The sequence below is a fragment of the Micromonospora sp. HM5-17 genome (genome assembly GCF_003762835.1).
Taxonomy (GTDB): domain Bacteria; phylum Actinomycetota; class Actinomycetes; order Mycobacteriales; family Micromonosporaceae; genus Plantactinospora.
Genome location: NZ_RJWA01000008.1, coordinates 1 through 230,686 on the forward strand (window position 1 = coordinate 1; position 230,686 = coordinate 230,686).

General features: G+C 73.3%; 168 protein-coding genes, 5 pseudogenes and 1 riboswitch. Of the genes and pseudogenes, 96 read left to right on the forward strand and 77 right to left on the reverse strand.

Annotated features, from left to right (window positions below; translation table 11 throughout):
• The first annotated feature begins 768 nt into the window (after positions 1–768).
• The 8 genes from EF879_RS21140 (at position 769) to EF879_RS21175 (ending at position 9,135) form a co-directional block, all read left to right on the forward strand.
• Complete coding sequence (locus EF879_RS21140) at positions 769–1,998, forward strand: inositol-3-phosphate synthase (protein ID WP_123561336.1); 1,230 nt, start codon at positions 769–771, stop codon at positions 1,996–1,998.
• Positions 1,991–2,908, forward strand: a complete 918-nt coding sequence (locus EF879_RS21145; protein WP_123561337.1) for an SCO3242 family prenyltransferase — start codon at positions 1,991–1,993, stop codon at positions 2,906–2,908. The genes EF879_RS21140 and EF879_RS21145 overlap by 8 nt, the downstream gene beginning before the upstream one ends.
• Complete coding sequence (locus EF879_RS21150) at positions 2,905–4,014, forward strand: sugar phosphate isomerase/epimerase (protein ID WP_123561339.1); 1,110 nt, start codon at positions 2,905–2,907, stop codon at positions 4,012–4,014. Before EF879_RS21145 ends, EF879_RS21150 begins: the two co-directional genes overlap by 4 nt.
• Entirely contained in the window at positions 4,011–4,601 is a 591-nt protein-coding gene (locus EF879_RS21155; RefSeq protein WP_123561341.1) for an EboA domain-containing protein, read from the forward strand. The genes EF879_RS21150 and EF879_RS21155 overlap by 4 nt, the downstream gene beginning before the upstream one ends.
• Complete coding sequence (locus EF879_RS21160; RefSeq protein ID WP_123561343.1) at positions 4,601–5,452, forward strand: TatD family hydrolase; 852 nt, start codon at positions 4,601–4,603, stop codon at positions 5,450–5,452. The genes EF879_RS21155 and EF879_RS21160 overlap by 1 nt, the downstream gene beginning before the upstream one ends.
• Positions 5,452–6,591 carry a metabolite traffic protein EboE gene (gene eboE / locus EF879_RS21165; protein ID WP_123561345.1) on the forward strand — a complete coding sequence of 380 codons (1,140 nt, stop codon included), beginning with the start codon at positions 5,452–5,454 and terminating at the stop codon, positions 6,589–6,591. The genes EF879_RS21160 and eboE overlap by 1 nt, the downstream gene beginning before the upstream one ends.
• A gap of 53 nt (positions 6,592–6,644) precedes the next feature.
• The gene (locus EF879_RS21170; RefSeq protein WP_233604659.1) at positions 6,645–7,970 is read left to right on the forward strand and encodes a nucleotide pyrophosphatase/phosphodiesterase family protein; all 1,326 of its coding nucleotides are present in this window, start codon (positions 6,645–6,647) and stop codon (positions 7,968–7,970) included.
• A 94-nt stretch (positions 7,971–8,064) separates the two neighbouring features.
• On the forward strand, positions 8,065–9,135 hold the full coding sequence (locus tag EF879_RS21175) for a polyprenyl synthetase family protein (protein WP_123561349.1): 1,071 nt from the start codon (positions 8,065–8,067) through the stop codon (positions 9,133–9,135).
• Positions 9,136–9,220: 85 nt separating this feature from the next.
• Here the strand turns inward: EF879_RS21175 and EF879_RS27755 are convergent, their stop codons facing one another.
• The 4 genes from EF879_RS27755 to EF879_RS21195 form a co-directional block, all read right to left on the reverse strand.
• Positions 9,221–10,498 carry a hypothetical protein gene (locus EF879_RS27755; protein ID WP_233604640.1) on the reverse strand — a complete coding sequence of 426 codons (1,278 nt, stop codon included), beginning with the start codon at positions 10,496–10,498 and terminating at the stop codon, positions 9,221–9,223.
• A gap of 363 nt (positions 10,499–10,861) precedes the next feature.
• Positions 10,862–11,773, reverse strand: coding sequence for a sulfotransferase (locus EF879_RS21185; protein ID WP_123561351.1), 912 nt, complete (start codon positions 11,771–11,773; stop codon positions 10,862–10,864).
• Between the two features lie 2 nt (positions 11,774–11,775).
• Positions 11,776–12,930, reverse strand: coding sequence for a sulfotransferase (locus EF879_RS21190; protein ID WP_158624226.1), 1,155 nt, complete (start codon positions 12,928–12,930; stop codon positions 11,776–11,778).
• A complete protein-coding gene (locus EF879_RS21195; RefSeq protein ID WP_123561353.1) occupies positions 12,924–14,207 on the reverse strand; it encodes a glycosyltransferase in 1,284 nt (427 codons plus the stop codon). Before EF879_RS21195 ends, EF879_RS21190 begins: the two co-directional genes overlap by 7 nt.
• A gap of 264 nt (positions 14,208–14,471) precedes the next feature.
• Here EF879_RS21195 and EF879_RS21200 point away from each other — a divergent pair, with 264 nt between their 5' ends.
• From EF879_RS21200 to EF879_RS21210, 3 genes are read left to right on the forward strand one after another with little or no spacing between them, the layout of a single operon-like run.
• Positions 14,472–15,566, forward strand: a complete 1,095-nt coding sequence (locus tag EF879_RS21200) for a hypothetical protein (protein WP_123561355.1) — start codon at positions 14,472–14,474, stop codon at positions 15,564–15,566.
• Positions 15,563–16,336, forward strand: coding sequence for a sulfotransferase (locus EF879_RS21205; protein WP_123561356.1), 774 nt, complete (start codon positions 15,563–15,565; stop codon positions 16,334–16,336). Before EF879_RS21200 ends, EF879_RS21205 begins: the two co-directional genes overlap by 4 nt.
• On the forward strand, positions 16,333–17,832 hold the full coding sequence (locus tag EF879_RS21210; RefSeq protein WP_123561358.1) for a hypothetical protein: 1,500 nt from the start codon (positions 16,333–16,335) through the stop codon (positions 17,830–17,832). The genes EF879_RS21205 and EF879_RS21210 overlap by 4 nt, the downstream gene beginning before the upstream one ends.
• A 9-nt stretch (positions 17,833–17,841) precedes the next feature.
• Here EF879_RS21210 and EF879_RS21215 read toward each other — a convergent pair whose 3' ends face one another.
• The 8 genes from EF879_RS21215 to EF879_RS21250 form a co-directional block, all read right to left on the reverse strand.
• On the reverse strand, positions 17,842–18,705 hold the full coding sequence (locus EF879_RS21215) for a sulfotransferase (RefSeq protein ID WP_123561360.1): 864 nt from the start codon (positions 18,703–18,705) through the stop codon (positions 17,842–17,844).
• Positions 18,702–20,333 carry an oligosaccharide flippase family protein gene (locus tag EF879_RS21220; RefSeq protein WP_158624227.1) on the reverse strand — a complete coding sequence of 544 codons (1,632 nt, stop codon included), beginning with the start codon at positions 20,331–20,333 and terminating at the stop codon, positions 18,702–18,704. Before EF879_RS21220 ends, EF879_RS21215 begins: the two co-directional genes overlap by 4 nt.
• 16 nt (positions 20,334–20,349) lie before the next feature.
• Positions 20,350–21,474: a Wzz/FepE/Etk N-terminal domain-containing protein gene (locus EF879_RS21225; RefSeq protein WP_158624229.1), complete on the reverse strand. Its 1,125-nt coding sequence runs from the start codon at positions 21,472–21,474 to the stop codon at positions 20,350–20,352.
• 1 nt (position 21,475) lies between these two features.
• On the reverse strand, positions 21,476–22,912 hold the full coding sequence (locus tag EF879_RS21230) for an O-antigen ligase (RefSeq protein WP_148086512.1): 1,437 nt from the start codon (positions 22,910–22,912) through the stop codon (positions 21,476–21,478).
• Positions 22,913–22,971: 59 nt separating this feature from the next.
• Positions 22,972–24,282 (reverse strand): glycosyltransferase family 4 protein, encoded by a 1,311-nt coding sequence (locus EF879_RS21235; RefSeq protein ID WP_123561368.1) that lies wholly within the window; start codon positions 24,280–24,282, stop codon positions 22,972–22,974.
• Positions 24,283–24,628: 346 nt separating this feature from the next.
• Complete coding sequence (locus EF879_RS21240; protein ID WP_123561370.1) at positions 24,629–25,483, reverse strand: SAM-dependent methyltransferase; 855 nt, start codon at positions 25,481–25,483, stop codon at positions 24,629–24,631.
• Between the two features lie 24 nt (positions 25,484–25,507).
• On the reverse strand, positions 25,508–26,404 hold the full coding sequence (locus EF879_RS21245) for a helix-turn-helix transcriptional regulator (protein ID WP_123561372.1): 897 nt from the start codon (positions 26,402–26,404) through the stop codon (positions 25,508–25,510).
• Positions 26,405–26,515: 111 nt separating this feature from the next.
• Positions 26,516–27,049: a hypothetical protein gene (locus EF879_RS21250; protein WP_148086513.1), complete on the reverse strand. Its 534-nt coding sequence runs from the start codon at positions 27,047–27,049 to the stop codon at positions 26,516–26,518.
• A gap of 484 nt (positions 27,050–27,533) precedes the next feature.
• Between EF879_RS21250 and EF879_RS27040 the strand changes: the two genes are divergently transcribed.
• Together EF879_RS27040 and EF879_RS21260 are read left to right on the forward strand one after the other, a co-directional pair.
• Positions 27,534–27,860 carry a hypothetical protein gene (locus EF879_RS27040; RefSeq protein ID WP_148086514.1) on the forward strand — a complete coding sequence of 109 codons (327 nt, stop codon included), beginning with the start codon at positions 27,534–27,536 and terminating at the stop codon, positions 27,858–27,860.
• A gap of 42 nt (positions 27,861–27,902) precedes the next feature.
• Complete coding sequence (locus EF879_RS21260) at positions 27,903–28,316, forward strand: hypothetical protein (protein ID WP_123561377.1); 414 nt, start codon at positions 27,903–27,905, stop codon at positions 28,314–28,316.
• 606 nt (positions 28,317–28,922) lie between these two features.
• On the opposite strand, the gene EF879_RS21265 is transcribed toward EF879_RS21260, so the two are convergent.
• Positions 28,923–29,765, reverse strand: a complete 843-nt coding sequence (locus EF879_RS21265) for an NAD-dependent deacylase (RefSeq protein WP_123561379.1) — start codon at positions 29,763–29,765, stop codon at positions 28,923–28,925.
• 107 nt (positions 29,766–29,872) lie between these two features.
• Complete coding sequence (locus EF879_RS21270) at positions 29,873–31,993, reverse strand: MMPL family transporter (RefSeq protein ID WP_123561381.1); 2,121 nt, start codon at positions 31,991–31,993, stop codon at positions 29,873–29,875.
• Positions 31,994–32,182: 189 nt separating this feature from the next.
• Here EF879_RS21270 and EF879_RS21275 point away from each other — a divergent pair, with 189 nt between their 5' ends.
• A complete protein-coding gene (locus EF879_RS21275; protein ID WP_123561383.1) occupies positions 32,183–33,481 on the forward strand; it encodes a sensor histidine kinase in 1,299 nt (432 codons plus the stop codon).
• Positions 33,433–34,074, forward strand: coding sequence for a response regulator transcription factor (locus EF879_RS21280; protein ID WP_123561385.1), 642 nt, complete (start codon positions 33,433–33,435; stop codon positions 34,072–34,074). The genes EF879_RS21275 and EF879_RS21280 overlap by 49 nt, the downstream gene beginning before the upstream one ends.
• A 108-nt stretch (positions 34,075–34,182) precedes the next feature.
• Here the strand turns inward: EF879_RS21280 and EF879_RS21285 are convergent, their stop codons facing one another.
• The gene (locus EF879_RS21285; RefSeq protein WP_123561387.1) at positions 34,183–36,747 is read right to left on the reverse strand and encodes an FtsX-like permease family protein; all 2,565 of its coding nucleotides are present in this window, start codon (positions 36,745–36,747) and stop codon (positions 34,183–34,185) included.
• Positions 36,744–37,511 (reverse strand): ABC transporter ATP-binding protein, encoded by a 768-nt coding sequence (locus EF879_RS21290; RefSeq protein WP_123561389.1) that lies wholly within the window; start codon positions 37,509–37,511, stop codon positions 36,744–36,746. The genes EF879_RS21285 and EF879_RS21290 overlap by 4 nt, the downstream gene beginning before the upstream one ends.
• Before the next feature lie 148 nt (positions 37,512–37,659).
• On the opposite strand from EF879_RS21290, the gene EF879_RS21295 reads away from it, so the two are divergent.
• Positions 37,660–38,859, forward strand: coding sequence for a sensor histidine kinase (locus EF879_RS21295; protein WP_123561391.1), 1,200 nt, complete (start codon positions 37,660–37,662; stop codon positions 38,857–38,859).
• Positions 38,856–39,494 (forward strand): response regulator transcription factor, encoded by a 639-nt coding sequence (locus EF879_RS21300; RefSeq protein WP_123561393.1) that lies wholly within the window; start codon positions 38,856–38,858, stop codon positions 39,492–39,494. Before EF879_RS21295 ends, EF879_RS21300 begins: the two co-directional genes overlap by 4 nt.
• Before the next feature lie 172 nt (positions 39,495–39,666).
• Here EF879_RS21300 and EF879_RS21305 read toward each other — a convergent pair whose 3' ends face one another.
• The gene (locus EF879_RS21305) at positions 39,667–40,587 is read right to left on the reverse strand and encodes a glutathione S-transferase C-terminal domain-containing protein (RefSeq protein ID WP_123561395.1); all 921 of its coding nucleotides are present in this window, start codon (positions 40,585–40,587) and stop codon (positions 39,667–39,669) included.
• A 365-nt stretch (positions 40,588–40,952) separates the two neighbouring features.
• Here EF879_RS21305 and EF879_RS21310 point away from each other — a divergent pair, with 365 nt between their 5' ends.
• On the forward strand, positions 40,953–41,708 hold the full coding sequence (locus EF879_RS21310) for a hypothetical protein (RefSeq protein ID WP_123561397.1): 756 nt from the start codon (positions 40,953–40,955) through the stop codon (positions 41,706–41,708).
• A 3-nt stretch (positions 41,709–41,711) separates the two neighbouring features.
• Here the strand turns inward: EF879_RS21310 and EF879_RS21315 are convergent, their stop codons facing one another.
• The 9 genes and pseudogenes from EF879_RS21315 to EF879_RS21365 all read right to left on the reverse strand — a co-directional run bounded on the left by EF879_RS21315 (position 41,712) and on the right by EF879_RS21365 (position 65,721).
• Positions 41,712–42,650, reverse strand: coding sequence for a WXG100 family type VII secretion target (locus EF879_RS21315; RefSeq protein ID WP_123561399.1), 939 nt, complete (start codon positions 42,648–42,650; stop codon positions 41,712–41,714).
• Between the two features lie 564 nt (positions 42,651–43,214).
• Positions 43,215–44,543 carry a hypothetical protein gene (locus EF879_RS21320; protein ID WP_158624231.1) on the reverse strand — a complete coding sequence of 443 codons (1,329 nt, stop codon included), beginning with the start codon at positions 44,541–44,543 and terminating at the stop codon, positions 43,215–43,217.
• A 213-nt stretch (positions 44,544–44,756) separates the two neighbouring features.
• Positions 44,757–44,882: pseudogene (locus EF879_RS21325) on the reverse strand (magnesium transporter CorA); the annotation flags it as partial.
• A 175-nt stretch (positions 44,883–45,057) separates the two neighbouring features.
• The gene (locus EF879_RS21330) at positions 45,058–50,505 is read right to left on the reverse strand and encodes a carboxyl transferase domain-containing protein (RefSeq protein ID WP_123561402.1); all 5,448 of its coding nucleotides are present in this window, start codon (positions 50,503–50,505) and stop codon (positions 45,058–45,060) included.
• 854 nt (positions 50,506–51,359) lie between these two features.
• On the reverse strand, positions 51,360–52,328 hold the full coding sequence (locus EF879_RS21340) for a sulfotransferase domain-containing protein (protein ID WP_123561406.1): 969 nt from the start codon (positions 52,326–52,328) through the stop codon (positions 51,360–51,362).
• A 21-nt stretch (positions 52,329–52,349) separates the two neighbouring features.
• On the reverse strand, positions 52,350–53,243 hold the full coding sequence (locus tag EF879_RS21345) for an alpha/beta fold hydrolase (RefSeq protein WP_123561409.1): 894 nt from the start codon (positions 53,241–53,243) through the stop codon (positions 52,350–52,352).
• The gene (locus EF879_RS21350) at positions 53,240–53,557 is read right to left on the reverse strand and encodes an acyl carrier protein (protein WP_123561411.1); all 318 of its coding nucleotides are present in this window, start codon (positions 53,555–53,557) and stop codon (positions 53,240–53,242) included. Before EF879_RS21350 ends, EF879_RS21345 begins: the two co-directional genes overlap by 4 nt.
• A 30-nt stretch (positions 53,558–53,587) precedes the next feature.
• Positions 53,588–58,501: a type I polyketide synthase gene (locus tag EF879_RS21355; RefSeq protein ID WP_233604660.1), complete on the reverse strand. Its 4,914-nt coding sequence runs from the start codon at positions 58,499–58,501 to the stop codon at positions 53,588–53,590.
• A gap of 5 nt (positions 58,502–58,506) precedes the next feature.
• Positions 58,507–65,721, reverse strand: a complete 7,215-nt coding sequence (locus EF879_RS21365) for a type I polyketide synthase (RefSeq protein ID WP_233604642.1) — start codon at positions 65,719–65,721, stop codon at positions 58,507–58,509.
• Between the two features lie 639 nt (positions 65,722–66,360).
• Between EF879_RS21365 and EF879_RS21370 the strand changes: the two genes are divergently transcribed.
• A complete protein-coding gene (locus tag EF879_RS21370) occupies positions 66,361–68,130 on the forward strand; it encodes a hypothetical protein (protein WP_123561415.1) in 1,770 nt (589 codons plus the stop codon).
• Positions 68,131–68,292: 162 nt separating this feature from the next.
• On the forward strand, positions 68,293–69,339 hold the full coding sequence (locus EF879_RS21375) for a PHB depolymerase family esterase (protein WP_199736553.1): 1,047 nt from the start codon (positions 68,293–68,295) through the stop codon (positions 69,337–69,339).
• Between the two features lie 117 nt (positions 69,340–69,456).
• Here EF879_RS21375 and EF879_RS21380 read toward each other — a convergent pair whose 3' ends face one another.
• Positions 69,457–70,302 carry an ABC transporter ATP-binding protein gene (locus EF879_RS21380; protein WP_123561419.1) on the reverse strand — a complete coding sequence of 282 codons (846 nt, stop codon included), beginning with the start codon at positions 70,300–70,302 and terminating at the stop codon, positions 69,457–69,459.
• Positions 70,303–70,593: 291 nt separating this feature from the next.
• Between EF879_RS21380 and EF879_RS27335 the strand changes: the two genes are divergently transcribed.
• From EF879_RS27335 to EF879_RS21395, 4 genes and pseudogenes are all read left to right on the forward strand, one after another.
• Entirely contained in the window at positions 70,594–70,770 is a 177-nt protein-coding gene (locus tag EF879_RS27335) for a hypothetical protein (protein ID WP_158624233.1), read from the forward strand.
• A 70-nt stretch (positions 70,771–70,840) separates the two neighbouring features.
• Positions 70,841–72,607 (forward strand): thiamine pyrophosphate-dependent enzyme, encoded by a 1,767-nt coding sequence (locus EF879_RS21385; RefSeq protein ID WP_123561421.1) that lies wholly within the window; start codon positions 70,841–70,843, stop codon positions 72,605–72,607.
• Positions 72,604–75,710 (forward strand): annotated as a pseudogene (locus EF879_RS21390) (FAD-binding and (Fe-S)-binding domain-containing protein). The gene EF879_RS21385 and the pseudogene EF879_RS21390 overlap by 4 nt, the downstream one beginning before the upstream one ends.
• Before the next feature lie 4 nt (positions 75,711–75,714).
• A complete protein-coding gene (locus tag EF879_RS21395; protein WP_123561423.1) occupies positions 75,715–76,815 on the forward strand; it encodes an enolase C-terminal domain-like protein in 1,101 nt (366 codons plus the stop codon).
• 45 nt (positions 76,816–76,860) lie between these two features.
• Here the strand turns inward: EF879_RS21395 and EF879_RS21400 are convergent, their stop codons facing one another.
• Together EF879_RS21400 and EF879_RS28655 are read right to left on the reverse strand one after the other, a co-directional pair.
• A complete protein-coding gene (locus EF879_RS21400) occupies positions 76,861–78,495 on the reverse strand; it encodes an MFS transporter (protein ID WP_158624235.1) in 1,635 nt (544 codons plus the stop codon).
• Positions 78,470–80,281, reverse strand: coding sequence for a glycoside hydrolase family 15 protein (locus tag EF879_RS28655; RefSeq protein WP_305036054.1), 1,812 nt, complete (start codon positions 80,279–80,281; stop codon positions 78,470–78,472). The genes EF879_RS21400 and EF879_RS28655 overlap by 26 nt, the downstream gene beginning before the upstream one ends.
• Before the next feature lie 303 nt (positions 80,282–80,584).
• On the opposite strand from EF879_RS28655, the gene EF879_RS21410 reads away from it, so the two are divergent.
• On the forward strand, positions 80,585–81,028 hold the full coding sequence (locus tag EF879_RS21410; RefSeq protein WP_148086515.1) for a phage holin family protein: 444 nt from the start codon (positions 80,585–80,587) through the stop codon (positions 81,026–81,028).
• Between the two features lie 48 nt (positions 81,029–81,076).
• Here the strand turns inward: EF879_RS21410 and EF879_RS21415 are convergent, their stop codons facing one another.
• The 5 genes from EF879_RS21415 to ccsA all read right to left on the reverse strand — a co-directional run bounded on the left by EF879_RS21415 (position 81,077) and on the right by ccsA (position 85,934).
• Positions 81,077–82,000: a cytochrome c-type biogenesis protein gene (locus EF879_RS21415; RefSeq protein ID WP_158624237.1), complete on the reverse strand. Its 924-nt coding sequence runs from the start codon at positions 81,998–82,000 to the stop codon at positions 81,077–81,079.
• Positions 81,997–82,566, reverse strand: a complete 570-nt coding sequence (locus tag EF879_RS21420; RefSeq protein ID WP_123561431.1) for a TlpA disulfide reductase family protein — start codon at positions 82,564–82,566, stop codon at positions 81,997–81,999. The genes EF879_RS21415 and EF879_RS21420 overlap by 4 nt, the downstream gene beginning before the upstream one ends.
• Positions 82,563–84,545, reverse strand: coding sequence for a heme lyase CcmF/NrfE family subunit (locus tag EF879_RS21425; protein WP_123561433.1), 1,983 nt, complete (start codon positions 84,543–84,545; stop codon positions 82,563–82,565). Before EF879_RS21425 ends, EF879_RS21420 begins: the two co-directional genes overlap by 4 nt.
• Complete coding sequence (locus tag EF879_RS21430) at positions 84,542–84,949, reverse strand: cytochrome c maturation protein CcmE (protein ID WP_123561435.1); 408 nt, start codon at positions 84,947–84,949, stop codon at positions 84,542–84,544. The genes EF879_RS21425 and EF879_RS21430 overlap by 4 nt, the downstream gene beginning before the upstream one ends.
• A 181-nt stretch (positions 84,950–85,130) precedes the next feature.
• A complete protein-coding gene (ccsA, locus tag EF879_RS21440) occupies positions 85,131–85,934 on the reverse strand; it encodes a cytochrome c biogenesis protein CcsA (protein ID WP_199736554.1) in 804 nt (267 codons plus the stop codon).
• 115 nt (positions 85,935–86,049) lie between these two features.
• On the opposite strand from ccsA, the gene coxB reads away from it, so the two are divergent.
• The 10 genes from coxB to EF879_RS21490 all read left to right on the forward strand — a co-directional run bounded on the left by coxB (position 86,050) and on the right by EF879_RS21490 (position 96,967).
• Positions 86,050–87,072 (forward strand): cytochrome c oxidase subunit II, encoded by a 1,023-nt coding sequence (coxB, locus tag EF879_RS21445; protein WP_123561439.1) that lies wholly within the window; start codon positions 86,050–86,052, stop codon positions 87,070–87,072.
• A 10-nt stretch (positions 87,073–87,082) separates the two neighbouring features.
• Positions 87,083–89,017 carry a cytochrome c oxidase subunit I gene (gene ctaD / locus EF879_RS21450; RefSeq protein WP_123561441.1) on the forward strand — a complete coding sequence of 645 codons (1,935 nt, stop codon included), beginning with the start codon at positions 87,083–87,085 and terminating at the stop codon, positions 89,015–89,017.
• A gap of 73 nt (positions 89,018–89,090) precedes the next feature.
• Entirely contained in the window at positions 89,091–89,711 is a 621-nt protein-coding gene (locus tag EF879_RS21455) for a cytochrome c oxidase subunit 3 (protein ID WP_123561443.1), read from the forward strand.
• Complete coding sequence (locus EF879_RS21460) at positions 89,711–90,109, forward strand: hypothetical protein (RefSeq protein ID WP_123561445.1); 399 nt, start codon at positions 89,711–89,713, stop codon at positions 90,107–90,109. The genes EF879_RS21455 and EF879_RS21460 overlap by 1 nt, the downstream gene beginning before the upstream one ends.
• Entirely contained in the window at positions 90,097–91,068 is a 972-nt protein-coding gene (locus EF879_RS21465; protein ID WP_123561447.1) for a cytochrome c oxidase assembly protein, read from the forward strand. Before EF879_RS21460 ends, EF879_RS21465 begins: the two co-directional genes overlap by 13 nt.
• The gene (locus EF879_RS21470; RefSeq protein WP_123561449.1) at positions 91,065–91,451 is read left to right on the forward strand and encodes a cytochrome c family protein; all 387 of its coding nucleotides are present in this window, start codon (positions 91,065–91,067) and stop codon (positions 91,449–91,451) included. Before EF879_RS21465 ends, EF879_RS21470 begins: the two co-directional genes overlap by 4 nt.
• A gap of 44 nt (positions 91,452–91,495) precedes the next feature.
• A complete protein-coding gene (locus tag EF879_RS21475; RefSeq protein ID WP_148086516.1) occupies positions 91,496–92,347 on the forward strand; it encodes a c-type cytochrome in 852 nt (283 codons plus the stop codon).
• Entirely contained in the window at positions 92,344–93,210 is an 867-nt protein-coding gene (locus EF879_RS21480) for a ubiquinol-cytochrome c reductase iron-sulfur subunit (protein ID WP_123561453.1), read from the forward strand. Before EF879_RS21475 ends, EF879_RS21480 begins: the two co-directional genes overlap by 4 nt.
• Complete coding sequence (locus tag EF879_RS21485; RefSeq protein ID WP_123561455.1) at positions 93,207–94,934, forward strand: cytochrome b; 1,728 nt, start codon at positions 93,207–93,209, stop codon at positions 94,932–94,934. The genes EF879_RS21480 and EF879_RS21485 overlap by 4 nt, the downstream gene beginning before the upstream one ends.
• A 113-nt stretch (positions 94,935–95,047) precedes the next feature.
• Positions 95,048–96,967, forward strand: coding sequence for a glycerophosphodiester phosphodiesterase family protein (locus tag EF879_RS21490; RefSeq protein ID WP_123561457.1), 1,920 nt, complete (start codon positions 95,048–95,050; stop codon positions 96,965–96,967).
• Between the two features lie 98 nt (positions 96,968–97,065).
• Here the strand turns inward: EF879_RS21490 and EF879_RS28660 are convergent, their stop codons facing one another.
• Complete coding sequence (locus tag EF879_RS28660) at positions 97,066–99,489, reverse strand: beta-galactosidase (RefSeq protein WP_123561459.1); 2,424 nt, start codon at positions 99,487–99,489, stop codon at positions 97,066–97,068.
• A 117-nt stretch (positions 99,490–99,606) separates the two neighbouring features.
• Between EF879_RS28660 and EF879_RS21500 the strand changes: the two genes are divergently transcribed.
• The 5 genes and pseudogenes from EF879_RS21500 (at position 99,607) to EF879_RS21520 (ending at position 105,700) form a co-directional block, all read left to right on the forward strand.
• Complete coding sequence (locus EF879_RS21500) at positions 99,607–100,623, forward strand: LacI family DNA-binding transcriptional regulator (protein WP_199736555.1); 1,017 nt, start codon at positions 99,607–99,609, stop codon at positions 100,621–100,623.
• Between the two features lie 166 nt (positions 100,624–100,789).
• Positions 100,790–102,454, forward strand: a complete 1,665-nt coding sequence (locus EF879_RS21505; RefSeq protein ID WP_123561461.1) for an ABC transporter substrate-binding protein — start codon at positions 100,790–100,792, stop codon at positions 102,452–102,454.
• A gap of 67 nt (positions 102,455–102,521) precedes the next feature.
• Positions 102,522–103,517, forward strand: coding sequence for an ABC transporter permease (locus tag EF879_RS21510; protein WP_123561463.1), 996 nt, complete (start codon positions 102,522–102,524; stop codon positions 103,515–103,517).
• Positions 103,518–103,800: 283 nt separating this feature from the next.
• Positions 103,801–104,526, forward strand: a pseudogene (locus EF879_RS21515) (ABC transporter permease); the annotation flags it as partial.
• 205 nt (positions 104,527–104,731) lie between these two features.
• Positions 104,732–105,700 (forward strand): ABC transporter ATP-binding protein, encoded by a 969-nt coding sequence (locus tag EF879_RS21520; protein WP_233604644.1) that lies wholly within the window; start codon positions 104,732–104,734, stop codon positions 105,698–105,700.
• 25 nt (positions 105,701–105,725) lie between these two features.
• Here EF879_RS21520 and EF879_RS28305 read toward each other — a convergent pair whose 3' ends face one another.
• From EF879_RS28305 to EF879_RS21535, 4 genes are read right to left on the reverse strand one after another with little or no spacing between them, the layout of a single operon-like run.
• Entirely contained in the window at positions 105,726–106,184 is a 459-nt protein-coding gene (locus EF879_RS28305) for a DUF3459 domain-containing protein (protein ID WP_233604645.1), read from the reverse strand.
• Positions 106,185–106,203: 19 nt separating this feature from the next.
• Complete coding sequence (locus EF879_RS21525) at positions 106,204–107,187, reverse strand: alpha-amylase family glycosyl hydrolase (RefSeq protein ID WP_233604646.1); 984 nt, start codon at positions 107,185–107,187, stop codon at positions 106,204–106,206.
• The gene (locus EF879_RS21530; protein ID WP_123561475.1) at positions 107,184–108,974 is read right to left on the reverse strand and encodes a xylan 1,4-beta-xylosidase; all 1,791 of its coding nucleotides are present in this window, start codon (positions 108,972–108,974) and stop codon (positions 107,184–107,186) included. The genes EF879_RS21525 and EF879_RS21530 overlap by 4 nt, the downstream gene beginning before the upstream one ends.
• Before the next feature lie 4 nt (positions 108,975–108,978).
• Complete coding sequence (locus EF879_RS21535; RefSeq protein ID WP_123561477.1) at positions 108,979–110,832, reverse strand: xylan 1,4-beta-xylosidase; 1,854 nt, start codon at positions 110,830–110,832, stop codon at positions 108,979–108,981.
• 210 nt (positions 110,833–111,042) lie between these two features.
• Here EF879_RS21535 and EF879_RS21540 point away from each other — a divergent pair, with 210 nt between their 5' ends.
• From EF879_RS21540 to EF879_RS21555, 4 genes are all read left to right on the forward strand, one after another.
• Positions 111,043–112,089 (forward strand): iron ABC transporter permease, encoded by a 1,047-nt coding sequence (locus EF879_RS21540; RefSeq protein WP_123561479.1) that lies wholly within the window; start codon positions 111,043–111,045, stop codon positions 112,087–112,089.
• 70 nt (positions 112,090–112,159) lie between these two features.
• Positions 112,160–113,197, forward strand: a complete 1,038-nt coding sequence (locus EF879_RS21545; RefSeq protein ID WP_233604647.1) for an iron chelate uptake ABC transporter family permease subunit — start codon at positions 112,160–112,162, stop codon at positions 113,195–113,197.
• Positions 113,198–114,049, forward strand: a complete 852-nt coding sequence (locus EF879_RS21550) for an ABC transporter ATP-binding protein (RefSeq protein ID WP_233604648.1) — start codon at positions 113,198–113,200, stop codon at positions 114,047–114,049.
• Complete coding sequence (locus EF879_RS21555; protein WP_123561482.1) at positions 113,995–114,942, forward strand: ABC transporter substrate-binding protein; 948 nt, start codon at positions 113,995–113,997, stop codon at positions 114,940–114,942. Before EF879_RS21550 ends, EF879_RS21555 begins: the two co-directional genes overlap by 55 nt.
• A gap of 65 nt (positions 114,943–115,007) precedes the next feature.
• On the opposite strand, the gene EF879_RS21560 is transcribed toward EF879_RS21555, so the two are convergent.
• Together EF879_RS21560 and EF879_RS21565 are read right to left on the reverse strand one after the other, a co-directional pair.
• The gene (locus EF879_RS21560) at positions 115,008–117,125 is read right to left on the reverse strand and encodes a cellulose binding domain-containing protein (RefSeq protein ID WP_123561484.1); all 2,118 of its coding nucleotides are present in this window, start codon (positions 117,123–117,125) and stop codon (positions 115,008–115,010) included.
• A gap of 330 nt (positions 117,126–117,455) precedes the next feature.
• The gene (locus tag EF879_RS21565) at positions 117,456–118,511 is read right to left on the reverse strand and encodes a hypothetical protein (RefSeq protein WP_123561486.1); all 1,056 of its coding nucleotides are present in this window, start codon (positions 118,509–118,511) and stop codon (positions 117,456–117,458) included.
• Between the two features lie 60 nt (positions 118,512–118,571).
• Here EF879_RS21565 and EF879_RS28880 point away from each other — a divergent pair, with 60 nt between their 5' ends.
• From EF879_RS28880 to EF879_RS21580, 3 genes are read left to right on the forward strand one after another with little or no spacing between them, the layout of a single operon-like run.
• On the forward strand, positions 118,572–118,895 hold the full coding sequence (locus tag EF879_RS28880; protein WP_123561488.1) for an SMP-30/gluconolactonase/LRE family protein: 324 nt from the start codon (positions 118,572–118,574) through the stop codon (positions 118,893–118,895).
• 9 nt (positions 118,896–118,904) lie between these two features.
• Positions 118,905–119,372 carry a protein phosphatase gene (locus tag EF879_RS21575; RefSeq protein WP_123561490.1) on the forward strand — a complete coding sequence of 156 codons (468 nt, stop codon included), beginning with the start codon at positions 118,905–118,907 and terminating at the stop codon, positions 119,370–119,372.
• Positions 119,363–121,138, forward strand: coding sequence for a condensation domain-containing protein (locus EF879_RS21580; protein ID WP_123561492.1), 1,776 nt, complete (start codon positions 119,363–119,365; stop codon positions 121,136–121,138). The genes EF879_RS21575 and EF879_RS21580 overlap by 10 nt, the downstream gene beginning before the upstream one ends.
• Here the strand turns inward: EF879_RS21580 and EF879_RS21585 are convergent.
• From EF879_RS21585 to EF879_RS21605, 5 genes are read right to left on the reverse strand one after another with little or no spacing between them, the layout of a single operon-like run.
• Complete coding sequence (locus tag EF879_RS21585; protein ID WP_233604661.1) at positions 121,129–126,705, reverse strand: non-ribosomal peptide synthetase/MFS transporter; 5,577 nt, start codon at positions 126,703–126,705, stop codon at positions 121,129–121,131. The two genes, EF879_RS21580 and EF879_RS21585, sit on opposite strands and share 10 nt — an antisense overlap.
• A gap of 2 nt (positions 126,706–126,707) precedes the next feature.
• Complete coding sequence (locus EF879_RS21590; protein WP_123561494.1) at positions 126,708–129,974, reverse strand: non-ribosomal peptide synthetase; 3,267 nt, start codon at positions 129,972–129,974, stop codon at positions 126,708–126,710.
• Entirely contained in the window at positions 129,971–130,252 is a 282-nt protein-coding gene (locus EF879_RS21595; RefSeq protein WP_123561496.1) for an acyl carrier protein, read from the reverse strand. Before EF879_RS21595 ends, EF879_RS21590 begins: the two co-directional genes overlap by 4 nt.
• The gene (locus tag EF879_RS21600; protein WP_199736556.1) at positions 130,249–133,470 is read right to left on the reverse strand and encodes an amino acid adenylation domain-containing protein; all 3,222 of its coding nucleotides are present in this window, start codon (positions 133,468–133,470) and stop codon (positions 130,249–130,251) included. Before EF879_RS21600 ends, EF879_RS21595 begins: the two co-directional genes overlap by 4 nt.
• Positions 133,471–133,473: 3 nt before the next feature.
• The gene (locus tag EF879_RS21605; protein ID WP_233604649.1) at positions 133,474–135,060 is read right to left on the reverse strand and encodes a class I adenylate-forming enzyme family protein; all 1,587 of its coding nucleotides are present in this window, start codon (positions 135,058–135,060) and stop codon (positions 133,474–133,476) included.
• A 431-nt stretch (positions 135,061–135,491) separates the two neighbouring features.
• Here EF879_RS21605 and EF879_RS21610 point away from each other — a divergent pair, with 431 nt between their 5' ends.
• On the forward strand, positions 135,492–136,847 hold the full coding sequence (locus tag EF879_RS21610; RefSeq protein ID WP_123561500.1) for an MFS transporter: 1,356 nt from the start codon (positions 135,492–135,494) through the stop codon (positions 136,845–136,847).
• Between the two features lie 126 nt (positions 136,848–136,973).
• Here EF879_RS21610 and EF879_RS21615 read toward each other — a convergent pair whose 3' ends face one another.
• Complete coding sequence (locus EF879_RS21615; RefSeq protein ID WP_148086517.1) at positions 136,974–137,402, reverse strand: hypothetical protein; 429 nt, start codon at positions 137,400–137,402, stop codon at positions 136,974–136,976.
• Between the two features lie 497 nt (positions 137,403–137,899).
• On the opposite strand from EF879_RS21615, the gene EF879_RS21620 reads away from it, so the two are divergent.
• The 5 genes from EF879_RS21620 to EF879_RS21640 all read left to right on the forward strand — a co-directional run bounded on the left by EF879_RS21620 (position 137,900) and on the right by EF879_RS21640 (position 145,489).
• A complete protein-coding gene (locus EF879_RS21620; RefSeq protein ID WP_123561685.1) occupies positions 137,900–138,391 on the forward strand; it encodes a hypothetical protein in 492 nt (163 codons plus the stop codon).
• Positions 138,391–139,794, forward strand: a complete 1,404-nt coding sequence (locus EF879_RS21625) for a hypothetical protein (RefSeq protein ID WP_123561503.1) — start codon at positions 138,391–138,393, stop codon at positions 139,792–139,794. Before EF879_RS21620 ends, EF879_RS21625 begins: the two co-directional genes overlap by 1 nt.
• Positions 139,791–141,377 carry a VWA domain-containing protein gene (locus EF879_RS21630; RefSeq protein ID WP_123561505.1) on the forward strand — a complete coding sequence of 529 codons (1,587 nt, stop codon included), beginning with the start codon at positions 139,791–139,793 and terminating at the stop codon, positions 141,375–141,377. Before EF879_RS21625 ends, EF879_RS21630 begins: the two co-directional genes overlap by 4 nt.
• Positions 141,378–141,389: 12 nt before the next feature.
• Positions 141,390–142,505, forward strand: a complete 1,116-nt coding sequence (locus EF879_RS21635; RefSeq protein WP_123561507.1) for an AAA family ATPase — start codon at positions 141,390–141,392, stop codon at positions 142,503–142,505.
• 104 nt (positions 142,506–142,609) lie between these two features.
• A complete protein-coding gene (locus EF879_RS21640) occupies positions 142,610–145,489 on the forward strand; it encodes a DUF5682 family protein (RefSeq protein ID WP_123561687.1) in 2,880 nt (959 codons plus the stop codon).
• A 154-nt stretch (positions 145,490–145,643) separates the two neighbouring features.
• On the opposite strand, the gene EF879_RS21645 is transcribed toward EF879_RS21640, so the two are convergent.
• On the reverse strand, positions 145,644–147,884 hold the full coding sequence (locus EF879_RS21645) for an excinuclease ABC subunit UvrA (protein WP_123561510.1): 2,241 nt from the start codon (positions 147,882–147,884) through the stop codon (positions 145,644–145,646).
• A 64-nt stretch (positions 147,885–147,948) separates the two neighbouring features.
• On the opposite strand from EF879_RS21645, the gene EF879_RS21650 reads away from it, so the two are divergent.
• From EF879_RS21650 to EF879_RS21660, 3 genes are all read left to right on the forward strand, one after another.
• The gene (locus EF879_RS21650) at positions 147,949–149,025 is read left to right on the forward strand and encodes a YafY family protein (RefSeq protein WP_123561512.1); all 1,077 of its coding nucleotides are present in this window, start codon (positions 147,949–147,951) and stop codon (positions 149,023–149,025) included.
• A gap of 304 nt (positions 149,026–149,329) precedes the next feature.
• Positions 149,330–150,886, forward strand: a complete 1,557-nt coding sequence (locus EF879_RS21655) for a glycosyltransferase family 39 protein (RefSeq protein WP_123561513.1) — start codon at positions 149,330–149,332, stop codon at positions 150,884–150,886.
• Positions 150,887–151,136: 250 nt separating this feature from the next.
• Positions 151,137–151,583, forward strand: coding sequence for a hypothetical protein (locus EF879_RS21660; protein WP_123561689.1), 447 nt, complete (start codon positions 151,137–151,139; stop codon positions 151,581–151,583).
• 44 nt (positions 151,584–151,627) lie between these two features.
• On the opposite strand, the gene EF879_RS21665 is transcribed toward EF879_RS21660, so the two are convergent.
• Positions 151,628–152,173 (reverse strand): ABATE domain-containing protein, encoded by a 546-nt coding sequence (locus EF879_RS21665; protein ID WP_199736557.1) that lies wholly within the window; start codon positions 152,171–152,173, stop codon positions 151,628–151,630.
• Positions 152,174–152,258: 85 nt separating this feature from the next.
• Here EF879_RS21665 and EF879_RS21670 point away from each other — a divergent pair, with 85 nt between their 5' ends.
• The gene (locus EF879_RS21670; RefSeq protein WP_123561517.1) at positions 152,259–153,098 is read left to right on the forward strand and encodes an alpha/beta fold hydrolase; all 840 of its coding nucleotides are present in this window, start codon (positions 152,259–152,261) and stop codon (positions 153,096–153,098) included.
• Positions 153,099–153,320: 222 nt separating this feature from the next.
• On the opposite strand, the gene EF879_RS21675 is transcribed toward EF879_RS21670, so the two are convergent.
• A complete protein-coding gene (locus EF879_RS21675; protein ID WP_123561519.1) occupies positions 153,321–154,406 on the reverse strand; it encodes a GDSL-type esterase/lipase family protein in 1,086 nt (361 codons plus the stop codon).
• 192 nt (positions 154,407–154,598) lie between these two features.
• Here EF879_RS21675 and EF879_RS21680 point away from each other — a divergent pair, with 192 nt between their 5' ends.
• Positions 154,599–155,168 carry a nucleosidase gene (locus EF879_RS21680; RefSeq protein WP_123561521.1) on the forward strand — a complete coding sequence of 190 codons (570 nt, stop codon included), beginning with the start codon at positions 154,599–154,601 and terminating at the stop codon, positions 155,166–155,168.
• Positions 155,169–155,246: 78 nt separating this feature from the next.
• Here EF879_RS21680 and EF879_RS21685 read toward each other — a convergent pair whose 3' ends face one another.
• On the reverse strand, positions 155,247–156,029 hold the full coding sequence (locus EF879_RS21685) for an SDR family oxidoreductase (RefSeq protein ID WP_123561523.1): 783 nt from the start codon (positions 156,027–156,029) through the stop codon (positions 155,247–155,249).
• 316 nt (positions 156,030–156,345) lie between these two features.
• A riboswitch (cobalamin riboswitch) is annotated at positions 156,346–156,578 on the forward strand.
• A 155-nt stretch (positions 156,579–156,733) separates the two neighbouring features.
• Between EF879_RS21685 and EF879_RS21690 the strand changes: the two genes are divergently transcribed.
• The 4 genes from EF879_RS21690 (at position 156,734) to EF879_RS21705 (ending at position 163,357) form a co-directional block, all read left to right on the forward strand.
• Positions 156,734–159,142 carry a ribonucleoside-diphosphate reductase subunit alpha gene (locus EF879_RS21690; protein ID WP_370375538.1) on the forward strand — a complete coding sequence of 803 codons (2,409 nt, stop codon included), beginning with the start codon at positions 156,734–156,736 and terminating at the stop codon, positions 159,140–159,142.
• A 51-nt stretch (positions 159,143–159,193) separates the two neighbouring features.
• Positions 159,194–160,189 carry a ribonucleotide-diphosphate reductase subunit beta gene (locus EF879_RS21695; RefSeq protein WP_123561527.1) on the forward strand — a complete coding sequence of 332 codons (996 nt, stop codon included), beginning with the start codon at positions 159,194–159,196 and terminating at the stop codon, positions 160,187–160,189.
• A gap of 146 nt (positions 160,190–160,335) precedes the next feature.
• Entirely contained in the window at positions 160,336–161,739 is a 1,404-nt protein-coding gene (locus tag EF879_RS21700) for an acyl-CoA synthetase (protein WP_123561529.1), read from the forward strand.
• A 295-nt stretch (positions 161,740–162,034) separates the two neighbouring features.
• A complete protein-coding gene (locus EF879_RS21705; protein ID WP_123561531.1) occupies positions 162,035–163,357 on the forward strand; it encodes a radical SAM protein in 1,323 nt (440 codons plus the stop codon).
• Positions 163,358–163,470: 113 nt separating this feature from the next.
• Here the strand turns inward: EF879_RS21705 and EF879_RS21710 are convergent, their stop codons facing one another.
• Positions 163,471–165,786, reverse strand: coding sequence for an APC family permease (locus EF879_RS21710; RefSeq protein ID WP_123561533.1), 2,316 nt, complete (start codon positions 165,784–165,786; stop codon positions 163,471–163,473).
• Positions 165,787–166,390: 604 nt separating this feature from the next.
• On the opposite strand from EF879_RS21710, the gene EF879_RS21715 reads away from it, so the two are divergent.
• Together EF879_RS21715 and EF879_RS21720 are read left to right on the forward strand one after the other, a co-directional pair.
• Positions 166,391–167,464 (forward strand): LCP family protein, encoded by a 1,074-nt coding sequence (locus tag EF879_RS21715; protein WP_123561534.1) that lies wholly within the window; start codon positions 166,391–166,393, stop codon positions 167,462–167,464.
• A 253-nt stretch (positions 167,465–167,717) separates the two neighbouring features.
• The gene (locus EF879_RS21720) at positions 167,718–169,277 is read left to right on the forward strand and encodes a sugar transferase (RefSeq protein ID WP_233604651.1); all 1,560 of its coding nucleotides are present in this window, start codon (positions 167,718–167,720) and stop codon (positions 169,275–169,277) included.
• A 25-nt stretch (positions 169,278–169,302) separates the two neighbouring features.
• Here EF879_RS21720 and EF879_RS21725 read toward each other — a convergent pair whose 3' ends face one another.
• From EF879_RS21725 to EF879_RS21765, 9 genes are all read right to left on the reverse strand, one after another.
• Positions 169,303–170,553, reverse strand: coding sequence for a DUF1501 domain-containing protein (locus tag EF879_RS21725; protein WP_123561536.1), 1,251 nt, complete (start codon positions 170,551–170,553; stop codon positions 169,303–169,305).
• A 1-nt stretch (position 170,554) separates the two neighbouring features.
• A complete protein-coding gene (locus EF879_RS21730) occupies positions 170,555–171,826 on the reverse strand; it encodes a DUF1800 family protein (protein ID WP_123561538.1) in 1,272 nt (423 codons plus the stop codon).
• Between the two features lie 42 nt (positions 171,827–171,868).
• Entirely contained in the window at positions 171,869–173,116 is a 1,248-nt protein-coding gene (locus tag EF879_RS21735; protein WP_123561540.1) for a hypothetical protein, read from the reverse strand.
• Entirely contained in the window at positions 173,113–174,366 is a 1,254-nt protein-coding gene (locus EF879_RS21740; protein WP_123561542.1) for a glycosyltransferase, read from the reverse strand. Before EF879_RS21740 ends, EF879_RS21735 begins: the two co-directional genes overlap by 4 nt.
• A complete protein-coding gene (locus EF879_RS21745; RefSeq protein ID WP_148086518.1) occupies positions 174,363–175,865 on the reverse strand; it encodes a hypothetical protein in 1,503 nt (500 codons plus the stop codon). Before EF879_RS21745 ends, EF879_RS21740 begins: the two co-directional genes overlap by 4 nt.
• A complete protein-coding gene (locus EF879_RS21750; RefSeq protein ID WP_233604652.1) occupies positions 175,852–176,772 on the reverse strand; it encodes a glycosyltransferase in 921 nt (306 codons plus the stop codon). The genes EF879_RS21745 and EF879_RS21750 overlap by 14 nt, the downstream gene beginning before the upstream one ends.
• 409 nt (positions 176,773–177,181) lie before the next feature.
• Positions 177,182–178,396 (reverse strand): trypsin-like peptidase domain-containing protein, encoded by a 1,215-nt coding sequence (locus EF879_RS21755; protein ID WP_123561548.1) that lies wholly within the window; start codon positions 178,394–178,396, stop codon positions 177,182–177,184.
• Between the two features lie 222 nt (positions 178,397–178,618).
• The gene (locus tag EF879_RS21760) at positions 178,619–180,097 is read right to left on the reverse strand and encodes a hypothetical protein (RefSeq protein WP_148086519.1); all 1,479 of its coding nucleotides are present in this window, start codon (positions 180,095–180,097) and stop codon (positions 178,619–178,621) included.
• A gap of 295 nt (positions 180,098–180,392) precedes the next feature.
• On the reverse strand, positions 180,393–180,803 hold the full coding sequence (locus EF879_RS21765; RefSeq protein ID WP_123561552.1) for a four-helix bundle copper-binding protein: 411 nt from the start codon (positions 180,801–180,803) through the stop codon (positions 180,393–180,395).
• A 320-nt stretch (positions 180,804–181,123) separates the two neighbouring features.
• Between EF879_RS21765 and EF879_RS21770 the strand changes: the two genes are divergently transcribed.
• Positions 181,124–181,975 (forward strand): alpha/beta fold hydrolase, encoded by an 852-nt coding sequence (locus EF879_RS21770; RefSeq protein ID WP_123561554.1) that lies wholly within the window; start codon positions 181,124–181,126, stop codon positions 181,973–181,975.
• A gap of 22 nt (positions 181,976–181,997) precedes the next feature.
• Here the strand turns inward: EF879_RS21770 and EF879_RS21775 are convergent, their stop codons facing one another.
• The 5 genes from EF879_RS21775 to EF879_RS21795 form a co-directional block, all read right to left on the reverse strand.
• Positions 181,998–182,225, reverse strand: coding sequence for a ferredoxin (locus EF879_RS21775; RefSeq protein WP_123561556.1), 228 nt, complete (start codon positions 182,223–182,225; stop codon positions 181,998–182,000).
• Entirely contained in the window at positions 182,222–183,427 is a 1,206-nt protein-coding gene (locus EF879_RS21780; RefSeq protein ID WP_123561558.1) for a cytochrome P450, read from the reverse strand. The genes EF879_RS21775 and EF879_RS21780 overlap by 4 nt, the downstream gene beginning before the upstream one ends.
• A 261-nt stretch (positions 183,428–183,688) precedes the next feature.
• Positions 183,689–184,585 carry a carbohydrate ABC transporter permease gene (locus EF879_RS21785; protein WP_123561560.1) on the reverse strand — a complete coding sequence of 299 codons (897 nt, stop codon included), beginning with the start codon at positions 184,583–184,585 and terminating at the stop codon, positions 183,689–183,691.
• A complete protein-coding gene (locus EF879_RS21790) occupies positions 184,582–185,457 on the reverse strand; it encodes a carbohydrate ABC transporter permease (RefSeq protein WP_199736558.1) in 876 nt (291 codons plus the stop codon). The genes EF879_RS21785 and EF879_RS21790 overlap by 4 nt, the downstream gene beginning before the upstream one ends.
• A gap of 135 nt (positions 185,458–185,592) precedes the next feature.
• Entirely contained in the window at positions 185,593–186,873 is a 1,281-nt protein-coding gene (locus EF879_RS21795; RefSeq protein WP_123561564.1) for an ABC transporter substrate-binding protein, read from the reverse strand.
• An 841-nt stretch (positions 186,874–187,714) separates the two neighbouring features.
• Here EF879_RS21795 and EF879_RS21800 point away from each other — a divergent pair.
• The gene (locus tag EF879_RS21800; RefSeq protein ID WP_233604653.1) at positions 187,715–188,896 is read left to right on the forward strand and encodes a metallophosphoesterase; all 1,182 of its coding nucleotides are present in this window, start codon (positions 187,715–187,717) and stop codon (positions 188,894–188,896) included.
• A gap of 189 nt (positions 188,897–189,085) precedes the next feature.
• On the opposite strand, the gene EF879_RS21805 is transcribed toward EF879_RS21800, so the two are convergent.
• Positions 189,086–189,808 carry a GntR family transcriptional regulator gene (locus EF879_RS21805; RefSeq protein ID WP_123561568.1) on the reverse strand — a complete coding sequence of 241 codons (723 nt, stop codon included), beginning with the start codon at positions 189,806–189,808 and terminating at the stop codon, positions 189,086–189,088.
• Between the two features lie 129 nt (positions 189,809–189,937).
• Here EF879_RS21805 and EF879_RS21810 point away from each other — a divergent pair, with 129 nt between their 5' ends.
• The 4 genes from EF879_RS21810 (at position 189,938) to EF879_RS21825 (ending at position 192,989) form a co-directional block, all read left to right on the forward strand.
• Positions 189,938–190,699: a LamB/YcsF family protein gene (locus tag EF879_RS21810; RefSeq protein WP_123561570.1), complete on the forward strand. Its 762-nt coding sequence runs from the start codon at positions 189,938–189,940 to the stop codon at positions 190,697–190,699.
• Positions 190,700–190,768: 69 nt separating this feature from the next.
• Positions 190,769–191,383, forward strand: a complete 615-nt coding sequence (locus EF879_RS21815) for an allophanate hydrolase subunit 1 (RefSeq protein WP_123561572.1) — start codon at positions 190,769–190,771, stop codon at positions 191,381–191,383.
• On the forward strand, positions 191,380–192,267 hold the full coding sequence (locus tag EF879_RS21820) for a biotin-dependent carboxyltransferase family protein (protein WP_123561574.1): 888 nt from the start codon (positions 191,380–191,382) through the stop codon (positions 192,265–192,267). The genes EF879_RS21815 and EF879_RS21820 overlap by 4 nt, the downstream gene beginning before the upstream one ends.
• 296 nt (positions 192,268–192,563) lie before the next feature.
• The gene (locus tag EF879_RS21825) at positions 192,564–192,989 is read left to right on the forward strand and encodes a VOC family protein (protein ID WP_123561693.1); all 426 of its coding nucleotides are present in this window, start codon (positions 192,564–192,566) and stop codon (positions 192,987–192,989) included.
• A gap of 111 nt (positions 192,990–193,100) precedes the next feature.
• Here the strand turns inward: EF879_RS21825 and EF879_RS21830 are convergent, their stop codons facing one another.
• The 5 genes from EF879_RS21830 to EF879_RS21850 all read right to left on the reverse strand — a co-directional run bounded on the left by EF879_RS21830 (position 193,101) and on the right by EF879_RS21850 (position 197,817).
• Positions 193,101–194,180 (reverse strand): Gfo/Idh/MocA family protein, encoded by a 1,080-nt coding sequence (locus tag EF879_RS21830; RefSeq protein ID WP_123561576.1) that lies wholly within the window; start codon positions 194,178–194,180, stop codon positions 193,101–193,103.
• 43 nt (positions 194,181–194,223) lie between these two features.
• A complete protein-coding gene (locus tag EF879_RS21835; protein WP_123561578.1) occupies positions 194,224–194,961 on the reverse strand; it encodes a cupin domain-containing protein in 738 nt (245 codons plus the stop codon).
• Complete coding sequence (locus EF879_RS21840; RefSeq protein WP_123561580.1) at positions 194,958–195,896, reverse strand: PmoA family protein; 939 nt, start codon at positions 195,894–195,896, stop codon at positions 194,958–194,960. The genes EF879_RS21835 and EF879_RS21840 overlap by 4 nt, the downstream gene beginning before the upstream one ends.
• A 290-nt stretch (positions 195,897–196,186) precedes the next feature.
• A complete protein-coding gene (locus EF879_RS21845) occupies positions 196,187–196,549 on the reverse strand; it encodes a hypothetical protein (RefSeq protein WP_123561582.1) in 363 nt (120 codons plus the stop codon).
• Between the two features lie 32 nt (positions 196,550–196,581).
• Positions 196,582–197,817, reverse strand: a complete 1,236-nt coding sequence (locus tag EF879_RS21850; RefSeq protein WP_123561584.1) for an extracellular solute-binding protein — start codon at positions 197,815–197,817, stop codon at positions 196,582–196,584.
• Between the two features lie 223 nt (positions 197,818–198,040).
• Here EF879_RS21850 and EF879_RS21855 point away from each other — a divergent pair, with 223 nt between their 5' ends.
• Together EF879_RS21855 and EF879_RS21860 are read left to right on the forward strand one after the other, a co-directional pair.
• Positions 198,041–198,550, forward strand: a complete 510-nt coding sequence (locus EF879_RS21855) for a GNAT family N-acetyltransferase (protein WP_123561585.1) — start codon at positions 198,041–198,043, stop codon at positions 198,548–198,550.
• Positions 198,551–198,865: 315 nt separating this feature from the next.
• Positions 198,866–199,702, forward strand: coding sequence for an FkbM family methyltransferase (locus tag EF879_RS21860; RefSeq protein WP_123561587.1), 837 nt, complete (start codon positions 198,866–198,868; stop codon positions 199,700–199,702).
• A gap of 61 nt (positions 199,703–199,763) precedes the next feature.
• Here the strand turns inward: EF879_RS21860 and EF879_RS21865 are convergent, their stop codons facing one another.
• From EF879_RS21865 to EF879_RS21875, 3 genes are all read right to left on the reverse strand, one after another.
• Positions 199,764–201,107: an NAD(P)/FAD-dependent oxidoreductase gene (locus EF879_RS21865; RefSeq protein ID WP_123561588.1), complete on the reverse strand. Its 1,344-nt coding sequence runs from the start codon at positions 201,105–201,107 to the stop codon at positions 199,764–199,766.
• Positions 201,108–201,126: 19 nt separating this feature from the next.
• Entirely contained in the window at positions 201,127–201,471 is a 345-nt protein-coding gene (locus tag EF879_RS21870) for a TcmI family type II polyketide cyclase (RefSeq protein ID WP_123561590.1), read from the reverse strand.
• Between the two features lie 285 nt (positions 201,472–201,756).
• Entirely contained in the window at positions 201,757–202,587 is an 831-nt protein-coding gene (locus EF879_RS21875; RefSeq protein WP_123561695.1) for a bacterial transcriptional activator domain-containing protein, read from the reverse strand.
• A 612-nt stretch (positions 202,588–203,199) separates the two neighbouring features.
• On the opposite strand from EF879_RS21875, the gene EF879_RS21880 reads away from it, so the two are divergent.
• From EF879_RS21880 to EF879_RS21925, 10 genes and pseudogenes are all read left to right on the forward strand, one after another.
• Entirely contained in the window at positions 203,200–203,544 is a 345-nt protein-coding gene (locus EF879_RS21880) for a TcmI family type II polyketide cyclase (protein WP_123561592.1), read from the forward strand.
• Positions 203,541–205,406, forward strand: a pseudogene (locus EF879_RS21885) (acetyl-CoA carboxylase carboxyltransferase subunit alpha); the annotation flags it as partial. The gene EF879_RS21880 and the pseudogene EF879_RS21885, both read left to right, overlap by 4 nt.
• A 113-nt stretch (positions 205,407–205,519) precedes the next feature.
• Positions 205,520–206,164: an acetyl-CoA carboxylase biotin carboxyl carrier protein gene (accB, locus tag EF879_RS21890; RefSeq protein ID WP_123561594.1), complete on the forward strand. Its 645-nt coding sequence runs from the start codon at positions 205,520–205,522 to the stop codon at positions 206,162–206,164.
• A gap of 18 nt (positions 206,165–206,182) precedes the next feature.
• Positions 206,183–207,586, forward strand: coding sequence for an acetyl/propionyl/methylcrotonyl-CoA carboxylase subunit alpha (locus tag EF879_RS21895; RefSeq protein ID WP_123561596.1), 1,404 nt, complete (start codon positions 206,183–206,185; stop codon positions 207,584–207,586).
• Positions 207,583–208,527 (forward strand): SRPBCC family protein, encoded by a 945-nt coding sequence (locus EF879_RS21900; protein ID WP_233604654.1) that lies wholly within the window; start codon positions 207,583–207,585, stop codon positions 208,525–208,527. Before EF879_RS21895 ends, EF879_RS21900 begins: the two co-directional genes overlap by 4 nt.
• Positions 208,520–208,897, forward strand: a pseudogene (locus EF879_RS21905) (cupin domain-containing protein); the annotation flags it as partial. The gene EF879_RS21900 and the pseudogene EF879_RS21905, both read left to right, overlap by 8 nt.
• A gap of 116 nt (positions 208,898–209,013) precedes the next feature.
• Positions 209,014–210,285: a beta-ketoacyl synthase gene (locus EF879_RS21910; protein WP_123561601.1), complete on the forward strand. Its 1,272-nt coding sequence runs from the start codon at positions 209,014–209,016 to the stop codon at positions 210,283–210,285.
• Positions 210,282–211,538: a beta-ketoacyl synthase N-terminal-like domain-containing protein gene (locus tag EF879_RS21915; RefSeq protein WP_123561603.1), complete on the forward strand. Its 1,257-nt coding sequence runs from the start codon at positions 210,282–210,284 to the stop codon at positions 211,536–211,538. The genes EF879_RS21910 and EF879_RS21915 overlap by 4 nt, the downstream gene beginning before the upstream one ends.
• Before the next feature lie 18 nt (positions 211,539–211,556).
• On the forward strand, positions 211,557–211,868 hold the full coding sequence (locus EF879_RS21920; RefSeq protein WP_123561605.1) for an antibiotic biosynthesis monooxygenase: 312 nt from the start codon (positions 211,557–211,559) through the stop codon (positions 211,866–211,868).
• A 147-nt stretch (positions 211,869–212,015) separates the two neighbouring features.
• Positions 212,016–212,438 carry a DUF1622 domain-containing protein gene (locus EF879_RS21925; protein WP_123561607.1) on the forward strand — a complete coding sequence of 141 codons (423 nt, stop codon included), beginning with the start codon at positions 212,016–212,018 and terminating at the stop codon, positions 212,436–212,438.
• Between the two features lie 93 nt (positions 212,439–212,531).
• Here EF879_RS21925 and EF879_RS21930 read toward each other — a convergent pair whose 3' ends face one another.
• Both EF879_RS21930 and EF879_RS21935 read right to left on the reverse strand, forming a co-directional pair.
• Positions 212,532–213,941 carry a glycosyl hydrolase family 18 protein gene (locus EF879_RS21930; protein ID WP_123561608.1) on the reverse strand — a complete coding sequence of 470 codons (1,410 nt, stop codon included), beginning with the start codon at positions 213,939–213,941 and terminating at the stop codon, positions 212,532–212,534.
• Between the two features lie 497 nt (positions 213,942–214,438).
• Positions 214,439–215,242, reverse strand: a complete 804-nt coding sequence (locus EF879_RS21935) for a zf-HC2 domain-containing protein (protein WP_199736559.1) — start codon at positions 215,240–215,242, stop codon at positions 214,439–214,441.
• A gap of 134 nt (positions 215,243–215,376) precedes the next feature.
• Here EF879_RS21935 and EF879_RS21940 point away from each other — a divergent pair, with 134 nt between their 5' ends.
• From EF879_RS21940 to EF879_RS22005, 14 genes are all read left to right on the forward strand, one after another.
• Positions 215,377–215,958: a sigma-70 family RNA polymerase sigma factor gene (locus EF879_RS21940; protein WP_123561612.1), complete on the forward strand. Its 582-nt coding sequence runs from the start codon at positions 215,377–215,379 to the stop codon at positions 215,956–215,958.
• 602 nt (positions 215,959–216,560) lie between these two features.
• Positions 216,561–217,808, forward strand: coding sequence for a cytochrome P450 (locus EF879_RS21945; RefSeq protein WP_158624238.1), 1,248 nt, complete (start codon positions 216,561–216,563; stop codon positions 217,806–217,808).
• Positions 217,809–218,113: 305 nt separating this feature from the next.
• Positions 218,114–218,815: a helix-turn-helix transcriptional regulator gene (locus EF879_RS21950; RefSeq protein ID WP_123561616.1), complete on the forward strand. Its 702-nt coding sequence runs from the start codon at positions 218,114–218,116 to the stop codon at positions 218,813–218,815.
• Between the two features lie 319 nt (positions 218,816–219,134).
• Complete coding sequence (locus EF879_RS21955) at positions 219,135–221,627, forward strand: nitrate- and nitrite sensing domain-containing protein (RefSeq protein ID WP_123561618.1); 2,493 nt, start codon at positions 219,135–219,137, stop codon at positions 221,625–221,627.
• Entirely contained in the window at positions 221,624–222,028 is a 405-nt protein-coding gene (locus EF879_RS21960; RefSeq protein ID WP_123561620.1) for a roadblock/LC7 domain-containing protein, read from the forward strand. The genes EF879_RS21955 and EF879_RS21960 overlap by 4 nt, the downstream gene beginning before the upstream one ends.
• A gap of 89 nt (positions 222,029–222,117) precedes the next feature.
• The gene (locus tag EF879_RS21965) at positions 222,118–223,314 is read left to right on the forward strand and encodes an ABC transporter substrate-binding protein (protein WP_123561622.1); all 1,197 of its coding nucleotides are present in this window, start codon (positions 222,118–222,120) and stop codon (positions 223,312–223,314) included.
• Positions 223,311–224,234 (forward strand): branched-chain amino acid ABC transporter permease, encoded by a 924-nt coding sequence (locus EF879_RS21970; protein ID WP_123561624.1) that lies wholly within the window; start codon positions 223,311–223,313, stop codon positions 224,232–224,234. Before EF879_RS21965 ends, EF879_RS21970 begins: the two co-directional genes overlap by 4 nt.
• Positions 224,231–225,307: a branched-chain amino acid ABC transporter permease gene (locus tag EF879_RS21975; RefSeq protein ID WP_158624240.1), complete on the forward strand. Its 1,077-nt coding sequence runs from the start codon at positions 224,231–224,233 to the stop codon at positions 225,305–225,307. The genes EF879_RS21970 and EF879_RS21975 overlap by 4 nt, the downstream gene beginning before the upstream one ends.
• A 5-nt stretch (positions 225,308–225,312) precedes the next feature.
• Positions 225,313–226,095, forward strand: coding sequence for an ABC transporter ATP-binding protein (locus EF879_RS28310; RefSeq protein WP_123561701.1), 783 nt, complete (start codon positions 225,313–225,315; stop codon positions 226,093–226,095).
• On the forward strand, positions 226,095–226,991 hold the full coding sequence (locus tag EF879_RS28315) for an ABC transporter ATP-binding protein (RefSeq protein ID WP_123561628.1): 897 nt from the start codon (positions 226,095–226,097) through the stop codon (positions 226,989–226,991). Before EF879_RS28310 ends, EF879_RS28315 begins: the two co-directional genes overlap by 1 nt.
• A 98-nt stretch (positions 226,992–227,089) precedes the next feature.
• A complete protein-coding gene (locus tag EF879_RS21990; protein WP_158624242.1) occupies positions 227,090–227,899 on the forward strand; it encodes a bifunctional 2-polyprenyl-6-hydroxyphenol methylase/3-demethylubiquinol 3-O-methyltransferase UbiG in 810 nt (269 codons plus the stop codon).
• Positions 227,900–228,220: 321 nt separating this feature from the next.
• Positions 228,221–229,084 (forward strand): hypothetical protein, encoded by an 864-nt coding sequence (locus EF879_RS21995; protein ID WP_199736560.1) that lies wholly within the window; start codon positions 228,221–228,223, stop codon positions 229,082–229,084.
• 266 nt (positions 229,085–229,350) lie between these two features.
• A complete protein-coding gene (locus tag EF879_RS22000; protein WP_158624244.1) occupies positions 229,351–230,172 on the forward strand; it encodes a C1 family peptidase in 822 nt (273 codons plus the stop codon).
• 55 nt (positions 230,173–230,227) lie between these two features.
• Positions 230,228–230,533: a protease inhibitor I42 family protein gene (locus tag EF879_RS22005; protein WP_233604655.1), complete on the forward strand. Its 306-nt coding sequence runs from the start codon at positions 230,228–230,230 to the stop codon at positions 230,531–230,533.
• Positions 230,534–230,686 lie beyond the last annotated feature (153 nt).

A 230,686-nucleotide genomic window follows, 5' to 3' on the forward strand; every position in this document is an offset into this window, starting at 1 on the left:
CCGGCACTCGTCGTGGCCACCAGCTGACCCGTCGCACCGTGGGCGCCGTCGTGCGTCCAGACCGGACACCCGGGTCCGTCGGCACTGGTCCGGACGCGGACGCGCCCGCGTCCGGGCGGCCGGGCACCAGGGCGGTCGTACGGCGCGGTTGCCCCGGACCAGCCTCGCCGTACGACCGGCACCGGCGCTCGCGCCACGGGACCGGAGCACAGCGCCAGAGGTAGGGAACCCAGACCCCGGAGGGTTACATGGCTCCAGCTACCACCGCACCCCACGAGCAGAGGGAGCGACGTCTCACGCCTCCACCGGGGACTCGGGCGCCGGCGCTGTCCGGTGCCGCCGCGGCCGCGCTGACCGTACCGCTGATGAGCGCCGTCCCGGCGACCGCCGCATCCGACCGCGCCGCTGGCGCCGCGCCGGGCGGTCCAACCACCGGGCTCGACCACCGGACTGGTCAACCTGCCCTGGAGCGGGTTCTCCGGCGGTGCCGGATGAACCGTCGACCAACCCGGGTGGCGCGGCGGCACCGCCGGACCGCGCGGGGGGAGGTTGAACAGGATCCGCCCCAGACGTGGGGGCGGGAACGGACGCCGACCGCTCCCGCCCACCACGAGCCCCGTCCGCCTCGCCGGCCGGGCCGGGACGGCGTCGGTGCCGCCGACTCCGACGACGTCCCGGTGGTGCCATCCGGCAAGCGGGTGGGCGGGGCCCAAAGCATACATATCCGGCGATAGGGCCGACGGTATCCGATCAAGGTGGGAGGTCACCATGGCGACAGGGGTGTGGCTGGCGGGCGGGCGTGGTTCGGTCGCCGCGACCAGCATCGCCGGCGCGATCGCGATCCGGGCTGGGTTGGCCGATTCCACCGGCTGCGTGACCGAGCTGCCTCAGCTGCGCAGCCCGGCGCTGCCGGCCCTCACCGAACTCGTCTTCGGCGGTCACGACCCGGCCACGACGCCGCTGGGCAAGAAGATCGAGGCGCTCGCCGCCGCGGGCGTGCTGCCCGTCCGGCTGGTCACCGCGCTCGCCGACGACCTGGCCGCCGTCGAGCCGGAGATTCGTCCGGTGCCAGCGGCCCCCACCCAGGGCGAGACCGCCGCGCTCATCGCCGAGGACATCGTCGCGTTCCGGCGGCGGCACGGCCTGGATCGCGTGGTCGTCATCAACGTCTCCGCGACCGAGCCGGCCGCCGCCCCGCACCCCGGGCACGCCAACCCCGACGCGCTGCGGCGGGCACTCGACGAACCCGGGACGGTGCTCCCGCCCAGCTCGCTGTACGCGTACGCGGCGTTCACCGCGGGCTGCCCGTACGTGGACTTCACCCCGTCGACCGGGGCCCGCCTCCCGGCCCTCGACGCGCTCGCCCGCCACCACGGCGTCCCGTACGCCGGCCACGACGGCAAGACCGGGGAGACCCTCGTCAAGTCGGTGCTCGCCCCGATGTTCGCGATGCGCAACCTGCGGGTCCGTACCTGGTCCGGCACCAACCTGCTGGGCGGCGGCGACGGCGCCAACCTCGCCGAGCCGGGCCCCAACGCCGCCAAGGCCACCAGCAAGCAGCGCGTCCTCCGGGAGACGCTCGGGTACGAGCCGCAGGGCACCACCCGGATCGAGTACGTCGACGACATCGGCGACTTCAAGACCGCCTGGGATCTCGTCACGTTCAGCGGTTTCCTCGGTACGGCGATGCGGATGGAGTTCACCTGGCACGGCTGCGACTCGGCGCTCGCCGCCCCCCTCGTGCTCGACCTGGCCCGGCTGACCTCCGGCGCGCACCGGGCCGGCCGGGTCGGCCCCCTGACCGAGCTGGCCTTCTTCTTCAAGGATCCACTCGGTCCGGTGCCGGAGCCGACCGGCCCGGACCCGGGGGGCACGGAGAAGCCGCCCGGCGCCGCCGACCGGCGGGACCGGCAGCGGGCGACCGGTCCGGTCCCGCACGGGCTCGCCGAGCAGTGGGCGCTGCTCGCGTCCTTCGTCCGCGGGCTCGCCGATGCCTAGCCTGCGCTCTCTGGTGGAGCTGGTCCGCGCTCCCGCCGCGCTCTCGGTACCCGGCGACGTCGTCGCCGGCGCGGCCGCGGGAGGCGTGCTCGGCCCGCGCACGGCCGGGCTCGCCGCCGCCTCCGTCTGCCTCTACTGGTCGGGAATGGCCGCCAATGACTGGGCCGACCGCGAACTCGACGCGGTCGAGCGCCCCGAGCGCCCGATCCCGTCCGGCCGGATCACGCCGCCGCAGGCTCTCGGCGTCGCGGCCGGCCTCACCGCCGCCGGGGTAGGGCTCGCCGCCCTCGCCGGTGGCCGCCGCGCCCTCGCCGTGGCGCTCCCGTTGGCCGGGGCGGTCTGGGCCTACGACCTGCGGGCCAAGCACACCGCCGCCGGCCCCGCCGTGATGGCCGCCTGCCGTGGGCTCGACGTCCTGCTCGGCGCCGCGCGCGGGCGGCTCGCCCGGGCACTGCCGGCGGCGCTGACCGTCGCCGCGCACACGTACACGGTGACCGCGCTCTCCCGCCGCGAGGTCTCCGGCGCCGACCGCGCCCTGCCCGCCGCGACCCTGGCCGGGACCGCGGCCGTGGCGTTCTCCGCGGCCGTCTCCCGGAGAGCCCCAGGCCCCGCAGCGGGCCGGACGCCCCGCGGCGTCGGGACCGGCGCCCGGCTCGCCTCGAGGGTCGCGGCCGCCGTGCCCGGTGCGCTCGCCGCCTGGTACGCCGCCGGCTACGGCGCCGCCCAGGTCCGGGCCGCGGCCGACCCCTCCGCCGCCCGCGTGCGAGCCGCCGTCGGCGCCGGCATCACCGGCCTCCCACCGTTGCAGGGCGCCCTCGCCGCCCGCGCCGGGGCACCGGCGACCGGCGTCGTGGTCGCGGCCATCGCGCCGCTCGCCCGCCGCCTCGCCCGGAAGGTCTCGGCGACATGAGACCACCGCACGAGGAGACGCCGGGGGCCGTACCTGCCCGGGAACTCCGCCCCCTGCGGTTCGGGTACGGCACCAACGGCTTCGCCAACCACCGCCTCGCCGACGCGCTCGCGGTCGTCGCCGACCTCGGCTACGAGGGTGTCGCGCTCACCCTCGACCACGACCACCTCGACCCCTTCGCCCCGAACCTGGCCCGCCGCACCGCCGAGCTGGCCGCGACCCTGGACCGGCTCGGCCTCGCGGTGGTCGTCGAGACCGGAGCGCGGTACCTGCTCGACCCCTGGCAGAAGCACGCCCCGACGCTGCTGCACGACGACCCGGTCGCCCGGCTCGACTTCCTGCGCCGGGCGGTACGGGTCGGCGCCGACCTCGGGGCCGAGGCGGTCTCCTTCTGGTCCGGCGTCACGCCGCCCGGGGTGACCGACCCCTGGGATCGCCTGATCCGGGGCTGCGCCGAGATCGTCGAGGTGGCGGCGGAGGCCGGCGTGCCGCTCGGCTTCGAGCCCGAGCCCGGCATGCTCGTCGAGGACATCGCCGGCTGGCGGCGCCTGTACGCCGCGCTCGGTGCCCCGCCCGGCTTCGGCATCACCCTCGACATCGGACACTGTCGCTGCCTGGAACCGCTCTCCGTCCCGGACTGCGTGCGTGAGGTCGGCGACCACCTGGTCAACGTGCAGATCGACGACATGCGTCGGGGCGTGCACGAGCATCTGGAGTTCGGCGCCGGCGAGATCGACTTTCCGCCGGTGCTGCGGGCGCTGGCCGAGGTGGGGTACGCCGGCCTGGTCGCCGTCGAACTGCCCCGCCACTCCCACGCCGCGCCGGCCGTCGCGACCCGCTCCATCGACTTCCTCCGCCGGGCGGCAGCGTCGGCCGGCCTGCCGGTGACGCCGCGCCCACCCGCACCGCCGGACGGCCCACCGGCCGGACCGGCGGCGCCGTCCGGGAATGCGGGCCTGGCCGGAGACGCGGGTCCGACCACCCCGGACGGACAGGACCGGCCCGGCGGTCGGTCGGCGTCGGGCTCCGGGCCACGGCGCGGAGGAGAGCAGGCCGGCGCCGGGGCGGCCGGTGCCGGTGACGGCACACGTGGGGAGGCGAGATGACGACCCTGGACGAACTGCGGGCGGTCGTACCCGCGCAGGGATGGCTGGGGGAGGCGCTGGAGCGTGTCGCGGCCGACCCGGCCGCGATCGGGCGGCTCTTCCCGGCCGTCGGACGGCGGTGCGGGCGGGCCCCGCTGCCGGACGCGCCGGGCTGGAGCACCGACGAGGCGGCGCGGGCCCTCCTGCTCGCCGCGCTCCCGGCCGAGCGGGTCGCCGCGGAGGCGGAGACGCTGTACCGCTACGGCGACGCGGCCGAGAAGCGGGCGGTGCTCAAGGCGCTGCCCCTGCTGCCGGTCGGCGACGCGGGCGTGCCGCTGCTCCGCGACGCGATCCGCACCAACGACCCCCGCCTGGTGGCCGCGGCGCTCGGGCCGTACGCCCGGCGCCTCGACGACGCGGCCTGGCGACAGGCGGTGCTCAAGTGCGTCTTCATGGGCGTACCGCTCGCCGTGGTGGACCACCTGGACGAGCGGGCCGACGCCGAGCTCGCCACGATGCTCGCCGGGCTGCTGGAGGAGCGCCGCGCGGCCGGCCGCGACCTGGCTCCCGACGTGCTCGCCCTGCTCGACCGGTTGAAGGGAGTCTGATGCGCATCCTCGACCCACACATCCACATGACCTCGCGGACGACCGACGACTACGAGCGGATGGCCGCCGCGGGTGTCCGCGCCGTGGTGGAGCCGGCGTTCTGGCTCGGGCAGCCGCGCACCAACCCCGGCTCGTTCACCGACTACTTCGACTCGCTGGTGGGGTGGGAGCCGTTCCGGGCGAGCCAGTTCGGAATCCGGCACCACGCCACCATCGCGCTGAACCCCAAGGAGGCGAACGACCCCCGCTGCCGGGAGGTGCTCGGCCTGCTCCCGCGCTACCTGGAGAAGGACGGCGTGGTGGCGGTCGGCGAGGTCGGGTACGACTCGATGACCCCCGAGGAGGACGAGGTCTTCGCCGCCCAGCTCGCCCTGGCGATCGAACACGAGTTGCCCGCCCTGGTGCACACGCCCCACCGGGACAAGGCGCGGGGCACGAGGCGCAGCCTCGCGGTCGTGGCCGAGTCCGGCATCGACCCGGGGCGGGTCGTTCTCGACCACCTCAACGAGGTCACCGTCGGGCTGGTACGCGACACCGGCTGCTGGCTCGGTTTCTCCATCTATCCGGACACCAAGATGTCGCCGCCGCGGATGGTGCGGATCCTCCAGCAGTACGGCCTGGAGCGGATGCTGGTCAACTCGGCCGCCGACTGGGGACGGTCCGACCCGCTGCTCACCCGGGCCACCGCGGACGCGATGCTCGAGGCCGGCTTCACCGAGGACGACGTCGACCGGGTGATGTGGCGCAACCCGGTGGAGTTCTACGGCCAGTCGGGGCGGCTGGACGTCTCCGCGGTGGCGGAGACGGGAGCGACCTTCGCCGGCAACTCCATCCAGCGCGGGGGAAGCTGATGCACCTGAGCTACTGCACCAACGTGCACCCGGCCGAGGACTTCGCCGGGATCGTCCGGCAGTTCGACACGTACGCCACCGCGATCCGGCGTCACCTCGACGCCGACGTGCTCGGGCTGGGGCTGTGGCTGGCCGCCCCCCTCGCCGCCGAGCTGGTCGCCGAGCCGGCGCTCCGCCGGCGCCTGCGCCGTGAGCTGGATGCCCGTGGGCTGGAGGTGGTGACCCTCAACGGCTTCCCGTACCAGGCGTTCCAGGCTCCCGTCGTCAAGCTCGCCGTCTACCATCCGGACTGGACCGACCGGCGGCGGCTCGACTACACCCTGAACCTGGCCCGGGTCCTGGTCGACCTGCTGCCCGACCGGGCGACGCGCGGCTCCATCTCCTCGCTCCCGCTGGCCTGGCGGCGGCCGTGGGACGCCGCGCGGGCCGACGCCGCGGCGCGCCTCCTCGACGAGTTGGCCGCCGGGCTCGCCCGGATCGCCGAGGAGGCCGGGCGACCGGTGCGGGTCGGCTTCGAGCCGGAGCCGGGCTGCGTCGTGGAGACCACCGCGCAGGCCGTCGCCGCCCTATCCGGGGTCGACACCGAACGGCTCGGTGTCTGCCTCGACCTGGCCCACCTCGCCTGCGCCTGGGAGGAGCCGGCCGAGGCGTTGGCCCGCCTCCGGGCGGCCGGTCTGCCGGTGGTGAAGGTGCAGGTCTCGGCCGCCCTGGAGGCCGCTGACCCGGCCGCCGCGGCCGACGTCCTGCGCGGGTACGTCGAGCCGCGCTTCCTCCACCAGACCCGTTCGGCACACGGGGAGAGCGCCGACGACCTGGACGATGCGCTGGAGCGGGAGCTGGCCGGGCCGTGGCGGGTGCACTACCACGTGCCGCTGCACGCCGTGCCGGCCCGGCCCCTCACCTCCACCGTGCCGGTCCTGCGCGCCGCCCTCCGCGAACTGCTCGCCCCGCCCGAGCCGGCCTGCGACCACTTCGACGTGGAGACGTACACCTGGGGGGTGCTCCCGGAGGAGCAGCGTCCCCGCACGGACGCCGAGGTGGCCGCGGGCATCGCGGCCGAGCTGGCGTTCGCCCGTGCCCTGATCGACGAGTTCCCGCCCGGTCGGGCGCCGGTACCCGAGCGTGAGGAGGTCCCGTGACACCACTGGTCGTCATCGACGTGGTGGGGCTGACGCCCCGGCTGCTGGTGCACATGCCGAGGCTGCGTGCCGTGGCCGACGCCGGCTTTCAGGCCCCGCTCGGCACGGTGCTGCCGGCCGTCACCTGTACCGTGCAGTCCACGTTCCTCACCGGGGAGAAGCCCACAAGACACGGCATCGTGGCCAACGGGTGGTACTTCCGGGACCTCGGCGACGTACTGCTGTGGCGGCAGCACAACGCGCTCGTCGGCGGCGAGAAGCTCTGGCACGCGGCCCGGAGGGTGCGGCCCGGCTACACGGTGGCCAACGTCTGCTGGTGGTACGCGATGGGCGCCGACGTCAACTGGACGGTCACCCCCCGACCGATCTACTACGCCGACGGGCGCAAGGAGCCGGACTGCTACACCGACCCGCCGGAACTCCACGACGACCTGGTCGGCACGCTCGGCCCGTTCCCGCTCTTCACGTACTGGGGTCCGGGCGCCGGCCTTCCCTCCTCGCGATGGATCTGCCGGGCGGCCGAAAAGATCATGTCGGACCACGATCCCGACCTCACCCTCGTCTACGTGCCGCACCTCGACTACGACCTCCAGCGCTACGGTCCGTCGGCGCCGCAGGCGGCCGCCGCCGCGGCCGCGGTCGACGGGGTGCTCGCCCCGCTGCTCGATGCCGCGGCGGCCCGGGGTGCCACGGTCGTGGCCCTCTCCGAGTACGGCATCACCGAGGCCCGCCGGCCGGTCGACGTCAACCGGATGCTCCGCGCCGAGGGGCTGCTGCGGGTGTACACGCAGGACGGCATGGAGTACCTCGACCCGTGGACGTCGCGGGCGTTCGCGGTCGCCGACCACCAGGTCGCCCACGTCTACGTCAGGGATCCCGCCGACGTCCCCGCCGTCGCCAGGCTCTGCGCCGGCCTGGCCGGGGTGGGGGAGGTGCTCGACGAGGCGGGGAAGGCGGCGCACGGCCTCGACCACGAGCGCTCCGGCGAGCTGGTGCTGGTGGCCGAGCCCGACGCCTGGTTCACGTACTACTACTGGCTCGATGACGCGCGCGCCCCGGACTTCGCCCGGCTGGTCGAGATCCACCGCAAGCCCGGGTACGACCCCGCCGAACTCTTCTTCGACCCCGCCGCCCCGGCGGCGGCGAAGCGGCGGGCGGCCGTCGCGCTGGTCCGCAAGAAGCTCGGGCTGCGCTACCTGATGAGCGTGGTCGGGCTCGACGCGGGCGCGAAGGCGGTACGCGGCACCCACGGCCGGCTCCCCGCGCATCCCGACGACGCACCGGTGGTGATCTGCTCCGACCGCGCGGCCGCCCGCCCACGGCTCGCGGCGACGGAGGTCAAGGACTTCCTGCTCGGCCTGGCGGGGCTCCGGCCGTGACCGGGCGGAACACTCGAACCGGGTGGGGAAGCCGGATCGGGTGGGGCGCCCGGACCGACGGGCGCGATGCGCCGGCGGCGAGGCGAGGGCGGCCGTGAGCCTCGACGTCGCGCCGCAGACCGGACTGGACGACCTGCGCGGGCGAATCGACGCGGAGCTGGCGACGTTCATCGACCGGCAGGACCCGGAGTGGCCGGACGGCGCGCCCCGGGGCGTGCTGGCGACGCTGCGGCGGTTCGTCCTCGCCGGCGGCAAGCGGCTGCGCCCGATGTTCTGCTACTGGGGCTGGCGCGGCGCGGGCGGCCCCGACCGGCCCGAGGTCATCGTCGCGGCCGCGGCGCTGGAACTCTTTCACGCCTTCGCGCTGATCCACGACGACATCATGGACGGCAGCGACCGGCGCCGCGGCGAACCGTCGGTGCACCGGATCTTCGCCGAGCTGCACACGCGGTCGGCGTGGCGCGGTGACGCGGCCTCGTTCGGGCGCAACACCGCGCTGCTCTGCGGCGACCTCTGTGCCGCCTGGGCCGACGAGATGTTCCACGAGTGCGGCCTGCCACCGGAGCGAATCCACCGGGGATACGCCGTCTTCGCCCGCATGCGCACCGAGGTGATCGCCGGGCAGTACCTCGACCTGGTCTCCGGGGTCGGCGACGGCTCGGTGGCGAGCGCGCTCACGGTGATCCGGATGAAGGCGGCCCGCTACACCGTGACCCGCCCGCTCCAGATCGGCGCCGGCCTGGCCGGCGGTGGGCCGGAGCTGCACGAGGCGTACGCCGCGTTCGGCGACCCGCTCGGCGACGCGTTCCAGCTCCGCGACGACGTGCTGGGCGTCTTCGGCGACCCGGCGCTCACCGGCAAGTCCACCCTGGACGACCTGCGCGAGGGCAAGCCGACCGTGATGATGGCGCTTGCCCGCAGCCGCGCCAACCGGGCCCAGGCCGCGCGGCTGCGGGACCTCTTCGGCAACCCCGACCTCGATGCCTCCGGCGCGGCGGAGCTGCGGCGGATCATCGTCGACACCGGTGCCCTGGAGCGCATCGAGCAGATGATCCGGGTACGCGCCGACGCGGCCATCGCCGCCCTCGCCGAGGCCCCGATTCCCGCCGAGGTGTACGACGCCCTCGCCGCGCTCGCCGAGTCGGCGATCAACCGACAGTGGTGACCGGGTCTCCCGGCGCCCCACCGGCCGACGGCGCGGCCGCGTCCGCCGGACGCCACCGCGCCGCCGAGGCCTGCCGACCGCCGCGTCAGCGCCGCACCGTCCGCCGACGGGACAGGTAGAGGAGCGCCACGCCGCCGATCAGCAGTGCCCCGCCGAGGCCGAAGAAGGCGATCGTGTTCGTACCGGTGAGGGCCAGGCCGCCGCCCGAGCCGGACGCCTCGGTGGTGCCGCCCGCGGTGGTCGGTCCGGCGGGGGACGGCTCGCGGCGGGTCGGCGTCGGGGTGGCGGTTGCGCCGCCGGACCGCTCCGGGTCCGGTTCCTGCCCGTCGGATCCCTGCCCCGATCCGGGGCGCTCCTCTCCGCCGGGCTCCTGCCCGGGAGAGCCGTCGCCGGGCTGCCCGGTGGGCGGCTGGTCGCCGTCGCCCGGTTGGTCGGTGGGTGGTTCGTCGTCGCCAGGCTGTCCGGTGGGTGGCTGGTCGCCGCCGGGGTCGTCGGCCGGTGGCTCCTCGGCGCCCGGCTCGACCTGGATCCGGACGGAGTCGAGCGCGGGGATCTGGTTGGCGCGCGCCATCATCGGGATGCGGTGCGACCCGTCGCCGGCCCACGCCGAGCACTGCGCGAGCCCGGCGGGCAATCCCGGAACCTCGATGATCACGCGGTCCGGCTCGCTGCCGCCCTTCCCGTCCTCGGTGGCGACGAAGAACGCGGGCACCGGAGCCGGGTCCGCCGCCTCCGACGTGCTGGTGAGCATCCGGCAGGCGGTGTGGAAGTGCCCCCGGACCAGGCCCTCGTCGGTGAGGAAGGAGCGTTCCAGGTAGTAACCACCCTGCCCGGCCGGGAGGAACCGGTCCCGGACGAGGTTGCGGGTGCTCACGACGAGCCGGAACGGCTGCCCCGCCCGTACCCGCTCCGGGGCCTCGGTGATCAACAGCGTCGGGTTCCGCTCCGCCGCGCCCACCTCACCGAAGGCGGTGGAGACGCACCGTCCACCCTCCTGGAAGCCGGTGTGCGCCGGAAGCTTGCTGTTCGTGCAGTCGTCACCGAGCGGATCCAGACCCCCGCCGGGTGCGGCACCGCCCGGATCGCCCGGTGTCTCCTCGCCGCCGTCCGGTTCCGCGCACGTCGGCGGTGACGCGGACGGTGTGGCCGCGTTCGCGGCGGTGCCGCCGTCGCCGGTGCCGTCGGATCCGGTCGCCGTGGGGGAGGGCGACGACGGGGGATCGCAGGCGGGGGCGCGCCGCGCACTCTCCGCGCGGGAGTCGGGAGTGACACCGACCAGGGCACCGAACACCAGGAGTACGGCGGCCACGGCGAACACCCGCCGACCCACACCGAGGCTGACGGGGGCGTGACGGTGTCCCATGTGCACTCGACCTTTCGGATACTCGTACGGTCCGACCTCGGACGGCGACATCCGGCTGCCGTGCCGGGCGACCCTTTCGGCGCCGGTCGTGGGAAGGGGCAGGCAGGTGACGTCGGTGCCGCGCGAAATCGGCCCGGGGCCGGACCCACCGCGCCCCGCGGGTCGCACCCACAACGTAGGAATCGGTCGGCTGCGAATCAAACCGCCGTCGCGAAACTGTGCTTCTTTTCAGCCGGAGTTAATGGAAACCTATGACATCGAGCATCATCAGGGTCGATGGCGGTGTTGGTGGCGCCGGTCGATTCCGCAACCTGATCGACGCCCCGCCGGGGTCGGCGGCGCGCGGTGCGAGACCCCGTTGGCTCAGCCCAGGTAGCCCCACTCGGCCAGCGGCTTCTCCAGCACCCGCTCGACGGCCGCGAGCTGGGCGGGGCTGAGTTCGTCGCGGTAGGCGGCCATCCGGTCGGGAGCGAAACGGTAGCGGGCGAACCCCTTCTCGAATGCGGGCGACCAGTCCAGGCCGAGGAAGTCGAGGATCCGGCCGACCTCCTGGCGCGGCGCCGCGAGCAGGTCCTCGTACCGGATGTCGAGCCACTGACCGGCCGGATGCCGCAGCCGGGCCTGCCCGAACGCGTCCATCAGCATCCGCCAGCCGAGTGCGGCGAGCACCGGGAAGGAGCCGCCGGACTCCTCCCACTCCTGCCGCAGCGGCTCCGGCAGCGGGCCGTAAAGCCAGTTGTCCGGCCCGCGCCAGCCGTCCCACCAGCCCATCTGGAGCCAGGAGTTGGCCACCGCCCGCCCGTCCCGGACCACGTGGACGACCCTCACCTCCGGGTACGCGGCGGAGAACAGCCCGGTACGCGGCCAGCCGGTCACGTGGTGCGCGAACAGCTCGCAGCCCTGCCGGGCGCGGCGTTCGTCGAAGAAGGCGCGGAGCCGGCGGGCCACAAACGGGGTCAGGTCCTCGGCGAGCAGGTCCCGGTAGGGCCGGGAGAAGCCGGCCAGGACGTGCCGGTCGAGCAGGCCGTACGCCTCCGAGGGCGCGATCCGCAGCCGCCCACGCTCCCACAGCCGGCGGCTGTGCCGCAGCGAGGTCATCCCGGCCGGCCGCGGCGCCGAGCGGCGGTAGAGCGGCCCGTTGAACCGCCCCTTGAGGTTGAGCCGGGGGAGCTTGTCGTCCAGCCCGGAGACGAACCCGACCGCCGGATGCCGGCAGATCAGCTCCTGGACCAGGGTCGAGCCGCACCGGCCGGTCCCCACCACCAGTACGAGCATGGTCAGCCCCCCTGCCCGTGGGCATCCGGTGACGTCCGGTGGCCACCGAGCGGCGTTGCGGGGTGGTCGCGTGGACCGGTTTCGGATCCGCCGCCGGCCGGCGACGTGCCAGCGGTGGTGGCCCGCGTCGGGCGGGCGGTGAACGGTGGCGCGGGACGGCGTATCGGGTAGCCGAACCGGCGCAGCAGTGGCCAGGTCAGCGCCGTCACCACCGCGTACGCCCACCGCGGCAGCGCGGTGACCCACTCGTTGTCGGCGACGACGCTCACCACGCCGGTACGGTGCCGGGCCGGGTTGCCGGCGACCGAGTGGGTGGGCGCGAGTCGGACCGTGTCCGGGGTCGGGAACGGCAGCTCGCCGGGGTCGACGCCGACGAACCCGGCGATCCGGGCCACCGTTCCGGCCGGGTCGGCCACGAAGTCCTCGTACCGCACCCGAAGGTAACGCCCGGTGCCGGCCCAGAGCCGCAGCGTCGTGGCGTTCCAGACCAGCCAGAGCAGCGCCGCCTTCCAGACCGGGGGCCGGCTCATCAGCCGGTCGTCCAGGTCGCCGTCGAGCCGGCGGCGCCGCCGCCAGGAGAAGGCGGTCGCCCGCGGGTCGCGAACCAGGTGCAGGACGTACAGGTCGACGCCGGGCAGGTCGCCGAGCAGCGCCCCGTACGGTGGGAGCTTGGAGGAGTCGACGACGACGCGGCCGGCCGGCGGTGGGTTCGGGACCCGGGCCGGTTCCGACTCCCCGGCGGCGCTCGGCCCGGAGGGCTCGGCGGGGGCCGGTACGGCGCCGACGTGCCGGGCGATCGCCGGGTAGAGCCGGGCCAGCCGGGCGTCGTCGGGATGGCCGGGCACCGAGGGCTGGCCGCGGCGGTGCCGGCGCAGCAGGACGGGGAGCCGGCGGATACGTAGCCGGCCGCCGAGCCGCGCCGCGACGCCGGCCGGATCGGACCCGGGCACGTCGCGCAGCACCGCCGTCCAGACCGGGCAGGAGCGGAGGGGCCGCCCGCAGCCGCAGGGTCGGTTCTCCACCAACCCCCGCCGCCACAGGTAGCGCACCTCGCCGGCGGCGACGAACCCGGGAAGCTGGCCGAGGATCGTGGTGACCAGGGTGCTGCCGCTGCGGCCACTCCCGGCGAGGTAGAGCACCCGGACCCGGCTCACCACACCGCCTCCGCGTCCGCCCGGGCCGCCGCCGTACCGCCGGTCGATGCCGCGGCCTCGGCGTAGAGCGCGCGGATCCGCGCCAGGTGCGTCGCCGGAGCGAAGTCCCGCGCCACCTTCGCCCGGGCGGCCCGGCCCATCCGCCGGGCGCGGGCCGGGTCGGCGAGGATGCCGCGCAGCGCGGCGGCGAGCGGTGCCGGCGCGTCGGCGGGGACGATCTCGCCGTCCACGCCGGGCTCCACCAGTTCGGGGAGTCCACCGAGGTCGGTGGTGACCACGGGGATGCCGCAGGCGAACGCCTCCAGTACCGCCATCGGCTGGTTCTCGTGCCAGCGGGACGGCACCGCCGCCACCGCCGCCGAGCGGAGCAGCGTGTGCAGGGTCGGCTTGTCCAGCCGGCCGTGGAACCGGACCCGGCCCGGCGCCCGACGGGCCGCGAGCGCCTCCAGCGCGGGCCGGGCCGGCCCGTCGCCGGCGATGTCGACCGGCACCCCGGCGGGCAGGGCGGCGGCGGCCTCGATCAGCACGTCGACCCCCTTCTCCGGCGCGAGTCGTCCGGCAAAGACCACCCCGCCGGGCCGTCCGGGGGTGGCGGCGGGGGCCGCGACGGCGTCCGAATCGACGAAGTGGTTCACCACCCGGAGCCGGTCCGGATAGACCCCGGCACGACGCAGGATGTCGGCGAGGAACCGGCTCGGGCTGACGAAGACCCGCACCGGGTCGTACGCCTGGAACGTGCGGTGCAGCCAGGACTCGACCGCGAGCACCGCGCTGCGGGAGAACGAGCCGTCCTTGCAGCGGCGCCGCATCGCCCACAGTGGACCGCCCTCCACGCAGGCCAGGCAGGGCCGGCCGCGGTCGAGGAGCTGGTAGCTGGGACAGGCCAGCTTGTAGTCGTGCAGGGTCAGCACGCAGGGGACCCCGGCGGCGCGGGCCGCGGCGAGAATCGACGGGGAGAGCTGGTGGTAGATGTTGTGCAGGTGCACCACGTCCGGCCGGAACTCGTCGATCACCCGGGCCAGGCCTCGCCGGCTCGCCGGTGACCAGATCATCCGGGCGGTCGCGGCCACCCGTGCCCCCAGACCCGGCGGGGGCGGCTCCAGGTCCACCCGGGGCGGGAAGTGCCGGGCGTACGCCAGCGACGGTTCGTTCTCCGGGTGCGCCATCCCGAAGTACGCGACGGTGTCCCCGGCGGCGCGTTGCAGCGCGGCGAGATCGAACAGGTAGCCCTCGGCACCACCGCGACGGTAGAGGAACTTGTTCACGTGGAGCACGCGCATCGACTCGGCCCGCTCATGTCGATGGGGTACCCCCGGATCGGTTCTGGACGGCCGGGAGCCTGTCCCGGGCACCGGTCACGGTATGCGGGGCCGGTCGGGGCGTCCAGTTCGGAGATCTTATGTACCTGAAAGGATGATCGTCGCGTGCCCTTCCGGCCCGCCGTCCTGGCCTCCGCCGGAACCCACCGACTAGCCTTGCCGTTCGGTGGGGAGGGCCGCTGACCCGGTCCGGCGGATCAGGGGGCGACCGGAGCGAGGAGGACCGTGGTACGCGAGGACGAACCCTCCGCACTGGCGTACACCGCCCGGCGGGTGGCGCGGCACCTGCGCTGGGCCCGTACCGAGGGGATTCGGCGGCTGGTCGAGGAGGACCGGCTCAACCCGGTGGAGCGGGTCGGCACGGCGCTGCGCAAGCGGCGCTGGCGGGCCCGGCACGGCGTACCGCCCGGCACGGCGGTGCCGGTCTACCTGGTCGGGCTCCAGCGCTCCGGCACCAACATGCTGGTCCGCGGCCTCGACGCCGCGCCCGAGTTCGAGGTGCGGAACGAGAACGACCGCACCATCTTCCACCGCTTCACACTCCGCTCCGACGAGGTGCTGCGCGCCGCGATCCTGCGCAGTCGGCACGCGTACGTGCTGGTCAAGCCGCTCTGCGACAGCCACCGGGTGGACGAGCTGCTGGCCCTGCCCGGGCTCGCGCCGGGACGGGCGCTCTGGGTCTACCGGGACGTGGCCGACCGGGCCCGCTCCGAGGTCGCGAAGTTCGGCGACGCCAACCTGCGGGCGTTGCGCGCCATCGCCGACGGCACCATCGGGCGGCGCTGGCCGGGGCAGCGGCTCGACGCCGAGACCGTGGCGCTGATCCGCGGCCTGGAGCCGGAGCGGATGGACCCCTACACCGGCGCCGCCCTCTTCTGGTACGTCCGGAACAGCCTCTTCTTCTCCCTCGGCCTCGACCGCCGAGACGACGTGTTGCTCTGCCGGTACGAGTCGCTGGTCGCCGACCCGGCCGGCCAGCTGCGCCGGCTCTGCGCGTTCCTCGACTTCCGGTACGACCCGCGGCTGCACGCGCACATCGCCCCGCGCTCCGCGCCCGCCCTCGGCGTTCGCCGCGCTCCGTCCGGGGGTGTCGACCCGCTGCCGATCGACCCCCGGGTCCGGGCCCGCTGTGCCGAACTGGCCGCCCGGCTCGACCCGGTCGCCGCCCGTCCCGTCCCGGGCGACCCCGGCACCGGGGCCGTCGCGCCGGCCGTCGCCACCCAACCCCGGCCGGAAACGGCGGCAACCACACCCGTCCCGCCGGCCGTCGGCACCGCACGCTTCCGGGGTAGCTCGTCGAGCCGGGAGGCGGTCCGGTGACCGCGCCTCCCACCGGGCCGATCTTCCTGGTCGGCTGCCAGCGCTCCGGCACCACCATGCTGCGCCTGGTGCTCGACTCGCACTCCCGACTCAGCTGCGGCCCGGAGACCCGGTTCCTGCCCGACCTGCGGCGCCTCGTCGATCGGGACTGGGAGCGGCTGTCCCGGTTCGGCTTCCCGCGCGAGGACTGGCTGCGCCGGATCGCGGAGTTCTTCGGCGGGATCCACGCCGACTATGCCGCGTCCCGCGGCAAGGTCCGGTGGGCGGACAAGACCCCCCTCTACGCGCTCTCGCTCGACTTCGTCACCGAGGTCTTCCCCGACGCGCAGATCGTGCACCTGATCCGGGACGGCCGGGACGTGGTGGTCTCGCACCGCAAACGGTTCGGCTACTGGTCGGCGGTCAAGTGCGTGGTGAAGTGGCCCCGCTACATCCACACCGCCCGGCGGTTCGGGGCCACCCTGCCGGCCGACCGCTACTACGAGCTGCGCTACGAGGAGGTGGTCGCGGACCCGGAGAAGGCGCTGCGCGGCCTCTTCGAGTTCCTCGGCGAACCGTGGGAGGACGGCGTACTCGACTACGCGACCAAGCCGCACGACGTGGCGCGGAAGTACACCACCGAGGCGGACCAGCGCCGAGCCGCAGCCCGGGTGGAGAGCGCCATCTACCCGTCCCGGGTCGGGACGTACCGGCGGGAGCTCGATCCGTTCCTGCGACTGCTGGTCTGGATCTTCTCCGGTCCGACCCTGCGGAAGCTGGGCTACCGGTGAACCGGCGACGACCGGGTCGGGCCGTCCGGCGGGTGTGCGTCGCCGCGATGGCGGCCCTGCTCGGTGCCGGGCTGCTCACCGGCTGCACCGCCGACGAACCCGAGCCGCCGCCTCCGTCGCCGGTCGGCTCCGCACCGACCGTCCCGCCGGGCGGCGCCGCTCCGGCCGGGACCGGGGTACGGAATCCGTTCGGCGCCCACTGGGACTGGTCCCGCCACGACCGGTTCGCGCCGTACCTCGGCAAGCTCGCCGGCTCCGCGACCTACGCGGAGCTGACCTGGTGCGACGTCGAGCGCACCCCGGGCAGTCTCGACTGGTCGCAGGTGGACCGGATCGCCGACCGTAGCCGGGAACTCGGCATCACCCTGCACCTGAAGATCCGCACCGGGACCTGCTGGGCGACCGGCGGGACCGCCCGGTACACCCGGGGCGCGGCCGGGAAGACCGAGTCCAGGATGCCCGCCGACCTGGCCGCCTACCGCCGCTTCGTCCGCGGTGTCGTGGCGCGGTACGCCCCGCGCGGCGTGCACGAGTACGCCGTCGAGAACGAGGTGAACTCGCCGAGCTACTGGGCGGGCAGCCCGGAGGAGTACCAGACCCTGGTCCGCGCCGCCGCCGAGACGATTCGCGCCGCCGACCCGCAGGGGCGGGTGGGCGACTCCGGGATCAGCAGCGTCGCGTACGGCATGGGGGTGGCCGACCGGCTGCTGCGGGCGGGGCGGGAGGCCGACGCGGTCGCCGCCTACCGGGCGTACTTCCAGCGCCGCATCGGCACCCGGGGCCAGCAGATCCCCGAGGTGACCGACGCGGCCCGGCTGCGCGACGTGCTCGCCACCCCGACCGCCGCGCGGAGCCTGCGTTTCCTGGCCGCGACCGAGGAGCTGCTGGCCGACGGGACCGTCGACATCCGCCAGCTCCACTTCTACGAGCACTTCACCGGGGTGCCTCCGCTCCTGGACTACCTCCGCGCCCGCACGCCGGCGGGCACCCCGATCCAGGCCTGGGAGGTCGGCCAGTTCTGGGAGGACGGCGACGGCGACGCGGCCAGCCGGGCCGCCGAGCTGGTGAAGACCGTGACCCAGTTGGTGGCCGGCGGGATCGACCAGCTCTGCTGGCTGCCGCTGGCGTACAACCCGAACAACCGGGCCGGTGCCGAGGTCCGGTACGGGCTGCTGGACCCGGACGGCACCGAGCGCGAGGCGGGCCGGGCGCTGGCCAGCCTCGCCGAGGCGGCCCGGGACGCCACCGTCGCCCCGCTACCGCCGGACGCGGCGGCGGTGCTGGCCGGGGTCGCCTTCACCCGGGGCGGCAGCACGACGCTGGTCCTCTGGTCGGCGGCGGGCGCGCCGGTGACCGTGCCGGCCGCCGCGACCGCCGAGTCGGCCACGGTCGGCGCCCCGCCGCGGGTCGGCGGCCCCACCACGATCACCGCCATCCCCGTCCTGCTCCGCGCCGACCGTCCGGTCGCGGACCTCCTGGCCGGCGTCGGCCGCTGAGCGCGTCGGTCAGCAGGGGGCGGTGTCGGGCCAGGGGTCGGGCCAGCCGAGCAGATCCGCGAGGCGGGCGTTGTGCGGGGCGAAGTACGCCCGCAGCCGCGCCCGCAGCTCCGGGGTCAACTGCGACGGACCGACGTCGACCCGGCGGGTGTGTCGGGCGAACGCCGCCGGCGTGAACGGCGGCAGCTCCAGGAAGCGCAGGATCCCCGCGTACGTCCCGGCCGGGTCCGCGGCCAGCTCCTCGCTGCGGACCACGTACAGCCGTTCCCGGGGCAGCACGGCGAACCACCGGTCGAGCTGTTCGGCGTACCGGCCCCGGGCGAGGTACGAGTGGTTGCGCAGGGCGTGGTGGGCGGCGGCGGTCTCCGGGCCGGACCGGAGCGCCCGGGCCAGCCGCTCCTCCTCCGCGTCCAGCGCGTCGGCGAAGCTCAACGGCTCCGCCCCGTAGGACCGGGTGTGCAGGTAGTGCGAGTAGGCCCGCTCGACCGGATCACGGAGCAGCGCGACGAAGCGCGCCTCGGGCAGGGTCGCCGCCACCCGGGCCGGCACGCTCGGGTGGAAGAGGTAGTAGGGGCTCGCCTCGAAGCTGCGGACCCCGGGCGGGGTGGTCGGGAAGTGGGCCCGGTACCAGCGCTCGCCGCGCCCGTAGTGGAGGCTGAAGAACTGCAGCTCCTTGCCGGTGGCGGGCCGGACCTGCGGGTGGGCGGCCAGGTAGCGGTAGAGCGACGTGGTGCCGCAGCGCTGACCGCCGATGATCAGGAAGTCGGGGAGGCGGCCGGGCTGCCCCGGCAGCGCGGCGTGACCCCAGGCCCGGGTCGACCGCACGGTGCGCCGCAGCCAGTCGGTCACGGTACGGCGGCCGGGCCCACTCACGGTCCCACCGCCCCGGTGCGCCGCGTCGGCACCTCGGCCCCGGTTCCGGTCTCGGCGCCGCCGGTCCGGGCCTGCCGCGCCCCGGAATCGGCGTCGACCTCGGCCTCGAGGGCACGCCGGCCGCCGCGCCGGATCACCGCGCGCAGCACCATGAGGTCCTCCCGATCCAGCCCGAGCGCCAGCACGGTACCGAGGTAGCCGACCACGATCACCGCCAGCCCCACCCCGAGCTGCGGGCCCCAGCCGGGTACCAGGCCACGGACGACGTACCCGAAAAGGAGGGCGACCACGGCGGCACCGAGCCCCTTGACCAGACCGGCGGTCACCGGCAACGACCGGACCAGCGCGCGGACCTGCACCACCCGGGCGACGTTCACCGCGGCGAGCGAGACCGCCCAGGCGACCGCGGCGCCCACGACGCCGTACGTCGGGATCAGCCAGAGGTTGAGCGCCACGTTCAGCAGCAGCGCCGCCACGTTGTCGGCCATGTTGACCGCCACCCGGCCGGACATGGTGAGCACCGTGCCGCACGGGCCGGTCACCGCGTTGACCACCTGCCCGAGGGCGAGGATGACGGTCACCGCCGCCCCGGCGACGAAGTCCGTCCCGCCGACCAGGCGGAGCAACTGCTCCGGAAAGACGAGCAGCGCCACGAAGGCCGGCAGGGAGAGCCGCGCGACCCAGCCGGTGGCGGCGGCGTAGATTCGGCGTACCTCGGGCATCCGGCCCTGGTGGTAGAGGTGCGCCAGGTAGGGGCCGAACGCGGCGTTGATCGGGGCCAGCACGAAGACCGCGACCGTGACCAGGCGGGTGGCGACATGGTAGACGCCGATCTCGTCGTTGGCGTACAGCCCGAGCAGGAGGGTGTCGATCCAGATCAGACCGGTCGAGGCCAGCGACGACGCCCAGCTCACCGTCGAGAAGCCGAACAACTCGCCGGGCCGGTACGCCGGGGGCGCCGGCGCGATCCGGCGCAGCAGCCGGGCCAGCGCGCCGAGGGCGAGCGCCGCCGCCGACCAGTTGGCGATCACCAGAGCCCAGAAGGCACCGGTGAGCCCCGCCCCGAAGGCGAGCGCCACCGCGCTGGCCAGCAGCCGGGTCACCGGCTCGTAGACCTGCCCGACCAGGGTGAACGGACGCTGGGTCCGCCAGCCACGGGTCGCCGCGAGGGCCGCGTCCAGCACGGTGCTCGCGGGCAGGGTCAGCGCCACCAGCCGCAGGCCCAGATCGAGCCCGGGGTCGTGCAGGACGCCGGCGAGCCAGGGGGCGGCGACGGCGAGCGCGACGGCGATCAGCGCCGACGAGCCGGCCGAGACGGCGAGGCCGAGCCGGATCGTGCCGCGTACCGCGGCCGGATCGCCGTCGGCGAGGTGCACCGCGACGAAGCGGGTCAGCCCGGCCCGGAACCCGGAGAGGGACAGCAGCCCGAGCAGCGACAGCACGGCGTAGCACTGGGCGTACCGGCCGACCTCCGCGATGCCGAGGGCGCGGGCCAGCAGCAGCATCACCAGGAACGCGGAGGCCTGGCCCAGCACCGCGCCGGCCAGGTTGAGGCTGCCGCCGCGGGCCATGCCGCGCAGGTACCGGCCGCCGACGCCCTCCGTCGACCGGCCCACCTCCGCGGTCATCCGGTGGATCCGTCCGTCACGACCGGTCCCCGGCCGCCCCGGGGTCGGGCCCGTCGCCGGCCGTCCGGGCATCCGGTCCGACGCCTCCGGCACCCACCGTGGCCGGCACACCCACGCCGTCCGCCGGGCCGGTCGGCTCCGGCTGGGCCGACGCCGGCCCCGCGGCAGACGGCGGGGCCGACCCGGGCGCGGAGGCCGGCCCGGCGCCCGCCGCGCCTCGCCCCCGGGACAGCAGCTCCAGGAGCGCCACCAGCAGCACCGCGACCACCAGGCCGGCCCCGGCGACCGGCAGTGCGGTACGTGCCAGCAGCCGCATCCGGTCGACCTCGCGTACCGGGCCGACGCTGGTGACCTTCGCCGGGTCGGCGGCCTGGGCCTGTGCCCGCGCCGCCTGCAACCGTCCCCGTGCCTGGGCCAGCGCGCTGGTCGCCGCGTCCCGCTGGGCCAGCAGCGCCTGGTAGTCGGGGAGCTTCGGGCCGATCTCGTCCAGGGTGCGCTGGGCGTCGGCGATCGCGTCGGCCGCCGCGTCGGCGCCTCGCGTGTTGCCGACCGCCTGCATCTGGAGCCGCTGCTGCCGAAGGCTGGCCAGCTCGCTGAGCGCCGCCTGGTAGACCCGGTCCGGCTGGGACACCTTGTTGGCCTTCTCCCAGTCGCTGATCGCCCGGGTCGCCGCCGTCACGTCCGCGCTGGCGGACTCGACCTCACCGGTGGCGATCTCCACCTGGGACGAGAAGAGAAACGAGAGGGCGTGCTCGGTGGTCGCGCCGAGGACCGGCGCCACCACCGCCCGGTCGGTGCTCTGGTAGCTCACCTCGAGCTGGCTGCTCGCGCCGACCTGGGTGACGGTGAGCCCGTCGCGCAGCGCCTCGACGTCGACGCCGGTCGCGGCGGAGACCTCGGCGAGCACCGTCGGCGCGGTCACCGCCGCCCCGAAGGCCGCCACGAACTGGTTCGCCGCCTGGTTGCCGCTGTACTGGGAATCGCCGCCGACCAGCGCGGGTGCGGCGACGTACGCGGTGGCGGCGTACCGCGTGGGCGCGAGCAGCACCAGCGCCGCGGCGGCGCCGGCGGCGAGGACCGGCACGGCCACCAGGAGCCAGAGCCGCCGCCGGGCAACCCGCAGGTAGTCGATGATCTCCACGTCAGCTCCTGAGTGCGGTGGGCGGGGAAGGAGAGAGCGCCCCGGCCGACGGCCGGGTGACGGGGGCCGCCGGGCGGCGGGCGACGGCGCTCGCCGCTGCCGCGAAGGCGACGAAGTACCAGAGCGTGACCACGTTCGAGATGGCATTGGAGGCGGCGCTGACCGCGACGAAGGCGACGGCACAGCCGGCGAACCCGACCGCGATCCCGCGGTCGAGGCTGCCCGGGGGCGCCCGGCGCAGCGCCGTCCGGGCGGTGTGGAGGCAGAGCAGGAGCATCGCGAGGTACGCGGCGAGCCCCAGCAGCCCGGTCTCGACGTACGCCCGGAGGAAGTCGTTGTGTGGTCGCTTCGCCTCGTCGGTCTCGCGCTGGGTCATGTTGGGCCCGATCCCGGTCACCGGGTTCCGGTCGGCCAGCTCCACGATCTCCGTCCAGTACGTCACCCGCCAGGCGAGGGTGTTCCCGGTCGGCCCACCGCCGATCGCCCGCTCGTCGGCGAGCTGGGCGAACCGGTCGCCGACCGCGGGGAACAGGGCGGGGCCGGCGACGGCGACGACCGCGAGCAGCGCGAGCAGGCGACGGCTGCGGTGCAGCACCGCCACCACGACGAGGCCGAGCGCCGTCCCGAGGATCGCGCTGCGGGTGTTGGTCAGCAGGAGGAAGAGCAGCGAGAGTCCGAGCAGGACGCCGAGCGCGATCCGCAGCCGACGGGAGAGGAACCGGTAGATCCCGAACCCGAAGACCACCATGAACATCAGGTAGCGCCCGAAGGTGGTGGACTGGCTGAACGGGCCGCTGATCCGGGTGAAGTTCCCCTTGACCTCGGCGGGCGGGTGGCCGAGTGCGGAGAGCAGCACCGTGTAGCCGAGCGCCAGTACCAGCGAGGCGTAGCAGGCCAGCAGGACCCGGCGCAGGACGGCGGAGTCCGGCATGAGCTGTTCCAGCACCACGAACATCACCACGACGGTGAGCACCCGCAGCGCCTCCAGCAGGCTCGGCTGCGGCTGGGCCGCGCCGAGGGCGCTGACCAGGCCGGTCGCCCCGACCAGGAGCATCGCCCAGCCCAGCGGGGAGCCGCGGAGGCGGCCGTGGGCGCGTACGCGGGCGGCCAGCCAGAGCCCGGCGGCGAGCAGGAACAGGACGGCGAGCATGGTGGACGGGTCCAGCAGCCGGGCGGCGTCGGCGTCCGGAACCCGACCGGCGACCGGTCCGGAGATCTTGAACAGGTCGACACAGGAGCGGATCGCGAGCATCACCAGCAGGTAGCCGGCGAACCGCGTCAGCGCGAGGACGGCGACCGCGACGCCCGCGGCCACGGCGAGGGGCAGCACCACCGCCACCCGGTTCCCCTCGGCGAGTGCCCTGCCGGAGACGACGGCGACCGCCGCGGCCAGCGTCGTGGCCACCCCGACGCCGACCGCCCCGACCCTCACTCGCACGGACGCGCCCCCTGTCGTCGCTGACGTGGTTGACGGATGGCGCCACGCCCACCGTGTCGTCACCGGCCGCCGGACCGGCCCGACCTGGCCCGGCCCGAAAGCCGCCTCAATCTAGCCGGGCGGGCCCGGCGGACAGAAGTGGACGACGCGGCGAGTCCGGCATCCGTTCCGCGGCCGGTGTCCGACGCGGAGCCGGGGGACGGCGGGGGCGCGGGGGGCGGTCGGGAGGCCGGCCGGGCGAGGTCGAGGTAGAGGCGTTCCAGCTCACGGGCCGCGGTGTCCCAGCTGTACTCGGCGACAACCTGCTCGGCCAGCTGGACGGCGCCATCCCGCTCGCCGGGCAGGTCGGCGACGAGCCGGGACAGGGCCCGTACCAGGTCGTCCTCGTCGCCGTCGCGGAACAGCCGCCGTCCCGGTCCGTCGGCCCGGAGCACCTCCAGGTGCGGGGCGATGTCGCTGGCGACCACCGGCAGGCCGTACGCCGCCGCCTCGAGCAGGGTCAGCGGCAGCCCCTCGAGCCGGGAGGGCTGGACGAAGCCGGCGGCGTTGCTGTACAGCTCGGCGAGGAGGTCGCCGTAGACGAAGCCGGTGAAGACGATCCGCTCGTCCCCCTCGGCGGTGCGCCGCAGCCGGGCCACGAAGTCGTCGCTGAACGAGGAGCCGCCGACCAGCGCCAGACGCAACCCGGTCGGCACCCGGCGGAACGCCCGGACCAGCAGGTCCGCGGCCTTCTCGGGGACCAGCCGGCCGACCAACATCAGGTACGTGCCGGCGGTCAGCCCGAACCGGGAGGTGATCTGTCGGGGCGGGAGCCGGCGGGGCGGCACCACCCCGTTCGGGATGTACCGGGCGGCCCGTCCGAACCGGTCCCGGTAGTGGGCGGAGAGGCCGCGGGAGACGGCGATCCGCTCGTGGGGGACGTACCCGCTGAGCCAGTACGCCGCGCCGAGCACCGCCCGCGCCCCGGCGCCCCACTTGTCACGCTGGTTGTCGAGGCCGTGCACGGTGAGCACGACCCGGGCCCGGGAGGCCACCCGCGGCAACGGGGCGACCAGGGCCGGGCCGAGGCCGTGGTAGTGCAGGATGTCCGGGCGCTCGGCCATCGCGGCGATGGTCGAGGCGGTGGAGTGCACGATGGCGTCCAGGTGCTTGCTGGCAATGGTGCGGACCTGCCGCAGCCGTACGCCGCGGTACCGGTCCAGCGGCACGCTGCCGTAACTCTGCCGACAGTAGACGGTCACCTCGTGGCCGTACGACGCGAGCCGGCTCGCCAGCTCCTCGACGTGCCGCTCGATTCCGCCGTACGTCGCCGGCATCCCCTTCTGCCCGATCATCGCGATGCGCAGCGGTCGCCAGTCCGGATGCCGCACCCTGCCTCCCTGTGACTCGGCGCCCCGTTTTCCCAGCTCGGAGGCCCGGCGCGTGGTGTCCCAGCTCCCGTGGCGCGGTGCTTTCGGCGAGCCGCCTCGTGCCACCCCGGCCACGCACGGCCAGATCGGCCGCCGGGCAGCCGTCGGGAAAAGATCATGCTCCGATCCGTCGATCTCCGGAAGGGGCTGACCGGGTCGACGATCACACGGCGCCGGAGGACGTTCCTTCTGCCGGGGACGGGGTCACGGCCGGCCGGGTGGACGGGCCCGGCGGTCCTGCCGCGACAGCGGCGGTCGCCGGGCGTTCGTCACGCCGGTGCAGGCACGGGCGGTGGACGCCGGACCGTCAGGGTTTGCGGGCGACGCCGACGAGGTTGTGCAGCGGGCGCGGTGGGTCGCCCGGGGTGGGGTCGGGGCGCCACCGGGTGACGTCCACCAGCCCGGGCTCGACCAGTTCCAGGCCCTCGAAGTAGCTGGCGATCTCCTCGGGGCTGCGCATCGCGTACGGCGGATTGGCCGACTCGTTCCAGATCCGCATCACGTCGTTGAGTTCCTGGTTGGTGTTCGTGCCGTCGACGACCACCAGGTAACTACCGCTGGGAAGGGCGGCCATGATCCGCCGTACCACCGACCGGGCCTCCTCGACGGTGGGCAGGTGGGCCAGGATCCCGGACAGGATCACCGCGACCGGCTTGGCGAGGTCGAGTGTCCGCGCCGCCTCCCGCAGGATCTTCTCGGTGTCGCGAATGTCGGCGTCGATGTAGTCCGTGGCGCCCTCGGGGCCACTGGTCAGCAGGGCTCGGGCGTGTACGAGGACGAGCGGGTCGTAGTCGACGTAGACGATCCGGGACTCCGGGGCGACCGCCTGGGCCACCTCGTGGGTGTTGTTGGCGGTCGGCAGCCCGGTGCCGACGTCCAGGAACTGCCGGACGTGGGCCTCGCCGGCCAGGTACCGCACGGCCCGGTTGAGCACCGCGCGGTCGGCCCGGGCGATGTCGACGATGATGGGGTACGCCTTCGCGATCTCGTCGCCGAGGGCCCGGTCGACGGCGTAGTTGTCCTTGCCGCCGAGCCAGTAGTTCCAGACCCGGGCCGTCTGTGGGACGGTGGTGTCGATTTTGGACCGGGAGATCTGCTCCCCGCCGGACAGATGCGTCTCGTTGGTCACCGGTAACGCCTTTCGATCGGCCGCCGCCCACATGGCACGCGCCGAGAATACACGCGATCACCGATACGACTCGTCGAGCTCCCGAATGAGCTGCTCCAGGATCCGGACGGTGTCCGTCAACGGCGCGGCCTCGACGAACAGCCGGTTCACCGCGTCGAAGTAGCAGTCGACGTCCTCCCGCTTGTCCAGGTAGAGCGCGCTGGTCAGCTGTTCGATGTAGACCAGGTCGGGCAGGTCCTCCTCGGCGAAGCGCAGGATCGTGAACGAGCCGCCGGCCGCGGCGTGCCCGCCGGCGGCGAGCGGGATCACCTGGAGCCGCACGTTCGGCAGCTTCGTGACGATGCCGATCAACGCCTCGAGCTGGTCGCGCATCACCCGCGGGCCACCGACCGGGCGCCGCAGCGCGGCCTCGTCGATCACCGCCCACAGCGTCGGCGGATCCGGGCGGGTGAGCAGCTGTTGCCGCTCCATCCGGAGCCGTACCCGCCGGGCGACCTCCTCCTCGCCCGCGGTGCCGAGCCCGAGGCGAACCACCGCGCGGGCGTACTCCTCGGTCTGGAGCAGTCCCGGGACGAACTGGACCTCGTAGGTCCGGATCAGTGTCGCCGTCGCCTCCAGTCCCAGGTACCGCTGGAACCAGTTCGGCGTGATGTCGCGGTACGCGTGCCACCACGCGGGCGTGTTGGCCTCCCGTACCCGGGCCAGCAGCGTCGCCCGTTCCTCGCCGTCGGGGACGCCGTAGAGCGTCAGCAGGTCCCGGACGTCGCGCTCCTTGAAGCCGACCCGGCCCAGCTCCATCCGGCTGATCTTCGACTCGGATGCGCGGATCGCGTTGCCGGCCTCCGCCCGGGTCAGACCCCGCTCCTCACGCAGTCGCCGGAGCTGCGCGCCCACCAGTACCCGGACCGCCGTAGGGCCGTCGCCGGGGACGTCCCGCCGCGGCAACCGACTCATCCCGTACCTCCGGTTCTACCCGACGCCAAGCATGCCACCGGCCATCCGCCTGAGCTACCGGCCGCGCCCCTCGGCCGGGGCTGTCATCGGGCCGCCGATCGGGCGGGTCGGCTAGCGGCTCCGGGTGAAGGTCCGGCCCGGCCCGTCGGCCGTGGTCGCGACGGTGAGGGACCGCCCGTCGTCCGCGAGGTGGATCAGCAGCGTGACGGAGCGCTGCTCGTCGCCGGCGACACCCACCTCGTCCGTACCGGTGAGGACCAGGCGGTAGCGGTGCGCCGGGGCTCCGGTCCCACCGTCGACCAGCGGCTCCAGCCGCCCGCGGTAGGTCAACGGGTCGCCCTCGGCGACGTACACCGTCGAGCCGTCCGGCTGCACGGTCAGCGAGGCCACGTCCGAGGGGAAGTCGCCCTGGTACGTCCACCGTCCGGCCAGGGGCCGGAGGGGGTTGGCGTCCGGACCGGGTGACGCCGTGGCCGGGCTGGGCGGCGGTGTCGTCGTGCCCGACGCGCCCTGGCGCGTGGCGGGACCGGTCCCACCGTCGTCGGCGCCGCAGGCCCCCAGGACCAGGGCGGACGCCAGGACCAGCGCCACGCCCGCGCGTCCCGCGACGCCGATTGCTCGGCCGGCGGCTCCGCCGCTGTCCATGGTCTGCCTCGTCCTCCTGCTCCGCCGCGTCACCGTAGCGCACCGGTGCGGCGCCGGCCGCCACCGACCTGTGCGACATCTGTGCGCGCGACCGACATCGATGTGCGTCGACGTATCGGTGCCGGTCGGTAAAGCCAGGAGGCATCCGTGTACCTCGTGCGGCGCCGCCCGCTCGGGCTGGCATCGGCAGTCGTCATGGCGGTCTCGATCCTCGGCGGGGTGCCGGAGTCGGCGGTCGCCGCCCCCGGGGACGACCTCTCATTAGCCCGGGAACCGTCGGTGCCGGCCCGCCCGGTGCGGGTACCGGACGCGGAGCCGGGCATCGTCGAGCAGCGCGCACTGCGTACCATCCCGACGGTCTCGTGGCCGAAGCCGGGAGCGGCCGAGGTCACACTGGAGCCCGATGGCGCAGGGCGGAAGGAGGCCGCCCGGAGCGCCGTGCGCACCGCGCGGACGAAGGCCGGTGGCCTGCCGGTCGCGGTCGGTGCGCCCCGCGACGACGCGGGTACGGCGGCCCCCGGCCGGGTCCGGATCGAGCTGTTGCCGCGGCAGCAGGACCGGCTGCTGCTGCGGGTCCGGCGTACGGACGGGGTGGCCGCCACCGGTCGGGTCGGAGTACTCGCCGAAGGAGTGCGTCGTCGGCAACCTTCCGGCACCCGACTCGAACACCAAGCGCTGCCACCCGGCGCGGTGGACGCCGGACGGGCAGGCCGCCGAACGCGAGGACTGGTTCAACAAGTACGTGGTCACCCAGGTGACCGAGGCGGACCGCACCACCGGCCTGCCGCCGACGGTGACCCGGATCGAGTAACCGGGCACGCCGGCGTGGCGGTTCGGCGACGCCGACGGCCTGGTGGCGGAGAACCGCAAGACCTGGTCGCAGTGGCGCGGATACGACCGGGTCCGTATCCACAAGGGCGATCCCGACGGCGTCACCAGTGTGATCGAGTCGCTGTTCTTCCGCGGCATGGACGGCGACCGCACCGCGTCCGGCGGCCGGAAGGAAGTTGTCTACCCCGACTCGACCGGCAAGCCGGTTCCGGACGCCGATCCGCTGGCCGGCACCGCGCGGGTGAACACCACGTTCGCCGCCGACGGCACGGTACGGGAGAAGGAGGTCACCTGCTCCGGGTCGGCTTCCAGCTCGTCTACACCGATCAGTACGGCGAGGGGCACCCTCCCGATCCGGAGCAGATGGATGAGTGGATGGACAGCCGGGACGGCGACGACGAACACCCGTACACGTCCGTGCTCCGCGGCGCCGTGACACCGCGAAAGATAAAGGTGGACAGGTATGGCAACATCACGCTCGGCGGGCAGCCCGCTGACTGACGGAGCCGGTGACCAGGTGTGGGAGGCGGTCGCGCGGCTGGTCGAGGAGTGGGCCGACCGGTTCGCCGGGCGGCTCCGGGCCACCGTTCCCGACCTGACGGTCCGGGTGCGCCACGACCACGTCCGGTCGGCGGTCGAGTACGGGAGCTGGGTGGAGCTGAACCGGGGCACCGCGGCACGGGACGCCGATGGCGTCCTCGTCGAGCTGCTCTTCATGGGCGACACCCGGATCGCCGACCTGACCGTCTACGAGCAGGGCGAGGTGGTGCTCGTCGACGAGGAGCTTCCGTACGACGAGGCGGGCGGCACCGAGCAGACCCTGGCCGTCACCCGGCGCGCTGGACCTGGTCGACGGGCACGTCGCCGAGATCGAGGCGGCGTTGCGGTGACCGCGGGGAGCGGCCGTCCCGGCCGGCCGCTCCCCGCCGGTTCGCGCACGTGCCCCGGACCGCGACGGGTCGGGGGCGTACCGGCCGACGGGCGTGGTCAGCGCCGTGGCGCGGGCTCGCCCGCCGGCCGACAGCAGCGTCCTCATTCGCCGTCAGGTGGGGTCGGTGGTGCCCGTCTGGCAGACCGCTTCCGCTCGGGCGGTGGGACCGGGGTCGGGCCGTCGGGCGCCCCAGGCAGCCTCGACCAGGGCGGGGAGGACCTGGGCGGCGGATCCGCGTAGGTTGAGGGTGCAGTCCTGGTCGAGCGGCGTGGGTTCCGGATTGACCTGGATCACGGCCGCGCCGGAGCGCGCCGCGACCCGGGGGATCGTGGCGGCCGGGTACACGACGCCGGAGGTGCCGACGACCAGCAGCAGGTCACAGGCGGTGGCGGCGTCGACCGCCGCGGCCAGGGCAGCCTCGGGCAGCGCCTCCCCGAACCACACCACGCCGGGCCGGACGAGCGCGCCGCAGTCCCGGCAGCGCGGCGGCGGCAGCCGGCGTCCCTCCTCCGGTTCGGTGTCATCGTCGAGATCGGTGAGGGTTGCCGGGTGGGCGGCCTCCGCGGCGCAGCGGGGTGCGAAGAGACTGCCGTGCAGGTGGACCGGGGCCGGGGATCCGGCCCGCTCGTGCAGGTCGTCGACGTTCTGGGTGATCACCACCGTCCCGGGGACCATGGCCTCGATGGCGGCCGTGGCCAGGTGTCCCGGGTTGGGCTGCGCCCGGCGCACCCGGGCACGCCGCCACTCGTACCAGCCCCAGACGAGCTCCGGATCGGCCTCGAACGCCTCCGGGGTGGCGAGCTGCTGGGCGTCGAAGCGGGCCCACAGCCCGGTGAGATCGTCCCGGAATGTCGGTACGCCGCTCTCGGCCGAGATACCCGCACCGGTGAAGACGACGATCCGACGAGCCTGCCGGAGCAGCACGGCGGCTTCGGGCGGCAGAACACTCTCCATCCGAGAGATCCTGCCACCGCCGTCAACATCCGGTCCCGGCCCGGGCCGCGCGGGACCCCGGACCCGTTCGAGGTTCGGGGTCCCGCCGACCGTGTCGGGGGATGCCGTCACCGCATCCGATCACTCATGCTCGGCACCGCGTTCGCTACCGCGGGCGCCGGGGCACGTCGGAAGAGCCGGCCTGGCCACCAGGTGGCCCGGCCGAGGTGCAGGGCCAGGGCCGGAACCAACAGGCTGCGGACGAGGAACGTGTCGATCAGCACCCCCACCGCGACGATGACGCCGGTCTGCACCGACGGGACCAGCGGCAGGACGCAGAGCGCGCCGAAGGTGGCCGCCAGGACGACACCGGCGCTGGTGATCACGCCGCCGGTGACCGTGAGGGCGCGGAGTACGCCCGGGGCGTGGCCGAGCGCCGCCGCCTCCTCCCGGGCCCGGGTCATCAGGAAGATGGTGTAGTCGACGCCGAGCGCGACGAGGAACAGGAAGGTCTGTAGCGGCAGCCCGACCCAGAGCCGGGGATGCCCCATCAGGTCGAGGATCAGCCCCGCACCACCCAGCGCGGCCAGGTACGACAGCACCACGCTCGCCATCAGCAGCAGCGGCGCGACCAGCGCGCGCAGCAGCACCACCAGGATCAGCAGCACGACCGCCAGGATCAACGGCATCACCACCCGGAGGTCCCGGTTGGTGATCTCGGCGGTGTCCAGCTCGTAGGCGGTGTCGCCACCGACCAGCGCGTCCGCGCCGGGCACCGCGTGCACCGCGGCACGGATCCGGCTCACCGTCGCCAGCGCCGCGTCACCGGTCGGGTCGGTCGTCAGCGTGGCCCGCAGCCGGACCCACCGGCCGTCCGCCGAACGCTCCGGCTCGGCGACCGCCGCCACGCCCTCCACGGCCCGGGTCGCGTCCGCCACCGGCCCGGCGGCCTCGGCGGCGGCCAGGATCTCGACCGGAGCCGTGGTGCCGGCGGGGTAGTGCGCGGCGATCAGACGCTGCCCGGTGACCGAGCCGACCTCCCGGGTGAAGTACTCGTTGCCCGGCAGACCGACGCTGAGGGTGGTCATCCCGAGGGCCAGGACGCCGAGCGCCAGCGCGGTGCCGACCCAGGTGACGCGGGGCCGTCGCCCGACGGCGTGGGCGATCCGTGCCCAGACACCGTGGTCCGCCGTGACGTCCCGGTCGGCGAGGTCGGGGGAGTAGCGCGGAACGAACGGCCAGAACAGCCACCGGCCGCAGATCACCAGCACGGCGGGGAGAAGTGTCGACATCGCGACCAGCGCGGCGGCGACCCCGACCGCGCAGACCGGACCGAGACCACGGGTCGACGGCAGCTCCGCGGCGAGCAGGCAGAGTAGACCGGCGGCCACCGTCGCCGCCGACGCGCACATCGCGGGCAGGCACCGGCGCAGCGCCACCGCCATCGCCGCGTGCCGGTCGGCGTGCCGCCGCAGCTCCTCGCGGTAGCGCGCCACGAGCAGCAGTGCGTAGTCCACCCCGATGCCGAAGACGAGCACGGTCAGGATGTTCTGGCTCTGGAAGTCGACGACGAGCCCGCCGTACCTGGCGAGCAGGTAGACCACCGCGCTGGCGAGCTGACCGGCCACCCCGGCGGTGAGCAACGGGATCAGCCAGAGGACCGGACTCCGGTAGGTGATCAGCAGCAGCAGGGTCACCGTGGCGACCGTGGCCAGCAGCAGGGTGAGGTCCATCCCGGCGAAGGCGTCGAAGAGGTCGGAGTCGGCCCCGGCCGAGCCGGTCAGCGCGGTCTGCAAGCCCTCCGGCGCCCCCGACGACAACCGCTCCTTCACCGGTCCGATCGCGTCAGACTGCTCCTCGTCGGTGCCGGCGAGCGGGAAGCTGAGCAGCAGGGCCCGTCCGTCCGCGCTCGGCATCGGCGGCGGCACCCGGCCGCCCTCGGCGTACCGGGCGAACGCCGTCCGGTCCCGGTCGACCTTCGCCCGGTCCGCCGGGGTCAGGCCGGTCTCCCGGACGTACACCGCGACGGCGATCAGGGCGTCCGACTCCGGGAACGCGGCCGCGGCCCGCTCCGCGGCCCGGCTCGTCTCGGCCCCGGCGGGCAACGCCCCGAGACTGTCGTTGTTCTGCACCTCGGTGAGCCGGAGCGCGAGCGGTCCCATCAGCGCCGCGACGGCGACCCAGAGGGCCAGCACCGCGTACACGGCGCGCCGACCGGACAGTACGCCGGCCAAACCGTGCCTGGACATACGAATTCCTCCTGAAGGATGCGAAGCGACCGCAGGCGGATCAACCCGGGTTCGGCCCGGTGGCTGTCGCGGTCATGCGCGTCCTCGATCCAACGCGGCGGCAGCACCGGTGGCAGGAGTGGCACGTCCCGGACCGGGGGTGGGCCTAGCACCACTGCCCATGCCTCGGTGGGCCCGCAGAATGAGCGCATGGACCCCGGCCTCGATGTGCTCCGCTCGTGGGTTCGCCCCCGGCTGCGGTACGCCGGGCAGGGGCTGCTGCTGGCCCTGCTCGCGGCGACCGCACACGTCACGCTGTTCGTGCTGTCGGTGGTGGCCCTGGTGTGCACCGTGCTCGGCGTCGGGCTGTACGCCGTCCCGGCGGTGACCGCCGCCGTACGAAGGCTGGCAGACCTGAACCGGCGACTGGCCGGCGCGTGGACCGGAGTCGAGGTGCCGGCACCCTATCGGCCGCTGCCGGCCGGGGCCGGGGTGTGGAGACGCTACGGCTGGGTGGTCACCGACCCCGCCACCTGGCGGGACCTGCTCTGGCTGCTGCTCGCGATGCCGGTCAACCTGGTGCTCGGCGTGCTGCCGTCGGCCCTGCTCCTCTACGGGGTGGAGGGGGTCGTCGGCGTGCCGCTGCTGCTCTGGCGGCTCGGCGCCTGGTACGGCTACGGCGTCATCTGGCCGATCGACGGCGCGTTCGACGCGCTGCTGACAGTGCCGCAGGGAGCACTGATCGCGCTGCTCGGGCTGCTGGTCGGCGACCACGTCCGGTGGTTGCAGGCGTGCGTTGTCCGCGCGCTGCTCGGCCCCACCCGGGGTGCGGCGCTGCGGCAACGGGTCCAGCAGCTCACCGAGAGCCGAGCGGAGACGGTGGACGCCCAGGCCGCCGAGCTGCGCCGGATCGAACGGGACCTGCACGACGGCGCCCAGGCCCGGCTGGTGGCCCTGCGCATGAGCATCGGGCTGGCCGAGCAGCTGATGACCCGGGACCCGGAAGCCGCGCAGAAGCTGCTCGCGGAGGCCCGGGAAACCAGCGCACGGGCCCTGGGCGAACTGCGCGATCTGGTGCGCGGGATCCATCCGCCGGTGCTCGCCGAGCGGGGCCTCGACGGCGCGGTCCGGGCCCTCGCGGTGGCGCTGCCCATTCCCGTCGAGGTCGATGTGGACCTGCCGGGCCGGCCGCCGGCGCCGGTCGAGTCGGCGGCCTACTTCGCGGTGGCCGAGTCGGTGGCCAACCTCACCAAGCACAGTCGCGCCCGGCACGCCTGGGTCCGCCTCCGGCACGACCGGGGGCGGCTTACGATGGTCGTCGCCGACGACGGGGTGGGCGGCGCCGACCCGAGTGCCGGGACGGGGCTGCGCGGAATCGAGCGACGGCTCGCCGCCTTCGACGGCACGGTGTCCGTGACCAGCCCGCCGGGCGGAGGTACGACCGTGACAATGGAGCTGCCGTGCGAGTTGTCATCGCCGAGGACCTCGCCCTCCTCAGGGACGGGCTGACCCGGCTGCTCCAGGCGTTCGACTTCGAGGTGGTCGCCACCGTCGACAATGGACCGGCGCTGCTGCCGGCGCTGACCACGCACCGGCCGGACGTCGCCGTGGTCGACGTACGACTGCCACCGACCTTCACCGACGAGGGCCTGCAGGCGGCGATCCAGGCCCGGGCCCAGATTCCCGGCCTGCCGATCCTGGTGCTCTCCCAGCACGTCGAGCAGCTCTACGCCCGCGAGCTGCTGGCCGACCGGGCCGGCGCGGTCGGTTACCTGCTGAAGGACCGGGTCGGCGATGTCGGACAGTTCGTGGACGCGGTGCGCCGGGTGGCGGCGGGCGGGACGGTGATGGACCCCGAGGTCGTCGCCCAACTCCTCGTCCGGCGCGAGACGAAGCCGCTGCACCGGCTCACCCCACGCGAGCGTGAGGTGCTCGGGTTGATGGCCGAGGGACGGTCCAACGCCGCGATCGCGAACCGGCTCTTCGTCACCGAGAAGGCCGTGAGCAAGCACATCAACAACATCTTCGGCAAGCTCGGCCTGCCTCCGTCCGAGGACGACAATCGCCGGGTGCTGGCCGTCCTCGCCTACCTGAACGCCTGAGCGGCCGAGCGGGCACCGGCGCCGCCCCGTCCGCCCGGCCGGGCACCGCCGCCCGCACGGCGGTGCCGGCGCCGCCCTGGGGACGCGGCGCCGGCACCCGCTGCGGCGTCAGCCGTCGGTGCCCAGTGCCGCCACCGGCGTGACCCGGGCCGCCCGTCGCGCCGGCAGCACCCCGGCGAGGGCGGTCAACGCGATGAGCGCCGCGAAGACCCCGAGCAGGGGGAGGACCGGCAGGGTCAGCGGCGCGGCGAGGCGGAGCGCCTTGACCGCCAGCCAGGCGTACGGGATGCCGAGCACGAGGCCGAGGGTGGCGCCGATCAGGCCGTACAGTGCGGCTTCGGTGGTGAGCATGAGGCCGAGGCCGGACCGGGAGAGGCCGATCGCGCGGAGCAGCCCGGATTCGCGGACCCGCTCGACCACCGACAGCGCGGTGGTGGTGCCGACGCCGACCACCGCGATGATCACGGTGAGCCCGACCAGGCCGATCGCGATCCCGATCAGGGCGTCTAGGAGCCGGTTCGCCTCGTCCCGCTCGTCGGCGTGGACGGCCAGGCCGACCCCCGCGGTGCCGTCGAGCGCCTGCCGCAGTGCCCGTACCGCCGCGGTGCGGCCCTGCTCCCCGGGCCGGGCCGCGTCGGCCAGCAGGCCGGAGTACCCGGAGGGGACACCGAGCCGATCCAGGTCACCACGGTCGGCGACCAGTCGGGTGGCCAGCGGAGCGGCGTCGGGCAGGATCGCCGCGACCCGTACCTCCGTCTCCCGCTCGCCGTAGCGGAGGGCGACCGTGTCGCCGACCCGGAGTCCGGTGTCCCGGGCGGTCTGTTCCGCCAGCACCACGCGGCCGGGCCCGAGGTCCGCGAGGGAACCGTCTGCCACGTCCAGGTGTCGCGTCGTCGGCAGCGCCCGCAGGTCTAGATCGGTCGTCAGCAGCGCGGATGCCTCGTCGTCGAGTCGGACGGCGTCCGGACCTCCGCGCGCCAGGGTCAGTCCCGCGAGCCGCCGATAGGGGGTGACCCGGGTGAGCGCGGAGTGGGACCGGACCCGCTCCACGAGGCCGGGCGGCAGCGTTTTCCCGTCCTCGGCCGACAGCTCGAGGTCCGCCGGGGCCCGCAGCGCCAGTTCCCGGTCGCTGACCACCCGCACCGAGTCGCCGCCGACCAGTACCCCGGTGATCAGGGTCACGCCGAGCGCGACGACCACGGAGACCGCCGCCGCCCGCCGCGGCGCGCCGCCGATGCCCCCGACCGCGAGCCGTCCGATCGGGCCGAACCGGCGCACCGGCCAGCCGACCACCGCCAGTACCGGTCGGACCAGTACCGGCCCGAGGGCCACCAGGGCGAAGAACGCCAGCGCGCCGGACCCGACGAGGAGCAGCAGCACCTGTCCCATCCGGTACTGCTGCTGCTCCGGCTCGGGCAGGCGGGTGATGACCACGTACGCGAGCAGCGCCGCACCGGCGAGCAGCCCCAGGCCGGACACCAGCCGCGGGGTGGCGATGCCGCGCCGGCCGGGGGTGGTGCCGGCCACCCGCAGCGCCTCCAGCGGTACGACCCGGGCGGCGGAGAACGCGGGCGCCAGGACCGCGAGCACGGTGACCAGGACCGCCCCGAGCACCACCGCGACGGCGATGCCCAGCGGCGTCCCGGGCGACGACACCTCCAGCCCGGCGCTCCGCAGCACCGGCGGGACGCCGTGTCCGACGGCGAGCGCCGCGGTGACCCCGACCACCCCGGCGACCAGGCCGGTGAGGGCACCCTCCGCGGCCAGCGCCCGAAGCAGCGCGCCCCGGCCGGCGCCGATCAGGCGCAGCAGGGCGAGCTGCCGCATCCGCTGGGCGAAGACGATCCGGAAGGTGGAGGTGGCGACCAGCGCCGCCGCGACGACCGCGATGGCGACGAACATCGCGACCAGGGCGAAAAGACTGTCGAGCTGGTCGATCGCCTCCCGGGCCTCCCGGTCGCGTGCCTCGACGCCGAGGGAGAGGGACGGCCGTTCCGGAGCGGTGGCGGCCAGAATCGGTTCGATCCGCCGGCGGACCTGGTCGGTGTCCGCCCCGGGTGCGAGGCGCAGGTCGATGCGCTCCACACGGTCGGGACCGCCGAGGGCCGCCACGACCGCCTCCGGCGCGTATGCGTCCTGGCCGGCGTCGGTGCCCGCCTCCACCAGGCCGCTGACGGTGAGGAGGACCGAGGCCGGGGCGGGCGCGTCGGTGGCGACGACCGCGGTGGTGCTGGCGCCGACGATGAGCCCCATCCGCTCGGCGGTGCGGCGGGTGATCGCCACCTCGCCCGGCGCGTCCGGGTAGCTGCCCTGGAGCAGCCGGGTGGTGGCGAGCGGGCCGCTGCCCGGATCCCGCCGTACCTCCAGGTAGAGGTCGCCGATCCGCAGGCTGGTGCTGCCCCGCCCCGCCGCCTCGGCGACTCCGGGGACGGCGCGGATCCGGGCCAGCGTGGCGGCGTTGGTCGGCGGTTGGTCACCGCCGCCGACCACGAGGTCGGCCGAGGCGGGGATGGTGGTGACGTTGTCGTACGCGGTCCGTTCGGTGATCTGCCGGGTCAGCACCGTGGCGTAGACGACGAACGCGGCGACCATGATCGCCAGGCCGGTGAGGAGTAGCCGGCTGGGGCGGCGGACCGCCGCGACGACCTGGGTACGGAGCACCGGCGCCCTCATCGACCGACCGCCAGCCCGTGCAGCGCCTCGGTGACCGAGGTGTGATCGGGTTTGTCGAGATCCCCGGCGATCCGGCCGTCGGCGAGCAGCACCGCCCGGTCGGCGTACCCGGCGGCGACCGGGTCGTGGGTGACCATCACGACGGTCTGGCCCAGGTCGCGGACGGAGTCGCGCAGGAACGAGAGGACCTCCGCCCCGGAGCGGGAGTCGAGGTTGCCGGTTGGCTCGTCGGCGAAGACAACCTCGGGGCGGGAGATCAGCGCCCGGGCGAGCGCCACCCGCTGCTGTTGGCCGCCGGAGAGTTCGCTGGGGCGGTGGTGCAACCGGTCGCCGAGCCCCAGGACCTCGACCAGGTGGTCGAGGAGTCGCCGCTCCGGCCGCCGTCCGGCCAGGTCGAGCGGAAGCGTGATGTTCTGCGCGGCGGTGAGCTGCGGCAGCAGGTTGAACGCCTGGAACACGAAGCCGATCCGCTCGCGGCGGACCCTGGTGAGCACCCGGTCGGACTGGCGGGTGAGGTCGGTGCCGCCGAGCAGCACCTGGCCGGCGGTGGCGGTCTCCAGCCCGGCGAGGCAGTGCATCAGCGTGGACTTGCCCGACCCGGAGGGACCCATGATCGCGGTGAACTGTGCGCGGTCGAAACAGACGGTCACCCCGTCCAGGGCACGTACCGCGGTGTCGCCGGTGCCGTAGACCTTGACCAGGTCGACCGCGGCGACGGCGGCGGTGTGCGGCTCCCGTTCGGCGAGCCGTTCGTACGTTCTCATGAATCCTCCTGCGATGGCTTCGCTGACCGTCGGAAGCCTCGTCGGGCCGGGCCCGCCGGCACATCCGTCGGCAGGGAGGATCACGCGCCACGGGATCTGTCTTTCGGCTGATCTGGCGCTGCCGGCCGTCTGGCTACGCTGGGTCACGATGATGACGGAGGGACTTCGGCGCTGGTGGCTGCGGCTCGCTCAGCTGGCCGCGCTGGCGATGATGGCGCTGGTCGGCCTCTTCGACCTCCGGGTCGGCCTGGTCCAGGGAATGGGCCTGCCCGCGCTGGCACTGTTCGTCGTACGGGTGGGACTGGCGGTGGCGACCGCGCTGGTCTGCCTTCCCATCCACCGGCAGGGCTCCCGGCGGCTGCCGCAGGCGGCGATCCTGCTTGCCGCGGCGTCCCTGACCGTCACGGCCGGGATGCGGCTGATCGACTTCGACGGCATGGGCGGCGGCAGCTGGGGGCTTGCCGAGGCACTCGGGCTGCTCGGGGTGATCTTCGTGGTGGCGCGTCGTGCCGCGCCCCGATGGGCACCGGCGGCGGTCGGGATCACCGGGCTCGCCGTCGCCGTTCTCCCGTTGCGGGTCGGCACCACCGACGGGCTGGTCATCATCGGGCTGATCCAGGCGCTCGGCGGGGCGGGCGCCGCCGCCGCCGGGACGTACCTGCGGCTGCTGGCCGCCGGACGCGAGCGGGCCGTCGCGGCGGTCCGGGCCGAGCAGCGCGCCGAGTTCGCCCGGGACCTGCACGACTTCATCGCCCACCACGTGACCGGGATCGTGGTGCAGGCCCAGGGGGCGCGCATCGTCGCCGAACAGGATCCACAGCGGGTACTGGTCGCCCTGGAGCAGATCGAGCGGGCGGGGGCGGAGACGATGGCCTCGATGCGGCGGATGGTCGGGGTCCTGCGTAACCCGGACGCCGATCCCGACGCGCCCCTGGCGCCGGTCGCCGGGGCGGCCGACCTCTGGTCCCTCGTGGCGGGCTTCAACAGCGGCGCGACGGCCACCCAGGCCCGGCTGCACGTCGACGGAGAACTGGAGGGGTTGCCGGTCGAGGTCTCCACCTCGGCATACCGGGTGGTGATGGAGGCGCTGACCAACGCCCGCCAGCACGCGCCCGACGCCCGCGTCGTCGACGTGCTGGTCCGGCGTACCCCGGACTGGCTGCTGGTCCGGGTGACCGACGACGGCGCCACCCCGCGCACCCCACCCGCCCGTGGGCACGGGTACGGCCTGATCGGGCTGGCCGAGCGGGTCCGGGCCGTGGGTGGGACGATCTCGGCCGGGCCCGCCATCGGCGGAGGCTGGCGGGTCGACGCCGCCCTACCACTGAACCGGGAGGTTGCCTGGTGATCCGGGTGTTGATCGCCGACGACCAGGCGATGGTGCGGACCGGCTTCGGCATGATCATCGGCGCGCAGCCGGACATGGAGGTCGTTGGCGAGGCGGCGGACGGCGTCACCGCCGTGGAGCTGAGCCGGCGACTGCGCCCCGACGTGGCGCTGCTCGACATCCGGATGCCCCGCCTGGACGGGCTCGAGGCGCTTCGGCTGCTCGCGGGGCCGGGCGTCGCCGACCCGCTGAAGGTGGTCGTGGTGACCACCTTCGACCTGGACGAGTACGTGCACACCGCCCTGCGCAACGGTGCCTGCGGATTTCTGCTCAAGGACTCCGGCCCGGCGCTGCTGGTGGAGGCGGTCCGCGCGGCCGTCTCCGGCGACGCCCTGATCAGCCCCTCGATCACGGTACGGCTGCTCGCGCACCTCAGCACGCCCGTCCCGGCCCACGACGACGCGGGTCTGTCGCCCCGGGAACTCGAGGTGGTCCGGCTGGTCGCCCGGGGCCTGACCAACGCCGAGATCGCCGAGCGGCTCTTCATCGCCGTCGGCACGGTGAAGACGCATCTCGCGAGTGTGCAGACGAAGCTCGGCGCCCGAAACCGCGTGGAGATCGCCGCCTGGGCCTGGGAACGCCGGCTCGTCGACTGAGCGCCGCCCGTTTGGTGCCCCGGATCACCCGGTCCGTATCCACGACGCGGCCCGGTGCCGCGGCATCGGCGGACCCGGGCGCCGGTGCCGGGCGGCGGGTCGTCGGGACAACCGGTGCCCGCGTGGTCCGGGCGACCTCCCACCGGGCCCCGACGGCCGATCCGACGGGTGTTCAGGCCGGCGGTCTCGTGGCCGGTGCCAGCCAGTCCGGACGCGTAGCCCCGGGGACGGTGAACGTCGCGAAGTCGGTGGTCTCCCGGAACGCGGGCACGGTGTAGAGGTCGCGGGCGTACGACCACAGGTTCGGAAACGTGTGTAGGCCCGGGTTGAGGGTCCGGTGGGCGTTCGGTCCGACGTCGTAGCGAACCAGGGTCACCCAGAGCCGGATGTCGGCCTCGGTCAGGGTGGATCCGACGAGGTAACGCCGGGCGGCGAGGCGCCGGTCCAACTCGGCGAAGGCGGCGAGCAACCGGTCCCGGGCGTGCGCTCCCGCCGACCCGGGGCGGGTGGCGGCGTACACCCCGTCGTTGACGGCGGGGCCGAGCCAGGCGTCGATCTCGTCGATCTCGGCGCGATGCCGTTCGGGGTAGACGTCCACCACCGGATCGGCGAGGTGCCGGAACCGGGTGGCGAAGTCGATCTCGATGGTCCGGACGTCGTTGCTGACCACGGACGCGGTCGCCCGATCCCACAGGACCGGCACCGAGACGTGTCCGTCGAACCCCTCCTCGGTGGCCTCGTACACCTCCCGAAGCAGGGTGAAGCCGTTGACCGGGTCCGGACCGTACCGCTGCCGGAAGGCCCAGCCCCGCCCGTCGCGCTCGTTGTCGACATAGGACAAGGTCACGACGTCGGTCAGGCCGGCCAGGATCCGGGTGATGGCCACCCTCTGCGACCACGGGCAGGGCCATCCCGCGTACAGGTGGTACCGGCCGACCCGGGGGGTGAAGCCGCTGCGACCGTCGTCGGTGATGCGTCCGGTGAACCGGAAGAGCGGATGGGGATCGTCGGCGTCACAGGGTACGCGGTACTCACCGTAGCGGCTGGTGTTGGCCGGGCTGGCGAACCGACTGAACCGGGAATACCGTGGCATCGCCCCACCCCCGTGAAACCGGACGTTGCTACCCGCCGTAAATCATAGTTTGTTGATGGGTTATGTCTACAGTTGACCGGCGGTCGCTGTTCCACGGGAAGGTCTGACCCGGGACGGCGCGGTAGACCGACCCGCGATCCGCGACCTCCTCGCCGGCGGGGCGTGGTCGCCCTCGGAGGCGAGTTCCGGCGACACGGTGCGGCGCGGCGGCGTCGGCGCGATCCGAAGAACCCGGAACGACATCGATCGACGATCGTCGGCGTGTGCGAGATGTGTGCGGCCGCGTGATAGACCGCCCTGGCACCGGTACCGACGACGGCGTACGCGGAATCGTCGTGTGCCATCGATGACGAGGATTCGGAGACATGAGTAAGATCACGTTCGAGTTCGGTGAGGTCGAGACCCTCACCAGGGAGGTGCACCGAGCCGCGGCCGAGGTCACCAAGGGCGGCTCGGCGTGGGCGGGCGCCCCGTCGACGGGGTGGGCCGGCGGAAGCAAGGTGGGCTTCTACAACGGAGTTCCGTACTCCTCGCCCGTTCCGACGGTGAACGCCTTCGGCAACACGGGCGCCGCGTTGGCGTGCATGAGCGCCTACCAGCAGGCGGAGAGCGCCATGCGTAATGTCATGACCGCGTTCGGCAACACCCTCGACTCCGACGCCGAGCGGCTCGAACTCGTCGTGGCGTTGTTTCGGCAGGTCGACGCGGAGGCGGCCGACCGGATGTTGCAGGCCAACCGGAACCGCCTCGACGTGTTCAGCGCACACCTCGACACCGGCCACGGCGACGGCGGCGATGCCCGGCGGGCCGGGCAGATCGACCGGCTGCTGGGACTGACGCGCAACTCACCCCTGGGCGCGGGCACCGTCGTCGCCGGTGACTTCAACAGCGTCTCCACCGACGGCAGCCAGTCGGCGCAGGCCATCCAGCGGTACGGAACGCAGGGCTTCGACGTCAACCAGGGCGACATCCACGACGGACGTGGCGGCACCTCCGCCAGCCACCGCAGGATCGACCACCTGATGCCGCGCGGCCTGGGCGCGTCCGCTGCCACCCGCTGGGATCGCGGCCAGTCCGACCACGACGGGCAGGTGGTCGACGTCACCCTGCCGGGCTGGTGACCCTCAGTCGACGAAGATCGGGACCTGGGTGGTGGAGCGGCTTTCATCACCCTTCCCGAGGTCGTGGACGCTGGGTGCACCGGTGCGGACACCCTTGCCGGTCCGGACGACGACGGCGTTGCCGAAGTCCTCGTTCAGACCGGGAAGGATCGGAATGCCGCCGTTGCTGGCGTAGTGCTTCTCGCTGGCCTTGCCGAAGTAGACCTCCCACCGCTCGCCGGGCGCGGCCCGCTTGTTCAGCTCTCGCTCCAACTCCTCGGCACCGCCCCTGAAGACCTCCTGAAGCGTCGCGATGTCGACGCCACCATCGATGATCCGCTGGGCGAGCTCGTCGAAGTCGCCGTGGTCGTGGCCGGGTTTGCGATCGCGCCAGTTGTTACCCCCACCGCCCTGCTGGATGTTGTAGTTGAGCATCCGCAGGGTCCGCGCCGACCACCTGCCCTGCCAGCCCTGTAGCTGCCCGATCGCCGAGTTGAAGACGTCTGCCTGGGCGTTCAGCTGCTGGTCCACCCGGGACCGGATGGCCTGGGCCGTCGCGATCGCCTCCTTGACCAGTGCGGTCTGCTCGGCGTCGGCCGGATAGAAGGTCAGCACGCCCCCGGCGTCGCTACAGCGCACGTGGGCGAGCTTCCGCCGTTCGGTGTCCAGCAGGTTCTGGTTGTAACGCAGTGTGTCCGCGCAGGCTCCCAGCGCCCGTGCGACGGTGTTGGCCAGTTCCGCGCAGGCGTCCAGGTCGGCGACGAGCTTCCGGCGGTGGCTGTCGTAACGCTCGGCGGTGTCACCGGTCCACGCCTCTCCGCCGAGCACCCGGCTGGCGGCACGGCCGACGATGTCCGCTGCGGAGCTGAGCTGCCTGGCCTGGGACTTCCACAGTCCTTCGAGACTGTCGAGGGCGGCCGGGTTGGCCTGCAGATGCCAAAGGTCGGTCGTGGTCTCACCCATCGCGGTCTCCTCCCTCCTGCGCCGACCGCTCGGTGTCCCACCCTGGCGGGACACCGGGGGTGGGACGCCAAGCGGCGGCAGGCGCCACGGGATGTGGCGGCCATGCCAGGCCCGCCACTGGCGGTCGAGCGTGTCACTTCTCCCGGACCGCGCGGCATCGACGGTTGCCGAGCCAATCCGGGACCATACGCCGGATCGACAGTCGACCCGTATCCAGGGTGGTGAGATGGCCGCGGCGGCCGGTCATCGTAAGGCAGGCCCGAATGATAGACGGCATGGCCATTTCCGTCCATGTGGTCGGACCGCCGTTGTGCGTGGGCGGAATCTGTGCGCGCGGATGGAATGATGCCTCATTCGCATTTCTGCCAGCTCGACCACACCCGCGACAGGCCGATTTCGGCGAGCCGGGGCCGTGGGCCTTTCTCGTGGCGACGCATATCGAGCGACTCGACAATGCCCGTGGATCGCCACGCCGCGTCAGGCGGATCTCGGGGCGCAGAGCCATGCGCCCCGGACCCGTGGATCCCGCCGGGTGCGGCGGGATCCACGGGGCGCCGAGCACACTCAGCCGGCGGGGCGGAGCACCCGACCCGGCCCGGCGGCGTTGTCGGCGGCGGCCTGGGCACGTTGGGCGGGGGTGACGCAGACGTCGTCGCCGAGGAACGCCTCGCGCCAGACGTAGCCGGAGATGCAGGTGTGTGGGCCGTATGGGCCGTTGGTCCAGCGGGACGCGGCGGCGGCGTTGTCGGCGGCGACCTGGCTGCGGGTCGCGGGTGTCACACAGACGTAGTCGGACTGGTCGGCGTCGCGCCAGACGTAGCCGAGGAGGCAACGGTTGACGATGTCGGTGGTGATCGTGACGCTCGCGTTGTTGCCGGCGAGACCGTTCACGCTGATCTGGACGCCGTTGGCGTTCAGCGACTGTGCGGGCCCGCCGCCCGGCCCGGTGCGGATCAGGTAGGGAGTGCCGTCGCGGACCTCGTGCAGCAGCACGGTGTCCGCCGGGATGCCGGCGCTCCACCCGGTCTTGCGGCGGTACTCGACGGTGTAGTAGTTGAACAGATCGCCGGGATTGAACGGGATCCGGACGAGCTGCGGTCCCGTCGCCGCCGGGGTCTCCAGCGCGGCCAGTGAGATGGTCCGCGACCCGATTCCGTCTGCCCCCATCGTGAAGACCCGGTTCTTCGGCAGCCAGCCGAGTTCGTCCCGGTGGTAGCCGTTGAGCCCGACGGCGCTGGTGCCGTAGTTCGCCGTGGTGAAGGCGTAGATGTGCATCGCGCTCATCTCGTCCCACGGGTCGTCGTACTCGCCGGGCTGGGACCAGGGCGCGTTCTGGTACGTGGTGTCGTTGGAGAACGAGTGGCCCAGGCCGATTCCATGCAGCATCTCGTGGGCGGCGAAGCCGACGTTCCACGCGCCGGGGTCGAGCAGAACACGCCCGCCGGCGGCGCCCGAGTCGACCCAGTCGTTGAGCATCACCGCGATGCGGTGGCCGGCCGGTACGGTGTAGCCGTTGGCGGCGGCGGTGTCGACGCACCGCTGGATCCGGGTCCACCGGTCGATGCTCTGGAACTCGGCCAGCGTCCAGGACATCGTGTACCAGCCCCGGATCGTGGAACCGGCGAGGGAAACCCGTCCACCCGACTGGTCGGTGAAGTAGTCCGCCACCCCGCCGGTGCCGGCACCCGCCGGGGTGAGGAAGTTGGCGAAGAACGACGGCGGTTGCGGGGTGGCCGGCCGGTCGGCGAACCGGCACAGCAAAATGGACCAGGGCGTGGTGTTCCGGATCGGGCTGGCCGACGCCGGCGTTGCCCCGGTGACGACGGCGCCGGCCAGGGTGCCGACCAGGGCAACCGCGGTCGCCATGACACGTTGGACGACTCTCGAACGCACGCGAACCTCCGTTGTGCGGCGCCCCGCCGAATCGGGACGGTGCGAGCATCAGAGCACCGCAGCTGCGGATTGCGGGCCGAGAGTCAGGTTGACGACGGACGGGGATTCGACGTGACAACTGACGGGGATCCGACGGCGCTGCCGGGCTCAGTCGGGTTTCCCGGGGTCATCAGCTCCCACACCCCCGGGCGACCGGCGCGTGACGCCCGTCGTCGCCCGCGCCGCCCATGCCGCGATCTTGCGCATGTCGTTGTTCTGGTCCACGGTCACCTGGGTCAGCCGGGCCTGCAGGATCGAGGCGAGGAGGTCGTCGTACGCCGTCACCCGCTCCACCGCGCGTGCCGGTTTCCCGTTGAGGTCGCACCGCAACGTTGCTCGGCCACGGTGGTCACGGATCCGCGCGGCCCCGCCCCGGCCGCCCGAGCCGGCTGGCCGGCTTTCCCGGCCACGGCACCGTCGGCCCACCCGGGACACGACCGGGCGGGCCGACGGCGGTCCGGCGCCTGTCTCGGCGTTACGCGTTCGCCAGCCCGCGTTCGACGGCGGCGATGATCTGCGGACGCAACTCCTCGGGCCGGATGATGGCGTCCACGGAGCCGACCTTCACGGCGCGCTGGATGGTGTGCACCGCGTCGAACTCGGCGGCCACCTCGGCCAGCTTCTCGGCCCGGACCGCGGCCCGGACGTCCCGGAGCTGGGTGACCAGCGCCGCCCGTTCCCCACCGGTCGCCGCGGCGATGCGCGCCTCCAGGTCGGTCACCCGCGGGTCCCGGGCCGTGCGCGCGTTGACCTCACCGGAGAAGACCACGGCCGCCGCAGGCGCGCCACCGATGACGGACGCGAACGAGCCCTCCACCGCGAGCACGGTCATGTTCGGGTTGAGCGTCTTGGAGAAGACCACGAACGCGCCGCCGTGGTACCGCGAGACCACGCAGAAGACGATCGGTCCCTGGAAGTTCACGATCGCCCGGCCGATCTCCGCGCCGTACTCCAACTGCAACTGCCGCATCGACTCGGGCGAGCCGTCGAACCCGGACAGGTTCGCCAGCACGACCAACGGCCGGTTCCCACTGGCCGCGTTGATCGCCCGCGCGACCTTCTTGGACGAGCGCGGGAACAGGGTGCCCGCCGTGTAGGTGTCGGGACCGTCGGTGGGCGGGAACCCCCGCCGCGGCACCGACCGGGACTCGATGCCGATCAGGCAGACCGGGATGCCGCCGAGCCGCACATCCTGCACGATCGCGGTCTCGGCGTCGGCCATGCCCGCCCAGCGTTCCAGGACCGCGTGATCCTGGTCGGACAGTGCCCGCATCAGGGTGCGCATGTCGAACGGCTTCTTGCGATCGGGGTTGCGCTCCCGGGAGAAGATCTCGCCAACGGTGGTGAACTCGCTGTCGGGGACGGCGTGCGGGTAGTGCGAGATGTCGCGGTCGACCGGGTCGGACGTGACCGCCCGGCGTGGCCGCGCCTCGCCGGGCACGACGTAGGTGTGGTCGTGGTGCGCCATCAGCAGGTCGTGCGCGGCCCGCAGGTCCGGCGCCCAGTACTGGGCCTGGCCGTTGGGGCCCATCACCCGGTCGTAGCCGCCGATACCGAAGTTGTCCTCGGCCGACACCCCGCCGGAGAAGTCCAGCGACTGCTTACCGGTCAGCACCATCGCCGAGTCCGGGGTCATCACCAGGATGCCCCTGGTGTGCATCAGCATCGTGGCCTCGGCGTTCCAGTACGGCTGGGCGCCCACGTTGATCCCGGCGACCACGACGTTGATCTCGCCGCCGCGCTGGGTGAACTCCACGATCCGCCTGAGCGCGGCGGCCACCCAGTCCATGTTCTCGGTGCCCGAGGTCATCGAGATCCGCGCGCCGGCCGACAGCGCGAACCAGTCGACCGGTACGCGCATCCGCTCGGCCAGGTCGAGCGCGGCGATCACCCGCGCGCACTCCGGCTCGGCCAGCGCACCCAGCGACCTGGTCGGGTCGCCGAGCAGCACCACCCGCGTCACGCCCTCGGGATACCGTTCGGTCGGGGTACTCACCACTCCGGCGACGATGCCCGCGCGGTTCTGTCCCTTCGGGCGCTCGACCGGGACCAGCGCCCCGGTGTCGTCCAGGTCGTACTCGGTGAAGGTGCCGCGCTGGCCGGCCAGCATCTCGGTCAGCTCGTACGGGTACGTCGTACCGCGCCGCCGCGCGGAGAGCACCTTCTGCCGGTAGTCGTCGAGCGGCTGGATCGGCTCGGCGGTCGGCGCGGTGACCGACACCCGCATGCCCGCGTCGTAGCTGATCTGGACCGCGATGTCGGTCAGTTTGCCGGTCGTGTCGTCGCGCTGGCGGCCGAGGAAGAGGACCTCCTCCAGGCCCGCGTCGGCCGTGATCGGCAGGACACGCTGAGCGACGGCGTTCAGCTCGTCGATGGTCAGCTCGTTCGGCGGCCAGACGTAGATGGTGATCCGGTTGGTGTCGAGCCGCTTCTTCGCGGGCCGCTGCGCCTGCACCTTGCGAATCGCGTCGAGACACGCGTCCAGCGCCCCCTCGACCGCCGGCAGCGCGAGGATCCGGCCGTCGGCGTCGCGTAGCGGGGTCAGGTCGCGGACCTGGGCCATCGCGACCAGCCGCTCGTCGGCGGGGTTGTCCGGGGCGACGCAGTGGAAGAGGTAGACCTCCTCGTCGGCGGAGGGCAGCCGGGTCAGGTCGAAGTTCCGCAGCCGGGGCAGCTGCAGGCGCTCGGCGATCAGCGGGTGAAGCCCGCGGATGACCCGGTCCTCGCCCAGACCGGGCCGGAACGTGAAGTGGTGGTGCATCGGTGTGCCGTTGGGGCCGGCCACCGACACCGTCACCCGCCGGAGCACGTCCAGCAGCCCGGCGCGGTCGAGGATCTCCCGCAGGGTCGCGGCCATCGCGTCCGCGTCGGGCTGGTCGCTCCAGGCCAGGTAGACGTCGGCGATGGACTCGGGGTTGGACAGTTCGGCGACCCGCTCCAGGGTCGCGGGGAGCTCGGCGAAGTCCGTGGCGGCGGCGATCAGCCGGAAGCGTTCGCCGTTGCGGTCGTACTCCGCCGTGAAGAACGGCTGCCCCGCCACGGTGACGCATCGCGCGTCACTCGCGCCGCGGTTGCCGTAGTAGCGGCGGCTGAGGACCTCGAGCATCGGGCCGTGGTCGGCACCCGGCCGGCCGATGCGCTGCCCGAGCAGCCGGACCAGTGGCTCGGGGGAGGCGACCATGGTGGCGATCCGCTCGGCGCGGTCGGCCGCGTTCGGGTTCTCGTCGAGGTAACGGAGGTGGCTGCGGACGGCCGCGTAGACCTCGGCCCGCTTGCGGCGCAGCATCGGCTGGGCGGCCCAACGGAACACGATGCTGCGCGCCAGGTCGCCGACCACCGGGAACCGGCGCTGGGTGGCGGAGATCAGATGCTCCAGCGCCTGGCCGACCAGCTCACGCAGCTCCGCGCCGGGCAGCGGCTCGGTCAGCCACCGCTGGAGGAACGCGACGATCACCGAGACGTCGGCCGACGCCCGCTGCTGCGCGAGGAAGATCCGGAACACGGCCTCCTCCAGTGCGGGCGTCCGCGCGAAGTCGTCGACGCCATAGTGGGCGAGTACCCGGGCGAGCCGGGTGCGGAAGGTCTCCGGCAGCGCGGCCCGCTCGACGTCGAGACTGCGCAGGTAGGTGTGGAAGTACTCGCGCGGGCTGTGCACCGGGTTGTCGGGCTTGGTCTCCTCGCCGACGGGCCGGTTACGGCTGAGTTCGGACAGATCGGCGAAGATCTGGAGCAGCTCGACCTCTTCCTCGAGCGGGGGATAGCGCAGCTCGGCCCGCGCGGCCAGGTAGTCCGACAACGCCCGGCGCTCGTCGCGGGGGTCGAGGTCGTAGCCGAGCAGCAGACTGCGCAGTTCGGCGATGCCGCGGGCGACCCGGGCCTCGGCGGAGAGGCCGGTCGGCGCGGGCGGCAGTTCCAGGTCGACGCCCTCGGCCTGGGCGGACTCGCCCGCTTCACCGTCGCCGGTCGGCTCCAGTCGCAGCAGGGGCGCACCGGTTTCCACCTGGCTACCGACCGAGACCAGACACTCCCGCAGCGTCGCCCGGAACGGCGCGCGCAGGACGGTCTCCATCTTCATACTCTCCAGAACGAGCACCGGCGCGCCCGCCTCGACCTCCTCGCCCACCCCGACCGGGGTCGCGACGACCAGCGCGGGCGCGGGGGAGCGCAGCACCCCTCCCTCGTCCCGGCTGACGCGGTGGGTGACGCCGTCCACCTCGACCAGGTGGATGGGGCCGTGCGTGTCGGTGACGAGTCGGAAGGGCCGGCCGTTGACCGTGATCCGTCCGGTGTGCTCGTCGAACCGCTCCAGCTCCGCGTCGACGGCGGAGTCCCCGACGCAGACCCGGAACCGGCGGGGCCCGGTCTGCGCGACGGTCACCCGGTAGCTCGCACCGCGGAGCTTGAGGTCGATCGGCCGGCCGCTGACGTGCTGCACCTGCGGACGGCCGCCGTGCGCGGTGGAGAGCAGCCGTTGCCGCTCGACGAGCGTCTGGTCCTCGTACGCCTCGATCGCCGCAGCGGCCAGCGCGACGCCGGAGTGCCGGGTGGAGACCAGGCGGCCCTCGGCGCGGACCCGGTCGATCCAGCCGGTGTCCGCGCTGGCGTCGATCACCTCGGGCTGGTCGAGCAGGTCGAGCAGGAAGCTCTTGTTGGTGGCGCCGCCCTCGATGATCACCGTGGTCTCGGCGACCGCGCGCCGGAGCCGGCCGAGCGCCTCGTCGCGGGTCCGGCCGTACGCGATGATCTTCGCGATCATCGAGTCGAAGTCGGCCGGGATCACGTCGCCCTCGCTGACCCCGGTGTCCACGCGGATGCCGGGACCGCTCGGCAGCACCAGCCGGACGATCCGGCCGGGCGAGGGCGCGAAGTCGCGGTCGGGGTCCTCCGCGTTGAGCCGGGCCTCGACGGCGTGGCCGGCCTCGACCGGGACCAGCTCGCCGAGCCGGCCGCCGGCGGCCACGTGAATCTGGGCCTTGACCAGGTCGAAGTCGGTGGTGACCTCGGTGATCGGGTGCTCGACCTGCAACCGGGTGTTGACCTCGAGGAAGGCGAACATCTTCTCGCCGGGGTGGTAGAGGAACTCCACCGTGCCCACGCCGCGGTAGTCCACGGCCAGCGCGAGTCGTTCGGCCGCCGCCTTCAGCTCCCGGCTCTGCTCGGGGGTCAGGACGGGGGAGGCGGACTCCTCGATGACCTTCTGGTTGCGCCGCTGCACGGAGCAGTCCCGCACCCCCAGCGCCCAGGCGGTGCCCTGGCCGTCGGCGATCACCTGCACCTCGACGTGCCGTGCCCCGGTGACCAGGCGCTCCAGGAACACCACGCCGCTGCCGAACGCCCGTTCGGCCTCCAGCCGCGTCCGCTCGTAGGCCTCGGCGAGCTCCTCGTCGCTGCGGACGACCCGGATTCCCCGGCCCCCACCGCCCGCGGTCGCCTTCAGCATCAGCGGGTAGCCGATCTCGGCCGCCGCGCGCCTGGCCGCGCTCAGGCTCTCCACCGCGCCACGGCTCCACGGCGCCATGGGGACGCCGACCTCCTCGGCGAGGAGTTTCGCGCCGATCTTGTCACCGAGCTTGCGCATCGCCTCGGCGCTGGGGCCGATGAAGGTGACGCCGTTCTTCTCGCAGAGTTCGGCGAAGGCGGGGTCCTCGGCGACGAATCCCCAGCCCATCCACGCCGCGTCGGCACGGGTCTCGACGAGTGCGCGTTCGAGGAGGGCGTGGTTCAGGTACGGCCGGGCCGACGCCGGCCCGAGGCAGTAGCTGTGGTCGGCCTCGCGGACGAAGGTCGCGGTGCGCTCGGCGTCGGTGTAGAGCGCGACGGTCTCGATCGGCGGGGCCCCGGCCTCGGCGTTGAGCTCGCGGACGGCGTGGATCAGCCGCATGGCGGCCTCTCCGCGGTTGACGATGGCGATGCGGCTGAACACCGAGTAAGCCTCCCAAAGGTTCCTTCACAGCAGAACGGGGACACCCTCGGGGCAGGGGTCCCCGTCACCAACCCTCGCCGCTACCGCCCGGTATGGAAACCGTGGGATCCGCCACCGGGAGGAGGGGCACAGTTGTGGACACCCGCCAACTCTAGACGTCCCGACTTCACCTCCTGAACAGCCATCGGACCCGGCGCCAGCCGTCCGCCACCCGCGCGCTAACGCTCATCCCGACCGGCTCCACCAGACCGGGGTGCACGCCGTACCCGCTGGCCCGCCGCCGCGTACGCCATCGCCGGATATCGGTGACCTCACCTCCGGTGGGTGGTGCGGGGGTCAATTCCGTCGATTCGTCCGACCGCACCGCGTGCGTGGCGCGGCCGGTCGGTTTACGCCGATCTGGGGCGGTGACCGGGGGCAGATCGGATGTTCCGGTATTGCGTATGTCCGGATGACGCCGGCCGGCGGGTACCAATTCGTCGCGACCCGTTCGCGGGTACGACCCGCTATCGAGGAGTGGCGCACCCCGCCCCGGTCGCCCGGGGCCACGATCGGTGCCCGGGCCGATGTCCGGGTTGGCCGTCGGGTCTTCCGGGCCGGATTTTCCGGCCGGCACCGGTCCGGCGAACTGCCACCGGCCGCGGTCGGGGCCGGCGGCCGCCGCGACCACCGACTCCGGGCTGCCCGCGCCGGCGGACGGCAGGGCGCCGCTCGACGGACCGGCGACGGTGGCCCGGGACGCCGACCCCGGACGGAGGCGCGGTGCGCGCTGGGTGGGGCGCCGGCGACCGTCGACGGCCGGCGCCGCGTGACCGGCGGGGTCGCGGCGCCCGGTGCTCGCCGCCGCATGAGTGCTACCCGCCGAGGGCCGCGGGCTCCTGCCGGCGCGGCGGGGCCACCACCGCCCCGGCGACCCGGCGCGCCCACGGCTCCCAGTCGTCGAAGTCCAGAAACCGGCCCAGCCGGCCGAGCTGCGTCAGCGGGTCGTCGACGAGGTCCTCGTACGTCATCGTCAACAGCTCCCGGGGCCGGGCGTCGGCGATGGCCTGTTCGGCCTCGCTGGTGAGGAACGCGCAGAGGTTCCGGTACCGCCGGAGATCCCGGCCGTGTTCGCGGAGTGTCTCGGCCGTCAACCGGCCGGGCAGGAAGCGCCGGAACTCCTCCGGCACCCGCTGGTCGGCACCGTCCTCGAACAGGTCCACCCCGTACCGGCCGAGCGACTCCACGCTGAGCTGCAGGAGCTGGAACGAGGGGTGGCGGCTCATCGAACGGGCGGTGTCCTCCCGGTCGCGGGTCAGATAAATGATCTTCGCGTCGGGAAAGTCCGTCAGCAGGCACCGGGCGACGTGGCTGGAACCGCCGGAACGCTCGACCCAGCGTCGCCGGCCGGTGAGCGAGGTGAGCAGGTCCAGGAACATCCGGTGGTGTTGGGGCAACGGTTGTGCCGGGAACTCGGGTACCCGCTCGGCGAGGGTGTCGAAGAGGCGGTCCGGGTCGGGGGAGATCTTCGGCAGCGTGGCCACGAGGATTCGGGGCAGGTCGGTGAGGCGGCCGGCCCATCGGCCGTCCGCCGGGTAGGCGACCTCGGCCGGGACGATGCCGATCCGGACCAGCGTGGCGAGTTCCGGTTTGGGGCTGCTCAGATGTGACCAGTACGCGGCTCCGCTGAGCAACCCCCGATCGCCGATCCAGGGCTCGACCGACATGAAGAACTCCTGGATCGAGAGAGTGTCGGGCTGCTCGGCGATCAGGTCGGACAGTAGTGTCGACCCGCACCGACCGGTGCTGACGATGATCGCTTGGCCAGGGGTCTGCGGCTCCATCGAGGACTCCTCCGCTGCGGGTCAGTGGGTCGTGGCGGGCGTCGGGTCCTGGTCCTGACCGCCGCGGGCGGCGGGTCCTGGCGGGTCGGCGTGGGCGGAGTGGCCCCCGTGGATCTGGCGCAGCCAGGGCAGGACGATGTCGCGGACGGTGTTCGGTGCATCGACCAGGAGGTAGTGCCGGTAGCCGGGCACGGTGACGATCCGTGCCTGCGGGAGCAGCCGCCGGACGTCGGGGGCCAGCGCGGCCATGGGAGAGTCGCCGCCGTAGATCCCCAGCACCGGGCACCTGATCGCGGAGATCCGTTCCTCGGCGGGTAGCCGGCTGGCGGGCAGGTCACGGACGAGACTCGTGGTGGCGAGGACCTCACGGGCCGTCTTGGCGCGACGGCTGGCGAGCTCTCCACGTTCGGCCCTGATCTCCTCCAGCGCGTGCTCGCGCGGCAGGTACGCGGCGGCCTGGTCGAGTTGCCGGGCCACCTGGTCGAGCCAGGTGGTCGTGGGCGGCGAGGACTCGACGGCGGCGATGGCGGCGACCCGCTCGGGGTGACGCACCGCGTAGCCGAAGGCGATCGTGCCGCCGAAGGAGTTGCCGAGCAGGTGAACCGGCCCGGTCACGTCGAGCGCCGACAGCAACGCCGCGAGGTCGTCGACGAAGTCGTCCAGCGTGTAACCCTCCGGCGGACGCTCGGTGTGACCGTGACCGCGCAGGTCGTACATGATGACGCGGAGGCCGGCGTTGGCGAGCGGGTGAGCCAGGGTGAGATACCAGCTGGCCAGGCTGTCCGTGGCCATGCCGTGGACCAGGACGGCGATCGGGGCGGCGCCGGGCGCCCCGGAGGAGCCCCCCGACATCGCCGCGGCCGGGGGAAGCTGTTCCACGTGGACGTTAAGGCCGTTGGCCCGAACCATGGTCATGCCGGCGTCCCTGCCTTACCGGGGCTGGCCTCGGCTCTGTCGAGCGCGGCGGCGATGTGTTCGACGAGGTCGCCGACCCGCAGCTGCCGGACCGATTCCAGGTCGTTGCCGACGACGAGCTGGGCGAAGTTGACCTTGTCGCCGTACCGGGCCTGCAGGCGGCCGGCGAGGGCGATCACGTCGATGCTCTCCATCTCCAGGTCGTCACGGAACCTGGTCGCCATGGTGATCTCGCCGTCCACGCCCGCATCGTTGAGGATCGCGTGCAACATCTCGACGACGTCGGCCAGGACCCTGGCCCGGTCCACAGACATGTGCTGTCCCTTCTCGTGATCGCATGCCCGCTACGGGCGTCCGGCTCGGCGTACAGGCTCGGGTCCCCAGGTCCAGCCGACGACGTACCGCCGTGGGGGCAGGTCCTCGGGGTTGGACACCTCTCGATGGGCGACCTGGTAGACCCGGTCACCAGCGCTGACGGTCAGCGCGGTCGCCGTGGCGCCCACGACCGTGAACCGTCGCGGGTCGCCGGACGGGCCCATGCCCTCCGCCTTGGCGGCGGCCTCCTTGGCGGCCCGGAAGCGGGCGAGCCACCGCGACCGGTCTGAGCCGAGGGACACCGACTGGAGGAGTCGCTGCTCCGACTCGGACAGCGGGATCGCGAAACTGCTCTCGAGGTGGTCGGTGATCTCGACGACGTCGATGCCGACACCGGGTGAGTCGGGTGTGGTGTGGGGCGCCCGGGGCTTGGCGATCGCGACCCCGACCTCCGCGGTGTGCGCGAGGGAGACGTCGCAGTCGCGGAAGCCGCGACCGGGTCGTGGGTGGACCCGGGGCCGGCCGTTCGGCTCGTTGGTGACGGTGAGTTCGATGGGATAGACGTCGGCGTGCCCGTCCTCCCACAGTTGGAAGCGGACGGCGTCCTTGACCGCGATCCGGCCGAGCAGCCACTGCTTGCGTACCCTCGGCGGCTGCTCCTCGTAGTCGGCGTAGCCGCTGGTGCCGAGGATGCCGCGCGCGGCCAGGCCGCGGGTGACCAGGTCCGTCCAGCGGTCGAAGGCGATCGTCCAGCCCTCCGGCTGACGCAGTGACATCGGGTGACGTTCCGGAAAGCGTTCCGCCAGCCGGGCGACGCGGTGGCTGTCGAACCGCCGGTCGACACAGCCGTCGAGCTGCGCCCACACCCGGCCGCCGAGGGACAGCTGGGTGTCGGCGACGAGCTGCCGGTCGTCGATCGAGCGCACCCGTGCGACGCACTCGAACGCCGTGCCGGGCGCCGGCGGCGGCCCGAAGAACCGGACGTGTCCCAACTCCACCGGCAGCGCCACGGTCCGTACCGGCTGTGTCGTGATGAGCCAGTTGCCGATCAGCTGTAGTGCGTTGTCGAGCAGCGCGCCGGGCGGGGTCGGGGCGGTCACCACGCCGCGTACGTGCATGTCACCGAGCGCGTGTACCTCCGTCACGCCCTGGAACAGGGGACCGTGGAACATCAGGCGTTCGGCGTACATCTCCGCGGCGCTGATCTGCGGTGGCCGTTCCGTGGCGGGGTCGTGCCGCCAGACGGCCGGACGCTCGGCCGGGTAGTCCGGCGCCAACTCGACGGTCGCGCGGGCGTAGTTGCCGAGGACCACCGCGTGCCGGCCGGGTCCGACCGGCGTGACGGTGATCTCGACGTCCTGTGGCGGCGCGGCGATCAACCACCGGGTGAACCGCGCGTCGCGGACCCCGACCACCCGCATCCCCGGTACCGTTCGCGCGACCGCGTCGATCATGTGGTGTACGAGCGTGGTGGCCGGCACCACCGGCCAGCGGTCCTCCGGGTGGGGCCAGTCGTCGGGCTGGACGAAGAAGCAGTGGTCGCGCAGGTACGGCATCGTGTCGAGGGAGACCCGCAACACCGTGCGGTGCGTCCGTGGCCGCGGTAGCCGCGACGGATCTCCGCTCACCGTGTCGGCGACCGCACCGTCCGGTGTGTCCTGGAGCAGCGAGGTGAGTTCCGCGGCGGCGCTGGACTCCCGGGCGAGCCTGTGCAGCGTGGCGAGCGCCGGTGGCCTCGGCGGGGTCGCCACGGCGGGCGGCGCGTCGGCGGGCGGGGACGCCCCGGCCGGGGTGCCGTCGCCGGCATCCCGGCGGGCCGCACCGCCCACCTCCGTCGCGTCGGCCGTGGGCCCGGCCCGTTCGGCGCTGTCCGGGCCGGCCGGCGGCGGGGCGTTCTGCGGGGTGACCGCCGGCTCGGCGTCGTGCGGCACGGCCGTCGGCTCGGCGGCGCGCTGGGTGGCCACCGGAACGCTCTGCTCGGTAGCCACCGGTACGCGGGACCGACCCTCGTTCGTGTTCGCGCTCTGCCGGGTACCCGCCGGAGCGCTCCGCTGGGTGGCTGCCGGAGCGCTCCGCTGGGTGGCTGCCGGAGCGCTGTGCTGGGTCGCTGCCGGGTCGGCCCGCACGACGACGCCGAGGAGGTCCGCGGCCCCCTCGCCGAGCCGGACCAGCGGGCCGCCGAGGTCGAGCCGCAGAACCGGACCCCGGCGGACGGGTCGCTTCGGGGCGGGCCCGGTCCGGTCCCGGCCCGTGGTCGCCCGGTCCCGATCCGTGTTCGTCGGGTCGAGGGCGCGCAGTCTCGGCTCGGTGCCCTCGACCCACAGTGCGGTGGCGACCCGACGCAGTTGGTTCAGCCCGCTGCGGTGCGCGACGTTGACCGGCATCGCGAGGTGATCGCGGCCGCGCAGGTTGTCGGTGATGACCGAGGCGAGTTGCCCGGCGCCGACCTGCAGGAACACGCGGATATCCGCGTCGTACATGGCCTGGACGGTCTGCCGGAACCAGACCGGTTCGAGCATGTGCCGGATGAAGATCTCCCGCACCCGGTCCGGATCGGTCGGGAACGGTGCCCTGAGGGTGGTCGACCAGACGGGTACCCGGGTGGGGTGGACCTCCCACCGGTGCAGGGCCGCGCCGATCGATGCCAACCCGGTGGCGGACATCGGGGTGTGGAAGGCCGAGCGGAACGGCAGCCTCTGGCAGAGGATGCCGTCGCCGCGGAGCGCCTCGACCAGGGTGTCGAGCTGGCTCTCGGGCCCGTTGACGATGCACTGCGCGGGTGCGTTGTCGTGGGAGAGGACGACGCCCGGGTAGCGGGCGAGCCGGGGGATGATCTGTTCGGCGGACGTGCCGACGGCGACGAACGCCCGATCGGGTATCTCGACCGACGCCGAGTTGAACACGGCGAGGAACTCGTCCATCGAGGCCGAGCTGATCTGCCCGGTGGTGGCCGCGGCGGTCCATTCCCCGATGCTGTAGCCAGCGACCGCGTGCGGGGTGATGCCGAGGCGGTGCAGGGCATCGGTGAGCAGCTTGCCGACCTCGATCACCCCGGCGCCGTGTCGGCCGAGGTCGTCGACGGTCCACCGCCGGTCGGGGAGGCCGAAGTGTGCCGCGATGTCCGCCGTGCGGGGGCTGAACTCCGCCTCGAGGCCCGGGTAGACGAAGGCGAGTCGGCCGGCGGACCCGTCGGCGAGCAGCGGGGCAGGACTGAACCAGACGTCGCGGGCGCCCCGCCAGGGCTGCCCCCTGGCCACGGCGCGCCGGGCGATGGCGAGGTGCTTGGCGTCGGGGTGAACGACGCCGAGCCGGCAGCGTTCGTCCGCCAGCGGACGGGCGGGAGCGGTCTGCCGGGCCCGGGCGGCGCCGACGGCGCGGACGCGGTCGTCGTCGGTGTCGAGCAGACGGGCGAGCGCGGTCGGGTCGGGGGCGGCCAGCCACAGCACCTCGTCGGGCTGCTCGACCACCGTCGCCGCCGAGTCCTGGGCGGCCGCCCTCGCCCCGGGCAGCGGACCGGTCGGGGTCGTGCCGCTCCGCCGGGCCGCCAGCGCGTCCGGCGCCTCCTCCAGGATCAGGTGGGCGTTGATCCCGCCGAACCCGAACGCGTTGACCCCGGCGCGGCGCGGCCCGTCGCTCTCCCACGGCTGGGCGACGGTGATCGGCGCGAACCGGGTGTGCGCCAGCTCCGGCCGCGGTGCGTCGCAGTGCAGCGTCGGCAGCAGTACGCCGCGGTGCACGGCCAGGGCCGCCTTGACCAGGCTGGCGATGCCGGCCGCCGGCATGGTGTGGCCGATCATCGACTTCACCGAACCGATCACCGGTCGTGGTCCGCCCCGGTACGGACCGAACGCCTCGGCGATGGTGGCGAGTTCGGCCGCGTCGCCGGCCGGTGTCGCGGTGCCGTGCGCCTCCAGCAGGCCCAGCGCGTCCGGGGCGGTCGGGTCCAGTCCCGCCGCGGCCCAGGCCCGCCGGATGGCCAACACCTGGCCGGCGCTGGCCGGGTTGACCATGCTCGCGGCGCGCCCGTCGCTGGACGTCCCGCTGCCCCGGATCACCGCGTAGATCCGGTCGCCGTCGCGCACCGCGTCCGCCAACCGCTTGAGGACGACGATTCCGGTCCCCTCACCGATGAGCAACCCGTCCGCCGCGCTGTCGAAGGGCCGGATCTCGCCACGTCGGGAGAGGGCGCCGAGTTGGCTGAAGACGGACCAGAAGCTGATGTCGTGCACGTGGTGTACGCCGCCGGCGAGGACCGCGTCGAGCCGGCCGCTCGTCAGCTCCGTGATCGCCTGGTCCACGGCGATCAGCGAGGACGCACAGGCGGCGTCCACCGTGTACGCCGGGCCCCGCAGGTCGAGCCGGTTCGCCACCCGCGACGCCGCGAGGTTCGGCACCAGGCCGATCGTGCCCTCCGGCTGGTACGGGCCGAGCCGCTCGTCGAACTTGGCCCGTACCGCGTCCAGCCGCTCCTCCGGCAGGTCGGGGATCATCTCGCGGAGTACCTGGATCACCTGGCTGGACATCCGTACCCGCTGCGCGTACCGCGCCTGGGCGGGGCTGAGGATGCCGCCCCGGCCGAGGATGACCCCCACGCGGTCGCCGGCGGGCAGCCGGTCCGGTCCGCCGGCGTCCTCGATCGCCTCGGCCGCCACATTCAGCGCGATGAGCTGGTCTGGCTCGATGTCGGCGATGGAGGCGGGCATGATGCCGAACCGGAGCGGATCGAAGGTGGCCAGGTCGTCGACGAAGCCTCCTCGGCGGCAGTAGAGCCGGTCCGGCCGGTGCGCCAGCGCCGGGTCGTAGAACTCCGGATCCCACCGGTGCGGCGGCACCTCGGTGATCGCGTCGACGCCCTCGACCAGGTTGCGCCAGTAGGTGTCCAGATCGCCCGCCCTGGGCATCAACACCGCCATCCCCACGATCGCTACCGGCTCGCCGGGCATGGCGCTCACCAGCCGGAGGCGGTGTAGACGACCGAGGTGAGTGATGGGTCGCCCCAGGCCAGCTCACCCAGCAGGCTCAGCGCGCCCTCCTCGGGGTCGATCAGACCGATGCCACGCCGGGCGAACTCCCGGCTCAGTTCCGGGGTGACCATGCCGCCGTGCCCCTCGACCGGCGCCCACGGTCCCCAGTGGACGGTCAGGCAGCGGGTGCCGGTGCGGGCCGCCCACCGGGTCCCGATCGCCTCCAGGGCGTCGTTGGCCGCCGCGTAGTCGGCCTGGCCGCGGCTGCCGTACGGCGCCGCGATGCTGCCGAACAGCACCACGAATCGTGGCCGGTCACCCAGGCCGTCCAGCGCGGCCAGCGTCGACCGGGCGCCCGTCACCTTGGTCTCGAAGACCCGGGCGAAGGACTCCGGATCCTTCTCGGCGATCAGCTTGTCCTCGAGCACCCCGGCGGCGTACACCACCCCGTCGAGGCGGCCGTACTCGCCGTGGATCGCGGTGACCAGCCGCTCGGTCGCGGGTGCGTCGCGGACGTCGAGGGTGTGGTAGCGCGCCCTGGCGCCCAACTCGCCAAGTTCCCGCAGCGTGCTCTCGACCTCCCGACCGGCGAGAATCGCCTGGGCCGTGCGGGCGATCGTGGCCGGCGGACCGACGCGCTGGCGCGCGAGCACCGCGCGCACGGCCGCCACGTCCGTGGCGTTCGCCAACACCGGGTCCGGGGGACCGTCCGGCAGCGGCGTACGGCCGACCAGCTCGATCCGACACCGGGCGGCCGTGGCGAGGGCACGGGCGAACCAGGTGGTGATGCCACGCGCCCCACCGACCAGCAGCACCACCGAGTCTTGGTCCAGCCCCAGGGCCCGGGCCTCGGCCACGCCGTCACCGGCCGGGCCGGCGCCACCCGCCGCGAGCGGCCCGAGGCTCGCCGGCGTCAGGTCGTACCCGTACCGTCCGCCGCCGCTGCGGTCCACCACCGGCGCCTCGCCCTCGACGAGCAACTCGTCGAGGGTCTGCTGGGCGAGCCGCTCCGCGGGTTCCGTGCCGTCCACGAGGACCAGGCGTGCGGTGGTCGACGGGTACTCCCGGACGATGGTGCGGAACAGCCCGCGTAGCCCGTCCCCGGCCACACCGGCCTTCCGGTCGACGACCGCCACCACCCAGCGCATCCCACTCGTCAGGGCCTGCTTGATCAGCCCGAACGCGCCGGGCAGCAGCGGTTCCGCCCCGCCGGTCAGCCCGTCGAGCAGGACCAGCCCGGCTGCGCCGTCCAGGCTGCCGGGCTCGGTCGCCGTACCGGTGCGGACGGTCGCCTGGTGCCGGCGGAGCAGGTCGGCCAGCCGGACGGCCGCCGGACCGGCTCCGGTGACCACGAGGGTGGCACCGGCCAGCAGCGCCGCCGGTCGCCGCGGGGTGTCCGGGAGTGGGACCATCGTGGACACCATCCGCGTCGGCGCGATCCCGCGCGGAGAGCCACCCGCCACCACCCCCGGGCTGCCGGCTGTCGGGGCCGGACTCGACCGCGGCTGCCCGTCGGCGGCCGCGACGGCCGATGCGGGTGCCGCCCGGGCCGAGGACGCGGCGGTGGCGGGTACCGCGTCGGGCGCTGCGGGAACCGTCGCGGTCACGGCGGCGTTGACCCGGGTGGTGAGCCAGGTGACCATGGCGCGTACGGTCCGGGCCTTGACGAGGTCTTCCAGGTCTGATTCGTCGCCGTCGGTGGCCAGGCCGAGTCGGGCGGCCACCTCGCCGGCCACCTCGGCTCGTTTGATGGAGTCGATGCTGAGGTCGGCTTCGAGGTCCAGGTCGAGTTCGATGAGGTCGGCGGGGTATCCGGTCCGCTCGCTGAGCACCGCCAGCACCGCGGCCTCGAGGTCGAAGCCGGGTGCGGCCGCCGCGAGGGCGGTGACCGCGGTGGTGGCCGAGGTGCTCCTGGCCTCGGCCTCCCCGGTGCTGGTCGCTCCGGACGCCGGCGGCGGGGCGGGCGTGGGCCCGGCCGGGAGCGGGATGGGCGGGCCGACGGTGGCCGGCACCGGCGGAGCCGGTGCGGGTGGGGGACTCGCCGGCGCCGGCGAGATCGGTACGGACGCGTTCGCCGTCCCGGGAAGCGCCGGCACCCCCTGGTGCGCCCCACCCGACGCGACGCCGGCCTGGCTCGCCCGATTGGCCGCCGGCGGCACCTGCACCCGCGGTCCCGCCACGACGGGTACGGCGTCGACCGCCGACGCCGCCGGGGCTGTCCGCGGCCCCCGTCCGTGGGGATGTCCACCGTCGCCGCTGCCGAGGTAGGCGAGCATGACCTCGTGCTGGGCGGCGATCAGCTCACGGTTGGTTCGCAGGAACTCGGCGAGCAGTTCATCCCGGCCAACTCGCCCGTCGTGCCCGGCTCGCCCGTCGTGGTCGTCGGCGGTGGGCTCGACTGTCGCGGTCATGGACAACTCCTTGCTGGGTCGGGGGGGCGTCATGCCGCCGGGCAGGGTGCGGCCGTCACGATCGAGGACGAGCTGACCGTCGACCGTCCAAAATGGGCGGCTGCCGGCGTCGGTCGTGACCGCCACGGCGGTGTCGCGGCCGTGGAACAGCCAGCCGATCCGGACCGGTACACCGGCGCAGGCCAGCTGCGCCACGGCGAGGAGAAAGTCGCGCAGCCCCTCGCCCGTACGCCGGTCACAGGCGACGGCGAGGTGGGGCCGGTCGGCGAGGATGGCCCGGACCAGGCCGGTCAGGACCTGCCCGGGACCGGCCTCGACGAAGGTACGGGTACCGGCGGCGTACATGGCCTCGATCTGTTCGGCGAAGCGGACCGGGGCTCCGAGCTGGGCGGCGAGTTCGTGCCGCAGGCCGTCGGGGTCCGTCGGGTAGACGGTGGCGGTGCGGTTGGACCAGACCGGGATGGTCGGGGTGGTGACGGGTTCGACGGCGAGATTCCGCGCGAAGCGGTCCACGGCGGTCGCCACGAGCGGGCTGTGGAAGGCACAGGCGACGTTGAGACCGCGCGCCGGCAGCCCGGCGGCCTTGAGCACGCCGATCGCCTCCCGCACCGCCGGGGTGGGGCCGGAGATCACCTGCTGCGTGGGCCCGTTGCGGTTGGCCAGGATGACCTGGTCGGCGAGGCCGGCGCTGGCCAGGACCTCGCTCACCCGTTCCGCGGTGCCGGTGATCGCGGCCATCGTGCCCGGATCGTCCCCGGCGGCGGCGAGGATCGCGTCGGCGCGTCGCGTACTGAGCCGCAGCAGGGTCGCCGGATCGTAGGCGCCGGCGACGCAGAGCGCGACGAGTTCGCCGTAGCTGTGCCCCGCGGTCAGGTCGGGATGGATGTTGAGCCGGCGGAGCAGGTGGTCGACGGCGAGTCCGCCGATGCCGAGAATCGGCTGGGCCAGCCGGGTGTCGCGGAGCCGGCGCTGCTGCACGTCGTCGGTGTCGGGATCGAACGCGGTCGGCGGGAACAGCGGGTCCGCCCACTCCCGGCCGAGCTCGAGGTACTGGCGCAACTCGGGGAAGCTGACGAACAGCTCGGCCAGTGCCCCCGGATACTGGCTGCCCTGTCCGGGGAACAGAAACGCCACCCGCCCGCCGGAGCCGGAGTCCGGGGACGTCGAGGGCTGGACGAGTCCCTGTCCGGGGTCGTGGTCACCGGCGGTCGCGCGGTTCAGCAGCCGCTCGAGTTCGGTGCGGTCGCGGGCGACGATCGCGACCTGGACGGGACCGGACCGCGGGTCGGTCTGGGCCGCCGCGGTGGCGGCCAGGTCGCGCAGCCGCCACGGTCGGCCGTACCGGTCGGTGGTCCGGAGCGTGGCGAGCAGCTTCCGGATCTCCCGGTGCGCCGCCGCCCGGTCGGGGCCGCGGAAGCAGAACAGCTCCGCCGGCCACTCCTGGCGCGCGTGCCGTGGCTCCGGGGTGCGCGGGTGCGCGGCCAGCACCACGTGGTAGTTGGTGCCGCCGAAGCCGAAGGCGCTGACCCCGGCGAATCGTTCGCTGGCCGGGGCGCTCCACGGCCGGGCCTCGGTGAAGAAGGCGAACGGGCTGCGTTCCGGGTCCCAGGCGGGGTTGGGGCGGGTCAGGTTGACGGTCGGCGGCCGAACCCCCGTGTACAGCGCGAGCGCCGTCTTGATCACGCCCGCGAGCCCGGCCGCGCACTTGGTGTGGCCGATCTGGGACTTGACCGAGCCGAGGGCGCAGCCGCCGGGCCGGGCACCCGCCTCGACGAACAGCCGGGTCAGGGTCTCCAGCTCCGTGCGGTCGCCGACGACGGTGCCGGTGCCGTGCGCCTCGACGAGTCCGACCTGCCGCGGGGAGATGCCGCTGCGCGCGTACGCCCGGACCAGCGCCCGACGCTGTCCCTCCGCACGCGGCGCGGTCAGGCCCAGTGCCCGCCCGTCGCTGGAGGTACCGATCCCCTTGATGACCGCGTAGATGCGGTCACCGTCGCGCTCGGCGTCGGCGAGCCGCTTGAGGACGACGCAGGCGACACCCTCGCCGAGCGCGATGCCGTCGCCCGTGCTGTCGAAGGGGCGGCACCGACCCGTCGGCGACAGCGCGTGCGCCGAGGTGAACATCAGGTAGTCGTTGATGCCGTTGTGCAGATCGGCGCCGCCGCAGATCATCAGGTCACTGGTGCCCGCCGCCAGCTCCTTGCAGGCCGCGTCCATGGCCGCCAGCGACGAGGCGCACGCCGCGTCCACGGTGAAGTTCGGTCCGCCCAGGTCCAGCCGGTTCGCGACCCGCCCGGCGATCACGTTCGCCAGTACGCCGGGGAACGAGTCCTCGGTGACCGTGGGAAGCTGGTCCTCCAGCACGGCGGGAACCTCGCCGAGGTACGCCGGCAGCATGGTGCGCAGCGTCTGCGCGTGCCCCATGTCGCTGCCCGCCTCGGCACCGAACACCACCCCCGTGCGGGAGTGGTCGACGCCGGGCACGTCGGGGCCGTACCCGGCGTCGACGAGGGCCCGGTGCGCGACCTCGAGCGCCAACAGCTGGGTCGGGTCGATGCTGGCCAACGCCGCTGGCGGGATGCCGTACCCGATGGCGTCGAACGGCACCGGCGCGATGAACCCGCCCCACTTCGACACGCTGACCCGGCCCGCCCGCCCCGGCTCCACCTCGGACGCGTAGTAGGTCTCCACCGACCACCGCTGGGCGGGGACCTCGGTGATGGCGTCCCGGCCGCCCAGAATCGTCTGCCAGTAGCTGGCCAGGTCCGGTGAGTCCGGGAAGACGCAGGACATTCCGACGATGGCGATGTCCAGCGGCGCCGCCGGCACCGGCTCGGCCGGACCGGCGTCGGGCCCGGCCGTCGCCGCCAGCGCCGCGAGCCGCTCCGTGTGGAAGCGCTGCGCCCCGACGGTCACTCCGTGGTGCAGGTCGGCCACGGTCGTCTGCCTGTCACGGAGCACGACCACCTGGCCGGCCATGAAGAGCCCTTCGGCGTGCTGGCCCGCCTCGTCCACCGCGACCAGCGCGGCGCCGTCGCGCCGTTGGCCCTTGCTGGCGATCCGTAGCCGGCCGACGTTGAGCATCTCCAGGCGCTCCCACACGTGCCGGCCGGTCGCCCCCGCCGCGACCAACTCCCGCCGCACCCGGTGGAAGTCGTCGACGTACGGGCTGGGGAGGCAGCGGGTCACGTGTCCCGGCGCCGTCTCCAGGACCGCCGTACCCGTCGCCGCGATCACCTGTCGCTGGAACAGCGGCCGGATCGCCCCGCACTCGACCGCCTCCCGGGTGAACAGGTAGGCGGTGCCGAGCAACACCCCGACCTGGACGCCGCGTCGGGCCAGCGGTCCCGCCAAGGTCGCCACCATCGCCGCCGACCGCGCGTCGTGCACCCCACCGGCGAAGAACACCTGTACGTCCGCGGCGGTACCGGCCGGTGCCTCGTCCAGAAACTCCGCCAGGGTCAGCGCCTGGGCCTCCCACAGCGGAAAGCTCGTCCGCGGTCCCACGTGGCCACCGCACTCGGCGCCCTCGAAGACGAACCGGCGCGCGCCGGCGCGCAGGTACTGCCGCAGCAGCCCGGGCGACGGCACGTGCAGAAACGTCGCGATGCCCTCGGCCTCCAGCGCCTTGGCCTGCGCCGGCCGGCCGCCGGCGATGATCGCCACCCGTGGCCGGACCTCCCGCACCGCCGCGAGTTGCGCGGCGCGGACCTCCTCCGGGGCGAAGCCGAGCACCCCCACTCCCCACGGGCGTTCTCCCAGCGCCTGCGCGGTCTCGCGCAGCATCTGTCGGGATCGCTCGCCGCTGGCCAGGGCGAGCGCGATGAACGGCAGCGCGCCGTCCCCGGCCACGGCTGCCGCGAACGCCGCCACGTCGCTGACCCGCGTCATCGGCCCCTGCGCCACCGGGATCCGCACCCCGAGGGCCCGGGCCAACGGCGCGCCCGGCGCCAACAGCCCGCCCGCGGCGGCGTCGGAGACCGCGTCGCCGATCGCCGCGCGGATACCGCGTACCGCCGCCGCGGTGCTCCGCCAGCGCTGCTGGAAAACCGCCGCCAACCAGCCGTCCTGCCCGACCGGGAGCACCTCGCCGGTGCCGTCCGGCCGTCCGTCGCGGCGTATCCCGCGTACGCCGTCGGACAGCACCGTCTCCGAGCCGTCCATCCGCCGGATCACGGCCCGTACGTCCTCCGGCAGATCCGACTCCGGCATCAACGCCAACTGACTGTCCAGGACGACGCCGGCCGCCCCGCCGACCACGCATGCGGCGGCCGTGCGCGGCCCGATCCCGCCGGCGACCCACACCGGTACGTCCAGCGCCTCATCCGTGAGCAACTGCTGTAACAGGACGAATGAACTCAGCTCACCGACCCGCCCGCCGGCCTCGGAACCGCGGGCGATCAACCCGGACGCACCGGCGGCGACCGCCGCCCGCGCCTCCGTACGGCTCGTCACCTCCGCCAGCACCCGGTACCGGTGCGCGGTCTCGCTCAGTGGCCACGCGCCGTCCGGCGGCAGCACCACGAGTCCCACGCGGCCCTTCGCGGCCCGCTCCACGTCGGTCACCGAGGCGGTGCAACCCGCCGGTACGCGTACGCCGATCGGTGTCACCGACCATGCCGCCGCCCGTTCGAGCGCCCACAACGCCCGACGGTCACCCCGGACGAGGTCGAGCACACCCACGCCGCCAGCACCACCGGCAGCCGCCACGATCCGTGGGCCAGGCTCGACCCCGCCGCACGGGTTGATGACGATGACCGGATCATTCCCGGCGGTTGCAGTACTCATGGAACTCCCGTCACTGAGCAGGCGGGACGGTGCCCCCACCGCCTCGTCCGCCGTGCCGACGCGGTGTCCCGGGCATCGTGGTGACTCCTGCAAGCTTACGTCGGTTCGCGACGTTTTTGCAGGTCATAGCCCCTAAAGAGTGAAAAGGCGAATTTCCTTCTGTCTTTTCTCGACCGTTCTCGCCATCCCGGAAGGGCCTGTTCGTCCCCGGGCATCCGAACCGTCGGCGCGCGACCTGACGCGTGTGCGTCGGCCGAGGCGCCGGTGTGCGTTCCGGCCGGATCCGGAGGACTTTTTCGGCTTTGTCGCTTGAAGCGGCTAATTCCGAGCAGTATGCACGTATCGTCCAAATCATGAGCTACCGTCATGATGTAGCCAGTTATCACCCGCCTCATCCGGAGAGACCGATGACAGCAGTCATTCGACCTATTGCTGGTTTGTGGTGATGTGATCCTCGGCTGCCGGGACCCGGCGGCACCGGCCACCACGCTCCCCGCCGGGGCGCGCCATCCGCGATCCCTCGCCCCGGGTCGTCACCTCCGCGTACCAGCGCGCACCGCCCATCAGGCGGTTCCGATTTCCCTGCCGACGTTCGTGGCGACAGCCACGCGCGAACCGCTATCCACGAAAGGAACACGCATGGACAGGACCCGGACAGTCGCCCGGTCTCTGCTCTCCACCGCCGCTGTCATGGCTACCTCGCTGGCGTTCGCCGCCATGCCGGCCGCGCGCGGCGTCGCCGACGCGGCGGTGGAGAAGGGCCTCCGCGGCGGCAAGCCGGCCGACGTGCGCCAGAGACTGGCAGCGCTGGCCGCCACACCGGAGCTACTGGCGAAGGCCGTACCCGACGAATGCTTCGTCGGGCTCGGCCCCCCGCAACAGGGGGGTGCCGGATGCGAGATCGGGCAGCCGAAGGTGAACCAGGCATACGTGTGGGGCCTGGCCCGGGCCGGAAACCACCTCTGGTTCGGGACAGCCGCGAACGTCCACTGCCTGACGATGGGGATGAGTCTCACGACGACCACGCCGGTGCAGAACGACGACTACGTGTGCGAGTACGGCGAGAGCTCGTTGCGGGCGCAGTACCCGATGATCCCGGCGGCCTGGGGTGACTGGCGGCCGCCGAAGGTCTACCTCTACGACACGTCGTCCCGGAAGCTGACCGACAAGACCGGAGCCATCACCGCCAGGTCCGTCCTCGACCGGCAACGGCTGAACACGACGGTGGGGATCCGGGCGGCCGGTGCGCACCAGGGGGTCGTGCTGCTCGGCGGGCCGAGCCCGCTCGGCCTCAACCTGTTCGCCTTCGACAGCGCGTCGGGCCGGTACCTCGGGTCCACGACCCTCCCCGAGTACGGCACCGTCCGAAGCTTCCTGTCGGCGGACGGTGCGCTCTACGCCGGTGTCGGCATCGGGCTGGACGGTGACTCCGGTGGCGCGGTGCTGCGCTGGACCGGCAGCAAGTCCAGCCCGTTCGAGTTCACCGTGGTGGGCAGCCTGCCGGGCCAGGTCGCGGACCTCATCGTGCACAAGGGCCGGATGTTCGTCACGACCTGGCCCAGCGTCGCCCGCAGCGTCGAGGGCGGGAACATCGCCGGCGTGTGGATGAGCCCGTGGCTGACCACCGGCAGGCGGGGCCTGACCAGGTCGGACGCCCTGTCCTGGACGCAGGTGTGGAACGTGACCCAGTACGAGCCGGACCCGGTGATCGCCGCGACGTACGGGCTCGGCGGCCTGGCCTCCTACGGCGGCAACCTCTACTGGGGCACCATGCACGTGCCGATGAAGGCCACCCAGGCGCACATCGCCCGCTACCAGCCCACCGCCGAGCAGCAGAGCGCCGCGGTGCAGTACACCCAGCGGGCGACGAGCATCTTCCGGGCCAGTAGGTTCGACGAGGGCAGGGCGGCGGCCGACCTGCTCTACGGCGCGGCCGCGCTGCCCGCGTACGACCCGACGGCGAACGGCGGGACGGGCGCATGGCAACTCGTCCCGACCGGCTACAAGCCCCGGTACGGCGCGGCGGGATTCGGCAACAGCTACAACAACTACACCTGGAAGATGGTGGTGGCCGACGGCTCGCTCTACATCGGCACCATGGACTGGAGCTATCTCGCCAAGGACCTGCCGGCGGACTACAACGGCGGGGTGCAGAGCGGAAACGGCGCCATCAACCCGACCTCGTACGGCGCCGACCTGTGGGTGTTCGAGAAGCCACACGGCGCGGCCAAGCCGGTGGACACCACGGGGCTCGGCAACTACCTCAACTACGGGATCCGGACCATGGCGACCGACCAGTCGGCGATCTATCTCGGTATGGCGAATCCGATGAACCTCCGGACCGATCCGGGTGACGATGTCCCCGAGGGCGGTTGGGAGCTGATCCGGCTGCCGGTGACCGGCTCCTAGGCATCCGGCGCCAGGTGACCTCGGCGCCGCCCGGCATGGACCTTCCGCGACGAAGAACCGTGATCCGCGGCAGTGCCGACGTCATGACGTTGGTGGCCGGTCGGCGCAGGACGCCGACCGGCCACCAACGAATACCGGACCACCCCCGAGGGAGGAGGCGCCATGGACCGGCGATCCCACAGGATGGAGATCATCCGCCGCGCCGCGGTGCTGGCGCTGGCGACCGCGAGCGTCCTCGCGGTGGCGCTCGGCTGCGACCTGGTGCGGTCACCGCGGCGGGAGGCGGGCGCGCCGACCGCCCCGACCGGGGGCGTCCCCACGGCGGCGACCACGCCCGAAGCCCCCGCCCCGGACGTCGCCGCCGGTTCGTCCACGCACCGTCTCACGGTGGACGGCCGGCCACGGACGTTCCGGCTTTACCGCCCGGCCACCCTCTCCCTGGCGAAGCCGGTGCCGCTGGTGGTGGTGCTGCACGGTGCCCTCGGCAGCGGCCGGCAGGCCGAGACGGCGTACGGGTGGAACGCCGTGGCTGACCGGCACGGCTTCGTGGTCGCGTACCCCGACGGACTGCACCAGTCGTGGGCGGTCAGCGAGAGCTGCTGCGGACCACCGGTCCGGGAGGGCATCGACGATGTCAGTTTCATCACCGCCACGGTCTCCGCCATCTCCGCCAGGTTGCCGATCGATGCCGAGCGGGTCTATGCCGCCGGGATCTCCAACGGCGGGATGCTCGCGTACCGGTTGGCCTGCGACACCACGACGTTCGCCGCGATCGGTGTGGTGGCCGGAAAACTCCTCGGCCCGTGCCCGGACCCGGCACCGATCTCCGTGCTGCACATCCACGGCACCGCGGACTCCCTGGTGCGCTACGACGGCCGGCCGGGGAAGCTGGACAACGGCGGGGTCGGGCTGCTGCCCGTCAAGATCGGCGGTGCGCCCGTGCCCGACCAGATCGACAGATGGCGGGAGATCGCGAGGTGTCATGACCCGGAGGTGCGTACCGAGGGAACCGTGACCACGTCGCGGGCCCGCTGCCCGGACGGGCGTGACGTCGAGCTGATCACCATCGCCGGCGCCGGCCACCAGTGGCCGGGTGCGGCGCCGCTGACCGCGGCGGAGCGCCTGCTCGGGCTGGACCCGCCGGTCACGACGCTGGCAGCCACGGACGTGATCTGGGCCTTCTTCGCCGACCACGCGCGGCAGGGTTGAGCCCGCCGGTACCCGGACGTGCCGGCGCGGGCCCTCCGGAACCGGATCACCATCGACCTGCCTTCCCCCGGTGGTCGGCACGGGCCCGGTCCACCTCCGGTACGCCCGCGCCGGCCATCACCGCGAATGCGGGGCCGTCGCCGGGAGGTCGGCGAGCGCGGGCCGGCGGCGCGCGGACCGGGCGGACCAGCGGCCGTCCTGGTACGAGACGTCGATCGGGTGACCGAAGGCGGCCGAGACGGTGGCGGTCGTCACGGCGGTATGAATCGGACCGGCGGCGACGACACGTCCCGCCGCCAGCAGCAGCGCGTGGGTCGTGCTGACCGGCAGCTCCTCCAGGTGATGGGTGACCAGCACCGAGGTCAGGGCGGGGCGGGCCGCCGCGAGGTGGTCGATGGTGTCCAGGAGCTGCTCGCGGGCGGCGACGTCCAGCCCGGTGGACGGCTCGTCGAGGAGCAGCAGCTCCGGATCGCAGACGAGCGCCCGCGCGATCAGGGCGCGCCCACGCTCGCCCTGGGACAGCGTCGGCCACGCCTGTTCCCGCACCCCGCTCAGCCCGACCCGGTCGATCAGGTCGTCCGCCCGGTCCGCCTCCTCGGGTGAGGGCTTCCACCGGGGCGGCGTCTCCACGGTGCCCGTGACGCCGGTGAGGACGACCTCGCGAACGGTCAGCGCCGACCGCGGGGCGTGCCGGGGGTTCACGTGCCCGATGCGCTGGCGGAGCCGTTGCAGCTCCACCCGTCCCAGCCGCTCCCCGAGAACGTGCACGACCCCGGTGGTCGGGTGGATGAGCGCGCCGCAGAGGCCGAGGAGGGTGCTCTTGCCCGCGCCGTTCGGCCCGAGCAGCGCCCAGTGCTCGCCCCGGCGTACCACGACGCTGACGTCGTGCAGGATCCGCGTGCCGTCGCGGCGCAGCGACGCGTGCTGCACGGACAGCACCTCCGGGCGCGGTGCTTCGGTCAACCGGGGCCTCCTTCAGCCTGTGCGGCGCCGGCGGAGGACGTCACGGAACGGATCACCGGGGGCTCCTCCGCGTGGCTGAGGAGCGATGGTACGTCGGGTCGCCGCCGACGCCCCGGCAACGGACCCCGCCTTCCCGATCTCCGGACCCCGCCTTCCCGATCTTCCCGGCGGGGAACCGGGACGGGGGTAGGGCGCCCCCCGCCCGCGGGCCGTGGGTGTTTGCTGCGGCTTCGCGCGGGTAGCTGCCCTGCGACGGCGGGATCAGGCGGTGGGGCCGGGGAGGCGGGCACAGTGACGGGAAGCCGCATCGACGACGTGGCGACCGGCGCCCTCGGTGGGCTCGCCGGCACCGTGGCCGACCCCCGGCAGGGAACCCGGCAACTGGCGACGACCCTGGTCCGACCGGCGGTGTACGCGGTCGGGCTGGCGTTCGTCGCCGGCTACCTGCTCGGCAGACGCCGGCGTTGAGGGGCCACCGGGAGACCCCGTCGCCACCGGGACGGAGCACCGGACGCGGCACGGGAACAGGGGCGGTCAGATGCAGGAGATCGTAGGACAGAGCCTGGCCAGGAGACTGGTCGAGTGGGGGGTCGACACCGTGTTCGGCCTCCCCGGCGACGGCATCAACGGGTTGATGGAGGGCTTCCGGCGCGAGCGGGAGCGGCTACGGTTCGTCCTGGTGCACCACGAGGAGGCGGCCGCGTTCATGGCCACCGGGTACGCCAAGGCGACCGGCCGGCTCGGCGTCTGCGTCGCCACCTCCGGCCCGGGCGCCGTCCACCTGCTCAACGGGCTCTACGACGCCAAGCTCGACCACGTCCCGGTGCTGGCGATCACCGGGATGCAGGAGACCTCGGTGCTGGGTTCGCACTACCAGCAGGAACTGCACACCGACCTGCTGTACCAGGACGTGGCCGCCTACAACCTCGTGGTGACCAACCCGCAGCAGATGCCGGGGGTGGTCGACATCGCGATCCGCAACGCCCTGGCCAAGCGGACCGTGGCGCACCTGTCGTTCCCGAACGACGTCCAGGTCGCGGCGGCGAGCGAGGATCCGTACCGGCACGTCAGTCCCGGGGCGCCGCCGACGAGCAGCGCCTCGGTCTCGCGTCCGCCGGTCGCCCCGGCGTCCGAGGACCTGGCCCGGGCGGCCGAGGTGCTGGCCGCCGGTCGGAAGATCGCGATGCTGGTCGGGATCGGCGCCCGCGACGCGCGTGAGGAGGTGCTCGCCACCGCCGAGGCGCTCGGCGCCCCGATCGTGAAGACGCTGCCGGGCAAGCACGTCGTACCGGACGACCATCCGCTCACCACCGGAGGGCTCGGTCTGCTCGGGACCCGGCCCAGCGAGGAGCTGATGGAGGAGTGCGACACGCTGCTGATGGTCGGCACCTCCTTCCCGTACGGGAAGTACCTACCCTCGCCCGGCCAGGCCCGGGTGGTGCAGATCGATCTGGACGCGAGCCTCGTCGGGCTGCGGCTGCCGGTGGCGGCGGCGGTGACCGCCGACGCGGGGACGGCGTTGCGCCAGCTGCTGCCGATGCTGCCCCGGCGTGAGGACCGCTCGTTCCTGACCAGGTACCAGCGCCGGCGGGACCAGTGGCGGGCCGAGATGGAGGCGTTGGAGGATCCGCGCCGGCGCCCGATCGCCCCGCAGTACCTGGCGGGTTGCCTCGACGAACAGGCCGCCGACGACGCGATCCTGACCTGTGACTCGGGCACCGTCGCCACCTGGGCGGCCCGGCACTGGACCATCCGGGGCGGTCGGGAGTTCTATCTCTCCGGCAACCTCGCCACGATGGCCTGCGGCCTGCCGTACGCCATCGCGATGCAGCACGCCTATCCCGGCCGGCAGGTGATCGCGTACGTCGGGGACGGAGGGTTCGCGATGCTGATGGCGGAGTTCCTCACCGCGGCCCGGCACGACCTGCCGATCACGGTGGTCGTGAACAACAACAACTCGTACGGGCAGATCCTGTGGGAGCAGATCGTGCTGGGCTATCCCGAGTACGCGGTCCGGCACCGCGAGCCGGAGCCGGACTTCGCCGCATGGGCTCGTGCCTGCGGCGGGTACGGCGCGAAGGTCACCGACCCGGGGGACCTGCCGGACGCGCTCCGGGCGGCGCTGGCCCACCCGGGGCCGTCACTGGTCGACTGCGACGTGAACCCGAACGAGCCCCCGATGCCGGGCAAGGTCCGCTACGAGCAGGCCAAGCACTTCACCGAGGCGTTCCTCCGGGGCCAGCCGCACCGGATGGCCACCCTCGCCACGGTGGCCCGCGACAAGATCAACGAACTCCGGTCATGACCCGCCAACTGCGCCGGGTGGCGCTGCCGGATCCGGTCACCCGGGCCCCCGGACCGGCCGAGGGGATCGACCTGTCGGGACTCGCGGCCGACCTGCACGCCGCCGTCGACGGGGAGGTGCGGTTCGACGCCGGCTCCCGTGCCGCGTACTCGACCGACGCCTCCAACTACCGCCAGGTGCCGCTCGGCGTGGTCCTGCCCCGGACGGTGGAGGCGGCGGTCGCCGCCGTCGAGGTCTGCCGGCGGTACGGCGCCCCGGTCCTGTCCCGTGGGGGCGGGACCAGCCTGATCGGCGAGTGCACCAACGTGGCGGTGGTCCTGGACTGGTCGAAGTACTGCCACCGTCTGCTGGAGGTCGACCCACAGCGGCGGACCTGCCTGGTCGAGCCGGGCATCGTCCGGGACACCCTCAGCGAGCGGCTGGCGCCGTACGGGCTGGAGTTCGGCCCGATGCCCGCCACCCACGACCACTGCACGATCGGCGGGATGCTCGGCAACAACTCCTGCGGGGCCACCGCCCAGCGCACCGGCAAGGTGGTCGACAACGTCGTCGAGCTGGAGGTGCTGCTCTACGACGGCACCCGGATGTGGGTCGGCGAGACCAGCGACGAGACGTACGCCGAGATCCAGGCCCGGGGCGGCCGGCCGGCGGAGATCTACCGACAGCTCCGGGCGCTCCGCGACGAGTACGCCGACGACATCCGTGACCGGTACCCCGACATTCCGCGCCGGGTCTCCGGATACAACCTCGACAGTTTGCTCCCGGAGAAGAACCTCCACGTCGCGCAGGCGCTGGTCGGCTCGGAGGGGACCCTGGTCACCATCCTGCGCGCCCGGTTGCGGCTGGTCCCCACCGTCAAGGCCCGGACCCTGGTCATGCTCGGGTACCCGGATCTCGCCACCGCCGCGGACGACGTGCCGCGCGTGCTGTCGTACGAGCCGATCGCGCTGGAGGGGATCGACGACAAGCTCATCGCCTTCGAGAAGCGTAAGCACCTGCACCCCACGGCCCTGCACATGCTGCCGCCCGGCGGCGCCTGGCTGATGGTGCAGTTCGGTGCGGAGACCGCGCGGGAGGCCGACGACGCCGCGGAGCGGTTCAGCGCCGCGATGCGGGGTCGGGACTGGCCGCGCGTCTTCCGGTTCGAGAACGAGTCCGACGAGGCGCGGCTCTGGACGGTCCGGGAGGCCGGCCTCGGCGCCACCGCCTGGGTGCCCGGCATGGCGGACACCTTCCCCGGTTGGGAGGACTCGGCGGTCCCGCCCGAGCGGCTCGGCGACTACCTCCGCGACCTCGACCGGCTCTACCAGGAGTACGGCTTCGAGCAGGCGTCCCGCTACGGGCACTTCGGCCAGGGCTGCGTGCACAGCCGGATCCCGTTCGAACCGCGTACCGCGGACGGCCTGCGGCAGTTCCGGTCCTTCGTGGAGCGCGCCGCCGATCTGGTCGTCGCGTACGGCGGCTCGTTCTCCGGTGAGCACGGCGACGGGCAGGCCACCGGCGAACTGCTGCCCCGGATGTTCGGTGACCGCGTGGTCCGCGCCTTCGGGCAGTTCAAGGCCATCTTCGACCCGGACGACCGGATGAATCCGGGCAAGGTGACGCCGGCGTACCCGATGGACACCCAGCTGCGGCTCGGCGTGGACTACAACCACGGCCCCGTCGACACGGTGTTCCGCTACCCGGAGGACGCCGGCAGCTTCCCCCGGGCGGTGCTGCGCTGCGTCGGGGTCGGCAAGTGCCGTCGCGAGCACGGCGGGGTGATGTGCCCGTCGTACATGGTCACCCGCGAGGAGGAGCACTCCACCCGTGGCCGGGCCCGGCTGCTGTTCGAGATGCTCGACGGCACCGCCCGGGGCGGGACCATCGCCGACGGCTGGCGCTCCACGGCCGTCCGCGACGCGCTCGACCTCTGCCTGGCCTGCAAGGGCTGCAAGGCCGACTGCCCGGTCAACGTCGACATGGCCACCTACAAGGCGGAGTTCCTCGCCCACCACTACGCCGGCCGGCTGCGGCCCCGCAGCCACTACTCGATGGGCTGGCTGCCCGTCGCCGCCGTGCTCGCCGCGGCCGCGCCGCGGCTGGCCAACACGGTGACGCACGCGCCGGGTCTGGACCGGGTCGCCAAACTGGTCGCCGGCGTCGACCAGCGGCGCGACCTGCCACTCTTCGCCGAGCAGACGTTTCAGCGCTGGTACGCCGCGCGGGGGCCGCGCGGGGACGGTTGGCGTGGCGAGGTGATGCTCTGGCCGGACACCTTCACCAACCACTTCCATCCCGGCGTCGCCCGGGCCGCCGTGGAGGTGCTGGAGGCGGCCGGCTGGCGGGTGCGGGTGCCGGACCGGCCGGTCTGCTGCGGGCTGACCTGGATCTCCACCGGCCAGCTGCACACCGCCCGGCGGGTGCTGCGCCGCACCGCCGCGACGCTGGCCCCGCACCTGCGCTCGGGCGGCCTGGTGCTCGGCCTGGAACCGAGCTGCACCGCCGTGTTCCGCTCGGACGCCGTCGAGCTCTTCCCCGACGACCAGGACGTCCGGAAGCTGCGACAGCAGACCGTCACCCTCGCCGAGCTGCTGCGGGACCACACCCCCGGTGGCGGCCGCCGGCGATCTCCCGCACCGCGTTGATCCAGACGCACTGCCACCACCACGCGATCCTCGGCACCGACGCCGACCGCGCGGTGCTCGACGGTGCCGGGGTGCGGGCCGAGTTCCTGGACTCCGGCTGCTGCGGCCTGGCCGGGAACTTCGGCTTCGAGCGGGGGCACTACGAGGTCTCCATGGCCTGCGCCGAACGGGTGCTGCTGCCGGCGCTGCGCGACGCCGATCCTCGGGCCGTCATCCTCGCCGACGGGTTCAGCTGCCGGACCCAGATCGACCAGGGTGCGGCCGGCGGCCGGCAGGCGATCCACCTGGCCGAAATGCTCCGCGCGGGCCTGCACGGCGACCGGGACGGGCCGCTGCCGGAACAGCGGTGGGCACGGCGACCCGCCGGCCCGACCCGGCTGGCCCGGTTCGCCACCACCGCCGCGGTCGCTTCCGCTGTTCTCGGCACGGTGGCCGCCGTCGCCCGGGCCGCCGTCGGCCGTCGCCCCGGCGGGTGAATCCATGATCCGGCTCGAGGTCGCCGCCTACCGGATCCCGACGGACGCGGCCGAGGCCGACGGGACCCTAGCCTGGTCGAGCACGACCCTGGTCCTGGTCCGGGCCCGGGGCGAGCCGGTCGACGGGGGGACGTCGCCGGTCGGGCTCGGGTGGACGTACGGGCCGGCGGCCACCGCCGGAGTGGTGACCGACCTGCTCGCCCCCGTGGTCGCCGACCTCGACCCCGACGACGTACCGGCCGCCTGGCAGGCCATGTGCGCCCGGGTGCGCAACGCCGGCCGGCCGGGCGTCGCCGGGCTGGCGCTCTCCGCCGCGGACTGCGCGCTGTGGGACCTGAAGGCGCGCCGACTCGGCGTCCCGCTGGCCCGCCTGCTCGGCACCGTCCGCCGGCAGGTCCCGGTGTACGCCAGCGGCGGCTTCACCAGCTACGACGCCGAGCGACAGCACCGACAGCTGGCCGGCTGGGTCCGGGAGCAGGGCATCCCCCGGGTGAAGATCAAGATTGGCGAGTCTCGTGGCGCCGCCGAGGCCCGGGACCTGGCGCGGATGGCCGCCGCGCGCGCGACCATCGGGGACGCGGCCGAGCTCTTCGTCGACGCCAACGGCGGCTACCGGCGCAAGCAGGCCATCCGGGTGATGCAGGCCGCCGCGGGGCTGGACGTGCGCTGGTTCGAGGAACCGGTCAGCTCCGACGACCTGGAAGGACTCGGCCTCGTCCGCGACCGGGTGAGCGCCGACGTCGCCGCCGGCGAGTACGGCTACGACCTCGCGTACGTCCACCGGATGGTGCGGTACGTCGACTGCCAGCAGATCGACGTGACGCGGTGCGGCGGGATCAGCGAGTTCCTGCGTGCCGCCGCGGTGGCCGAGGCGGCTGGGCTGGACGTCTCGGCGCACTGCGCCCCGCACCAGCACCTCGCCGTCGCCGCCGCGGTGCCCAACCTGCGTCACCTGGAGTGGTTCCACGACCACGTCCGGATCGAGGGGCTGCTCTTCGCGGGAACCGTCTCCGCCACCGGCGGGAGCGCGCCGGTGAACCTGACCGAGCCCGGTATCGGGCTTGCCTTCCGGGACACGGACGCGGAGCGGTTCCGGATCCGCTGACCGGGTGCCGGGGGTAGGCGCCACACCGGCGCCGGACGACCCTGTTCACCGGTGCGCCTGGCGGTCCGAGGCGGTGGCCGTGGCGACGTCCACCGGATAGCTGCCCCGGGCCAGCAGCATCAGCAGCCCGTTGGCCAGCAGGGGGACGAGCATGACGAGGAAGGTGTCCCGCAGCCCGATCGCGCCCTCACCCGGGCCTCCGTCCCCGGCGAGGGCGTCCGCGAGCAGACCGAAGGTCGCCGGGGCGATCCCCTCGGCCGCGAGGCGCAGCAGTGTCCGCAGGCTCTCCGCACGTCCCCACATCCGGGCCGGAACGATGTCGAGGCGGGCGGCGTCCAGCGGTGGGTTGGCGGCGGCGAGCGCCGCGGTGCCGAGAGCGATCAGCGGCAGTGCCAGAGCGACCGACGAGAGGAGGAAGCCGGGCAGCAGCAGGAGCGCCGCGGCGGTGTAGCCGGCGGCGGGAACCAGGATGCGCGCGTCGGCGCGGCCGTGGCGCAGGATCCGGTCGGTGTACCGGCCCCCGGCCACCGCTCCGGCGAGCGCGGTGACACCGACGACCAGGGCGATCGCTCCCAGCGCGGTCTGCGAGACCCGGTAGTGCTGGGTCGCGAAGACGACCGCGAACGTGCGCAGCCCGGCGAAGAAGAAGTAGCCGATCACGGACGCGATGATCAGCAACCGGTTGCTCGGGATGCGGAGCAGGTAGACCGCGGCGCGGGCCAGCGACATGTCCGCGGCGCCCGCGGGCAGGACCCGCCCGGGCGCCGGCGCGATGCCCCGGGCGGCGATCACCTCGTGCGCCTCGTCGCCGGTGTGGTCGTCGCCGGCCTCCCCGCTCCGCGCCCCCAGACCACCGTTCTCCCGGGCGACGCCCCTGCCGCCGTCCCGTGCCCCGGCAGCCTCCCCGGCCGGGTCTCGGCCGTCCGCCCCGGCGACCCGTCCGCCGGCTGTCCGGTCGTCCGCTCCGGTCGTGCGTCCGCCGCATGCGTCGTCGGGCGCCGTCCGCCGGTCGCCGCGCAGCCAGCCCGCACCGCCCCGGGCCGGTTCGGGCAGTTGCCACAGCAGCGCCACGGCCAGGACCAGGCTGGCGGCGGCCAACAGGAAGAAGGCGGAGCGCCAGGAGAGCGCGGCGGCGACCTCACCACCGGCGACCAGCCCCACCCCGGCACCGACGATCTCGCCGGTGAGGATCCACCCCAGCACCGCCGCGCGGTCGGCAGGCGGGATGAAGTCGCCGGTCAGCGAGACCACCACGGGACCCGAGGCGGCGACGGCCGCGCCGAGCAGCAGCCGGGAGACGAGCAGCCAGCGGTAGTCGGCGGCGAGGCCACCGGCGACCATGGCGACGGCCCAGGCCGCGACCGTGACCGCGAGGAGGCGTACCCGGTGGACCCGGTCGGCGAGCATCCCCATCGGTATCGCCGCGAGGGCGCCGACCCCGGAGGAGGCCGAGGCCAGCAGCCCGAGCTGGGCGTGACTGATCCCCAGGTCAGCCTCGAGCTGTGCCGCCGCCGCGCCGATGGCGCCGGTGTCGGCGCTGTTGAGCGCGAGCACCGCGCCGAGCAGCAGGACGACGCGCGTCCGCCCCGAGCCGCCCAGGAGTCGCCGAGCCCGGACGCCGAGCCGTGCGCCGACCCCCGGGGTGTCGGCCCGGTCAGCGGCGGACCGGCGCGTACCCACCGTCACCCCGGACCGGCGCGGCCAGCGTCACCGCCGTCTCCAGCAGCATGGCGTGGACGAACGCCTGCGGCAGGTTGCCGCGGAGCTGCCGCTGCTGGACGTCGAACTCCTCGGTGTAGAGCCCGGGCGGGCCGCAACCGGCCCGGTTGCGTTCGAACCACCGGTGCGCGCCGACCGGATCGCCGGCCTGGTGGGTGGCGAGCGCCGCGATGAAGCCGCAGAGCAGGAAGGCGCCCTCCGCCTCACCGAGCGGCCGTTCGTCCGGCCGGTAGCGGTACAGGTACCCGTCCTCGGCGAGTTCGTCGAGGACCGCCCGGTGGGTCGCCGTACTGCGGGGGTCGTCCGCGGGTATGGCACCCCGGATCACGGGCAGGAGCAGCGCGGCGTCGACCCGCTCGTCGTCGTAGGCGCGCCGCCAGCGGCCGGACCGGTGCACCCCGTGTCGGCCGGCGTCGGCGAGTACGGTGTCGGCGAGCGACGCCCAGCGGGCGGCCTGCGCCGCGGGCGCGACCACGGCGGCGGCCCGCAGCCCGGCCACGCAGGCCAGCTTCGAGTGCGTCCACTGGCGGGGCGACAACTCCCAGATTCCGCTGTCCGGTTCCCGCCAGCGTCGCTCGATCGCCCCGGCCGCGATCTCGACGGCGTGCCAGGCCGACGCGTCCAGCCGGTCCCGGCGGGCGGCGGCGGCCAGCAACAGCAGGCACTCGCCGAGCGTGTCGAGCTGGAACTGGCCCCGTACCCGGTTGCCGACGCGGACCGCGCCGCCCGGGTAGCCCGGTAGGTGGGGCAGTGCCCGTTCGTCCGGCACCGGGTGTCCGGCCGCCGTGTAGGCCGGCGTCAGTGCCGGACCGTCCGTGACCAGCCGTGCCCGGACGAACTCCACCGCCGAGTCGAGCAGGTCGTCGGCACCGGCGGCGGCCGCGGCCAGGCCGGTGTAGCACTGGTCGCGGATCCAGGCGTACCGGTAGTCGTAGTTGCGACCGCTGCGGGCCCGTTCCGGCAGCGAGGTGGTGACGGCGGCGACCGTGCCGCCACCGGGCCGGGTGAGCCCGCGCAGCACGGCGTGGGCGAACCGGGCGTCGCGCCGGGCGACGCAGTCGGGGAGCGGGAGGACGCCGCTGCGCCAGGTGCGCTCGGTGCTCCGCCAGGTGGTCTCCGGATCCGGGGGAGGCTCCGGGATCGGGTCGACCGAGACCTCCAGGACCAGGTCGTGTCGCCGCCCGGCGGGGACGACCAGCCGTCCGGTCAGCGCCGTCGAGTCGTCCGGGCCGAGCAGCTGTCCGCCGGTGCAGCGCAGGTACAGCCCGCCGCTGCGGGCCAGCCAGCTCTCCCCGTCCCGCCGCAGCTCGTGCAGGCGCGCCTGGCCGAAGCCGGCGGCCGGTTCCAGCCGTACCGCCAACTCGGCGTCGTGGTCGACGGCGTGGACCTGGCGGAGCAGGACCAGCCGGCGTTCCTGGCCGGGGAGGGCGAGCGCCTCGCGGGACTCGACGATCCCGTCGGTGGTGACCCACCGGCTGGTCCAGATCAGGGTGCCGGGCTCGTAGTAGCCGCCCCAGACGGTGCGCGGGTCCGTCGGCGTGACGCCGTAGCGGCCGCCCGCCCCGAGCAGGGCGCCGAAGACGGCGTCGCTGTCCCAGGTCGGCGCGCAGAGCCAGTCGACGTTTCCGGCGGGGTCGACCAGCGCACCGCGGTAGCCGTCGGCGAGCAGGGCGTACTCCCGCAGCACGTACGGACCGGCCGGCCGGTCGCCCGCCGGTCCGGCCCCGTCGCCTCCTCCGGTGTTCACGGCCGTCGCCCACCGCCCCCGGCCCGGACCGTGCCGTCCACGCCCACCCCGCTCGCTCGTGTCTGGCCGGCACGGACTACCCGGACGGCCCCACCTGACACCTCACCGGTTTCCCACGGTTTTCGTGCGTCGGCGCGGGTCGTCGGTGAGCCCGGCGGGGCGGACCGCCAGCCCGTCCCGTCGGCGCCGGGCGCCCGGGGCGGTCCCGACGCGCGTCCGGCGCCCCGCCCCTCCGGCGGCGGTGGGCCGGCCGGGCATGAAGGCTGACGGGCGGGGTAGCCAGCCGTCCGGGAGGTGGTGCGGGTGTCCGCGGTCGACCCGGGCGGCGACGTGGCGCGGAGTCCGGTCGGGCCGGTGCCGGGCGATCGGCTCGCCCGGGACCTCGCGGACCTGGCCCGCCAGGAGGCGATGCGGCTGCGGGGCGAGCTGTTCGGCTCGGCCCGGCGGGCCGGGCTGGGCGCGGGACTGCTGGCCGGGGCCGGGATCGCGACCGTGCTGGGGATCGGTGCGGTGTCGGTGCTGGCCCGGCGGACGCTGGAGGCGAGGATGCCGGCCGGCCGGGCGGCGGCCGTCCTGGCCGCCGGGTACCTGGGCGCCGCGGTGCTGTTGGCCGGCGCCGGTGTGGTTCGGCTGCACGCGGCGGCCGGCTGGTCACACCGGCTGGCCGGTGACCTCCGTCGGGCGGTGGCGGCGGTACGTGCCGGGGGCACCCCGCCCGACCGTCCGGGTCCCGTCGGGCACCCCTGACTGTCCGGCGGGCCGCTCCACACTCCGTCGCCGCGTCACCGGTCGCGCTCAGCCGTCCCCGAGCAGGCGCCGGACCTCGGCGGCGGCCGGGTGTCCGGGTGCCCGGTCGAGGAACCGGCGCAGGGTGTGGACCGAGGCCGCGGGGTCGCTGTCGCGCTGCGCGAGGCCGAGCATGAGCAGGGCGTCGGGGGTGTCGGGCCGGGCGGCCAGGACTGTCTCGGCGAGCCGGGCCGCCTCGGCCGTCTGCCCGAGCCGGATCAGGATGAAGGCGAACCGTAGGCGAATCTCGTCGGCCGGACGTCGCTCCAGCGCGGTCCGGTAAATCTCGGCGGCGGCCTCGTACCGGCCCTGCTCCTCCGCCGCCCGGGCCAGCGCGAGCAGGTCGAGCACCGGGTCCGCGGCGATGGCCGGACCCGGCCGCCGGGCTGGTTCCGGAGCGGTGGCCAGACGCGGGGCGGCCACGGCGACACCGCCGACCAGGGCCAGCACGGCGACGGCACCCGCGGTCCAGACCCCGGCGGCGGTGACCGGCGGCGGGGGCCGGCGGGTGGGTCGGGGCGGTGCCGGCCGTGCCCCGGGGGCCGCGCCGCGACGCCGGCGATGGGTACGCAACGCCGATCCGGCCCCGACCCCGAGCGCGAGCACCGGGACCAGCCAGAGCAGCAGCCCCCAGCCCTGGGCGGGGGGCGTGGCCAGCACCTCCGCACCGTACCGGCGGACCAGGTACGTCCGGACCTCCTCCGGGCTGTCGCCGGCGCGGAGCCGGGCGGCGATGACCTCGCGGATGGCGGCGGCGATCGGCGACCGGGAGTCCGCCACCGACTCGCCCTGGCAGGCGGGGCAGCGCAGCTCGGAGCTGAGCCGACGCGCCGGGTCGTCGTCCGCCACCCGCACCGACCGGTACGTCCCGAGCACGGCGCCGAGCAGCAGGACCAGCAGGACGGCCGCGCCGACTGCCCGCCGTGGCCTCACGGGGCGCCCAGCAGCCGGGTCAGCCGCCGGTCGAGCCAACCGGCGGTCACCGGGCCGGACGTCCGGTCCGCGATCCGGCCCTGGGCGTCCACCAGGAACGTCTCTGGCACCCCGAATGCCCCCCAGCTCACGGCGGTGGCTCCGGTCGGGTCCGGCACCACGGTCAGCTCCACCGCCCCCGTCTCGGCGAGTAGTGCCCGTATCGCCGCCTCGCCGTCCCGGACGGCGAGCCCGAGCACCTGGAGATCCCGCGACGCCCAGCGGCGCTGCGCCGCGACGAGCAGTGGTAGTTCGTCCCGACACGGCCCACACCAGGACGCGAACAGGTTGACCAGCACGACCCGGCCGCGGAACGCGGCGAGGTCGACCGGCGCGCCGGTGAGGCTCCGGCCGGCCAGCGGTGGTGCGGGCGCGCCCGGTGCGGTCACCGGTGACCCGGTGGAGCGGGATCCGGTGCCGGCCACGCCGACGGCCACCGTCGCGCCGAGGGCGCCGATCGCGAGCAGCGCCAGCGACGGTACCCACCGGAGCCGGCGGCCCGGCCACCCGGCCGGCGGCCGGGTCATCGCGCCCCTCCCGGAGCGACCGGCGCGGCCGGTCGGGGCCGGTCACGGTCCCGCCGGATCCGCCCCCGTCGGGCACGACGCGGTACAGTCCCGGCCAGGACGAGTGCTCCACCGAGGACGGTGAGGGCCCCGCCAGCCCAGACCAGCGAGACCATCCGGTTCACGGCCAGCCGGACGGTCGCGGTACGGCCGTCGGCCGAGACGGCGAGCAGGGTGGTGTACGTGTCCCGGAGCAGGCCTGGGCGGATCGCCGGAACGCTCACCGTCAGGTCGTGCCCGGGGTGGTACGTCAGCTCAGGCGCGGCGGTACCCGTCGGCCGGCCCGACGGGCCGACGGCGAGGCGGGCCCGGACCCGCATCCCGGCGTCGTCGCCCGTTCGCTCGATGGCCGCCAGCCGGACCGTCGCCCCGGACGCCGTCAGCGACTCCCCGACCGCCAGTTCCCGCTCGACGGAGACGGTGTAGGCGGCGGAGGCGGCGGCACCGACGGCGACGAGTGCGATTCCGGCGTGTGCCAGCGCCGTGCCGATCCGGGACCATCCGGCCCGCCGTCCACTGGCGCGCAACCGTCGCCACAGGTCGGCGGCCGTGCTGGCCAGGGCGAAGCCGGCGCAGCCGAAGGCGGCCAGGACCGTCGGCCCGGGTCGGCTCAGCAGACCGGGCACGGCGACAGCGGCCAGCGCGACCCCCGCCGGCGCGGCGGCCCGCCCGGCCAGCTCGCCGGGCGAAGTCCCGGCGCGGGAGAGCAGGGGCGCCAGGCCGACCAGCCCGAGCAGGACGATCGCCAGCGGTACCACGGTGCGGTGGAAGTACCCCGGGCCGACCGCCGCGGTGGTGCCGGAGACGGCCTCGGCGAGCAGCGGGAAGAGCGTGCCGGCGAGGACCACCGCGGCGATGGTGGTGAGCAGGATCAGGGTGCCGAGCAGGGCCGTCGGCCGGGACAGCAGCGGTTCGGCCCGCGGCGTGTCGGAATCGGCCGGGAGCCGCAGGCGCCAGCCGATCAGGAGCACGGTGCCGACGGCGGTCACCAGCAGGAAGCCGAGCAGCACCGGCCCGAGCGGCGACGCGGTGAAGGCGTGCACGCTGGCTACCATCCCGGAACGGGTGAGGAACGTGCCGAGCAACACCAGCAGGAAACTGGCGCAGGCCAGGCCGACCGGCCAGCCGGTCCGATCGACGGCGCCGGGGCGCCGGAGCGCGTGCAGGAACGCGGTGGCGGTCAGCCACGGCACCAGCGAGGCGTTCTCGACCGGGTCCCAGGCCCAGTAGCCGCCCCAGCCGAGGACCGCGTACGACCACCAGGCCCCGAGCAGGATCCCGGCGGTGAGTAGCGTCCAGGCCAGCAGGGTCCACCGCCGGGCCGGGACCGCCCAGCGTCGCCCGGCGGGGCCGGCCAGCAGCCCGGCGAGCGCGTACCCGAACGGGACGACCAGGCCGACGTAGCCGGCGTAGAGCAGCGGCGGGTGCAGGCCCATCGCGGGGTGCGTCCGGAGCAGGGGGTTGGGGCCCGGCCCGTCCGCCGGTACCGGGGCGACCGGGTGAAACGGGTTGGCGGCGAAGTGCGAGAGCGCGAAGAAGAAGACGGCGACGACGCTGACCACCGCCATCGCCCACGGGTGCAGCCGCCGGCCGTCGGCGGGGACGGTACGGGCGAGCAGGCCGGCGTAGCCGGTGAGGATCAGCAGCCAGAGCAGCAGCGATCCGTCCAGCGCCGACCACAGGCTGGTGACGGTGTAGTAGACCGGCACGTGTCGCCCGCCGTGCTCCGCCACGAACCTGAGGCTGAAGTCGTGGCGCAGCAGCGCCCATTCCGCCGCCCCGCACGCCAGTACCGCGGCCACCAGCGCGGCGGCGGTGGCCAGCCGGGCCGGCCGGACCGGCGCGTCCGGAGCCAGCGCGCGGCGCAGCCACAGCAGGGTCGCGGCCACCGAGGCGGCGAGGCCGGCACCGAGCGCCACGCTGCCGACCTGACCGGTCACCGGGCCGTCCCCGGCGAGGTCGCGCCCGCCGGCCGGTACTCGTTGTCGTGCCGGACGAGCACCTGGTCGGAGCGGAACACGCCGTCGGGCCCCAGGACACCCTCCACGACCGCGTCCTGGCCGGCCCGGAAGGTTTCCGGGGGCACTCCCTGCTGCCGTACGGTGATCTCGTGTCCGTCCGCGGCAAGTCGGAAGACGGTCTGTCCGCGGTCGTGGCGGATCGAGCCGGGCACGACCACGCCGCTCAGCCGGGTCCGGCCGGCTCCGGCATCGGGATCGGCCGCCAGCTCGGCCGGTGTGCGGTAGTAGCTGAGGGTGTCGCGCAGGCCCGCCTGGACGAGTAGCCCGGTACCGGCGAGAAGCACGGTGGCCAGGGCGAGACCGGCACGGTTCGGCCGGGTCACCGGGGCCTCCGGGGCGGGGGTGCGGGGCGGCGCGCCGCCCTACCGGCGGGTCGGTGGCGGCGGACCGGGGCGTCCCCGGTCCCGTCGGTGCGAGGGCTGGGATGGACGGCGCTCCACCGGATGGCCCAGGCGGCGGTGGCGGTGGTGAGGCCGAGGCCGGCCAGCACGGCGACCCACCCGTTCACCGGGTCTCCACCGGGTTCGGCGCCGCCGTCGGAACCGAGCCGCCCGGCGTGGGTTCGAGTGCGGCCAGCCGGCGCAGGAAGAGCCACGTTGCGGTGGTGGTGAACGCGGCCAGGCTCAGCAGCAGGGCGGCCGCCATCAGCGGGTCGATCGGCGGTCGGTCCGGCGCGAGAATCGTCGCCGGCTGGTGCAGGGAGCGCCACCAGACCACCGAGAAGTGCACCAGCGGCACCAGGGCGAACCCGGCGACGCCGACGACCGCGGCCGGCCCGCCGACCCGGTGCGTGGCCGGGACGCCGCGTCCCTCGCCGAGGACGCGCCGGGCGGCCAGGTAGCCGGCGTAGGCCAGCAGGAGCAGGACGGTGCTGACCAGCCTCGGGTCCCAGGCCCACCAGGCACCCCAGACCGCCCGGCCCCAGAGCGCGCCGAGCGCGATGGTCAGCGTGGTCAGCCCGACCCCGAGCTCCGCGGCGACCCGGGCCCGCCGGTCCCAGCACGGGTCGCGGGTGGCGAGGTAGCCGAGGCTGCTCGCGAGCACGGCGGCGAAGGCCAGGTAGGCGGTCCAGGCAGCCGGGACGTGCAGGTACATCAGCCGCTGGGCGTCCCCCTGGACGGCGTCGGGCGGTGCGATCAGCAGGCCGGCGGCCGCGGCGGCGGTGGCCAGGCCGCCGGCCAGCCAGCCCAGGCTGCGCCGGTCGGCCGCCGCGCGCCGGTCGCCGGCCCGGGGCGTACGCGCCACGCCGGGCCGGTCGTCGGTGTCTGCGGTCCGGACGGCGCCGGACCCGGATTGAGCAGGGCCCACGCCGACGATGATGCCGGAGTGACGTACGGTTAGGGAGTTAAACCGCAAAAGCACTAAAAGCATTATTTGTCCGGTTAGCCTGGGGTGACGGCCGGACAAGGGAAGGTGGTGACCGGTGGCGGGCGGGGAGTGGGCGGGGCACCGCCGGCCGCTCGCGCCGGTCGCCCGGATCGTCGGTTGCGGGCTGCTCGTCCTGCTTGGCGGCTGTTCCGGCGGGGCGCCCTCCACCCTGGACCCGGCGGGGACCGGGGCCCGGCGGGTGGAGGGCCTGTGGTGGCTGCTGTTCTGGATCTCGGTTGTCGTCTTCGCGGAGGTCATGGCGCTGCTGGCCTGGGCGCTGGTGTTCCGGCGCCGCCCGGACCGCCGGATCAGTCGCGTCGAGCCGACCCGCTTCGTGGTCGTCGCCGGCGCCGGTGTGCCCTTCGTCATCCTGCTGGCGGCGTACGGCGTCGGCCTGCGCGACCTCGCCGCCCTGCGCCAGCCCGAGTCCCCACCCGCGGTCACGGTCGACGTGACCGGGCACAAGTGGTGGTGGGAGGTGCGGTACGCCGGGGTGGACGGGGCGACGGCCAACGAGATCCGGATCCCCGTCGGCGAGCCCGTGCGGGTGCGGCTGCGTACCGTCGACGTCCTGCACAGCTTCTGGGTACCGCAGCTGATGCCGAAGACCGACCTGATCGCCGGCAAGGTCCGCGAGACCTGGCTACGGGCGGAGCGGCCGGGGGAGTACCGGGGGCAGTGCGCCGAGTACTGCGGCCTCCAACACGCCCACATGGCGCTCCAGGTGGTGGCCCAGCCCCGCGCCGAGTTCGACGCCTGGCTGGCCCGGCTCGCCGCGCCGGCGGCGACGCCGGACAGCGACGCCGAACGCCGTGGCCAGCAGGCGTTCCTCCAGGGAACCTGCGTCGCCTGCCACACCGTCCGGGGCACCGCCGCCACCGGCACCGTCGGGCCGGACCTCTCCACCCTGGGCGCCCGGTGGAGCCTGGGTGCGGGGGCGGTCCCGAACGACGGCGGGCACCTGGGCGGCTGGATCGTCAACTCGCAGACCGTCAAACCGGGCAACGCCATGCCGCCGCAGCCGGTCGACGCGGCGGCCCTTCCCGACCTGATCGCCTACCTGGAATCGCTGCGGTAGGAGCGGACCGATGCCGTCGAGCACCGCCGCCGCGCGCGGCACCCGTCCCGGTCCGGAGGCGATGGCGAGCCTGACCCGTCACTGGGCGGAGGCGCCGAGCCTGCGGACCTGGTTCGGCACCGTGGACCACAAGCGCATCGGCCGACGGTACCTGGTCACGGCAGCGGTGTTCTTCGGCTTCGCCGGGGCCAGCGCCGTGGCGATGCGCACCCAGCTCGCCGGGCCGGAGGCCGGCATCCTGTCGCCCCGGGAATACAACCAGCTCTTCACGATGCACGGCACGGCGATGATCTTTCTGTTCTCGACGCCGATGCTGTTCGGGTTCGGCAACTTCCTGGTCCCGCTGATGATCGGCGCTCGGGACATGGCCTTCCCCCGGCTGAACGCCTTCGGCTACTGGGTGTTCCTCTTCGCCGGGCTCTTCATGTGGGCCAGCGTGCCGGCCGGTGCGGCCCCCAACGGAGGCTGGTTCGCGTACGTGCCGCTGACCGACGAGCGGAACACGCCCGGCCTGCACCTCGACGTCTACACCCTGGGGTTGCTCTTCCTGGGCATCTCGACCACCTCCGGCGCGGTCAACTTCATCGTCACCGCGCTCAAGCTGCGCGCTCCGGGCATGTCGCTCAACCGCGTGCCGGTCTTCGTCTGGGCCATCGTCGCCACCTCGTTCATGGTGCTCGTCGCGCTACCGGTGCTGAATCTCGACAACGCCCTGCTCTTCCTCGACCGCCGCTTCGACACCCGGTTCTTCGAGCCGGAACGGGGCGGGAACGTCCTGCTCTGGCAACACCTCTTCTGGATCTTCGGCCACCCGGACGTCTACATCATCGTGATGCCCGCCCTCGGCATCGTCTCCGCCGTGCTCCCGGTCTTCTGCCGACGCGGGATCGTCGGATACCCGCTGATCGTGTTCTCGATCGTCGCGATCGCGATCATCTCGTTCGGAGTCTGGGTGCACCACATGTTCGCCACCGGCCTGCCCCAGCTGTCCTACGGATTCTTCAGCGCGGCGAGCACGGTCATCACCATCCCGTCCGGCCTCCAGATCTTCGCCTGGCTCGCCACGATGCTGGTCGGCCGGATCGTCGTGAGCGTGCCGTTCCTCTTCGTCGTCGGCTTCCTCGTCACCTTCGTCGTCGGCGGCGTCACCGGCGTGATGTTCGCGTTGACCGCCTTCGACCAGCAGACCACCGACACCTACTTCGTGGTGGCGCACTTCCACTATGTCCTCTTCGGCGGCGCCGTCTTCCCGATCCTCGCCGGCGTCTACTACTGGCTGCCCAAGATGACGGGTCGGATGTTCAGCGTCCGGCTCGGCCGGTGGGCGTTCTGGCTGGTCTTCGTGGGCATGAACCTCACCTTCTTCCCGATGCACGTCTCGGGGCTGCTCGGCATGCCCCGCCGCGTCTACACCTACCCCGGCGGGCTGGGCTGGGACCCGTGGAACCTGCTCGCCACGATCGGGGCGTACGTCGTGGCCGCCGGCCTGCTGCTCGTGGCCGTCGGGGTGGTGCACGCGCTGCGCCGCGGCGCACCGGCGCCGGACGACCCGTGGGGCGGCGACAGCCTGGAGTGGACCACCAGCTCGCCCCCGAAGCCGTACAACTTCCCGGTCATTCCCCGGGTACACAGCCTGCATCCGAACTGGGACCCCCGCACCGTCGAGTCGACCGGGCCCGGGGCCACCGAGGACCGGATCCTGGCCGAGGGGCGCACAACGCTGTGCACCAGCGAGCTCGACGGCCGATACGAACGGCCGGTGGAGATGCCGGAGGAGACGCGGAAGCCGCTGCTGGCCGCCGTCGGGCTGCTGATGGTCTTCCTCGGCCTGCTCCTCGCCTGGTACTGGGTCGCCGCCGCGGGCGCCGCCCTCGTCATCGGCACCCTCGCCGCCTGGCTCTGGCCGCCGCGGCGGACGCCGCAGGAGGCGGGGGTGGCGGGATGAGCCGGCGCCGCGATCGATTCGGCTGGCGTGCGTCGGTGCGTCACGACGTCGCCGAGCGCACCGAGGAGACGGCATGACCCCCGCCGATCTCCGGACGGCGCTCCGCCCGGCCGGGCTGGTCACCGAGCAGCCGGTCGGCCGGTCGACGGCGTGGTGGGGGGTGATGCTGTTCATCGCCACCGAGGGCACCGTCTTCGCCGCGCTGCTCGGCAGCTACTTCTACCTGCGGTTCCAGCACGGCGTGCCGTGGCCGCCGGACGGGATCGCGCAACCGGACCTGCGGTTGCCGCTGGTCATGACGGCGGTACTGGTGCCCAGCAGCCTGCCGGTGGCCTGGGCCGAGGCCGGCATCCGACGCGGCCGACGCTGGCAGGTGAGGGCCGGGCTGCTCGCCACCCTCGTCATGGGTGGGACCTTTCTCGGCCTGCAGGGGATGGAGTACCACGAGAACCTGCGGGAGTACACCGTCACCACCAACGTCTACGGGTCGCTGTTCTACGTCATCACCACCTTCCACGGCGCGCACGTCACGGTCGGACTGTTCATGGTCTGCTGGCTTCTCGCGGCCGCGGGGCGCGGGGGCGTCAGCGCCCGCCGGCCCGAGCCGGTCCGCGTCGTCGCGTACTACTGGCACTTCGTCGACGCCGTCTGGGTGGCGATTCTGTTCACCGTCTACCTCTCGCCGAGGCTGTGATGAGCGAGCGTGTGTCGTCCCGCGCCGCGCTCGTCGGTGGACTGCTGCTGTGGTTCGCCGTACTCGGCGGGGCGCTCTCCTGGGCCGTACACTCGCTGGCCGCCTGGAGCATCGACGAACTCGCCTGCGAGGCCGGGCACGACGACCTCGCCGGCGTCCCGCTGGTCGGCGCCATCGCGCTCGCGGTCCTCCTCCCGGCGGCCGGGGCCACCGCCGCGCTCGTCGTCTCGGTGCTCGCCTGGCGGCGTCTCCGCCCGGAACCGCGCGAGGACGGTGACCGGGCGACGGGTCGGGCCCACCTGCTCGCCGTCGTCGGCCTCTGGTTGAACCTGCTGGCGCTGGCCATGATCGTGTTCGGCGGCGTCGCCGCCCTGGTGCTGCCGCCATGCCAGCGCTGACCGACGGATCGGCCGGCGGGGGACCGCTGGCGTACGGCGACCCGGTGACGCAGGCCTGGAGCAACCTGCTGGTGGTCACCGTCCTGGCGTTGCTCTGCGCCGGGTACGGGCGCGGGGTGCACGAGCTGTGGAGCCGGCGCGGCACCGGGGCCGTCGTCGCCCGCTGGCGGGTTGCCGGGTTCGCCCTCGGTATCGCCGCGGTGCTGGTCGCCTCGACCGGCCCGGGGCACGTGTGGGCGGAGCGGTCGTTCGCGGGTCACATGGGCCAGCACATGATCCTGCTGGTGGTCGCCGGTCCGGCGCTGGCCGCCGCGGCGCCTGGCCTGCCGCTGGCGCTGGCCGCCCCACGACGGCTGCGCCGTCGCTGGGCCCGGTGGCGTACCTCGACGGCTGGCTCCTGGGTCCGCCGCCGCCCGGGCGCCCTCGCGGTGCTGGCCGGCGTCCTGCACGCGGCCGTGCTCTGGGGCTGGCACCTGCCCGCCCCCTACCGCCTGGCGGCCGAGCACGGCCTCGTCCACGCGGCCGAGCACGCCTCGTTCGTCGTCGCGGCGGCGCTGCTCTGGTCGGTGCTGCTCGGTGCCGACCGGCACCGGATCTCCGGTCCGGCCGCCGTGTTGGTGCTGGTCGCCACGATGCTGGCCGCCTCCGCTCTGGGCGCGGCCCTGACCCTGGCGCCCGGTCCGGTCTACCCGGCCGGGATCCTCGCGCCCCACGGCGGCGACCCCGAGGCCGACCAGCAACTCGCCGGGCTGCTGATGTGGATTCCGATGGATGTGGCAGTGCTGGTGGCGGCGTCGGTGGTGTTCCTGCGCTGGCTCGCCGGACTCGACCGGGCGCTGCCGCGCGCGTCCGGGCTGCCGCCCGAGGGTCCCGCCGGACCCGTCCCCCGCGGGCCGGCCCGGGCCGATCCGATCGACCGCGCGCCGGCTCGTCCGGCGGCGGGGAAGGACACCCGATGAACAGGCAACTCCGTATCTGGCCGCCGCTGCTGGTGTCGCTGGCCGTGACCGCCGTCCTGGCCGCCTGCACCCGGGTGCCGCTCCCGCCGCCGGAGAGCCGGGAGGGCTATCCGGAGCGCGGGGCGCGGCTGATCCAGCAGTACGGCTGCGGCGGCTGCCACACCGTGCCGGGGGTGCCGCGGGCGGAGGGCCTGGTCGGCCCGCCGCTCACCCGGTTCGGCGCCCGGTCGTACATCGCGGGGGAGCTGCCGAACAACCCCGAGAACCTGCGTCGCTGGATCCAGGACCCGCAGGCGGTGGAACCGGGCACCGCCATGCCCGACCTCGGGGTCAGCGAGACCGACGCCCAGGACATCGCCGCGTACCTGTTCACCCTGGAGTGAGCCGGACCGCCGGTTGTCCTGGTACGAGAGTGGAGGGAGTGGTGATGACCGGGACGGAGGCCGGGCCCGCCCGGCGAATCGGGGTGATCCTTGCCGTGCTCGGACTCGCCGCCGGCCCGGTGCCGCTGTCCGCGTCCGCCGCGCCGACACCGGTGCCACCGGACACGTCGGCGGCCGTCCCGGGCGGTCTGGTGTCACCGGCCACGCCGGGGGCCGGCCCCGGGTCGTCGGCCCCGCCGTCGGCGACCGACCCGGCCCGGTCCCGGGGCGCCGACCTCTTCCTGCGCAGCTGTGCGAGCTGCCACGGCCCGAGGGGTGAGGGGACCCAGCGGGGACCGTCCCTGGTCGGGGTCGGCCCGGCGTCGGTGGACTTCCAGCTCAGCACCGGTCGGATGCCGCTGGACCAGGAGGCCGCGCAGCCGCCGCACCGCCGTCCCGCCTTCTCCGCGGCGGACATCCAGGCGATCGTCGGGCACGTGGGCAGCTTCGGGGGTGGCGGACCGCAGATCCCGACCGTTGGCCCCGGCGACCTGCGCGAAGGCCGGGAACTCTTTCTCGCCCACTGCGCCGCCTGCCACTCCGCCGCCGGGGTCGGCGCCACGCTGACCAACGGGCTGGTCGCCCCGTCCCTGGACCGGTCGACGCCGGTGCAGGTCGCCGAGGCGATCCGGGTCGGCCCGGGGCTGATGCCCGCCTTCCCGGAGAGCATCCTGAGCCCGGCGCAGGTCGACGCCGTGGCCAGCTACGTCCAACACCTGCGCGGCGATCGGCTGGACCGGGGCGGGGCATCTCTCGGCCGGTTGGGGCCGATGACGGAGGGACTGGTGGCCTGGGTGGTTGGTCTGGCGCTGCTGGTCGGCGTCGCCCGCTGGCTCGGCAGCAGGGCCGGGCGATGACCGGCCGGGACGCGCCGGACCGGCGGGAACGGCCGGCGTCGGCGATAGCCGCCGCCGCGTTCGGCGTCAGCGTGCTCGGTGCCGCCGGGTTCGCGGCCGTGTACGCCGCCGGCGGCCAGACCCAACTGGAGGGGCTCACCCTGGCGGTCGCCTTTGCCGGGATCGCGTTCGGACTCTCGGTCTGGGCCCGTCGCCTGCTGCCCACCGGCGGGTACGTCGAGGAGCACGAGCCGTTCGACTCACGCCCCACCGACCTGCGGCTCGCCGCCGAGGCGCTGACCGGACCGGAGAGTCCGGTACGCCGGCGGGGACTGCTGACGATGCTCGCCCTGGCCCTCGGCGCGCTGGGCGGGGCGGCGCTGTTCCCGCTGCGCTCGCTGCTGCCGTTCGACCGCGTCCGGCCGGTGCACGCGCTCCGTACCACGCCCTGGGCCGCCGGCGTACGCCTGGTCCGGGCCGACGGTACGCCGGTCCGGCCCGCCGACGTCCCCGACGGCTCGGTGCTGACCGTCTTCCCCGAGGGGCACCGGGACCGGGGCGACGTTCCGGCCTTCGCCGTCCGGTTGGATCCGGCCCGGTTCACCGTGCCACCATCCGGCGGAGAGGTCGCCGGCGTCGTGGTTCACTCGCTGCTCTGTACCCACGCCGGCTGCCCGGTCGCCCTGTACCTGCAGGGGACCGCCCGGGTGCTCTGCCCCTGTCACCAGTCCACCTTCGACCTGCTCGCCGGTGCCCGGCCGATCGCCGGCCCGGCGTCCCGGGCCTTGCCGGGACTGCCGATCACCGTCGACGCCGACGGCTACCTTGTCGCCACCGGCGACTTCACCGCCCCGCCCGGGGCGGGCTTCTGGAGCCTGAAGTGATCACCCGGTGGCTGCTCCGCCGACTGGCCCGGAGCGTCGACGACCGGTTGCGGACCGCGCCGGTGGTGCGCCGGGTGCTCGCCGCGGTCTTCCCCGACCACTGGTCGTTCATGCTGGGGGAGATCGCGCTCTACTCGTTCGTCGTGCTGGTGCTGACCGGGGTCTTCCTCACCCTCTTCTTCGCGCCGAGCACCGCCGACACCGTCTACACCGGCGCGTACGCGCCGCTGGACGGCGCCCGCACCTCCGCCGCGTACGCCTCGACCGTCCGGCTCAGCTTCGACATCCGGGCCGGGCTGCTGATGCGGCAGAGCCACCACTGGGCGGCGCTGCTCTTCGTTGGCGCGATCGTGCTCCACCTGCTCCGGATCTTCTTCACCGGCGCGTTTCGCAGGCCCCGGGAGATGAACTGGCTCATCGGGGTCACCATGCTCGCCCTCGCCCTGTTCAACGGCTTCACCGGATACTCCATCCCCGACGACCTGCTCTCCGGGACCGGCCTGCGGATCCTCTACTCGGTGACCCAGTCGATCCCGCTGGTGGGCGAGTGGTTGGTCTTCCTCGCCGCCGGGGGCGAGTTTCCGACCGACGAGATGGTGCCCCGGATGTTCGTCAGCCACGTCCTGCTCGTCCCAGCCGTGCTGGCCGCGCTGATCGCGATCCACCTGGGGATCCTGATCCGGCAGAAGCACAGCCAGTTCCCCGGCCCGGGGCGTACCGAGAACAACGTCGTCGGCTCCTTGTTCTGGCCCAGCTACACGGTACGGACGCTGGCGCTGTTCGCCTGGGTCCTGGCGGTGACGTTCGCCCTCGGCGGACTGGCGCAGATCAACCCGGTGTGGATCTACGGGCCGTTCGACCCGGCCCAGGCGACCTCGCCCGCCCAACCCGACTGGTACGTGGCCTGGGGCGACGGGGCGCTGCGGCTCTTTCCCGCCGTCGAGTTCCGGATCTTCGGTCAGCTCGTGCCGTCGCCGTTCCTTCCCGGGGTCGTCTTCGGTGGCCTGACCTTCGCCGGCCTCTACCTCTGGCCGTTCCTGGACCGGCGGCACGGGCGTGACCGCCTCGCCCACCAGCTGCTCGACCCACCCCGCGCCCATCCGGCCCGGCTCGGGTTCGGCGTCGCCGTCCTCGCCCTCTTCGCCGTCCTGCTCGCCGCGGCGGCCGACGACGTCATCGCGACGATCCTGCGGGTCCCGGTCCTGGACGTGCTTGCGATCCTCCGGGTCCTCGCGCTCGCCCTGCCGGTCCCGGCCGGCGTCACCGCCTACCTCGTCGCCCGCGCGCTGCGGGCCAACGGTGGTCGGGGAGTCGGCGACCTGACCCGGGCGGACGTCCGGTCGGCGGGCCGATTGGTGTGCGTCGGGTCGCCCGTCGGCGGGGCGCCGACCGGTATCGGAACGCCGGAGGGGACGGCGGAGCCCGTCGACGCGGACCGGGTCGAGCTGTGGCGGGACCGGACCGGGCTCTGGCGATGGCGGTACCGCGGTGCTTCGGTCTCGCTCACCGCGAACCGGGCCTACCCGTCCCGAGCCGAGGCGGAGCGGGCGGCCAGGACGGCGTACGGGGACCTTTCGGTGTGGGAGGTGGCACCGCCCGGCGGTCGGCCAGGCGCCCCGGCCGCGGTGGCGGCCCGGGCCGGGCGCGCGGCCGGCCGGGTCGGCGGATACCTCGCCCTGGCGGCGGTCGCGTTCTGGCGCGCCCGCCGGGACCGCCGGCGCTGAGCCCACCGCCCGCTGGCGGTCGTCGCGGTACCCGCCGGTAGGACAGGAGGCGTTCCACCAACGGTCACACACCATTGATCGTCGTGACGCCGACGATGCTCTAGCCTCCCGGCATGACTGTCTCACCGTCACGATCACGCCTGGCCCGCGCCGCCCGCGGGCCGATCGGTGCGCGTACCCGGATCGTCGCCGCGCTGACCGCGCTCGCCGTCCCGGCCGCTGCCGCCGTCGTCGTCGCCGCTGCCTCGACCCCGGCGGTGGCCGAACCCGACGACGTCGTCGTCTCGGAAGATTTCTCGTCGGGGGTGCTGCCCGCCGGGTGGCGGATCGTCGACGGAACCTGGAAGGTCGAGAACGGACGGCTCCGTGGCACCTCGACCAGCTCTACCGCCAACAACAAACTGACCTTCGGGCGCCACATGAACGACTTCCGCTTCGAGGCCACCGTCCGCTTCGAGTCGGTCCAGTCAGCGACGCGCTGGGCGGCGCTCGGTCTGGACGTCCCCGCCGACGGCGCGACGCCCTGGTGGATCGCCACCATGCGCAGCGGGACCACCGCCAACAACGGCCTGGAGTTCGCGCAGCGGACGACCGCCAACACGTGGAACGTCACCGCCACCGGCGCCGCACCGTACGCGGCCGGGACCGGCCGGGACATCCGGGTCGCCATCGAGGTGCACGGCAGCCAGGCCCGCTGGTTCTTCGACGGTGTCGAGCGGCTGCGCACCGCCAGTCTGCAGCGCTCCACCGACGGTGGGCAGGCGCTGTTCGTCAACGGTGCGACGGTGTCGTTCGACGACGTCAAGGTCACGGAGCTGGCGCCGAACGGCTACCTGCGTCCGAAGGGGAGTCCTCTCACCGTCATCGCGCACCGCGGGGCCTCGTCGGCCGCGCCGGAGAACACCCTCGTCGCGCAGGAGGTCGCGCGCCGGGCGGGCGCGGACTGGATCGAGAACGACGTACAGCCGAGCCGGGACGGGGTTCCGTTCGTCCTGCACGACGCGACGGTTGACCGGACCACGGACGGAACCGGAAACATCCGCGACCTGACCGCCGCCCAGCTCAAGGCGCTCGACGCCGGATCGTGGTTCGCACCCCACTACGCCGGTGCGCGGATTCCCACCCTCGCCGAGCAGCTCGCCGACCTGCGTACCCGCGGCGGCAACCTGTTGCTGGAGATCAAGGGCCGACACACGAGGGACGAGGTGGCCCGGATCGTGCAGGTGATCCGGGACGAGCGGATGACCGGGCGCGTCTTCCTGCAGAGCTTCGAGGTCGACGCCCTGCGCCACGCTCACGACCTGGCCCCGGAGCTGCCGCTCGGGCTGCTGCGCAGCACCCTCGACGCCGACCCGGTGGCGGTCGCGACGGAGCTGCACCTCACCGCGTACAACCCGAACGGGACGGCGCTGCTCACCCGCCCCTCGGTGATCGCGGACCTGCACCGGGCCGGTGTGGCCGTGATGGCCTGGACGATGGACTCGGCCAGCCAGTGGCAGCAGCTCGAGGAGGCCGGTGTCGACGCGGTCATCACCAACCGCCCGGCGGAGCTGGCCGGCTGGAACGCCGCGCTGCTGCAGCGTCAGCAGCCGGCCGCGCCGACGGTCGCGATCACGTCGCCCGCGCCGAACGCCCAACTGGACCGGGCCCAGGCGCCCGTGGTCGCCGTCGCCGCCACGGGCGCGGAGACCGTCTCCGTCACGCTGGACGGCACGCCGGTCACGGTCGGCGAGCGGCTCGACCTGGCCACGCTCACCCCCGGCTCGCACACCCTGGTCGCCACGGCCACCGGACCGACCGGCACCACCTCGGTGACCAGCACCGTCACCGTGGCGGTGACCCGGGCCGGGCTCGGCTACCTCGTCCTGACCTCGGGGGCCAAACCGAAGGCCGTCGCCTGGATGAGCGACAGGCTGGGCAGCGGGAGGTACGCGGAGTTGGCCCGGTACGCCGACCGGGAGGCCGGGAGGCTGATTCCGGCCGGGGTCGCCCGGATCATCGCCGCCGACGCCCGTACCCTCGCCGCCCGGTAGTCACCCGTCCGGCCCGCCGGCGGGGACCACCGGCGGGCCGGACCCGGGCCGCGCCCCGGAACCGTCCGGACCAGCCCGACGCCCGGCGGCGGGTCGGGTCATCCGATGCTGATCCGGACCGGCCGGCCCGGATCAGCATCGGCCCGCAGGGTGACCGTGACCCGGGACCCGTCGACGACCAGCTCGCCGCGATCCGCCCGGACCGGCCGGTCGGTGTCGAGCACGACGACGTCCTCGCGCTGCGTGGGGCGCAGCACCATCGCCGACCCGGTCCGCTCGACCAGTTCGCAGCTGGTCCCGGTCAGGAGGGCGCCGTCGAACCGCAGCCCGACCGGCAGCATCAGGCCGCCGCGCGCCGGGACGCGCAGCCGGCGGCCCCCGAGGAACGGCTCACCCCGGTACGTCAGCGCGGCGGTGACCGGCGACGGCGCGACGTTGATCAGGTGGAGCAGGCGTTGCCCGGACCGGTCGACGGTGGAGGTGTTCACCAGACCCGGCTCGTCGGCGTCGTGCCGCAGCCGCGGCTCGACGCCCAGCCGGCCCACCGCGCGCCGCCAGAAGTCCAGGTCGCACGGGTAGTCGGCGGCGATCACGAGCGCCGTACCCGCCCCGATTCGCAGCTCGACGCCGCACGGCGAACCGGAGCGTACGTCGACCAGCACCGGCTCGGGCGCATCCGCGCCGGCCGGATCGAGCAGGTCGGCGTAGCCGACCCGTACCTCGGCGCGCCCGGCCGCCCAGCCCGTGCCGCGGACCGACGGGAAGTGGTGGGCGGTCGCCTCGATCCGGTCGACCACCCGCAGGCCGAGAGCGTCGGCGAGCAGACGGCACGGTGTGCCGTCGTGGTCGCGTTCGGGCAGGACGCCGTGCAGCAGCAGCCGTCCCCCGGCCCGCAGGTAGTCGACGAGCCGCTCCTGCACCTCCCGCCCGAGGGTGCTGGCGCTGGCCAGGGCGAGGGCCGGTGGTGGGTTCACGGTCAGGTCGGCGGACTGGAGGTCGACGGCCGGGAACGAGAACCCGCCGAGCAGCAACGCCCGGGCGAGGATGTCCCGGGGCCCCATGCCCCGGAACCGCTCCAGGTCGGCGACCTGGGCCGCCCGGGCCGCCGACTCCGGGTGCCGGTACTCCGTCAGGTAGTGGTCGGGGACGAAGCCGAGGGCGAGCCCGTCGTGTTCCTCGTCCGAGTCGGCGAGGAGGTCCGCCGCGCCGCGTACCACCGCCAGCGCCCGACGCGCGGCATCGTACGTCGGATTCCGCTGGCCCTCCGGTCCGATCGGTGCGGCGAAGCCGTGCCGTTCCCCGGTGAACCCGAGCCGGTCGTTGCCGTCGCCGACCGGCTCGGCCAGCGGTGGGTTGTACCCTCCGGCGAAGAGGTACAGGTTGAGCAGGCGGTTGCCCTGGGCCACGCAGAGCCGGGTCTTGAGTTCGATCGCCTCGGGTGGGTACCGCACCGCCAGGTCCTCGCCGTAGTCCCCGTTGCCGGCTTCGAACTCGAGCGAGGTCAGCGGCTGGTCCGCCGAGTGGACGGCGGCCAGGAACGCGTTGGCGACGTAGAGGTCGGCGACGTTGCCGACGGTCAGGTCGCCGAGGTAGAGGTCGGATCCGGAGGTGAGCTGCGGCTGCCCCCGGTACGCCTCGGCGAGCTGGCTGATCCCGATGGGGAAGGTGCGCCCGCGGCCGCCCCCGGTGCCGTGCACGTTGACCAGGAACGGTACCGCGGTGACGCCGTACCGCTCGGCGGCGGCGCGGAGGAACCCGACGTAGCGTCGGAAGCGGTCCCGCATGTAGCGGCCGAGGAGGTCGTGCGTGGCCAGCGAGTGTCGCTCGGCGGGCCGCCGCAGTGCCGCCGCCCAGGCCGCCGGGTCGGCCGGGTCCGCGCCGACCCGCTCGGCCGCGCCCGTGACGCCGTACCGCTCGCTTGCCCACCGGGCCAGGTCGGCGCAGAGGTGGTCGGTCAGGTCGGGGGAGTTGGTGACCCAGGAGAGCATGCCGATCTCGTTGTCGAGCTGGACGGCTACCACCGGCCCGCCCCGATCCGCGCAACGCTCCGCGATCAGCGGCATCACCTGGGCGTACCAGCCCTCGGCGGCGGCCAGGAACTCGGGCGCGAGGTAGTCGACCGTCCGGCTCGGGACCCGGGCGCCGTCCCAGGTGACCGGGAGCAGGTGTGGCGCGTCCTCGTACACCCGGTACGGGATGCCCTCGTTCTTGATCTCGGCCATCACGAACGGTCCCGGGCGGACGATGGCGTGCAGTCCCCGTTGGTGGGCCAGGTCGAGGAAGCCGGCCAGGTCACGTCGCGGGTCCGTCCGTCCGTGCAGGTCCACCGACCGGTCCGGCAGTTCGTGCCAGAGCCACGGAACGTACGTGGCGACCGTGTCGGCGCCGCACTCGCGCAGCCGGTCGAGCCGGTCGGGCCAGTCGGCGGGGGCGAGCCGGAAGTAGTGGATCTCGCCGGCCAGCAGCAGCCGGGGACGGCCGTCGACGAGGATGCGGCGGTCCTGGAGGGTGATGCGCGACATCGGCCGTAGGTCCTCTCGGCGGTGGGAATTGCGGTCACCCCTTGTGTTGGGGGAGACCCCTGCTTATGGTTCCTGTAACCGGTTACCGTCAACCGCACGTTACGAGACGAGGCAGCCGTGGGCAACAGCCGAATGACCGCCCGGGAGATCGCCCGGCTCGCCGGCGTCTCTGTGGCGACGGTGTCCCGGGTCTGGAACGGCGTCGGACAGGTGTCGGAGGAGACCCGTCGCCGGGTGCTCGAGGCGATCGAGGCCCACGGGTACCGGCCGGACCACCTGGGCAAGGCGCTGGCCGCCGGCCGGCACAACGCTGTCGGCCTGGTCTTCCCGGGCCTGTCCGGGCCGTACTTCAGCGAGCTGATCCAGGGATTCGAGTCGGAGGCGGTGCAGTCCCGCGCCAGCGTGCACATCCTCTGCACGCACCTGCGGGAGGACTCGGACGACCAGGTCATCGAGATGGCGCGCCGGGTCGACGGGATCACGGTGCTCGGCGGGACCATCTCCGACGACGCCGTACGCCGCCTCGCCGACATGGTCCCGGTGGTGATGCTGGCCGGGAGCGGCCCGGATCAGGTTCCCGCCGTCCGGGCCGAGAACACCGCCGCGATGGCGGAGCTGACCCGGCATCTGCTGGTCGAGCACGGACTGCGGAACCTGGCCTTCGTCGGGAATCCGGACGGTTCGCCGGATGTCAGCGAGCGGTGGGCCGGCTTCCGGGCCGCCCACGACGAGCTGGGGCTGCCCCCGCCGGCGCCGCCGATCCGGGTGGGCCTGCAGCAGCCGGACGGGGTGTACGCCGCGGAGCGACTGCTGGAGCGCGGGACCGTGCCACCGGCGATCGTCTGCGCCAACGACGAGACGGCGCTCGGCGCGCTGGTCGGGGTGCTCGGTCGGGGCCTCCGAGTCCCCCGGGACGTCGTGATCACCGGCTTCGACGACGTACCGATGTCGGCGCTCGTGTCGCCACCGCTGACCACGGTGCGGCAACCGATCCGGGAACTGGCCGCCGAGGCGGCCCGGCGGCTCCTGACAACGGTGGCCGACCCGGCCGCCGCGTCGCCGGAGCACACGGTGCTCCCGACCACGGTGGTGATCCGGGGCAGCTGTGGTTGCCCCGTCGGCCCGAACCCCTAGCGCGGTTCCCCCAGACCATCCACCCATCCACACATACCCACACCGACCACCACGCCGGCCCACCGGGACGCGTGGCCGGGGCGTCCCCGGCCGCGTCGTGGCCCATGCCCACGGGTGGACCTTCGGGTCCGCGTGCCCGGCCGAGCCGCACCACAGGAGGTACGCCATGAAAAGACCGAGATCGTGGCGGCTCACGGCCGTCGCCCTGGCCGGGGCGCTGGCCGTGTTCGGGTGCACCGGCACCGAGCAGCCGTCGGGTCCGACCGTCGCCGGCATGATCGACTATCTCGACTTCGGTGACTTCGGCGGCGGCAGCAACCCGCAGGCCAACTACAACCCGTACCTCGAGGGCACCAACCTGGGGGCCGTCGGCTACGTCTTCGAGCCGCTGGTGGTCTTCGACAACTACAACTGCATCCCCAAGCCCTGGTTGGCCAGCGAGTACGCCTGGACGGACCCGCGGACGCTGAGGTTCACCCTGCGGGACGGGGTGACGTGGAACGACGGCCAGCCGTTCACCGCCGAGGACGTGGCGTTCAGCTTCAACCTGATCAAGGAGCACAGGGCGCTCGACACCAAGGGCGTCTGGCGCTATCTCCGCAGCGTCGTCGCCACCGACCCGCGTACCGTCACCATGACCTTTGCCGAACCGGGGGCGTCCGCCTTCACCCTCGTCACGGATGTGCGGATCGTGCCGAAGCACATCTGGTCGACCGTGGCCGACCCGGTCACCTTCACCAACGCCGAGAATCCGGTCGGCACCGGGCCGTTCACCGTCAAGTCGTTCAACCCGCAGCAGCTCACCATCGCCCGCAATCCCGGCTACTGGCAGGCGGACAAGGTGAAGGTCGAGGAGATCCGCTTCCACAAGGCGGACGGTGGCGGCCAGATCGACCAGCTCAAGCTCAGCCGCGGCGAGTACGACCACAACGCGATGTTCGTTCCGGACATCAAGAAGGCGTACGTCGACCGGGATCCCGAGTTCAACCACTACTGGTACCCGCCGGGCGGGACGATCAGCCTCTACCTGAACCTCACCCGGGCGCCCTTCGACGACGTGGCGTTCCGGCGCGCCCTGACCACCGCGGTCAACCGGCCGGAGATCGCCGACAAGGCCCAGCTCGGGTACGTCACGCCGGCCAGCCAGAGCGGGCTGGTCGTACCCGGCCAGGCCGGTTGGCTCCCGTCGGACATCCCCAACCAGGGGGTCATCGGGTACGACCCGGCCAAGGCCGACGCCGCGCTCACCGCGGCGGGGTATCCCAAGGACGCCCAGGGCCGGCGGCTCGGCAAGGACGGCAAGCCGATCGAGTTCACGTTCAAGGTGCCGGGGAGCTGGACGGACTGGGTCCAGGCCGCCAAGATCGTGGTGGAGAACCTGACCGCGCTGGGGTTTCGGGTCGACCTCCAGACGCCCACCCCCGAGGCGTACGAGGCCGACCGGGCGATCGGCAGCTACGACGCGCTCTTCGGCGTGCACGGCGGCAGTTGCAACATGTTCCGCAACTTCCAGGAGCCGCTGGCCAGCGACCAGTCCGCGCCGATCGGACAGAAGGCGGCCAGCAACTTCGTCCGGTGGACCGATCCGCGTACCGACCAGCTCATCGCGCAGCTGCGGGTGGCCACCGACGAGGCCGCCCAGAAGGCGGCGGTCGCCGAACTCGCCAGGATCATGATGGACCAGGTGCCGATGATTCCGCTCTGGTACGGCGCGAAGTGGTTCCAGTACCGCACCAAGAAGGCGGTGGGCTGGCCCAACGAGAAGAACCCGTACGCCGCCCCCAGCGACAACCTGCTGATCATCACCAACCTGCGGCCGGCGGGAAGCTGAGTCCGCCGAGCCCGGCCGGTGCCGACCGGCGCCGGCCGGGTCGTCGGACGTGGAAGGGAGGGCCCCGATGGCCTACTTCGCCAGACGCTTCGCCTTCTTCGTCGCCACCCTCTGGGCGGCGGTGACGCTGAACTTCCTGATTCCCCGGCTTCAGCCGGGCGACCCGGCGGAGGCGATGGTGTCCCGGCTCGTCGGCCGGAGCGAGAGCGTCGATCCGGCCCAGGTCGAGGCGGTACGCCTGATGCTCGGCACGCCCGAGGGCAACCTCCTCGACCAGTACGTGCACTACCTCGGCGCGGTGCTGCGGGGCGACTTCGGGATCTCGTACAGCTACTTCCCGTACCCGGTCACCCACATGATCGGGCAGGCGCTGCCCTGGACGGTCGTCCTGGTCGGGGTCACCCAGATCCTCTCGTTCGTGGTGGGGACGCTGCTCGGCGCCTGGGCCGCGTACCGCCGGAACAGCCGGACCGACTCGGTGATCACCCTCGGTTCCACCTTCATCGGCACCCTGCCGTTCTTCTGGGTGGCGCTCCTGCTCGTCTACGTCTTCGCGATCACGCTGCGCTGGTTCCCGGAACGCGGCGGGTACGGCGGCGGCAGTAGTCCGGGCTGGAACTGGCTGTTCATCTCGGACGCGTTCCAGCACAGCGTCCTGCCCGGGCTCGCCCTGCTGATCACCGGGCCGATCGGCTGGATCATCGGGATGCGGAACAACATGGTGCAACACCTGGGGGAGGAGCACACCCGGCTCGCCGTCGCCCGGGGACTGCCCCGGCGCCGGATCGCGCTCGCGTACGGTGCCCGGATCGCCATCCTGCCCAACGTCACCGGCTTCGCCATCGCGCTCGGCGGCCTGGTCGGGGGCACCGTGCTGGTGGAGACGGTCTTCAACTATCCGGGGATGGGACGGCTGCTGCTCGAGGCGGTGTCCAACCGGGACTACCCATTGATGCAGGCGATCTTCCTGTTCGTCACCATCGGCGTGCTGGTGGCGAACTTCCTGGCCGATGTCCTCTACGGGGTGCTGGATCCCTGGGTCCGAAGGGCGGAGACGACATGAGCGGGCACAGCCGGCGAACCATCGGGGTCAGGGCGGCGTCCCGGGGCGGCCCCGCCCCCGGTCCGCTCCGCGGCCAACGTCGGACCGGCGCCGGTCCGGACCCGGTCCGGACCGCCCGGCGCGGCGGGGTGCCGGCATGAGCACGTCCGTACCGGCGGTGCCGGTCCCCGGTGCCGATCCCGAGCGGGTGCAGGCCACCGCCGTCGACCTCGGGCGCCGGTCGTGGCTGCCCGGCTGGTTCCTCATCCTCTGGCGCAACCGCAAGTGCCGGATCGGCCTGGTGATGCTGGCCGGCTTCGCGCTGGTCGCCCTCCTCGCCCCGGTGCTCGCCCCGGCCGACCCGCGGGACGACTCCTTCCCGACCTCGGCTGGCCCGTCCGCCGCGCACTGGTTGGGTACCACCGCCCAGGGTGAGGACGTCCTCTCCCAGCTGATCTTCGGTGCCCGCACCTCGCTGGTGGTCGGGATCGCCGCCGGGGCGCTCTCCACCCTGATCGGCCTGGTCGTCGGACTGACCGCCGGCTACCGGCAGGGTCTGGTGGACGAGGTTCTGTCGTTCGTCATCAACCTCGGGCTGGTGGTGCCGACGCTGCCGCTGATGGTGACCCTGGCGGCGTACTCGCCGGTACGGGGCCAGTGGCTGATCGTTCTGGTCATCAGCGTCACCGGCTGGGCGTACGGCGCCCGCGTCAAACGGTCGCAGATCATCACCCTGCGGACCCGCGACTACGTCACCGCGGCCCGCTTCGCCGGCGACCGCACGGCCCGGATCATCGCCCGGGAGATCGTCCCCAACATGACCTCCCTGATCGTCGCCGGCTTCATGGGAGCGACGCTCGGCGCGATCGGCGGCGAGGCGGGACTGGCCTTCCTCGGTCTCGGTGACCCGCAGACGGTGAGCTGGGGAGGCATGCTCAACGAGGCCAGCCTCGGCGGCGCCATGCTGACCGGGCAGTGGGCCTGGCTGATCGCCCCGGGTCTCGCGCTGTCGCTCCTGATCACCTCGTTCACACTGGTCAACTTCGGGGTCGACGCGCTCAGCAAATCCGCGCCAGCCGCAGGTCCGGATCGGCTCCATTCCCGGCCGTCCACCGGACCTCTCCCGTGATCACGACGGATGCCTGTTCGCCCCGCGCTGCCCGTACGCCGAGGAGGCCTGCCGCCGGCGCCACCCGGCGCTCCTCCCCGACCGCGCCGGGGCGGTCCGGTGCCTGGTGGCCCAGGAGGACCGGCTGCCCCCACCGGGCGCGGCCGTCGCCACCCCGGCCGGCGGCGACGCGTCCGCCGATACGGACGCCGCCGGGGCCGGTCCGGCAGAGGGGCCGGACCGGTTCGGTCCGGTCCTCGTGGTCGAGGACGTCGACAAGCGGTACGTCACCCGGCGTGGACTGCGCACCACCTCGATTCACGCGGTGCGCGGCGTGTCGCTGGAGCTCCACCGCGGCCGGGTGACCGCCCTGGTCGGGCAGAGCGGCAGCGGCAAGAGCACCATCGCCCGACTGGTCACCGGGGTCGAGCGGCCCACCTCCGGCCGGGTCCGGTTCCGCCCCGACCCGGCGGCCGCGGGCGCACCCGACCCGGGCCCGGAGGGCGAGATCCGGGTGGACCGGCTGCGCGGCCGACCGCTGCGCGAGTACCGGCGGCACGTGCAGATGGTGTTCCAGGACCCGTTCAGCGCGCTCAACCCGACCCGGACGGTCGCGTACGCCCTGTCTCGTCCGCTCGTCAACTACCGTGGCCTGCGGGGCGCGGCGGTGCGGGACCGCGCCGCCGAACTGCTGGAGGCGGTGGGGCTCGCACCGGCCGGGCAGTTCCTCGACAAGCTGCCGCACCAGCTCTCCGGCGGGCAGCGGCAGCGGGTGGTCATCGCCCGCGCCCTGGCGCCGGAGCCGCAGGTCCTGGTCGCCGACGAGCCGATCTCCATGCTGGACGTCTCGATCCGGGCGGAGATCCTGGACCTGCTCGGCGCGCTGGTGCGTCGCCAGCGGCTGGCCATGCTCTACATCACCCACGACCTGTTGAGCGCCCGGGTGCTCGCCGACGAGGTGCTGGTCCTCCGCGAGGGCACGGTGGTGGAGCGCGGGGCGACGCTGGAGGTGATCGGCGCGGCGCGGCACGACTACACCCGGCTCCTGCTGGACGCCATCCCGACCCCGTTCGCCGGGGAACCCCGGCCGGCCTGACCCGCCGGCCCCGCCGCCGGTCCGGTCAGCCCAACCAGGCCGCGGCGCCCGGTGGCAGGGTCGCGCCCGGCACCGGCGCGCTGGCGAGGAGCACCTCGGCGCCGTAGCGCCGCCAGGGCACGGGCCGGTCGGAGAGGTTGGCCACGCAGGTCGGTCCGGCGCCGCGGCGGAAGGCGAGGACTTTCTCCGGTCCGGGCAACCAGGTCGGCACCGGCGACCGGCCGCGCCAGAGGGCGGTACGCAGGGCCAGCGCGGACCGGGTGAACGCCAGCGCCGAGCCGGGGTCCGTCGACTGGACCTCGACCGACCACGAGCCCCAGTCGGGCGGCTGGGGCAGCCACGGCGTCGAGCCCGCCGGCCCGAAGCCGTAGGGGGCGGGGCCGGCGGTCCAGGGCAGTGGCACCCGGGCCCCGTCCCGGCCCCGGTCGGTGCCGCCGGAACGGCGGTACACCGGGTCGCGGATCGCGTCGTCCGGCAGGTCCACCTCGGGCAGGCCGAGCTCGTCACCGGCTGGCCGCCCGCCGAACGTCGTGGCTGCCGTGCACCCAGGCCGGCAGCCGGCCGTGCCGGGTGGTGACGGCGAGCAGCTCCGCCGCGCCCTCCCGCCAGTCCGCCGCCCGCAGCGGCCAGAACAGCGGGTCCATCGCGAAGGCCTGACCGAGTTCGTCGGGCCGCAGGTACGGACCCAGCACCCCGGGCCCGCCCCACACCTCAGCGACGCCCAGCCGGTCGCCCGGATACCCGGCGAGGATCCGTGCCCACCGCCGGTACACCTCGTGCACCTCCGGCAGGTCGCTGTACGGCGCCGGGTCGCCCGGCCGCCAGCCCGGCGGCAGCTCCGGGTAGTCCGGATCCTTCGCGATCGACCCGGCGGCGTCGAACCGCACCCCGTCGACCCCGCGGTCGAGCCAGAACCGCAGCGTCGCGGCGGCGTCGGCGGCGACCTCCGGATGGTCGTGCCGCAGGTCGGGCTGCTCGACGTCGAACAGGTGCAGGTACCACTCGCCGTCCCCGAACGGTGCCCAGGCCGGACCGCCGAAGATGGACGGCCAGCCGTTCGGCGGCAGCTCGCCCCTCGGGCCCCGGCCCGGCCGGACGTGGAACCGGGCCCGCTCCGGCGAACCCGGGCCGGCCCGACGGGCGGCCTGGAACCACGGGTGGGCGCTGGAGACGTGGTTGAGCACCAGGTCGACGATGACGCGCAGGCCCAGCCGATGGGCCTCGGCGACCAGGTCGTCCACATCGGAGAGTGCGCCCAGCCGGGGATCGACCGCGCGGTGGTCCGTGACGTCGTACCCGGCGTCGTGGTCGGCGGTGGGGTAGAACGGGGTCAGCCAGATCGCGTCCACCCCGAGGTCACGCACGTACTCTAGCCGGCTCCGGACCCCGGGCAGGTCACCCAGGCCGTCGCCGTCGGAGTCGGCGTACGAGCGGACGTAGATCTCGTAGGTGACGGCCTCGCGCCACCAGGGGCGTTCCACGGTCACGGCACCAGCTCGATCAGTGACATCGACGGCATCGGCAGCGGCACGGTGAGGTCGACGGCCCCGTCCCCGGGAGTGACCCGGTACGGCGGGTGGACGTCGGCGAGCCGGTCGGCGGCGCGCAGCCGTGCCCACTGCTCCTCGCTCGGCCAGGCGGTCACGCCGAGGCGCCGCGCGGTGGCGCCGAGATTCGACGTCTCGTCGTCCAGGCGCCGGTGTCGCAGCCGGTACGCCGACGCCGCCAGCCCCTCGATCCGGAGCCGGACCCGCCGGTCCAGCCAGCGCCGGTGGGACGCAGGCCGGTCCAGCACCCCCTGGTCGAGGGTGCCGTTCCACACCACGACGGCCACCCGCCCGGTCGCCGGGTCGATCGACGGCCAGGCCCGCACCAGCGAGCCGGCGCCGTCGCCCTCGATCTGGTGCTCGGTCTCCCACTCGGCGAGCTGGTCGAGCATCCACAGGGCCCAGAACCGTGGCTTGGCCAACCCGCCCACCGAGAGCAGGCCGAACCCGCCGTGCAGCAGGGCCGGCGGCCGGCCCAGCTCCTCGAAGTGGTCACTCGCGACCCAGCAGGAGAGCGCCGCGACCCGGCCGGCGGCAGACCGCATCCCGGTCGCGACGAACGCGGCGGCCCACGCGGTGTCGTTGACCGGAGCGAAGTGGGTGGGCGTCGGTCCCCACTCGGTCCAGCGCAGCGGCGTACCGGCCCGGCCGTGTCGGGCGAGGAGGGGCCGGAGGTCCACGGGCGGGCTGCCGTAGACGTGGGTGGAGAGGAAGTCCAGCGGTGCGCCGGTCGCCTCGACGTGGGCGAGGAACGGCGCGATCCAGCGGGTCGCCGCCGTCGCCGGGCCGCCGACCGGCAGCTCCGGGCAGGCGCGGCGGACGGCATGGGCGGTGACCTCGTACAGCCGGAGGTAGTCGGCACGGCTGCCGGTCCAGAAGCAGTCCAGGTCCGGCTCGTTCCACACCTCGACCGCCCAGTGGCGCACCTCCGCGACGCCGACCCGGTCGCGCAGGTGCCGGACCAGGTCGCCGACCAGCCCGGCCCAGCGGTCCCAGTCTCGGGGCGGGCTGGCCACGCCGGCCGCGGTGACCTCCCGCGACGGGTCCCGGGCCAGCGCCCTCGGCATGAACGACAGCTCCAGCACCGGTCGCAGCCCGGTCGGCGCCAGCGCGTCGAGCACGGCGTCCACCCCGGTGAAGTCGTGCACCGGTACGCCGTCGACCTCGCGGTAGACGCCGAGGTCGTCGCCGAGGATGCCGTGCGCGCGTACCCGTGCGACGCCGAGTTCCCGCCGTACCCGGCCCAGCGCGGCGGCGAGTCCGGCGCCCATCTCCTCGCCGCCGACCCGGGCCCGGCAGAGCAGCAGGCTCAGGTGCTCGGAGCCGATCATGTCGCGCCACGGCCGGTGCAGCGGTCCGGTCGGGCGGTGGGCCCGCACGGTCAGCGTCACCTGGCCCTCCCCCGCGCATCGGGCCGTGCCGTGGCGGCCGGGCGACCACGTCGTCACCGGCTCCGACGGTGGGCCCAACGGCTCCGCGTCGGACCGGTCGGGGTCGAGGAGGGGCCGGACCGCGTATCGGACGGACCGGCCGGGCTCGACGGTGGTGTCCGGGTACGGCGGGCCGGGGACGGCGAGCAGGTCGCCGCCCCGGTGGTCGACCACCCGCGCCGGACCGTCTCCGTCGGCCCGGTGCACGAGGTAGCCGACGGCACCGGGCACCGGGTCCCAGTCGACGGTGACCTGGCCGCGCCCGACCCGGACCCGTACCTGGGGACGGGGTGGCACCGGCTCAGGCTCCGGTGAGCTCGACCAGTACCGCCCCCGGTTGGGGGACGTGCAGGTCGACGACGACGGCGTCGCCCTCCGTCGCGGTCTCGACCCGCTCCGGCTCCAGCGCGTCGACCCGGCGCAGCGCCGCCCACTGCTCCTCGGTGGGCCAGTCCGCCACCCCGATCTCCGCCGCGACGGTGGTGATGTCGCCGTGGGCACGATCCAGTCGGGTGACCGTGGCGGCGCGCCCGGCGGCCCCCGGGACGACGAGCCGGACCCGCCGGGCGAGCGCCGGGTCACCGTCCCGCTTGGACTGGTCGAGGGTGGAGACCCAGACCAGCACGGCGAGGCTCCCGTCGTCCCGTCGGCTGGCCCAGCACTGCACCAGGCCGTCGGCGCCGTCGCCGGACGCCCGTACCGGCAGCTCGGTGTCGCCGAGCCGGGCGAGCAGCCGTAGCGCGTGGTAGCGCGGCTTGGCGATCCCGCCGACGGTGAGCAGGCCGAAGCCGCCGTGCAGCAGCCGTGGCGGCCGGCCCAGCTCCTCGAAGTGGTCGCTGGCCACCCAGTACGACAGGGCGTCCACCCGCCCCGCGGCGGATCGCATTCCGGTGAGCAGGAAGGTCGCCGCGAACGCCCCGTCGTTGACCGCATGGAAGTGGGTCGGGGTGACGCCCCACTCGGTCCAGAGGATCCGCGCCTCGGGGAAGCCCCATCGGGCCAGCGTCGGCCGGAGGTCCAGTGGTGGGCTGCCGTAGGTGTGGGTGGAGACGAAGTCGACCGGCGCCCCGGACCGCGTGGCGTGCGCCAGCAGCGCGTCGACCCACCCGGCGGCCGCCGACGACGGTCCGCCGACCGAGATCCGTGGGTCGACGTCCTTGACCGCCTGCGCGGTGACGTCGTAGAGGCGCAGCCACTCGTCCCGGGTGCCGGACCAGAAGACCTCCAGGTTGGCCTCGTTCCACACCTCGAAGTCCCAGCCCAGCACCGTGTCGCCGTAGCGGTCGAGGAGGTGGCGGACCAGCGCCCGGACCAGGTCCGCCCAGCGGTCCCAGTCCTTGGGCGGGGAGATCACGCCACGGTACTCGAAGACCGTCCGTTCCGGATCGCGGGCCAGCGCCGCCGGCATGAACCCGATCTCCACGACCGGCCGCAACCCGGCGTCGCGCACCAGGTCGTACACCGCGTCGACCCCGGAGAAGTCGTACACCGGCTCGCCGTCGACCTCCCGGTAGACCCCGAGGTCGTCGTGCAGGATGGCGTGCGCACGCACCGCCTCGACGCCGAGCTCGGTGCGGACCCGACGGAGCGCGGCGAGGAGCTCCGCCCCGATCTCCCGGCCGTCGGAGAGATCGCGGCAGAGCAGCTGGGAGAGCCGCTCACTGCCGATCATCGGCTGCCACGGCCGGTGCAGCGGGGTGCCCGGGGCGGTGGTGTCGACCCGCAGCTCGACGGTGGGCGCGGTGCCGTCCGGGGGAAGAGCGGCGGCGAGCACGGGTGTGCTGAGCGGTCCGGTCACCGTCACCTCCGGGACGGCGGCGACGGCGTAGGCGTACCGCACGCCGGGCTCGCCGGTGGTGTCCACGTACCAGGTGTCGGGCACGGCGAGGACGTCGCCGCCCAGGTGGTCGACCGGGGTCAGCTCCCCGGTCGGGTGGCCGTCCGGGGCCGGGGCGCGGTGCACGAGATAGCCGACGGCGCCCTCGACCGGTGACCAGGAGAGGCGTACGTGACCGACGCCGGGAACCGCGGTCAGGCCGTCCGGCGCGGGAGGCAGCGGCACGCCGTCGCCGCCCTCGTCGCGGCGCAGGCCGATCCGGGCCTCCCAGTCGGTCCGGGCGTTCCAGGCGGGCTGGTTCTCAGCGGTGGTGGTCACCGGGCGTCTCCCAGGTGTCTCAGGTGGATCCGACGCAGAGACTGTAACCGGTTACGGCGCCGCCCGCGCTACCCCCGTCTCGCTCTCAGGGATTCGCGGTGGGGCGGGACGTCGCCCACCCGACGGTGAGATCCGTCATGCCGGTTGGGCGCGGCGACCTGGGAATCGTAAGGTTAGCCGAACCTAATTCGAGGGTGTGAGGACAGCGTCGTGACGATCGTTGCGGCCCGGGCGGCCGAGCCCGGAACCCGGTCCGGCCGTCTCCACGGCCGGCGCGCGGGGGTCGCCGTCGCCGCGGCCGGACTGCTGCTCGCGGTGACGCTGGCGAGCCTCGCGCTCGGCAGCAAGCCGCTCACCCCGGGCCAGGTCTGGCACGCCCTGGTCGCGCCGGACGGCGGCGAGGCGAGCGTCATCGTCCGGGAGCTGCGCGTGCCGCGTACGCTGCTCGGCCTCACCGTCGGACCCGCCCTCGCCCTCGCCGGCGTGCTTCTCCAGGCGCTGACCCGCAACCCCCTCGCCGAGCCGCGGATCCTCGGGGTCAGCGCCGGCGCCTCCCTCGGGGTGGTGGTCGCGATCGCGGTCGCCGGCGTCGGCACCCTCGCCGGATACGTCTGGTTCGGTGTCGCCGGCGCGTTCCTCGCCGGTCTGCTCGTCTTCGGCATCGCGCACCGCACCCGGGAGGGCGCCAGCCCGGTGACCCTGGCCCTGGTCGGTGTCGCCCTCGACGCCAGTCTCGGCGCCGTGGTGATCGGCCTGCTCACCGTCGATGCCCGTACCTTCGAGGACTACCGGTTCTGGGTGGTGGGCGGGCTGACCGGCCGGGACGCCGCCGTCGCCGCCCAGGTCGTGCCGTTCGTGCTCGCCGGTGTGCTGCTCGCCGCGTTCGCCGCCCGGGGTCTCGACGCGCTCGCCCTCGGCGACGATGTGGCCCGGGGGCTCGGGCACCGGGTCGGGCTGGTCCGGCTCGCCGGCGGCGCCGGTGCCGTCCTGCTCACCGGGGCCGCCGTCGCCGCGGCCGGGCCGATCGCGTTCATCGGGCTCGCCGTGCCGCACCTGGCCCGGGCGCTGGTCGGCGCCGACCACCGCTGGACCCTCGCGCTGGCGGCGCTGCTCGGGCCGGCGCTGCTGCTCGCCGCCGACATCGTCGGGCGTCTGGTCGCACCCCCCGGCGAGGTGCCGGCCGGGATCGTCAGCGCGCTGCTCGGCGCGCCGCTGCTGGTGGTGCTGATCCGCCGGGCCCGGGTGGTGACGGCATGAGCGGGCGCGCCGAGTGGGCCGGCCGGTCCGGCCGGCCGGGCCGTGGCGCCGGGCGCCGAGGGGAGCGACGGTGACCGTCCTGCCCGCAGGCCGGACCCTCGTCCGGCTCGGCCCCGCCCGGCTGGTCGTCCGGCACCGGCCGGTCCTGGCCGGCGCGGTCCTGGTCGTCCTGCTCGCCGCCGCCGTCGTGCTCGGCCTCTCCCTCGGCACCCCGTACGTCGCCCCGGCCGACGTGCTCCGGTCGCTCTCCGGCGTCGGCACCCCGTACGACCTGGTCGTACGCGACCTTCGGCTGCCCCGCGTCGTCCTGGCCGCGGCGGTCGGCGCGGTCTTCGGCGTCGCCGGCACGCTGATCCAGAGCGTCACCCGCAACCCCCTGGCCAGCCCGGACGTGGTCGGCATCACCCAGGGCGCGGGACTGGCCGCCACGGTCGCGCTGACCGGGGGCGCCGCCGCGGCGCTGATCGCCCCGGCCGCGCTCGCCGGAGGGCTCGCCGCCGCGGTGGTGGTGCTGGTGCTCGGGCTGCGGCACGGGCTGGCGGCGCACCGGTTCGTCCTGGCCGGGGTTGCCGTCGCGGTGGCGCTGCGGGCGCTGACCGAGGTGGTGATGCTCGCGGCGGACCCGGTCGACGGGATCCGTGCCCAGCTCTGGCTGGTCGGTACCCTGGCCGGCAAGGGCTGGCGGGAGGCCGCCTACCTGGGGGTGACCCTGCTGGCGCTGGTGCCGGTGCTGCTCTGGGCCGGGTGGGCGCTGAACGGCAGCGCGCTCGACGACGACACGGCCCGGGGGATCGGGCTGCGGCCGGTGGCCCGGCGGGTGGGACTGGCCACCACCGGCGTCCTCGCCGCCGCGATGGTCACCGCCCAGGTCGGTGCGGTGGACTTCGTCGCCCTGGTCGCCCCCCAGGTGGCCCGGCGGCTCGTCCGGGCCGAGCGGCCACCGCTGCTCTGCGCCGCCCTGGTCGGGGCGCTCCTGGTCGTCCTCGCCGACCTGGCGGGCCGCCGGCTCTTCGCACCCACCCAGCTCCCCGCCGGGGTGCTGACCGCCGCCCTCGGTGGGCCGTACCTGATCTACCTGCTGGTCCGCGGCCGACGGAAGGTCTGCTAGATGCTCTCCACCCGTGATCTCACCGTCGGGTACGACGACCGGACCGTCCTCGACGGCCTCGACGTCGACCTGCCCGCCGACGCGTTCACCGTCATCGTCGGGCCGAACGCCTGTGGCAAGTCCACGCTGCTGCGCGCCATGGCCCGGCTGCTCGCCCCGCGCCGGGGCACCGTGCTGCTGGACGGTACGGCAATCCGCGACCTGCCGACCCGCGCCGTGGCCCGCCGGCTCGGGGTGCTGCCGCAGAGCCCGCTGGTCCCCGAGGGCGTCACCGTCGCCGACCTGGTGGGCCGGGGCCGACAGCCGTACCAGCGGTGGTGGCGGCAGTGGTCGGCCGAGGACGAGGCGGCGGTCCGCGCGGCGATGGCGCTGGCCAACGTCGACGAGCTGGCCGACCGGGCCGTGGACAGCCTCTCCGGCGGGCAGCGGCAGCGGGTCTGGATCGCGATGACCCTGGCCCAGGAGACCGAGGCGCTGCTGCTCGACGAGCCGACGACGTTCCTCGACCTCGCACACCAGGTGGAGGTGCTCGACCTGCTGCACCGGCTGCGCGTCGAGCGCAACCGGACCATCGTCGCGGTGCTGCACGACCTCAACCAGGCGGCCCGGTACGCCGACCACCTGATCGCGATGCGGGCCGGCGCGGTGGTCGCGGCCGGCCCGCCGCGCGAGATCCTCACCGCGGATCTGGTCCGCGACGTCTTCGGGCTCGACTGCGTCGTCGTGCCCTGCCCGGTGAGCGGGGCGCCGCTGGTCGTCCCGTCGCTGACCACCTCCGTTCGTCCGAAAGGTTCCCCATGCGTCGCAGAGTCATCGCCCTCGTCGTCGCCGCCGCGCTCGGTGCCGGCCTGACCGGATGCCGCAGTGATCCGGTCGGCGGGGAGACCGCCGGCGGTGAGACCCGGACCATCACCCACGCGATGGGCACCACCCGGGTGCCGGCGCACCCGCGGCGGGTGGTGGTGCTGGACACCGACAAGATCGACACCGCCCTCTCCCTGGGGGTGACCCCGGTGGGCGCGGCGAAGGCCGCCGAGAGCGAGGGCTTCCCGACGTACTTCGGGGCCGACCGGGTGGCCGCGATCGCGCCGGTCGGCCTGCTCACCGAGCCCGACCTGGAGGCGATCAGCGCGCTGCAACCGGACCTGATCCTGGGCAGCAAGTTCCGCCAGGAGAAGTTCTACGACGAGCTGTCGGCCATCGCCCCGACGGTCTTCACCGAGCGCGTCGGCATCACCTGGAAGGAGAACTTCCTCCTCGACGGGCAGGCGCTCGGCAAGGAGCAGGAGGCGAAGGAGCTGCTCGCCGCGTACGAGAAGCGGGCCAGGGAGATCGGCGCCAAGATCGGCAACCCGGGGGAGCGGAAGATCTCCGTGGTCCGGTTCCGGCCGACGGAGATCCGGGTCTACGGGCCGGAGTCGTTCTGCGGCATCGTCCTCGGCGACGTCGGACTGGGCCGCCCCGAGCGGCAGTTGCTGGCGAACAAGGCGGACAAGCGGTTCGACGCGGTCAGCCCGGAACGGATCTCCGAGGTCGACGGCGACGTCATCTTCGTGACCGCGTTCGGGGCCAAGGCCGAGGCCGAGCGGAGCAAGGTGACCGGCGGCAGCCTGTGGAAGAACCTCTCCGCGGTCAAGGCCGGCCGGGCGTACCCGGTCTCGGACGAGATCTGGATGCTCGGCATCGGCGTCACCGCGGCCGGGAAGATCCTCGACGACATCGAGCGGTACGTCCCGGCCGCGTGAGCCGGTGCGGGGATGGGGCCTCCGGCGTCGCCCACCGGAGGCCCCACCACATCGGCCGGGACGACCTACAGCCGGGTACAGACGACGCCGTTGAGGGTGAACACGCCCGGCGGCACGTTCGGGCCGCTGTACGCCGCGACGAAGCCGGTGCTGGTGCCGCCCCCGGCGGGGATCTGCCGGTTGTCGTCGGCGTTGGTGACCCGGACCGTGCGCCCGACCTGTTCCCAGGTGCCGCTCCATCCGCTGCTCACCTGCTGCCAGTCGGTCGGCCAGGTGTAGGTGAGGGTCCACCCGGTGATCGGCTCGTCCCCGTTGTTGACGATGTCGATGGTGCCGACGTAGCCGTTGCCCCAGTCCGTGACGGTGCTGAACCGGACGCCGCAGGTGCTCTCCCTCGGGCTGCCGGTGGTGAAGGTCAGCGGTGGTGAGGCCCAGGACACCCGGCCGGCGGTGTCGCGGGTCACGACGTTGACGGTGTACCGGCTGCCGGGAGTGAGGTTGTCGACGGTGAGCGAGGTGTCGCTCGTCTCGCCGAGTTGCTCGCTGGTCGCCCCGTGCTGTCGGTACACCTCGTACTTGGCGATCGGGTCACGGCCCCGGGTCGCCGCCGGCCAGGAGATGGTCGCGCGTCGGTCGGTGACCTCGCTGACGGTGGGTTGACCCGGCGCCCCGGGGTGGCCGGTGGCCGCGCCGGCCGGGTGGAGCACGAGCGTGGTCAGCGAGTACGGCGGCAGCGTCCGGCTGGTCGCGCTGCCCGCCTGCGTACGGGCGATCGAGGTGGCGCCGTTGCCGAGGGTGTAGACCGTCGGCGCCGCGGTCGACGGCGTGTACCCGGCGTAGTCGATGCTGACCGGGTACGCGTGCTCCGGGTCCTTGTTGACGAGCAGCACCGCCAGGTCCCCGTCGCGCCGCCGTACCGCGTGCGCGGTCACCAGCGGCTGGTCCGTGCCGGCCCGGATGAACTGGTCGCCGGGCCGGGCGAAGAGATTCATCATCGACAGTCCGTGGTACGGCGCGAACGGGGTGTTCAGCGGCGGTTCGCAGGCCGACCCGTCGGCGGTGCAGGTGCCGCTGGAGAGCATGCCGTAGTCGCCGTAGTCGGTGTGTCCGGCCACCTCCGACACCGTGCCGATGCCGTTGTGCACGTTCCACCACTGGACCGTGAAGACCCCCTGTGCCAGCAGCCCGCTGTAGGCGTCGGCCAGGAACAGCGCGCCCGGCTGGGTGGTCCGGCCCTGTTCGACGTTCAGCTCGGTGAGGCTGATGCCGATTCGGCCGGCGTGCGGGCCGGCGTACCGCCGGATCCGCTCGCGGAGCAGGTACACGGCGTCGTCGATGTGGCTGGTCCGGGCGAGCGACTCGGCGGCGGTGCCGCCCGGGTACCAGTGCACGTCGACGAAGTCGATCGCCCCGCCGGCGATCGAGAGCACCGTGGAGGTCCACGGCCCCGGGTCGTCGCCGGCGGTCAGCCCGTCCGGCCAGTTCGCCGGCATGGTGACCACGGCACCGACCTTGATCGTGGGATCGACAGCCTTCATCGCCTCGGCGTACGCGACGACCAGGTTCGCGTAGTAGGTCGCGCTCTTGTCCGGATGGTGGTCGGCCTCCCAGGCCGCCCCGTAGTGGCCGTTGCCGTAGTTCTCGTTGCCGATCGTCCAGTACCGGGCGCCGTAGCCCTTGGTCACGTTGGCGTACCGGACCCACTCCGCGGCCTCGGCGGGGGTGCCGGTACCGTAGTTCGCCACGATCATCGGCTCGGCGCCGATCCGCCGTACCGCGGCCATGAAGGTGTCGAAGTCGGTGTGCGGGGCGACGTAGCCGCCGGGCGCGGTGTGGTCTCGCCAGTGGTAGATGTCGGCGTACGACCCGCCCGGGTACCGCACCATCCGTACGCCGGCCGCCCGCAGCAGGTCCGACGTCTCGGCGGTGCCCAGGTTCTCGTCCCAGATCGCGTGGTTGACGCCGAGCGCGGTCTCGGGCACGGTGGCGAGTCCCGCCCGCGCGTTCACGGTCACGGTCACCGGGGTGGTCGCCGCCCCGGCACTCGGCTGCGGTACGCCGGTCAGCACCCCGGTGGCGAGCGCCAGGCTCGCGGCGAGGGCGGTCCCGCGGAGTCGGCCGGACCGGGACGGCGTCGATGAGCTGGCGTGGGCCCGATCCCCACGCGTGCTCGGCTCGGGCATGGTGAGTTCCTCCGATGATCACGATGAGCTCCGCCCCAGCCTGCGGCGGGTGGGTCGCGACGGAAGAATCCTTCGAGGCGGCGGGCGTACTCGTGGACGGTGCCTCGGCGCGCTCCCGCGCACCGGTCGTCGTCCTCCGGGGGCCAGCGCACACCCGGTTGCCCTTGGACGACGGTCAGCCCCACGCGTGGCCGGTCATCGGCGCCCAAGAATCTCACAGGGATCCCGGCGACCTCAAGGGTGCCCGGGGACGCGGCGTGCCGTGCCTCCCCGGGCACCCGCCGCGGCGGGTCGTCCGGTCGAGGTCCCGCCCCGACCGGCGACCCGGCCTCAGTCGACGACCGGCGGCGCCGTCCGGGCCGCCTCCCGCAGGGCCGCCGCCTCGCTGGCGTACGGGTTGTCGGTGTACGTCCGGGAGACGCCGCCCGGGATGGTGAAGTACTCGGTGACGAGCTTTGCCGGATCGGTGGCGATCTCGCCCCGGCCCGGCAGGTCGTTGCCGTCGTCCCAGCCCCACGGCGCGTTCGCCGAGTTGGTCGAGCAGCCGAAGGTCCCGACGCCGCAGTCGCCGGAGGTGTCGCCGGCGAAGGTGCCGAGGGCCGCGAACAGGGCGCTGTTGCTCCGCTGCGCCCAGAGGCCGCCGCTGGCGAAGATCTCGACGAGCTGGTAGCGGACGTCCCGGTCGTTGCCGCTGCTCGGCGTCTCCGCCACCGTCGAGGGGTAGTAGACGATGCCGTCGCCGTCGATGGCGTACTGCGGGTACGCCTTGAGCCCGTGGCCGCCCCGCTCCTGGGCGGTCGCCGGGTGGGCGAACCCGTCGTGCGGCGACCGGTGCAGCTGCAGTGTGCCGTCGACGTTCTCCCGCCCGCCGGACCAGGTGCTGCCACCGGGGACGTACGAGTAGAAGTCGCCGTGCGCCACGGTGACCGCGCCGCGCAGCACGCCGTACGGTGAGCCGTCCCGCTCGACGGCGAGCAACACGCCCTCGCCGTCGTTCTCGTGCTCCGTCTCGAAGAACGGGTGGTCGATCCAGTCGCGGGGGTGGAAGAACAGGTAGGTGAGGTACCAGTGGGTGCTGGTTTCCAGCACCGAGTAGTAGACGTACGCGGCGAACGAGACGTCGGCGCGGGCCGCGTTGTCCCAGTTGTTCCGTCCGTCGAGGTCGCCGTCGAAGTCGATTCGGGTGAGGTAGTCCGACCGGCCGCCAAGCGCGTGGTCGCCGGTGGCGTCGACGTCCTGGTAGTGGATCGGCGCCCAGCGTAGCGCCAGCTCCGCCCGGCTGACCGCCGCGCCCGCCGGGGCCGGGGTCGCCAGTCCCACCGCCGCCAGCACCGCCGTCAACACCGCCGCGAGGGGCCGCCCGACGGTTTTCCTGATGTCGTGCATCTCCGCTCCCGGGTCCGAGATGGATAGACAACGGGGAATCTATGTGATCGACCTCGTGTCGTGCGTGTCCGGGAGACGACGGAGAGGTGGCCGACGGTCGACGGGTCAGGTCGGTCCCGTGGGCGAAGACCGTGGCACTGCCCCCGGCGCCGGCACCGGCTCGGCGTCGACACCGACGGCTGCCTCTGGGGCGCGCGGTGGGATGGCTGGTCCGTCCACCGGCTCGCCCCGGACGGTGCCCGGCTGGCCCGGGTGGCGCCGCCGGTGCCCCGGCCGACCGCCGTCTGCTGGTCGACGGCACGCCCGTACGCGCCCGTCGAAAACGGAGACGTCTTCCGACCGACCCTCGTCGCCGGACCGTCCACGATCTGCGCGGCGAACTAGACTGCCGAGATGACCGCTACCTGGAGGCCAGACGACCCTGGCGTGCTCTGTCTACCGTCCGGCCGGCTCGTCCGGGGCCGCGGGCTGCGCCGCCCGCTCCCGCCTGGTCCCACCCCGACGTTCGGGCTCTACCTGCTCGGCCGAACCCCACCTCCGGTGCCGTGGGAGAGCCGCTGGCTGCGCTGGCCCGACTTCCGGCTGCCCGCCGACCGGACGGCCGCGGCGGAGGCCTTCGTCGAGGCGTGGCGGCGCGCGGCGGGGGAGCGGGTCGAGATCGCCTGCGGCGGGGGTCGGGGCCGCACCGGTACGGCGCTGGCGTGTCTCGCCGTCCTCGACGGCGTCCCGCCCGGCGAGGCGGTGGCCTACGTCCGGGAGCACTACGATCGGCGCGCCGTCGAGACGCCGTGGCAGCGCCGTTACGTGGCGCGGTTCGCCGTGCCGAGCCACCAGCCGGAGGGCGCCCGGCAGTGGGGCTGATCCCACAGGCACCCCTGGTCGTGGAGTTCACCGGCGACCGTGCCGCCGAGGGCCCGATGACGCTGGGCCAGCGCAACATCCTGCAGTGGCTGGAGACCACGCCGGACCACCGGTACGGCAGTCTGTCGTGGACCCTCGACGTACCGCCCGGGACCGACCTGGACGCGGTCGCGGCGGCGTGGCGCGTCCTGGTCACCCGGCACGAGGGGCTGCGCACCCGCTACCTCGGCGGCCCCGATCCGCGTCAGCGGGTACGCGATCGGGGCGAGCTGACGATCGAGGTCTACGCGGTGGGCGACGAGGAGCCCGGGGGTGAGCCGGATCCCCTCGAGGTCGCCGCGGACCTGACTCGCCGGCTGGCGGCCGGGCCACCCGTCACCGGCCTGGACCTGCCGCTGCCGCTGCGGGTGGCGGTGGCGACGGTCGCCGGTCGGGTGCTGACCGGGGTGGTCCGCTACTCCCACCTGGCCGTCGACCACCAGGCGATGGTGGTGCTGGGTGCGGAGTTCGCCCGGCTGGTGCGGCGCCCTGGCGCCCCGCTGCCCGGCCCCGCGCCGGTCCAGCCGCTCGACCAGGCGGCGGCGGAGGCGGACCCGCGCCTGATCCCCCGGCTCGACGCGGCGCTGCGGCACTGGGAACAGGGACTGGCCCGGATGCCTCCGTTCCCGTACCCGGCACCCGGCGGCGCCACCTCCGGCGACGCGGGCGCGGTCCAGCTCTGGTCCCCGGCGGCTGCGCTCGCCGTCCGGCACATCGCGGCACGGACCCGGGTCAGCGGCCCGAGCGTGGTGCTGGCCGCGATCTGCGCCGTACTCGCCCGCCGGACCGGATACCCGGAGTGCCGGTTCCCGATCCTCTCCGGCAACCGGTTCGATCCCCGGCTCGCCACCTACGTCGGCACGCTGGTGCAGGCCACACTCCTCACGGTCGAGGTGGCCGGCGCGGGCTTCGACGACCTCGTCCGGCGCTGCCACGCCGCGATGCTGAACGCCAGTCGGTACGGCCGGTACGACGCCTATCGCCGGGCCGACCTCGCGGCGCGGATCCGGCACGACCGGGGGGTGCTGCTGAGCCCGGAGCCGATCGTGAACAACCTGGCCGTGCCGGTCCGCCCGCCCCGACCCGGCACCGAGGGCGGGCTGACGGAGGTCGCCGCGGCGACCGGCCGGACCCGTCTGAGGTTCGAGGCGAGCGCCGGGGTGGTCACGCCGCTCGGGTTCGAGATCTGGGCGGTCGACCGGGTGCTCCGGCTGCGGGCGTTGAGCGGGGACCTCGCCCGGATCGGGCGGGCCGAGCTGGAGGGGCTGCTGGCGGCGGTCGAACGGTTGCTGGTGGTCGCCGCCGGTCAGGAGCTGACCGAGGCGGAGCTGGGGCCGGCGACCGGCCTGGAGCCGTTCCAGGGCGGGCCGGGGTGGTGCCGGGTCGACGGCTGGTGGGTCGAACTCGCCGAGGTGCGGCGACTCGTGGACGCCGCCCTGGCGGCCGGCCGGAGCCGGGTGGTCGTCGAGGACGGTCGCCTCGTCGCGTACCTGGCCGCCGGGGCGGGTGTCGAGACGCCCCAGCAGGCGCACGCCCGATGCCTGGCGGCGCTGCCCCGGCACCCTACCGCGATGACCCCGCACCGGTACGTGCTCTGCGCCGGGGCGCCGGACGATCCGACGGATCCGGCCGGCTGGCGCCGGCTGCCCGTGCTGGCGGCCGCCTCCGGCCGGGAAGGCGCCGCAACGGCGGGCTCCGAGCCGCCGCGCCGGTCGGTTCAGGTGTGATCCGGGCGCGAGCCGGACCGCACCGGGTCGGAGGCCGTCCGGCGACGTAGCTCCGCCAGGCCGATCAGGTCGTCGGGTTCGGCGTCGGGAACGTCCCGGTCGAAGTGGCGCAACGCCGGATGCCGCGCGGCGAGCAGCACGATCGCGGCGATGGCCAGGGCGAACACGACGAAGGTCAGGCCGATGCCGCGTTCCGAACCGGTGCCGACCAGCCGTCCCACCGTGCCGGCCAGCGGGCCGCCGGGCTCGAGCGCCCGCCCGAGGGTGTCGCTGACGTACGGTCCGAGGACGACGAAGCCGATCGGCAGGGTGCACCAGGCGAAGAGGGTGTGCACGGCGAAGACCCGGCCGAGGAAGCGGGGCGGCACCTTCACCTGCACGATGGTGGCGTAGATGGCGTTCATCAGGGTCAGCCCGAGGAACATGCCGAAGACCCCCACCGCCACCACCGGTGTCGACGGACGAGACCCGGCGACCAGGCAGGCCACCGCCAACCCCAGCGCGGCGGTGAGCATGCCACGCATCCGGTGCCGGACCGGGCCGCCCCAGAGCGCCATCGCCAGCCCGCCGACCGTGGCCCCGAGACCGGCGGCCACGGAGACCCCGGCCACCGTCGAGAGGGTGGCGAAGCCCAGCACCAACGGCTGCACCATGATGAGCAGCGGGCCGAGGAAGACGTTGGTGACCGCGAAGAACACCAGCAGGGCCCGGAAGCCGCGCCGGCCCATGGCGTACCGGAAGCCGGTGCGGATCTCCGTCGGGATCGACTCCCGCCGCCGGAACGGCATCGACCGGGGGAAGCGGACCAGCGCGACGACGGTGATCACCACCAGGTAGCTGACCACGTCGACCGCGAGGATGCCGGCCAGCCCGATGCTGGCCAGGAGCCCGGCCGCGGCGACCGGAACCAGGAACTGGGCGACCCCCACCGCGGCCTGCACGGCGCCGTTGGCGTGGCCGAGGTAGCGTTTCGGCACCAGCTGGGGGATCGCCGACGAGTACGCCAGTCGCTGGAAGGTCAGCGCGACCGAGAGGACGACCAGCAGCGCGTAGACGTGTCCGATGCGGACCCGGTCGGTGAGCAGCAGGGCCAGGAACACCGCCTGCGCCGCCAGCGCGGCCGCATCACCGGCCAGCATCACGGCCCGTCGGCTGCACCGGTCGACGACCGTGCCGGCGAACGGCAGCACCAGGATTCCCGGTACCAGGGCCACGGCCGAGAAGAGCGCCAGCTGGACCAGCGACCCGGTGCGGAGGTAGATCCAGACCGGTACCGCGAACTCGACCATCGCCGAGCCGATCATCGACGCCGTCTGGCCGGCGGCGACGGCGAGGAACCGGCGCATGCTCGGCGCGGGACCCTCCGGCCTCGCCGACCGTGCGTCGCCTGCCCGGGAGACGCCGTGCAGCCACCAGGTGCGGGTGTCGTCGGGCCCGGTCCGGGGCGCGGGCCGGGCCCGGCCGGACCGGATGGCGTCGTGGGTGGTGGTGACGATCGTGGCCAGCTCCTCGGCCCGGTGCTTGAGGAAGTAGTGTCCGGCCTCGTCGAGCACCACCAGCGCGGCGGTGTCGGTGAGGAAGTGCCACTCCCGGTAGCGCTCCTGGTAAAACAGCGTCATGTCGTCGCGCTCGCCGACCACGGAGATCATCGGCGCGGCGAGCCGGGCGGAGCCGTCGCGAAGCAGCCCGGTGAAGTAGTCCTCCGCCGCCTCACTGTCCTGCCGCATGCTCCGGATCAGGGTGCGGACCTGGGCGGGGTCGAGGTCGGAGAGGTCGACCCCGAGCGAGGTCAGCCAGTTGGCGTAGATCTGGTCGCTGCGGAACCGCTCCAGTCGGGCCCGCAGCGCAGCGAACCAGCCGCGCGGCCGGGCGAACGGGAAGACCGCCCCGGTATAGACAGCCGCCACCGGCCGGCCGACCCGTTCCAGCCCGCGGGCGATCGCCACCGCCATCGCGCCGCCGACGCCGCAGTGGCCGTACAGGGCCACCGGTCCCGAGATCCGCTCCTGGATCTCCGCGACGCACTCCTCGACCAGCGCGTCGAACGCGACGTGCTCCTCGTCCAGTCCCACGTCGTGACCGGGGATCGCCAGCGAGTAGAGGGCGTACCCGGCTGGCAGCGCGTCGGCGAGTGGCTGGTAGACGACGGCGCTGCCGCCGCCGTAGGGGACGCAGACCAGGGTCAGCCGGCGGCTCGCCGCCGGCACCGGTCGGGTCAGCTCGTGCAGCAACCGGCGCGGCCCGCGCGCGGTGGCCGGCGTCGCGGCCAGCTCGGCGAGCTGGCGGATCGTCGGGTTCCTGAACAGGTCCAGCACGCTGATCCGGGCCGCGCCCTCGGGCAGCGCGGTCCGTAGCCGGGCCACCACCTGGGTGGCGAGCAGTGAGTGGCCGCCGAGATCGAAGAAGTTGTCATCGATGCCGAGCTCCGCCACGCCGAGCACCGCGGACCAGACGTCGGCGATGGCCCGCTCCACCCCGGTCCGGGGCGGGGTAAGCTCCGTCCCGGTCGCCCGGGTGGCGGTGGGCGCCGGCAGCGCCTGCCGGTCCAGCTTGCCGTTCGGCGTGAGCGGAAGCCGCTCGAGTACGACGATGGCGCCGGGGACCATGTAGTCCGGGAGCACGGTCTTCAGCGCGGCCCGTAGCGCCACCGGATCCGGGGCGGCGTCCCCGGCGCCGGCCTCGCGGCTGTCGGCTGGCTCGGTCGCCGCCTTCGGGCTGGACCTCTCGGGTACGACGTACGCGACCAGCCGCCGGTCGCCGGGCCGGTCCTCGCGGACCACCACCACCGCGTCCCGTACCCCCGGCTGGTCCCGGAGCACCGACTCGATCTCGCCCGGTTCGATCCGGAGCCCTCGCAGCTTGACCTGGTGGTCCAGCCGGCCGAGATACTCCAGCGCGCCGTCCGGGCGGTGCCGAACCAGGTCGCCGGTGGCGTACATCCGCGCACCGGGCGGCCCGTACGGGTCGGGGCGGAACCTCTCCGCGGTCAACTCCGGGCGCCGCAGGTAGCCCCGGGCCACCCCGACCCCGGCGATGTGCAGCTCGCCGGGGAGCCCGGGCGGCACCGGCCGGCCGGTGCGGTCGAGCACGTAGAGGCGGATGTTCTGGATCGGTCGGCCGATCGGCACCCGGGCCAGACCGGCCAGCTCGTCGGCCCGGCACTGCCAGGCGCTGACGTCGATCGCCGCCTCGGTCGGGCCGTACAGGTTGTGGAGCTCGCAGTCGAGCCGCTCCAGCACCGTCCGAGCCAGCCGGACCGGCAGCTCCTCGCCGCTGCAGATGATCCGGCGCAGCGAGCGGCACCGCTCGACCCCCTCCTCGGCGACGAAGACCGCGAGCATCGACGGTACGAAGTGGACCGTCGTCACCCCGGCCTCCCGAATCAGGTCCCGCAGGTACGCCGCGTCCTTGTGCCCGCCCGGTCGGGCAAGCACCAGGCGTGCGCCGGCCAGCAGCGGCCAGAAGAACTCCCAGACCGAGACGTCGAACCCGGCCGGCGTCTTCTGCAACACCACGTCGTCGGCACCGAGCCGGTAGGTGCGCTGCATCCAGTCGAGCCGGTTGTGGATCGCCCGGTGGGTGTTCAGCACCCCCTTCGGCCGCCCCGTCGAGCCGGAGGTGTAGATGAGGTACGCGTCATCGTCGACCCCCGCCCCGTCCGGCAGGTTCTCCCGGGCCTCCGCCGTGCCGTCGTCCCACTCCGCCGGCCGGTCGACCCGGATCGTCGCGACCCCGGCGTCCGGTACGACCTCGGCCGTCGTCGCGTCGACCAGCACCACCCGGGGCTCGGCGTCGGCGAGCATGAAGGCCAGCCGGTCGGCCGGATACTCCGGGTCGAGCGGCAGGTAGGCACCCCCGGCCTTGAGCACCGCGAGGAGTCCGGTCACCAGCTCCGGTGACCGGGGTACGCACACCGCGGCCACGGTGCCCGGACCGACCCCGTGCCGACGGAGCCGCCGGGCCAGGACGTTGGCCCGGGCGTTGAGGTCCCGGTAGGTCAGCGTGCCGCCCTCGTAGCTCACCGCGATCGCGTCCGGGGTGCGGGCGACCTGCGCCTCGACCAGCTCCGCCAGGGTGGCCGGCGGGCCGATGTCGCGGGCGGTGTCGTTCCAGTCGACCAGCACCCGCCGGCGTTCGGCGTCGTCGAGCAGATCGAGGTCGGCGATCCGCCGGTCCGGGTCCGCGACCACCAGCCGCAGCAGCCGCTCCAGGTGCCGGGCCAGCCGCGCGACCGACTCGGCGGCGAAGAGGTCCGCGTTGTAGGTGAAGAAGCCGGTCACCTCGTCCGCCGGCTCGTAGAGGTACAGCTCGAGGTCGAACCGGGTCACCCGGTTCTCGACCGGAAACGGCAGCACGGTGAGCCCGGGCGGCGCCGTCGTCGCGTGGGTGTAGTTGAGCAGGGTGAAGGTGGCCTGGAAGATCGGGGAGCGGCTCACGTCCCGGGGTATCCGCAGGTCGTTGACGATCCGCTCGAACGGTGTCTCCTGGTGGGCGAAGGCGTCGAGCACGGTGTCCCGGACCCGGCCGAGCAGCTCGGCGAAGGTGGGGTTGCCCGCAAGGTCGGCCCGCAGCGGCAGCACGTTGGCGAAGAGTCCGGCCACCCGTTCCAGCTCCGGCAGGGTACGGCCGGCCACGGTGGAGCCGATCGCGAACTCCTCCTGCCCGCTGTAGCGGCACAGCAGCGCCTGGTACGCGGCGAGCAGCGTCATGTAGGCGGTGACGCCGTGCCGCCGGGACAGCTCGAGGAGGCTCCGGCACAGCTCGGCGTCGAACCGGACCGGGTGACTCGCCCCCCGGAAGGTCTGCTCCGGCGGTCGGGGCGCGTCGGTCGGCAGCTCCAGCGGGGGGACCCCGGCCAGCCGGGAACGCCAGAACGCGAGATCGCGCTCCATCCGGTCGTCCTGGTAGCGCGCGCGTTGCCAGGCCGCGAAGTCGCCGTACCGGGTCGGCGGCGGGCCGAGCGGCGTGCCGGCGTACGCCGCGAACAGGTCGGTCAGGAAGACGTTGATGGACCAGCCGTCGAAGACGATGTGGTGCACCACGACCAGCAGCACGTGGTCGTGCTCGGCCAGCCGTACCAGGGTGGCCCGGACCAGTGGCCCCGTGGCCAGCGGGAACGGTGCCGCGGCGAGGTCCGCCAGCAGCCCGGCGGCGACCCGCTCCCGCTCGGCGGGCGGCAGCCGCTCGTCCAGCGGGACGACGTCCAACGGCACCTCGGCCGCCGGCTCCACCACGACCGTTGGCCGGCCCGCCTCGGTCACCGGGAACCGCATCCGCAGCGCCTCGTGCCGGGCGACCACCGCATCCAGCGCGGCGCGCAGCGCCGGGACATCCACCGGGCCGAGCAGGCGGATCGGGAACGGCACCACGTACGCGGCGGTCTCCGGGGCGAACTGGTCCATGAACCAGAGCCGCTCCTGCGCGAACGACAGCGGCGGGGCGACCCCGTCCGGGCGGCGTGGCACCACCGGCAGGTTGCCGCGGCGGCCCCGCAGCCGCTGTTCCAGTAGTGCCGCGCGCGCCCCGGCCACGCCGGGCGCCGCCGGTGGTGACATTCCCGCCGGCATGGTCACGCCCTCTCCTGACTCAACAGTTTCCGCACCTCGGCATCGCTCAACCGGGAGATCTCCTCGATCAGCAGCCGTTCGACGACCGCGGCCACCCCCGCGACGGTGGGCGTGTCGAACAGGACCCGCAGTGGCAGCTCGACCTCGGCCTCGGCGCGTAGCCGCGCGGTGACCCGGGTGGCGAGCAGGGAGTGCCCGCCCAGGTCGAAGAAGTCGTCGAAGGCGCCCACCCTGTCCCGGCCCAGGACCTCGGCCCAGATCGCGGCGACCAGTTCCTCGGCCGCGCCGCGCGGCGCGACGTACTCCCGGGGTGGGGCGATGCCGTCCGGCGTCGGCAGCGCCCGCAGGTCCGGCTTGCCGCGCTCGGTCAGCGGCAGCCGGTCCAGCGGCACGATGGAGGTCGGCACCAGGTACGGGGGCAGCGTCCGACCGAGGTGCTGGCGCAGCGCGGTGCCGGTGAGGGCGGCGCCCGGCACCGGCACCACGTAGCCGACCAGCGTGGGCTCGGCGCCGTCGCCTCTGACCACCACCGCCGCCTGGGCCACCTCCGGGTGTGCGGCGAGGGCTGCCTCGACCTCACCCGGCTCGACCCGGTAGCCCCGGATCTTGACCTGCCGGTCCACCCGGCCGAGAAACTCCAGCTGGCCGTCCCGGCGCAGCCGGACGCGGTCCCCGGTCCGGTACATCCGGGCTCCGGGCGGCCCGTACGGGTCGGCGGAGAAGCGTGCCTCGGTCAGCTCCGGCCGGCCCAGGTAGCCCCGGGCCAGCCCGGTGCCGGCCAGGTGCAGCTCGCCCGGGACGCCCACCGGCGTCGGTCGGCCGGCCGGATCCAGCACGTAGGCCGCCGTGCCGGCGGCCGGACGGCCGATGGGTGGCCGGGCGACGGTGTCGGACTCGCCGAGCCGGGCCATGGTGGCGACGACGGTCGCCTCGGTCGGTCCGTAGGTGTTCAGCAGCTGCACCCGGTCGCCGAACCGCTCCCGCCAGGCGCGTACGGCCGTCGGCTCGGCCTGGTCCCCGCCGATGATCATCAGTCGCAGCCGCGGGGGCCAGTCCTCGGTGCGCAGGTCGTGCACCAGCCGGTGCCAGTACGCCGTGGGCAGGTCCAGTACGGTCAGCGACCGGCCCGCCGGGGTCGGCAACCATTCGGGCAGCAACTCGGCGGGCGCCTCGGGCAGCACCACCGTGCCACCCGCGGCGAGGATCGGGAACAGTTCCTCGGCGTGGGTGTCGAAGCTGAGGGCGGCGAACTGGAGCACCCGGTCGGTGGGGCCCAGGCCGTACGCCTCGACCATCCAGCGCACCCGGTCGGCCAGCCCACCGTGCGCGACGGCGACGCCCTTCGGCTCGCCGGTCGAGCCGGAGGTGTAGATGACGTACGCCAGATCATCCGGACCCGGTCCCGGCGCCGCGTCGTCCCGGCCGTCCGCTTCACCCCGGATGCCGCCGCCGGTCGGGGCGGGCGTGGGCGGACCGTCGACTCCGTCCGCCGGCGGGTGCTGGTCGACGCGCAGGATCGGGACCGAGAACCGGGCCAGTCGGTCCGCGCCGGCGCCGTCGGTGAGGACCAGTGCCGTCCCGCTGTCGCGCAGCATCAGATCGAGGCGGGCGTCCGGGTACCCGGGGTCGAGCGGGAGGTACGCCGCGCCGGCGCGGAGCGTGCCGAGCACCGCCACGACCATCTCGACCGACCGGGGCAGGCCGATCCCGACGACGGTCTCCGGGCCGACGCCCCGGCCGCGCAGCGCGGCGGCGAGTGCCCGGGTCTCGGCGTCCAGCCGGGCGTAGTCGTATATCCGGTCGCCGTGCTGCAGTGCGACCGCGGTCGGGGTCTGGCGGGCCCGGGCGAGGAACAGGTCCACCACCGTGCCGGGATCGCCGCCCGGGGCGCGGTCGCGCGCGTCGAGTATCGAGCCCCGTTCCCCGGGGCCGAGCAACGGCAGCCGGCTGATCGGAGCCTCCGGGTCGGCGATCGCGGCCCCGACGAGCCGGACGAACCGCTCGCCCAGGTCCGCGACGGTCTCCGGGTCGAACAGGTCCCGGTCGTAGGTGATCACCAGCCGTCGCGAGTCCTCGCCCGGCCAGAAGTCGACCATGAGGTCGTAACTCAGGTGCGGTGGGGTCCAGTCGACGTATCGGGCGCGCAGTTCGGGACCCCAGTCGAGGGCCGGCCGGTCCAGGGTCTCGGTGTGCAGGTTGAACCAGGTCTGGAAGAGCGGGTGCCGGGTCGGGTCCCGAGGCACCTTCAGCTCGGCCATCAGCCGCTCGAACGGCAGGTTGGCGTGGGCGTACGCGTCGAGCGCGGTCCGCCGGGTCCGGTCCAGCAGCTGCGCGAAGCTGGGGTCGCCGGTCAGGTCGCCCCGTAGCACGAGGGTGCCGGCGAAGTACCCGATGAGGCCCTCGTACTCCGGCCGGTCACGCCCGGCGACCGGGGTGCCGACACAGACCTCCTCCTGCCCGGCGTACCGGCACAGCAGGAGCTGGTAGGCGGCGAGCCAGACCATGAACGGCGTGCACCGGTGGGCCCGGGCCAGCCGCCGCACCCCGGCGGTCAGCTCCGCCGGGACCCGGGCGGTCCAGACCGCGCCCCGGCCCGGGCGCCGGGCCGTGCGGGGCCGGTCCGTCGGCAGGTCGAGCACCGGCGCGTCGGCGAGCTGGGCGCGCCAGTACGCGGAGGCAGCGGCGAGCTCCGACCCGTCCGCCCCGACCTGCCGCCGTACGTGGTCGCCGAACCGGGCGGGCAGCGGCGGCAGTGGCGAGGCGGCGCCGGCCCGGAACGCGGCGTAGAGCTGGGACAGCTCGGTGAAGAAGATCGACATCGACCACCCGTCGGAGACGAGGTGGTGGGTGGCGACGCAGAGCAGGTGCTCGTGGTCGCCGGTGCGGAGCAGCCCGACCCGCAGCAGCGGTGCCGTGCCGAGGTCGAACGGACGGTCGCCCCACTCGCCGATCAGGGCCCGGGCGTCCCGCTCCGGGTCGTCCCGGTCCCGCAGGTCCCACCGGTCGAGCGTGACCGGGACCGGCTCGCACACCTCCTGCACCGGCACCCCGTCGACCTCGCGGAACCGGGTGCGGAGCGGTTCGTGCCGCCGCACGAGTTCCGCCACCGCCCGGGTCAGCACCGCGGCGTCCAGGACGCCGACGAGCCGGTGCACGGCCACGACGTGGTACACCGGGTCGTCCGCGTCGTACCGCTGGAGGAACCAGAGCCGCTGCTGGCTGGGGGAGAGCGGGTACGCGCCGCCGCCCGGCCCGGACGCGTCGATCATCGCGCCACCCCACCACGCTCGGGGTCGACCGGTATGCCGAGCTCCACCAGGTGCTCGAGCAGCCCGTCGACGCTGTCCAGGAACTCCGGGTCCTGGTCGATCCGGAGCAGCACGCCGAACTCCTGCTCCACCGTGTCGATGACCCGGAGACTGTCGAGCGAGCTGACCCCGGCGAGGGTGAGGGAACCGGCCCGCTCCACCTCCTCGGCGCTCGGCTCGCCGCCGCAGGCGTACGCGACGAGTTCGGCGAGCCGGCGTCGCAGTTCCGCCCGGGTCATGACCGCCCTCCGGCACCGGCCCGGACCCGCTCGCGGCGTACCGCCGCCGCGACGCCCAGGCAGGTCGGCGTGTCGAAGACGTCGTCGACGGAGATGACGACCCCGAGCCGCTGCTCGATCCGGCCGATGATCCGGGTGATGGTCAGCGAGTGCCCGCCGAGGTCGAAGAGGTCCTCGTCCAGGCCGACGTCGTCGCGGCGGAGCACCTCGCACCAGATGTCACGGATCTCCGCCGTCACGCCGTCCGGGTCGTCGTCCAACGTGGCCGGCCCGGCGGGGTCGCCGGTCGCCGGCGCGGGTGGGGCGGCGCGACGCTCCGGCTCGTCCCGGGGCGGCGGGGGCAGCGCGGCCCGGTCCAGTTTGCCGTTCGGCGTCAGCGGCAGGCGGTCGAGCACGACCCAGGACCGCGGGACGGCCTCGGCCGGCAGCCATCCCGCGAGATGGTCCCGCAGCGCCGCCGGGTCGGGCGACTCGCCGTCCCGCGACACCACGTAGGCGACCAGCCGGGGATCGTCGTCTTCGTCACGCAACACGACCGCGGCCGCCGTGACGGCCGGATGGGCCAGCAGCCGGGCCTCGACTTCGCCGAGCTCGACGCGGTGACCACGGATCTTCACCTGGCTGTCCAGGCGACCGAGGAAGGCGATCCGGCCGTCGGGGAGCCATCGTGCGAGATCCCCCGTCCGATACATCCGGCCGCCGGGCACGAACGGGTCGGGCAGGAACCGCTCGCTGGTCAGCTCCGGCCGGTTGAGGTAGCCGGTGGCCACGCCGGCGCCGCCGAGGTACAGCTCGCCGGGAATGCCGACCGGCACCGGGTTGCCGTGGCCGTCGAGCAGGTAGGCGCGGGTGTTTCCGATCGGCCGACCGATCGTCACCTCCGCGCAGTCGGCCGGAACCTCGTCCAGGGTGGACCAGACCGTCGTCTCGGTGGGCCCGTACACGTTGACCAGACGTCGGACCCGGCCGCGTAGCTCCCGGGCGAGCGGTAGCGGCAGCGCCTCGCCGCCGACCAGGGCCACGACCCGCTCCGTCTCCGGCGCGGCGCGGTCCGCCGCCGTTGTCCGCTCCGCCGCCGCGGGCGACGGGTCGCCGAAGCCGGCGGCCAGCAGCACCCGCCAGCCGGAGGGGGTCGCCTGGAGGTGGGTCACGTGGTGCCGGCGGACGAGGGCCCGCACCCGCGCCCCGTCGGCGCCGGCGCCGTCCGGCGCGACCACCACCCGGCCGCCGGTCAGCAGCGGCAGGAACAGTTCAACCGCGGAGATGTCGAATCCGACCGAGGTGAGCGCGAGCCAGGTGTCGTCGGGCCCGTCCGTGACCGTCTCCCGCAGGGCGTGCAGCAGGTTGGTCAGGGCGCGGTGCGGCACGGCCACCCCCTTGGGGCGGCCGGTGGAGCCCGAGGTGAACATCACGTACGCGAGGTCGTCCGGTCGTGGGGCCGGCACCGTTGCCGGCCCGGCCGGCGGTGCGGTGCCCCCCGGGTCCCCGGTCAGGAGCGTGTCGTCGAGGAGCAGCACCGGCGGGGCACTCGCCCCGGTGTCCGGGGCGAGGGCGGCCGTGGTCACCAGCAGTCGGGGCGCGGCCTCGTCCAGGATCAGCGAGCGCCGCCGCGCGGGATACCGCGGGTCGATCGGCACGTACGCCGCGCCGGCGGTGCCGACCGCCAGCAGCGTGACGAGCAGTTCCACCGAGCGGGGCAGGCAGACCGCCACCCGGGCGCCGGCCGCGATTCCATCGTCCCGCAGCCGTTCCGCCAGCCGTCGGACCACTGCGGCCAGCTCGCGGTAGCTGAGCCGCCGCTCCGCCGGGTCGTCCGGCCCGGCGGGTGCGCCACCGGTCCGGGTCAGCCCGGGGCCGTGGACGGCGATGCGATCCGGGGTCAGCCGCGCCTGCCGGGCGAGGAGTTCGGGCAGTGTCTCGCTCGGGTACGCCCGCTCGGTCGCGTTGGGCGCGTGTAGCACCCGGTCGAGTTCGTCGGCGGGGAGCAGCGGCAGCGCGGCCAGCGGCCGGTCGGGATCGGCGAGCGCCGCGGTGAGCAGCGTCCGCAGGTGGCCGCCGATCCGGCGCGCGTCGTCCGGAGAGACCGCCGCCGTCTGGTGCTGGAGCTCCAGCGTCGGGGTGTAACCGTCGTCGACGACCTGGAGGTTCAGGGCGTTGCGGGCGTCGCCCGGGAACAGGGCCCAGTCGATGGCGACCTCGACCCCGGCGAAGACCGGAGCGGGATCGCGGCGGCGGTAGCTCACCGAGACCGGTGCCACGGCGGTCCGGGGGCGTAGCCCACCGACCGCCGGCCCGAGCGGTACCGCCCGGAACGGGTACCGCGCCCGCAGTTCGGCCCGGACCGCCCCGACCAGGTCCCGGAACGTCGCCGGAATCGTCGCCAGCCGGACCGGTAGTTCGTTGACGAACTGGCCGATGTGGTCGGCGGTCTCCGGAGTCCGGGTCGAGAGCGCCACCGCCACCGTCGGTGTCGGGTTGCCGTACCGCCACAGGAGGGCGTGCACGGTGGCCAGCAGCAGCTCGAACCGGGTGGCACCGAGCCGGCCCGCGGCGGTGTCGAGCGCGGCCCCGATCTCCGGCGGCACCGGGACGGGCACCGCCGCCCCCGGCTCCGCCCCGGGTCCGCTCCGACCCATCCCGGGCAGGAGCACCTCCTCCGGCTCCCGCCAGTGCTCGCGCCAGAACTCCCGGGCGGCGGGGAGCAACTCGGCGACCAGCGCCCGGTGCCGCGCGGCGGCGGTCGTGTGGTCCCGTACCGGGCCGGGTGCGACCTCCGCCAGGCCGGCGCGGGCCCGCGCGTACGCCGCGGCGAGGTCGCGGAGCAGGATGTCCTTGGACATGCCGTCGAAGACCAGGTGGTGCGCCACGACCAGCAGGACCGCCCCCGGCCCGGTGTCGTCCAGCACGAACCGGGCCAGCGGACCGGTGTCGAGCGCGAACGGTCGACGTAACTCGGCGTGGAGGCGGTCGCCGGAGAGGTCGGCGCGGAGAACCGGGGGCGGCGCCGCCGGGACCGGCCGGGGTGCGCCGTCCTCGACGGCGAAGCCGGTGGCCAGCACCGGGTGCCGCCGGGACACGGCATGGCAGGCCGCGACCAGGGCGTCCAGGTCGACCCCGGTGGAGAACCGCAGGCAGAGCCCCAGGTGGTGGGCGACCCCCGCGATGCCGGCCCGTTCGGTCAACCACATTCCCTGCTGCGCCGGGGATGCCTCGGCCACGCCTCACTCCTTCCACACCGCCGGCACCGGGGCACCGACGTCCCGCACCTCGTCGTCGTACTTCTCACCGGACTTCTCGCCGGCCGGGTCCGCGGCGCCGCGGTCCGGCGCGGGCCGCGCCCGGGTGAACCGGTCGAGCAGCTCGCGTTTGACCACCTTGCCGGCCGGGTTGCGGGGCAGCCGGTCCAGCACGAGCACCTCGGTCGGCAGCTCGTGCCGGGCCAACCGGTCGAGCAGGAACCGGCGCAGCTGGGGGAGATCCGGACCGTTGGTGCCGGCTCGGGGTACGAGGGCGGCGGCGACGGCCCGGCCGAGCACCGGGTGGGGTACGCCGAGCACCGCCGCCTCGGCGATGTCGGGATGCGCGTGCAGTGCCGCCTCGACCTGGATCGTGGAGACCTTGTCGGCACCGGACTTGATCACGTCCTGTTCCCGGTCGACCAGGTAGAGGTAGCCCTGCTCGTCCAGGTAGCCGAGGTCGCCCATCCGGACCCAACCGGCCCGGAAGGTCTGTCTGGTCGCCGCCGCGTCACGGTAGTAGCTGCGCGGGTACGGCGAGCGGAGCCAGACCTCGCCGGTGGCTCCGGCCGGGAGGCGGCGCCCGCTGGCGTCCCGGATGGCGATCGTGCCGTCGGCGGCGCGTCCCACCGACCCGGGACGCGCGGGGTCGACGATCATGCTGACCTGGGCCGGCGCCGCCTCGGTGGAGGTGTAGTAGTTGACGATCGTCGCCTCGGGCAGCCGGCGGGCGAGCTGCTCGGCGACCCACGGCGGCAGCGGTGCCGCGGTGGAGCCGAGGAGGTGGACGGCCGAGAGGTCGTACGCGTCCAGCGCGCCGGAGTTGAGCAGCTCGATCGCCATCGCCGGGACGACGAAGAGCGTCCCCACCCGGTACTGTTCGGCCAGCCGGGCGAAGCGACCCGGGGTGAACTGCGGCGGCGACAACGCGGTTGGGTGGGCGTCCAGCGCGTTCCACAGCATGGTCTGGGCGGCGTTGGTGCCGATCGGGAACGCGTGCAGGAAGTGTGCGGAGTGCCGCAGCCGCCGCCGGCGGGGGTCGGTGACCGCCCCGGCGGTGAGGTTGGCGTGGCTGGCGGCGACGCCCTTCGGACGGCCGGTCGTGCCGGAGGTGTAGAGGATCTGGGCGAGGTCGTCGGGGCGTACCCGCACCGTCGGAGGTGGTGCCCCGGCGGCGCGTAGCTCCGGCACGGTCGCCGACCAGACGCCCAGGTCGGGCACGGGAGTGCGACCGGCGTGCAGCACCGCGACCGCGCCGCAGTGCCGGACGATGTACCGGGTCTCCGCGGGGGCGAGGCGGTCGGAGCTGGGCACGGCCACCCCGCCGGCCCGCTGGACTCCGCAGTAGGCGACGGCAAAGTCGGCCCAGTCGCGGCTACCGAAGTGCAGCACCACCCGGTCGCCGGGTCGCAGGCCACCCTCGTGGAGCGCCCCGGCGACCGCGGCCGACCCGGCGTGCCACGCACGGAACGTGAGCCGGGCGACCAGCGGCGTCTCGATCGCCACCCGGTCGGGCTGCGCCGCTGCGCGCGCCGCCAGCAGCGCCGGCAGCGTACGCGTCGTGCTCGGCACCGGACCACCCCCCGTGTGTCCGCGCGGCCGTTCCGGCCGGCCGCGCCCGCGACCCCGCACATCCCGGATCACCACCGGTCGAGGGCCGACGGCATGGCGAAACTTCCGGAGATTGACCGGAAACGTAGTGAGCAAGTGTTACCAATGTCAATCCCAGATTTGGGTGCAACGGTCCGGCCGAGCCGTCCGCCCTGCTGTCCAGATGTCATGATCGGCGGGTCGCCGACCCGGAAAGTGCTCGATGCGGGACCGAAACTTTCAGAGTCGGGTCGCCGGCTCGGCCCGGTACCGGACGATCTGTGCCCGGTTCGGGGCGCCGGCGGGCCGGCCCGGCGGGTTGGTTCCCGATGACAGAATCGGCCGCGACGCTTCCCGCGCCCCACGTGTCGGCGACGGGGCGTGCCTGAGCGACCGTCACGCGAGAGGACGCGATGAGCACCACGGGGGAGAGCGGGTCCGGCTGGTTCCGTAGCCCGCTGCGGCCCTTCCGGAGCGGGCAGTATCGGCTGCTCGTCGGCGAGCTGATCATGTCGTTGTTCGCCGCGGGCGTCTGGATGATCGCCATCGTCTGGCAGGTCATCGCGATGGGCGGAGGCCCGGGTACCCTCTCCGCCGTTACCGCCTCGATGGCGGCCGGCACGGTGGTCAGCACACTGCTGGGCGGGGTTCTGGCGGACCGGATTCCGCAACGGCGGATCCTGCTCGCCGTCGCCACCGTCCGGACCGCGGTCGCCGGCGTGGTGGCGCTGCTGGCGGTCGTGGAGTGGCTGCGGCTATGGCAGCTCGTGGTGGCGGCGTTGCTGATCGGCGTCGGCAACGGCTTCAACTATCCGGCCTATTCGGCCCTGCTGCCGTCGCTGCTTCCCCCGGACGACCTGATGGCCGCCAACGGCATCGAGGGGATGCTCCGACCCACCATCATGCAGGCGGCCGGCCCGGCGGTCGCCAGCGGGCTGATCGCCGCCTCGTCACCGAGCGCCGCGCTGGTCGCGGTCACCGTGCTGGAGGTGGCCGGGGTCGCGTTCCTGTTCGCCCTGCGTCCGGTGCCGCTGCGGCACGACCACCCGGCCACATCCGCTCACCCGGTCCGCGCCGCCCTGGTCGACCTGCGGGACGCCTTCGTCTACATGGGACGCACGCCGTGGTTCCTCGCCACGCTTCTCTTCGCCTCGATCGTGATTCTCCTGGTCATGGGCCCGGTCGAGGTGCTGGTCCCCTTCGTGATCAAGGATCGGGTCGGCGGCGGCCCCGCTGACCACGCCCTGGTGATGGCGGCCTTCGGCATCGGCGGGGCCCTCGGCTCCCTCGGCATGGCGTCGCTCCGGATGCCGCGGCGCTATCTGACGATCATGAATCTCTTCTGGGGCTTTGGCTGTCTGCCGCTGGCGCTGGTCGGCGTCTCCGACACGGTCTGGCTGATCGCCGCCGCGACCTTCGTCGTCGGGGTCTGTTTCTCCGCTCCCATGGCCATCTGGGGCACGCTGCTCCAGCGGCGGGTGCCGGCCCACATGCTGGGCCGGGTCTCCAGTCTTGACTTCTTCGTCTCCCTCGCCTTCATGCCGCTCTCCATGGCCGTCGCCGGTCCGGTCAGCAGCGCCATCGGGCTCGGCGCGACGTTCGCGGTCGCCGGCCTGCTTCCGCCCGTGCTCGCTGTGCTCGCGATCGTGCTGGCCCGGATGCCCGAGGACGAGCGGGCGCACCCGCTCGACGTACCCGGGGAGCGCCCCGAGCAGGGGCCGGACGAGCTGGCCGGGATCGGCGTTTCCGGCGAGGTCGGACGCCCGTGAACCGGCGGTTCCGCCCGTCCGGACCCGGATCGCGGCGCACCGGCCGACCCGAACCGCCGAGGTGGAGCGCCCGACCGGAGGTGGGCCGCGGAGATGCCGGCGGGGCACCCTCCCGATCGTCTCCGCTCAGATCTGGTCGTGGAACGGATCGTGCCCGATGAGGTCCAGGAACGCCTCCCGGATGTCGAGCCGGATCGGCTCGCCCCGCTCGACGTGTTCCCGGACCTGCTGAAACAGCGGCATCAGCAGCCGGGTCTCCTCGGTGGAGACGACGGCCACCAGCGGGGCGAGGGCCTCCCGCTCGATCTCGATGCCGACGACGGCGGTGCCGGGGATCGTGGAGAACCGGAACGGTCCCAGTCGTTCCACGGCGACCGACGGCACCCGCTCGGTGCCGGGCGTCCGTCCGGCGGCGCGTAGCGCCGCGATGCGTTCGAGCTGGTACTGCGCCAGGGCGCGGAGCGTGGTCGGCTTCTCGGGGTTGTCGCGGATCTCCCGGAGTCGCCGCTCGATGTCGTCGAGGCCGGTCGGGTCGTCATCCACTGGGCCGGGCATCACCAGAGCGTATCGACGCCTGCGCCGGCCCCGTCGCACACCGGGTGCGAGGCCGGGCCGCCAACTCGGCCTATTATCCTAGGATGGTGTACGGGGTGTGCTCCGGCTCTCCCGGGACAGACCGCCGCTCCCGCCGAGCAAGGTCGAACCGCGACCGTGCCGAAACCGCCCCGGGGCCGGTTCACCCCGACCAGGTGGGAAGGAGGAGGACGGGCCGAGCAGCGTTCCCCGGCAGCCGGCCACCGGGCGGGGGGACCAGGGCGTCCCTGGAACCCGGATCCGTCACCGGCACCGGGCCCCGTACTCGGGACCGTGTGGGCGCCCGCCACATCCGGCGACGGTCCTCGCCCAGGATCTGTCCACTAAGTCTGTCTACTGCGGACGGAGAGGTCCGGGATCGGCGCTGCCGGAAGCGATGTCGTCGGTCCGCAAAATGTCGTCCGGCTGCTCTATGGTCATCCGGCACCGAACGGAAGGACAAGATCGTGGACGCGGTCATGGTCGGCTGGGAGCGGCACAGCACGGCGCGAGTGCTGCCACCCGTGCAGCCGCGGAAACTGGCGAAGGTTCCCTTCGTGGAGCTGGCGGACGGACGGTTACAGGGCGTCGTCTCGAGTGGTTCGGACGTGGAGCGGGTGTACGTCTCCTCGGTCGTCGCCGGCTCGCACGGCTACAGTTGCAGCACCAACAACAACCGGCCCTGCGGCGGGTTGCGGGGAACGCCGTGCAAGCACATCCAGGCGCTCCTCGAGGAGGCCGTGGTGCAGTACGGCGTAGCCCGGGTGGCCCGCTACCTGCGCATCGACGTCGACGACCCGGACTGCACCGACCTTGACCTGCTCCATCGGCTGCGCGGCGGTCCCGAGTCGATCCCAGCGGCGGTGGTCTTCAGCCGGTTCCTGCGCCACCTCGCCTACCTGGAGGTGCCGGAGTCCACGGAGCCGGTTCCCGAACTGCACTGGTTCCCGGCGACGAGGGTGGGACGCTGATGCGGGGCACACACCTGGCCGAGCTGTTCGACGGCGCCGACCCGGGCGTCGCCGATGCGCTCGACGTGGTCTCCGGTTTCGACGAGGCGTTGGTGCCCGGCCTGGCCCGGGTCGGCGCGGAGCAGCAGAGTCAGCTCGCAGCCCTCGCCGGCGCCGTGGCGGTGACGCCGCTGCGGGAGCGGACCCGGGAGGCGGTTGAGAAGGTGGCCGCCGGTTCGTTCGGCGACGAGCACCTGGCCATGCTGGCGGGTGCCCGGACCGCGCTGCTCGGTGCCGTGCACGATGCGCTGCTGGAGCGGCTGGACACGGCACTGGGCCGGCCCCGGGCGACGTGGGCGACGGCCGAGGCACCCGCGCCGTCGGTTTCGGAGAACCTGATGGCCGGTGTCCGGTCGTGGCTGCGGGAGGTCGCGATCGCCGGCTGGCGCGGCGTTGACCACGACCTGGTCTCGGCCTCCGCCCAGACCGCGGAGGCGGTGCTGGCGGTGCCGGCGCTGCGCCGGTTGGCGGTGCTGCTCGACGGTCTGGCCGCGGAGCTGCGGGCGTCCTGTCCGGTGGCGACGATGGAGCGGTTGCCGCTCCGGCGTTGGGCCGACCTGTGGTCGCGGGCGTTGTTGCTGGCCCAGCCCGGCGGGTTGCCGGGGTCGGCCGCGACCCCGGTCTCGGGACGGCTGCTGCCGCTCGGGGTGGACGTGCACGAGCACGGCACGGCGGTGCAGGTGCAGGTGCACGCCGTCCTCGAGTCCGCCGACGTCCCGCCCCGCCTGGTCCGGACGAGCCTCACCACCGCGAAGGTGGAGACGATCGTCGGCCCGGCGGTGTGGCGGCTGCTGCGTGGCGCGCCGGTGCTGTTCAAGGCGCTCGCCGAGCACCGCGCGCTCGAGATCACCGACGTTCCTCTGTTGCCCGGCGGGGATCTCGTGTGGCAGGACGGGAGCGCCCGCCCGGGGGAGACGGTGGAGCCGTTCGCCACCGCCCGCCTCCACCTCGGCACCGCCCTCGCCCCGGCGGTGCCGCCGCTGGAGCGCCACCCGGTACGCATCGCCGAGCCGGTCCTGCTCGAGGGATACGCCGTGGCGGTGTCCGAGGAGGGAGAGAGCCGGCTGGACGTCGACGGGCAGGCTCTCACCGTCGACGTGGCCCGGCTGCCGGGCTGCGGCCCGCTCACCCCCGACCTGGTGGCGGCCTCGTCGGCATGTCTGGGGCTGGTCCGCTGGGACGGGGGGCGCTGGCTGCTGCAACCCCTCGCCGTCCAGGTTCGGAACAGGCGGGGCACCACCGAGGCGCACACCGCGGACTGGGCGCTCGGTCCCACCGACCCCAAGGTGGTCCGGGCCGAGGCAAGGGCCGGGGACGCCGTGGCGGTGCTGCGCGAGCGGGCGGGACGGTTGCTGCGGCGATGAGCGGATCCCAGGTGACGGCGCCGACCGGCGCCGAGCTGACCACGACGCCCGGCGGCGAGCCGGAAACCGCCCGGTCGACGGCGGACGAGAACCGGCGACAGGTGCTCTACTGGCGGCTGCTGGCGCGGCTCTTCGATCCCGAGGAGCAGCCATCGCTCGAGGCGGCGAGCGTGGCCATCGTCGACGATATCGGGCTGCCGGCGGCGCTGCTGGACCCGACCGTGTCGGTGGACACGCTCGTGCAGCGGTTCCCGGAGCTGGCCGCCGAGTTCGAGGGCCTGATGGCGCCCCCGGACGCCGGCGGGCCGGCACCGGCGGAGCACGGGCCGACCCAGGGACCGGCCGCCGGCCCCGACTCCCAGACCGCCGGCGCGGGCGAGGAGGGCACGGCCCCGGGCGGCGGTGCCGTCGGGGTGCCGGCCGTCGACGTCGAGGCGGCGCCGCGGTCGGGTCCGCGCGACCACACCACGGCGTCCGAACAGCCCGCGGCACCCGGTCTCGACCGGGTGGCACCGGTCGGGGCGGCCGAGGTACGGCGAGCCGCGCTGGTCTCGAAGCTGCTGCTGAACGTCTTCGCGACCGGTTCGGGCGAGGTCACCGCGACCGACCTGGCCCGGTGGCAGTCCGACGCCGGCTGGTTCGAGCGGGCGCTGGGGTGCGAGGCGGGCCAGCTGCGCGGGCGCCCCGGGGCGAGCGAACTGGGCGGCGTGCTGGCCGGCCTGGAGGGGGATCTCGTCCGCCGCATGCGGCTGCGCGAGGTTCTCGCCAATTCGGCGCTGGCCCGGCAGCTGACCCCGAGCATGTCGCTGATCGAGCAACTGCTCCGGGACAAGGCCAACCTCTCCGGGGTGGCCCTTGCCAACGCCAAGGCGCTGATCCGCCGGTTCGTCGACGAAGTCGCCGAGGTGCTGCGTACCCAGGTCGAGAAGACCAGCGTGGGAAAGATCGACCGGTCGGTGCCGCCGAAGCGGGTGTTCCGCAACCTGGACCTGGAGCGGACCATCTGGAAGAACCTGACGAACTGGAGCCCGGAGGACCAGCGGCTCTACGTCGACCGGCTCTACTACCGGCACACCGCCCGGCGGACCACCCCGGCCCGGCTCATCGTGGTGGTGGACCAGTCGGGGTCGATGGTCGACGCGATGGTGAACTGCACCATTCTGGCCTCGATCTTCGCCGGGCTGCCCAAGGTGGACGTCCACCTGGTCGCGTACGACACCCGGGCGCTGGACCTGACTCCGTGGGTGCACGACCCGTTCGAGGTGCTGCTCAGGACCCAGCTCGGCGGGGGCACCGACGGCATGGCCGCGTTGCAGCTGGTCCGCCCCAAGGTCGCCGAACCGAAGAACACCGTCCTGGTCTGGATCTCCGACTACTACGAGTCGAATCCGCAGGGCGTCTTCGAGGCACTGGCGGCGCTGCACCGGTCCGGGGTCCGGGTGATTCCGGTCGGCTCGGTGAACAGCGGCGGACAGCAGAGCGTCAATCCCTGGTTCCGGCAGCACTTCAAAGACCTCGGTACGCCGGTCATCTCCGGCCACATCCGAAAACTCGTGTTCGAACTCAAGAGCTTCCTCAGCTAGGAGACCCCTCACATGACCGATGACCTGTTGCGCGCCCCCGCCGAGGTGAAGTACGCCGACGAGCTCGACTGGCTGGAGTCGATCGACGACGGCCCCAAGCCGTTCTCATGGCGGCTGAGCCCGCGGATGGTACGGATCTTCGTGCTCGGCTCGGAGCCGTCGGACGGACTCGAGCGGGAGATCCCGCAGAAGTGGTTCGGCGACCGGAGCCTCGTCGAGCGCAGCATCGTGACGCTGGCGTCGGACCGGGGTCTGCTGCTGATCGGTGACCCCGGCACCGGCAAGAGCTGGCTCGCCGAACTGCTCGCGGCCGCCATCTGCCGCACCTCGACCCTGGTGGTCCAGGGCACCGCCGGCACCACCGAGGATCACATCAAGTACTCGTGGAACGTCTCGATGGTGATCGCCCGCGGACAGTCCCGGGAGTCGCTGATCCCCTCGCCGATCATGACGGCGATGGAGCGCGGCGTGATCGGTCGGTTCGAGGAGCTGACCCGGGCGACCAGCGACGTCCAGGACGCGCTGATCTCGATCCTCTCCGAGAAGTACGTCTCGATCCCCGAACTCGACGATGACAACATCGTCTTCGCCAAGCCCGGCTTCTCGATCATCGCCACCGCGAACAGCCGGGACCGCGGGGTCAACGACCTCTCCTCGGCGCTGAAGCGGCGGTTCAACTTCGTCCGGATCCCCGTGGTGACGAACAAGCGCAGCGAGGCGGAGATCGTCCGGTTCCGCACCAGGGAACTCCTGCGCCGGCACCAGATCACGCTGGACGTACCGCCGAACCTGCTGGACATCCTGCTGCGGAGTTTTGCCGACCTGCGCGCGGCGGCCGCCGCGGCCAGCAGCGACGACGAGAGGCTGGAGTCGGCGCTCTCGACCGCGGAGCAGATCGGCGTCCTGGAGGACGCGATCCTGCACAGCCACTTCTTCGGCGACCGGACGCTGCGGCCCGCGACCCTGGCCAGCTCGCTGGTCGGCTCGCTGGCCCGCCGCAGCCCGGAGGACCTCGCCATCCTCAACAAGTACTGGCACGGCGTGGTGGAGCCGCGCAGCAAGTCCGAGGGCGGGGACTGGCCCGAGTTTCTCGAGGGGGGTCGGCGGGCGATCGCCACGCTGTCATGACGACGAGCATCGACGAGTCGGCGGGCCGGGGCGCGGAGCCGGCCCCGGCCCGCCCGGCCCCGGGACCGGACAACGAAGCGGGCCGCTCGGCTCCACACCGTGGCGTGGCGGCCCTGGCCCAGTCGCCGTTCGCCCCGTTGCGCCACCAGCTGCAGGAGGCCGCGGCGGCCTTCGCCGACGGTCCCGACGGGCTCGCCGGCATCCTCACCGGGATGGTCGACGACGTCGACCGGGCGCTCAGCGAGGAGCTGGAGATCTTCCCCGTCTGCCACCACTCGCCGGCCTCCGCACTTGCCATGGCGCGTCGCCTGCGCGAGAAGCAGCCGCAGGTCATCTACCTCGAGCTCTGCGAGGACCTGCGGCCGCTGCTGGACGAGTTGCGCAACTGTCGGCTTCCGGTGGCGTTGCAGGCCTTCGCCTCCGACCTCGACGGGTTCCCGGCGGCGTGGGGGCCACTCAGTGTGGTCGCGCCGATCTCGGAGGCGTCCGCGGAGTACCAGGCGATCGCGTACGCGCTCGACACGCCGGGGGTGGAACTGGTGCTGGTCGACCGCTCGGCCGACCACGTCTTCCAGTGGCAGTCCGATCCGCCGGCCCGGCGCGGCGCTCCGGCCGAGGAGGACGGTGTATCCCATGGTGAACCGGATCCGTCGGCGGCGGAGGAGGCGGCGCTGCACGGGGACGCCGTCGGCGTCGAGATCGGTGACCTCCGGCCCCGGTTCGCCGAACTCGAGGCGTACCTGCTGCACCACGGTCGGGTGCGGCACTGGTCGGAGTGGTGGGACCAGTACGTCGAGCAGCCGCTCTCGGGCGCCGACTACGAGACGTACCGGCAGGTCATGGTGATGATCGGCAGCCTGTTCCGGCGGCTGCGCCGCGGGGACGAGGCCCGGGCGGATCGGGACGAGGACCGCGAGCGCTACATGTGGACGCGGATGCGGCAGCACCTGGCCGCCTCCGGCGTCGACCGGTCCCGCTGCCTGTACGTCTGCGGCGCCTTCCACGCGGCCAGCCCGGTGCCGGAGTTCGGCACCGCGCCCGGGACACCGGATTGGGAGATTCCCGCCCGCACCGGCACCCGCTGGCTGTACGGCCTGATCCCCTCCAGCTACTCGGCGATCGAGGCGCAGTTCGGGCTCGCCCCCGGCTCGGTGTCGATCGCCCAGGCGACCTGGGCCAAGGCGGTCAGCCGCAGCGGCGTGGTGCCGTACCGGTTGGCCGGCCAGAGGTCCGGCCGTAGGCGGGCGGCGAAACCGGTGCAGACCCCGGCGCCGAAACCGGTCACCGATCGACTGTCGGAGTTCCTGTCCCGACCTCCCGTGCTCGACGACCTGGACGAGGCGGAGCTGCTCGGCTGGTGCGTCGATATCGTCCGGCTGGCCCGGCGTAACGGCTACCAGGCGAGCACCGCCGACGCGATCGCGGTCTTCGAGACGTCGATCCTGTTGGCGGGGATGCGTAACCGGGCCCGGCCCACCCCCTACGACTTCGCCGACGCGGCGGTGACCTGTATCGAGAAGGACGTGGTGCCGGGGCGTCGTGACGTTCGCCGGCTCTGCGAGATCCTCCTGGGCGGCGACCGGATCGGTCAGGTCGGTTACGACGCCCTGCCGCCGCTGGTCCGGGACGTTTTCGACCGGCTGGCACCGCTGGGCCTGCCGTTGGAGAAGCGTACGGTGCAGCGGGCGTTGCTGGACCTGACCGCGCGTCCGGAGCTGGTGCCCTGCTCCGACCTGCTGTGGGTGCTACGGCGCCTGCTGCCGGAGGGGATCGTCCGGCCGATCATGGGTGAGCGGCGGTTGGGTGAGCGCTCCATCCAGGAGAGTTGGGACCTCTGGCTCGGCCGGCACCAGCGCGCGATCATCGAGCTGAGCTACGAGGGCGTCACCGTCGAGCAGGTGCTGGAAAAGCGGCTGCGCCGGGCGGTGTGGGCGCCGGACGCCACCGTCGCGGTCGCCCTGGCCGCGGTCGAGGACGCGATCCTGTATCTCGGCAACCAGCGCTTCGTCAACGAGCTCGGGGCGCGGGCGGTGGAGTTGCTGGCCGCCGAGCGTACGGTCGACGACGCACCGGAGGTGCTGCGCCGATTCCGTCGCCTGCTGGCGTACTACCGGACCGCGGAGCCGGAGCTGCCGGCCTGGTGCGACGAGTTCGCCACCGCCGGCTACGCCCACTACTGCACGTTGTTGCCGACCGCGTTCCTCGAGGAGGAGACCGGGATCCGTCAGGTCGCCGCGATGCTCGGCTTCCTCTTCTCCATGGAGAGCCTCGCGCTCGCCCTCGGCTGTGACCGGACCCAGCTGGAACTCGCGGTACGCCAGTCGCACCCGGAGGCGCCAGCCAAGGTCGCGCTGCTGTGGGCGGCCCGGGTGCAGCTCGGGCTGCTGTCCCAGGCCGAGCTACGTGCGCGCTGCGACGAGATGCTGGGCAACCCGCTTGTCGTGCCCGCGTTCCCGCAGTACCTGAGCGGGTTCGTCCAGGCCCTGGAGCCGGTCCCGACGCTGGCGGCGTTCGTGGTCGAGATCATGTCGAAGGCATTCGCCCGACTGCCCGATTCGGTGCTGCTGCCGTGGCTTCCCACCCTCATCACCACGCTGCGCGGGCCAGGGGCCGAGTTGGTGCCGGTGTTGGTGCGCGAGGCCGCCCGGACGTTCCCGGCCCGGCTCCCGGCGCTCGACTCCTGGGTGCCGCCGTGGGCGACGCCGACGGACGGAGACGACGCGGCCGGGAACACCGCGGCGGAGCCGAGCGGCGGCGGGGAGGCGGCGTCGGGACCGCTGGTCGACCTCCTGCTCGCCCAGCCGGCGACCACGGACGCGGTGGCCGAGCTCGTCGGCTGCGCCGCGGCGGGCTGGCGGTCAGTGGGTGGCACCGACGGCGCGACGGGGGGCGGTGACGGTACGGCCGGGACGGGCGCACTGCGGGCCCTGCTCGGCCGGCACGGCGCGACCGCCGACGTCGTCGCCGCACTGCTCCGGCGGTAGCCCGTCCGCCGGCACGCCCGGCCGCTGGCGCCCACCGGCACCGCGCCGGTGGGCGCCGGCGCCGGCGGACCGGTCGACGAACCCGCACCCGTCGTCAAGGATCTTGTGCACCTCCCGACGCTCCGGGTCCGGGGCGCCGGGAAGGGGCAGGAGCTCACCGGACGGCGGCGTCGCGGAGCGCGCGGGCGGTCGCCGTGCCGGTGAGGCCCGCGACCGGACCCTGGTAGAGGATCTGTCCGCCGTGCCGGCCCGGCCCCGGTCCGAGATCGACAAGCCAGTCGGCCCGCCGGATGACGTCGAGATTGTGTTCGATGACGACGACGGTGTGCCCGTGCGCCACGAGGTTGTCGAGCACGTTCAGCAGGGTGTCGATGTCGCGCAGATGCAGTCCGGTGGTGGGTTCGTCGAGGACGTAGAGCGTCGGGCCGGTGGCGTCGCGCAGCTCCTTGGCGATCTTGACGCGCTGGCATTCGCCGCCGGAGAGGGTGCTCAGCGGTTGGCCGAGCCGCAGATAGCCGAGACCGACCTCCTCGAGATGACGCAGGGCCCTCGTGATCGCGGGGTCGGCCAGCCGGCGGACCGCCTCGGCGATGGTCAGATCGTCGACGTCGGCGATGGAGAGCCCGTCGACCCGATACCGTAGGACCTCGCGGGTGAAGCGCCGCCCCTGGCAGGTATCGCACACGGTCTCCTGGCCCTCCATGAAGGCGAGGTCGGTGTAGATCACCCCGAGGCCCTTGCAGTCGGGGCAGGCACCCTCGGAGTTGGCGCTGAACAGGCCGGCCGGTACGCCGTTGTGGCGGGCGAACAGTCTCCGGATCGGGGCCGCGATGCCGGTGTAGGTGATCGGGGTCGAGCGGCGGTTGGTGCTGACCGGCCGCTGGTCGATCACCACGGCGTCGTGCTGGGCGACGAGTTCGGCGGCGAGACTGGACTTCCCCGAGCCGGCGACGCCGGTGAAGACGGTCATGACCCCGGTCGGGATGTCCACCGTCACGTTCTTCAGGTTGTTGCGGGTGGCGGCGGCGATGGTGACGGCGCCGCGCGGTGTCCGCGGCCGCTCCTTGACCGGCCGCTGCCGGGCCAGCGCGGTGGCGGTGGGCGTGTCGGCTCGCCGGAGTTCGGCGAAGGTGCCCTGGAAGACGAGCCTGCCGCCGCCGTCGCCCGCGTCCGGCCCGATCTCGACGATCTGGTCGGCGATCGCCATGACGGCGGGATCGTGCTCGACGACGAGGACGGTGTTGCCCTTGTCGCGTAGCCGCTGCAGCAGGGTCGTCATGGCGGCGACGTCCTGCGGGTGGAGTCCGACGGTGGGCTCGTCGAAAACGTAGATCATCTCCACCAGGCTGCTGCCCAGGTGCTTGACCGTCTTGACGCGTTGTGACTCGCCACCGGACAGCGTGGTCGTGGCGCGCCCCAGGTGGAGATACCCGAGCCCGATGGTGACCAGCGCGTCCAGGCGCGCTGTCAGGGCGGCGACGACCGGCGCCACGGCCGGCTCGCTCACCCTCGGCACCAGCGCCGCGAGTTCAGCGATCTCCATTCGCGCCATCTCGCCGATGGTGTGGCCGAGCACGGTGGCGGTGCGGCTCGCCTCGTTGAGCCGGTCACCGTGGCAGTCGGGGCACACCGTGGAGCGGGTGAACCGGGCGATGACCTCCTGCTTACGGTCGGACAGGTTGTCGGGTGTACGGAGGTAGATCCGTTCGAACCGTTCGACGACCCCCTCGTAGTCCTTCGGCGGTCTCCTGCCGAGTCGAGCGGCGTGTTCGCCGCCGAACAGGAGTGCGTCCCGTTCGGCCTGGGTCCAGTCCCGCAGCGGTGTGTCGGGGTCGAACGTGCCGATGTCGGCGTACTGGGCGTACCAGTAGCCCCCGTTGCCGAACCCGGGCAGCAGGATGGCGCCGTCCTTCAGCGACCTGTCGAGGTCGAGGAAGCGGTCGACGGCGCTGACCACCACCTCGCCGAGCCCGGAGCACGTACGGCACATGCCGGCGGGATCGTTGAACGAGAAGTGGTTCGACTCGCCGACGTACGGCGTACTCACCCGGGAGAACAACAGCCGCAGGTACGTCCACGCGTCCGTGACCGTGCCGACCGTGGACCGGGCGTTCCCGCCGATCCGCCGCTGGTCGATCACCACCACCGGGGAGAGGCCGTCGATCTGGCTCGCCTCGGGCCGGGCCCACTTCGGCAGCCGGTTGCGGACGAACGGTGGAAAGGTCTCGTTGAGCTGGTAGCCGGCCTCCGCGGCGATCGTGTCGAAAACCAACGACGACTTGCCCGACCCGGACACTCCCACGAAAACCACCAGCTGCCCGCGTGGCAGGACGAGGTCGAGGGATCTCAGGTTGTTGGTCCGGGCTCCGCGGATCTCGATCTTTCGCTGGTACATGCGGCCCACCGTAGGACCAGATGTGGCCGGAAAATGACCGCGACTGACGGCGAGAATGGTGCCCATGGCCGACGTCACCCAACGAGTCCTCGCCCTGCTGGCGGCGCTGCAGACGGGTCGGGCGTTCACGGGCGACGAGTTGGCGGCCCGCCTCGACGTCAGCCCACGCACCCTCCGCCGGGACGTCGACCGCCTGCGCCGCTACGGGTATCCCGTCGAGACCCAGCCAGGACCTGGTGGCTACTACCGGCTCGCGGCGGGAACCGCCATGCCGCCGCTCCTGCTGGACGACGACGAGGCCATCGCGGTCCTGCTGGGGCTGGCCACCCTTGCCTCGACCGGCAGCGCCGTCGAGGGAAGCCTGGACGACGCGGCGACCCGGGCGTACGGCAAGGTCGACCAGTACCTGCCCCGGCGGCTGCGCGGCCGCGCGGCGGCGCTACGCGCGAGCCTCGAAACCACGCAGGTCAGCGCGCCCAGCACCCGTGCCGAGACGATGAGCGCGCTCGCCAGCGCGATCCACCACAGGCGCCTCGTGACCTTCGACTACGTCAGCGCGACCGGGTCCCCGACCGCACGCCGGGTCGAGCCGTACCGCCAGATCCACCACAGCCTGCGCTGGTACCTGCTCGCCTGGGACGTCGACCGGAGCGACTGGCGGGTCTTCCGTACGGATCGCATCACCAACCTCCGCGAGCCCGGCGGGGCCTTCACCCCACGCCCCCTGCCCGCCGACACCGGCCTCGACTATCTGCGCCGAGGTCTCGACCGGCACCGGCAGCGGGTCGTCCTGACCGTCGAGGCCCCGGTCACCGCGGTGGCGGACGCGTTCCGCTACCAGGACGCCGAACTCACCGCCGTCGCCCGGGACCGTACCCGGGCCGTCGTGGCGCTCGACTCCTGGCAGTGGCTCGTGCTGAACCTCGCCTTCCTCGACGCCGATTTCACCATCCACGAACCCGTCGCCTTCCGGACGGCGTGCGGTCGCTTCGGCGCCCGGCTACACGGCGGTGCGCGACCCGCGCCCGACACCGAGTCGACCGCTGCTGCGCCGACCGGGACCGGCGCGGATCGCCCGGACCCGACCGTGACCCGCCCGCAAACCGTCGGCGGTGAACCCGGGCGGGCCGGCTACCCGTGAGCGTTGCGCCGATGCCACGCCGCCATCCGGCGCCACCGCCGCGTCCGACGAGACGCCGGAGGCGCTCCGGCACCCCCTGATCATCGCCGGCAGGCTCACGCATTGACAGTCGATACCTAACCGTTAGAGCATAACGGCTAAGTATCACGGGCCCGGCGCTGCGGCAGCTCCGACCGGCGACCATCGTCCACCTGTGGACGGTCCACGTCGGCGCCGACCGGTTCCGCGATCCCACTCCGCCGGTCCCGGCTCCGGCGGTCCACGTCGGCCGGTCGTCGCGCGCCGGTCAGGGAGGAGAGGCGCCATGCCGACCCCATCCGCCGTACCGCACCACACGTCCGCGCGGCGTCCGGACGTCCCCGGCGTCGGTACCCCGACACCACGCGTCCCGCTTCCGCCACTGGCCCGGGGGCCGGTGGGGCTCGTGGCCGCCGCGGTGGGCGCGCTGCTGCTGGCCACCAGCAACGGCTACGGGTACCACCGCGACGAGCTGTACTTCCTGATGCTCCGACCGGCCTGGGGCTACCGGGACCAGCCGCCGCTCACCCCAGCGCTGGCCCGGCTCGCCGACACGCTCTTCGGCGGTTCGCTCTGGGGCCTGCGGATCCCGGCGACCCTCTGTGTGGTCGCGGCGGTGCTGCTCGCGGCCCTGCTCGCCCGGGAACTCGGCGGCGCGGCGCCGGCTCAGATCCTGGCCGCGTTCGGTCTCGGCACCGGTGCCACGACGCTGATCTTCGGACACGTGCTCCTCACCGCCACCGTCGACCTGGTCGTGTGGCTCGCCCTCCTGTTCTGCGTCACCCGGGCGTTACTGCGGGACCGGCCCCGGTGGTGGCTCGTCGCCGGGGTGGTGCTGGGCGTGGGACTCTACAACAAGCTCCTCGTCGTGCTGCTCCTGGTCGGTCTCGGCGCGGGGCTGCTTCTCGTCGGACCGCGGCGGATCCTGCTGGACCGGCGGCTCTGGGCGGGGGTCGTGGTCGCCCTGGTCGTCGGCGCGCCCAACCTTGGCTACCAACTCCTGCACGACCTGCCCCAGGTCGACATGGCGGGCGCGATCGCCGAGGACCGGGGTGCCGAGTCCCGGACCACCCTCGTGCCGTACCAGTTTGTCCTGCTCGGCCCGCCGCTGGCCGCGATCTGGATCGCCGGGCTGGTGGCGCTGCTGCGCCGTCCACAGTGGCGTCCGGTACGGGCGATCGCGGTGGCGTACCTGGTGGTCTGCCTCCTGGTGCTGGTGGCCGGCGGCCAGCCGTACTACCCGTACGGGCTGCTCGGCGCGCTCCTCGCCGCCGGGTGCGTGGTCACCGCCGAGTGGTTCGGGCGGGGCGCCCGCCGGTTCCGGCTCGGCCTGGTGGCGGCGGCTGCCGTGCTCAACGCCGTGGTGAGCACGGTGACCGCGCTGCCACTGCTGCCGGTCCGCACGCTCGGCGACAGCCCGATCCCGGCGATCAACATCACCGCCGCCGACTCCGTCGGCTGGCCCCGCTACGTCGACCAGGTGGTCCAGGCGTACGCCGCGCTGCCCGCCGCCGACCAGGCCCGGGCCATGGTGCTCACCGCCAACTACGGCGAGGCGGGAGCCCTCACCCGGCTCGGCGGCGACCGGCTGCCCGCGATCTACAGCGGTCACAACGAACTCGGGTTCTACGGGCCCCCGCCGGAGTCGGCGACCGTGCTGATCGGCGTCGGGGTCGGCGAGCCGGCCCGACTCGCCCCGTTCTTCGGCACCTGCCGGCTGGTCGGACGGCTCGACAACGGTGTCGGCGTCGACAACGAGGAGCAGGGCGCGCCAATCGTGCTGTGCCGGGACCGGCGACGGTCCTGGGCCGAGCTCTGGCCCGGCCTCCGGCACTTCGACTAGCCGGGCCCGGCCGCCTCCGTGGCACGCCGAGGAGATGGGGGTGGGATCGGAGCACCGTCCCATCCAGCGGGCCGGAGCACGCGGCCCGACCCGGCGGCCTCCGAACCGGGAGCGGTCCGGCTACCGGCGGCCGGAATCCGGGCTGATCGCCCCCGCATGCCCGAGCGATGGGCGGGAAATGGGTACCCGTACCAACCGGGCGGTAACCAGCCGGCCCGGCGGCGAGGGATTCGTCAGCGAGGTGGGTGCGATGAGTGTGAGCAGGCGACCGGCGAACCGCGGCGGCGACGAGACCGGACGAGGACACGGTCCGGAGTCGGTCGAACCGTGGGGGACCACCGGCGGCACCGAGGACCGCGACCCACCCTGGGGAGCCGGGGAGGACTCCCCGCTGGACGAGGGGAGTGAGCCGACCGGACTCCCGCCCGGCCGGCGCGCCGAGCGGCGGGCCGGTGCGCCGACCGCCGGGGAGCGGGCCGGCGGTGAGGAGGCCGGCCCCTGGGCACCCGAGTCCGGGCGGCACGGCTTCGGGACGGTCGAACCGAGCCGAGTCCCGGAGGCGGGGCCCGGCGGCCCGCCGGATCCCGCCCCGTCCCGCCGCCTCTACCCCGAGGACACCGGTCTCGACGATCTCGGGGACAACCCGCTGGAGCGGGAGACCGGCATGCGGCCCGAGGGCGTCGCGCGGCACGAGTAGTCGTGGCCGGGCCGGCCGTCGGCCGAGCGCCCGACATCCCTGCGTCAGGTGTCTCTGCGGCGTTGGTAGTACCGGGCCACGCGAACGCGGTTACCGCAGAGGGTGGGGGAGCACCAGCGGCGGCGGGGGTGAGCCGGCAGGAAGAGCATGACGCACTGCGGGCCCTCGCAGGCGCGGATCCTGGCGGCGGCGGGATCGCTGAGCAGGGCGACGGCTGCTTCGGCGAGTTGTGCGAGCAGGCACGCGCGATCGTCGCCGTTCCTGCGGACGGTCCGGCGGAGGTCGGGCTCGAGGACCGTGTACGGCGGGGCGGCGCGGACGGCCTCGTTGATCGCGTTCAGGGCAGCGGCCGGTACGGGGGAGCCCCGCCGCGTCGCCTCCACCGCCTCCCGTACCTGCGCGCGGAGTTCCCGGACCGCATCGAGATCCCCGGCGGTCAGGGACCGGGGAGGGGTGATCCGGTCGGCCTGCAGGGCGAGCCAGTGCCGGAAGTCGGTGACCCGGTCGAGTGCGTCGATCCAGCCCTCCGGGGTCCGGGCACGGGTGTTGAGGAAATCGAGGGCGAGCGGCTCGCCGGTCAGCGGGTGCACGTACCTAATGCTACTTCAGGTTGTTGACACGTTAGCGTCCCCCTGGTTTGATCTAATGCATCTTCGAGCGAAAGATGCATGTGACATGGAGCTTCCCGAGATCAGGCACGGGTTTGTCGACGTTGCTGGGGTGGAGGTCTTCTACCGGGACACGGGCCGCAAGGACGGACCGACCCTGCTGTTGCTGCACGGCTTCCCCTCGGCATCCCACCAGTACCGGCGTCTCATGGACGCGCTGGGCGGCCGCTATCGGCTGATCGCCCCGGACTACCCCGGGTTCGGGCACACCCGGGCCCCGGACGACTTCACCTACTCCTTCGAGAGCCTGGCCGACGTCATCGAAGGCTTCGTGACGAGGATGGCTCTGGACCCGTTCGTCATGTACGTCTTCGACTTCGGCGGCCCGGTCGGGTTCCGGCTCGCCACCCGCCACCCCGAGTGGATAACGGGCCTGATCGTGCAGAACGCCAACGCCTACCGGGAGGGTCTCTCCGAGCAGGCCGTGAGGACGATCTACGCGCCCGCCGACGCGCTTGGCGACCTGTTCACCCTCCCCGTGACGCGGAGCCAGTACGAGGGTGGGACCAGCGACCCCTCCCTGGTCGCTCCCGACGGCTGGACGCTCGACCAGCACTTTCTCGACCGTTCCGGGCGCAGGGAGGCGCAACTCGCGCTGGCCCTGGACTATCGGTCGAACGTTGAGCGGTACCCCGACTGGCAGGCCTGGCTGCGCCGCCACCAGCCGCCGACGCTGATCGTCTGGGGGCGTGGCGACCCGTTCTTCCTCGAGTCCGGCGCTCGCGCGTACCTGCGCGACGTGCCGGAGGCCGAACTCCACGTGCTGGACACCGGCCACTTCGCGTTGGAGGAGAAGCTGCCGCAGATCGTTCCGCTCATCGACAAATTCCTGGCGCGGCTGGCGTGACGCGTGCTCCGGCTCCGACCGGCGACCGCTCCGTCGGGGAACGCGACCGGTCAGGCGGTGGGGGCCGGCAGGTCCGCCGCGGGGTGGGAGGCCTGCCGGCACGGCCATGTTCGGGTGTGCGACCCGGCATGCCGCGGGACACCCCGCCGGCCGGCCACGGCGACGTGGGGCCGACCGGCGGGTGTCCCCGGGTCCCCGTCCCGGCGGGATGCCCCGGTACGGTCAGGTGGCGGTGCAGCCGGGTGTCAGACCGGTGCCGTTGCCGGTGGCCTGGAAGCCGAACTCGGTCGACTGTCCGGGCGCGAGCCGGCCGTTGTAGCTCACGTTCGTGAACCGGACGGTGCCGCTGTTGCCGCTGCGTTGGGCGTTCCAGGCGTTCGTGATCGTCACACCGGCCGGCAGGGTCAGCTCGACGCTCCAGCCGGTGGTACCGGCGGAGCCGGCGGTCACCCGCACGGTGGCCACGAAGCCGCCGGTCCAGGAGTTCAGCGACACGGTGGCGGAGCAGCCCGCGGGCACCGGTGGCGTCGTGGTCGGCGGCGGATCGGTGGGTCCCCCGGTCGGTGTCGTGGTCGGCGGGGTGGCCGTCGGGGTCGGGGTGCCGTCGTCGGTGAGGCTCCCGGGAACGGCTCGGAGAGCGTCGTACCAGGTGGTGGCCATCTTGCTGTAGCCGGTCGCGTTGGGGTGGACGCCGTCGGCCAGATCCGCGGTGGTGAGGGCGGGGTACATGTCGACCAGGTACACCTGTCGGCCGGCGGCCGCCCGGCTCTGCACGATCTGCGGTATCGCCGCGTTGAAGCTGCGTACCTGGGCGTCCGCGAACGAGAGTGGGATGAGGGTGGCCACGAAGAGCTTGGCGTTCGGTGCCGTCGTGGTGATCCGGTCGATCAGCGCGGCCAGCCGGTTCGGGGCGTTCGGCAGGTCGCGGTTCTGGGCGATGTCGTTGGTGCCGATGTGCAGCAGGATCGTCCGGGGCTGGTAGGTGGTCAGCCAGCCGACGATGTTGGCGTCGATCTGGTCGATCCGCCAGCCGGAGTGGCCCTCGTGGTCCCGGTCGCCGAGGCTGGCGGGGCCGTTGGCCTGGGAGCCGACAAAGTCGATTGTGTACCCGCCGGCCACCACCTTCTGCCACAGATCGATCCGATAGCCACCGGGCACGTTGAAGCCATCGGTGATCGAGTCGCCGAGCGGCATGACCCGGACTCCCGCGGCCGCCTCGACCCGACCGGTGGTGTACGTCACCACGGCCAGTGCCGCCAGCACGGTTGCGGCGATCAGTCCGGACCATCGACGTAAGCGTGGTTTCATCAGCTACTCCCTCCTCGATATGCATCTATGTATATCGATTGGAGGTCGGTTGGCCGCGGATGTGCGGGACGGTTGTCGATCCGCGCGGCGAGCGCGCGTCGACCTGCGCCGAACGGGAGTGTGCTCCGCCCGCCGGCGCGACGCCCGCCACGCGGCTGCCGGCCGTGACCGTCCGCTGGCTACCATCCAGCCGTGGATCTCCAGGGAGTGCTCGCGCCGGATCGGCCCCTGCTCGTCGTCGCGCTCGCCGAGGAGGCGGCATACCTCGACCGAAGCCTGCCGGTGCTGGTGACCGGCATGGGGAAGGTCAACGCCGCGAGCGCGCTCGCGGCGACGCTGGCCCGGGGGCCGCTGCCCTCGGTCGTGGTCAATCTCGGGACCGCCGGAGCCCTACGACCCGGCTTGACCGGGACCCACGAGGTGGGCCAGGTCTTCCAGCACGACCTCGACACCGACTTTCTCCGGGAGTTGACCGGGCTGACCGTCGGGGCGCCCTTGACGCTCGCCGATGATGGTCCGGTGCTCGCCACCGGCGACCTCTTCGTCGCCGAGGAGTCGGCCCGCGACCGTCTCGCCGCGCGGGCCCACCTGGTCGACATGGAGGGCTACGCGGTCGCCTCCACGGCACGGCTGTTCGGGGTGCCGGTCCGTCTGGTCAAGCAGGTCAGCGACGACGCGGGCGACGAGGCGGCGCGTACCTGGCGGGAATCGGTCGACGCCTGTGCCCGCGCCCTCGCCGACTGGGCGCGTACCCGGCTGTGAACCGTCGACCCGGCCCGGCGTGCCGCCGCGGTCGCGGTGGTCGTGCCGTCGCGCCGGGGCCGGTAAGCGGGGACGGCACTACGGTGCGGCCCGGCTCCGGTTCCGGGACAGGTAGTCGGACCAGCTGATCCCGCCTCGCGCCCCGCTCGCGGTGGTCAGCGCCCCATCGCGGCAGGTCCGGCCGAGCCGACCTGGCACGGGGATCCGGAGCAGCGGACGTCGGATGCCGCGGGCCGTCTGCCACCGGCGGGCGACGTCCTCGAGATCCAGCACCTCCGGGCCGCCGAACTCCTCGATCGTCCGGCCGGGTGGGGCGGACAGCCGGTCTGCCAGGTGCGTGGCGACGTCGTGGACGTCGACCGGCTGCCCGGTGATCCTCGGGTCGACCACCAGGACGGGCAGCCGGGCGAGTGCCGTCAGCGCCTCGTCGAGCAGGTCGTGGAACTGGGTCACCCGCAGCACCGTCCAGGGCACCGGGCCGGCCGCCACCACCGCTTCCGCCTCGAGCTTGGCCCGGTAGTACGACAACGGCACCCGGTCGATGCCGACGATGGAGACGTACACCAGGTGGCGCACCCCGGCGGTGGTGGCCGCCTCGACCAGCCGCCGGGTCCCGTCGACGTCCACCCGGCGGGTGTAGCTCCGCTGGTACGGCGCGGAGGCCAGGTGCACGACGGTATCGATGCCGTCGAGCGCGGCGGCGAGCCCGTCGCCCGTGGCCAGATCGGCCCGTACCCAGTCGACGGCGTGGTCCTCACGCGAGGTCCGGCTCATCGCCCGAACGGGGTGTCCGGCCCGGGCCAGCAGGGGCGTGAGTACCCGGCCGAGTCGACCCGTCGCGCCGGTCACCAGGACTGTCATCGGTTCGCTCGCCCCACCCGTCGCCGGCCCCTCCCGGTCCCGCGTGGCCGGGTCGGCGGGGCGGTGTCCTCGGCTTCGGTCTGCCGCGGGGCGAGGGCTGCTCGTCGGTGTCATGTCTGGTGGACGGGGCCCGGGGTGCCGGTGTGACAGGGCTCGGACCGGACCCGACCGGTGGGCGCGGCGGCGGGCCGCCCGCGTCCGGCGGCACCACCCGGGGCACGCGGGGGACGCATCCCCGCCACGGCCTGGGGCCGTGGTGATCTTCCCGACAGGCCGACACGACATCTTGGGTGTGACTTTTCGTGCGGCCCCATATATGGTGTCTCACGCAGCTGGTTCGGCCGCCATCCGGGCGGTCGAGGCAAGAGGGAACCCGGTGCGAGTCCGGGACTGCCCCGCAGCGGTGAGTGGGAACGACCGCCGTCATCAGCACTGGGCCGACGTCCGGCACGAGCCGGACGAGCCTGGGAAGCGACGACCAGTAGGCCAACACGGCTCCGACCGTGCCGCCCACGAGTCCGAAGACCTGCCAGCGCGCCGCGTACGCCCGTACGCGGCGGTCCGAGGCCGCGCGGGACGGCCGACGCCACTGACGAACGACGTGCCACCCTGCCCGTCAGCGTCCTCGCGTGCCCTTCGGACCACACCGAAGCGAGTTCGCGAGGAGAAGGACTGTGACGGTCATCCAGCCGACCGGGCCGGGCGTGGCGGACACCGGGCCGCCCGGGAGCCGGCGCCCCCACCTGCGGGTCCGCACGCGCAACGGCACCACCCAACCCGTCGACGTCGACACGATCGTCCGGACGATCGAACGGTGGGCCGACGACCTGACCGACGTCGACCCGATGCGGGTGGCGACCCGGACCATCAGCGGCCTCTACGACGGCGTCAGCACCGCCGAGCTGGAACGGCTGTCGATCCAGATCGCCGCCGAGCTGATCGGTGAGGAGCCGCAGTACTCGCGGCTCGCCGCCCGACTGCTGGCCGGTTACATCGACAAGGAGGTACGCGGCCAGGGGATCGCCTCGTTCAGCCAGGCGATCCGGCTCGGCCACGAGCACGGGCTGATCGGCGACGAGACGGCGGAGTTCGTTCGGGTCAACGCCCGCACGCTCGATGACGCCGTCGACCCGGACGCGGACCGGCGGTTCGAGTACGTCGGGATGCGCACGGTCTACGACCGGTACCTGCTGCGCCATCCGACCACCCGACTGGTGGTGGAGACCCCGCAGTACTGGCTGCTGCGGGTCGCCTGTGGCCTGTCCCGCACCCCGGCCGAGGCGATCTCGTTCTACCGGCTGATGTCCTCGCTGGCGTACCTGCCCAGCTCGCCGACGCTGTTCAACTCGGGCACCCGGCACACCCAGATGTCCTCGTGTTACCTGGTCGACTCGCCCCGCGACGAGCTCGGCTCGATCTACGACCGGTATGCCCAGGTCGCGCACCTGTCGAAGTTCGCCGGCGGGATCGGCATCGCCTGGTCCCGGGTCCGCTCCCGAGGGGCGCTGATCCGGGGCACCAACGGGCGGTCGAACGGGATCGTGCCGTTCCTGCGTACCCTCGACGCGTCGGTGGCCGCGGTCAACCAGGGCGGCCGGCGCAAGGGCGCGGCCTGCGTCTACCTCGAGCCGTGGCACCCGGACATCGAGGACTTCCTCCAACTGCGGGACAACACCGGCGAGGACGCCCGCCGGACCCACAACCTGAACCTCGCCAACTGGATCCCGGACGAGTTCATGCGTCGGGTCGAGGCCGACGAGATGTGGTCGCTGATCGACCCCGACGAGGTGCCGGAGCTGCCCGACCTGTGGGGGGAGGAGTTCGACGCGGCGTACCGGGCGGCCGAGGAACAGGGCCGGTACGTCCGCCAGGTCCCGGCCCGGGAGCTGTACGGCCGGATGATGCGGACCCTCGCGCAGACCGGCAACGGCTGGATGACCTTCAAGGACACCTCGAACCGGCTCTGCAACCAGACGGCCCGGCCGGGCAACGTGGTGCACCTGTCGAACCTCTGTACGGAAATCATCGAGGTCTCCAGCGACACCGAGACCGCGGTCTGCAACCTTGGCTCCATCAACCTCGCGGCCCACCTCGCCGGCGACGACCTGGACTGGGACCGTCTCCGCGAGACGGTCCGGACCGCGGTGACCTTCCTCGACCGGGTGATCGACATCAACTACTACCCCACCCCCCAGGCGGCGGCGAGCAACCCGCGCTGGCGGCCGGTGGGGTTGGGGATGATGGGGCTGCAGGACGTCTTCTTCGCGCTGCGGATGCCGTTCGACTCGGCGCCGGCCCGGGAGCTGTCGACCCGGATCGCGGAGGAGATCTACCTGACCGCGCTGGAGACCTCCGCCGAGCTCGCCGAGCGGTTCGGCGCCCATCCGGCGTACCCCGAGACCCGGGCCGCGGCCGGGCAGCTCCAGCCCGACCTGTGGGGCGTGACCGGCACCCAGACCGCCCGGTGGGCGGCGGTGCGCAAGCGGATCGCCGCGCACGGGCTGCGCAACTCCCTGCTGGTCGCGATCGCCCCGACCGCGACGATCGCCACGATCGCCGGGTGCTACGAGTGCATCGAACCGCAGGTCTCGAACCTGTTCAAGCGGGAGACGCTGAGCGGTGAGTTCCTCCAGATCAACACCGCGCTGGTCCGGGAGCTGAAGGCTCGCGGGCTCTGGACCGAGGAGATCCGCAGCGCGATCAAGCGGGCCGACGGCTCGGTGCAGGGAATCGAGGAACTGCCGGCGGAGCTGCGGCACCTCTTCCGGACCGCCTGGGAACTGCCGCAGCGGGCGTTGATCGACCTCGCCGCGGCCCGGGCGCCGTACGTGGACCAGTCCCAGTCGCTCAACCTGTTCATGGCCACGCCTGAGATCGGCAAGCTCAGCTCGATGTACCTCTACGCCTGGAAGTCCGGGCTGAAGACGACCTACTACCTGCGTTCGCGACCGGCGACCCGGATCCAGCAGGCGACGGTCGCCCCGGTCCGTCCGGAGACGCCGCGCGGCGCGTCGCCGGCAGCCCGGCCGCTCGTCACCGTCGCCGGAACGACCGTTGACGAGGCCCTGGCCTGCTCCCTGGAGTACCCCGAGGCGTGTGAGGCCTGCCAGTGAGCCCGACCGCCGCCCCGTACCCGACCAACGTCACGACGGAGAGCTACCACCATGCTGCTTGATCCGGGTCTGGACCTGACCCTGCGCCCGATGCGCTACCCCCACTTCTTCGACCGCTTCCGTGACGCCATCAAGAACACCTGGACGGTCGAGGAGGTGGACCTGTACGCCGATCTGCCGGACCTGGAACGGCTCTCCCCGGCGGAGCGCCACCTGGTCAGCCGGCTGGTGGCGTTCTTCGCCACCGGCGACACGATCGTGGCGAACAACCTCGTGCTGAACCTCTACCAGCACATCAACTCGCCGGAGGCGCGGCTCTACCTGTCCCGCCAGCTCTTCGAGGAGGCGGTGCACGTCCAGTTCTACCTCAACCTCCTCGACACGTACGTGCCGGACGAGCAGGAGCGGTACGCCGCCTTCGCGGCGATCGAGAACATCCCGTCGATCCGCCGTAAGGCCGAGTTCTGCTTCCGGTGGATCGACTCGATCTTCGGGCTGCGGAGGCTGGAGACCCGGGCGGACCGGCGGGCGTTCCTGCTCAACCTCATCTGCTTCGCCGCCTGCATCGAGGGGCTGTTCTTCTACGGCGCCTTCGCGTACGTCTACTTCCTGCGGTCGCGCGGCCTCCTGCACGGACTCGCCTCCGGCACCAACTGGGTCTTCCGCGACGAGTCCATGCACATGGCGTTCGCCTTCGACGTGGTCGACACCGTCCGTCGAGAGGAGCCGGACCTCTTCGACGACGAGCTTCGCGCCCAGGTGAGCCAGATGCTCGCCGAGGCGGTCGAGTGCGAGGTGCAGTTCGCCGAGGACCTGCTCGGCCAGGGGGTGCCTGGACTCTCCCTGGCCGACATGCGGGAGTATCTCCAGCACGTGGCGGACCGGCGGCTGGCACAGCTCGACATCCCGCCGCGCTACGGATCACGCAACCCGTTCGCCTTCATGGAGCTGCAGGACGTCCAGGAACTCTCGAACTTCTTCGAGCGGCGGGTCTCGGCGTACCAGGTCGGCGTGACCGGCACGGTCCGGTTCGACGACGACTTCTGAGCCGGCCGGGCGACCGCCCGCGGCGGGAGCCGGGGCGGCTCGGGCAGACTCTGTCCCGAGGTGGACGGTGCCGCCCCGGCGGTCCCGGCCGACGACCGGCCGAGCCGGTCCGGACGCGGGAAAAACCCGGCCGATCAGGAGGGAACATGCTGCTACCGGCACTCCACGGGAGGCTGCCGGACCGCGCGGACGCGGTCCGGATCGGCGACGAGACCGCCTCCTGGGGCCAGCTGCGGGACGCCGCCGAGGCGGTGGCGGCCCGGATCGCCGGGGCGCCGGCGGTCGCCGTACACGCCACCGCCGCGCTCTCGACGGCGACCGCGGTGGTCGGCGGCCTGCTGGCCGGGGTGCCGGTGGTGCCGGTGCCGGCCGACGCGGGGCCGGTCGAACTGCGCCACATCCTGACCGACTCCGGAGCGGCGTTGCTGCTCGCCGAGACCGCGCTCCCGCACCCGCACCCGGTCCCGGTGCCGGTCGAGCCGATCGGGCCGGCCCGGCCCCCGTCCGGCCCCGGGCTCCCCGAACCCGCCGGTACGGCGCCGGCGCTGATCCTCTACACCAGCGGCACCACCGGAGCACCGAAGGGAGTGGTGCTCACCCGGGACGCCGTCGCGCACGGCCTGGACGCCCTCGCCGAGGCGTGGGCCTGGACCCCCGACGACATCCTGGCCCACGGGCTGCCGCTGTATCACGTGCACGGGCTCGTGCTCGGCGTCCTGGGCGCGCTCCGGGTCGGATGCCGGCTGGTGCACACCGGTCGGCCACACCCCGACCGGTACGCCGCCGCCGGCGGGACGCTGCTGTTCGGCGTGCCGACGGTCTGGTCCCGGATCGCGGCCGATCCGGTCGCCGCCCGCGCGCTGGGCCCGGCCCGGCTGCTGGTCTCCGGGAGCGCGCCGCTACCGGTCCCGGTCTTCGCGCGGCTCGCCGAGCTGACCGGGCACCGGCCGGTCGAGCGGTACGGCATGACCGAGACCCTGATCACGGTCAGTACCCGGGTCGACGGGGATCGCCGGCCCGGATACGTCGGGCTGCCGCTGCGCGGCATCGCCACCCGGCTCGTCGACGAGACGGGTGCGCCGGTACCCGCCGACGGCGAGAGCGTCGGCGAGCTGCAGGTCCGGGGGCCCACGCTGTTCGCCGGCTACCTCGGCCGGCCCGAGGCGACCGCGGCCGCGTACACGCCGGACGGCTGGTTCCGGACCGGGGACATGGCGACGATCGACCCGGACGGGCAGCACCGGATCGTCGGCCGGGCCAGCATCGATCTGATCAAGAGCGGGGGCTACCGGATCGGCGCCGGGGAGGTGGAGAACATGCTGCTCACCCATCCCGGGGTCCGCGAGGCGGCGGTGGTGGGCGTACCCCATCCCGACCTCGGCCAGGAGATCGTGGCGTACGTCGTCGCCGACGGGGTCACCCCGCAGGAACTGATCGACTTCGTTGCCACCGGGCTCTCCCGACACAAGCGGCCCCGCCGGGTTCACCTGGTCGACGCGCTGCCGCGCAACGCCATGGGGAAGGTGCAGAAGCGCCAGCTGCTTCCGTGACCGGAGGCGCTGCGAGCCACGAACCGAGGGCCGGGCCGAGGGGCTGGACGGTCCCGGAGCGGTGGCGACGGTGGCCCGGGGCGGTGGCGGGCGGTCGGGCCCCGCCGCCCCGCGACCCCCGACGCCGCGGTCCGACACGAACCGGTGATCCACTCGTCGGCGCAGCGGGCGGCGCGGGTAGCGTGGTCGGCGGCACACCGCAGACCCGTGCGCTCCGGCCCACCGTGCCGGGGTGCCATGGTGGCGGCGGAGCCGGCGGAAGCCAGACAGCGTCACAGCGGACCGGAGGAAGCGCGTGCAGACCCGCACTGATCTCGTCGAGGACCTCATGGGGCGCTTCCCACACATCCCCCGCGAGGCGATCATCAAGGAGGACCTGCTTCGTGGAGGGATGGCCTTCGACGACTCGGCCCTGACCGACAACGAGGACGGCGAGGTCAAGCCGAAGTCATACTTCATCTTCTCCTTCGACCACCGGACGTTGCCCGAACTGGGTACGGCGGCGCTGCGCCGGCCACCGGAGGAGATCGTCCTCACCGGCGGCCCGTACGGGTTGCGCCGCACCGTGGTCTCGGTCCGGGTCAATCCGGACTCGCCGTACCGGGTGCAGGACAGCGGCGACGGCGTGCTCCGGCTGCACCTGGACGGTCGGCCGATCGCCGACGTCGGACTGCCGCCGATGCCGGAGTACTACCGGCACACGCTGGCCAACGGCAAGTCCGTGATGGAGGTCGCCCCCACCATCCAGTGGGGTTACCTGATCTACCTCACCGTCTTCCGGGTCTGCCAGTACTTCGGCGCCAAGGAGGAGTGCCAGTACTGCGACATCAACCACAACTGGCGCCAGCACAAGGCGGCCGGGCGACCGTACACCGGGGTGAAGCCGGTGGACGAGGTGCTCGAGGCGATGGAGATCATCGACCGGTACGACAGTGTCGGGGCCTCGAAGGCGTACACCCTCACCGGGGGGAGTATCACCTCCAAGGTCGACGGGCTCGCCGAGGCCGACTTCTACGGCCGGTACGCCAAGGCCATCGAGGAGCGGTTCCCCGGCCGGTGGATCGGCAAGGTCGTCGCCCAGGCGCTGCCCAGGGCCGACGTGCAACGGTTCCGCGACTACGGTATCCAGATCTACCACCCCAACTACGAGGTCTGGGACAAGCGACTCTTCGCGCTCTACTGCCCGGGCAAGGAGCGGTACGTCGGTCGGGAGGAGTGGCACCGACGGATCCTCGACTCCGCCGAGGTCTTCGGTCCCCGCAACGTCATCCCGAACTTCGTCGCCGGCATCGAGATGGCCGAGCCCTTCGGGTTCACCACCGTCGACGAGGCGATCGAGTCCACGGCCGAGGGACTCCAGTTCTTCATGTCCCGGGGGATCACGCCACGGTTCACCACCTGGTGCCCGGAGCCGACCACCCCGCTCGGCCGGACCAACCCACAGGGTGCGCCGCTGGAGTACCACATCCGACTGCTGGAGGTCTACCGGGCGACGATGGAGGCGAACGGGCTCACCAGCCCGCCCGGCTACGGGCCGCCCGGGGCCGGCAGGGCGGTCTTCTCGGTCAGCTCGTTCATGGACACCCTCCCGGCGGAGGAGACCGCGGACGCGTCGTGACCGCGCCCGGTTCGCCCGGTGATGCCCGTCGGGTCCCGCCGGCAGGCCTCGCCCCGGCCCGCGGCCACCGATCCGTGTCTCCGGCCGGGGGCGGGGCGGTCGGGCGGGGACGGTCATTCCGGCAGGTGAACCGGGACGCTGGTGACCACTACCCTGGGCAGGTGCCGCAGCGCGCGGCGTAGCCGAAGCTCGGTGCGGGTGTGCAGGAACTGGTGCCAGAGGTGCCGCACCACGATCTCGGGGACCACCACGGTGAGCGTCACGTCCGGGCGCGCCGCGTGCAGGGCCGCGACGTACTGGGCCAGGGGCGCGATCACCGCCCGGTACGGCGAGATGATCGTCTCCAGCCGGACGTGGTCGCCCCAGGTCTCCCACTGCCGGCGGAACCGGTCCGCCTCCTCCTGCTCGGGGCTGAGGTGGACGGCGAGAACCGGCTGGCCGAGCGAGGCCGCGTACGCCAACGACCGGAGTGCGGCCAGGTTCAACCGGGCCACCGGTACGACGACCAGGTGCCGTACGTCCTGCGGGGTGAATTCGACCTGGTCGTCCCTTTCGGCGGCGCCGGCGGGCCCGGCCGGCACGGTCCCACCGGCGCCGCCGTCGTCTCGGCCCCTCCCACCGGCTCCGCCGTCGGTGCTGGTTCCGCCGGCCCTGGCCGGCGTGATCCGGCCCGGGTGTGTCCCGTCGGCTCCGGCGGGCGCCGTGGCGGGGAGGGTCAGCGCCCGGCGCATGGCGTCGTAGTGCCTCCGGATGTGCAGGCTGAGCAGGACCAGCAGCGGTACCGCGACGACCACCACCCAGGCACCGCCGGTGAACTTCGTGACGGCCGCGGTGACCAGGACGACCGTGCAGAGCGCCGCGCCGATGCCGTTCACCGCGGCCCGCCGGCGCCAGCCACGGGAACGGTGGTGCCGCCAGTGCATCACCATGCCGCTCTGCGAGAGGGTGAAGGCCAGGAAGACCCCGACCGCGTAGAGCGGGATCAGCGACTGGGTGTGGCCGCCGAAGGCGACGAAGATCAGCGCCGCGGTGGCGGCGAGCGCGATGAGCCCGTTGCTCAGCGCGAGCCGGTCGCCCAGGTGCAGGAAGCGTCGGGGGGCGTAACCGTCCCGGGCCATGAAGAACAACAGCCGTGGCAGGTCGTTGAAGGCCGTGTTCGCGGCCAGCAGCAGGATCAACGCGGTCGCCGCCTGGACGACCGCGTACCCCGGCCCGCCCGGGAACGTGTGCCGGGCGAGTTGGGAGAGCAGGGTCTCGTCGGCCCGGGGCACCAGACCGTTGAGGTGGATCAGGATGGTCAGCCCGGTGAAGAGCACCACCAGGAGGCTGATCATCCAGGTCAGGGTCGTACGCGCCTGGCGCCACTCGACCGGTTGGAAGACCGGAACCGCGTTCGAGACCGCCTCGATCCCGGTCATCGACGTCGCACCGGAGGCGAAGGCTCGGAGCACGACAAGGACGCCGAGCCCCTCCACGGCACCGATCGGTGGCGGGGGGACCGGCGCGAACCCCCGGCCCGCCGCCCGGGCCAGGCCGACGGTGAAGAGTAGCAGCATGGCGGCGATGAAGAGGTACGTCGGCGCGGCGAAGAGCTTGCCGGCCGTCCGTACGCCGCGGAGGTTGCCGACGAGGAGGCCGGCGATCACCAGGAGCCCCAGCGGCACGGTGAACGGGGCCAGCCCGGGCAGCGCCGAGGTGATGGCGCCGATTCCGGCCGCCACCGAGACCGAGACGGTCAGTACGTAGTCGAGGATCAGGCCGGCCGCGGCGGTGAGCCCGAACCGGGGCCCGAGACTGTCGCTGGCGACCAGGTACGAGCCGGCGCCGTGCGGGTAGGCGTAGACGGTCTGTCGGTACGACGTGCCGACCGCGATCATCAGGAGGACCAGCGCGGCGGCGATCGGCAGGGAGAGTCCCAGCGCGCCGCTACCGGCCAGTACCAGTACCGCGACCATCGCCTCCGGCCCGTAGGCCACCGAGGAGAGCAGATCGGAGGAGAGCACCGGAAGGGCGATCAGTTTCCGCATCCGTTCCTGCAGTACCGCGGCGCTGGACAGCGGCGGCCCGAGCAGCAGGCGGCGGAGCCGGGCGGCGGCGCGACCGAGCCGGGTCACGGGGAGCTGCCCCACCCCGGTCGCGGTCAGCTCGCCCGGTCGGTCGGTGTGGTACACCGCGACCTGGGCCAGGCGGCCGAACCGGCTCGGTGCCGGCGGAGGACCGTACTGGGGGAGGTTGGGATCCAGCGGCAGCTCGGCGTCCCGGAGCGAGCCGTCCCGCCGCCCCGCTGCCCACCAGCGCCCGACCTCGCGCAACGCCCTCAGTTCGGCCTCGTTGAGGGGCGGGAACTCGACGGAGGGGCTGAAGACCGTGCTCGGGCTCTCCGAAGGCGCCGCTTCGCCGCGTCCCCCCTGTTCCGGTCGTCCACCCATGCTTCGCCTCGTCCTTCCTCCTCTCTCGCCTCGCACTCTCACCGATGGAGCGGGAAGGCGGGACGGAATTGGCGATTTCCGGCGGAAAAGGCGCCGAGGCGGTGCTCGTCCGGATTGTGCCGGCGCCCGGCGCCGGCCCGGACCGGCGTCGCGGCCCACACCTCGCCCGGCGGCCTGCCATCCGGCCGCCTGCGTGCCGCCGCCAAGCTGGTCGTCGGGCGCGCCGCGTCCAGGTCCGCGCGGTGTGGGCGACCGTCCGGCCGGGACCGGCGCCGTGAGCATTCCGACGACGTCATGGCCGTTGACGCCGCTCCTGACCTCGAGGCCGGCCAGAGTCGGCGCGCCACCAGCGTGGTGATGCGCCGTTTCTGGCCCGGCGTCTCGGGATGTCGGTGGAGGTCGCGGCGTACCTGATCAGGTCGCGGTCCAGCCGGGACGCACGCGGGGTCCACTGTGTCCACTTCCACCGTGCCCACGTCCACCGGGTCCGCGTCGCCCGGCCGAAAACGCCGGACCGGATCGGCCGAGCCACGGCGGTCGGCGCCGTCCCGGGTGGGCGGGGACCGGGCCGTTGCCGGGTTGCCGCGCTCAGTAGCATCGAGCCATGCCAGGCCGAACAGAAGTCGAGGAATCTGGTTCCGTCACCCAGACCGCGCCCGACTCCGTGGCGGAGCCGACTGCCACCCCGAAACCCCGACGTCGACGGGCCCGTTGGATCGTGCTCATCACGGTGCTGGTGCTGGTGTTACTCGGCGGTGGTAGCGCGCTGGCGGCGGCGCTCTACCTACGGTCCGTGGAGGCGGGCATCGAGCGCGTCGACGCGTTCGAGCAGGTGCCGGAGGAGTCACGGCCGGTCAAGGTGGCACACGACGCCAAGAACATCCTGATCCTCGGCAGCGACACCCGGGACCCGGAGAACACCTCGGGGTCGCGCACCGACACCATCATCCTGGCCCACCTGCCAAAAGACCGGGCGAGCGCCCAGCTCATCTCGATCCCCCGGGACACCTGGGTCCACGTGCCGAAGAGCAAGGACGGCCAGCGGGGCGGGCGGGACGCCAAGATCAATGCGGCGTACGCCTGGGGTGGGGTCCCGATGATGGTGCAGACCGTGGAGAGGTTCACGGGTGTCCGGATCGACCACGTGGCGATTGTCGACTTCGCTGGCTTCAAGGAAATCATCGACGCGCTCGGTGGCGTGGAGATAACGGTGGAGCGGAGTTTCACCTCGACCCACTCGCTGCTGCCCGGCGGCCGCCGGGAGTTCAAGAAGGGCAGGCAGGTGATGGACGGCGCCCAGGCTCTCGACTATGTCCGGGAGCGGTACGCCTTCCCCGACAGCGACTTCGCGCGGATCCGGCACCAGCAGCAGGTGATCCGGGCCATCCTGGACAAGGCGGCCTCCGGTGGCACCCTGACCAACCCCGCCAAGCTGAACGCGTTCATCCGGGCGTCCGCGGACGCCGTCTCGGTCGACAAGACGCTCTCCCTGCTCGACCTCGGCATGGAGCTGCGCCATCTCCGCAGCAGCGACCTTACCTTCCTCACCAGCCCCAGCAAGGGAACCGGCCGCATCGGCTCGGAGAGCGTGGTCCTGGCGGACACCGAGAAGGCCAAGGAGTTCTACGACGCCGTGCGCCGCGACGCGGTACCCGAAATCCTGCGCGCCGCGAAGTAGCCGTTTGGGAGAAGCGGCCCGGTCCCGACGATCGGCGCCCGGGCCGCAGGATCCGCGACGGCCCCACGTGGTGGCGGCCGGGCGCTAGCCTCGACTCGTACGCCCGCGTCGACGGCACCCACGAACGGCGCCCACGCTGCTCTGATGCGGGCGTCACGTCGGCCGGCACGGACGGGACAGCCTTCTGCCCTGCCCTTATCCTGCTGGCAGCCGACCGCGCTGTCGTGTCGAGGCCATCGGGGAGGTCTGTGAGATGTCGAGCGGGACGACGGCGCGCCAGGACATGGCAGGCGGTCCGGCGGTCGAGCCGGCCGGGCTACTGGCGCGTGACGTCAGGGTCGAACCCGGCGGGATCGACGAGGTGACCGCGCCGCCAACGATCCCACGGCCCCGGTCGGTCGACAGCCCCGACACGACGCGTCCGGTCCAGCCCGGGCTCGAGACCACGGCGGTGCTGCCGTACGCCGGCTCCGCCATCTCGACCCGCACCCGTCGGCTCCGTGCCTGGATGGTGACGGCTCCGGTGGACCTCGCCGCGTTGCTGGCACCGCTCGCCTTCACCGACCGCTACTGGCGGGGCACCCTGTTCACCGCCGCGCTCACCATCGCCATCTTCGCCACCGGTGGATTGTACCGGGGACGTCGACACATGAGCATTCTGGACGAGCTGCCGAACCTCTGCGGGCGGCTGCTCTCCTCGGCGGCCATCGTGGCGATCATCGCGGCGCTGCGGCACAACTCCGTCGAGTACATGACCGGCTTCATGCGGGGCGTCGCGCTCTCCGCCGGACTGGTGATCGTCGGTCGTGCCGTCACCCGGACCCTGGTCGTCCAGGCGAGGCAGCGTCGCTGGGTGGAGCACAACGCCATCATCATCGGCGGGGGTCCGGTCGCGGTCGAGCTGGCCCGGCTCCTGCGTCGCCACCCTCGGTACGGTCTTCGCTTCGTGGGGTGCGTCGACGCGGCTCCCCGATCGGGCTCGGGCGCGATCCCGCTGATCGGCACCCTGCAGGAGCTGGAGGACCGGATCGTCACCACCGAGACCGACGTCCTGATCATCGCTGATCCCGCCTGCGCCGAGTACGAGCTGATGGAGCTGCTGCTCCGTCCGGCCAGCTCCCGGTGCGATCTGTGGGCGGTGCAACGGCTGTGGGGCTCACACTCGCCGGGCGGACTGCCGGACCACATCGGGGCGATCCCGGTCGTGCAGATTCGCCACACCACGCTCTCCGGTCCACGGTGGATGGTCAAGCGCTGTTTCGACGTCGTCCTGGCCGCGGTGGCGCTGGTCCTGCTCAGTCCGGTGCTGCTGCTCTGCGCGCTGTTGACCTTCCTCGACGGCGGGCGGGGGATCCTGTTCCGACAGGAGAGGATCGGACAGTACGGCAAACGGTTCCACGTCATCAAGTTCCGCACGCTGCGTCCCCGCGACCGGCACGAGGCGGAGACGACGTGGTCCGTCGCCAACGACGGGCGGATCGGACCGATCGGGCGTTTCCTTCGTCGTACCTCTCTCGACGAGCTTCCGCAGCTCTGGAACATCCTGCGCGGCGACATGACGTTCGTCGGGCCACGTCCCGAACGCCCGTACTTCGTGGAGAAGTTCACCGCGGAGCATCCCGACTACGCCATGCGGCACCGGGTGCCGGTTGGCCTCACCGGCCTGGCCCAGGTGAGCGGCCTGCGGGGCGACACCCCGATCTCCGACCGCGCCCGGTACGACAACTACTACATCGAGAACTGGTCGCTGTGGTTGGACGTCAAGGTGCTGTTGCGCACCGTCGGCGAGGTCGTCCGGGCCAGCGGCAGCTGACCGTCGGTGCCACGACGCCGGCGGCTCAGACGGCGGGCAGCAGCGGGAGCGGATCCGTCCGGAATCCGTCGAGGTACTGGCCCGGGTCCACGTCCAGCACGGAATGCAGCATGGTGCCGATCACGGTCCGCAGGTCGAGGTTCGCCTTGAGATCACCGTCGTCCAGATCGGTGAGGCTCGGTTGCTCACCGTAGAAGCCGCCGGCGACCCTCGGCCCCAGGACGAAGACCGGAGCGGCTGTCCCGTGGTCCGTACCGTCCGAGGCGTTCGCCCGGACCCGGCGCCCGAACTCGCTGTAGACCAGCACCGTCACCTGCCGGCCGGCCTCCGTCCGGGACATGCGGTTGACGAAGCCGGAGAGCGCGTCGTCGAGCCGCTTCAACAGGCTCTCGTGCCCCGCGCGCTCGTCGGCGTGGGTGTCGAAGCCGTCCAGGCTGACCGAGTACACCCGTGTCGGCACTCCCGCCTCGACGCAGCGCGCCACCAGCGCCAGCTGCGTACTGAGCGAACTGGTGCGTCCGGTGCCCGTGGTCAGCAGTTCGAGCTCCGGACCCGCGGCCGGATCCCGGGGCGTCTTCTCGGCCTCGCGGATCAGGTGCTCCACGTGCAGCAGGTCGGTGTAGGCACTCGCCGCCCGGGCGCGCGGCGTCGGCTCCCCGTCCTCAGGCTGACCCAGGGCCGCCAACATCTCCGGCGTGATGCCGTTCGGCAGGGAGAGTCCGCTGGGGCTGACACACGATCCGGCGCGGGTCTCCCCGGCGAGCATCGGCGGGAGAACGGGCTCGAAGCTGACGGCCGCCTCGGGAGGCGCCGACGTCCCGTCCAGCCATCGGCCCACCCAGCCCGTCTGTACCGGGTTCACCGGCGACGCGGTCTGCCAGATGTCCATCGACCGGAAGTGGCTGCGGTCGGGCCGGGGATAGCCGACGCCGAGGACGATGGCGAGCCGCTTGTCGTCCCACAGCTTCTTCAGCCCGGTCAGCATCGGATTGAGCCCGAGCGTGTCGTCCAGGTGGAGAACCTCCTCCGGCGCGTAGGCCAGCTCCGGCCGAGCCGAGTGGTAGGCCGGATCCGCGAACGGCACGACCGTGTTGAGCCCGTCGTTCCCGCCGTAGAGGGTCACCAGGACGAGCTTTCGGGCCGAGGCGTCGGACGTACCGCCCGAGGCGGTCTTGAGGAGCTCCGCCAGACCGAGCGCGCCCGCGCCGGCCGCCAGCGCGCCTGCCCCGACAACTCCGGAGGCGAGGAGGAAGCGACGTCGTGTCAGGATGTCCATCTCAGGTCACCAGGTATTCGGGGCTGACGAGGCCGAGGGTCAGCAGCCGGCGAGGGTCGGCGGACGCGTCGCGCAGCACGGCGTACGTCCGGTTGGACCAGCCGTCGAGGCAGAGCAGGTATGCCAGGCTTTCCGGCGTCAACCGGTCGATCACCGCCCGCTCCGCCAGCTTGCCGGCCAGGCGGAGCCGGGTCTGCGCCGCCGCGGAGGTGAGCCAGGACGTACCCGCCCGCCACCCGCCGACATTCGGCGGTGCGAAGGGCAGTTGGCCCAGATCCTCGAGGATCTTGAGCAACTCGCTTCGCGTGTCGTCGGGCAGGGTTGCCGGCCGCAGACCCAACTGGCGCATGGCGCCGACAAACCACTCGATGGGCTGTTTCACCAGCTCGCCGTCGGTGGCCAGGAAGGCGTCGTCCTCGAACATGACCCTGAGCATCGCGGTCGGCACCGGGAACGCCTCGACCATCTTCGCCAGCAGGGCCTTCGGGATCGGCCGGGTGGACGAGGCGTAGCGGAACCAGAGCCGAGTGGCGATGAACCGGGGGCACGCCTCCTGCTGCAACAGCAACTCGATCAGACTGCTGGCGTCGAAGTACCGGGTCGTGCCGAGGATGGTCTTCCGGCCACTGTCGTGGGCGGAAGGGTCGAAGATCGAACGCTCCTCGGCCAGACTGTACCGCCAGCCGGTCAGCGCGCGTCCGGCCTCCTTGACGTCCTGCTCGGTGTACTGACCGATGCCGAGGACGAACAGTTCGAACAGCTCCCTGGCGAGGTTCTCGTTGGGCGCCTGTGCGGTGTTGCGGTGACCGTCGAGGTACAGCACGAGCGCGGGATCGATGACCATCCGACGGGCCAGGGCGGCAAAGTCGGGCGCCTCCCGGAAGGTCCGGTGCTGCACCATCATCAGCTGCGGGCTGCGAACCTTCTTGATGGACGTCGCCCAGTGACCGTGCCAGAAGAAGACGAGCTTCTCGACCGCCTGGTGGCTGGCGACCGTCATCCGGTCCACCCACCATCGCGTTATCTCGTCGGTCTCCTTCTCCCGGCGGCGCTCGAAGGCAATCTTCTGCTCCGGAGTCGGGTCTCGCTGGCCCGCGTACGGGTCGAGCGGTAGGTCGGGAAGAGGCGCGCTCGTCGCCCCGACATCCGGCCCGACCGGAGCGAGCAGTGCCGACAGCGTCGCCGCGTAACCGGCACGGCGGGCCGCTGCCAGCTCCGTGGCCGTGGGTCCGAAGCCGGCCCGACGCAGCAGGAGCGCGACAGGGTCGGTCATAAACCCACGATAGAGGACCTGACCGAATCGGGGGCAGTCGGGTTATGGCCGTCCCAGCCCGGACGGTCCACGTCGACCCCGGGCGATGAGCAGGACCGCTGTCGAGTAGGCCACCATACCGAGCGCCGAACCGGCGAGATATCCGGATGCCCCCCACCAGATCGTCAGCAGCGGTGCGACGACGACGGTCAGGCCGAGCATCACGTACCGGGCGCGGAGCAAGAGCCCAAAATCACCGCGGAGGAAACTGCTCAGCGAGCAGCCGTAGGAGAAGCCGAGCGCCAGCTTCTCCAGACCCGCCATCAGCAGGGCGCCGCCGGCCGGGATGAAGGAGAGCGCGGGGACGGTTCGGCGGCCGACAAGCACGGCCGCGCTGAGCAGCGCGGCGCCGGCCGCCATCAGCGCCACGGCGACGACTCCGTCCCAGAGGTCCTGTACGACGGTGGTCTCGACGCCGGCACGTCGCCGGAAGATCAGCACCCGTCGAAGCGTGATCGAGAGGAACGCCAGGGGGGCGAGTACCTGTTGCAGCAGCCGGATGACACCGAGGGTGGCCGCGCTCGCGACGAAGGTCGTCATCTGAAGCGCGAGGACCGGAGTGACCCCGACGACGAAGGCGTCGAGGGAGGCGGCACCCATGACGGCCCGCCGGGACCGGATCCACCCCACCAGACCGCGAACCATCGGACGTCGAGCCGGTTGGATCGCAGCGAGCAGGCAGAAGACGACGTTCAGGACCGCCCATGAACCGCAGATCCCGAGCGGCGATCCCAGAACGGCGAAGAGCAGTGCCGCCGAGGCCTGCGCCGTGAGCCAGGCGGCGGACTCGACGAGCGCGGACCGCGCCCGTCCGGCGGCGACGGCCGCCGTCCGGCCGATGTCGAGCGCGATGGCGAACGGAACACCCGTGGCATAGCACGGCGCCACCCAGGCGGGGCCGCCGGAGACGGTGACCGTGGAGAGTACGGCCGCCACGCCGCCGACCAGGCCACCGACGAGGGCGGCGGCGACGGCGCGGCGACACGTCGGCCCGTCCACCGGCTCACCGGTGTTCGCGGAGCGCAGCAGGGTCGCCTCGGCGAGGGTCCGTTGCAGGACGCCACAGGTCAGTTGGAAGACCAACATGGCCGGGGTCACCACACCGACCACGGCGAGCCCGCCGGCGTACCCCAGGGTGAGGCTGAGCACCAGGCTGGTCGCCATGAGCGAGAGTTGGCCGAGCGCCAGGGCGAGCCCGGGCCACATGGTGGGGGCCCTTCCGGCGTTCGCCGCAACGACCGCGCCGGTCACGTCGACTGCTCCCGCCGTCCGTCACGTCGTTCGGCCAGGACGCGGGCGACCGCCTCGGACACCCCGTCGGCCACCGTGATCGCCGGCGGCACACCACCGACGGTCGCGACAGCGGGGCTGCCTTCTTCCGGGCGGGCGGACTGCCGGTGCGGATCGCCGGCGAGCAGCTCGGCGAGCGCCCGGCCGGCCGCGTCCGGCTTGTCGAAGTCGGCGAACCCGAACCGGCCGCCGGAGACCGCGGCGGCCTCCGGCAGCCCACCGAGCGGCGAGACCAGCATGGGCAGGCCCCGGCTGCCCACCTCCACCGCCACCCGGCCGAACGGCTCCATCCAGAGCGACGGAATCAGGACGACGTCGACGCGGGCGCAGAAGGTCTCGACGTCCAGTACACCGGCGAGGTGTACCGGCACGTGCTCGGCGGCGGCCAACGCGGACAGCCTCCGCAGATAGTCGGGCCGTCCGGCCCCCGCGATCAGGAGGGTGACGTCGTCCCCGGTCTGCCGCCGGTACGCGGCGGCGGTCCGGATCGCCGCCTCGACGCCCTTGACCGGGTCGACCCGGCCGAGGTAGCCGAGTACCAGACCGCCGTCGCGGTGTCCCCGCCTCGGCGCCGGGGGCTCGGGCGCGGTAGCCGAGCCGAGGAGCGGATACGCCACCAGGCTTCGTTCCCGGGTGACCAGGCCGGCCTCGACCAACTCGTCCCGGACGAACGCGGAGACGCAGACGCTCACCGCCGCCGGAGGGGTCGCCCGGCGCATGATTGTCGCCTTGACCCGACACGTCCGACAGACCGTGACGCAGTTGGTTCCGCCCCGTCGTCGCGATCGTCGCCAGCACGTGTCGCTCAGGTCGTGGAAGGACCGGACGAACGGAAGACCCGCCGCCCGTGCCCAGCGCACCATCCAGGGACCGGTTCGCGAGACATTGGTCGCCACCACCGCGTCGGGGTCGAACGAGCGTACAGCCCGGATCTGGGCGGACGCGACCACGGGTAGGCTCCAGGCGCTCACCAGCTCCAGGCCCCGACGCAGGACGGAGTCGCCGTGCACCCGGCGGGCGAAGGGCCGGCGGACCGCGTGCACCGTGAGGGGCCCGTCCCGGTACGTCCGGTCGGCGACGCCGGGGACGAAGACCGCGACCTCCGCCGACGCGGCGAGCCTCAGCGCTGCACTCCGCGCCGACCGTTCCGCACCTCCGACGGTGTCGGGCCACCACCAGTCGGCGAGGATGGCAATCCTCGGTCGGCTCATTCCGCTGCCCGCCCCGTGGCCGGTGTCGTCGTTGACGGGGCCGCCGACGGATCCGGCGGGGCATCGACCGACGTACGGGCGCGACGTCCCACCCGACCGTTCCACAGACCGACACTGAGCAGCAGGACGACGAACGCGGCACCGGCGAACGGGATCTGCGCGCCGAGCGGCCCGCGCAGCAGCCCGATCTGACAGGCGGCGAAGATGGTCGCCAGCCCGGTCGCCAGATTCGCGTCCGCCCGGCTCACCCAGGTGTCGAGCCGTCGGGCCAGCCGTCCGTAGTAGAAGAACAACACGATCACGCCGACGAGGCCGAACTCGAGAAAGACCTCCGCCCAGAACGGCAGCGCCAGGTTCTGGAACTCGTAGCCACGGCTCGCAGCCACGACGTTACCGGCCGGAATCGCCTTGCCTTCCCACAGCGATCGGGGCACCCAGAAGAACAGGGCCGAGATCAGGTGGTGTCCCCAGCTGTGTCCGTGGGCGTGCACGTGGTGGACGGCGTTCACCGTCTGCTGGAACCCGTCGAAGTCCCAGGTGTAGTACGCGTCCAGGCCGAGCCGGAGGTGTGCCCGGGCACGGTCGTTACGGAAGAGGTTGGCGAGCGGGTAGACCAGCGCCAGGCCGAGCAGCATCCCGACCGAGAACAGCGTCCGCCACCACTGACGGTCGACGGCCAGCAGGGCAAGCGCGGCGACCAGCATCACGCTGAACGACGAGAACCGATTGGCGGTCAGGGGGTTGTTGTAGATGACGTTGAGCCCGACCGCGACGCCGGTGGCGATGAGCAGGACCAGCCGGGCCCGGGGGTGGTCGGCGACCCGGCCGCGCCAGCAGAGGAGACAGAGCAGCAGCGCGACGACGCTCATCGCGGCGGGAAGCGTGCTGAGCAGCCCGAGCAGCGCGAGGTCCTGGCCACCCCGCAGGCCCGCCTGCTCGATCGCCCGTTGCAGGTCGTCCCGGCTGGTGAACCGGATCGCGAGCCCGCCCGTCCTCGGCAGGCAGACCAGGGCCATGACCGCGGCGACCACGGTCATCAGGACCGCCTTGTCGACGGTGACCTGGAACCGGGGGGTCGACCGGACGAGGCGGGGCCGGGCCGGGCGGGACGCGACGCGGGCGCGATATCCGGCCCAGAAGGCGCACACGGCGAAGAGCAGGATCACCTGAGCCGTGACGTAGTGCTGGTAGAGGGGAAGGTCCGGCCAGGGCAGCCGACGGTCCCGGATCTGCAGCAGCGGCGCGAAGCCGACCCACACCGCGACGAACGCCCAGAACGTCACCGCGACCGGGGAGAACGTGTCGGTGACGGTGGCCTGGTACAGGGCGACCAGGCAGATCGCCAGGACGACGAGGCCGAGCAGACCGGCGATCGTCGGCCGGGGCAGCACGGTGGTGACGCCGACGACCGCGATGGTCAGCGCGCCGAGCAGACCCGCCACCCGGTCTCGGCGAGGCCATCCCGACCAGGCGATCGCGACACCCCTAAGCGGTGGCATCGGCGATCCACGCGGTCACGTTCGCGACGAAGACGTCGGGGGAGAAGGCGGAAGCGCGGGCGACGATGCGGTCGCGGGAAAGCTCGTCGAGATTCCGGAGCCGGTCGGCGTACCGGTGTGGATCCGCGGAGTCCACGAGGAACCCCGTCTCACCGTCCACGACGGTCTCCAACAGCCCGCCGCCACGTATCCCGACCACCGGCGTGCCGCAGGCCATCGCCTCGACCGGGACGATGCCGAAGTCCTCGTACGCCGGGTAGAGCAGGGCCGCCGCACCCCAGTACAACTCCCGGAGCCGCTCCCTCGAGGGTCGGACCTCGAAGGTCACCGGGACGCGTGCCCGTCCCGCCGCGTTCCGCAACGCGGTCTCACCCGGTCCGGCGCCCGCGATGACCAGTGGCATGCGCGCGGCGTCGGCAATCTCGATCATCAGGTCGAACCGTTTGTACGGAATCCAGCGCCCGACCCCCAGGAGATAGCGCCGATCCTGTTGTCGCTGTGCCGCCGGCGCCCCCGCGAAGTACTCGACCTCGACCGGGGGGTTGATGACCCGGGCATCCCGACGCCAGAAACGTTGGATGCGCGAGCGCACCTCCACCGAGTTGGCGGCGTAGCTGTGCACGTGCCGACTGAGCGCCACGTCCATCCGTCGCAGGATGGAGCGGGGCACGGTGAGCAGCCGCGACGATCCCCGGTCGTCGTACGTGGGACTCCACAGGTACCGCGCCGGTGAGTGGACGTAGCTGAGGTACCGTGTCTGCTCGTCGTGCCGCATCTTCACCGTGTGCGCGAACGCGTGGCTCGACGAGATGACGACGTCGAACCGCTCCCGGGTCAGGGTGCGCCAGGTGAGCGGCATGACGGGCAGCGCCAACGCCTTGCTCCGGCGCAGCGGGGTCCGCCCCAACCATGACTCCCGGAACTCCGTTCCTCGTTCGGCGTCCCGGTCGCGCCAGAGCACGAAGCCCTTCGCCCCGGGCAGGACCTCTCGCAGCGCGAGGAAGACGTTCTCGGAGCCCCCGGTGGCGGCGAACCATTCGTGTACGAGGGCGACCGACCGGTCCGACAGCAGCGGAACGACGGGATGCCGGGTCCCGGTAGATACCTCGGTGATGTCCGTTCCTCTCCTCGACGTTCCGCAGCGGCAGGGGACTGGCCGCCGATGTGGGATCGGTGGGGTTCCGCCGTCGTACGCCGTGCCCGCCCGGTGACGCAGCGCCGAGCAGCGGCGATCCTAATACAGGGTGGCGAGTCCGTGACGTCCGCCCGCAGGCTCGCCGGTACGTACCGTCACCCCTGACGTCTCGCCCGTGGCGTCACCCCGACGGCGGTCCGGTTTCGGTGGTTGCCGCCGTGTCACCGTCGGCGACCGCGTGGTCGCCGACGGTCCCTTCACCACCGGGCCCCGAGCCCGCAGCGACAGCGCGGAGTTGTGCCGCGCGGAGAAGGCGCCACGCCCGCCGCCGGCACTCGCCGATGGCGGCGATGACGAGGACACCGGCCACCGCCGAGAGGAGATAGCGGGACCAGGTGCCCGCGTTCTCGACCGCGTCGCCGTCGACGGCCAGCCGCTCCCGCGCCCGATCCCGGTACGTGCGCGCCCAGCTGTGCGCCGGGGCGTCGCGGAGCAGGGCGTCGAGCTTTCCCACCGCCGCGGAGAACCGACCCGCGAAGTAGTCCCGCAGCGCGTCCCGGTACGCGAGATCCACCTCACTCACCGTGTTCGGCACCCCTGCCGCCGCCAGGAAGTCGGCGACCCGCGCCGCGGTGACGCCAGCCACGGCCGGACCTCCGGCCGTGGCTGGCGTGACGTCCAGGAGGGCGAGAAGCCGGCCCCACGCGTCCACCACCGCACCACCCCGGTCCTCGGTCCTGAGGTCGCCGGCGAGCCGGAGACGCGCAGGGTCACGTCCCGTGACGGTGGCCGAGCCGGCCCGGACGGCATACTCCGCCGAGGTGGCGTCGCCTCCGCGTGGCCGGTAGCTCAACACCACCGGCTCGGCGTCACGACTTGGCGTCGGGTCGGCGGCGAGCTCGACCGCGGGCAGGCTCGACCGCTGGAGCTTGACCAGCGCCAGGGCGTCCTCCCCGGCGGATTGGGTCGACACGACGGTCGCGGGCGCGGCGGGCGCGGTGGTGCGGCCTTGGTCTGCCACGCCGAGCTGTCCGTACACCGTGGTCGACGGTGGTTCGCCCGCCTTGGAACCCGAGAACACCGCCGTCGGCCTCGTCGCCGCAACGAACTCGTCCACCTGGTCGGGGTCGATCCGTCGCTGCCCGGCCAGCGTGTGGAGCGCGTCGGCGAGCAGGTCCGACGGGTCGGGACGGACACAGTCGTCGGTGGTCAGTACGTAGCCGTCCGGGTTGACCACGACCCCACTGCAGGCGCGGTGCACCACCAGCGCCTCCCGGTGCCTCGTGCCGTCCTGTCGGTACGTCAGGTAGCCGCGGTACGTCGTCTCCAGGTAGACCATGGTGCGGCCGGCTACCGCGGTGGCTCGTTCGTGTGGGGTGAGCGCCGGCGCCGCCACGGCCGCAGCGTCCGTCACCACCGCCGCGACGGCGACGACGCTCGCCGCGCACAGCGTGGACCAGAGCCGCGGCCGGGAGCGCCCGGCACTCGCTCCGGGGCGCCGCGTACGGTCGCACCTGTTCGTGGTCCTCGCACCATGATGGGCGGTTCTGTTCACTGGCGACCGAATCCGTTTCCCGGTTGTTCGTTGGTGCGGCTCCAAACGGGGAGCGCCGACCGTCTAGAAGATCAGGACGTCGCGGAGGTAGTTCGCGACCCGCCGTATCTGGCCCGCGCCCTCGATCGGTGCGGTCATCCGCAGGACCAGTTCGTGGTCGACCTTGGTGTCCGAGCGGAAGAAGCCGATGAGGACGAGGCCGTAGCGCCGCTCGCCGCTGCCCTGAAGTTGGAAGGACTCGGCGTAGAGCGCGGTCTGACCGGCGCGGACCCACTGCAGACCCCAGGCCTCCTCGGCGCGGCGCATCGCGAACCGGGTCTCGCCGTCACACGGCTGACAGGGTCGGATGATGATCTCGCCACCGATCTCAGGCCCCTGACCCGGCGGTATGCCGCAGTTGAGCTTCGTGTAGCCCGGTGCCTGCTCGACCGGTGTGCACTGCCAGGCCTGCGGGACCTTGATCGGGAAGCCGAAACCCTCGACGTTGAAGGTCCGGATCCCGTACGTCTCGTCGAACTCCGGCCACTCCGTGGGCCAGGTGCTCTCCTTGGGCGGCTCCTTGCCCGGCGCGAGCGGTGAGGAGGTCGGCAACGGAACGGCGGGCGCGCTGGTGGCGGCCTGGGTGGTCGCGGGCGGCCTGGGCGGGTCGTCGTCGCCGCCCGCGGCGACGACGGCGAACACCGTGCCGCCCGCACCGAGGACGAGGACAGCCAGTGCCGCGACCCCGATCCAGAGCTTGCTGCGGCTGGGTCGTGGCTCTGAGGGCACGATGTGCCGCACCGGAGACTGGAACGGGTCGTACGACGTGGTGGCGCCCGCTGGGGACGAGGCCTCCGGGTACGTCCCCGGCATCTCGGGTAACGGCAGTGGCGGTCCCGAGGTCTGGTCCGGTGGCACCGATACCTGGTGCGGTGGCGCCGAGGTCTGGTCCGGCGGCACGGAGACCTGGTGGGGCGGCACCGATACCTGGTGCGGTGGCGCCGAGGTCTGGTCTGGTGGCGCGGAGACGGGGTCCGGCGTGGGTGACTGCTGCGGAACCGCTGGCTGGTGGGGGGCGGTCTGCCACGGACCGGTCGTCGGGGTTACCGGCGCCAACCGGGCCGTGGGGTCGACGGGACCGCCGCCTTCTGGCGGAGTCGGTGCCGCGGCGGGAGCGTTCGTCCCGGGCGTCGGGGCCGGCGTCGCCGCCACACCCGGGCTCTTTGCCGTGACCGGCTCGTCGTCGGTCGCGGCCGACGACAGCGGGCGGCACTCCATTCCCAGCGCACGAAACAGGTGCTCCGGGCCGGAACTGTCGGCACCGGCGTAGGCGACCCAGGGCGTCGATGAATGGAAATCGGCGTACGCAAACTGATTTCCGCTGCTCGCCAGCGCGTGTGCGGTGCCCGCGAACGCATCCCGCCAGCGCTGGTCCGTCGCCACGGCGGCGTCGAGAACGGCCGCGGTGAATGAGTTGCCCTGCCCGTCGATGGCCGACCAGACGCTACCGACCTGACAGACGCTGAGGGCCTCGATGAACCGGTACGGACCCACTGGCTGCATCCCCACCCACTTCCGCCGTTTTCGTCTGCGGATCCTAGTGCGCCGGGTCTACCGTGCCGGAGAGCCCTCCATGGCTTCGATTTCTCCGCACTCCCGGCGTCTACGATCGTTAGGCGATGGTATCCGCGTGCTGACCGTGGGTGCGGGGGCCGGTAGCCGTGCTGCGTGACGCGACTAATCGGCCACCGGCACGGCCGTTACGTGACGTGGATCGCGGGCCGCGTCCGGTGTGAGCGCTGTCACCCGGCCGTCCGGACGGCGCCGGGGCGACCGGGAAGGGCGGACGGATCGCGGGTCAGCGGCCGATGGCGGTGAGCAACTCCTGACAGGCGCGCTCGCAGACGCGGCAGGCCTCGGCGCAGATCCGGCAGTGCTCGTGCATGCTCGCGTGGAGTTCGCACTCGTCGGCGCAGGATCGGCAGGCCATGATGCACGCCTCCAGGACGGCGCGGCTGAGGTTGGCGTCGTAGCCGGTGTGCCGGGAGAGGACGCGCGCGGTCGTGGTGCAGACGTCGGCGCAGTCCAGGTCGGTGCGGACGCACTTCACCAGCATGCCGACGTTCGGCTCGCTCAGGCAGGAGTCCGCGCAGGCGGTACACGCCTGCGCGCAGGCCGAGATCGTGTCGATCGTCCGGGACAGCAGGTCCCGGTCAAGGTTGATCTCTGCCGGGTAGGTGGCCAGCATGGGCCGGGTGGTGGCGGTCATCAGGACGTCCTCCTCCGGTCGAAGTGCTCCTGTCTCCCGATACCCCCGGACGAGGTCGGCATGCGCGGTGCCCTGGACCGGCGCACAAGGCTCACGGGTGGGTACGGCGCGGGGAATCTCGCGGTACCGGCGGCACGCGTCTCGCGTGGCCGATAGGCTGGCGGAGCGGAAAATCCGGCAGTTCTGGCAATTGCTGTTAATTGGGTTGGTGTGCCGTCGGGCTCCGGCCGGTCCTGGCCGCCCGGCGGCTGCGGGTTGTCGCCCTGTGGCCCGGCAACCCGCCTGCCCGCGGCGGGCCAGACACGCGAGAGGAGAGTCAGGTGCCCTATCTGACCGTCGGCGTGGAGAACTCCGCGCCCATCGACCTCTACTACGAGGACCACGGCGCGGGACAGCCCGTGGTGCTCATCCACGGCTTTCCGCTCAGTGGCGCCGCCTGGGAGAAGCAGATCGGGCCCCTGCTGAACGCCGGATACCGGACCATCACCTACGACCGGCGGGGCTTCGGTCGCTCCAGTCAGCCGACCGTCGGCTACGACTACGACAGCTTCGCCGCGGACCTCAACATCCTCATGAACGAGCTCGACCTCACCGACGTCGTCCTGGTCGGCCACTCCATGGGGACCGGTGAGGTGACCCGGTACCTCGCCAACTACGGCTCGGCCCGGGTGAGTCGGGCGGTCTTCATCGCCCCGGTCCCGCCGTACCTGCTGAAGACCGACGACAACCCCGAGGGGGTGGACCAGAGCCTCTTCGACGGCTTCATGCGGGCGGTCATCGCGGACCGGCCCGCCTACTTCACGAGCTTCCTGAACGACTTCTACAACCTGGACGAGACGCTCGGCAACCGGGTCAGCGAGGAGGCGGTCCGGGCCAGCTGGAACATCGCGGTCGCCGCCTCGCCGGTCGCCACGCTCGTCTGCATTCCCACCTGGCTGACCGACTTCCGGCAGGACCTGACGCGGATCGACGTGCCGTCGCTGATCATTCAGGGCGACGCGGACCGGGTCCTGCCGTTCGCGGTGACCGGCCAGCGGATGCATGCCGCCCTCCCCGGCAGCCAGTTGGTCACCCTCAGCGGTGCGCCGCACGGCGCGCCGTGGACGCACGCCGACGAGATCAACCAGGCGCTGCTCGACTTCATCCGGACGCCGGCCGAGGCACTGGCCTGACTCCCGAGGCTCCCGACCCGGGTCACGGCTCCGGCGCGATGAGGCGGCCGTCGGCCGCGTCACGGACGGTGATCGCCTCCACCGGGCACGACTCGGCCGCGTCGCGCACCGGGTCCGCTGGTTCGACGGTCGGGGACACCGGGGTGCCCTGCCCGTCGACCAGCCGGAAGTGCTGCGCCGCGGTGCCGGCGCAGATGCCCGAGCCGATGCAGCGTTCCGGGTCGACGCTGACCCGCCAGGCGGCGCTCACCAGGCCACCGGCAGTGCGACCAGGCCGCGGACGATCAGCCCGCTCTTCCAGACCAGCTCGGGCTCCGGCACCGCCAACCGCAGCCCGGGCAGGCGGGTGACCAGGGTACGGAGCGCCACCTGGAGCTCCATCCGGGCCAGCTGTGCCCCGACACAGTGGTGGACCCCGTGACCGAAGCCGATGTGCGGATTCGGATCCCGTGCGAGATCGAGTCGGTCCGGGTCGGTGAAGACCTCGGCGTCGCGGTTCGCCGAGGTGAGGGAGGCAAGCACCGGCTCTCCGGCCCGGACGAGCACCCCGCCGAGCTCGATGTCCTGCAGCGCGTACCGAGGGAAGGCCGAGGCCACTCCGAGGGGTACGTAGCGGAGCAGCTCCTCCACCGCGGACGGCACCAGGGAGAGGTCCGCCCGTAGCCGGGCCAACTCCGTCGGATGCTGGAGCAGCACGTAGACGAAGTTCGGGATCTGGGTCACCGTCGTCTCGTGCCCGGCCGCGAGCAGGCCCGCGGCGAACCGCACCACCGCCGCCTCGTCGAGGTGGTCCTGGTGCTCCTCCCACGCCTGCACCATGGCGCTGAGCAGGTCGTCGGTCGGCTCGTGGCGGCGCCGCGCGAGCAGCTCGCCGATGTAGCCCTGCAGGCGCTGCAGGTAGTCGTCGATCTGCTCCGGAGTCAGCGAGGTCGTCGAGACGATCGCCTCGGACCAGGTGTGGAAGTGGTGGCGGTCGGCGAACGGCACGCCGAGCAGCTCGCAGATGACCTGGATCGGCAGCGGAGTGGCGAACCGCTCCACCAGGTCCGCCGGCGGACCGGCCTCGATCATCCCGTCGACCAGCTCGTCGGCGATCTGTTGGGTCCGGGCCCGGAGCAGCTCGACCCGGCGGGCGGTGAAGGCCTTCGCCGCGAGCCGGCGCAGCCGGGTGTGTTCGGGCGGATCCATGGAGAGGAGGCCCTCGCCGATCGGCCGGGGGCTGATCCGCGGCTCGTCGCGGCCGACGGCGGCGGCCCGACTGAACCGCGGGTCCCCCAGCACCACCTTGACGTCGTGGTACCGGGTGGCCAGCCAGGCCTCCTCGCCGTACGGCAGTCGTACCCGCAGCAGCGGTTGGGTCCGGCGCAGCTCCGCGTACGTCGAATCGACGGTGAGTCGGTCCGGAGCGGCGAACGGGTACGGTCGGGCGCTGACCTGCTGGCTCTCCGTCATCGTGATCCTCCTCGGTGGCGAGCCGGTCGGGCGGCGCACGGCCGGCGATGCCCGGTGCCGACACCGCTATGTTTGGCGGTGCGTGATGCACTGATGGCGGATGGTATCGAAAGATAATGATCGATGCTATGGGTTGCGACAGACGGCATCCGTCTCCCGGGCATCGCCGGCACGGCCGGCCGGTGATCCGCCGGATCCGGATGGTGCCGAGGGGCCGTCACCGCCCGCGTCGCGCCGGCGCACCGTCGGTCGCAACGGCCATCATTTGGTCGCCCCGCTGGTGAAGCCGTTGTAGATGAAGCGCTGCAGCAGCAGGAAGACGATGAGCGTGGGCACGATGACCAGGATGACGCCGGCCGCGATCACCTCCCACTGCGCGCCGTACGGGCCCTTGAAGCGGAACAGCGACGTCGAGATGACCCCGAGTTCCCTGTCGGGCATGTAGAGGAACGGGATGTAGAACTCGTTGTAGATGGCGATGCCCTTGACGATGACGACCGTGGCGATCGCCGGCTTCAGCAGGGGCAGGATGACCCGGGCGTAGATGGTGAGATGGCTCGCGCCCTCGATCGCGGCAGCCTCGTCGAGTTCTCGGGGAATCCCCCGGAGAAACTGCTGAAAGATGTAGATCGAGATGATGTCGGTGCCGACGAACAGGGCGATCGCCGACCACCGCGTGTTGAAGAGCCCGAGCTGGTCCACCACCTGGAAGGTCGCTACCTGGGTCGTCACCCCCGGCACGAGGGTGGCGAGCAGGAACAGCGCGATGATCGTCCGACGGAGCCGGAACTCGAAGCGGTCGAGGGCGTACGCCGCCATCGAGCCGATGATGACGGTGCCGGCGAGCGAGACCGCGAGGATGATCGAGGTGTTGACGAACGCCCGCAGCATCCCACCCTGGGTGAACGCGGTGACGTAGTTGTCGAGGTTCCACCATCTGCTGGGGGCGTCGAACGGCCCTCCGTTGACGAACTCCTCGTTGGTCTTCACGGACGCGACGAAGAGGACCAGCAGCGGCAGCAGCACGACCACCGTGGCGCCGACCAGCGAGAGGTACTTCAGTGTGAGCGCGACCCACCCGGCGACGGTGTCGGGGCGGTGCCGCCGGCCGCCCGAGGATCGGACGGCCCGGCGAGCTCGGGCGGCGGTGGAGTTCACGACAGGTTCACCTTCTCGTCGGGGACGACCCGGCGCTGGATCCAGGTGACCAGCAGGACGATCACGAGCAGCACCACGGCCATCGCGGAGGCCAGGCCGACCTTGTGGTACCGGAACGCCATGTTGACCGTCTGGATGACGAACGTCTCGCTACCGTTGGCGCCGCCGGTCATCACCCACGGGATCTCGAAGACGGAGAGCGACCCGGAGATCGCCAGGATGAACGACAGCCCGATGATCGGCCGGATGCCGGGCAGGATGAGGAACCGGAACTGGTGCCACCGGTTGGCGCCGTCGAGTTCGGCGGCCTCGTACAACTGCGCGGGTATCGACTGGATAGCGCCGAGGAACAGGACGAAGTTGAGCCCCAGGTAGCGCCAGACCGACGTGCCGGCCAGCGAGTAGTTGATGACGTCCGGGTCGCCGAGCCACTGCTGGGAGAGTCCGCCGAGCCCGACGACCCGCAGCGCCGAGTCGAGCGTGCCGCCGGGCTGGAAGAAGTAGAGGAAGACCATCCCGATGGCGACACCGTTGATCAGGTACGGGAAGAAGATGATGCCCTTGAAGAGGTTCCGGAACCTGACGTGGAAGCTCAGCACGGTGGCGAAGTAGAGCGCCAGCCCGATCTGGACCACCGAGGCGCCGATGTAGTAGAGGCTGACCCGGAGCACACCGAAGAGTTCGGGTCGGGTGAAGATCTCGACGTAGTTGTCGATCCCGACGAACTCCTTGTTCGGGCTGATCCCGTTCCAGGACGTCACGCTGTACCAGAACATGTTGGCGACCGGGATGTAGGTGAAGACCGCCAACAGCGTCACCGGCACGAGCAGGAACAGGTACGGCGTGAGGGTGCGTTTCCGGTGGTGCGCCATACGGCGACGGAAGCCGGTGGGTCCGAGGCGCCGTCGGGTGGGCGCCCCGGCCCGTACGGGGAACCGGCTCGCGAGCTTCGTCGGCGTTGCCATGTTGGTGCGGGAGCCTTCCGAGAGGGGCGGGGGAGGACGCCGTTACTGGAGCCTGGCCTTCGTCTCCGCCCACTTCCGGTTCAGGTCGGCAAAGATCTGCTCCTTGGTCTCGTTCCGCGCCCCTCGGGCCGCGTCCACGATCCGCTGTCGGTACGCGCCGTCCCACAGGGCGATCTCGGCCTCGTTCCCGATCTTGTCGGCGAGGCCCTCCTCACCCTTCGGGGCCGGGTTCAGCTCGATGAACGTTGTGCCGGCGGCGGTCAGGTCGGCGAGGGTCGCCGGCATGGGCTGGTTGACGACCGGCGAGATGCCGCCCTGGTCCGCGGCGTAGTTGGACTCGTTGGCGAACCACTCGATCCAGGCCCGGGCGGTCGCCTTGTTCTTCGAGTTGATATTGATGGCGTTCTTGTAGTCGCCGCTGATGACGCTGTGGAACGTGCCGTTCACCTGGAGTGGGAAGGGCAGGTACCCGATGTCGGCCTTGTTGGGCGCCGCCTCCTGCATCTGCACGATGGCCCAGGAGCCGAGCATCATCGTGGCGATCTTCCCCGTGCCGAGCATGGCCTTGGACTGTTCCCAGTTGGTGGTGGTGGGGTCCGGCTCGGTGAGGCCCTGTGCCACGGCGTCGAAGAGCAGTGAGTCGATGATGTAGTGCTCCTTGCCCGGGGCCCAGGGCGCGTCGTCGCGGCCCAGCTTGATCGCCGCGTCGGGATCGCCGCTCACCACGCCCCGCAGGCCCTCCCACTGGCCGAGGGGCCACTTGTCCTTGTAGTTCGTGTAGAGCGGGATCGCGTCGGTCCGGTCCCGGATGGCGGTCAGGGCGGCCAGGAACTCGGCCGGGGTCTTCGGTGGCGTGGTGATCCCCGCCTGCTGCCAGACCCTCTTGTTGTAGACGAAGCCCTGCGCGTTGCCGGTGATGGCGAGGCCGTAGACCGTTCCCTCGAAGGACTGCTCGCTCCGGACGAACCGGTACCGGTCCTTCAACTCCTCGACGGTGCCGAGCGGCTCGAAGAAGGTGGGCAGCATGTCCGCCGTGACGGAGTTCGGGATGAGAAGGACGTCGCCGTACTCCTTGGTGTTCATCCGGATCCGGATTTCACCCTCGTAGTCGGTTATCGCCTCGAACTTGACGGTCGTGCCCGGATACTTCGCCTCGAACCGCCTCTTGTAGTCCTGGAACACGGTGTTGACGATGTCGGTCCGCTGGGTCAGCACCGTGATCTCGCCGGTGATGGCCCCGTCGCTGCTGCCGTCGTCCCCGCCGCAGCCCGCGAGGGCCAGGGAGAGCACGAGTGCCATGCCGGCGATTCCGTACTTCCTCATATGCGCGTTCCACCCTTCGGTGTCCACATTAGACAAAGCGCGATGCGTAGCGCGCGCCTCGGGGAGGGCAGGGGATAGGCGGGCACGACTTGCAGGGGAAAGTACACGCGGGTTACAGCCGTGTCAATGACGTGACAACGTCGTACGGGAACTGAACCGTTAAGTGCATGAACCGGTTCAGGTATAACCGCAGGCAGACTGCGGTTTTCGTCCCGTCGCAGGCGCCACCCTCGGCGTCACGAGGTGGGATCCGGGGACCGTGAACCGGTTCAGGCATCAGCTGTGCGGCGGCGTGCTCGCCAGACGGGAGAAGGAGGCCGACCGAGACGGTGAGGAAGCGACGGTCGACACTATGTCTTGCGCGTCTTGCGCGCGTCGGTCGGGTAGTCGGCGAGGACACGTGTGCCGGTCAATCGGCATTTCGCGGTACCGGCGACCCGCGCTGCGCGCGCCTCGGCACGCGGGGGAATCGCGTGGCCGCCGGGCCGGCCGGGACGACCCGTCCGTACGCCGGGCCGCGCCGACAGGTTCGTCGCGGGGTGCGACGTGCTGGTGGCGGGGCGGCGAGGATGGCCGGCGACGGCGACCCGGCTGCGGTCTCACGACGGTCCAATCAGGACATCCGACCCGGACCCGTCCGCCTCACGCGGCGGAGGACCGGGTCCACCACGCTGGGCGGCGCGGACCGGATCGCGGTGCCCGGTCCGCCCGTCCGGAACCGATCCGGGTGGGTCGCCCATGCTGTGCCGCCACTCAGCGGCGTGGGCGACCGCATCCCGGGCGTGTCATGCTGCACACCTGGGCCGGAAGATTCACCCCATCTCCTCAGGAGTCACCATCCGTGTCAGCCAGTGACGCCGTTTCCGCAACTCCGGTACGCCGCGTGTGGCGACCGCTGCTCGTCAGTCTCACGATCGCCGGCATCGTCGCGGTCCTGTTCGGCGTGCCGTGGTGGACCCTGTTCGCGGCGGGCGCGGCCTGGCCGACCCCGGTCGTCGTCGCCGGCACGGTCCTCTTCGGCACCGCCCTCGTCGCGTTCCCGGTACTGATGGTCCTCGGGCACGGCGGTCGCCGGCTCGACTGGGCGGCCCGGATCGGCGACACCCTCCTCGGGGTGGTCTGGGTTCTCTTCGTCTGGGCGCTGCTCGGCACCGTGCTGCGGCTCGGGCTCGGGCTCGGCGGCGTTCCTGATCCGGCCCGGTCCCGCCTCACCGCCGCCGTGGTCGTGGCCGTCACGCTGGTGCTGCTCCTCTGGGGGCACGTCGAGGCGATGCGGGTGCCGCGGGTCCGCCGGGTGGAGGTGCCGATCCGGCGTCTCGGGGCGGGGCTGGACGGTGCCCGGGTGGTGCTGCTCACCGACACGCACTACGGACCAATCGACCGGGCCGGCTGGTCGGCGCGGGTGGTTGCCACGGTCAACGCCCTCGAGCCCGACCTGGTCTGTCACACCGGGGACATCGCCGATGGCACGGTCGACCAGCGGCGGGCCCAGGCGGCGCCGCTCCGGGACGTCCGGGCCCGGCTCGCCCGGGCGTACGTCACCGGCAACCACGAGTACTTCGGCGAGGCGCAGGGCTGGCTCGACCACATGCGGGAGCTGGGGTGGGAGCCGTTGCACAACCGGCACATCGTGGTCGAGCGGGACGGCGCCCGCCTCGTGGTCGCCGGGGTGGACGACGTCACCGCCGGGGGCTCGGGGCAACCCGGTCACCGCGCGGACCCGGCCGCCGCCCTCGCCGGCGCCGACCCCGAACTGCCGGTTCTGCTTCTCGCGCACCAGCCCAAGCAGATCGACGCCGCCGTCGCGCACGGCGTCGACCTTCAGCTCTCCGGGCACACCCACGGTGGTCAGATCTGGCCCTTCCACCTGTTGGTGCGGCTCGACCAGCCGACGGTGCGGGGCCTGAGCCGGCACGGCGACCGCACCCTGCTCTACACCAGCCGGGGTACGGGCTTCTGGGGACCGCCGTTTCGGATCTTCGCGCCGAGCGAGATCACTCTGCTCACGCTCCGCGCGGCGTGACCGCGACCGGCTGGCGTGGCGTCACCGCCGCGGCGTGTCGGCCGGGGTGACCGGGGCGGGTGGCGTCGGCGAGGGCCGGGGCGGATGAGGAGGGCCGGGCGGCGCCACCCGGCCGGCGTGGTGCCGTCGGACGGACGGCGCGGCGTCGGTGACGTGCGGGGCCGGCGCCGGCGGCGAGACTTCGGAACCTCACCGGGGTGCCGGCACGCGGCGTGGCATCCGTTCCGCGTACGCCTCGACGAGTTGGCGCTCCGCGGTGCGCAGGTAGTCGTCGAGCACGTCGTGGGCGCGGTCGGCGTCGCCGGCGCGGATCAGCTCCAGCAGGTCCCGGTGCCGCGCGAGGTACGGCTGGTGGAAGGCCCGCGGGGCGGCGATCACGTGGAACGCCAACCGGATCTCGGCCAGGGTCTGCCGCATGATCTCCGCGATCCGCGGGCTCCCGGCCAGCGCGGCGATGGCCTGGTGGAACCGCATGTTGGCGGTGGCGACGTCGGCCCACCGCTGCTCGGTGGCGGCCCGTTCGCCCTCGAGCAGCGCGGCCTCGAGCGCGGCCAGCGCGGTGGCCGAAGCGGGCCGGGCGTCGCGGACGGCCGCGCACTCCAGCGTCCGGCGTACCCGGTAGAGGTCGATCACGTCCTCGACGTCGAGAACCCGGACGAAGACGCCGCGGTTGAGCTCGTGTACGACGAGCCGCTCGTGCACGAGCAGCCGGAACGCCTCCCGCAGGGTGTTGCGGGAGACGCCGAGCGCGGTCCCGATCATCTCCTCCGAGAGTCGGGTGCCGGGAAGCAGGGCACCCTCGGTGATCCGTGTGCGCAGGATCTCGGCGACCCGCTGCGCGGTGCTGGCCCGGCCGAGCAGCGCGCGGTCGTCCCGCAGCGTCGCGAGCCACGGCACGCGGTCGTCCTCCATGCGGCGGCGCCCTCGGTCAGCAGACGGGTCCCTGGTACGACGAGGGTACAGGTCAGCATGCGATTGACGGATTGTTCAACAATCTGCCACGCTGGCCATGCGGCGCTCGGCGTGTCCGGGGGAGGTGCGATGTCGATCACCGTCGACCTGAACAGCGACCTCGGCGAGGGCTTCGGGATCTGGCAGCTCGGCGACGACCTCGCCCTGCTGGAGATCGTGACCAGCGCCAACGTCGCCTGCGGCTTCCACGCCGGTGATCCGACGATCATGCGCAGGACCTGCGCCGAGGCCGTCGCCCGGAACGTGGCCATCGGCGCCCAGGTCGGCTACCGCGACCTGGCCGGCTTCGGTCGGCGGGCGATCGAGATCGAGCCGGACCGGCTCGCCGACGACGTGCTCTACCAGCTCGCCGCCCTCGACGGGATCGCCCGCAGCGAGGGCGGCCGGGTGCGCTACGTCAAGCCGCACGGCGCGCTCTACAACCGGACCGTGACGGATCCGGTGCAGGCGGCCGCCGTCGTCTCGGCGGTCGCCGCGTACGATCCCGGCCTGCCCGTCCTCGGCCTGCCCGGCTCCCGCCTGCTGCAGAAGGCGGAGGATGCCGGCCTCCGGGCCGTGCCGGAGGCGTTCGCCGACCGGGGTTATCAGGGCGACGGCACCCTGGCGCGGCGGGGCAGCCCCGGTGCGCTGCTCACCGATCCGGCGGTGGTCGCCGCACGCTGCGTCGGTATGGTGACCACCGGCCAGGTCACCGCCGTCGACGGCAGCACCGTCACCGTGCGGGCCCGGTCGATCTGCGTGCACGGCGACACCCCGGGCGCGGTGGACCTGGCCCGCCGGGTGCGCGGCGCGCTGCAGGACGCCGGAGTCCGGCTCGCCGCGTTCACCTGAAGTGGAGTCCGACGAGGTGCGACGCTCGTACCTCGACCCGTGCGCCGTCGGCGGGGGAGTGGGTGGGACATGCGGTTCGTTCCGGTCGGGCTGCGGGCGTTGCTGGTGGAGGTGCCGGACCCGGCGTACGTCCCGGCGCTGGTCGCGGAGCTCGACCGACGCCGGGCCGCCGGTGAGCTGTCCGACGTGGACGACGTGGTCCCCGGGGAGGTCACCGTGCTGATCGACGGACCCGCCGATCCGGCCGGCCTGGCCCGTCGGCTCGCCGCCTGGCGACCGGAGTCGGTCCGGCCGCCGGACGGTCCGCTGGTCGAGGTCCCGGTCCGGTACGACGGTGCCGACCTGGCCGAGGTGGCCCGGCTCTGGCGGGTGTCGGAGGAGGAGGTGGGACGGATCCACAGCGCACCGGAGTACCGGGTGGCGTTCTGCGGATTCGCTCCCGGATTCGGCTACCTCACCGGGCTGCCGGAGCGGTACCACCTGCCCCGCCGGCCGGTGCCGCGGACCCGGGTGCCGGCCGGCTCGGTGGCGGTGGCCGGCGGCTACGCCGGGATCTACCCCCGGGAGTCGCCCGGCGGCTGGCACCTGCTCGGCGCCACCGACCTTGTCCTCTTCGACCCGGACCGGGATCCGGTCGCGCTGCTCACCCCGGGCACCCGGGTCCGGTTCCGAGCGGTCGGATGACCGGCCGCCACCTGGAGGTGGTCCGGCCCGGTGCGCTCAGCACCGTGCAGGATCTCGGTCGGCCCGGCCACGCCCACCTCGGGGTGCCCCGCTCCGGTGCCGTCGACCTGCCGGCGCACCGGTTGGCGAACCGACTGGTCGGCAACCCGCCGGAGGCGGCGACGATCGAGACCACCGTCACCGGCGTCGCGGTACGGCTCAGCCATCCCGGCACCGTCGCGGTGACCGGTGCCTGGGCGCCGGTCACCGTCGACGGCCGACCGGCGAGTTGGTCCGCGCCGGTGTCGGTGCGGGCCGGGGCCGTGGTCGAGGTCGGCGCCGCGATCCGCGGGGTCCGCAGCTACCTCGCCGTCGCCGGTGGGATCGCGGTACCACCGGTGCTCGGCAGCCGCGCCACCGACCTGCTCTCCGGCCTCGGGCCGGCTCCGCTCGTCGCCGGCGACCGGTTCCCGCTCGGCGAGATCGTCGGTCCGCCCGCCCCGGTCGACGTGGCCCCGACCCGCGGCCTCGCCGAGGAGGTGACGCTGCGGGTCCTGCCCGGTCCCCGCGCCGACTGGTTCACCGCCGAGGCGCCCGACATCCTCACGACCGGCCACTACGTCGTCTCCACCGCCAGCAACCGGATCGGCATCCGCCTCGACGGTCCCGCCCTACCTCGCCGGATCACGGCCGAGCTGCGCAGCGAGGGCGTGGTGCTCGGTGCGGTCCAGGTGCCGGCCGCGGGAACCCCGGTGATCTTCCTCGCCGACCACCCGACCGTGGGCGGCTACCCGGTGTTCGGGGTGGTGCACCCCGACGACCTGCCGCAGGCGGCCCAGGCCGCCCCGGGCACCCCGGTCCGCTTCGTGGTGTCGGCCGCGGCGGGGTTCGGCGGGTTCGCCTAGCCCGAGGCCGGGGTGTGCCGGCGCGATCCCGGCGTCGCGGGCACTCCACAACGGACAAGATCATGCTTGGATGGATGCGCACGCCCGTGCCCCGGCCCACGCGGGCGGGCACCGCGGCCGTACGGCACGCCGTCCACGGTGCGGCGTGCCGGGGTGGCGCGGTCCCGCGTCACGGCGACGGCCCGGACCGTGCCCGAGGCGGATGGGACTCCACGCCCGGAGGGCAGGGGACCGCGGCCCGGAGGGGTGCGCGGGTCGAGCGCGTCCGTGGGGACACCGGTGGGAAGGAGCAGATCATGACGAGCCGTCCCGGGTTCCACCTCGCGATTCCGGTCGACGACCTGGCGCGGGCCCGCGCCTTCTACGGCGGCGTGCTCGGGCTCGCCGAGGGACGCTCGGCCGAGACCTGGGTGGACTGGAACTTCTACGGACACCAGCTGGTGACGCACGCCGTACCGGCGGCGCGGCAGGCCGACGCGGGCCACAACCCGGTCGACGGGCACGACGTACCGGTGCCGCACTTCGGGCTCATCCTCTCCATCGAGGACTTCCACACCCTGGCCGACCGGATCCGCGCCGCGGGCATCGAGTTCGTGATCGAGCCGTATCTGCGGTTCGCGGGTGAGCCGGGGGAGCAGTGGACGATGTTTCTCCGTGACCCGGCCGGCAACGCCCTCGAGTTCAAGGCGTTCCGGGACGAGTCGCAGATCTTCGCCCGGTGACGGGCCGATGAGCTCGACCGGGACGGGCCGGCCTCCCGGTTCGTCCGACCGCGGCACAACAACCCGGTCGCGACATCGCCGAGGCGCTGCGTACGGCCGGCGTGGGGAGGCTCACCACCGGGCTCCGGTGCCCTCCATCCTCCGGTAGAAGGGTGAGTCGGCGGTGAGTTCGGCCGCCCGGACGGGGCTTCGGGTGAACGCCGAGGCGTACACCCCGGCGATCAGCTGCATCGTGCGGCGGCTCTCGGCCGAGGTCACCGGCGGCGGCGTGCCGGCGCGCAGCGCCCGGACCACCTCGGCGAACTGCGCCCGGTGCGCGCTGCGGACTCCGGCGGCGCCGGCCCGCCACGCCGCCAGCACCTCGTCGGCGTACTCCGGCGCCGGGGTGATCCGCCAGTCGTCGTCGCCGTAGCCGTACAGGTGGGTCACCTCGACCGTGGCCCGCTCGAAGTCGAACCGCAGGTAGCTCTCCTCCCGGATGGAGAGGAGGCTGTTCACCACGCTGGCCACCGCGCCGTTGGCGAAGCTGACGTGCGCCATGCTGACGTCCTCGGTCTGGATCCGCCGGGCCTGGCGCCGGGCGATCGCGGAGACCTCGGTCCAGTCGCCGAGGATCGCGCAGAGCAGGTCCATCTGGTGGATCCCGTGCCCCATGGTGGGTCCGCCGCCCTCCGTGTCCCACCGGCCCCGCCACTCCACGTCGAAGTACGCCTGGCTGCGGAACCAGGTGGTGTGGCAGATCGCGACGAGGGGGCGGCCGAGCACCCCGGCGTCGATCAGGGCACGCAGCCGCAGCGCGCCGGTGCCGAACCGGTGCTGGAAGACGGTGGCGAACCAGGCGTCGTGTTTCCGCTCCGCCTCGACCAGGTCGTCCAACTCGGCGAGGCTCAGCGTCGGCGGCTTCTCCACCAGCACCGTGCTACCGGCCTGGAGGCAGGCCAGGGCGAGCGGATGGTGCGAGCCGGGCGGCGTGCAGAGGTGGACCAGGTCGGGGCGCTCCTGCTCCAGCAGGCTCGCCAGATCGCGGTGGCGGGCCGGTACGTCGTACCGGTCGCCGAACGCCGCCAGCCGGTCGGGGTCGACGTCGACCGCGCCGACGAGGCGTACCTCGTCGCCGAGGTCCCGCAGTGACTCGGCGTGGATACGGGCGATGTTGCCGGTGCCGACGATGGCGACACGGAGGGGTGCCACGGGTGCTCCTTCTTAGGGTGGGGGTCGTGTCGGCGGGCGGTGCTCAGCCGCGTTCCGGGCGGAGGCGGTCGTACGCGTGCAGGTAGCCGCACATGCCGAACGTCTGCTGGTCCGGTCGCGCGATCCGGGAGACGGTCGCCCCGGCGAGGTATCGGTGGTCGCCGCGGCGCAGCGCCGCGATCTGCTCCCCGGTCTGCCGGCTCACCGCCGCCGGGCCGTCCGCCCAGCGTCGCTGCCAGTCGTCGAGCTGGGGGCGGACCAGGGCGGCCGCCGCCGCGTAGAACTCCTCCAGCGCGGTGGTCTCTCCGGCCGCGCAGCGGCGCCGCAGCTCGGCGAAGCCCCGGACCGCCAGGTCGCGGCGGGCCCGGGCCCGCTCCGCCGACGGACGACCCGTCGCGTCGACCAGCGCGACCGCGTTCCGGTACGTCTCCGGGTCGGTCAGGTACTCCGGCGGCAGGGTGAGCACGGCGTCCCCGGCCTCCGGCAGCCCGCCGTTCTGCATCACGACGACGACCCGCAGCTCCCCGTCGTCGTTGACCGCCCGGTGGATGGTGCCGGGGGTGAACCAGACGACGTCACCGCCGGTCAGCGGAGCTTCGGCGAACCCCTGCGCGGTCAGCGTCTGCAGCCGGCCCCGGCCGCCGACCACCACGTAGCACTCCGCGCAGCAGAGGTGGACGTGTGGCGCGCCGCCGTGCAGCCCGTCGTCGGCCTGCCACGGGTAGACCTGCAACCCGGTGATCCCCACTCCGCCCGGAAAGGGCTGGCGCTCCTCGGTCACCGTCCGTGCTCCGCCACGAACGCGTCGATCTCCGCCCGCTCCCAGGCCCGGTCGGCGATCACGACCCGGTGGGCGAGCCGGAGTGTCTCGCCGGGCGCGAGGGAGACCTCCTGGTCGAAGGCGGGCGAGGGGTTGATCGCCGGGAACGGGGTGTTGCGGACGAACCACTTCAGCGGGACCGCGGCGCTGGAGGTGCCGGCAAAGACCAGCACCGTGCCGCCGCCGTCCACCTCGTCGTGTTCCCCGGTGTACGCCAGCCAGGGTGACACCGTTCCCATGCTCTCCGGGTCGCCGCCGCCGTCCGGGGTGAGGATCCGCCCGCCGGTCCAACCGCGCGGGCCGCGCCAGAAGAAGCCGGTGTAGCCGGCGTTCGGTCGGCCGTGCGTGGTCGGGCTGCCGATGGAGAGCTCGGCGCCCCGGATGTTACGTAGTTCGGTGTCGAAGTCCAGCATCCAGCTGCCACGCTCCGGGTCGACGCCGTGGAAGCGGAGCTCCCGGCGTTCGGCGACCCAGTGCTCGCCGGCCGCGGTGATCCAGGTCAGCGACTCGCGCAGGGTGAGTGCGGTCGGGGTGACGTCGACGAGGTCGAACGAGTCGTGGCGCATCCGGCCGACGTTGTCGAGCGTGGTGTAGCCGCGGCCGCGGACGTACGAGGGTCCACCCCAGAAGTTCTGCCCGGACAGGTGCGAGATCGTCATCTGGATGCCCTTGTGCCACCGGTGGTCGTTGGGCCGGTACGCCGTGACCGGCGCGCCGCGCAGCGTGCGCAGTGGGTGCAGGTACGGCTTGGGCGCCTCGAACGGGGGAGTCCGGGAATCGTCGTAGACGTAGGTGGCGATCTCCACTCCGGCGGCGGCGACCACGATCCGGTGTCCGTACTCGTGGCTGACGGTGAGGGTGCCGGTGTGCTCGGTGGGACTGGGGGTGGATGTCATGGGAGCGTCGGTGCCCTTCCTCTGGCGGCGCTGACCGCCGCCGGGTCGTACGGTGGCGGGTCGGCGGAGGCGGCGGCGCGGGTCCGCGCTGACCGATGGTGCTGCCGACCGCTACGGCTCCGCTGGTGGTAAACGCTTTCCTGGAGCTAACCGCCTTCCCGTCACGGCGTCAAGATCCCCCGGTTGTCCCGACCGGGATCGCGGGCCCGGGACCCGTCCCGCGCCGGGCGGCTACGCCAGGCCGAGGGCGGTGAACCCCAGGTGCAGACCGCCCGTCCCGCGCCGGGCGGCTACGCCGGTCCGCCGGTGGGGTGCGAGGGGCGGGTGGGGGTGGTGTCGGCCGGTTCGTTCGGCGTGTCGGCGGGCGGACGTGTGCTCCCCGTACCGCCCGAGGTCTGCTGCCCGGGCCGCCACAGCGCGATCGCCCCGACGATCAGTGCCGCGACGCTGGAGAGTTTGTCCGCGAGATCGGGACCCAGGGTGACCACGCCGCCGACACTGACGAGGATGGCGAGCAGGACGAAGGTGACGGTCCGCAGCCGCGTCCGGCCGGCGCTGGTGATCCACCTGCGCGACGTGGCCCGGACCGCGAGCTCCAGCAGCACGATGCCGGCCATGACCAGCACGGGTACCTGCCACAGTTCGATCGTCATGTCGGTCCCTCCTTCGGCCGTCGGACTGCCGGTCAGTTCAGCGCCGCCTGGAGTTGATCGATGAACTCGGACGTCAGCCGCCCACCGTCCAGCAATGCCTGGGTGTGGACGCGGACTGCGTCGGAGAACTGCGGATAGTTCGGGGTGATCGGCCGTGGCCGCGCCCGCTCGACCGCGGTGCGGAGTTGGCCGAGGTGCGGTGCGAGCATCCGGAAGTCGGCGTCCTCGTAGACGTCGAAGCGGACGGGCGCCAGCCCGTAGGCGGCGAGCACCTTCTGCGCCGGCCGGTCGGTCATGAAGTCGATGAACCGCTTGGCCAGCTCGGGGTGGGGCGAGCTGGCGACGAGCGCCAGGTTCTGGCCGCCGAGCACGCCCCGGTCCAGCGGGCTGAGCCGGATCCGCGACGCTCTCGCGTCGGCGTCCCCCTCCTTCTGGAGTTCGCGGTACTGCAGGGGCCAGTTGCGCATGAAGCGACGCCGGCTGTCCTCCCGGAACGCCTGCCGGCTCTGGTCCTCGTTGCCGGAGCGGGTGACCTTGCCGGCCCGGACGGCCGCCACGAGCGGCGCCAGCGCCTCCTGCCACTGCCCGAGGTCCCGGGACACCGTGCCGTTGGGGGTGAGGATGCCCGGGTCCACCGAGAGGGCGTGCTCGAGGATGTTGACGACGAACGCCTCGTAGGAGGTCGACTGGTCGGGGTTCAGCTGCCCCACGAACTGGGCCTGGCCAGCCGGGATGCGGTCCAGCGTCCGCCACAGCGACACCTCGGTCAGGTCGCTGCCCTCCGGCTGGCGGTCGAACAGCATGCCGACGTCGGTGTTGAACGGCGCGGCCCAGTAGCGGTCCGAGGTGTCGGGGACCCGGAGCGCGTACCGGATGGATTCGAAGATCTCGCCGGGGTCCACGAGCGTGATCGGGGTGATGAGACCCTTCCGGGCGAACTCCGGGACGTGGATGATGTCGAGGTTGACGATGTCCACGTTGCCCGATGCGGCGAGGTCCTGCATCACCAGCCGTTCGTCGCGGGTCCCGCTGGGGGTGATGTCGGTGCTCACCGGCGTCTGCGGGTTGCTCCGGTTCCACATCTCGATCAGCAGGCCGCGGGCTCCGGTGGGGTCCCGGCCGCTGGCGAGGCGGAGTTCGGTCTCCACGGGGCCCGGGGGCGGGGGAGCCGACCGACCGCCGGGGAGCAGGTAGATGGTGCCCGCGGTGGTGATCCCGCAGGCCAGCACGCCGGTGAGGAACAACCGCCGGGAGTATGGCTCGGGCATTGAGCACGACCTCGATCTCGATCGGGGGCATGAGACCCGGACGTGGCGCAATCTGTTAATTGAAGATTACCGGCCGTTTCCCGTCTTGGTCGTTCCCTGATCGGCTCGGCGTGGTCGGCGTGTCACCGCGCCGGGCGCGGCTCGCCTGGCCTGCCCAGGGGCAGGGCTCGCGCCGGGCGAAAACCCGGGTGCCCGCCCGGCACGGCGGCCGCAGAATCGGGCGATGCGGATCCGGCCAGTCAGAGACCACGAACTCGACCTGCTGCGCGACCTCGAGCGGGCGGCGGGCCGATGCTTCCGAGACGTCGGCATGCCCGAGGTCGCCGACGACGAGCCACTGTCGATCGAGGTGCTCTCCGGGTACCAGCGGGCGGGCCGGGCCCGGGTGGCGGTTGACGCGACCGACCGGCCGATCGCCTACCTGCTCGTCGAGCCGGTCGACGACGCGCTCCACGTCGCGCAGGTCTCGGTGCACCCGGACCACGCGCGGCGCGGGATCGGACGCCGGCTGCTCGAGGACGCGGCGGACCGGGCGGTGGCGGACGGCGTACCGGCGCTGACCCTGACCACCTTCGCCGACGTGCCGTGGAACGCGCCGTACTACGTGCGCTGCGGGTTCCGAATCCTCCAGGAATCCGAGTGGACCCCCGGACTGCGGGCGATCCGGCGCCGGGAGGCGGCGCACGGACTGGACCGGTGGCCCCGGGTGTGCATGCGACGTGACCTCCGCTGACCGTGGGGGCGGCTCGCCGGGGCCCGACCCGGGACGCGTCGGACCGCGCGCGCCTCACCGGCCGGAGTGGCGCGTCGGGTGCCGGGTCGGGGCGAGCGCCCGACCGCCGGGCGGTCCGCGTCCCTCAACGACCCGCCCGGGGTGGCATGTCGGGTCCGGCACGTCGCCCACCCCGGGCTCCGGTCCGCTCCGTCGAACGCGCCGAGATCGACCGAACCGTTCGGGGCCGCGGCCCGTACTCCCGCACGACATCGGGGTGGAACGACGAGGGAAAACGGTACGATCGGGGCAAGTTGCCCAGATAGCCGGGAGAGGATGACTGTGCGGACCGATCACGGGCACCTCCCGCGCGCACTGCGCCGCGCCTACGGGATCACCCGGTCCCTGGTCATGTACCACGGCCAGCCGGGCCGGTACCGCCGGGCCCAGCGGCTCTACCGGGAGTTCCTCGGACCCGGCGACCTCGGCTTCGACATCGGCGCCCATGTCGGGAGCCGGGTCCGGACCTGGCGCCGGCTCGGCGCCCACGTGGTCGCGGTCGAGCCGCAGCCCGACTGTCTGCGCGTGCTGCGGCTCTTCTTCGGCCGGGACCCGGAGGTCACCATCGTCCCCGAGGCCGTCGGCGCGCACCGCGGGCGGGCGACGCTCGCCGTCTCCACCGCCACCCCGACCGTCTCGTCGATGTCCACCGAGTGGATCGAGTCGGTCGTCGCCGACCGCCGGTTCGCCGGCATCCGTTGGGACCAGTCGGTGGAGGTGAGCGTGCAGACCCTCGACGACCTCGTGGCGGTGCACGGCATGCCGGCGTTCTGCAAGATCGACGTCGAGGGGTACGAGGTCGACGTGCTGGCCGGACTGAGCCAGCCCCTGCCCGCGCTCTCCTTCGAGTACCTCCCGCCGGCGCACGACGCCGCGCTCACCGCTCTCGACATGGTGGACCGGCTCGGTGCCGCCTCCGGCGGCTACCGCTACAACTACTCGCCGATCGAGACGATGCGCTACGCCAGCCAACGCTGGCTCGACGCGACCGACCTGGTTCGGCTGCTCGACCGGTTCCGCCCGCTCGGGCGCTCGGGCGACGTCTACGCGCGGCTGCCCGACGCCGGCCCCGGTCGGTACCCGGCCAGGGCGGCGGGTCCGTCGGCGGCCTGAGGCGTCACCGGTCCGGCCGCGGGCTCGCGGGGTTGTCCCGACGGCCCGGGACCGGTCGGCCCTATGCCCCCCGGTAGTTGTAGAGCTGGTCGACGAACTTGCGGCGCAGCGGCGGCACCCGGCTGGTCACGCTGAAGTAGCCCCGGGCGGCGAGCATCGCGAGGCGGCCGATGACGGGCTTGTAGATCGGGTCGTCGCCGTTGGTGCCGTTGGTCCGCAGCGAGTCGGCGACCCGGGCGAAGCCGTACCGGATCATCTCCCTCTCGTAGTCGGCGACCGCCGCCAGCAGCGGCTTGGCGCCGGCCTCGACGGCGACCAGTTCCCGGCGGAGCAGGGCCGCGTCCCGCAGCGCCGTGTTGGCCCCGACCCCGCGACCCGGGGTCATGGTGTGGATCGCGTCCCCGAGCAGCGTGACGCTGCTGCTCGGCCAGGGCTCGACCGGGACCGACGTGGCGACCCGGATCGGGACGACGCTGCCCGGGTCGGCGCTGCGTAGCAGTTCCCGCAGGTGCGGATGCCAGTTCCGGGTCAGCTCCAGGGCGATCCGGGTCAGGGGCTCGCCCCGCAGCTCCATCACGTTCGCCGGGAAACGGCTCGCCGTGCTCCAGACGATCAGGTTGATGTGGTCGCGGGTGTTGTCGTAGAGGAGGCCCGGCCAGCGTTCGATCATGCTCGCCTCGGTCACCCCGATCCCCGGCTTGACCGCACCGCGCCGGTCCCACCTGAACTCCATGACGTGCAGGACGCCCATCACGCCGCCGGCCCCGAAGATGAGTGAGATCCCCTGTCGGACCTCGTCGGAGAGGAGACTCCGGGTGCGGTCGGTGAGCGGGATCTTGCTGGCGATGTTGATACTGCCGGCGTCCTTGACCACCGCGTGCGGCAGGTACTGCCGGCGTACCGCGGAGTGGGTGCCGTCGGCGGCGACCAGCAGGTCGCCGGTCGCGGAGGTGCCGTCGGCGAAGTACGCCGTGACCTGTCCGTCGTCGTGCTGCTGGTAGTGGGTGAAGGTCTTGTCGAAGTGGACCACGTCCTCCAGTCCGGTCAGCAGGACCTGGCGTAGGGTCATCCGGGAGACCGACTGGTCGATGCTGGTCGGGTCGGCGTCCGGCCGTAGCGGGAACGAGGCCGTGCGGTGCAACTGCTCGGTGAGCACGTTGAAGAACCGGGGCGGCCGGGCGCAGGTGGCGAGGAACGTCTCGAACAACTCGGGTGGCAGGCACTCCCGCAGGGCCCGGCAGCCGGTCGGGTTGATCCCGACCCGGTACCCCAGCAGACCATCGGTGCGGGTGCGGTACCGCTCGTAGACCGCCACGCTGATGCCGGCGCGTCGCAGGCCGTGCGCCAGGCACATGCCGCCGGTGCCGGCGCCGATGACGAGTACGTGCAGCGGTGTGCGGGACATCCGACGCCCTCCCGCCGGGTCAGTGGACGGGGCCGGGCGCGGTCGCCGGCCTGTCCCACCGATAGAAGCACCGGGCCATCGCGTCCCGAGGAGATCGCCAGGTCGGCGAGTACGGCGCGAGGTAGGCGCCGAGCCGTTCCTGGACGCTGGCGACGAGCGGGTGGCGGCTGGCCTGGGCGAGCCGGGCCGGGCCGTCGTCCTCGGTCTCCATCAGGTGCAGGCACAGGTCGCCCAGGCAGTAGAGCGAACGGTGACGTACCCCGGTCACGGCGTGCAGGTCCGTCTCGTCCGCCTCGGCGAAGATCTTTTTGATCTCCTCCTCGGTGCCCGGGACGATCTTTCCCACGATCAGCACGCGGTCCATGTCGGCTCTCCCATGCGGTAGGGCGGTCGGCCCGGCCACCATCGCGCCCGCCCCGTCACCGGTCCATTACCAATCGGGGGCGACCGGTTGCGGCGGAATGACGTCGAGGTGACGTCCGGCGGGTCACCCTGGACCAGCCAGCGTGCCCGAGGCCCGGAGCCGTGCCCGGGTCGGGAGCCCGCCGCTGGTCAGCCGTGCCGCCGGACGCGGCCGGCCCGGCGGGACGAACCCCGGAGCCGGCGGGTCCCGGAGCGGGCGTACCCGTTCCGCACCGCCGATTCCGCGTCAGCGTTGCCTCGGTACGGCCGACAGCGCCGATCGGCCACGGTGCGGCGCCGGCCGCGCCGGGTCCGCGGGAGCCGGCCGGACGGCGGGGTGCGGGCCGGGATAGGGGTAGGGCCGTGGCGACCGGGTGATCTTCGGGCGGGGGATCGGGTCGAGGAGGTCGCTGAGCAGGGCGCACATCGCCGGGGACGGCTCCAGTTGCAGTTCGCGCACCAGCAGGTCGCGGTAGACGTAGAACGCCTGCAACGCCTCGTAGGCGTTTCCCTCGGCCAGGTGGGTCTCGACGATCAGCCGGTGCGGCGTCTCCCGCAGCGGTTCCGCCCGGACCGCCTCCAGCGCCGCCTGCAGCGCCTCGCCGTGCCGTCCGGCCCGCAGGTGGCCCCGGGCGACCTCTTCGAGCAGGTGCAGCCGTAGCTGGCGGAGCCGTTCCCGTTCCAGCAGGACCCAGTCGTCGTACCAGCCGGGCAGCAGGTCGTGCCGGCCGGCGGTGAGCACCGCCGCGGCCTGGCGCGGGTCGCCGCCGTCGCGGACCTGCTCCGCCACGCGAACGAGGTCGTCGACGTCCAGCTCGACGGCCGGGTCGAGCCGGACCGTGTCCCCGGTGACCAGGATCGGGCAGTTCCCGTCCTGGCGCAGCCGCCACAGCGCGGTCCGGAGCGAGGACATCGCCCGTTCCTCCGAGGTATCCGGCCAGAGCAGACCCGCCAGGTAGGCACGGGTCGCGCCAGGGCGCAGGCCGACCAGTGCGATGATCCGTTGCAGGCCCCGAGGTACGACGACGGGCGCCCCGTCGTGCAGCAGGGTGAACCCGTCCAGGAGCAGCAACCGGATCGTCCGCGCCGGGCGGGGCGCGGCGGGGCGATGCGGTGGCCGGTGTGCCCGGCCGTGCGGCGCGCTCTCCCGAGAGGTCACGGCCAACCCTCCTGCACCTGGAACCCTCTGCCGGAGTTCCGCTCCGTCGGCCGGATGACGGCCGCCCAGCCGCCCGACCTCTCTGCTGCCGCACTGCGTCCCGTACGGTCGTCCGGCGGTCGGCGCACCCGGCCGGTCGTAACCGCAAAGCGTGACGAACGTTATCAATCACCGTTACGCTCGGTCAACGGCCGGTCAACAATCCGACCCGGTGGAGTGATCCGGAGACAGGCCGGCTGACCTGCACAGAAGCGTGTGCGAAGAGCCTTCGACCGGGCCCCTGGCGCGCCCGACGAGGTGTCCGGATCGCGCATTGTGCCCCGTCGCCGTCACCAGAGCGTCACGAGTTCGGCGACCCGGTGGACCCCGTCGGGTGACGGCCCGGTGACAGCCGGATAGCAGGGTGGTCAGCAGTGTTCGGACGAGGCCGCCGCTGGCGGACCACCCATGGTCAGCCCGCGTCCCGGCGGCCCGGCATCCGGTTGCCCCTCGCCGCGAGGCACGGCACACCGGACCCAGGGAGGCTGCCCCATGGATCGCTCGCTGATCGTCGCCAGGGTCGTCCCGGCCGCGGAACGACAGGTGGCGCGGATCTTCGCCGAGTCGGACCAGACCGAGTTGCCGCACCTGGTCGGGGTTCGTCACCGCTCGCTCTACCGGCTGCACGACCTGTACGTCCACCTGATCGAGACCGATCGGCCGGGCGCCGCCGCCGTGGAGAACGTCCGCCGACACCCGGAGTTCGTCCGGATCAGCGAACGGCTCTCCCCGCACGTCACGCCGTACCTGCCGACGTGGCGGAGCCCGGCGGACGCGATGGCGCGCTGCTTCTACCGCTGGGACGCTCCGGCCGGCTCCGCCGGGAGCGGGCGATGACCCCCGACCGCGACCGGTCGTCGTGGGTTCGGTGCCGCTCCTGCCGGGCGCTGCTCTACCGCCGGCGGCTGCGCCGCAACCTCGACGTCTGCCCCGAGTGCGGTGACCATCGGCGGCTCGACGCGCCGGAGCGGATCCGTCAGCTCGTCGACCCGGGAAGCTTCACCGCGTTGCCCGACCGGGCGGTCGTGGTGGACCCGATCGGCTTCGTCGACTCGGTGCCGTATCCGCGCCGGCTGGCCGAGGCGCGCGCCGAGACGGGCCTAGCCGAGGCGGTGGTCTGCGGTACGGCACGCCTCGGCGGCCACCGCCTCGTCCTCGCCGTGATGGACTTCCGGTTTCTCGGCGGCAGCCTGGGTTCGGTGACCGGCGAGCTGATCACCCGGGCCGCGGAGCGGGCCCTCGCCGACGAGCTGCCACTCCTGCTCGTCACCGCCTCCGGCGGCGCCCGGATGCAGGAGGGCGTGCTGGCCCTGATGCAGATGGCCACGGTCAGCCAGGCGATCGCCGCGTTGCGGGAGGCCGGACTCCTGACCCTCAGCCTGGTCACCGATCCGACCTACGGGGGAGTGGCCGCCTCGTTCGCCACCTGCACGGACATCGTGCTCGCCGAGAGCGGCTCCCGGTTGGGGTTCGCCGGTCCCCGGGTGATCCGACAGACGATCGGGCAGGACCTGCCGGACGGCTTCCAGGGCAGCGACTTCCTGCTGCGGCACGGTCAGGTCGACATGGTCGTGCCGCGGCGGCAGCTGCGACCCCGGCTGCGGTGGCTGCTCTCCGCCGCCGAGTCCGCCCGGTCCGGCGCCGCCGCTGCCCGTACCGCCCCCGCCTCGAGCGATGCCGCCGCTGCCGGCGTCGTCCACCTCGGTACCGCCCCGGTCGGCTCGGCGCCCACCGGTACCGGCACGGTGGGCCGCGCCGGCGTCGCAGGCGGTCGGCCGCCCGCACGCGCTGCCCAGGGAGAGCCGCCGTCCTCGTCCGGTACGGAGGGCGACCGGAGCGCGGCGGAGGCGCAGCTCGGAGACGCCCTCCCCGGGACGCCGCACCGGAGCGTGCCACCGGATCCGGACCCGGCGGGGGACGCCTGGCGGATCGTCCGCTCCGCCCGGCACGCGGGTCGACCGACCACCCTGGACTACCTGGCGACCGCCTTCGACGGCTTCGTCGAACTGCACGGCGACCGCCTCGGGGTGGACTGTCCGGCGATCGTCGCCGGCCTGGCCCGGCTGGGCGACCGGTACGTCGCCGTGGTCGGACACCAGAAGGGGCACGATCCGCGCGAGCAGCAGGCCCGGAACTTCGGGATGGCAACCCCGGCCGGCTACCGCAAGGCGCTGCGGGTGATGCGGCTCGCCGCCGGACTGGGTCTGCCGGTGGTCACCCTGATCGACACCCCCGGGGCGTACCCGGGGGTCGAGGCCGAGCAGCAGGGCCAGGCGGCGGCCATCGCGGAGAGCATCCTCACGATGAGCGGTCTCCGGACCCCCGTCGTCGCCGCCGTGATCGGAGAGGGTGGCAGCGGTGGGGCTCTGGCCCTGGCCGTCGCGGACCGGGTGCTGGTGCTGCGTAACGCGGTCTACTCGGTGATCAGTCCCGAGGGCTGCGCCGCGATCCTCTGGAACGACCGGGCGGCGGCACCCCGGGCCGCCGCGGCACTCCGGCTCACCGCGCCGGACCTGCTGCGGCTCGGCGTCGCCGACGCGATCGTCCCGGAACCGCCCGGGGGAGCGCACCGGGACCGAGCCGGAGCCGCCGCGCTGCTCCGCCAGGCGCTGCTCGACGCCCTGACGCCGCTGCTCGACGTACCCGTCGCCGAGCTGGTCCGCCGTCGACGTCGCCGGTTCCGGCGGTACGGTGCCGCGGCGTCGGTGACCCCCGAGGTGGGGACGAAGGTCGGTGACGATCGACCCGGGGCGACCGCCCGGCCCGGGGTGACGGCGGAGCCGGCCGTCCTGACCGTCGGATCGGGGTCCCGATGAGCGGCCCGACCCCGGACGGACGTCCCCGGCCCACCGCCGTCGCCACTCCGGCGCCGGCCGGCAACGGCCGGTCGGACCCCGTTCCGCCCGCCGCGCGTACCCCGGAGAGCGTGACCTCGGCCGGATCGGCGTCCTGGACCGGGCTCGGGCTCGCCGACGGCTCGGACCTCGCCGAGCTGTGCCGGGAGGCGTCCCGGCTGGTCGCCGAGACGGCCGGGCCATTGCGTCGGCTCCACCTGCGCCGGGGCGACACGGTGCTGGAGATCGAGTGGCACGGCGGCCCGTCCGCCGGGACACCTACCCGCACCGGCATCCCGCCGAGTCCGCCCGAGGTGCCCGCGGACGACGATGCCGGGTCGACGGCCGACCCGGCATCGACCGAGCCCGCCGGGGCCGACGTACGGCACCTGGTGCGGGCACCGATGGTCGGCACGTTCTACCGGGCGCCGGAGCCCGGCGCGGCACCGTTCGTCGAGGCCGGTGACCTGGTCGCCCCCGGTCAGGTGGTCGGGATCGTTGAGGCGATGAAGCTGATGAACGAGGTGGTCGCCGAGCGGGCCGGCCAGGTCTCGGAGGTGCTGGTCCGGGACGGCGAGCCCGTCGAGTTCGACCAGCCGCTGATCGCCCTGCTACCCGCGTGAGTCGAGGACGGTGCGGCAGTGTTCGAGAAGGTCCTGATCGCCAACCGTGGCGAGATCGCGGTTCGGGTCGCCCGGGCCTGCCGGGAGCTGGGGATACGGAGCGTGGCGGTGTACTCCACCGCGGACCGCGACTCCGCGGTGGTACGGCTGGCCGACGAGGCGGTCTGTATCGGCCCGCCCGACAGCCGGCAGAGCTACCTCAACGCGGCCGCCATCGTCGAGGCGGCGCGGAAGACCGGCGCCCAGGCGGTGCATCCCGGCTACGGATTCCTCTCCGAGGACCCCGACTTCGCCGAGATCTGTGCGGAGAACGGGCTGGTCTTCATCGGGCCGCGCCCCGAGGTGATGGCGGCGCTCGGCGACAAGGCCCGGGCGAGGGCACTGCTGGCCGAGGCCGGCCTGCCGCTGCCGCCGGGAAGCATGGCGCCCGTCGGCACGGCTGCCGAGGCCCGCGCGGTTGCCGACGAGATCGGCCACCCCGTGATCATCAAGGGGGTCGCCGGCGGTGGCGGCCGCGGGATGACGCTGGTCCGGTCCGCCGACGACCTTGGACCGGCGTACGAGCGGACCCGGATCGCCGCACAGGCGGCGTTCGGCGACGACCGTGTCTACCTGGAGCGGTACCTCACCCAGGCCCGGCACGTCGAGGTGCAGGTCCTCTGCGACGGCTACGGCAACGGTGTCCACCTCGGCACCCGGGACTGCTCGGTGCAGCGCCGACACCAGAAACTGGTCGAGGAGGGGCCGGCCCCGGCCCTCTCCGCCGCCACTCTGGACGCGCTGGCCGAGACCGCGCTACGCGGGGCGCTGCACGTCGGCTACACCGGTGCCGGAACCTTCGAGTTCCTGGTGGACGAGGCGGAGCGTTTCCACTTCATCGAGATCAACTGTCGGCTCCAGGTCGAGCACCCGGTCACCGAAATGATCAGCGGGGTGGACCTGGTGCACGAGCAGCTGCACATCGCCGGCGGCGTGCCGCTGCGGCTGCGCCAGGAGGACGTACGGCTGCACGGGGTCGCCATCGAGTGCCGGGTCAATGCGGAGGATCCGGCCCGAGGCTTCGTCCCCACCCCGGGTCGGCTGACCCGGTTCGTTCCGCCGACCGGGCCGTTCACCCGGGTCGACACCCACGGCTACCCCGACTACCTGGTGGGCCCCTACTACGACTCGCTGTTGGCCAAGGTCGTGGTCTGGGCGCCGGACCGGGAGCTGGCGCTCAACCGGATGGAACGGGCGCTGCACGAGTTCGAGGTCGCCGGTTGCGGGATATGCACCACCATTCCGTTCGCCCGGCGGGTCCTGGACGACCCGGGGTTCCGCAAGGGGCGGTACACGACCGGCCTGGTCGACCGCCTGCTGGGCGTGCCGGAGGCGACCGGCGACGAGCCCTTCCCGACCAGTCCCGCGAGGAGGACCAGATGACCGTCAGGCACGAGGAACCGGTGGCGAACGGGCCGGAGCCGCGTCGCTCGGGTAACGGCGGGGAACCGCCGCCGGTGACGGCAGCGGAGATCACCGAGATCCTGGTCCGGCACTGTGGCCTGGACGCCGAGGCGGCCGCCGCCGCCCCGACGGCCTCCCTGGAGAAACTCGGGATGGACTCGCTGGCCCTGCTCGAACTTCAGGCCGTGGTCTCGGACCGGTACCGGGCGCAGATTCCGGACGAGGCGATTCGGCTCAGCATCCCGGAGATCGCCGACCTGGTCGCCCACCAGTACGACCCCGACGAGGAACGTCAGGCCGGCGCTCCGTCCCCGACGGACCCGGCCGGTGTGGGGTCCGGGTCGCCGGATCCGGGCGGTGCCGGGTCCGTGGATCGGGATTCCGCCGAGGCGACGGCGGGTCCGCCGGCGCCGCGTTCCGGCACGACCGGCCGGCCCGGTCACACCGAGAACAGTGTCGTGATCGCGGCCCCCCTGGACCTCGTCTGGGACCTGACCAACGACGTCGCGGGCTGGCCCGGGCTCTTCACGGAGTACCAGTCGGTGCAGATCCTCGAGGAGCGCGGCGACACCATCCGGTTCCGGCTGACCATGTATCCGGACGACAACGGTGTGGTGTGGAGCTGGGTCAGCGAACGGACGGCCGATCCGGTTCGCCGAGAGGTGCACGCCCACCGGGTGGAGACCGGGCCGTTCGAGTACATGCGGATCCACTGGCGCTACGCCGAGGTGCCGGGCGGCACCCGGATGACCTGGATCCAGGACTTCGAGATGAAGCCGACCGCGCCGGTGAACACCGCACAGATGACCGACCGGATCAACGCGAACAGCCGAATCCAGCTCGACGTCATCCGCGACCGGGTCGAGCGGATCGCCGCCGAACTCGCCGCCACCGCGCCCGGCGGAGCCGGCGATGAGTGAGCGTGGCCGGCGACTGGTGGCGGCCCGGGACGTACCGCCGGACCGGCGGCGCGGCGCCGAACTGCGGGTCCTGCTCGGCCCGCGTACGGTCGGCAGCACCTCCGGCTTCCTCGGGGTGGCGAACCTCGCCCCCGGCGAGCGGATCGCCGAGCACTACCATCCGTACAGCGAGGAGTTTCTGTACGTCTGCCGGGGCGCCCTCCTCGTCGACCTCGACGACGAACCGGTGCCGGTTCAGGCCGGTGAGGCGCTCTACGTACCGGTGAGGGTCCGGCACCGGCTGCGCAACGTCTCGACGGAGCCGGCCGAGGTGGTGTTCCACCTCGGCCCACTGGCGCCGCGTCCGGAACTCGGTCACGTCGACACCGAGCCGGGGGCGTCCCCGGTGGTAGGGCCCGGCCCGGCCGTGGTCGGGGCGGCGGGCGCACCCGCCGCACGGGAGGCCCCGCCCGGTCCGGCGCCGGCCGGCGCGGCGGAGGGCGTACCGTGAACCGGCGCCGGAGCGTGGTGACCGGGATCGGTGTGGTGGCACCCGGCGGGGTCACCCGGGACGAGTTCTGGGCCACCATCACCGCCGGCCGGACGGCGACCCGGCGCATCACCTTCTTCGACCCGTCGCCGTTCCGCTCCCAGGTCGCCGCCGAGTGTGACTTCGACCCGGTCCGGGCCGGGCTCAGCGTGGCGGAGCGGCAGCGCGCCGACCGGTACGTCCAGTTCGCCCTGGCCGCCTCGGCCGAGGCGCTCACCGACAGCGGCCTGGAGCTGACCGACGCGACGCGGGAGCGGACCGGGGTGGTGCTCGGCTCGGCCGTCGGCGGCACGATGCTGCTCGAGCAGGAGTACGTCCGGGTCAGCGACGCGGGCGCGGAGTGGTTGGTGGATCCGGACCGTGCCGGTCCCTTCCTCTACCAGGCGCTGATGCCGAGCAGCCTCGCCGCCGACGTCGCCTGCCGGTACGGCCTGCACGGCCCGGCCCAGGTCGTCTCCACCGGCTGCACCTCCGGGATCGACGCGATCGGTTACGCCCACCAGCTGATCGAGGACGGGGAGGCGGACGTGGTGTTGGCCGGTGCGTCGGACAGTCCGATCTCGCCGGTCACCGTCGCCTCCTTCGACGCGATCAAGGCGACGACACCGTGCAACGACGATCCGGCCCACGCCTCCCGGCCGTTCGACCGGGACCGCCAGGGTTTCGTCCTCGCCGAGGGCGCCGCGGTGCTCGTCCTCGAGGAGGCGGCGTTCGCCGCCCGGCGGGGGGCGCGGATCTACTGCGAGGTGGCCGTGTACGCCAACCGGAGCAACGGCTACCACATGACCGGGCTCCGCCCGGACGGGGTGGAGATGGCACTGGCCATCCAGGACGCGCTGGCCCAGGCCCGACGCAATCCCGACGAGGTGTCCTACATCAGCGCGCACGGCTCGGGTACCCGGCAGAACGACCGGCACGAGACGGCCGCGTTCAAGCGGGCCCTCGGGTCGGCGGCGTACCGCATACCGATCAGCTCGATCAAGTCGATGGTCGGGCACTCGCTCGGGGCGATCGGCGCGATCGAGATGGCCGCCTGCGCGCTGGCGGTCGCCCACCACGTCGTCCCGCCGACGGCCAACTGGGCCAACCGCGACGAGGAGTGCGACCTGGACTACACCCCGAACGTGGCCCGGGAGGTCAAGGTCGACGTGGCGCTCTCGGTCGGCAGCGGCTTCGGCGGCTTCCAGTCGGCGATGGTCTTCGCCGGATACGGCGGGCCGGACCGGTGACCGGGGCAGGGGGCGCCGGCCCGTCGTCGCGTCGGGCCGTGGTGACCGGGATCGGCGTGGTGGCGCCGAGCGGGATCGGCGCGGAGGCGCACTGGAAGTGCGTCCTCGCCGGGCAGCACCGGATCGGCCGGATCACGCTCTTCGACCCGAGTCGCTATCCGGCGACGCTGGCCGGCGAGGTCGCCGACTTCGACGCGCTGCAGCACGCGGAGAACCGCCTGGTCGTCCAGACCGACCGGTGGACGCACCTCGGCCTCGCCGCGACCCGGCTCGCGCTGGCCGACGCCGGGCTGCCCGAGGTCGCCGACGACCCGTACGGGTACGCGGTGACCCTGGCCAGCTCCTCCGGAGGCAATCTCTTCGGCCAGCGGGAGCTGCAACGGCTCTGGCGCGGCCCGGGACGGACCGTCGGGGCATACCAGTCGATCGCCTGGTTCTACGCGGCCAGCGTCGGCCAGCTCTCCATCCGTCACCAGTTCAAGGGACCGTGCGGGGTGCTCGCCGCGGAGAGCGCCGGCGGGTTGGACAGCCTGGCCCACGCCGTCCGGCTGGTCCGCCGGGGCACCCCGGTGGTGCTGGCCGGCGCCACCGAGTGTCCGCTGAGCCCGTACGCCCTGACCTGTCAGCTGCGCAGCGGTCTGCTCAGCACCTGCGCCGACCCGGAGCGGGCGTACCGGCCGTTCGACGTGGCGGCGAGCGGGTACGTCCCCGCCGAGGGCGGCGCCGTCTTCGTGGTGGAGGAGTGGGAGCACGCCCGCGCCCGGGGCGTCACCGGGTACGCCGAGGTGGCCGGCTGGGGGGCCAGCCACGATGCCCGGCACACCGACGGGTCCGCCGGCGGTGATGTCGGGCAGTACGCCCGGGCCATGGGGCTGGCGCTCGAGCGCGCCGGGGTCGAGCCGTCGGCGGTGGACGTCGTGGTGCCGGACGCGCTCGGCGTGCCGCGCCACGACCGGAGCGAGGCGGAGGCGCTCCGGCGGGTCTTCGGGCCCCAGCCGCCGCCGGTGACGACCCAGAAGGCGCTGACCGGCCGGGCACACCAGGGTGGCGCGGCGCTGGACGTGGCGACCGCGCTGCTCGCGATGCGCTACGGCGTACTACCGCCGTCTGCGGGGCCGGACCGCCCGGCGCCCGGCTGTGACCTGGACTTCGTCCGGGAGTCCGGTCCCCGACGGGTGGCGACCGCCCTGGTCTGCGCCCGTGGGTTCGACGGCTTCAACAGCGCGGTGCTGCTGCGCCGCACCGCCGGGTAGGGGAAGGAGGGCGACGAGATGGCCAAGGCCAGGGTGTTGTTCCTGATGAGGGTGCCGCGCGACCGCACCGAGGATTTTCTGAAGGCGTACGAGCAGATCCGCTACCAGGTCGCCGAGGGGGTGGCGGGGCACCTGGTCGACCAGGTCTGCGAGTCGACCACCGATCCGGAGCAGTGGTTGATCACGAGCGAGTGGGCCTCACTGGCCCACTTCGAGGCGTGGGAGCGTAGCCCGGCGCATCGGGAACTGGTGGCGCCGATGCGAGCCTGCATGACCGAGGCGAGGTCCATCCGGTTCGTCGTCCGCGAGGAGACGTCGGCGCGCCGGTGAGGCCCGGCCCCGGGTCGCGGTCCCGGTCCGGCGCGGACCTCCCCACCGTACGGGGAGGTGGCTCCGGCCCTCCGCCCCGTCCTCCGGCGGTTACCCGCGCCCGTCTCGGGTAACGGCGACTCGGAGGATTCGGCGGCGGAGGCGGGGATGGAGTTCGAGTCCGCGGTCCGGACGGTCGGTACGGTTCTCGACGCCGTCGGGGTGGCGATCATCCTGGTGGGCGCGCTCGCCGGCACCGGCCTGTTCGTCCGGGGGGTGCTGCGCGGCCAGCCGTTCGGCGACACCTACCGCCGGTACCGCCAGGGACTCGGCCGGGCGATCCTGCTTGGCCTGGAGTTTGTCGTCGCCGGCGACATCATTCGGAGCGTCGCCATCTCGCCCACCTTCCAGAGCGTCGGCGTCCTGGCGGTGATCGTCCTGGTCCGGACCTTCCTCAGCTTCTCGCTGGAGGTCGAGTTGCGGGGCCGCTGGCCATGGCAGGACCGCGCACCGCGTCCGGCTCGGCGGTCGGCGGGGGAGACCGACGGCGACCCGCCGGGCGGCGCCGACACCGGTGCCGCCGACCGGTAGAGCGGCACGGGTTCCCGTCCGGGAGCGGACAGGGGCGGGCGGCCGGACCCCCGCTGGTGGGAAAGGGATCCGACCACCCGCCGTCCGGGACGGTCAGGGAAGCCGCCAGACCTGGTTCGCGCCGCCGAAGCAGTCCCAGATCTGGAGCCGGGTGCCGTCGGCGGAACTGTTGTCGGTGGCGTCGAGGCACTTGTTCGACTGTGGGTTGCGCAGCACGCCGTTGCTCTGGGGTTGCCACACCTGGGCGCCGGTGCCGTTGCAGTCGTAGAGCTGCACCTTGGCGCCGTTGGCGGTCGCGCCCGCGGTGACGTCGGCGCACTTGCCCAGGGCCCGCAGCGTGCCGTCGCTGCCGATCGTCCACTGCTGGGCGTTGGTGCCGTTGCAGGTCCAGAGCTGGATCGGCGTCCCGTTGGCGGTGGAGGCGCCGGCGACGTCGACGCACTTGCCGCCGATTCCGGTGATCTGGCCGGTACGGCCCGGCGGGTTCGTACCGCCACCCATCACGGTGTCGTAGATGGCGCTCACCAGCGAGGTGGCGTCGGTGCGGTCCTGGGACAGCTCCCAGTTCATCATTCCGCCGGCGTTGGCCAGGGCCCACTGCGTCTTCCGCTTCACGGTCGGGATGCCGTTGTAACACTGCTGGGCACCGCCGACGGTGACGCAGTCGCGGTTGGCGTTGGCCGGGTCCATGCCGACGAGCGCGGAGTAGGTGTAGTAGCCGGGCCGGCTGTAGAACGGCACGCCCAGGACGGCCTTGCTGGCCGGGAGGCCCCGGGCCTTCCAGCCGTTCACGCTGTTGATCGACCAGTCGTAGTTGGCGTGCGGGCTACCGCCGTCGTACGCCATGATGTTGAGCCAGTCGACGTAGCCGAAGACGGCGGGTTGGATCCCCTCGACGTACCAGCCCTCGGAGACCACCGCGGCGGTCAGCAGCTTGCCACGGGGCCGCAGGGCTCCGCTGAGCTGCTGCATCAGCGCGGTGTAGTTGGCGGCCGAGGCGCCCGGGTCGGGGTACTCCCAGTCCATGTCGACGCCGTCGAGGTTGTACTGCTCGACGAAGCCGACCACGCTGTTGACGAACGTGGTCCGGCTCGAGGCGTTCGCGGCGAGGGCCTCGAAGGCCGAGTCGTCGCCGTTGTTCCAGCCACCGATCGCGATCGACACCTTCACGTTGTTGCGGTGCGCCAGCGACACCAGAGCGGAGAGCTTGCCGGGGTTCTCGATGGGGCGCAGTGTCCCGTTCGCGTTGGGGAGCGCGAAGGCGTAGTTGATGTGGGTGAGCTTGCCGTACTGGATGGTGTTGACGTCGCCGGACCAGGACGGCAGGTACCCGACGCTCTTGAAGTTGTTCGGCAGCACGACGGCCGCCGCCGGGGACTGCGGTCCGAGCGCGGCGGCGGTGCCGGCGACGGCCGTCGCCAGGGCGAGCCCGCCGGCCGTGAGGACGGACCGGAGGCGTCGACGTGGCGGGTACGACCGGTGCGGGCTTGCGGTGGGTGACATCGCGGGTCCCTTCTGCGGAAGGTGGCACCTCGGCGCACGCCGCTCCGCCCTCGGACGTGGCCGGGGAGTCCCGAGGGTCCCTCGTGTCCGTCGGGGGTGCGAGGGTGACATCGACGTGGCTGAGTGGCAGAAAGATTAGGAAAGTTAACTAAGGAAGTCAATCATTCCAGTTTGGTTACCGAGTGACCCGCGCCGGGCCTGGCCCGCGCCGGCCAGGCCGGGACGGGCAGCACTGCCGGCGCCGCACGCCGACGCCGAGCCGGGACGGGGGCGAAGGCGGCGGGCACGGGCAGACCGGTTGACCCGGATCTCGGTCCGCGTGGCGTGGCATCGCCGTGCGGGCCGCGTCGCTGACGCGGCCGTGCGCACCGGCGGCTGGGTCGAGGGAGAGCGCCAGCGGCCCCATCGTGTGGGCGGCGTCGCTGACGCGGCGCGCCGCCGTCTGGCCGGCTCGGTGCGCCGTCCGGACGGGTGGTCGCCGGGGTGCCGAGGCCCGGTCAGGCCGCCCGTCGCGGGTCGCGGACCCGGACCGGGGCGGACCCGCGGTCGGCCTCGACCGTGACGGAGCCGGAACCGAGCCGCGCGGTCGGGGCGGAACCCGGCAGCAGGCGAAGCCGGGGCGGGTCGGGCTGGTCGTCCTCCTCGAACCTGACCCGCCAGCCGGCGCGGCCCCGCAGCCCCGGGGGCTCGCCGGGGTCGTGCCGCCGGCGCGACAGTCCGAGGATGAGCAGGTAACCGGCCAGGATGAACCCGTGGCTGAGGAGTCGGCCGGGGTCGACCCGTCCCGCGATCAGATCGTTGGCGGAGAGCAGGGTGAGGACGGCGACGAACGCGGTGAGGGTCGGCAGCAGCCCCTGCGGGCGGGTTCGGCGTAGCGCGATCCAGGCGAAGCCGGCGCCGAGCGCGACGTTCCACGCGGCCGACTCGTGCCAGAGGTGGTTCGGGCCGCCGCCGAGCACGACCTCCAGCCCGTGCGGGTGGCCGGCGTCCCCGATCCCGGCGATCTGAGCCGCACCAAGCAGGAACTGGGCGACCCCGACGACACCGAGGGCGCCCCAGAGTGTCCGGCCGGACCGGGTGTTACGGGGACCGGGTGCGGCGTCGAGGAGTCTCGCGTCGATCTCGGGCGGTGGCGGGACCAGACTGGTCCGGGCCAGCCGGTTGAGCGCCGCCGCGCTCTCGAGCCAGGCCCGGCACTCCGCGCAGTCGGCCAGGTGGCGATCCGTCGCCGCCCGATCCTCGGGCGTCTCCTCGCCGTCCAGTCGCGCCGACAGTGCCTCTCGATACCGTTCGCACCCCACACCGTCATAGTCGGACCAGCGGCGGGCCTGGTTCCCGCCGGGGGTAGCGGAGCTCCTTCCGTCCCGGGTAGGGGCGGTCTTTCCCATGCCGGGCGGGGGTACTCGTCGGCGGGCGGCCCCGGTAGCGTGAAGGCATGCCTTCCCCCGGCGTCGACGGCGACGAGATCACACGCTGGGCACTTGCCGCCAGGGCCGGAGACCGCGCGGCGGCGGCGGCCTTCATCCGGGCCACCCAGCACGACGTCCACCGGTTCGTCTCCCACCTGGTCGGCCCGGGTGAGGCGGAGGACCTGACCCAGGAGACGTACCTGCGGGCGATGCGCGCGCTGCCCCGCTTCGCCGGCCGCTCGAAGGCGCTGACCTGGCTGTTGGCGATCGCCCGGCGGACCTGCGCCGACCACGTCCGGCTCGCCATGCGCCGGCCCCGGGTGGCGGCGCTGCCGGACTGGCAGCTCGCGGCCGACGCCGAACAGGCCCGGGACGCCGTCGGCTTCGCCGGCGCGGTCGAGCTGGTCCGGCTGCTGGAGGACCTCCCTCAGGACCGGCGTGAGGCGTTCGTCGCCACCCAGGTGGCCGGCCTGAGCTACGCCGAGGCGGCCGAGGTCTGCGACTGCCCGGTCGGCACCATCCGGTCCCGGGTGGCCCGGGCCCGGGAGGATCTCGTGGCGGCGATGCGTGCCGACCAGCCCGGCCGGCACCTCCGGTCGACCAGCTGACCGCCGCGGCCTCGAGGCCGCGGCGTCCACCGGTGGTCGGGCCCTGACCATGTGAGCTCTCCCGTCTGCCGCCGGTCGTACCGCCATCGGACCTGGGCGACGGGACCGCGCCGGCGGGTGGTGCCGACCACAATGGGGCGGGCTTCCTTTCCGCCATAAAGCGGTACGGATCGTCGCCGGGGATTCGGCCGACGGCGGCGGACATTTCTGGGGCGGATACGGACGATTAGCGTGCGTGCCCCGGATGGGATTTCGATCCGGCCCGTCGGCCTCGGTGGAGGGTTGGGTGTGCCGTAACGGTCGGCTCTGGTGGCGGGCCCGGAGCCGACCCCGGCCGCGCGCCGTGAGCAGGGCGCAGGTGCAGGATGCAAGGCGCCCTCGCCGCCATGGTCGGGGTCCGGGTGTGCGTCCGCATATGCGGGGTACGGAGTGCGTCAGACCACTGCGGTAACGAATGTCTTGACTTCCCATCCTGGGCGAGCGCATCGTGGGAATCCCTGATGTTGCGGGGTTTTCGACGGTCGACACATTCCCCGGCGGCCGGGACATTGCCGGCGAGTGTGTGCGCCAACCGCGCCCGCGGCGTCGGCCAGGAGGCGATTATGGAACTTCGCCCGTTTACTGGTACCTATCTCACCGACCCGGCCGCCGTCTGGCATGACCTGCTGCGTCGCGATCCGGGCGTGCACTACGCCGAGGATCTTGGAATGTGGCTGATCAGCCGACACGAGCACGTGCGTGAGGCCTTCGCCGATCCGGAGAGCTTCGGTAACGCGCTGACGCTGGCGCCGGTCTACGAGATGTGCCCGGAGGCGCTCGAGGTGCTGGCGCGGCTCGACGTGCCGCCGACCACCGCGGCGGCCGACGCGCCGGTCCACACCCGGACCCGGCGGGCGTTGCGGGCGGCCTTCGCCGCCACGGCCGGCCGGGTCGAGGCCTGGTACGGGCCGATCGTGCGCCGCCGCGTCGAGCAGCTGGTCTCCGGGTTGGCTCGGCGGCGCGGTGAGGTGGTCGATCTCGTGCCCGAGTTCACCGCCATCCTGCCCCTGCTCGTGGTGGTGGACATCCTCGGCGTACCCGAGCGGGACGTGTCGCGGATCCGCGGCTGGGCGGACGGCCAGATCGCCCTCGTCTGGGGCCACCCCGAGCCAGCGGAACAGGTCAGGCTCGCCCGGGGGCTGTTGGAGTTCTGGCACTACTGTCAGGATCTCGTCGCACGTCGGAACGCCGAGGGATCCGGCGGGGACGACTTCGTCAGCCGGGCGCTGCGCCACCGGGACGGCCGCGACGACGTCCTCACCCTGACCGAGGTCGCCAGCATGGCGTTCAACCTGCTCGTCGCGGGGCACGAGACCACCGCCGGGCTGCTCGCCCACGCGCTGGACCAGGCGCTGTCCGTACCGGAGCGCTGGCGGTGGCTCGCCGCCGTACCGGAACGCCTGCCGGGCTTCATCGAGGAGGTGCTGCGGTACGGCCCGGCGATCGACGGCTGGCTGCGGGTGACCCGCCGGCCGGTGACGATCGGCGGCGTCGCCATCCCGGCCGGGGCGCGGTGCCTCCTGCTGATCGGCGCCGCGAACCGCGACCCCGCCGTCTTCACCGAACCGGACCGGTTCGATCCGGCCCGGCCCGCGCTGCGAGATCATCTTTCCTTCGGTCACGGGCCACATTTCTGCATCGGGGCCGCGTTGGCCCGGCTGGAGGCGGACATCGCCCTGAGGCGACTCGCCGAGGCAATTCCGGGGCTGCGGCTGGCGGATGGGCACGTCACCGCGTACAAGCCCAATCTCGCGTTCCGCGCGCACCGGATGCTGCCGGCGGTCGTCGACGCTGACGTCCGGGCGGTCTGAGCCGTCCGGGCGTCCCGGCCGGTGGGGCACGATCACGAATCGCCTCGCGCCGTGCCTGCCGGTCGCGCCCCGAGCCGGGCACCGGCGGCGGCAGAGATCCATTCTCGGAGTCAAGTAGCCCGGCGTAGGAGGTTTTTCACTTGCCGTCAACGATGAGTGGTGCGCACGTCTTCACAGAGCGTGGCTCGGACCGTAAGAATTGGCCCCGGCAAATGTTGGATCATGATCTTCAGTTAGCTGACCCGTGATCCTCGAATTGATCAAATCGCTGACGTGATCGAATCGCCGACGCGCGAAGGTGAGTAATGGATGCTGCGTCCTCCGCGGGTACCGCGGATTTGACGGCCGCCCGACTGTTTCAACGGGAACTGCGCCGCTGGCGTACCCGTCGGGGACTGACCCAACGCGCCCTCGCCGACCGGGTCCGGTTCAGCCGGGAGACCGTGGCGGCGGTCGAGGCGGGCCGTCGCTACGGCAGTCAGGAACTGGCCATCCGGTGCGACCAGGTGCTCGGCACCGGCGGACGGCTCGCCGAGCTGTGGCCGAGGGTGGCGGAGGAGCAGCTGGCCGCCGATGGCCGGCGGGGCCCCCGCCCGGCCGGCGCCGAGCGCCTTCGCGCGCCCGGTTCGGCGGCGGATCCGGAGGCGCGGGAGCGGCGCGCCGTGGTCGAGGCGATCGACGAGCTACGCGAGTTGATCGACCAGATGCTGCGGGTGCACTTCCCCGCCGCGGAGGAGCGGCCACTCGTGGCCGGGTCCGAGCAGCGGGCACCGACCGCGGAGCGGGCGCTCCCCTCCGCGCCGAGCCCGCCGCCCGCCGCCCACCGCCCGGCGCGGCTGCCCTGTCCGGCCGAGCCCGGCGCGGGGCGGGAGTCCCGAGTCGACCGTCCGGGACGGACGGTGGCGGCCGCCGAGTCGTCCGCCGACCGACGGACGCGCGCCGTGGCCGCGTGGCCGGCGGTGGAGTCCCGGCGGGGCCGGACCGGCGCGACGCGGTGGCAGCGCTGAGCCGTAAACCGACCACCGTGCCGTCCGGGCGTGCGGACCCCGGTCACGACCGATGGCCGGGGCGGTTCCGGCACCAAGGACGTGATGGACGACGGTGACGGTGGGTTCGAGCCCAGGTACAGATAGTGGTACGACCTGTTTGTACCACCGGGAACCCTGGTCATCCGTCACCGCCGTCCGGCGAAATGGGATTTGCTTACTGCAACATGCAGATCTCCTCAATGACGAGCCGCGGGAGTCAAGCTTGGCCTCGACCACCAGATCCCACGCGGCCCGGCTCCAGTCCGTACGTCGACGCGGCTGGAAGATCGCCTCACGGATGCGCATCATCGTGGCCGCTCCGTTGGTGGCGGTCGTCGGGTTCGCCGGTTTGGCGCTCGCCGACAGCGTCCGGCAGGCGGCCCGGGCGAGCGACCTGGGTCTCCTTGCCGAACTCGGTGCGGAGGCGGGCCGACTGGCCTACCAGCTCCAGCGTGAGCGCGCCGCCGCGGCCGACCTGCTGACCTCGGCCAGCCCACGACAGCAGGACACCTACATCCGGCAGGCGGCCGAGACAGACGTCGTCGTCGCCCGCTACCACCGGCAGCGCGCACGGATCTCGGAGGTCTCCTCGGCCCCCGCGGCCGTGTTGAGCCGGGTGGACAAGGCGCTGGCCGGTCTCTCGCCACTGCGGACCCAGGTGCGGACGGCGGCGCACGCCGCCGTCTCGGCCACCACCTTCAGCTACCGGATCATCATCGCCGACCTGCTCGCCTACCGTGAGGCGATCGCCCAGGGCGTGGCGTCGGCCGAACTCGCGGACGGCATCCGCGCCGCGGCCGCGCTGTCCAAGACCGCCGAGGCGCTCGGCCAGCAGCAGGTCGCCGTCCTACGGGCGATCGCAGCCGGGCAACTGACCCCGGCGATGCAGCAGGACATCACGGCGGCGCGGACCGGCTTCACCGAGGCGAGTCTCTCCTTCCTCGCCCTGGCCCGGACCGAGTGGGACATCTGGTGGGAACGGGCGGGCAGCGGCAAGGAGGCGCTGGCGCTGCAGCGCCTCCAGGACGAGGTCTCGCGGGCCGAGATCGGCGCCCCGCTCGACGTCGACATCACCGCCTGGATCGCCGCGACGCAGAGTTGGTCGGCCCGCCTCTTCGACGTCCAGCAGCGGGTGGACGACGCGGTGCTCGCCGACGTCGACGCGGCCCGGGTCGAGCAGCGGTGGCGGGCCGTCGTCGAGGCGGCGGCGATGGCGGTGGCGCTGCTGCTGACCGTCCTGGTGACCTGGGCGGTCGCCCGGCAGATCACCCGCCGGTTGCGCCGGCTGCGGGACGCGGCGCACGCCGTCGCCTTCACCGAGCTGCCGGCGATGGTCGCGGAGCTGCGGAACATCGCCAGCAGCGGCATTCACCCCGAGGCGCTGGCCCGCCAGTACGCGTCCCCGCTGGAGACCTCCAGCGACGACGAGATCGGCGAGGTCGGCCAGGCCTTCACCGCGGTGCACCAGGCGGCCGTCCGTACCGCCGCCGAACAGGCGGTGATGCGGGCGAACATGGCGGACATCTTCGTACACCTGAGTCGGCGCGAACAGCGCCTCGTCGACGCCGTGCTCGCCCAGGTGGACCGGGTCGAGCAGGACGAGACCGACCCGGAACGGCTGCAGCAGCTCTACAAACTGGACAGCCTGGCGACCCGGATGGGCCGGATCAACGCCAGCCTCCTGGTGCTCGGCGGCGTCGGCGTCGGCCGGGTCCGGCACGAGGACGTGCCGATGCAGAAGGTCGTCCAGGCAGCCCTCTCACAGATCGAGCACTACACCCGGGTCCGGCTCGGGGTGGTCGACCCGGACGTGGCGGTCGCCGCCGACAAGGTGGACGAGGTGGTGCACCTGCTCGCTGAGCTGATGGACAACGCCACCGCGTACTCGCCACCGGAGACCGACGCCTGGGTGACGGCGCGCAGTCTCGGGGACCGGGTGATCGTGCAGATCAGCGACGAGGGCGTGGGCCTGTCGCCGAAACGACTGGCCCAGCTCAACGAGGTGCTGTCCCGACCGCCGGCGACCGACGTGGCGGCGGTCCGGGCGATGGGCCTGGTGGTGGTTGGGCAGCTCGCCGCCCGGCTCGGCATAACCGTCGAACTGCGCCCCGGGCCCCGGCTCGGCACGATCGCCGAGGTCTCTCTGCCGGCGGCGCTGATCCGGCCCGCGCCGCCCGAGCCCCGGCTGCTGGCACCGGGCCGGCTCGCCGCCGTACCCGACACGCGGGGGCGGGACGTTCCCACCCCGACCTACCCGTACCCGCCGGTACCGGAGGCACCGGCCCGCAGACCGCCGGCCGAGCGGGCGCTGCCGGCCGGGTCGGTCTTCCGACCGGCGGCCCGGTCCACCGACCGAGGTGACGACGCGACCCAGGAACTCGTCATCTTCCAGCAGGTCAACCACTGGTTCCAGACCGACCGGGGCTCCTCGCCGGCGGTGGCGGTGACCACCGCGAACCGAGCGGCGCCCGGGGAGGGAGCGAGCCGGGCGGATGGCCGCGCTGGCTGGGGCTGGCAGACCCGGGCGGACGAGGGATGGCGGGCCGCGAGCGGGCTCGCCAACCCCGAGATCACCGCCACCACCCCCTCCGGGCTACCGATCCGCCAACCGCAGCGGCACCTCGTGCCGGGCGGCGTGGCGCCCGTACCCCGGCAGTCCCAGGGCGCCGACCGCCGCGACCCGGCGGAGGTCGCCAACGCGATGTCCGCGTACGCCCGCGGTGTGGCCGCCCGCCGTCCCCGGCTGGTGAACTCCGCCGCGACAAGCGACTCGACAGGGAGTACCACGTGACCAACCAACGCGACCTGGGCTGGATGCTGGACAGCTTCGTCGAACGGGCCCCGGAGGTCAGCCACGCCATCGCCATCTCCGCGGACGGCCTGATGGTGGCGTCCACCCGGAACCTTCCGCCGGACCGGGCCGACCAGCTCGCCGCCACCGGCAGCGGCCTGGTCAGTCTGCTCCGCGGCGCCGCCGGCTTCTTCGAGGCGGGTGCGGTGATCTCCAACGTCACCCAGCTCGAGGGCGGCTTCATGTTCTCGATGGCCTTCAACGACGGTGCCTCGTTACTGGTCCTCGCGGCGCCGAACTGCGACGTCGGCAAGGTCTCGTACGAGATGACCGAACTGGCGAACCGGATCGGCGACGTGTTGACCCCGGTCGCCCGGTCCGCGCTCCCCCACGGCCGGTGAACCAGGGCGTCCGATCGCCGCCGGCCCAGCCCGGTCCCGCCACCCCCGACTCCCCAGCATCCTCTCTCACCCCCTCTTATGGAGACGCCATGCCTTCTTCTACCGGGACCAGCCGTCGCCGGGCACTCGCCGGCGCCGTGCTCGCCCTCGGGTTGACCCTGGCCGCCACCGGCTGCAACAGCGGCGCCGCCGGCGACACACCAGGGACGATAAAGATCGGACTTCTCGCCTCACTCTCCGGCACCTACGAGGCCGTCGGTACGGAGATCCGGGACGGGTTCGAGCTCTACCTGCGGATGCACGACAACAAACTCGGCGGCCACAAGGTCGAGCTGATCGTCGCCGACGAGGGGAACGGCGCGCCCACCGCCGTACCCGCGGCGACAAAGCTGATCAAGCAGGACCGGGTGGATGTGCTGACCGGCATCGTCGGTGGCGGTTCGGTGGCCGCCGTCTATCCGCTGCTCACCGAGGCGAAGATTCCGTTCGTCGGCTCGAACGGCCGGCCCGAGCTCAAGGACGTCTCCCGCATCTGGACCACCTCCTACCTCTCCGACGAGCCCGGCGCGGCCATCGCGGAGTACGTACGGGACAACGTCAAGGGCGAGGTCTTCGCGATCGGCCCCGACTACCAGGGCGGTTGGGACGAACTACGCGGCTTCACCGAGACCTTTACCAAGATCGGCGGCAAGCTCGCCAACCCGGACGGCAAGACGCTCTGGACCCCGTTCCCGCAGACCACCAACTTCACCCCCTACTTCGCCCAGATCAAGGCGTCCGGCGCCGAGGCGGTCTACACGTTCTACGCCGGCAGCGCCGCGGTCGACTTCGTCAAGCAGTACGCCCAGTCCGAGATCCGGGACCTGCCGCTCTACGCCGCCGGCTTCCTGACCGAGGGCAGCGTGCTGGCCGCCCAGGGCGAGGCGGCGAAGAACATCTTCTCGGTGCTGAACTACTCGCCCGACCTGGACAACGCGGAGAACAGGTCCTTCGTCGCCGCGTGGAAGGAGACCCACGACGGTTTGCCGACCACCTACGCGATGGCCTCGTACGACGCGGCGGCGGTGCTGGACAAGGCGATCGCGGCGGCGGGGAAGGACCCCACACCGGAGGAGATCAACAACGCGATCGCCGGGTTGGGCCAGATCGACAGTCCACGGGGGACCTGGCAGTTCTCCCCGACGACCCACTCGCCGGTGCAGAAGTGGTACCTGCGGCAGGTCCGCCAGGACGGCCGGGCGCTCTCCAACACGGTCGTCGGTGATCTGGCGACCGTGGGCGGATGACCGGCCACGCGGCGCCGCTGACCGACTCGGTCGACCCGTACCTGATCCCGGCCCTGGATGGTGTCGCCTACGGGTTGCTGCTCTTCGTCGCGGCGTCCGGACTGGTGCTCTGCTTCGGGGTGGCGAACATCCTCAACCTGGCGCACGGCACCCTCTACGCGATCGGCGCGTACACCGTGGCGGCGCTGACCGACGGCGGTTGGGGCACCCTGGCATTGGCGCTGGTCGTCGGGGTCGCCGTCGGGGCCGGCGCGGGTGGTCTGCTCGCCGGGCTGCTCGCCCCGGTCGCCCGGCGGGACCACCTCACCCAGGCGCTGCTGACCTTCGGCGTCGCGCTGGCCGGTGGTGCGGTGCTGGTTGCCGTCTTCGGCCCGGACAACCTGCCGGTGCGGATCCCGCCGTCCCTGGAGGGGACCGTGGAGGTGGCCGGCCACCGGTACGCCGCGTACCGGCTGGTCTTCATCGGCGTCGCCGCGCTGATCGCGGCGGTGCTCGCGCTGGTGGTGGCCCGGACCCGGGTCGGCATGCTGGTGCGGGCCACCGTCGACGACGCCGACATGGTCGCCTGCCTCGGGGTGAACCCCGCCCGGATCCGGCTCGGGGTTCTCGCGGTCGCCGGCGGGCTGGCCGGGGCGGCGGGAGTGCTCGGCGCGCCGATCATCGGTCCGGCGCCGACCACCGCCGACACCGTGCTGCTGCTCTCGCTCGTGGTGGTGGTGCTCGGCGGTCTCGGCTCCGTCCGCGGCACGCTGCTGGCGGCCCTGGCGGTCGGCGAGATCCAGACCCTGGGCGTCGCGCTCGCGCCGGCGGTCGCGCCGTTCCTGCTCTTCGCCGCGATGGCGGTGGTGCTCGCGGTCCGGGCCCGGGGGCTGCGGGCACGGTGGCCGCGGCTTCGGCCTCGCTGGGGAGGTGCGGCGTGACCCCGACCCTGGGACGTCGGCTCGGCCAAGCCGGGACCGTCGGCGCCCTCGCCGTCGCGGTGGCGGCGCCATGGCTCACCGATCCGTACACCACCTCGCTGCTGGCCCGTACCCTCGTGCTCGGTCTGGTCGGGGTGAGTGTCGCCCTGCTCACCGGCATCGCGGGGCTGCCGACACTCGGTCAGACCGGGCCGTACGCCGCCGGCGCGTACGCCGGTGCCGTCGTCGGACTGCACGTCTCCCCGGTCGGGGTGGTGCAGGTGCTGGTCGGCGCGGCGGCAGGCGCGCTCTTCGGCGCCCTCACCGTGCCGCTGGTGGTCTACGCCCGGGGTGTCGTCGTCCTGATGATCACCCTTGCCATCGGTGAGCTGACCGTGACCGCCGCCAGTCGGTGGCGGTCGGTGACCGGAGGGACGGACGGCCTCGCCGGGATGCCGGCGGTCCAGCCCGTCTGGGGTATGGGTGTGCTGGACAGCGACCGGGCACGCTACCTCTACATCCTGATCGTCGTCGCGGTGGTGGTGGCGGTCGTGCTGACCGTGCTGCGTACCCCGGCCGGACTGCTGCTGCGGGCCAGCCGGGACGACGAGGCACGGATGCGGGCCAGCGGGCACCGGGTCACGGGCTATTTCGCGGTGGCGTTCGTGGCCGCCGGGGCGCTGGCCGGGATCGCGGGGTCCCTGCTGGTCACCGCCCAGCAGTACGTCTCCCCGGCCGACTTCGGGTTCGAGGTCTCCGCCCTGCTCCTGCTCGGTGTGGTGATCGGCGGTGCGACCTCGGTCGGCGGCGCGATCGCCGGTACCGCGCTGGTGCTCGCGGTCCGGGACTGGTTCGCCGGCCTGCTGCCCGGTCAGGCCCCGCTGCTGCTCGGCGGGCTGTTCGTGGTGACCGCATACCTCTTCCCCCGGGGCGTGGCAGGCTTCTCCGCCGGGGTCGCCACCCTGCTCCGGACCCGTACGCGCCGGGGCACGGCGCGACCGGACCCGGGCGGTCCCGGTGAGGGTCCCGTGCCGGCCCTCGCCGCGCCGGTCCGCGGCGGACGCGCCCACCGGGGACCGGGGGCGGGGACGTGACCGGGATGGCCGACGTTCGGGTCGGGTCAGGGGCCGCCGGTCCGCCCGCGCTGCTGACCGCCACGGCGGTGACCCGGCGGTACGGGTCTCTGACCGCGGTCGACGCGGTGGACCTACGGGTCGTCGAGGGGGAGCGGCACGCGCTGATCGGTCCGAACGGGGCTGGGAAGACGACCCTGCTCGACCTCGTCGGCGGCGCGACCCGCGTCGACGACGGCCGGATCGACTTCGCGGGTCGGGACGTCACCCGGCTCGGGCCGGCGCGCCGTGCCCGGCTCGGTATCGGCCGCATCCACCAGCGTCCCGCCGTGTGGTCCTCGCTGACCGTCCGGGAGAACGTCGAGGTGGCCGCCTGGCGGCGGGTCGGCGGGCTGCGCAGGGTGGCCACGCCGGGGCGGTTCCGCCGCCGGTTGCGGGAGCCGGCGCTGGCGCTGCTCGACCGGGTCGGCCTCGCCGACCTGGCGACCAGCACCGCGGCGCACCTCTCCCACGGGCAGCGGCGACTGCTGGAGATCGCGATGGCGCTCGCCAACCAGCCCCGCCTGCTGCTCCTCGACGAGCCGGCGGCTGGGCTCTCCGGCGTCGAGGTGCAACGGCTGGCCGCCCTGCTGGCGGGGCTGCCCCGCGAGGTCTCGGTGCTGCTGGTGGAGCACCGGCTGGATCTCGTGTACGCGCTCGCCGACACCGTCACCGTGCTGTACGACGGCCGCCGGGTCGCCAGCGGCGGGCCGGCCGAGATCCGCGACTCGCCGGAGGTCCGGCGGGCCTACGCCGAGGCGGTGCGCTGATGTTGCGGGTGACCGGCCTTCACGCCGGCTACGACGGCGGCACGGTGTTGCACGACGTCAGCCTGGAGGTGGCGGTCGGGGCGGTCCAGGCGGTGGTCGGCCGCAACGGCGCGGGGAAGAGCACCCTGGTGCACACGGTCGCCGGTCTGCTGCGGCCGTACCGGGGCGAGGTCCGGGTCGACGGGATCGACCTGACCGGCCGTCCCGCGTACCAGGTGGCCCAGGCCGGCGTCGCACTGGTGCCGCAGGGCCGGCGGGTGTTTCCCCGGCTGACCGTGGCCGAACACCTGACCCTCGCCTCCGGCGTCCGGCGTCCCCGTGCCGCGCAGTCCGGTCCCGTCTGGACCGTGCCGCAGGTGCTGGAGCTGCTGCCCCGGCTGGGGGAACGGCTGCGGCACCGTGGTGACCAGCTTTCCGGTGGCGAGCAGCAGATGCTCGCGATCGCCCGGGCGTTGCTGACCCGGCCCCGGGTCCTCCTCCTCGACGAGCCGGGCGAGGGGCTCGCCCCGGACCTGGCGGCCCGGATCCGGGACCTCGTCGGCCGGCTGGCCTCGGCCGGGTTGAGCATTCTCCTCGTCGAACAGCAACTCGCGCACGCGATCGAGGTCGCCGACCAGATCGCCGTGCTCGACTACGGCCGGCTGGTCTTCACCGCCTCCACGGCCGTGGTACGTGCCGACCCCGCTCCGGTCGAGGCGTTGCTGAGCGTGGCCGGCACAGCCGTTTCGGACCGGACCGGTCCGGTCGATCCGGGGTCGACCCCGATCGGCGTCGACCCCGTCCCACCCGTACCTGTGGGCAGGGCAGGCGGGCAACCCGGCCAACCCGGTTCCCCGACCCCGCCCAGCCCGTCGCCGGCCTCGACCGCGGCACCCCCATCCTCGTCCGCACCCTGACGTACGCCGTACCACACCTTGCGTCGCCCCTCCGGTGCCGACGCCGATGCCGCATGGCCGGCGCGTCGTCATCGATCATTATCAGGGAGGTACCGACAGTGACTTCCACCCCTGTCCAGACCGGTTACGCCTTCGACAACCGCTCGCCCGAAGCCGAGGCGCAGATGCGGGCCCTGGAGGCGTTCCTCGATCCGATAACGGCGGACCGGCTCGCCGCCCCGATCCTCACCCCCGGCGCGCGCTGCTGGGAGGTGGGCGCCGGAGGCGGGTCGATCGCCCGGCTGATGTCCCGGGTCGTCGGGCCGACGGGACTGGTCGTCGCGACCGACATCGAACCCTCGCACCTGGTCTCGGAGGGCAATCTCGTGGTCCTGCGGCACGACGTCCGGGACGGGGCGCCCGAGGGCGGACCCTTCGACGTGATCCACGCCCGGCTCGTCCTGCTGCACCTGCCGGAGCGGCGCCGGGTGCTGGCCGAGCTGGTCCGGGCCCTGGCCCCGGGCGGCTGGCTGGTCGTGGAGGAGTTCGACTGTACGGCGGGGCTGCGGGTGCTCACCGCGCCGACCGACGACGCGGCGAAGCTCTTCCAGGAGGTGATGGAGGCGACGCTCGGCATCCTGCGGGACCGGGGCGCGGACCTGGCCTGGGCGCAGGACGTCCACACCGAGATGGTGTTGGCCGGTCTCGTCGACGTCGACACCATCACCCACTCGCAGAGCTGGCCCGGCGGCTCCACCGGCGCGTCGCTGCACGCGACGAACTCTCGGCAGCTCGAGCCGCGACTGCTGGCCACCGGGCTGTCGCCGAGCCAGTTGGAGCTCTTCCGGGAACTCGCCGAGGACCCCGCCTTCGCCTCGCTGTCGTACCAGTTCGTCTCCACCCGGGGGCGCCGGCCGCTCGGGTCGTAGTCCCCGTCGTCGGCCGGGCCGGTGCGGCCCGTTCCCCCGGCCCGGCCGGCAACCTGCCGCCCGCGGTGCGGACGACCCCCGGCTCGCCGACCTGCACCGCGCACCACCGCGCCCCGCTGCCGGCGGGTCGTCGGCCACCTGGCGCCCCCGGCGGCCCGGCACGTCCCGGGTGGCGCGTGACAACTCGTCGCGCCCGTCGACGAGCGCGACGCGGTGACGGCCGCCGACCGGGGATCTTCCGCGCCCGGATGGCTGGGCCGGCACGCCGGGAACCGCCGACGGATCCGATCCGTCAGAGCGGGCATGAGCGGAAGGTGGATAGTGCGGGCGGCCCTGGCCGGCCTGCTGGTGGTGCCGGTCGCGGCCTGTGCGCGCGTCGACGCCGGAGAGGTCGGCGGAACGGCGATCGGTGGCCTTGGTGGCGACGGTAACGAGGTGGTCCTCCGGGTGGAGCAGACCGGTGGGCTTCTTCCCCCGGCAGCTCTGTTCGGTCGCCTGCCGGTGGTGACGGTCTACGCCGACGGCCGGGTGTTCACCGAGGGCCCCCAGACGCTGGCCTTCCCCGGACCCGCGCTGCCGAACATCGAGCTGCGGCGTATCACCGTCGAGGACGTCGACGCGCTGGTGGCGCGCGCCCGCGCCGCCGGGGTGGGCTCCGGCGTCGATCTCGGCCATCCCGCCGTCGCCGACGCGCCCTTGACCCGCTTCACCCTCACCGTCGCCACCGGCACCGAGGTTCTCGAGGTGTACGGGCTGGTCGAGGGCGACCAGCCGGCGGATGGTCTGACCGAGGCGCAGCGGGCCGGCCGGGCGAAGCTGCGGGACCTGCTCGCCGCGCTCACCGACCTGCCCGGGACGTTGGGTTCGGACCGGGTCGGTGCGGCCGAGCCGTACGCCCCGTCGGCGGTCGCGGCGCTGGCGTCACCCTGGCACGGCGATCCGGCGGGATCGCCCGCCTCGTCGGCGGTCGCCTGGCCCGGTCCGGCGCTGCCGGGGCCCCCGCTGCGGTCGGGTCTGGAGCAGGGGTGCGTCGTGGTACGGGGCGACGCCGCGACGGAGCTGCTGACGCTGGCCGCGAAGGCGAACGCCCAGACCCCGTGGACGTGGGGCGACGACCGGTGGAGCGTCGTGCTGCGTCCGCTGCTCCCCGACGAGACGGAGTGTGCCGACCTTGCAGCCGATTAGTTCCCCGGCCTTCCAACCGATCAGCCTGCCGGGATTCCAGCCGATCAGGTCACCCGAGCGCCCGGTCGGACCGACCCGGACACGACCGCGCCGGCGCACAATGGGGGACGCGACGGCGTTGACGCGGACCAACCTGTTCCCGGTGCCGGCCAGCGACGCGGATCGGGCCGGAGGGGATGGTGCCCGGGCCACGCGCGGTCCGGACGGTCGTCCCCCCGACCGATAGCCGGCGCCGTCGCCGGAGGGCCGGCGAGAGAGGCGAGGCGATGGAGCAGTCGCGGCGTGTTGCGGTGGACCCGCCGGAGACCAGCGCGAGCGTGGCGCTCGGTCCCCAACTACTCGGTTGGCGGTACCGGCCGGACGCACGGGACTGGGACATTCCTCGCCTGCTGGAGATCGCCGAGCCGCCGGAGTCGATTCGGCAGATGACCGTCGAGCAGGTGTTGACCGAGACGCCGTACTTCTCGGACTGGCGGGCGTACCTCGTCTTCTGGCGCTGGCTCAAGACGCAGCGGGCGCCGCGGACGACGCGCGACTCGGCTCCGGCCTGGGAACTGCCGATCCAGCTCGACCAGGGGCAGACCGGACACTGTGTGGGGTTCGGCTGGGCCGGCTGGGTGGACGCCACGCCGGTCGCCGGTACGTACCAGAACGCCGACGCACACGCCCTCTACTACGAGTGCAAGGTCATCGACGGGGAGCCGGGCCGGGAGAACGGTTCGACCGTCCGGTCCGGCGCCCTGGCCGTGCGGGAGCGGGGTCGGCTCGCCGCGTTCGCGTTCGCCCACACCCTCGCCGAGATCGACGAGTGGATCGACACCCAGGGGTCGATCGTGGTGGGGACCATGTGGACGGCGGACATGTTCGATCCGGACGAGAACGGGTTCGTCAGGCCGACCGGGGCGGCGGCCGGCGGGCACTGCTACCTGATGCTCGACCGGATCGAGGACGAGGACGCGTACCTGTTCCAGAACTCCTGGGGCGCGGCCTGGGGACAGGGTGGGCGGTTCAAGATGCGTCGCGGCGACTTCGACGGCCTGCTCCAGGACCGCGGAGAGGCCTGCTGCGCGGTGGAGCTGCCACATTGAGCCGGGGCGGACCCGCGGGAGTACGGGGGTCGGGAGACCGGTGGCCCGGCGGGAGGTGACCGAGCGTGACAACGGGCGGTCGTATCCCGCCGCGCCCGGCGACCAGATCGTGGTGCGGTTGGACGAGACGCCGAGTTCTGGCTACCGATGGCGGCTCGACGGGGTCGACGAGCGCGTGCTCGTCCCGGCCGGGGACGGCTTCCGATCCGAGGCGGGTGGGCTGGGCGCCGGCGGACGTCGTCAGCTCCGGTTCGACGCGGTCGGCCCGGGCCGGACGATCCTGCGGTTGTCGTTGCGGCGCGGCTGGCCGCCGGACGAGCGGCCTGTCCGCCGGTTTGAGGTGACCATTACCGTACGGTGACGAGGTCGTGCCGGTGTGGATGACCGGACCCGGGTGGCGGGGCGTACGACGCGTCGGTCGCCGGACAGGTATTGACATCTATCTATTTCTGTGGATACGGTGACGTCGCCGTGGGACCTGACAGTTGCTTCCTGCCAACCGCAAGGAGTGCTC

Excerpts from the sequence above, each read along its gene's own strand:
- EF879_RS21155 (WP_123561341.1), top strand. The coding sequence starts at position 4,011 with ATGACGACCCTGGACGAACTGCGGGCGGTCGTACCCGCGCAGGGATGG.
- EF879_RS21465 (WP_123561447.1), top strand. The coding sequence starts at position 90,097 with ATGCCAGCGCTGACCGACGGATCGGCCGGCGGGGGACCGCTGGCGTAC.
- EF879_RS21560 (WP_123561484.1), bottom strand. The coding sequence starts at position 117,125 with ATGCCCGAGCCGAGCACGCGTGGGGATCGGGCCCACGCCAGCTCATCG.
- EF879_RS21880 (WP_123561592.1), top strand. The coding sequence starts at position 203,200 with ATGGATCGCTCGCTGATCGTCGCCAGGGTCGTCCCGGCCGCGGAACGA.
- EF879_RS21480 (WP_123561453.1), top strand. The coding sequence starts at position 92,344 with ATGACCGGCCGGGACGCGCCGGACCGGCGGGAACGGCCGGCGTCGGCG.
- EF879_RS21575 (WP_123561490.1), top strand. The coding sequence starts at position 118,905 with ATGACCGCTACCTGGAGGCCAGACGACCCTGGCGTGCTCTGTCTACCG.
- EF879_RS21595 (WP_123561496.1), bottom strand. The coding sequence starts at position 130,252 with ATGACCCGGGCGGAACTGCGACGCCGGCTCGCCGAACTCGTCGCGTAC.
- EF879_RS21855 (WP_123561585.1), top strand. The coding sequence starts at position 198,041 with ATGCGGATCCGGCCAGTCAGAGACCACGAACTCGACCTGCTGCGCGAC.
- EF879_RS21160 (WP_123561343.1), top strand. The coding sequence starts at position 4,601 with ATGCGCATCCTCGACCCACACATCCACATGACCTCGCGGACGACCGAC.
- EF879_RS21505 (WP_123561461.1), top strand. The coding sequence starts at position 100,790 with ATGAAAAGACCGAGATCGTGGCGGCTCACGGCCGTCGCCCTGGCCGGG.
- eboE (WP_123561345.1), top strand. The coding sequence starts at position 5,452 with ATGCACCTGAGCTACTGCACCAACGTGCACCCGGCCGAGGACTTCGCC.
- EF879_RS21555 (WP_123561482.1), top strand. The coding sequence starts at position 113,995 with ATGCGTCGCAGAGTCATCGCCCTCGTCGTCGCCGCCGCGCTCGGTGCC.
- EF879_RS21825 (WP_123561693.1), top strand. The coding sequence starts at position 192,564 with ATGACGAGCCGTCCCGGGTTCCACCTCGCGATTCCGGTCGACGACCTG.
- EF879_RS21810 (WP_123561570.1), top strand. The coding sequence starts at position 189,938 with ATGTCGATCACCGTCGACCTGAACAGCGACCTCGGCGAGGGCTTCGGG.
- EF879_RS21925 (WP_123561607.1), top strand. The coding sequence starts at position 212,016 with ATGGAGTTCGAGTCCGCGGTCCGGACGGTCGGTACGGTTCTCGACGCC.
- EF879_RS21615 (WP_148086517.1), bottom strand. The coding sequence starts at position 137,402 with ATGCCCGGCCCAGTGGATGACGACCCGACCGGCCTCGACGACATCGAG.
- EF879_RS21220 (WP_158624227.1), bottom strand. The coding sequence starts at position 20,333 with ATGACCGCGGAGGTGGGCCGGTCGACGGAGGGCGTCGGCGGCCGGTAC.
- EF879_RS21685 (WP_123561523.1), bottom strand. The coding sequence starts at position 156,029 with ATGACAGTCCTGGTGACCGGCGCGACGGGTCGACTCGGCCGGGTACTC.
- EF879_RS21670 (WP_123561517.1), top strand. The coding sequence starts at position 152,259 with ATGGAGCTTCCCGAGATCAGGCACGGGTTTGTCGACGTTGCTGGGGTG.
- EF879_RS21630 (WP_123561505.1), top strand. The coding sequence starts at position 139,791 with ATGAGCGGATCCCAGGTGACGGCGCCGACCGGCGCCGAGCTGACCACG.
- EF879_RS21475 (WP_148086516.1), top strand. The coding sequence starts at position 91,496 with ATGACCGGGACGGAGGCCGGGCCCGCCCGGCGAATCGGGGTGATCCTT.
- EF879_RS21675 (WP_123561519.1), bottom strand. The coding sequence starts at position 154,406 with ATGAAACCACGCTTACGTCGATGGTCCGGACTGATCGCCGCAACCGTG.
- ctaD (WP_123561441.1), top strand. The coding sequence starts at position 87,083 with ATGCCGTCGAGCACCGCCGCCGCGCGCGGCACCCGTCCCGGTCCGGAG.
- EF879_RS21740 (WP_123561542.1), bottom strand. The coding sequence starts at position 174,366 with ATGAGCCGACCGAGGATTGCCATCCTCGCCGACTGGTGGTGGCCCGAC.
- EF879_RS22000 (WP_158624244.1), top strand. The coding sequence starts at position 229,351 with ATGGAGCAGTCGCGGCGTGTTGCGGTGGACCCGCCGGAGACCAGCGCG.
- EF879_RS21805 (WP_123561568.1), bottom strand. The coding sequence starts at position 189,808 with ATGGAGGACGACCGCGTGCCGTGGCTCGCGACGCTGCGGGACGACCGC.
- EF879_RS21730 (WP_123561538.1), bottom strand. The coding sequence starts at position 171,826 with ATGACCGACCCTGTCGCGCTCCTGCTGCGTCGGGCCGGCTTCGGACCC.
- EF879_RS21315 (WP_123561399.1), bottom strand. The coding sequence starts at position 42,650 with ATGGGTGAGACCACGACCGACCTTTGGCATCTGCAGGCCAACCCGGCC.
- EF879_RS21250 (WP_148086513.1), bottom strand. The coding sequence starts at position 27,049 with ATGGACAGCGGCGGAGCCGCCGGCCGAGCAATCGGCGTCGCGGGACGC.
- EF879_RS21920 (WP_123561605.1), top strand. The coding sequence starts at position 211,557 with ATGGCCAAGGCCAGGGTGTTGTTCCTGATGAGGGTGCCGCGCGACCGC.
- EF879_RS21745 (WP_148086518.1), bottom strand. The coding sequence starts at position 175,865 with ATGCCACCGCTTAGGGGTGTCGCGATCGCCTGGTCGGGATGGCCTCGC.
- EF879_RS21395 (WP_123561423.1), top strand. The coding sequence starts at position 75,715 with ATGATCCGGCTCGAGGTCGCCGCCTACCGGATCCCGACGGACGCGGCC.
- EF879_RS21900 (WP_233604654.1), top strand. The coding sequence starts at position 207,583 with ATGACCGTCAGGCACGAGGAACCGGTGGCGAACGGGCCGGAGCCGCGT.
- EF879_RS21510 (WP_123561463.1), top strand. The coding sequence starts at position 102,522 with ATGGCCTACTTCGCCAGACGCTTCGCCTTCTTCGTCGCCACCCTCTGG.
- EF879_RS21710 (WP_123561533.1), bottom strand. The coding sequence starts at position 165,786 with ATGGGTGGACGACCGGAACAGGGGGGACGCGGCGAAGCGGCGCCTTCG.
- EF879_RS21550 (WP_233604648.1), top strand. The coding sequence starts at position 113,198 with ATGCTCTCCACCCGTGATCTCACCGTCGGGTACGACGACCGGACCGTC.
- EF879_RS21590 (WP_123561494.1), bottom strand. The coding sequence starts at position 129,974 with ATGATCGACGCGTCCGGGCCGGGCGGCGGCGCGTACCCGCTCTCCCCC.
- EF879_RS21290 (WP_123561389.1), bottom strand. The coding sequence starts at position 37,511 with ATGAGAACGTACGAACGGCTCGCCGAACGGGAGCCGCACACCGCCGCC.
- EF879_RS21350 (WP_123561411.1), bottom strand. The coding sequence starts at position 53,557 with ATGTCTGTGGACCGGGCCAGGGTCCTGGCCGACGTCGTCGAGATGTTG.
- EF879_RS27755 (WP_233604640.1), bottom strand. The coding sequence starts at position 10,498 with ATGGGACACCGTCACGCCCCCGTCAGCCTCGGTGTGGGTCGGCGGGTG.
- EF879_RS21620 (WP_123561685.1), top strand. The coding sequence starts at position 137,900 with ATGGTCGGCTGGGAGCGGCACAGCACGGCGCGAGTGCTGCCACCCGTG.
- EF879_RS21815 (WP_123561572.1), top strand. The coding sequence starts at position 190,769 with ATGCGGTTCGTTCCGGTCGGGCTGCGGGCGTTGCTGGTGGAGGTGCCG.
- EF879_RS21955 (WP_123561618.1), top strand. The coding sequence starts at position 219,135 with ATGCGCATCATCGTGGCCGCTCCGTTGGTGGCGGTCGTCGGGTTCGCC.
- EF879_RS21720 (WP_233604651.1), top strand. The coding sequence starts at position 167,718 with ATGTCGAGCGGGACGACGGCGCGCCAGGACATGGCAGGCGGTCCGGCG.
- EF879_RS21725 (WP_123561536.1), bottom strand. The coding sequence starts at position 170,553 with ATGGACATCCTGACACGACGTCGCTTCCTCCTCGCCTCCGGAGTTGTC.
- EF879_RS21310 (WP_123561397.1), top strand. The coding sequence starts at position 40,953 with ATGAGTAAGATCACGTTCGAGTTCGGTGAGGTCGAGACCCTCACCAGG.
- EF879_RS21845 (WP_123561582.1), bottom strand. The coding sequence starts at position 196,549 with ATGACGATCGAACTGTGGCAGGTACCCGTGCTGGTCATGGCCGGCATC.
- EF879_RS21420 (WP_123561431.1), bottom strand. The coding sequence starts at position 82,566 with ATGACCCGGCCGCCGGCCGGGTGGCCGGGCCGCCGGCTCCGGTGGGTA.
- EF879_RS21635 (WP_123561507.1), top strand. The coding sequence starts at position 141,390 with ATGACCGATGACCTGTTGCGCGCCCCCGCCGAGGTGAAGTACGCCGAC.
- EF879_RS21185 (WP_123561351.1), bottom strand. The coding sequence starts at position 11,773 with ATGCTCGTACTGGTGGTGGGGACCGGCCGGTGCGGCTCGACCCTGGTC.
- EF879_RS21585 (WP_233604661.1), bottom strand. The coding sequence starts at position 126,705 with ATGCCGGCGGGAATGTCACCACCGGCGGCGCCCGGCGTGGCCGGGGCG.
- EF879_RS21940 (WP_123561612.1), top strand. The coding sequence starts at position 215,377 with ATGCCTTCCCCCGGCGTCGACGGCGACGAGATCACACGCTGGGCACTT.
- EF879_RS21270 (WP_123561381.1), bottom strand. The coding sequence starts at position 31,993 with ATGTCCAGGCACGGTTTGGCCGGCGTACTGTCCGGTCGGCGCGCCGTG.
- EF879_RS21565 (WP_123561486.1), bottom strand. The coding sequence starts at position 118,511 with ATGCACGACATCAGGAAAACCGTCGGGCGGCCCCTCGCGGCGGTGTTG.
- EF879_RS21655 (WP_123561513.1), top strand. The coding sequence starts at position 149,330 with ATGCCGACCCCATCCGCCGTACCGCACCACACGTCCGCGCGGCGTCCG.
- EF879_RS21820 (WP_123561574.1), top strand. The coding sequence starts at position 191,380 with ATGACCGGCCGCCACCTGGAGGTGGTCCGGCCCGGTGCGCTCAGCACC.
- EF879_RS21795 (WP_123561564.1), bottom strand. The coding sequence starts at position 186,873 with ATGAGGAAGTACGGAATCGCCGGCATGGCACTCGTGCTCTCCCTGGCC.
- EF879_RS21930 (WP_123561608.1), bottom strand. The coding sequence starts at position 213,941 with ATGTCACCCACCGCAAGCCCGCACCGGTCGTACCCGCCACGTCGACGC.
- EF879_RS21790 (WP_199736558.1), bottom strand. The coding sequence starts at position 185,457 with ATGGCGCACCACCGGAAACGCACCCTCACGCCGTACCTGTTCCTGCTC.
- EF879_RS21780 (WP_123561558.1), bottom strand. The coding sequence starts at position 183,427 with ATGACGGAGAGCCAGCAGGTCAGCGCCCGACCGTACCCGTTCGCCGCT.
- EF879_RS21870 (WP_123561590.1), bottom strand. The coding sequence starts at position 201,471 with ATGGACCGCGTGCTGATCGTGGGAAAGATCGTCCCGGGCACCGAGGAG.
- EF879_RS21715 (WP_123561534.1), top strand. The coding sequence starts at position 166,391 with ATGCCAGGCCGAACAGAAGTCGAGGAATCTGGTTCCGTCACCCAGACC.
- EF879_RS21285 (WP_123561387.1), bottom strand. The coding sequence starts at position 36,747 with ATGAGGGCGCCGGTGCTCCGTACCCAGGTCGTCGCGGCGGTCCGCCGC.
- EF879_RS21840 (WP_123561580.1), bottom strand. The coding sequence starts at position 195,896 with ATGACATCCACCCCCAGTCCCACCGAGCACACCGGCACCCTCACCGTC.
- EF879_RS21195 (WP_123561353.1), bottom strand. The coding sequence starts at position 14,207 with ATGCGCGTGCTCCACGTGAACAAGTTCCTCTACCGTCGCGGTGGTGCC.
- EF879_RS21850 (WP_123561584.1), bottom strand. The coding sequence starts at position 197,817 with ATGCCCGAGCCATACTCCCGGCGGTTGTTCCTCACCGGCGTGCTGGCC.
- EF879_RS21240 (WP_123561370.1), bottom strand. The coding sequence starts at position 25,483 with ATGTGGGCGGCGGCCGATCGAAAGGCGTTACCGGTGACCAACGAGACG.
- EF879_RS21355 (WP_233604660.1), bottom strand. The coding sequence starts at position 58,501 with ATGCCCGGCGAGCCGGTAGCGATCGTGGGGATGGCGGTGTTGATGCCC.
- EF879_RS21340 (WP_123561406.1), bottom strand. The coding sequence starts at position 52,328 with ATGGAGCCGCAGACCCCTGGCCAAGCGATCATCGTCAGCACCGGTCGG.
- EF879_RS21970 (WP_123561624.1), top strand. The coding sequence starts at position 223,311 with ATGACCGGCCACGCGGCGCCGCTGACCGACTCGGTCGACCCGTACCTG.
- EF879_RS21150 (WP_123561339.1), top strand. The coding sequence starts at position 2,905 with ATGAGACCACCGCACGAGGAGACGCCGGGGGCCGTACCTGCCCGGGAA.
- EF879_RS21660 (WP_123561689.1), top strand. The coding sequence starts at position 151,137 with ATGAGTGTGAGCAGGCGACCGGCGAACCGCGGCGGCGACGAGACCGGA.
- EF879_RS21295 (WP_123561391.1), top strand. The coding sequence starts at position 37,660 with ATGATGACGGAGGGACTTCGGCGCTGGTGGCTGCGGCTCGCTCAGCTG.
- EF879_RS28310 (WP_123561701.1), top strand. The coding sequence starts at position 225,313 with ATGGCCGACGTTCGGGTCGGGTCAGGGGCCGCCGGTCCGCCCGCGCTG.
- EF879_RS21765 (WP_123561552.1), bottom strand. The coding sequence starts at position 180,803 with ATGACCGCCACCACCCGGCCCATGCTGGCCACCTACCCGGCAGAGATC.
- EF879_RS21265 (WP_123561379.1), bottom strand. The coding sequence starts at position 29,765 with ATGGAGAGTGTTCTGCCGCCCGAAGCCGCCGTGCTGCTCCGGCAGGCT.
- EF879_RS21695 (WP_123561527.1), top strand. The coding sequence starts at position 159,194 with ATGCTGCTTGATCCGGGTCTGGACCTGACCCTGCGCCCGATGCGCTAC.
- EF879_RS21305 (WP_123561395.1), bottom strand. The coding sequence starts at position 40,587 with ATGCCACGGTATTCCCGGTTCAGTCGGTTCGCCAGCCCGGCCAACACC.
- EF879_RS21610 (WP_123561500.1), top strand. The coding sequence starts at position 135,492 with ATGAGCACCACGGGGGAGAGCGGGTCCGGCTGGTTCCGTAGCCCGCTG.
- EF879_RS21365 (WP_233604642.1), bottom strand. The coding sequence starts at position 65,721 with ATGAGTACTGCAACCGCCGGGAATGATCCGGTCATCGTCATCAACCCG.
- EF879_RS21625 (WP_123561503.1), top strand. The coding sequence starts at position 138,391 with ATGCGGGGCACACACCTGGCCGAGCTGTTCGACGGCGCCGACCCGGGC.
- EF879_RS21375 (WP_199736553.1), top strand. The coding sequence starts at position 68,293 with ATGGACCGGCGATCCCACAGGATGGAGATCATCCGCCGCGCCGCGGTG.
- EF879_RS21760 (WP_148086519.1), bottom strand. The coding sequence starts at position 180,097 with ATGCAGCCAGTGGGTCCGTACCGGTTCATCGAGGCCCTCAGCGTCTGT.
- EF879_RS21470 (WP_123561449.1), top strand. The coding sequence starts at position 91,065 with ATGAACAGGCAACTCCGTATCTGGCCGCCGCTGCTGGTGTCGCTGGCC.
- EF879_RS21860 (WP_123561587.1), top strand. The coding sequence starts at position 198,866 with ATGACTGTGCGGACCGATCACGGGCACCTCCCGCGCGCACTGCGCCGC.
- EF879_RS21865 (WP_123561588.1), bottom strand. The coding sequence starts at position 201,107 with ATGTCCCGCACACCGCTGCACGTACTCGTCATCGGCGCCGGCACCGGC.
- EF879_RS28660 (WP_123561459.1), bottom strand. The coding sequence starts at position 99,489 with ATGTCGCGCATCACCCTCCAGGACCGCCGCATCCTCGTCGACGGCCGT.
- EF879_RS28315 (WP_123561628.1), top strand. The coding sequence starts at position 226,095 with ATGTTGCGGGTGACCGGCCTTCACGCCGGCTACGACGGCGGCACGGTG.
- EF879_RS21245 (WP_123561372.1), bottom strand. The coding sequence starts at position 26,404 with ATGAGTCGGTTGCCGCGGCGGGACGTCCCCGGCGACGGCCCTACGGCG.
- EF879_RS21345 (WP_123561409.1), bottom strand. The coding sequence starts at position 53,243 with ATGACCATGGTTCGGGCCAACGGCCTTAACGTCCACGTGGAACAGCTT.
- EF879_RS21275 (WP_123561383.1), top strand. The coding sequence starts at position 32,183 with ATGGACCCCGGCCTCGATGTGCTCCGCTCGTGGGTTCGCCCCCGGCTG.
- EF879_RS21385 (WP_123561421.1), top strand. The coding sequence starts at position 70,841 with ATGCAGGAGATCGTAGGACAGAGCCTGGCCAGGAGACTGGTCGAGTGG.
- EF879_RS21455 (WP_123561443.1), top strand. The coding sequence starts at position 89,091 with ATGACCCCCGCCGATCTCCGGACGGCGCTCCGCCCGGCCGGGCTGGTC.
- EF879_RS21650 (WP_123561512.1), top strand. The coding sequence starts at position 147,949 with ATGGCCGACGTCACCCAACGAGTCCTCGCCCTGCTGGCGGCGCTGCAG.
- EF879_RS21950 (WP_123561616.1), top strand. The coding sequence starts at position 218,114 with ATGGATGCTGCGTCCTCCGCGGGTACCGCGGATTTGACGGCCGCCCGA.
- EF879_RS21145 (WP_123561337.1), top strand. The coding sequence starts at position 1,991 with ATGCCTAGCCTGCGCTCTCTGGTGGAGCTGGTCCGCGCTCCCGCCGCG.
- EF879_RS21945 (WP_158624238.1), top strand. The coding sequence starts at position 216,561 with ATGGAACTTCGCCCGTTTACTGGTACCTATCTCACCGACCCGGCCGCC.
- EF879_RS21700 (WP_123561529.1), top strand. The coding sequence starts at position 160,336 with ATGCTGCTACCGGCACTCCACGGGAGGCTGCCGGACCGCGCGGACGCG.
- EF879_RS21370 (WP_123561415.1), top strand. The coding sequence starts at position 66,361 with ATGGACAGGACCCGGACAGTCGCCCGGTCTCTGCTCTCCACCGCCGCT.
- EF879_RS21460 (WP_123561445.1), top strand. The coding sequence starts at position 89,711 with ATGAGCGAGCGTGTGTCGTCCCGCGCCGCGCTCGTCGGTGGACTGCTG.
- EF879_RS21170 (WP_233604659.1), top strand. The coding sequence starts at position 6,645 with ATGCCGAGGCTGCGTGCCGTGGCCGACGCCGGCTTTCAGGCCCCGCTC.
- EF879_RS21490 (WP_123561457.1), top strand. The coding sequence starts at position 95,048 with ATGACTGTCTCACCGTCACGATCACGCCTGGCCCGCGCCGCCCGCGGG.
- EF879_RS21140 (WP_123561336.1), top strand. The coding sequence starts at position 769 with ATGGCGACAGGGGTGTGGCTGGCGGGCGGGCGTGGTTCGGTCGCCGCG.
- EF879_RS21645 (WP_123561510.1), bottom strand. The coding sequence starts at position 147,884 with ATGTACCAGCGAAAGATCGAGATCCGCGGAGCCCGGACCAACAACCTG.
- accB (WP_123561594.1), top strand. The coding sequence starts at position 205,520 with ATGAGCGGCCCGACCCCGGACGGACGTCCCCGGCCCACCGCCGTCGCC.
- EF879_RS21965 (WP_123561622.1), top strand. The coding sequence starts at position 222,118 with ATGCCTTCTTCTACCGGGACCAGCCGTCGCCGGGCACTCGCCGGCGCC.